Raw genomic sequence first — 198393 nt, 5'->3', positions numbered from 1 at the left:
GTCTGGGCCGTGTCTCAGTCCCAGTGTGGCCGATCACCCTCTCAGGTCGGCTACGCATCGTCGCCTTGGTAGGCCTTTACCCCACCAACTAGCTAATGCGCCGCAGGCCCATCCACAAGTGACAGATCGCTCCGTCTTTCCTCCCTCTCCCATGCAGGAAAAGGATGTATCGGGTATTAGCTACCGTTTCCGGTAGTTATCCCTGTCTTGTGGGCAGGTTGCCTACGTGTTACTCACCCGTCCGCCGCTAGGTTATGTAGAAGCAAGCTTCTACATAACCCCGCTCGACTTGCATGTATTAGGCACGCCGCCAGCGTTCGTCCTGAGCCAGGATCAAACTCTCCATTAAAGACCAACCGAAGTTGGTTTATAGAAAGAGCGATAAGCTCATTTTGAAACTGACGAGATAAAATATCTCTTGTTTGATTTTGCGAACAAAATCATTTTACTCACTCGTTGTTCAGTTTTCAAAGATCAAACATCCATTGTCTGCCTCGGCGTTTTGTTCAACCCCTCAGCAACTTTTATATCATATCATATTCCCTAGAGTTATGTCAACACTTTTTTTTCAAAAGTGTTTTTCGCTCTTCTTGATAACACTTGAAGCGACAAGAAATAATATATCATACTTTTCTTACAGTATGCAACTCTTTTTTCAAAATACTTAGTTAAGTAACAATACACTCAATATAAAGCTCTCTTTGCAGCATTAAGTTAATAATTTCCCCATCTACTTGAATCAACGGACGAGTCGGATGATCTCGATCAGCAAATATAATTTCCCCTGTACGGTTATCATTGAGGCGCACCTTGGTTCCATTATTGAATTGGGTTAACTTATGAATAAAAACTTGTACAACACTTGGGTCCAGCTTTCCAAATGATTCTGACTTGATTTGCTCTAGAACCAGATACGGTGATTGGGCAGGCCGGTATGTTTTCTCTAGAGTCATGGCATGGAATACATCAGCCACTCCAACGATTTTAGCGTAGATGTGGATTTGTTCACCTTTAAGACGCAGTGGATATCCAGTACCGTCCACTTTCTCATGATGCTGAAGAGCTGCCAAACGCACACCTTCGTTAATAGCTTTCACATTTTTAAGCAACTGGTATCCTAGTGATGTATGACTACGTATTTCTTCTTGCTCTTCCCACGTTAGTTTGGAGGGCTTGTACAGAATGGCCGGGTCCATTTTAGCGTTCCCTATGTCATGAAGCAATCCAGCAAAAGCCACCTGCATCCAATCCTTTTGAGGTAATCCGATCCATTGTGCAATGGAGTAGGAAGTAAGGGAGGTTAGCACGGCGTTGTGAAAAATATAGTCCACTTCGATCATGGCGGGCGGAGTATAGGTCATTACATTATAGCGCTGAATGTGCACCAGTAAGGACTCCAATTGTCCTCGCAGTTCATATATAGATAAATTAGAGACGAGTACCGATTGAAATGCGTTCTTAACGAGCATCACCATTTTGTCATACTCATCCTGAAATTGTTCAGATTCATCTCGTCCATCTAACGAAGGTCCTTGCGATTCAGATATTCCAGATCGAACAGTCGTAGACTCGCTACTGGATTTTGTAAGATCATCCGTCCCTACCTCAACTTGCTGAATCAGGAACGCCTGTAAAATCTCCAAGTCACGTGGTAGCAGAATGCGCCCTTTCGGTAGCAGCAAGCTGCCCATTTCTGTAAATACATCGCTTTGCAATCTAAGTCCTGCTTTTAATTCGGATACGGGTACAGTTGTCATGGTCAACCTCTCTGTTCTCACAACAGCTGCTCCAGCTGCCAGTTATGATGTCATTATATTACTTGGGAATGATCCTGTACATTCATTTTATGCCATTTAAAGCATACTTGTCTGAATTCGTTAGCCAGAAAAAGAAAGACTCCCCGACCAAATAGTCAGAGAGTCTCTTCCATCTAAAATTTAGTAACTACTGTTGTTCCATATTCAGGCTCTTATTCGCCCTCAGAAGATTCTGGGTCGTTACCTTCCGTATCTTCTGTATTCGTTTCGAGAGTTGGTTCAACAGATGATAGAGATGAGCCCTCTCCAGCTTCCCCACCCTCTAATAATTCTTCAAGCAGTTCATCCTGCTCCTCATTCTTGTTCGCTCGACAAACCGTTGCAACCGAATCATCATCGCGAATATTAATCAATCTTACCCCTTGTGTATTCCGACCCATCGTGGAGATTTCCCCCATGCTGGTCCTAATCAAGGTGCCACTAGCTGTAATAATCATCAGATCCTCTTCGGTTTTTACAACCTTGAGACCGACAACTGGACCATTTTTTTCCGTAACATTAATCGTCTTGATCCCCTTACCTCCACGGCTTTGGATACGATAATCCATAACAGGGGTACGCTTGCCATAACCTTTGGCCGTTACAATCAGGATATCCAGGCTGGTATCCACGATGTCCATACCAATTACAGCATCACTCTCATCAAGGTTGATCCCTTTAACCCCTGTAGCGCTACGGCCCATAGACCGTACATCACTTTCAGGGAAACGGATAGACATGCCTTGTGCTGTACCAATAATCATTTCCTGCTGTCCGTCCGTCAGCTTCACTTCGATCAGGGCGTCATCTTCACGCAAGTTAATGGCAATCAAGCCACCTTTGCGGATATTTGCATAGTCGTCAAGCGGTGTCTTCTTAATAATCCCATGCTGAGTCGCAAAGAAAAGATAGCTATCCTCCACAAATTCCTCGATTGGAATTACCGCATTGATCGACTCACCCTGTTCAATCTGAATCAGGTTAATAATCGGTGTTCCCCGGGCTGTCCGGCTTAGATCAGGAATCTCATAGGCCTTAATTCGATATACCTTACCCTTGTCGGTAAAGAATAACAAATGATGATGTGAATTCGTAATGAACAGATGCTCTACGAAATCCTCATCTTTGGTATCCATACCAACTACACCACGACCACCGCGTTTTTGACTGCGATAGGTGGTAACAGGAAGGCGTTTGATATATCCCGTATGGGTTACAGTAATAATAACATCTTCACGCGGAATGAGATCCTCATCCAGAATACTCTCTTCACCCACTGTAATTTCAGTGCGACGTTCATCAGCGAAACGCCCTTTAAGTTCATTCAGCTCTTCGCTAATGATGTTGAGTACCAGATGCTCGTTCGCCAAAATCTCACGGTATTCCGCAATCTTTTGTATTAGCTCGTTATATTCGTTCTCAATCTTCTCACGTTCCAAACCGGTTAAACGTTGCAGACGCATATCGAGAATAGCCTGAGACTGCTCAAGAGTGAGCGAGAAACGCTCAATCAGTCCTTCACGAGCTGCTTCTGCAGTTTGGGAAGAACGAATCAAGGCAATAACTTCGTCCAGATGGTCAAGAGCAATGCGCAAGCCTTCCAGAATGTGTGCTCTAGCTTCGGCCTTTTTCAGATCAAATTCTGTCCGGCGACGAATAACTTCGACCTGATGTTTGAGATAATGATACAAGACATCCTTCAGGTTTAGAATCTTCGGTTCGTTGTTTACAATGGCAAGCATATTAATACCGAAATTCGACTGCATAGCTGTATGTTTAAACAAATTATTCAGAACGACATTCGGGTTCACATCTCTACGCAACTCAATAACGACACGCATACCCGTACGGTCCGATTCATCACGCAGATCCGTAATGCCTTCAATACGTTTGTCACGTACTAATTCGGCAATTTTCTCAACCAGACGAGCCTTATTCACTTGGTAAGGCAGCTCATGCACGATAATCCGTGCTTTATTGCCGATCTCTTCTATGGTGGTCTTTGCACGCATGGTCACAGATCCGCGGCCCGTCTGGTACGCCTGACGGATACCAGAGCGTCCTAAAATATAACCTGCTGTCGGGAAATCCGGTCCTTGAATATAATCCATAAGTTCCATCGGCGTAATGTCAGGGTTTTCGATCAGTGCTTGTACACCATCGATAACCTCTCCCAAGTTATGCGGAGGAATATTGGTAGCCATCCCGACTGCAATCCCGCCGACCCCATTCACCAGCAAGTTAGGATAACGTGCTGGTAATACGACAGGCTCGCTCTCTTCACCATCGTAGTTCGGCATAAAATCAACGGTCTCTTTGTTCAAATCACGTAGCATTTCCATGGCAATCTTGGACAACCGTGCTTCGGTGTAACGCATCGCAGCGGCCATATCTCCATCCACGGAGCCAAAGTTACCGTGTCCATCCACCAACATGTAACGCAAGGAAAAATCCTGCGCCATCCGCACCATCGTATCATATACAGCCGTATCACCATGAGGGTGATATTTACCGATAACTTCGCCGACGATTCTTGCCGATTTTTTGTAAGGCTTATCTGGCGACATGCCTAGCTCGGACATCGCATACAAAATACGACGGTGTACCGGCTTCAGTCCGTCCCGCACATCAGGCAAGGCACGGCTAACAATAATACTCATGGCATAATCCATAAAGGATTCGCGCATTTCCACTCCGATATCCCTATTGATGATTTGCGAGTTATTTTGATCCGCCATGCTGGTCCTCCTTCTTATCCTTCAATACAATGCTCTCTATGTGAAAAGCCTAACAAGATACTGCCTATACACTCCGCTCTCTGCGCAGGATTTTGGCTGAAATCCTCATCTGTATAATTATATTACTTTCACAAAAAGAGCACAATTAAACGCATCTGTCCTCTTTACAGCGTAAATCCCTCGTCATTCTCTTTCTGCCTGTAGCAGATCGCTATTCTCTTGTACAACTCACAAGCCCTGATTATAACAAATTCCCCAGAGCTGGGGATTAGCCCCCACCATAAGGGCCTTTTCCACATACAATACGTATACGGTCAGGGTTCAATTAGCAAAATTCCGAAAAACGCCGTATTTCTCTATTATATCATTGTTTTACGCGCTTGTCCTTTAGTTTCCCTTGTTTTGTTAAAGTGTTGCGGATTCCAAGTACATGACTCATATTTCGAAAAGAAAGGGATGAGATTACTTGTCTATTCAACGAGTATCCAGTAAGTGGACCAAAACAAATGCCATTCTCCCCAATCCGACATTGGCTGCTTATGTACCGGAAACACGGTTGTACACATTTGATCACTTAAACGAAATGTTGGCCGTGTATGGTACTGTCTATATTAAGCCGGATAACGGTACTTATGGAAAAGGGGTTATGCGGGCAGAGAGGCTGACAGAGCCGCTCCCGCCGACAGAAGAAGGAATCATCGAAGAGAGAACTTGGTATGTGCTTCGCTATGAAGTAGACATTTTCACCTTCGAAAGTCTAGAAGATCTGCACAGAGTGGTTTCTTCCCGCATACGAAAACGTCCATATCTGATCCAACGTGGAATTCCACTTCTTCAGCATGAAGAACGCCCCTTCGATCTGAGGGTATTAACCCAGATGAACTTGAGACACCAATGGGAAACAACACTTATTGTAGGACGCGTAGCTGCTCCTGACAAAGTCGTCACCAATCATCACAGCGGTGGGACAACACGCTTTTTCAATGAGCTGGTCGCTCCATATATGGATGTAAAGGAAGCTGTACGACTGGAGCAAAAATTATCGAAAATGGGCGAACGGGTAGCCTGGCAGTTGCAAAAAAAATACCCACGTTTAAGGGAAATCGGATTAGATGTGGGACTGGATCAGCAAAATTATCCGTGGATTCTTGAGGTTAATACGAGACCAGCAATCAAGGTATTCTCTTCCCTTCCAAACAAAAGCCTCTATCATAAAATATTCAGATATGCAGTAGGCTACGGCCGATACTCTCCGTCGACAGGTAAACCCGTGCGCTCTAAGAAAAAAGCCTAAAACAATGAGATTAGATATTCAAATACACCCGGGCTGGTTAATGACAAGAAAAGGGACGCCCATTTGGGCGCCCCTCGTGAACTCTTACAAAATACTACCTAATGAGCATGTAATACAGCCACTAGGAAGGAACGTTACACATTAGAAATCAAGATTTTTCACGTACTTTGCATGCTCTTGGATAAAGTCACGACGAGGTTCTACATTATCACCCATCAAGGTATTGAACAGTGTATCAGCCAGCATCGCGTCACTGACAGTTACCTGAAGCATAGTACGACTCTCAGGGTCCATCGTAGTTTCCCAAAGTTGGGTCGCATTCATCTCACCCAAACCTTTATAGCGCTGTACATTGTACTTCGCGTTTTCTCCAAATTCCCTGATGATCTCATCACGTTCCGCCTCGGAGTTCGCATAACGTACAACTTTGTTACGCTCTACTTTGAATAATGGTGGTTGAGCAATATAAATATAGCCTGCATCAATGATTTTACGCATGTACCGATAGAAGAACGTCAGCAACAACGTACGAATATGGGCGCCGTCGACATCCGCATCTGTCATGATGATGACCTTGTGATAACGGGCTTTGGCGATGTCAAAGTCGTCTCCGATCCCTGTACCCATTGCTGTTACCATCGACCGGATTTCATCACTGGACAAAATACGGTCCAAGCGTGCCTTTTCAACATTCAGGATTTTACCACGAATCGGCAAAATAGCTTGAAAGTGACGATCACGCCCCTGCTTGGCTGATCCCCCTGCGGAGTCACCTTCGACAATGTACAGTTCACTAATCGAAGCATCCTTAGAGGAGCAATCCGCCAACTTGCCTGGGAGCGAACTGATTTCCAGCGCACTTTTGCGACGTGTAAGCTCACGCGCTTTACGCGCTGCTTCCCGGGCACGTGCTGCTTGTAATGATTTATCTACCACGCGGCGGGAAACAGACGGATTTTCCTCTAGGAACTCCTGGAGTTTCTCTGCGAATAAGGATTCGACAATCCCTCGCACCTCACTGTTACCCAGCTTTGTCTTGGTCTGACCCTCAAACTGTGGTTCTGGAATTTTGACGGAGATAATTGCCGTCAATCCTTCACGCACATCGTCACCGGTCAGGTTGGCATTGTTGTCTTTAATCAAGCCATTTTTACGTGCATAATCGTTTATAATCCGGGTTAATGCACTCTTGAAACCTGATTCGTGAGTTCCGCCCTCATGGGTGTTGATGTTGTTGGCAAAAGAATAAATATTTTCGGTATAGCTGTCGTTATATTGCAATGCAACTTCGACTTGAATCATATCCCGCGAGCCTTCGACATAAATCGGCTGTTCATGTAGCGCTTCTCTTTTTTGATTCAAGAATTGCACATATTCACTGATTCCGCCCTCGTAATGGAATGTATCGCTAGCTCCCGTCCGTTCGTCAGTCAAGCTGATTGCAATGCCTTTATTCAGGAAAGCCAACTCACGAATCCGCGTTTGGAGCGTATCATAATCATATACGGTCGTTTCTGTAAAGATTTGATCGTCCGGATAGAAGGTCGTTTGGGTACCCGTCTCGTCTGTATCACCGATGACTCTGACATCATACTGCGGAGCACCACGGTGATATTCCTGCTCATACAGATGTCCGTCTCGTTTAACATGAACAATCATTTTGCTGGAGAGAGCGTTCACTACCGATACCCCAACCCCGTGCAGACCACCGGATACCTTGTACCCTCCGCCTCCGAATTTACCGCCTGCGTGAAGCACAGTCATAACGACTTCCAGCGCAGATTTTTTCATTTTGGCGTGTTCGCTTACTGGAATACCACGTCCATTATCTGTAACGGTAACACTGTTATCTTCGTGAACCACAACTTGAATGCTGTCACAATAACCCGCCAGCGCTTCGTCAATGCTGTTGTCCACAACTTCCCAGACCAGATGATGGAGACCTTTGGCGCTTGTGGAGCCAATATACATCCCGGGACGTTTCCGAACCGCCTCCAGGCCCTCAAGGACCTGAATCTCGCCCGCATCATAAGACGGTTGATTCATAGACATGCCTTTCACCTACTTCTATAGATTCTATGGTTAAGCATTGGCAACAAACTGGTTTGCCCGCTTTTTGAGTGTTGTTGAGGAGATGGGGGAATAATACACCGTATTCTGAGTAACTACGATGGACTTGGCTTCCTCTTCGCCAATCATCTCGACATGCTTTTGCTGTTGGGCATGGTTCACGTATTGCTTGGAGATTTTAGAGGATTTTTCAATCGAGATATCGAAAATAGCCACAAGCTCTGACGAGCGGATGATTTTTTCTCCACCCAGATGAATATACATAGCGGTCACTCACTCCTTAGTGTTCCACATGCCCGTCGTGGACGTGATAAATATTGGCATCCTTGAGTCGTTCTGCGTTCAAAGTCTCAACCCCGGTTGCCGTGATAAAGGTCTGTACTTTGCTTTGGAAGGTCTCGATCAGCTGGGTTTGACGATAGGGATCCAGCTCGGACAAAACATCATCCAGCAGCAAGACAGGATATTCACCAATTTCCTCATGAATTAACTCAATTTCGGCCAACTTCAAGGACAGGGCCGTCGTCCGCTGCTGCCCCTGAGAGCCATACGTATGCACTTCTCTGCCGTTAATGGCAAAGGCTAAATCATCACGATGGGGTCCCGCCAAAGTCATGCCACGGCGGATTTCCTGTTCCCTCATTTGGGATAACTTTATCATAAATCGCTCCAATAAGACAGCTTCATCTTCTTCCTCTGGCTCACTGAAGGAGGGAACATAGGTTAATTTTAACTCTTCCGTCCCACCTGCGATCCCTTCATGAATAGCCTGAGCCCACTTTTGTAGCTTTGTTATAAATTGTTTCCGCTTTTTAACAATTTTAACACCATGCTCAACAAGTTGCTCATTCCATACCTCCAGCATCAGCTGCACTGACGCCATATCCTTACCCCAAGCTTGCTTGAGCAGGTTATTTCGCTGAACCAATACTTTCTGGTATTGCTGCAAATGATACAGATAGCCTGGCGCAACCTGGCCGATTTCCATGTCAAGAAACCGGCGGCGGACCCCCGGTGTTCCTTTCACAATTTCCAGATCCTCAGGTGCAAACATGACCACATTTAACGAACCGATAAAATCGCTCAATTTACGCTGCTCCAGTCCGTTGATCTTTGCTTTTTTGCCTTGTGTGGATAACGCGAGATCCAGTCTGATTTTCCCGTATTTTTTATCCACATCTGCGGCTAGGTGAGTGGAAGTAGCCCCGAAAGAGATTAACTCCTTGTCGCGGGACGTTCGATGACTTTTGGTTAAAGCTAGTACAAAAATCGCCTCTACCAGATTCGTTTTGCCCTGCGCATTTTGTCCGATCAGCAAATTAACGGGACCAAATTCATTCAGTTCCAGCTGCTCATAGTTCCGGTACTGCTGCAAAACAATGTTGTTCACAAACACATAGGGTCCCCCTTGTTACTCCGTACCTAAAAGGAGTCCTTGCCACCCAGGCGATCATGCTCCTGCTGTAACCTCGAAACTTCCGTTGTCCTCTACTTCTACGGTATCACCTGGGTACAGTTTTCTTCCACGACGTTCTTCCGGTTCACCATTCACACGGACTTGTCCCTCTTGCAGCAGGGCTTTAGCCATGCCTCCTGTGGATACACAATCGGCTAATTTTAAAAATTGATCGAGCTTGATGTATTCGGTCTGTATAGATATTGGTTTCAAGGCTTGTTCATCCTTTCGGTTGTCCTCAGGTGGGTTAACGCTAGACATCAGTTGGTTGTGCGATATGGCAGGATGATATATAGCGCATTGCTGGAATCTGCCGGTTTTAAAATAATGGGACTCATAATGCCGGTAAAAGCAATCGTCAGCTGCTCGCTGTCAATCACCTTCAGCACGTCAAGCATGTATTTGGAGTTGAACGAAATTTTGAGCGGCTCCCCCTCAAATTTGGACACCGTTACTTCCTCACGCACTTTGCCAAGCTCAGAGGAACTAGAGGAAATTTCCAAACCGCCATTTTCCAGCGACTGCATTTTTACGATATTCGTTTTTTCCTCACGGGACAGCAAATAAGCACGGTCAATTGACTCACTTAAACTTTTTGTATCCACAATCAGTTCTGTTTTGTAGGAGGTCGGAATAATTCTAGAAGTATCAGGATAGGTGCCGTCCAAGATGCGGGAATAAAATAGCACCCGATCTACTTTGAATAATACCTGATTGTCCGCTACTACGATATCCACAAGCATATTTTGGTCTGGAATAATTCTGCTCAGCTCATTCAGCGTTTTGCCCGCAATGACAACATTGCTAAAGCGCAAGCCTTCAGACGTCTCCAAATGAGCGCTGCGGGTGGCAAGGCGGTGGCGGTCCGTTGCCACAAACTTCAGTTCCCCCTCAGCCAGATTCCACAACACGCCGGTTAAAATCGGTGTCGTTTCGTGGGTGGAAATGGAGAACACCGTCTGTTTAATCATATTTTTAAGTAAATCTCCTGGCACAGAGATGACTTGATTTTCTTCAATGTTGGGAAGCACCGGGAATTCTTCAGGATCTAAGCCAACAATCTGAATTTCAGTTGCACCGGACGAGATAAAGGTTTGGAATTGGTCTTTTACCTCCATACGAATCTCCTGCGAAGGCAACTTTTTGATAATTTCGACAAAGAATTTGGCAGGCAGCACCACACTACCGGGTTGTTCAACCTGAACGACAGTTTGGTCACCATCCTCCATCGGAATAAAGGATTGAATCGAGATGTCTGTATCGCTGGCGGTCAGCGTTACTCCCTGGTGATTCACATCCAGCTTAATACCACTCAGAATTGGAATCGTAGTTCGACTTGATATCGCTTTGGATACATGTTGTATAGCCTCGTTCAAAACGTTTTTCAGAATGCTGATCTTCATAAGTTCCTCCTACGGGTTTTAATCCTTCAAGCACGCGTTGACGCGGGCCTTATTTAGGTGATGTATATCTTTAAAATATATTAGTAATAGTAATAGGCGCACTGAATATGTGGATAAGTCACTGTAACCCTAATAAAATCAAGCCTATCCACATGTGTATAAATTGTGTATAGGCTCTGAACTTGTTCAGGTTGGATTTTTGATTTTTTCTATTAGGTTGTTGATAACTTTAAACAGATCCTGATCCACTTGAATGGATTTGGAGATTTTTTCGTGCGCATGAATGACAGTCGTATGATCACGCCCACCGAAAGCTTCACCGATTTTTGGCAAAGAATAATCGGTTAACTCACGAGACAGGTACATGGCAATCTGTCGTGGAAAAGCTACAGCCTTCGTCCGTTTACGCGCTTTAAAATCCTCCAGCCGTAAATTGTAAAATTCCCCGACTTGGTGCTGTATATCCTGGATCGTGATCATTTTTGGTCGACTGGACGGGATAATATCCTTCAGCGCCTCAGCCGCGAGATGACTTGATACATCCTGATTGGTTAAGGAGGAATAAGCGACAACGCGAATAAGCGCCCCTTCTAGCTCACGGATGTTTGTATCGATTTGATTAGCGATATACATCATGGCTTCATTGGGAATATCCAGGTTTTCTGCCCGCGCCTTTTTACGAAGAATAGCAATTCTCGTTTCCAGATCCGGCGGTTGGATATCCGTTATGAGTCCCCACTCGAAGCGAGAGCGTAGCCGTTCTTCCAGCGTTGGAATCTCTTTAGGTGGCCGATCGCTTGAGATTATAATCTGCTTGCGTTCCTCATGAAGCGCGTTGAACGTGTGGAAAAATTCCTCCTGCGTCGATTCCTTACCCGCAATGAATTGAATATCGTCAATGAGCAGAATATCAATGTTGCGATATTTATTCCGAAAACTTTCCCCGCGGTTGTCCCGGATAGCATTAATGAATTCATTCGTAAACTTCTCCGACGATAAATAAACGACCTTGCTGGCCGGATTGTGCTCCAAAATATAGTGTCCGATAGCGTGCATCAGATGCGTTTTTCCCAGCCCTACACCACCGTATAAAAACAGCGGATTGTAAGCTTTGGCCGGCGCCTCGGCGACGGCCAGCGATGCCGCATGGGCAAAACGGTTCCCCGATCCGATGACGAATGTATCGAATGTATATTTGGGATTCAGCATATGGGACACAGCTTCTTCATGAACGACCGGCTGCTGCTGAGGTTGTTGCTGAAGGTCGACCTCGGCGGGCTTGTTCTCTTCAATAACGAACTTGACCTCTAGCTGTTTGCCCAAAATCTCATAAACCGTTGCTCCGACTAGCTTGGTATAGCGGCTTTCAAGCCATTCCACGGCAAAAGTTGTCGGTGCAGAAATCACAATGGAGTGGTCATTTAGTTTCGCTGCCTTGGTAGCCTTAAACCAAGTGTCGTAACTCGGCTTACTCAGCTTGGTTTGTATGATGGATAGAATTTGCTGCCATAGTTCAGAGGTATGGCTGTCCACAGACGTCACTCCTTTTAAATCCTGACATTTTACCGAATTAAGCTGCAGAGAGCTGCTCTCGGCGCTTCGGCAAAACGCCTAAAATCACAAAAATGTTGTTGAAGGCCATAAAAAGACATACCGCCGCCTAAAACATGCGGCAGTGTGGTGAGAGAACGCAGCACAAAATGACCCTGAAAAATAGCTAATGGAAATTCCGCTGCTGACCAGCAGAAGAAAGGCGATATTTCTCAGGAGGGAATGTGCGGCACGATCCGTTCTCTTGATCCCGCAGGCCAAAACGGGACTGCAATATGTCGAAATCAAATGAAAAATGTAGAATATATCCCCAGAATCCCGAATCCGCACAAAAATAAAAAGATGGATAAATTGAACTTGTTCACAACTTTATCCACAGGGTGTTGATAATATGGAGGGTAAAACAACATATTCACATTCAAAAGTAATATCATCATAGCAAAAGAAGCCTTGTATTTCAATGACTCGTGGTTATTTATCCACAAATTCAATCTGTTGTGTACAATTTTTATTCACAACACAAGATATTGTTTATAATTTGTTCAGTTTTCGACAATAACTCTTTTTCGCTCTAAAACGTTATGCACAGGTTATGACCATTTAAATCACAATTCAGTTCTTTTTGTGAATCTGTGTATAATTGCCGTTGCCTTTTGGTCACAGAGGCTTATTTTTCTGTTGAAAATTTCCGGTAACGTTTCCGACAATATTTTTGAACGAACCTGATAACGTCGATCTGAAAATAGGATGGATTCAAGTTACAGAATGAATAAATGTAAAAAGGACAGTTTTGGAGGAGTGAAAACTACAAATAGAATGCTGATAATGGAGGAAAGACGAAAGGAATTTTATGAAATAAGGGAATAAAAGAGTGAAGTGAGTCAGCGGGGTAAAGAGGAGGAGGCTTCCTGAAGGGGAAAAAGAGGAAGAGGGTTTATAAGTACATTGACTTTGACCGCTATTTGTGGTTAAATGTACAAAGGTGTTTTTTGTGGAGATTGCTATGTTAGGTATATTCCATATAAAACGTATTCCTTGTAAGGAGGTGCAGCACAATGAGACCGACTTTCAGACCGAATGTCAGCAAACGTAAAAAAGTTCACGGCTTCCGTAAAAGAATGAGCACGAAGAATGGCCGTAAAGTTTTGGCAGCTCGTCGCCAAAAAGGTAGAAAAGTATTGAGTGCGTAATGCGTGCATAAAGACCACTACGGTGGTCTTTTTTTTCATAATTGAGGTATTCAGGGATGCGATCCCTTCTTCTTTTGTTGTAAAAATGTAGTGAAAGAAGAGGGAGAAGCCCAGCATCCTGTCCTATATTAGATGAAGCTTTTGAAAACGGATATAAAATAAGCGAGATTACCATGTTGGAATGTTGTCCATACTTCTTACTATATAAAAGGTAAAGGTTAGCTTACCGACATGTGTAAAAGAGATGAGCAAGGAGAAGCGCCGTGCAAAAAAAAATTGCGTCTACGAAACCGGGCGGACTTTGGGCGCGTATACCGCCATGGCAAATCTTTTGCCAACCATCAGTTTGTGGTGTACTGGTTCCGCCGCAGAGAGGTAGAGCAGTTCCGCGTCGGAATTTCGGCCAGCAAGAAGATCGGCAATGCAGTAGTTCGCAACCGGATGCGCAGAATCGTTAAGGAAATTGTGCGCCATCATGAGCATGAATTGGTGGAGCAGATTGATCTGATTTTTATCGTTCGTAAGGGTGCAGTTACTAAGTCGTATCAAGAGCTGGAGAAAAGCGTGCTGCACGTTCTACGCAAAGCCTCGCTGCTCAAGTCTTCACGCCGATAGTCAGTATCTTTGTCCTACAGGATATGGTATGATTTACGTTGGAATGGATTGGTTAAGAAAGGGGTTATGAAGTGTCGCGTTTGAAGACTCAACGGGGAAAATGGTTCCTCCTGATTGCCTTATTGGCACTTGTTGCTGTGCTGTCCGGATGTGCCCAGACGGCCCACAATTCTTACACGACGGCAGACTTGGCCAATGGATCAGTTTGGCAAAGATATGTCGTTTACTGGTTTTCGTATGCGCTAGATACATTTGCCCAATGGTTCTCTGGAGAGTATGGCCTGGCCGTACTGGTTCTGGTGATTATCGTGCGAACCATTATTTTGCCGCTTACACTCAAGCAAGTACGTAGTTCCAAAGCTATGCAGGCCATTCAGCCGCAATTAAAAGAAATTCAAGCGAAGTACAAGGATACGCCTGAGAAAGTCCAGCAAGAGACGATGAAGTTGTTCCAGGAAAACAAGGTCAACCCGATGGCTGGCTGTCTTCCTTTGGTAGTACAGATGCCCATTTTCATCGCGCTTTATAATGCCATTTATTATAACTCGGCATTGCGGGATCATGACTTCTTGTGGCTCCAGTTAGGTAAACCGGATCACTTGTTTATCTTGCCGATTTTGGCGGCGATTACGACATTTGTCCAAACTTGGATGATGATGAAAATGAATCCGACGCCGCAGCAAGGACCGATGCAATTTTTGCTGTACGTCTATCCGGTGCTGATTCTGTTCATGTCGTACAACTTCCCATCCGCTTTGCCGTTATACTGGTTCTACAGTAATATTTACACGATCATTCAAAACTATTTCCTTTATCGGAATAAGGATAAAGAAGCAGCACTGGCAAATGTGAAAACAGCCAGTCTCGCGAAAACGGGTTCCTCCAATAGTAAGAAAAAAGGCGGCAAAAACACGAAGGGGGCTAAAAAGTCGAGATGACCAAAGTCGTGACATCAGGAAAAACCGTTGAAGATGCTGTAAGACAAGGACTCTCCCAACTGGGAGTAAGCCGTGAACGGGTAACCGTAAGCGTGTTGGAACAGCCGTCAAAAGGATTCCTGGGGTGGCTCGGGGTCAAGAAGGCGAAGGTGGAGCTTACGCTGCTCTCTGAGCCGTCTCCTGAAACCACACACGCGGCTGAATTTCATGTATCGGCTCAAGCACCTTCTAGCGTGGGACAGGCTTTATCAGAAGAAACTGGGCCTGTTGCACAGGAAGCACAGATGAACACAGAAGCACCTTCGGGACATGTAGATCCTTATGAAGAGGCGGTGCGTTTCATCCGTGAAACAGCAGCAGGAATGGGATTGGACGTTAAAGTTGATGTCCGCCACCGCAAGGATGAAAGTACACTGGATATCTCCGGTCCGTCGCTCGGTATGTTGATCGGCCGCAGAGGACAGACATTGGATGCATTGCAGTACCTGACGAATATCGTTGCCAACCGTCATTCTGACAAATTCATCCGAATTGTGCTGGATGCCGAGCAATTTCGTGCACGTCGGCAAAAAACGCTGGAGGATTTGGCAGATCGGTTGGCGAACCAGGCTATTCGTTATGGCAAGGAAGTGGTGCTGGAGCCAATGCCGTCACAGGAGCGGAAGCTGATTCACGCCAAGCTCCAACAGCATGCGCTGGTTAGAACATACAGCAAGGGGGACGAGCCCAATCGGCGCGTCGTCATTGCTAAAAAATAATCCGACGCAATGGCTCTCTGCAAGATGCAGAAGCCATTGCTTTTTTTCTTATATTTCTCGCTGAAACGGCTGCCGTCCTTGATGAAGGACGGCAATGTCGTTTCTACTTGATAGGAGGTAGAAACTTTATGCTGAGCGATACTATAGCTGCCATTGCAACGGCTGTCGGCGAGGGCGGTATTGCGGTTGTACGGGTCAGCGGGCCAGATGCGGTCACGGAAGTGGAGGCTTTGTTTCGTAGTAAAACGCCTCTAAGCAAAGCTCAAACTCACACGGTACATTATGGACATATTATAGATCCCCAAAGCCAGGAAAAGGTGGAGGAAGTTTTAGTTACAGTAATGCGGGCGCCACGCTCTTTTACGACAGAAGATGTCGTAGAAATCAGCACTCATGGCGGGGTCGTAGCCGTCAAACGGGTGATGGATTTACTATTGCTGCAAAATATACGTCTGGCTGAGCCAGGGGAATTTACGAAACGTGCTTTTCTGAATGGTCGTATTGACCTAAGTCAGGCGGAGGGTGTCATTGACTTAATTCGCTCCAAATCAGATAAAGCTTTTTCGGTGGCTTTGAAGCAGGTAGATGGACAGCTGTCCCAGAATATTCGTCGCTTGCGTCATGTTTTGGTGGAGACACTTGCTCATATTGAAGTGAACATTGATTATCCTGAGCATGATGTTGAATCTTTTACATCTGATTTAATCATGGATAAAAGCAGTCAGGTCATGATGGAAATTGATCGGCTGCTGCATATGGCGGAGCAGGGAAAGATTTTGCGTGAAGGGTTGACCACAGCGATTGTTGGAAGACCAAATGTGGGGAAATCATCACTGCTGAACACATTGGCTCAGGGCGAGCGGGCCATTGTGACCGATATTCCGGGCACAACCCGTGACGTTATTGAGGAATATGTGACGATTAATAATATTCCACTCAAGTTGCTGGATACAGCTGGGATTCGTGAAACGATGGATGTTGTGGAACGGATTGGAGTAGAACGTTCGAGAACGGCGGTTAGTGAAGCAGATCTGCTACTCATCGTCATTAACGCCAACGAACCACTGCATGAGGATGAAATGGCATTAATGGAACAAATCCGCGGTAGACAAGCGATTGTCATTATGAATAAAATGGACTTACCGGCCCAGGTAGACCGGGATTTGTTGCTGCGTTATGTTCCTGAAGAGCTTATCGTACCGATGTCTGTGAAGGAAAATGAGGGAGCGGACCGACTGGAGCAGGCTATATCCAAGTTATTCTTTAGCGGCAAGCTGGAATCAGCGGATATGACATATGTCAGCAACGTACGGCATATTGCTTTGTTGAAGAAGGCGCGCCAATCGCTGGTAGATGCCTATGAAGCTGCTGATCAATTTGTTCCGATCGACATGATCCAGATTGATGTAAGGCTGGCATGGGAGCATTTGGGTGAGATTGTAGGCGATACTGCGCATGATGCGCTAATAGACCAAATATTTTCACAATTTTGTCTAGGCAAATAGAACATTTAAGCATGGCTGATATAAGCCTGCTATCGTTATAGATATACAAGAGCATATTCGGCGTGAAGACCGAAATGTATAAGGAGGTAAGTAAAGGTATGGGTTACCAAGGAGGCGACTATGACGTGATTGTCGTAGGCGCGGGCCATGCAGGTGTAGAATCGGCCTTGGCAGCAGCACGGATGGGCTGTCGCACGTTGATGATCACAATTAACCTGGATATGGTCGCGTTCATGCCCTGCAACCCGTCTATTGGCGGTCCTGCAAAAGGACATGTGGTGCGAGAAATTGATGCACTGGGCGGCGAAATGGGTCGGAATATAGACAAGACATTTATCCAAATGAGAATGTTAAATACTGGTAAAGGTCCGGCGGTTCATGCATTGCGTGCACAAGCAGACAAGTTCTCTTATCAGCATGCGATGAAGGAAACGATGGAAAAGGAACCGAATTTGACCTTACGCCAAGGTATGGTTGAAGAACTGATTATGGAAGATGGTCATTGCGTAGGTGTAATCACGAAGACGGGCACAGAGTATCGAAGTAAAGCAGTTGTCCTGACCACAGGCACTTATCTGCGCGGGAAAATCATTATGGGCGAGCTAATGTATGAGAGTGGTCCGAACAATCAACAGCCTTCGTTGAGATTGTCTGAGCATTTGAGAGAGCTGGGTTTTGATCTGGTTCGATTTAAGACAGGAACGCCACCACGTGTGCATAAGGACACGATTGATTTTAGCAAAACGGAAATACAACCGGGTGATGATCAACCGAAGTTCTTTTCCTATGAAACGAAGTCTTCGGATAATGAACAGCTTCCTTGCTGGCTGACATATACTTCAGTAGAAACACATCAGATTATTAATGATAATTTGCACCGTGCGCCTATGTTCTCTGGTCTGATTGAAGGAACGGGACCACGATATTGCCCATCTATTGAAGATAAAGTGGTACGCTTCAGTGATAAGCCTAAGCACCAAATCTTTTTGGAGCCTGAAGGTAAAAACACATCTGAATACTATGTTCAGGGCTTGTCGACCAGCTTGCCAGAGGATGTACAATTAGCTGTACTGCGTTCGATTCCGGGGATGGAAAAGGTAGAGATGATGCGTAACGGCTATGCTATTGAATATGATGCAATGGTACCTACGCAGTTATGGCCTACTTTGGAAACGAAGAAAGTCCCAGGCTTGTTCACAGCAGGTCAGATTAACGGTACTTCCGGTTACGAAGAAGCTGCGGGTCAAGGAATTATGGCAGGGATTAACGCAGCTCGTAAGGTGCAGGGCAAAGAGCCTGTCGTATTGGACCGTTCGCAAGGCTACATCGGGGTCCTGATTGACGATCTGGTGACGAAGGGGACGAATGAGCCATACCGCTTGCTGACGTCACGTGCAGAATATCGTCTGTTGTTGCGTCATGATAACGCTGATCTGCGATTGACTCCGATTGGGCATGATATTGGCCTAATTACGGATGAACGATACGAGCGCTTTTTGGATAAAAAGCAAAAGGTAGATCAAGAGATTGAACGCTTGCGCTTGGCGAAGGTTCGTCCAGTTGATATCAATGAGATGCTGGAGCAAGGCGGATCTGCACCGATACAGGATGGCAGTAATTTGTTAACGGTGCTACGTCGACCAGAGATCAGTTATGCGCAAGTAGCACAAATCTCACCTTCACCTATAGCTCTTACGGAGGAAGAACAGGAGCAGGTGGAAATCCAAATTAAGTATGCGGGCTACATTGAAAAGCAATTGATGCATGTGGAGCGTCTGCAAAAGATGGAGAAGAAGAAGCTTCCAGAGGATATTGTATACAATGAAGTTCAAGGACTGGCCATTGAAGCCAAGCAGAAACTTGAAAAGATCCGTCCGATGTCGATTGGTCAGGCATCCCGTATTTCGGGTGTAACCCCTGCGGATATTTCCATTTTGCTGGTTTATCTGGAGCATTATAACCGCGTAACAGCAGCAAGGGGATCATAATGGACGCGATACAACAGCAATTTAAGCAGCGGCTGGCAGAGCATAGTATTGTGATTAATGACAGTCAGTTAGAGCAGTTTGAAGCATATTACCGTGTGCTGGTTGAGTGGAATGAAAAAATGAACCTGACGGGTATTACTGAGCGCGATGCAGTGTACACCAAGCATTTTTATGATTCTCTTTCCCTGGCTTTTTATGTTCCGTTAAAAGATGTGGAAAGCCTGGCCGATATTGGGTCAGGTGCAGGTTTTCCAGGTATTCCTTTGAAAATATGCTTTCCGCAGATTCAGTTGACTATTGTAGATTCGTTGAACAAACGTATACAGTTCTTGGCCCATGTAGTAGAGCAGTTGGGTTTGGAAAATGTTGAACTGGTTCACAGCAGGGCAGAGGAATTGGGGCGTAAACCAGGATACCGTGATAGCTATGATCTAGTGACAGCCAGAGCGGTTGCTCGTCTCGCCGTATTGAATGAATTTTGTTTGCCGTTTGTCCGTGAAGGAGGACACTTTGCCGCGATGAAGGGCAATGATCCTACCGAGGAAATCAAGGAAGCTTCTTACAGTTTGAAAGAGCTAAAGGGAAAAATCAAACATGTTCAGGCCTTCCAGTTACCTGTTGAAGATGCAGCCAGACATATGATTATTATTGAGAAAAGAGCGGCGACACCACGGAAATATCCGCGTAAGCCGGGTACTCCTTTGAAGGCGCCGTTAGTGTAAATGTTTGAAAGAAAGTGAATGTTTCACGTGAAACATTCACTTTTTTTATGGCTGATAGACTCTTTACATAAAAGCCTCTTTGCTAACATGCGTTCTTGTTTACATTTGGGGATCAAAGAGGATGCATAATTTATTCTCTGATCCTTCCGAAAAGCTGGTAGAGACGATAGGATTATGGCTGGAAAAGTGATAGAATAGAGATAATCGTTTTAATGTAAGTTGACTGCTCCTATACCCATGAATTCAGATATACATATAGGGGAGTGGGACAACAAATGTCGGGTGAGTACGTGGAGTGTACCCGCTTACGGCGCTGTTTCATATAGAAGGGTCTACGATCCGCGTAAGGAACTGTTTTTCACGAAGCGCTGTTAGTATGGTGCTATTATGAAATTAGGTGGTATTATACGGAATGAAAGAACAATTTTCCAAGCTATTTGGTTTGACGGAGCGATCTACTGGGGACGAAATAAAACAAATTCCAGTTCGGGATATTGTCAGCAGTCCTTATCAGCCCCGTACCATATTTGACGACGAGAAGATTGATGAGCTATGCCAGACCATTAAGACGCATGGTGTAATTCAACCGATTGTCGTTCGTTTCCGTAATGGGCAATATGAGATTATAGCAGGGGAACGTCGTTGGAGAGCTGTCACCAAGCTGGGTATGGAATCTATTCCAGCTATTGTTCGTGAGTTTAATGATTCACAAGCTGCATCCATCGCGTTGATTGAAAATCTTCAACGGGAAGGGTTAACTGCGATTGAAGAGGCTGTAGCTTACCAAAAGCTGATTGATCTACATCAGCTCACCCAGGAAAGCCTCGCTCAACGACTTGGCAAAAGCCAATCCACTATTGCTAACAAGATACGGCTGCTTCATCTACCGGAGAGAGTGAAGGAGGCTCTAATGGAACGGAAGGTATCCGAGCGTCATGCTCGTGCATTATTGTCATTAGAGACTGAAGAACTACAGTACAAGGTTTTAGATGAAGTCATTGCCAAGGAACTCAATGTGAAGCAGACAGAGGCACGAGTTGCCTTTTATAAACAAGTATCCACTAATAAGAAATCGAAGCGGATTTCCTTTACCAAGGATGTCCGGCTTGCGCTGAATACAATTCGTCAATCCATTGATATGGTGTCTGGCTCAGGCTTGGATATCAAGACCAAGGAATCTGATCATGAGGATCACTATGAGATTGTCATTCAAATTCCCAAACGTAAGTAAGGGATGAAGCGTACAGGCGGCAGCAATTGCCGCTTTTTCTGTCTAACGCCGAATAAAACCGCAGCATACTCAATTCTATTCTGAAATTGCCGTTATCCCTAAGATAAGGACTAAGTAACGTCTCCATAGAGCGTTTTGCAGGTATGGAGTGTAGCAGGATTCCGATTAAATTATGAGGTGAATGAAGTGTCAAAAATAATAGCCGTAGCCAATCAAAAGGGCGGAGTAGGCAAAACAACTACTTCCGTTAATTTGGGCGCCGGACTTGCTTCCCTCGGCAAAAGGGTATTGCTCGTGGATATCGACCCGCAAGGTAATACAACCAGCGGTGTGGGTATCAATAAGGCGGATGTGGCAAATTGTATTTATGATGTACTCATTAACGAGGTTGATCCTAGCGAAGCTATTGTCAGTACACAGGTTGAGGGATTAGATATAATTCCGGCAACCATTCAGTTAGCAGGCGCGGAAATTGAACTGGTGCCGACTATTTCTCGTGAGTTGAGATTAAAAAGATCGCTTCAACTCGTTAAGCATAATTATGATTATATACTAATTGATTGCCCACCATCGCTGGGTATTTTGACGCTCAATTCATTGACGGCTTCCGATTCAGTCATTATCCCAATCCAGTGTGAATATTACGCATTGGAAGGATTAAGTCAATTGTTGAATACCGTGCGATTAGTGCAAAAACATCTGAACACCTCATTGCAAATTGAAGGTGTGTTGTTAACCATGTTTGATGCTCGCACGAACTTGGGTATACAGGTGATTGAAGAAGTGAAAAAATATTTTCAAAGCAAGGTTTATCAGACGATTATTCCACGCAATGTGAGACTCAGCGAAGCACCTTCACATGGCCAGTCCATTATTACGTATGATCCCCGTTCCCGTGGGGCAGAGGTATATATTGAGTTGGCAAAGGAAGTGGTATCTTATGAGTAAACGGTTGGGAAAAGGACTTGATGCACTCATTCCCTCCCTTACGGTCAATGAAGAGGATAAGGTTGTTGACATTCCGCTGAGCCAGTTGCGTGCGAACCCGTACCAGCCTCGCAAAACGTTTGATGAAGAGTCCATTAAGGAATTAGCCGAGTCCATTCGTCAGCACGGTGTTATCCAACCTATTATTGCACGTAGTGTATTGCGAGGATATGAAATCATAGCCGGGGAAAGACGATTTCGGGCATCTCAATTTTGTGGGAATCCGACGATACCTGTGGTTGTTCGTAATTTTACGGATCAGCAGGTGATGGAGATTGCTCTGATTGAGAATTTGCAGCGTGAGAATTTGAATGCTATGGAAGTAGCAGTAGCTTATCAGGGATTAATGGATCAGTTTTCTTTAACTCAGGAAGAGTTGTCCATGAAAGTGGGGAAATCACGCTCTCATATTGCCAATTTCCTTCGCTTGCTCGCATTACCTGAAGAAGTTAAAGATCATGTTTCACGTGGAACATTGTCTATGGGACATGCTAGAGCTATTGTTGGCCTCAAAGATCCAGACATGGTGAAACAGTTAGCACAACAATGTATTGAACAGCAGTGGAGTGTTCGCGAGCTGGAGGAAGCCGTACAGCAGTTGGATCATAAGCCTGGTGAGGCGAAAGCCAAAGCAAAGGTACGAAAAAAGGACCCCTATATTGACCATATGGAAGAGTCCTTGCGTGAACGCTTTAAAACAACTGTGAAGATCAAGCACAATAAAGATAAAGGCAAAATTGAATTGAATTATTACAGTCAGCAGGATTTGGAAAGATTACTGGAGCTATTACAGTAGTTTGTTGAAATATGGACATGTCTCCTTGAGCAAAATGGAAAGTGAGATATGTCTTTGCTTTGTCTGGAATTGCAGGAATTAGAATGGTTTTGATGGATAAACTAATAGCCTTGTGTTATTTGTTTCGCTGTTCTCAAACGTATAAAATATAAGTATGCAGTAATATGATTTTTGGGGTAGAGGAGTAGAAGCAAGCATATGGCTGAATTGAATGGACTAATCATGGAACAGCTTGCCGGAATCGTTGCAGGGATCGTGCTTATTTTGCTCATCCTGTTGATTGTTATTATTGTGCAGGGTGCAAAGCTAAAGAATATGCGGCGAAAGTATGAAACCATGATGGCAGGCAGTGGTGTCGAGAATTTGGAAACACTGTTGATTGATTTGAAGGTACAGATGGATACGATTGAGGATGAGCAAGAAACCCATCGTGCAAGTATGAAATCACTACGTAGTAAACTGACAGGCTTGAAGGGACATATAGGCATCAAACGCTATAATGCCTTTGGTGAGAGAGGAAGCGATTTAAGCTTCTCTCTGGCTATTGTAGACGACAATCAGGATGGTATGGTATTAACCGGCATTTATAACCGAGATGGCTCATATGTGTATGCCAAGCCTCTAGAAGCGGGACAGTCCACCTATTCCTTATCACCTGAAGAAAAAGAAGCCGTCACTCTTGCGCAGCAAGCAGGACGGAACGGTAGTGCCACTCCTTAATCGCGGAGTATAGGCTGCCAGCAATGATATCTGATAATTTCATTACCAAATTTAGTCTTGTATTTTGCAGCACGAAGTATTCCATGAAGCCGCCGACGTTAACGATACCAGTCAAATGGATATCGCCGACCGGCGGTAATTCTTTATTTACACCTGCTCCAGGCTTGAGAGGACCATCTGAAACCTGAATGCATCCAACGCTGGAGGTTTGTCCAAGACATGCATCTATACCAATGATATAAGGCTGTTCATATCGGGCTTGTATGCCGTTCAGTGTCGTTTGCAGGTTCATGGCATGTACAGGCTCCTCTAATGTACCGTATAGGTTAAACAGAGGGCTTTTGTAGCGTGATAAATGCGTACCTACGAGCGGACCCAGACAATCTCCAGTAGAACGGTCAGTGCCGATGCAAATAATGACGATATTTTGCAGACTCGGTGCCTGATGCAGATGGAACAGTAGACGATGGATGATGGCTGATTGGATCCCGGGATCTGTGTGTGATATTTTTAAACTTAGGGGTTCTTGCCCCGGAATGAAGTCAGATGGATGAGTCATGGAATCTTCCTTTCGCTCTGTAGTGGAGTGTGAAGGTTACGCTCGCAGTACCTTGAGATAACAATTAGCCTGCGGGTAACATTTATGCTCAGGATAGTAGCTAGTATATGGATAAACTTATGCTTTTATACTCACAGGAAGTAGAATATTCATAGCCATATGTTTGAAGTCGGTAGATAAGCTTATATAGTGAGGATTTTGCAAAATCCTGATAGTAGGAAATAGAATTCGGGAAGCAGGAAGAGTAGTTCCCTTGTTTAAGGAGGAGTACAGCATGACCTTTATACATTGGTTGACCGATAATTTAGACACGGGTGACGTAGTGAAAGATGCAATTCACTGGAAGGATGCTGTATTGAAATGGCTTACCGATAGTGCGATGTGGTCGACCTTTTTGTTTGTAATTTTGAAAATCGCGATTATTTTTATCATCACACGTATCTTTATTCGAGTTATTAATAAAATTATAGATAAGTCAATGCAACAAAAGGGAGATAACGGCAGGTTTCGATTGAACACAAGGCGGTTAACAACTGTTGGGGAATTACTGAAAAACATAACCAATATTGTATTTAATTTCATTTTAATTATGCTGGTGCTATCGCAAATGGGCATTAATCTCGGCCCGCTGATTGCTGGAGCTGGAGTGCTTGGATTGGCCGTTGGTTTTGGGGCACAGAGCTTGGTTAAGGATGTAATTACCGGATTTTTCATTATTTTTGAGGATCAATTTGCCGTAGGAGACGTCATTCAGACAGGTACTTTCAAGGGTACAGTGGAAATGATCGGGCTGCGTACAACCAGACTGGTGAGCTGGAAAGGTGAGGTGTACATTTTACCGAATGGCTCAATTACAACGGTAACAAACTTCTCCATGTCCAACGCGTTGGCGGTAGTGGATGTGCCAATGAAGGCCGAGCGTAGCCTGGAGGAAGCAGTTGGCTTGGTAAAACAGGCAATCCAAGGCATTGAAGAATCCAATGTACAGATACTTAATATACCGGATGTGTTAGGGGTTCAGTCCATGACCACCTCAGAGTATATTGTGCGTGTTGTGGCAGAATGTATGCCGAATACAGGGGCCGTGGTAGAGCGTGATATTCAGAATAACATCAAGAAGGCTCTGGAGGATGAGGAACATCGTCAGGCAGCATTGGAGACGGCGGTAACCCTAGACAAAGAAGACGAACAAGGAAGAAAAGGGGGAGAGAAGGGTGGAGCGTAAGTCATTTGAACTAGGGGACATTGTACAGATGAAGAAGCCCCATCCGTGTGGAACGAATGAAATGGAAATTATCCGCATGGGGATGGATATTCGAATCAAATGTGTCGGTTGCCAGCATAGTGTGCTGATTCCGCGTGCCAAGTTCGAAAAAAACATGAAGAAAGTGCTGCGATCAAAGGCCAACGTCGACGAGCAAAACACAGAAGCAAATTGAGCCAAGAAAGATGAATGGCGATGAACCAGAATCAGCTTGCGTCACAGTTGCAATGATGATATAATTATCCTTGCTGCGGAAAGGTACCCAAGAGGTCTAAGGGGGCTGACTCGAAATCAGTTAGGCGTCGCAAGGCGTGCGTGGGTTCGACTCCCACTCTTTCCGCCACTAACTTCATTAAATAAACCAATCTCTTACGTCTGTGACGTAGGGGATTTTTTGTTTTTGGAATAAAAGGTCAACAGATTGTGATAAAGTGAAAAGCACTAAGATAAACCATGAGGGTAAAGGAAGAAACGATTACAAATCTATTGGGATGAATAAGGCGTTATAACAAAAAAATGCTCCTGACAGCGGGGAAATTATTGCCGTTAGGAGCACTCTTTTGTTATAGCTGGTTAGGCGGGTAATGATAGCGTTTTGTTTTTTTTGAGCCAGAGATCATCAGAAGGATCGCCGCAATCAAATGGAGAGCCCAGCCCACAAAGGGTATCCAGGCCAGCAAAGAAGTGAGTACTCCCCATACAGAGCCGTAGATCGCCTCCTGATTGCGTAACGATAGGATAAGTGTTACTGCATGCAGGATAAGCATAAATCCCAGAGCCGAGTAGCCGGTCCCCATGACAATAGCTCCCCCCACAATTGGTACGGCAAGCACCAATTCGAATATACCTGATATCCACTTTAATATTCGAGAATAGCTCATCTTTAAACCTCCGTAGATAGTAGGTCTTTGTACTTGGATATATTCTAGCAGAAGGAGCTCAATTAATCTGCATTTTACCAGGATATGCAAAAAGTCCGATAATGCAACAAAGGAGGACCACAAAGGTCCTCCATCGTAGGCGATACATTTTTAACAGGATACGATCTGTCCAATCACATCATGAAACTCGGTGTACTGACCAGCAATACCGTGTCGAAAAGACAGTGTCCTTTTACACAAACCTAACGCTTCTAATGCCCGGAATGGATCTCCTAACAGTTTGTCCGGCTACGTCGTCCAACGGAACCACACCTCTCTGTTGTATCGCCTAATCATAATATGGCCAGAACTCCTAAGAAATATACATTAGTGGACACGAGCTTTCGTTTTTTTCTTCCATTTGCGATTATGGTTGGTGGTCTCCGGAAAAGAGTCGCCTCTTTCCAGCGTTACTTGTTGCGGGTTTTGAATTTCAGTATGGAAGCTTTTTTCTCCGACCTCCATATATACGCCGTCGTTTGGGACGTTATCCCCTGGTTCGAACTCAGTCTTTTCACCCATATGGTGGCACCTCCTTAGATAAATGAATTTGGACTGCAACGGTTATTGTGCGCTGTCTTGAACAGAAACATGCGAAACCGGGTATACAGATAGTGAGTGAATCAAATGATTTCCTTTATATATGCGAAATTTTTGATGTTATATAAAATTGTATAAAGCTAATGATATGCAGTATATTTAGCTGTTTTAGGCTTATGTTTCGAATTTGTAGGTTGCATTCAGTTGTTGGATTTGGTAAACTGTTTTAGTGCGAGTTTAGGCTCGTTCCTTGCTCTCAACTGAGATTGAGGGCCTTATGTCCATAAGGAGGTGTAAAGAATGCGCAAATATGAAGCGATGTATATTATTCGTCCTGACATTGAACAAGAAGCTGTTCAAGCGACAGTCGATAAATTCCAAGGTATCATCTCTAACGGCGGTGGCGAAATTACGAGTCACGATGTAACTAAACGCCGTCTTGCGTATGAGATCAAGAAATTCCGTGATGGTTCTTTCGTTCTGGTAAACTTCACAGCAGAACCTGCTGTTGTTACTGAGCTTGAGCGTATCATGAAAATTTCTGACGAAGTAATTCGTTATCTCATTACGAACGACGTAGCTTAATTATTGTACGTGATTATGTAATGAACAACGCTCAAAGGAGGGGATTGGATTGTTGAACCGTGTCATTCTGATCGGTCGTTTGACCAAAGATCCAGAGCTGCGCTATACACCGTCTGGTGTAGCAGTAACCCAGTTCACCCTGGCTGTAGACCGTCCGTTTACGAGTCAAGGCGGCGAACGGGAAGCGGATTTCTTGCCGATCGTAACCTGGCGTCAGCTTGCTGAAACATGCGCTAACTATCTTCGCAAAGGTCGTTTAACGGCTGTTGAAGGCCGTGTTCAGGTGCGTAATTATGAGAACAATGAAGGAAAACGTGTATACGTGACTGAAATTGTAGCTGATAATGTGCGTTTCTTGGAATCTAACCGCGATGGCGGTGGCGGCAATAGCGGTGGAGCTGCGCGTGAGGAGTCTCCTTTCGGAGGCGGTAACAGCAATAGTGGACGCGGGAATAATAACTCGCGAAACAATCAGGATCCTTTTTCCGATGACGGAAAACCGATCGATATTTCGGATGATGATTTACCATTTTAATTGGGAAAGGACTGACAAAGAATGGGCTTCAGACAAAGAGAAGGCGGAGACGATAACAAAAGACCAGCTCGTCGTGGTGGTCGCAACAAACGTCGTAAAGTATGTTTCTTCACTGTGAACAAAATTACTCACATTGACTATAAAGATACAGACCTGCTTAAAAAATTCATCAGCGAACGTGGAAAAATTCTTCCTCGTCGTGTGACTGGAACAAGTGCGAAATATCAACGTATGTTGACAATCGCTGTTAAACGTTCCCGTCAAATCGCATTGCTTCCTTACACTACTGAATAGTAGTGGGTGGAAAAAAAGACGTTCCCGATCCCGGGAGCGTCTTTTTTCGTGATTTTTTATATTGACAACAAGTCCCATCTATTGTAACTTACTAATAATACAATCCATGTTTACCCATAAACGATAGTATACCTTTTAATGGCTTGTGAAATTGCAAGCTCCCCAACTCGCCAGAGTAAATATTTCGGCATTCTGAAATGTTATTTTATATTACATAGAGTCCTGTTTTTTGTCATTTTCCACAAGTAAAATTCATAAACTTTACATAAATAGATGTTTTGCATTTGTATATTACATAAAAAAAGATATTGACGTGATATTATTTTACACTTAAGATAAACCTTAATAAAAATGTAATGGTTGTTAGTACACAAAATTGACCAGAGGTCTAAAACACGCGTTTACGTTATTAGGACAGTAAGGAGGATGTGCAACTTCATTTTCAAACCTCAAGCTTTAACGAATCACCGCAGGAATGAGACAGGCTGTTAAATAAAGAACCGACTAAGGGGGATTAACAGGATGATGCAGACGAAGAAATGGGTTTCTTTGCTTATGATGCTTACGATCGTTGGTGTTCTGTTTGCAGGATGTAGCGGAGGTGCCAATGAGGCACAGCCACAGGAAGGCAATGCGGGCAATAAAACAGAGGGAAATGAAGCAAGTGCACCTGTTACAGAGGGCGTTATTAAAGCAACTGATCTGTCGCAAAATCCTCCGGGAGCGACGAATCGGAAAGATAACATTGTAGTAGGTATGACATCACCTAAAGGGGTATTCAACCCGCTATTCTGGCAAACAACTTATGATTTATATGTGGTCAGAACAGTATTTGATTCCTTCTTACAGGTGAAGGCAGATGGTACATATGAAAATAGTTTGGCTGACAAGGTTGATGTATCGCCGGATGGTCTAAAATATACATTCCATCTGAAACCAGGTGTGAAGTATAGTGATGGCACGCCAGTAACCGTGAAGGATTATGCTTTTGTCCTCAAGGTACTGCATGATCCGAATTATGATGGAGAAACGGATGTTTTATCTTTTAAGATTAAAGGCGGTAAAGAATATCACGATGGCAAGGCGAATGATATCTCGGGTATCAAGGTCATTGATGATAACACGGTAGAGGTAACGGTTACAGAAGCAACAGCGTATACAAAGGATTTTCTGGGTGAGCAATACTTTATGCCAGAAGCTTATTATGGAAAAGGATTCAAAAAGGGTAACCTGGACAGCATCAAGGCGCTTAATAATAAACCAATCGGTTCCGGGCAGTATGTGCTGAAAAGCTTCTCTCCGGGTCAGCAAGTCGTTCTTGAAGCGAATCCAAACTACTTCAAGGGCGCACCAAAGGTGAAATCAGTTATTTTTAAAACAACAACAGAAGAAACGAACCTGTCTATGCTGCAAACAGGTGAAACGGACATGGATAACATCACAGTTACGGAAGACAATGTAGAGGAATTAAAGGCGTTGGGCTTCTTGGACGTGAATATTATGCCAACGAACGGCTATGGATATATTGCGTTTAATCACAAGGAAAAGAAATTTCAGGACCCTAAAGTACGTCAGGCTTTAACTATTGGGTTAAACCGCAAGGAGATTGTGCAGGGTGTATATGGTCCATATGCGAATGTTATTAACATTCCACAATCTACAGAATCTTGGTCTTATACGGATGAAGGTATCAACAAATATGAATTTGATACAGCTAAGGCGAAGGCTTTGCTGGATGAAGCAGGCTGGAAGGTTGGTGCTGACGGAATCCGTGAAAAGGACGGCGAAAAGCTGACCATTAACTTCTCTGCAACTGCTGATAATCCAGTAGTAGAGGCCTTGCTGCCGATCATGTCCAATAACTACAAGGAACTGGGCATTAAGTTGACGTCCGAAACTCTAGATTTTAATGCCATTATGGATAAGAAGGATACGGGCAAGTTCGATATGTTCTTTGCGGCTTGGGGCTTAACTCCAGACCCGGATACAACGACTTTTATTACGAATGGTGCACAAAATGATATCGGCTATTCCAATAAGAAAGTCGATGAACTAACGCTTGCTGGTAAGCATGAGATGGATCAAGAGAAACGGAAACAGATTTACAAACAGCTCTATCAAGAGTTGAACAAGGATCTGCCAACTATTTTTATGTATCAACGCAGAGATATGTGGCCAGTTAATGGACGTGTAACCGGCTTAGAAATTACGCCATACAAAGATTTTGAATTCACTCTGCATAACGCTCAGATCGCTCAATAAGGGTTGCCAATCGTATGCTCAGCTCTCACGAGCTGGGCATATCACTTTATTCGTCTGGAGGAATGAATATGAAGCAGTACATTATTCGAAGACTGCTGCAACTCATCCCCACACTTATTGGCATATCCATTATCGTGTTTGCGATTTCAGCCATGGTGCCGGGTGATTATATTACAGCCAAGCAGAACCCGAATATGACGGCCGAAAAGGCGCAGCAGCTACGACATATCTACGGGCTGGATAAACCGGAATACCAACGCTATTTTATATGGGCCGGTAATATGTTAAAGGGGAATATGGGGGATTCATTACAGCATAAGCAGCCGGTAACGAAGGTCATTGGCAATTATGTATGGAACTCATTTATTATCGCTTTTTTTAGTCTTATTTTCAGCTGGTTGATTGCGGTTATTGCAGGGGTATTTTCAGCCAAGTTCCAATATTCGTTATTCGATAAGTTTGTCACATTATTTATTTTCTTATGTATGTCGCTGCCTTCATTTTTTATTGGTCTATTGGTCATCAAAATATTTGCCCTGGAGTGGGGAATTCTCCCGGTTGGGGGCATGACCACAGCAGGGATGGAGCCAGGCTCATGGGCTTATATGGTGGATGTTCTCAAGCATATGTTCCTGCCGACACTCGTACTTACGATGCTGAGCACAGGAAGCCTGACCCGGTATTTCCGTACAGGCATGTTGGAGGTCATTCGTCAGGATTATATTCGTACCGCACGCGCCAAAGGCTTGAAGGAACGGACAGTTATTTTCAAGCACGCACTGCGCAATGCACTGATTCCAGCCATCACACTACTCGGCTTCGAGCTTCCGGCCTTATTTGGTGGAGCGATGATTCTGGAGAAGGTATTTGTGTGGCCAGGTGTGGGTCAGGTTTATCTGGAGTCGATTAGTATGCGGGATTATCCGTTTATGTTGGGCTTCACGATTTTCTTAGCGTTACTTACGCTTATCGGTAATTTGCTCTCTGATGTATTGTATGGCATGGCAGATCCAAGAATTCGCTTGAAGTAGGAGGGATACTATTGTCCGCAGAAACAGTCACGATTGAAACGAATCAAAAGGCGGCGATCCGTCCTGAAGCGTCTCCATGGAGAATCGCCGTTCGCCGTTTTAACCAAAACCGTCTGGCTTTGGCTGGTCTCGTTATATTAATTCTGATGGTTGTCATTTGTAGTTTTGGACCGATGATTTCACCTTATCATTTAGATGATTACAGGCTAGCTGACAAAAATTTATCGCCTAATGCTAAGTACTGGCTCGGTACGGATAAGTTTGGTAGAGATATTTTGCTGCGAACAATGCTGGCTGGCCGTATTTCCTTGACGGTAGGGCTGGTCGCCACGTTTATTTCGGTCATGATCGGCGCAACGCTGGGTGCGCTGGCAGGGTTTTATCGTAAAGGCGTGGATACGGTTATTATGCGGATTGCCGATATTTTCATGGCACTCCCTACATTACCGCTGCTTATTATTTTAGGTGCTGTTCTGTCGGATTTGAAGGTCGATCCGTCGAATCGCATTTATTTTCTGATGCTCATTATCGGGGTCCTGAGCTGGACTAGCTTGTCCCGTCTGGTCAGAGGGCAGATTCTTACGCTGCGTGAACAGGAGTTCATGCAGGCGACGGAAGCGCTAGGCTTGAGAGACCGTCGCAAAATATTCCGGCATTTGCTGCCGAACACGATTCCTACCATTATTGTTACGGCTACGCTTGGAGTAGCGGGTGCGATTATTACAGAATCTGCGCTCAGCTACTTGGGAATCGGTGTTGTGCCGCCCACACCTTCGTGGGGGAATATGATATCGGCTGCGAATAACCTAATTGACTTCCGCAAACGGCCTTGGATATGGGTTCCACCGGGAATGTGTATTCTCATTACAGTTGTAGCGATTAACCTGATTGGCGACGGTTTGCGTGACGCACTAGACCCTAAAATGAAGAAGTAGGAGACGAACGTTTATGAAAAATGCTTTGATTGAATTTCGTAACCTGAAAACCCACTTTCATACCTCTAGCGGAACTGTCAAAGCGGTCAATGACGTCAGTTTTAAAATTCGTGAGGGTGAAACGCTCTGTGTGGTAGGGGAATCTGGCTGCGGTAAGAGTGTAACAGCGATGACGATGATGCGGCTGATTGATTCTCCCCACACCTCAGACGGTGAAATCTGGTTTGAGGGCAAAAACCTCTTAACGCTTAATAAAGGTCAAATGCAGCAGATTCGCGGCAATGACATTTCGATTATTTTTCAGGAGCCCATGTCTTCTCTGAATCCCGTGCTTACGATTGGGGAACAGATCACGGAGCCATTGCTGATGCATACATTAATGAGTAAAAAAGAAGCACATGCTCGGGCAATTGAGCTGATTAACCTGGTGGGGATTTCACGATCGGAAGAAATATTTCATTCCTATCCTCATGAATTGAGTGGCGGTATGCGCCAGCGGATCATGATTGCCATCGCATTAAGCTGTAATCCGAAGCTATTGATTGCCGATGAACCGACAACGGCACTGGATGTTACGATTCAGGCTCAGATTCTGGATTTAATGCGGGATTTGAAGGATAAGCTTAAAACGTCCATTATGCTCATCACGCACGACTTGGGCGTCGTGGCAGAAATGGCTGATTATGTGGTTGTTATGTATGCTGGAAACGTTATTGAAGAGGCTCCTGTTATTGAGCTATTTAAAAATCCACAACATCCATATACTCAAGGCTTATTAAAAGCGAAGCCCGTCATTAATCAGAAAATGGATCGACTGTATTCCATTCCAGGACAGGTTCCAAACCCGATTGAGCTGGGAGAAAATTGTCATTTTCATGATCGGTGCTCCCATTGTATGCAAATTTGCAAGGATCAGGCTCCTCCCTTGAATGAAAAGGAGAATGGTCATAAGGTTGCCTGCTGGCTATATGAGAAAGAAGGAGGGCAACGGATATGAGCGAGCCTTTGATTCAAGTGGAAGGGCTGAAAAAGTATTTCCCGATCACAGGCGGGATTTTTCAGCGTACTGTCGGACATGTGAAAGCAGTCGATGATGTATCCTTTAACATTCATAAGGGTGAATCCTTCGGTCTGGTAGGAGAATCGGGTTGCGGCAAAAGTACGATTGGACGAACAATTCTCAGATTGATGGATAAGACAGAGGGATCGGTACGATATAAAGGTGAAGACTTGCATGCGTTAAACAAAGAGCAGATTCGTGCGCTTCGTCCGAAGTTGCAAATCGTCTTTCAGGACCCTTTTAGCTCACTGAATCCGAGAATTAAGGTCGGTGAAGCCATTGGAGAGGCGTTGCTGGACCACGGGTTGATTGATCGTAGAGAGCTGCGGAAGAAGGTCAATGAAACGCTGAACATTTGCGGGCTGTCCTCGTATCACTATGATCGGTATCCGCATGAGTTCTCTGGCGGTCAGCGTCAGCGGATCGGGATTGCACGGGCTTTGATTTTGAATCCTGATTTTATTGTGGCTGACGAGCCGGTATCTGCTCTGGATGTGTCTATTCAGGCCCAGATCATTAATTTGTTAAGTGATTTGCAGCAGGAACGCCAATTGACCTATCTGTTCATCTCGCATGATCTAAGTGTAGTCGAGCATCTTTGTAGCCGGATTGGTGTGATGTATCTGGGTTCAATGGTAGAGCTTTCCTCCAAGGAGGAACTGTTCAGTAATCCACTTCATCCGTACACGAAGGCGCTGCTATCGGCAGTACCGATTCCCGATCCCACGATCAAGAGACAACGGATTGTGTTGAAAGGAGACATCCCATCTCCGGCCAATCCGCCTTCAGGATGCAAGTTTCATACACGTTGTCCTATGGCAGAAGCGCGTTGTAAAACAGAGACTCCAGTATATCGAGATGCGGGCGATCACCATTTCGTAGCCTGTCACTTTGCCTAAAACATATAATTAGGAAGCAAAATATCCGTCATCCTGAAAGCAGGATTGACGGATATTTTGGCGTGGAATAAAAAAGGTAAAAAAATTGTATCTTTTTTTCGAAAAATTGCAGACAAAATGGATTTTTCATCGTCTAATAGAGTATGGAGGTTATTACGATGATGAAAAAACACTGGATACGTTGGGCTATTGTCGTCCCGTTACTTATTATATTGATTTTTATTACACTTGGACCCCGCCTGTTGATCGGAAAGCCGAATGTGGATGCAGAGGCAGCGGTGCTGATGGACATGCATACTGGGGAATTGCTGATGGATGTGAACGGTGATACACCTATGCCTTCCGCAAATATGTCCAAGCTCATGACCGAGCTATTGGTGCTGGAGGATATTCGGGCCGGACGGTTAGGTTGGAATGATGAAGTGCGAATTAGCCGTTACGCGAGTACGGTGGGTGGTGTAAATCTATCTCTTCGGTATGGTGAAAGGATGACCGTATCCGAGTTGTTCCAGAGTATGGTTGTGTATTCAGCGAATGATGCCGCTGTCGCGTTAGCCGAGCGTTCAGCAGGGAATGAATCAGCTTTTGTGAAGCGTATGAATGGAAAAGCTGCCCAAATAGGGTTGTCATCCGATAGTCGCTTCAGCAATGCCTCGGGGGCAGGTCAGAGTGAATTGGGGCCCAATCACCCTGAGGATATTCGGGGCGAAACGAAAATGACAGCAAGCGACACGGCGAAGTTGGCCTCCTATTTAATTACGTCACACCCGGAGATTTTGAGAACGTCCAGCCGTACGCAGATGGAGTTGAAGGATAAAGGCATCTACATTAGTAATACGAACTGGATGCTGCCTTCCTTGGCTGGACCGTACTCTTACGCAGGAACAGACGGACTGAAAGCAGGGTACACAAGCGATGCTGGATACTGCTTCACGGGTACCGCTGAGCAGCATGGAAGACGGCTAGTTGCTGTGGTGCTGGGTGCACCGAGCAAGGAAGAGCGTTTTGAGCAGACACGGAAGTTGTTCGATTATGGTTTTTCCCTGTCGACTTCTTTCCCGGTGAGACTGCAAAATTTAGTGAAACTGGCTCCACATTAAGGCAAAAAATGACTTTGAAAGCTACATAGGATACGGATATAAACATGAATTGGGGCTTTGACCGTGAGGTCGAAGCCTTTTTTGGTATGAATTCGAGGAGCTGACCACGCCATGACACTTTTGACAACAAGGTAGTAGACCTTTTATGCTTTGAGGGGAAGTTTCAGCTTCATGTGGGACCAATTTGGTTTAATGAAGAGATGGGATTTGTGACGGAAAGAAGGAAGGTACCGGTTATGGAGAGAAGACATAGGAGAAGGACCCGTGGAAAGACCAAAAAGAAAAAGAGGTTTACCGCTCTATATATTTCATGTATTGTTTTACTTTTGATTGCATTGGGAGGCTACCTGTTCCGCAAACAGCTGACACTGGTGGCTTTTGACTGGTTTGTATCACCGACGTTGGAAAGCAAGCTGGAGAAATCCTATCAGCCCCGACAATCCGGGGAACAGCAGCAGCAAGAGACAGTAGCTTACCGTAAGGAACCTTTTTCGGTGCTGTTATTGGGTACGGATCAAAGGCCCAATGAAAAGGCGCGTGGTCGCTCGGATACGGTTATGTATGCGGTAGTACGGCCCGCGGAATCGCGTGTGCTTTTGGTTTCCATTCCAAGGGATACGTACGTACAGATTGCCGGACATGATTCGAATCGCGATGGCGAGGATGATTTTGATAAGTTGGGGCATGCTTATGCGTTCGGAGGCGAAGATATGTCCATGGCTACAGTAGAGAAGTTGATGGAGCATAAGGCCGATTATTATGCTACGATTAATTTCCAGGGTATTCAGGATGCGGTGAATGCAGTGGGTGGAGTTGTGCTTCCAATCGACAAGCCCATTGAGAATAAGAATCCGCTGCATATCAAGTTCCGTATTGAGGCGGGCAAGCCGCTTTATAATGGTGAGGAAGCCATGTATTATGTTAGATATCGGGAAGATAGCGACTTCAATCGTACCAAACGGCAGCAAATTTTCCTGAACGCTATGGCGGATAAGCTGCTGAATATCAACGGAATTACCAAGATTCCAGAGTTGCTCGATATTATGGGAGCCAATTTCAAAACCGACATGGAACCTACTTTTATTACTGGGCTTGGCAAGCAGGCTATTTCACAGGGGAATCCGCAAATTTCAAGTTTTACGATTACGGGGGAAGGGTTCAAGAAGAAGGGCCTGTATTATGACCGGGCTAATGAACAGGAACTTGAATATGCCAGACTCATAATTGCCAACTGGCTAGATTCCGATACAACCCCGCAGACGCTGAGGCTTCCCGACAAGCAGGACATTCAGTGAATAATCAATTGATTTATATTTGATTTTGAGGGGGATTCGTTTCTCATGAATATCGCTTTTTTCTTGCTTCCCAAACAGGAAGTTGCTTGTGTAACGGCGGATGCTACTTTACGGCAAACGTTGGAACGGATGGAATATCACCGTTTTACAGCGGTTCCTATTTTAGATAAGGAAGGTAGATATACAGGTACGGTTACAGAAGGTGATCTGTTGTGGCATATGAAAGAGTCCGAGGGGAAAATCACCTTTGAAAACGCTTCTAAGTTTATGCTTAAGGACGTTCCGTTGCGGGTTACGATGAAGCCCGTGTCCATTGATGCTAACATGGAGGATTTAATCAATTTGGCTAAGGTACAGAACTTTGTGCCCGTTGTAGATGATATGGAACGGTTTATTGGCATTGTACGTCGGAGCCAGATTATTGAGTATTGTGAAAAATTTGTATCCAGAGAATCGCTTAATACTTCAAGCTAAAATAAGCAACAAAGCTGCTCCGAAAATAACAATTTACCCTATGGGGTAACAGTTATTTTCAGAATAGGATATGCTATAATGGAGAATAAAGCTTTTTCAGAGGGGTGTGACTCTTCATCATATGCCTAAAGAAATGGATGTAGTTAAACGAGCCAAGGTTATTGAATGGCTTAAAACAGAGGTGCTGGACCAAGTCTCCCGTTTGTTTAAGGCAATGTGGGAAGGCAGTACAGCCCGCATTGGTGATTGCTTGGCGAGCTTAGTGATGAGCAGTTATATTTTGGGGAGGCGCCTTGGAGTGTCTTACCGTGAATTGGATGATCTACTCATCGACAAGCTAAGAAAGCACAGAAAAGAAGGACACCAGCTGGAGGATTGGTATCAGGACATTTCCGCACTGGAAGAACATATGCGTAAGAGGTGAAAACGTTGAAATTCCGCTTGGCAACTGTAGCATGGAGCGTCATTTATTTGCTTCTGCTGCTGACTCTATTGACACCATTAAGAATCATTACCGTATTTTTACTGATTGTGCCTGGCGCTGTATTGTTTTCATCGCTGCCTTTCAAAGGATTTCTGGTCCACGTCATACCGGTGCTGCTCATTATAGCGCTACTCGATGTGTATTCGCTGCTCCCTGCGATTTATTTTCTGATTCCTTCAATCATGATGGGACGGATATATAAAAAGGGAGGACCTGCTTTTCAGGTGTTAATGACCGGAATGGGCATTATTTTAGCCGAGTTGTTGGTTGTTCTGTTTATCGCCACGTATTCCTTTGGGTTTGATCTTGCACAGTATCTTCGTGATCAGGCTGCGATATCGGCAAGTATTGTACAGCAGGTTTTGAGTGCTAATCCGATGTTTTCAAACATGAATTGGACGGCAGAGGATACGCAGAAACTCGGCACAATGCTGATTGGAAAAATTCCGTATGTGCTGATCGTGACCTCGTTCATATTGGCAGTGATTACGCACGCTTTGGCACGTCCGGCATTGAGCAGTCTCGATGTACCAGTACGCAAAATGAAGCCTGCCCGCGAGTGGAGGCTACCGCGCGCGCTGATCTGGTATTATCTGCTGGCAATTGTAATTGAATGGATAGCAGGGTCTTCCGATAGCGGCTGGATTCAAATGGTCTCCATTAGTATGCTGCCGCTGATTCATGCATGTTTTATTATCCAGACAATTGGTTTTGTATACTTCTGGACGCATAGCCGTAAAATGAGCCCGGTGATTGCGTTGCTGCTGTCGCTCGTCGTTCTGGTGTTCCAGCCGCTCCGCATTATAGGTATTATTGATTTGGCCTTTCCGCTGCGTGAAGCTATTACAAGATCAAAGAAATAGGGTGAACAGTCATGCCTAAATTTCTACAAAAACGCTGGCACGGCTATCAGACGGTCTGGGCGTTTTTGCTGCTGCTGGTCCTTGTCATATGTATTTCCATGTACAACTGGGAACTGGGTGTGATAGGACTGTTGCTGTCATTCTTGCTCGGCGGGCTGATGCTGAAGACGGAATTGGATTTTCGTCGGGAACTGAATCAATATATCAGCGGTCTTTCCTTCCGGATCAAGCGGGTGGAAGGGGAAGCGATTAGCACATTGCCGTTCGGCATCATTTTATACAGTGAAAATCGAACGGTAGAATGGCACAATCGGTTTGCCGGGGAGATGTTTGAGGAGCAATCGCTGATTGGTGAGTCTCTTCATGATTTGTTTCCTCAACTCGCAGGTGCCCTAAGCACCAAAAAGGAAACAAAGGAGCCTGCTCGTGAGCTGAAGGTGGAGCTACAGCATGATGAGCGTCATTATCAGTTTCTGATCGTGCCCGATGAGCGTCTGATATATTTGTATGAAGTAACGGATTTGGCGGTGCTACGCAAGCAGTATGAAAACGAGCGATTGGCGCTCGGTATCGTCATGCTCGATAATATGGACGAGGCTGCTCAGGGGATGGACGATCAGCAACGCACCGCGCTTATTGCGAAGGTGTCAAGCGAGATTACATCTTGGGCTAATCAGTACAATATTTATTTGCGCCGATTATCTTCTGAGCGTTATCTCATTATGCTGAATCATAAAGCGCTCCAGGAGCTGGAGCAAAGTCGATTCGTCATTCTGGATACCGTAAGGGAAATGACGGCGGATTTGAAAGTACCGATGACACTGAGTATTGGCTTGTCCTTCGGTGCAGAGAGCATCAAGGAGCTAGGCGAGCTGGCCCAATCCAGTCTGGATATGGCGCTTGGACGTGGGGGCGATCAGGCAGCAGTGAAGGCGGGACAACGCCTGTCCTTCTACGGAGGCAAGTCCAATGCTGTCGAGAAGCGTACCAGAGTGCGTGCCCGAGTGATTGCACATGCGTTGCGTGATCTGATGCAGGAGAGTGACCGCGTCCTGATCATGGGACACAAAATACCGGACATGGATGCGGTGGGAGCCGCCATCGGTGTGTGGAAGGCTGCGGCACTTTACAATGTAGAGGCACATATCGTACTCGATAAATCCAATCCGTCTATCGACCGAATGATGGAGCAGGTAAACAAGGATGAGAATCTATCGCAAGCGCTCTTGACGCCAGAGCAGTCGCTCCAGCTGATGACTGAGCACAGTCTGCTGGTCGTGGTGGACACGCACAAGGCCTCCATGACGATTGAGCCGCGTCTGGTGCAAACGGCCAGTCGGGTGGTGGTTGTCGACCATCATCGTCGGGGCGAGGAATTTATTAATGATTCGGTTCTGATCTACTTGGAGCCCTATGCGTCATCGGCCTGTGAGCTGGTGACCGAGCTGCTGCAATATATTCATGAGAAGGTCCAACTGACACCGCTGGAGGCAACATCACTGCTGGCAGGGATTACGGTGGATACCAAGCATTTTTCCCTGCATACAGGCTCGCGTACATTCGAGGCAGCCGGCTTTTTACGCCGTAGCGGAGCAGATACTGTTATGATCCAGCGCATGTTAAAAGAGGACCTGGATGAATATATTGCTAAGGCGGAAATTATTAAGCATGCTAAAATGATATATGGGCATATCGCAATTGCGGTAACTGAGCCCGGACAGAAAATACCGCAGCTCCTGATTGCTCAGGTGGCGGATTCATTACTCAATATGACGGATGTACTGGCCTCCTTTGTGGTCAGTGAACGTCCTGACGGCCTGGTGGGGATCAGCGCCCGTTCACTCGGACGCATGAACGTACAGGTCGTCATGGAACGGCTAGGCGGCGGAGGACATCTGACGAATGCGGCGGTTCAGCTGGATTGCCCGCTGGAGGAAGCTAAGCGCAGAGTGGTCGACGTGCTGGCCGAAATTGATGGGGAAGAGGGGTTATTTGAATGAAAGTGATATTCATTAAAGATATGAAGGGCCAAGGCAAGAAGGGGCAAATTAAGGAAGTGTCGGACGGTTATGCAGCGAATTTCCTGTTGCCGCGTGGTGTTGCCCGTCCAGCGACAGAAGGAAATATGAAGACGCTGGAAAACCAGAATGCTGCTGAGGAAAAGCGCAAGCAAGAGGAAAAGGAAGAGGCGCAAGCGCTCGGCAAAAAGCTGGAAGAGACAACGGTTCAGCTCAAGGCGAAGGCTGGTGAAGGTGGACGACTGTTCGGCGCGATTACAAGCAAGCAAATCGCGGAGGCAGTAGCTAAAACTGGTATCAAGCTGGACAAACGCAAAATTGAGCTGGAAGAACCGATTCGTACGTTGGGCGTGACTCAAATGACCGTTAAGCTTCATCCTGAGGTCAAAGCTACGCTGAAAGTACAGGTGACTGAAGAATAATTATGGGCGGCGAATTTTTTGATCGGATTCCTCCGCAAAATCTGGAGGCTGAACAGGCGGTTATCGGGTCTATTTTGCTCCAGTCTGAAGCACTGATTACCGCAATGGAGCGGGTGCAGACCGAGGACTTTTATGATAAGGCTCATCAGATGATTTACGAAGCAATGATTGAGCTGGGTGAATCCGGACAGCCGATTGACTTGGTTACGCTGACCTCGAAAATTCAGGACAAGGGACAGCTAGAGGATATCGGTGGTGTCAGTTATCTGGCGAAGCTGGCTCACGGGGTGCCAACAGCGGCTAACGTAGATTACTATGCCCAGATCATTGAAGAAAAAGCGATGCTTCGTCGCTTGATTCGTGCAGCTACGCAGATTGTGAGCGAAGGCTATAGCAGTGGCGAGGATGTCGCTGGTATGCTGAGCGATGCTGAGCGCAAGATTATGGAGATATCCAACGGGCGCTCAGGTAGTGGTTTTATTGCCATCCGCGATGTCGTGATGGAAGTGTTTGACCGCGTTGAATTGCTGCATCAGAACAAGGGCAATACGACTGGGATTCCGTCCGGGTTTGTTGATTTGGACAAGATGACGGCGGGGTTCCAGCGCAATGACTTGATCATTGTGGCCGCCCGTCCATCCGTAGGTAAAACAGCGTTTGCTCTGAATATTGCGCAAAACGTTGCGGTTCGGGCAAAGGAGACAGTAGCCATCTTCAGTCTGGAGATGTCGGCCGCTCAGCTCGTGCAGCGGATGATTTGTGCCGAGGCCAATCTGGACGCGAACGTCATGCGGACAGGTGAGTTTAAAGGCGACGACGATTGGGCGAAGCTGACGATGGGCATTGCAGCCTTGTCAGAGGCGGAAATCTATATCGATGATACACCCGGCATCACTGTGGCGGATATCCGTGCCAAATGCCGCCGTCTCAAGGCGGAAAAGGGACTGGGTATGATCGTAATCGACTACTTGCAGCTTATTCACGGACGAGGCAAAGCAGGCGAGAACCGGCAGCAGGAGGTATCTGAAATCTCACGGACATTGAAGCAAATCGCTCGTGAACTTGAAGTGCCTGTAATTGCCCTCTCCCAGCTGAGCCGGGGTGTGGAGCAGCGTCAAGACAAGCGGCCGATGATGAGTGACTTGCGGGAATCGGGTTCTATCGAGCAGGATGCTGATATCGTGGCGTTTCTGTACCGGGATGATTACTATAATCAGGAAACAGAAAAGAAGAATATTATTGAGATTATCATTGCCAAGCAGCGTAACGGCCCGGTCGGTACGGTAGAGTTGGTCTTTCTCAAAAATTATAATAAATTCGCTAATTACGAGCGTGCCCATTCGGATGCGTTCGCCGGATAACATATTAGTATCATTAAAAAAGGCTCTTTCGACGCGGATTTCGCGATCTCGAAGGGGTCCTTTTTTATAGAATTCACATATTTTCATATAAGGAATGAAACTCTCAATTACGAACAATACTATTTTCATGTAATATAATGTTCGCTTTTTATTTGACTTTAAAAAATGGTGCTGTTACACTTATAGTGCTGCTTCAACGCAGTGGGGAGAACATTACGCCCGGGGCTTTCCGAACCTACGGAATGTCTGCGACGGACGTTTTTTCCTGCTGTCCGAGAGCGCTCCATATCTGCTCGCTCAGGCGGTTGAAGTCGGATATGCGTAGTGTGTCAGCTCAAAATCAGAGTGTCTGTGGGCACTCCACGGAGGAATGAAACATGTCAACTGTAGTCGTTGTGGGAACACAATGGGGAGACGAAGGCAAAGGTAAAATCACGGACTATCTGGCGGAAAGCGCTGAAGTAGTGGCCCGTTACCAAGGCGGAAACAATGCTGGTCATACGATTCTCATTGACGGTAAAAAGTACAAGCTGAGCCTGATTCCATCCGGCGTTTTTTATGAAGATAAAAAGTGTGTTATTGGCAACGGCATGGTCGTAAATCCAGCCGCTCTTATTGAAGAAATTACTTACATTCATGATAATGGTTTTTCCACAAAAAATCTGGTTATTAGCGACCGTGCACATGTGATTATGCCGTACCATATGACGCTGGATGTGCTGGAAGAAGACCGCAAGGGTCCTAACAAAATTGGTACTACCCGTAAAGGGATCGGCCCTGCTTATATGGATAAAGCTGCACGTAACGGTATTCGTATTGCTGATTTGCTGGATGCAGAGGAATTCGAAAAGAAGCTGCGCCATCAAACGAAAGAAAAAAATCAAGTGATTGAGCAAGTATATGGCGGCGAGCCATTGGATGTAGAAGCAATACTAAAACAGTATCTGGAATATGCTGAATTTATCCGTCCTTATGTAGGAGATACATCTGTCGTGTTGAATGATGCAATTGACGCAAATCAAAAGGTACTGTTTGAAGGTGCGCAAGGCGTTATGCTTGATATCGACCAAGGTACGTATCCTTACGTTACGTCCTCCAACCCGTCGGCTGGCGGCGTATGTATTGGTTCCGGTGTGGGTCCATCCAAGATTCAACAAGTCATCGGTGTAGCTAAATCGTATACAACTCGTGTTGGCGATGGACCCTTCCCAACTGAGCTGAACGATGAAGTCGGCGATTACATTCGTGAAACAGGTCATGAGTACGGTACGGTTACAGGTCGTGCTCGTCGTGTAGGCTGGTTTGACAGCGTCGTTGTGCGCCATGCCCGTCGTGTCAGTGGATTAACGGGTCTTTCCCTGAACTCGCTGGACGTATTGACTGGCCTGAAAACGGTGAAAATTTGCACAGGTTACAAGTACCGCGGTGAGGTGATTACGCATTATCCGGCTAGCCTGAAAATGCTGGCGGAGTGCGAAGCGGTATATGAAGAAATGCCAGGTTGGAGCGAAGACATCACTGGCGTGAAAACGCTGGAGGAACTGCCTGAGACTACACGCAATTACGTACAACGCGTGTCTGATCTGACAGGTATCCCAATTGCTATTTTCTCGGTTGGGCGTAATCGTGATCAAACGAATCAGGTGCTTCCGATTTATTTGTAGGACAAGAATGATATAGCTATTAATACATGTTCAAAGAGAGAGGCTGTTAGCAGCCTCTCTCTTTTTTTATTCTGTGAAGTGTTAAATGGTATCTTTCCCTTTACATAATCTTATCTTCCTTGTCGATTTGTGATAACAAACCCTCTCTATAATCCAAATAGAAAAGAGATTTGGACGTCTAGACGTCTTGAGAGGGATGAATTATGAACTGGTATCTTCGCTCACTCGGCACACGCAAAATTGTTGAATTTTTCGTGCTTATCATTTTCGTCATCTTTTTCCTGGGGCCTCTGACCAATCTCCTCCTCTTGGCGGTTTCAGGAAAATGGCAGTATCCTGCACCGCTCCCGCAGAGCTTGTCACTGGAATGGTGGAAGTTTGTACTTACCCAGGATGATGTAGTCAGCTCGATTTCCCTATCCTTCCTGATTGCGATTACCGTTACGGTCTGCTCCATTATCGTATGTATTCCTGCTGCTTATGCCTTTGCACGAATTTCTTTCCCGCTCAGTAAGTGGTTCCTTTTCTCATTCCTGCTTACGCATGCTTTTCCGAAAATGGGTTTGTATGTGTCCATTGCCGTGCTATTCTACCAATTCGGTTTGATGAACACTTTTGCAGGCATTGTGCTCATCCATATGGTAAACACACTCATGTATATGACCTGGATTCCATCCTCTGCCTTCCGCAGCGTACATCGCGCACAGGAGGAGTCGGCGCGGGATGCTGGAGCCGGACCCTTTCGGGTGTTTTGGAAAATCACCTTTCCTATGGCGCTGCCCGGCATTGTGGTCGCCTCCATCTTTACTTTTCTTGCTTCACTGGATGAAGCACAAGGGACACTCCTTGTCGGAACGCCGGACTATAAAACAATGCCAGTCATCATGTATTCCATCATTGCTGATTATCCGAGCACAACAGGTGCTGTTTTCTCAGTCATTCTAACCCTGCCAACGATCATTCTGCTTTTGGCAGCCAAGCGTTTTGTAAGTGCCGATGTACTGGCAGGCGGATTTCAGGTGAAATAACGTAATTGGTCAAAAGAGGAGTTTGCAAAATCCTGAAAAAGGAGCCTAAGCTAATGCCCATTCAATTATCCATTCAAGAGTTAACCAAGCGCTTCAAGACAGGAGACGGAGTCAAAGGCATTTCACTTGACGTGATGAAGGGAGAGCTGGTGACACTGCTGGGACCTTCCGGCTGTGGTAAAACAACCGTGCTTCGCTCCATTGGCGGTTTTTTGGACCCGGACAGTGGCGACATTCAGATTCAGGGTAAAAGCGTACTCAAGCTGCCGCCCGAAAAACGTCCGACGGCTATGGTATTCCAAAGCTATAATTTGTGGCCGCATATGACCGTGTATGACAACCTGGCTTTCGGGTTGAAGATTCGAAAGGTGAAGAAGACAGAAATTGACCGTCAGGTGAAGGAAGCGCTAGCGCTGGTTCGGCTAGAGAGCGCAGAGCGTAAAACGCCGGGACAGCTCTCGGGAGGTCAGCAGCAGCGGGTAGCACTCGCTCGGGCTTTGCTGCTAAAGCCTGATGTATTGCTGCTGGACGAGCCTTTTTCCGCGCTTGATGCCAAATTGCGCATGGAGATGAGAGAGGAGCTGCGTGATATTCAGACCCAGACAGGAATGACGATGGTGTTCGTCACCCATGATCAGGAGGAGGCGCTGTCCATTTCCGACCGAATCGTCGTTATGAATGCGGGCCGGATTGAGCAACTTTCTTCGCCGCAGGAGATTTATGACAAGCCACAGTCCCTTTTTGTAGCGGGTTTTATTGGCCGTATCAATTTATTAAAGGGGGTGAGCACAGGTCGCAGTGTCTCTGTGAGCGGAATACCGTTTGTACAAGAGCATGAATACACAGGTGAATCCATGGTTGGTGTAAGACCAGAGGATATTGTTCTGACGACGGAAGAAAATGGTTCTCTAGCCGGAACAATCAGACAAGTGATGATTCTAGGGCATTATGCGGAAGTTTCGCTGGATAGCGGTACCCATCATCTGAAAATGTTTGTGCCGCGTGAACGAGCGGCCGAGCTGCGCAGTGGAGAGCACATCAGATTCAGCTTCAGTAAAATAGTTACTTTTCCAGCAGCACAGTGAAGATTCACGATCAACCTCTATATCGCATCAATGTCCGTCACGAACGCATCATCTGATGATGCTGCGAACTTGTGCAACTATCTAAAGGAGGCAACAACGTGTTTGGGAAAAAGAATATGGGTCTGGTTTTGGCAGGGGTACTTAGTTTATCGTTGTTGGCTGGTTGTGGTAACGGCGGTAATGCCGCCACGGCTACAGGGGAAGCCAAGTCTACAAAAGCGGGGGCCGCTACGGGAACGACGGAAATTTCCTTGTACACTGGAGGGTCTCTGAACGTCAAAGAGCTGTGGGAAACGTTAATCAAGGACTTTGAAGCTAAAAATGATCACGTTAAGGTCAAACTGGTGTATTTGCCAGCAGGGACCGGAGGCGCATCTACACTGGATCGCCTGATTGCAGCCAAGAAAAGCGGGCAAACCGATACAGATATCGACCTGTACGAAGGCAGTCTGGATGACATCACCAAGGGGGTAGGCGAGAAACTGTGGGAAACGGTTGACGCTGCCAAGGTTCCAAATTTGAAGAATGTGGATGAAACATATCTCAAGCAAGTCAACAATCAGGCCATTCCATATCGTGCCTCTTCGGTTGTCCTTGCCTATAACAGTGCAAAAGTAGCGACGCCTCCGAAAACAGCCGACGAGCTGTACACGTGGATTCGCCAGCATCCAGGCAAGTTTGCTTATAACGATCCGTCTACGGGTGGGTCAGGCAGCTCGTTTGTGAACACGGTGATCTATAATTTCCTTCCGCCAGAGGCGATGAACAGTGATGATCCGGCAAATATGAAGAAATGGGATCAAGGCTTCTCACTGCTTAAGGAGCTGGGCCCTTCAATGTACCAAAAAGGAGTCTATCCTAAGAAGAACCAAGGCACGCTTGATATTTTGGCGAGTGGAGAGGTTGATATGGTTCCAGCCTGGTCTGATATGGCACTCGAGCAGCTGGCTAAAGGGCTGCTTCCGGACACGGTGAAGCTGACACAGATCGATCCTGCTTTTACAGGGGGACCCTCTTATCTGATGGTTCCTTCGCTCTCCTCCAAAAAAGAAGCCACTCAGGAATTCTTGAATTATATACTGACGCCTGAAGCGCAAACGGTGGTTATTAATAAAATGTACGGCTACCCGGGGATTAAGTGGAATCTGATGCCAACGGAGCTGCAGGAGAAATTCAACAGTGTATCTTCTGGATACCGCAGCTTTAACAGCGGAGAGCTTCAGCAGGAAATTTACAAACGCTGGCAAAGTGAAGTAGCGGGCGGTTGATCATGAGTTCATTGTCCAAAAGGGGGATGCTGGGGCTTGCCCTGGTCATCCCGTCTTTTCTCATTTTGCTGGTCGTCGTTATTATTCCGATTCTTTATGCCGTGAAGGAAAGCTTGATTGATCAATATGGAACGGGCTACGGGCTGGCCAACTATATTCGGCTGTTCACGGAACCTGCCATGCGTAGAAATATCATGTATACCATTAGTGTCACGCTAGTCTCGACGGCCCTTACTCTGGTCATCAGCTATGCTTTGGCGATTTATCTGAGATTCGGCAAAGGGGTTGTCGTGAAGTGGATAGGCCGGTTGTATTTTATTCCGATGTTTGTTCCCGGTGTAATTGCAACGTATGCGATCATTACCATGTATGGCAATCACGGTTGGGCTGCACGTCTTTTGCTGCCGCTTGGAATTGAAACGATCCCGAGGATTATTTATGACTACAAGGGTCTGGTGCTGGCTAATTTGTGGTTCAACATTCCGTTCGCAACCATGCTGCTCAGCTCGGCACTTGCCAGCATTCCAAACGCTGTCGTCGAAAGTGCCAGAGATGCTGGAGCCAGCACGATGCAGCTGTTTGGTCGCTTTATTTTACCCCTTTCCTATAAAACGATGTGGGTTGCGGTGACCTTCATTTTCATGGGAATCATGGGCAGCTTTACGGCTCCCTTCCTGATCGGTGCCAACTCACCACAAGTGTTGGGTGTTGCGATGCAGCAGGTGTTTTCCAGCTATCAGGAGACGCATACGGCCAGCGCAATGGCAGTGTTTATGTTTTTACTGTGTTCCTTTATGGGCTACTTTTATATTCGAACAATGGTGAAGGATGCGGATGCCAGCTAGACCGTCGTTATACACTAAGGAGGTTACAGGGATGAACAGCCAAGCAGAGGTGCAAATTACCGGGTTTAGTGGGCGAGTGTGGGAAAAGGATTTGCTGGATTGCGGTTATCGAATCGCCTTACACAAGGCTGAGGTTGAACTCAGTCCGGGAAACGGATTCCGGTTTAGATTCTCCATGCCAGAAGACGGATACGCGGAGCTTGATCTGTTCGCCAGATCAGACAGTGACTGGGCTGCGGCAGATCGAGAATCTGCCTTCGTACGTCTCTATCTGAATGAAGCCTATAATCAAGATGTCATTTTGTACTATGGTAGCAGTCAGGGAGTGTACACCCGTTTGTTGGGATATCTAAAAGAAGGCGATTACGAGGTCTATGCCGAATTTCGCGAACTGGAATCGGCTCCGCTTGTATCTCGAGCATGGATCGACGGGGTTGAACTGCGCTGCGTGGCTGATTCCTCTCCAAGATCGCTGATTTATCGCCATACCCCGCTTTTATATGGCCGTAATCTGTCACATCCTTATGAGAATCGCTTTACGGATACACCGCTTGTTTTGTTCTATTCCATAGAAGTGAACGATGGGAAGACGGTCATCGAATACCAGATGATGTTCAGCCATGAAGATGAGGGAACGCCCGCGCCGCTGCTTATGAGCAAATGGGGAAGAACCACCGATATCGAATGGATGTACCGCGTCGAGCTAGATGCAGGGGGCAATGTTCTGGAAGCTGTTTTCCAGGGGGCGCATCATATTACGACTGCGTTTAATGGCAGTTATGATCTGGGTGGCCATCCTGTTCTCCAATCCGCAACAACCAATGGAAACTTTAAGGATGACATTTCATCGGACTATCGTTTTATGCTGCCGCCTGCTTTCCAGTGGAAACCAGAGGAAGAGCCGCGTGAGGCGGTCATGAGCCGTTTTCCTTTTGCCTATCAGGTCACTGGGTGGGAGATGGAACGTCAGCAGGAGCTGGAAATGCCGTCACAAGCGTCTTCCATTGCACTTGCACACCAGCGTAGCTATGTGTTTATCCAGACTTCCAAACGTCCCTTACGGGATTCAGGCAGAGAATCGTCTCCAGGATTCAGGCCGGGCTTCAATCGGCGCGAGGAAGATGCATGCGTCGATATCCAGCTTCGTCTTCACGGCTCGGAGCAGTGGTATTCATCATGCCACCATGATCTGAGACTCGGGGAGTTTAGAGCCGCTTATGAGGGGGCAGAGTCACATTTTTCTACCACGGTCAAGCTATCTGGAGAGGCTGTGCTTGAGGATATAGCTGAAATCAGAGCCGTATTGCTGGAAGGCGGTGCGGACAGCATGGAAGTGGCTGGACTGTGTGCCTTTACGTTAAACGAGGATAATCTCCCGCAGTTTCCAGGTATTCGTACAGACCGGGTGATTGAGCTGACGCGCCTTCAACCCGTAGGTGTTTTGTGGGCGGGAGACAAAGACATGTCGAGTGATGAAGAACATACTGTGAAGGATATGGTGAAGCATGTTGTGGATGAACCGTCTAGCCAAGATGGGGAGTCATGAGCAGACTACTGTATGTGGAAGGAACGGTCGACAGAACCTGCACCCAGAGCCATATTACGTACTCTTTTCATATTCCACAGCTGACTGAAACGATCCGTATTCACTTCTCTTATACGCCCAAGTTATTGGAGGATCAAGAGCAAGCACGAGGAATCATTGAGAAAAGCATGAGCAAATACGGATACGACGAGACGGGGCAATCACCCGATCTATGGAAGAAGTATATACCGCTGCAAAATTTATTAACGCTGTCTGTCGATGATCCCCTCCGTCACCGGGGAAATGCGCATCGTCCCGAGATGCAGCAGGAGCATTGGCTCAGTTCGTCTACGGCTTCGCCGGGGTTTCTTGCAGGAAATAATCCGGCGGGCATGTGGCGGATTACGGTCAGTCTGCATGCCGTTGTGACCGAGACGCTTGCCTACCAAATTCATGTATTGGGGGAGGAAGCAGCATATGCTTAAATGGATTCCAGCTGAGCTTCACACCCATACGCTTCACAGCGACGGCAAGCACACGCTGGAGGAGCTTGTTCAAAGCGCAGTGGATCTGGGACTTGAATGCATCGCTATGACGGATCACAACACGCAATCGGCACTTGCGGATCAGGAAGGGGTTCAGCGGCAGTTCGGTCTCCCGATCATTTCAGGGATGGAGTGGACGACCTTTTACGGGCATATGCTGACGCTTGGGGTTGACCGCTTTATCGACTGGCGTGTGCTGGGGCCAGATGACATTCATGAGGGGATTCGGCAGGTGCATGAGCAGGGAGGCATTGCAGGGATTGCCCATCCGTTCAGGATCGGAAGTCCGATCTGTACGGGGTGCTTTTGGGAGTACACGATTCAGGATTGGCACGAGGTGGATTATATAGAGGTCTGGTCAACGCTGATGCCATCTATTAAGCGGGATAGCCAGCGGGCGTTTGCCATGTGGACCGATTTGTTGAATCAGGGGTATCGCATCACTGCCGTAAGCGGTCGGGACTGGCATGTATCTAAACCGGATGATTCACTTCCGGCTGTTACATATCTGGGAGTTCATGATGAAGCAGAAGAGCGAGAAGGTTTAGAAGGCCGGGCAGTTGAGGCGATTCGCCACGGTTCAGTGTCAGTTACGATGGGACCGCTACTGACGATGTGGGCGCAGATTAAGGGCAGAGAACATCGTTATCACATCGGCGAATGTATAGAGCTGACTGTAGAGGATCCACTATCTGTGACGGTTCAATTGAATGTAGAAGCAAGAGCAGCCCATTATAATCTCAAGCCTCAGAATCTTCGTCTTCTGCTGACAAGTAGTCAAGGCATATGCTCGGAGATTCAGATCCCTGCCCAAACAGGAGAATATACGCTGTCATTGCAAGACCCGCTAGGAAAGGGCTGGATACGAGCGGAGCTTTACGGCTGCATGGAAGACTGCGTGATGATGATTGCTTTTACGAATCCGATTTATATGGCTTAACACAATAGAAAGGCTGGGCTTCGGACGGTGTCAACAAAACAAGAGAACATAAAGCGGCGTATAGAAGAATATATGAAGGTTAATCAAATGGGTCCGGGGGATCGGCTGCCGTCGGAAACTGCACTTTCCCAATCGTTTCGTGTCTCGCGTACGACGCTACGGGGAGCTATTCGCCAACTGGAATCGGAAGGTAAGTTACTAGTAAAACACGGGAGTGGCACGTTTGCGACTTGCCCGCTACCAAGTATTCCAAGCTCGCTGGACCGCCTGTACAGCATCGGGGACATGATTCGTTCGGCAGGGCTACGGGAAGACGAGCAGCTGGAATCCATTCAGAGAATTTCGGTTTGTCCTCCTGATATTGCCGAACAGATGAGATTTTCCGAGCATGAGCCCATGATTGCTCTAGAGCGTACACGTACTGCCAACGGAGAGGCTGTAGCCCACTCTATAAACTGGATGCCAGAGAAATTAGCCGCTCCCATTTTGGAAGATGACTCTTTTTCAGGCTCGCTTTTTCAGAGTCTTGAGTTCAAGGCGGGGGTACGAATTGTTGGAGCCTATTCCGAGCTTACCGTTCCAAACTATGACGACGCACATATGACACGTCTGCTGAAGCATCCGCAGGCTACGGTATTACTATTGAAGCAGCTTCACTATGATGAAATGAACAGGCAGGTGCTGTATTCCCTCGATTATGTCCGCAGTGACATTTTTCGTTTCTGGGTGCGTCGTACACGCTAATTCAATTAGAATGTGGCATCTCCTATTGAATGGTGCTAGTTTTACATATTTCATGGGTTAAAAATCGTCATATCTCGTCAATACTGATCTATATGCACTTCATGATGATACACACATGGCAGGATGCGTATAAGGAGGTAACGGGATATGAGGTGGCTTGGATGGCTGCTCAAAAAAGGAATGACGGTCGTGTTGGTTAGCGCACTAACGCTGGCAGTGACAGGTGTAGTCGTTAATGCTTATGTTCAATCGCTGCTACGGCAGTTTAACATTCAGCTTGATCAACAGCCCATATGGGGATTGGGTTGGCTAAAAGGCAGCGCGGGCACTGACCCAAGCACAGACACGGGGAAGAACAAGACGACAGGAAGTGGCTCGGGAAGTGTAACACCGCCTGATGATGCGTTGCCTGTCATGGGACAGGGCTTAGAAGAAAGCGGAAGTGAGGCAGGTGGCGCAGCCAATGGCAAGGTATCTCAGGAGGGGGCTGTGTCGGCCGGAACATCAGGCAACGAGTCACGGAAGCAGGCAGAAGGTACAACTACACCCGAAACGAGTATTGAAGGCCATGATTTAGTGATTACGCCCGACCATTTGACAGAGAAGAAGAACAACTTACCGGCTGCACAGAAACAGGAAATTTTTGCGATTCTGATGAATAAGCTGCCGCCGGAGGAGATGCAGAAAATATCAGCCGCGATGGAAGGCGGTCTCACTGAGCAGGAGCTTCAGGATATTCAGCAGGTGCTTGCGAAGTATTTGACCAAAGAGGAATATAACAAGCTGATGGCTTTGCTTAAATAAGTATTTTACAAAAATCCAATAAGCGACTTCCAATGAACAAGATATAGAGCGAAATGGGTTAGTTTGTCTAGATGAATTCATGGGCAATGCTTATGCTCAAAATAGGACTGTAGAATCCGCGCCATGCGCGGATTTTTTTGCGTGTCAGGAAGTAATTGGGGTGTAGTTGAATTCTTTGTAAAGGCTATGTTAAAGTAAACAGTGTTGTGAAAAGGTTAAATTTTTGAAACCTTTTACGCAACTATGCAATGATAGATAGCGACTAATATCATAGATGCTTGTGAATACAGGCTAAATTCATAGTGTGAAAGACCAATAAAGAACGCATTTATATAGAGATAAGATATGCTGAAAAGGAGAGAGTCATGAAGGTTTTGAGGGAGCAGGATTCACCAGACAGCAGGAATGAAGGCTCAAACGTTGCAGACAAGCCTGCTGTGGAAGCGGGGAAAATAGCAAAGTGGTTGAGCGGTCGGAGAAAATGGCTGAGCTGGACGGCAGGCGGTGTGGTGATTGCAGGCAGTCTTATTTTTGCGAGTAATCAGTATGTCGGGGCTAACACAGTTCCTTATTATAAAGTGTATGTAAAAGGCGTCGAGGTCGGAAATATCTTGAATGAGCAACAACTTAAACAGCTGTACGCAACGAAGAGCAAACAGTATAAGGACAAGTATCCCGGCGTGGATATGGTGCTCAATACGAACGCGGTAACGACAGACATTGAGAAGGCATATAAAGCGGATATCGACAGCGCAGCCACGCTGAAGAAGCTGGATGGTATGCTGACAGCGTATGCCAAAGGGGTAGAAGTGAAGGTCAACGGACAGACGGTTGGCATTGTAAAGGACAAAGCGACTGCACAGGCGGCCCTAAAGCAAGTACAGAAGAAGTACACACCTGTGGGTGAGGGTACATCTACAGGCATCAAGGGACTGGTTCGCAAAACATCCGTGGGCAGCAGCCATGCGAGTGCTAGTACTAAAACCCCCAAAGCATGGCTGGAGTCTGCCAGTATCCGTGAGGAAATTGCGTACGAGCCTGTGAAAGCAGACCCGAACAAGGTGCTGACGGAGGCTGAAGCAGTCAAAGTGTTGACTGAGGGACGTGAGGCTCCTATCACGTATACAGTGCAAGAAGGCGATTCTCTGTCGTCGATTGCAACTAAATTTAATATGACCGCTTGGGAGATTAAGCAGAACAATCCCGGCTTGCGTGAGCTGTATTTGCAAATTGGGGACGAATTGAAGCTTACTGCTCCGAAGGTTCCGGTTACGGTGCGAACAGTAGAGAAGGTCGTCGAACAGATTGCCATCGAGCCTGAGGTTGAGATTCGTCAGAGCGATGAACTGAAGGCAGGAGTTACCAAAGTGGTCAGACCGGGACAAGCAGGTCTTAAAGAGATGGACTATCGTTTGACCAAGGAGAACGGTGAGGTCGTGCAAGAGGAATGGCTCGGTCAAAAGGTGCTGCAGCCGTCTATTACTGAGGTGGTTCTTAGAGGAACGAAGGTTGTGGGAGAAGGCTCAGGGCAGTTTGCTTGGCCGGTGTCCGGCGCATCGATGTCGAGTAGCTTTGGCGCACGTTGGGGACGTATGCATGAGGGTGTCGACTTGGTCGGTAGTGCTGACATTCACGCATCAGATGAAGGCGTGGTATCATTTGCAGGTCAGCAGAATGGATACGGCAATGTCATTATGATCGATCATGGCAACGGCTACCAAACCGTGTACGGGCATTTGAGCAGCATTGGCGTTCATGTAGGACAGGTGGTTCAGCAAGGCGAGTCGATCGGGGTCATGGGGAACACAGGACGCTCGACCGGAACGCATCTGCATTTTGAAATTCGTAAAGATAATACGCCACGCAATCCAATGACGTATTTAAGATAGGTTGGATGTTTATATCGAGAGGTACATGATTTATGAGGATCAAGGGGAAAGACCATGTTTTTCTGCATGCTTAACAGTAGGTGCAGGCATGGTTTTTTTCTGCGTAAAGAAAAGGGTCTGGGGAAGTAATGGAATGGCACACAGGTATGATAGAATAGAATAAACATCTTATAGGTACTGACAAACGAAAATTAATTATAGATTATGATCCGTGAGAAGAGGTGAACGCTGTATGCAGGGAACGATTCTGGTAGTGGATGATGAGCAGCCCATCGCTGATATTTTGAAATTTAATTTAGAAAAAGAGGGCTACCAGGTGATTTGCGCCTTCGATGGAATCAGCGCGGTGGATATCGCGGTCAAGCAGCAGCCTGATCTGATCCTGCTGGACCTGATGTTGCCGGGCATGGACGGCATGGACGTATGCCGCGAGGTGCGCGGACATCAGCTCCAGACGCCGATTATTATGCTGACCGCTAAGGACGGCGAAATCGACAAAGTGCTGGGGCTGGAGCTGGGCGCGGACGATTATGTAACAAAGCCGTTCAGCACGCGGGAATTGCTGGCACGAGTGAAGGCACAGATGCGCAGACAGCAACGCGGCGGGGCAGGCGCGTCGGAAAGCCGACCGCAGGAAGATAAGCAGGGGCTGCGTGTGGGCGACCTCTTTTTTGATACGGATATGTATACAGCTTACAAAAACGGAACACCGCTTGACCTGACGCACCGCGAATATGAGCTATTGCACTATATGGCTAAGAATGCCGGAAAAGTCATGACGCGGGAGCATTTGCTCCAGGCAGTATGGGGCTTCGAATACTACGGGGATGTGCGGACAGTGGATGTGACCATTCGGAGGTTGCGCGAGAAGATTGAGGAGAATCCGAGCAAGCCGGAGACCATCCTGACACGCCGTGGCCTTGGATATATCGTGAGCGGGGGCAAAGGTGGCCTGCGGGCATGAAATGGCTGTCTTTCTTTCGTACCATTCATGCAAAGCTGATTATTATTTATGTGCTACTTATCTTGGTGGCTATGCAGCTGATAGGGGTTTATTTTGTCAGCTCGATGAAGAACTCCCTCACGAGTAATTTTACGCAGGATTTGCAAGCACGGGCGGAGATGCTGTCCGTGCTGGCGGAGCAGGATCTGAGTGGCAGCGACGGCAAAATGGAAGAGGACAGCGTGGAAAGTCTACGTGCACGCGTGAATAATTTATTCGATTTCAGCGGCGCGGAAATTCAGGTGCTGGATGCCAGCGGGAAAGTATTAATTACTTCCCAAGGTTCACACGCCGATTATGTCGGACGCAAAAATACGCAGACAGTAGTCAGCCGCGCACTCCAAGGAATCCGAGATAACGAGGAATACATGGTGGACGAAGATAATGTCCGCAAGAAGGTCGTCGCCAAGCCCGTTATCAGCCAAGGCAAGATTGTCGGCGCGGTATACATCGCCGCTTCAATGACCGAGCTCTACGATACGATGAAACGCATTAACAATGTGTTTCTCTCAGGTATGCTCATTGCGCTCGCGTTGACGGCTGTGCTGGGCGTGGTATTGGCCCATACGATTACGCACCCGATCAAGGTAATGACACGCCATGCAACGGAGGTTGCCGAGGGCAAATTCGACCAGCAGATGCCTGTATTTGGTGAAGATGAGATCGGTAGGCTCAGCGTGGCCTTTAACTATATGACAGGCCGTCTGCGTGAGGCACTGTCCCAAAATGAAGAGGAGAAGGAGAAGCTCTCCTCCATCTTGACCAATATGAGCGACGGTGTGGTCGCTACTGATGACAATGGCCGGGTCATTCTGGTCAACCGTCGGGCCAGCGCCATGCTGGGCGTGAACGAGAACGAAATGACCGGCAGGCATATCGCGGTACTGCTGGGGATCGACCCGGAGGAAACCGAGGCCCTGTATAGCGGTTCTTCGGCCTCCACGCTCTTGCAGCTGGAGCCAGCTGGTCAGGATGAACCCATCGTCATCCGTGTGACATTCACGCCGATTCATCGGCGGGAAATTGGCATTACGGGGACGATTGCCGTGCTCCAGGACGTGACGGAGCAGGAGGAGATGGAGACGACACGGCGGGAATTCGTAGCGAATGTATCCCATGAGCTGCGCACTCCGTTGACGACCATCCGCAGCTACGCTGAAGCGCTGGATGACGGCGCGATGGCTGAACCGCAGCTCGCAGAGCGTTTTGTGGGCGTGATCCGCAACGAGACAGAGCGTATGATCCGGTTGGTTACAGATTTGCTGCATCTGTCACGGCTTGATTCCAATGAGGCGCCTTTGCGGATGCAACCTGCCGATGTGATGGAGATGCTGGACGAAGTCGCAGATCGGTTTTCTTTTCAAATGAAGCAAAAACACATTCGCTCAGGGATGTTCGTAGAGCAGGGAATCGGTAAAGTCGTGATCGACCGGGACCAAATTGAGCAGGTGCTGGACAACCTGATGTCCAATGCGCTGAAATATACGCCAGATGGCGGAAGTATTCGGATCGAAGCTCGCCGCAACAGTGAGGGAATGCTGTCCATTTCGGTACAAGACACCGGAATTGGTATTCCCAAAAAAGACTTGGACCGGATTTTTGAACGGTTTTATCGTGTAGACAAGGCGAGATCGCGCAATATGGGCGGCACGGGACTGGGACTGTCGATTGCCCGGGAAATTGTAAAGGCGCATGGGGGCCAGATTTTTCTGGAGTCGGAATACGGTCAGGGAACCTGTACGACCTTTACGCTACCCATGTCGAGTGAAGGGAGGGAAGCACAGTGAAGGAACGTTTGAAGTCCTGGACGCTTATTTTGCTGGTTGCTTCCAGCCTGGTACAGACTTATTTTTTAATTTACCGCCTTCCAGGCAGTGATTCTGTACTCACTTCAGAAACGAACTATGTCAAAACCGAAAGCATGGGGCAGGAGGAAAAGATTGAGAACCTCGTGTTTCCTGATAAAATGCTAATTCACCAAGGTGAGAAGAAGCATACCGTTTTTTATCCGGGTGTTACTTTTTACGATTTAATTTATACACGGCTGGAAAGCCGAAGCTTTAACAACTTTCAACGTCGAAGTATTCAATCGGCGGACTGGGCACAGATTCGCAGCGAAAACGAAGGCATCGAATTATCCTTTTCAGGCGGAGTCCCGGTTTCATTACTGGAGCGGGTTATGCGTCTGACGCCGGATTCGGTGTTTCAGGGAGAGACGATTAACCGCATTTGGATCTATATAGACGAAAAGAATGCCAAGCCACACGCGCTCTTTTTCAGTGCCAGAGGCGATGTGGTGTATGAGGCGAACCAGTTCGATATGACAGTAGAGGACATCCGCCAGCATGTGAATTTCGGTAAAAATGCCCCGTTGTACGAGCTGGTAAATAATCAGTACTACATTCCCGTGGATGATCTGGAAACTACGCAGCCTGTAGTGTATGCTGGATTGTTTACGACAGAGCAAATGCAGCGGAATTTGTTTTTCGATCCGGGGATTACGCGTAATATTCAGGAGAAGGACGGCTCCCAAATTTATACGGATAGCAAACGTAGTCTGCAAATCAAGCAGGAGCAACGTTGGATGAGCTATACCGATCCGAGTGCGCCAGGAGCGGGTGGAAGCAGCCCGATTAGGGATGTGCTGGCCGCAGTTGATTTCGTGAATCAGCATGGCGGTTGGGATGCTTCGTATCAGCTGAAATTGAGAAGCAGTGATGAAAATCGTACATCTGTGATGTTTCAGCAGTATTATGGTGCTTATCCAGTGCTCGACACACCATCGTTCCGCTTTGGTACGATTTCGCTGCAAATCCAGCAGGAAACGGCTTCTGTCTATGAACGTTCGTTGCTGTATCTCAAGGGAGGAGAGCAATCCTCGAAGAAGGTTATGCTGCCGGGCGGCGAGCCCTTGAAGAAGCGACTGGAGACTGTAGGCAAAGGGAAGACGATTCGAGATCTGACTCCCGTATATCAACCGGAGCTGACCAATGATGGATTGAAGCTTGCTCCTGAATGGCGCGTTTCGTTCGGTGACGGTTCTGTTGCAGAAATTCTTGCTGTTCCTGTAACGACAGCATCCAACACAACACAAACGAAGCCAGACCGGGAGACAAAGAGGTGACAGGAAGGGGGAACGGGAATGGATTGGAGCCGCGCCAAAAACGTATTGATCTGTACATTTTTGCTGCTCAATGTGGTATTGGGTTACCAATTGTGGCATGATGCGCAGGAAACGGCAGGGCCGAGTCTGGATTTTACTTCATTGGATGAAAATACGCAGCGTTTAATGGAAGAGAAAAGCATTCAGGTGCTGGCTCCGATTCCCGGCGATACCCCGCAGCTGCCTAAACTCTCTTACACATACGTTCATAGTGGAGAAAAGGATGATCGTGTGCAGCTGGTGAAGCCGGTGGACAGCAAACTGGTATTCACTCATGATGCGTTAGTTGAGGCATTGGAGCCACAAATCAAGGATATCGATAACTTTCAGTACGATCCGCTGGATGTTCAGGAGGAATTGGCATCCGGACAAGCAGATGCTTTTGTACTTCATCCGCTGGTTCAGGGCAAATGGCCGCTATTTAATGTGAAGCTGGCTCTGTTTTACAGCAATCAAAAGATTACAGGGTATCGCAAAATTAAGGTCGAGCTCCAGCCTTCGGATGAGGCAAAGAAAATGCTGCCTGCGTCCAAAGCACTGGCAAGGCTGATCGACGGCTATTTGCCGCGTGATACGATTGTGAAGGATATCCGGCTCGGTTATTACGGACAGACCTTTAACTCCGATAGTCAGGTGGCTGCCCCCGTGTGGCGGTTTATGCTGGACAACGGAAAAGGTGTGTATTATGTGCAGATGAACGGAGATGTCATTAGTCCAAAGACAGAACATACAGAAGGGTCTTGAACAGATATGGGGATTTCATTTACCGTGCTGTCGAGCGGTTCGACCGGCAACGCTACCGTTGTGCGGAACGAAGACACGACATTGCTCATCGATGCGGGTCTCAGCGCGAAGCGTATTGACGAATTGCTGAAAGAACGCGATCTGAGCGGAGAAGAGTTGGATGGTATTTTGGTCACGCATGAGCATTCCGATCATGTTAAAGGACTAGGCGCCATGGCGCGTAAATATAATTTACCTATATATGCTAACGAGAAGACATGGTTTGCCATCAGCAATGCTGTTGGGCAAATTGCAGATGATAACCGTAGAATATTGGAGACAGGCGCAACGCGGGAATTTGAATCATTACGCGTGGAGTCTTTTGGTATATCCCATGATGCGGCCGAGCCTGTAGGATATAGCTTTTATGATGGGGCGGAGAAGCTGAGTGTAGCGACCGATCTTGGCTATGTCAGCGACAAAGTGAAACAGGCGATATCAGATGCGGATGTATTGGTGCTGGAGTCTAATCATGATGTGGAAATGCTGCGTATGGGTCGTTATCCGTGGAACATCAAGCGCCGTATTCTCAGCGATATCGGTCATTTATCTAATGAGATGGCGGGCGCGATTCTTAGCGAGCTGCTGACAGGACGGACGAAGCGAACGTATTTGGCACATTTGAGCCGCGACCACAATATGATGGAACTTGCGAAGCTGACTGTGCGTGGGGCGATGGAAGACCGCGGCTGTTTTTACAAGGATAGTGAGTTTCGATTGTGTGATACGTACTATGATCGTCCTACACCTTGGGATAAGGTAAGTGAGCCATAAAGCTGTCCAGCTCGGCGGCTTTGCGTTCTACCTCTTCACGGGTCACTACGCCTTTGTCCACCAGTAGTTCAATCAATGTACTTAGCGCCAGTGTATTGCGGTAATGCTCGTCTTTTAAATCCGCCAGCTTGGCAGCCATGCGAACTTCATCCATAGCCGAACGATGTGAATTCATCATATATTCCTCCTAAAAAATATTTTAGAAATGGCGTGCAATGAGCTTGGTTCTGCCTGTGGTTTTGCTAAGTGCTGTGATACAATAAAGCTAACAACGAAAAGCTTTCTGAAGGAAGGCTCTCATCGAAAGTATAGGCAGCTTTAAGCGGACGGGAACAGGCCAGAACGTCTCTATGAGACGATCATTTTGTAATAGAATAGAAGACTTGTTACTATTGTAGTCCATTGGTTTGGAAATCATTCCTCTTTTTTCCTCTATTCGGAGTCAGATTCGGCGTGTATGCTAATTTATGAGATTCGGTTGCTTAGGAAGGCACCATTTGTGGTGATTAATAAGTAGGCCGGAACGATTGGTTGCTGGATTCCGATGATAAGGGATATTCAATCCATTTGAGATGTTCAACGGAGCAGGTTCTCTGTAGCATAGGTTGGCGCAAGCCCGAATAGCCCTAATTTTTTAGTGAGTGTCGGTGCATGACAACGAAGGGGAGAGGATTAGCATGGGCTTGTTTGAGGACGATTTTTATTCAACGAAGGTATCCACACGTGCGGCTAAAAAAATGGCATTTAAGGCACGCCGTGGAGGACGGGGACGTTGGCCACACAGGAAGCGTGGAGTAAGTCCGGTGCAAGCTGCTGTCATTAGCGGTGCAGTCAGTGCAGTGATTGCCGTGCTTCTGTTCAGTTTTATTACAGGTCTGCCCTCCACTACAGCGGTAAGCGGAGCCAGTCACTATCCCTTGCGGCAAGCAGCGGGTGACCCGTATGACCGGATTGTGCAGGCGGCAGCCAAGGTGCGCCCAGCCGTCGTTAGCATCGTGAATCTGAAAGATGAAGAGGGTAAAAGTACGGAACAATCCGCGCTTGGATCGGGTGTCATTTTCCGAGTGAGTTCGGGCAAAGCCTTCATTATGACGAATAACCATGTGGTCGAAGGATCAGATGATCTGGATATTGTAACGGTAGACGGTGTCAGAAAAGAGGCAAAGCTGATCGGGAAGGATCGCATTAGTGATATCGCGGTACTGGCAGTTGACGATAAAGGCATTAGCACAGTAGCGGATATCGGCGACTCCAGCAAACTTCGTCTGGGTGAAACGGTCATTGCTATTGGCAACCCGCTTGGCTTGGGAGATACGCTTACCTCCGGTATAGTAAGCTATACGAATCGCATCATTCCGATTTCCATTAATCAGGATGGGGTATATGACTGGGAGCAGCATGTCATCCAGACCGATGCGGCGATTAATGAGGGAAACAGCGGCGGCGCGCTGGTCGATCTGGACGGACGTGTGATTGGCATCAATACGATGAAAATCGCTGATACTGGTGTTGAGGGACTTGGTTTCGCTATTCCCGCCAATGAGGTAATGAAAACGGTGAATGAACTGGTTGAGGACGGCAAGATCACCCGCCCTTATCTGGGGGTATACACGGTCGATCTCAATAATGAATATGCACCGCTGGATGAAACTCAGCGCAAGGAGCTCAAGCTGCCGGACAGCGTGAAGAATGGAGCAGTCGTTCTGGAAGCCCACGGTCCTGCCAAAGAGGCTGGCTTGAAGCTGAACGATGTCATTACAGCGTTTGATAGCGAACCGATTAACTCTACGCTTGATTTGCGTCGCTACTTGTACGATAACAAGAAAATTGGCGATGAGCTGAAAGTTACTTTTTACCGGGCAGGCAAGGAAGAAACGATGACGTTAAAATTAACAGATAAGCCGGAAGGCTAAGGTATGATTATAGGCTTAACTATAAAAAGGCGTTCACCGGCTTAGTTCCGGGAACGCCTTTTTCGATCTTCTGCTGCGCCTTAGATTAAGATGTCGTTCCCGTTACACGGGTTCCGCTCTTAGTGATCTTGTATGTCACCACATCGCCGCTCCAGAAGTGGAACTTCAGCGTGACTTCACCATCTTTTACACTATTAAAAAATTCAGGCAATAGCTTGATCCCATTGGCATCATAGGCAGGGGAAAAGGTATTGCCAAATTCTTTATAAGGTGTCCAATCCTGTGGACCGGCATTACCACCATTCGTATACACGGCTTCCATCGTGGCAAGCTGGCTACCACGGAAGTCTGTTGGAATGGTAAAGGCTTGAGTAGTCCCTTCGACAGCACTTAATTTTGGGGTATCATACACGACGACTCTAAAATTCCAGTCTGCCCCCTTGTTAAACTTAGCGGTAATGGCGGCATTCTCCCCATATTTACCGGAAGTGGTCAGGCTGGTGAGCAAGCTGGCTTTGAAGGTTAATATGTCTCCGCTCAGCGTATAGTCGGTGCCCTGTGTTAGTTGCTTGCTGTTAGCACTGAGTGTGTTCAGCTGATTGCCGTTCAGGTTTAAGGTGACCTTGGTGTCCTGAGCAGAGGTGCCTTTCTTCAAGTGAATGAGGTCACAGTCTGCATTGGAGGAGCGTCCTTTTAGGCTGGACTTAATGACATTAAAGAGTTCAGGGTCAGACCATTTGTACGTTGTGCGATTAAAATGCTGGCCGTTATCCCAGAGTATGCCTGTTATTTTCTTCTCCTTCATATAATAGGTCAAAAACTCGAAGAATTTTAGCTTTTCGCCCTGTTCAATCACGCCTGTATGTTTATCGAAGCCGAGCAGGCCATATTCACCGACAATGACCGGAATCCCCTTGGCTACAAAGGTGTTATAGACGTTATCAAAGGTTTGGATGATATCGTTTTTAGTATCTTTATCAAAAGTAGTATGGCCTGCAATATTTACACTGAAAGGCCAATAACCATAATAGTGGACGGTGGCAATCAGGTTGGGATCGTTCAGCTTGGTTATCGTGTTGTACAGCTCATTGATTTTGGTCTGAGCAGGTGCGGTGTCCAAACCAGGCAGAACAAGGGGACGAGTGGCATTTTTACCGCCAGAAGCACGGACAATTTTGTGGAAGGATATATTCAGTTCCTGGAGCATCTGGTTCATTTTCGCTTCATCCGTAGTCCCTCCTTCGGAGAAACGAGGTTCGTTAATGCTTTCAAACATCAGCTTGTTAGGCTGATCTTTAAAGCGCGGGGCAATTTGTGTCCATAATGCGTTATAGCGAGCCAGCACCTCATCATGTTTGGGTTCCATACTGCTTACCCACGTCCATGAATCATGATGGACATTGATCATGACGTACAGATTGGCGTCCAGTGCCCAGCGAACAACCTCTTCCACACGGTTCATGTAGGAAGACTCAACGGTATAGGTCGGTGCGGCTCCAATGTGCTTATCCCAGGTGACGGGGATGCGTATGCTTTTGTACCCTTGGGCAGCAATTTGCTGAATCAACGCCTGAGTAATGCGCGGATTACCCCAGGCTGTCTCGTCTGCCCCGACAGCATCCAGAGAATTTCCCAAATTCCATCCAGGCTGCATGGCTTCCACATACGATTGCATGCTGCTCGCAGCCGCAGCTTGTGGTGCTTGTCCGTCAGATTCGGCAGCAGCGGCAACGGATGCGAACGTAGATAATAATAGGGTGATGGCAAGCGTCAACGACAGCAATGAAACGGGTCTTCGTTTTAACATAACAGGCCCCTTTACAAAGTTATTTTTGAAAGCGCTTTCTAATAAACACTACCATACTATTTGAATATGGAATACCTGTATAATTCATGTAAAAATCATGTGTTTATTAGATATTTTAAATTTGTAAGCGTTATTATTGAAAAAATACAGAAATGAGTGTAGAATCTATGGCCCTACAAAATCCAAATACAAAAGAAAGAAGGAGATGAATATGAATAAGTGGGACACGGAAGAGGCCATTCGACGCTGGGATATGCATGCAGAAAACTTTACGGCCAAGTACACGGAGGAAGGAGATCGATCTCGCGAAGTACTGCTGAATCCGGCATTGCAAGCCTGTATGGGACCCCTCGAGGGAAAAAAAGTGCTGGATGCCGGCTGTGGCGAAGGTTATCTAAGCCGGAAAATGGCCAAGGCGGGTGCTTTGGTAGAGGCTGTCGATTACTCGACAGAGATGCTGAGGCTAGCCAAAGAGCGAACGCCATCAGCGTTGGGAATTACATATCACCATGGCAATCTGGAGAAGCTGGAGATGTTCGGGGACCAGAGCTTTGATCTGATCGTGTCCAATATGGTCATACAGGACTTGGCTCATTATGAGCAGGCGATTGCCGAAATGCGGCGGTTATTAGTTCCAGGAGGTAGCTTTATTTTTTCTATTCTGCATCCGTGCTTTCTGACGCCGCAGAGTGGATGGGTGAAGGATGAGACAGGGAAAAAGCTGTATTGGAAAGTGGATCAATATTTCAACGAAGGCCCCCTGGAGCAAGCCATTCCTTATGATCAGGAGGAAAAGCTTTTGTATTTTCACCGTACGCTGGGCAGCTATGTACAGACCATTGTTGAGGCGGGTTTGTTGTTGGATGGGATGATCGAACCGAAGCCGTCTGCTGACATGCTGGACAAATTTCCCCATTTCCGTGAAGACCTGAACGTCAGTAATTTCCTCATTTTTAAGACCAAACGTCAGGGATAGTGGGCAAGCCCTTTCCTTTCCGCGTCAAGTGTGGTAGAACAAAAGAAGGCAGTTTTGACACACTTACAACAGGAAGAGCTTCAAACGGAAAGGGATGCAACTGGAATGTACGTGGTATGTAAAGAGCATGTGGAACTGGCAATTGATATGTTCGTCGATGAATACGAGGATGCACCGGATGTCGTCGATCTCAAGGAAACGAAATTTTCGGATTGGGACCCTCCAGTGAAGTGCAAGGAATGTGAGAAGAAAGCCGAGTTCTTGGTCGTCTAAAAAAAACAAGCACGGGCGTTTCGGGCAGAAACGTCCTTTTTGTATACCAGGATTTATTACATACATAGAGCTATATTTATTCCCATCACTACTGAGACAGGAGTGAACGATGGATGGACCCTTTGCTGCATTCACTGTTTCGTCCGCTTCAAGTCAATGGAAGTGATCTCTCCACGTATTATATCGAACAAAAGCCGTCTGCTGCGCTGAGAGCTTACGTAGCCTGTTATTGGGAGTCCGGTCCGGCTACTAGAGAAGTTTCTGAAGAGAATGTGGCAGTATCGGATAAAGACGCAGCTTCATTGAGTTGGATGGAGGAAGAAGAGGCAGTGGATCGGGTATTACCTGATGGTTGTACGGATATTCTATTAGAATACGACTCGGTGAGTAAGCGTCAGGAACTCTCGTACTGCGGGACATTTACGAACCCGTTCGTGTCTACCAGACAAGTAGGGTCCGAGACACGTATTTTTGCGGTGCGATTTTTTCCGGGCGGTGCGCATTATTTTCACGGGATGCCGACTCACTTGTTTACAGGCGGTAATTATCACTTGGAAGATCTCTGGCCCGAAAGCATCGCCGTCATAGGTGAGCGCATTATGGAAGCGCAGAATTTCAATGAACGGGTGCGCATAATGGATGAGTATCTTAACCAGCTTCTGCTGCGCCAACGCACGAACGATTGTGACCTGATGAAAAACTTGCTGCATCGCATCTTTGTGAGCGGTGGGAGTGTGGGGGTTAAGGAGCTTGCGGAGCGTGAGACGATCAGTGAAAGACAGCTTAACCGCAAGTTTGGCCAATGGATTGGGATCAGCCCCAAGAAGTTCAGTGAAGTCGTCCGCTTCCAGAGCGTTCTACGCAGTATCCAAAGCGGCGGGAGTCTGGATTGGACGGAGCTGGCATTGAAGCACAGTTTTTTCGACCAGGCGCATCTGATCCATGACTTTCGCAAATTTTATGGAGCTTCCCCGCTTACTGCGGCTAAAGACTTTCGGAAGTTGTCCGATTTTTACAATACACGTTCCGGGACCTCGGCTATACTTAAAATATGAAGAAGAATGGCAAAGGAGAGATGTAAATATGAGTGGAACGCTGCAAGTTCGCGATCATCTGCTAAATGAGCTGGAGACCGGAGTACGGACGGGGGAAGCCTTGATCCGTAAAATACGTCCAGAGGATTGGAGTTTTCGCCCGCAGGACAATTTCCGCTCGCTGCTGGAGTTAGTACATCACTTTGTGCTTATTCCAGCTTCGGATCTTGCGATCATGCAGGAGAAGTCTGAGGGTGAAGTGGGAAGCATTGAAAGTAGCCTGTCCGGGGTGGAAGATCCCGAGCGCTTGGCTACGACTTTCAGGGAGAATTTTGAGGCTTATAAGACTTACATTCTTTCGCTTAGCGAAGAAGATTATCTGAATCGTTCGACGAAAGCTTTCTATATGGAGCATGGACATTTGCAGGTTCAATGGCAGATTGAGACCGTGACCCATGTGTTCCATCATCGTTCGCAGATTTATAATTATCTGAAGCAATTGGGACATGAAGTGAGCTTTTTTATGTTGTACGCTTGAGTATTTTTGTGAAGGTTTACGGAGGGCACCTATGCGGTGCTCTTTTTTGGTTTTATTCAAAGATTTTTAGGATGGAATGGCTTAGTCGAACGCGCGTGAAACTTCTTTACTAACTCGTCTGAGAATGCCGATTTGCTCCTCATTCAATCTGCTGGTCAACGCGACAAATTCATCTACTGCCTCTTGCCGAATCGTTTCGTCTTTAGTCATATGTTCTTTGGAAAACATCAATTCACTGATAGACACGTTTAAGGCAGTTAACACTTTCTCCAAGGTATCAATAGAAAAGTTTCTTTCGCCACGCTCTACCGATCCAATATATGCATCATCTAATCCTGAAAGTTCCGCAAGTTGTTGCTGTGTTAATCCCTTAGCCTTCCGAATCGTTCTAATTCTTTCTCCAACCGAATTCCGTAATTTTGTCATATTAGCCACCTCTCCTAAAGGTTAGGAGAGTATCGATGTAATTAGCAGAGACATAAAGGCGGTAAAATTTATTGAAAAAACTGCGATTAAGTACTATAGTTAATTTATTGTACTACTTATTTGGAGTTTCACAAAGGAATATATTAAGAGCGAGTGCTTTTTATCCTAGTCATTTTAAAGGAGGAACCCTCTTTGCGAACTTCTATCCTGAAATCACTCAAACCGGACATCATTGTTGAAATGTTAGAGATGGCTGTGGCTTTTGAAAACTGGAAAAAGGTGATGGAGACGGCGGATATTTTGTACCAATGTGTACAGCGTATCTATGAAGAACGGCAGTATCATAAAGCAATGAAATTACCCATCCCGCATGTCCATTTAGAACGTCCGTTGGTATATTATTTCGGGCTCAGTCACCTGATGTGTGGAATGGCTCACCAGAACCAGGGTACATATGAGCAGGCAAGGGAGTGTATCTATAAGTATGCTGAGCTGGGGTGGATGGAGGATTTAAAGGAAGAAGACATTCAGGTTGTCGAGGAGTTCAGGTTTTTAGCCAAAACTAATTTATATGCAGTAGATATTTTGTCTGGAAATATAGAGCTGATCGAGGAATACGTAGCCTTTTTGCAGGATAATCTAGAGGAAATATTACCGGGACTGAATACCATTTTACAGGCAGCGCTTATGTATCATTTGGATGTAGGGGATATTTTACATACGTTTGCAGAGCAGATTGATGAATTCGGGAATTATGAAGATGCAGAGAATGTATCTTACTATTATAGCTACTGCTTTCATTTGGCTTTGTACTATCGGAAGTATGATAGGTTACAGGATGCGGTGAAGCTTACTGTGCAGGCGATGCAACTAGCCGATCAGTCGGGTAACGATCGTAATTTCAAGAAATGTACAGCATTGTTTGAGTCCCTGCGCGAGTCTGCGAAAGCTGAACAAATCAGCGAATATCGGCAGATGCTAGTGCAGTGTCTTGATGAATATGAAACGGATAGGCATTTCATTGTGAAGAGCATAAATGAATGATCCGCTATAATCTGAACAGGGAATAGGCTCGTAGTGGAGAGGAAATAGATAGGTAAGAGACGTTTCAGGTGCTAAAATAACTATGTTACAGGTATGTTTTTAAGTTAGGGATCGTAATTACGATTTTACATTATCATTCGACATAGATAGGGGTATGGAATTTGTTTATTCAACTTATAGGTGTGGGGAAGTTAAAAGAGAAGTATTTGGTCATGGGCATTCAGGAATACGCTAAACGGCTGGGGCCATACATCAAGTTTCAAATGATCGAAGTAGCGGACGAAAAGGCTCCAGACACACTGAGTGAGGCGGAGGTTCGACAGGTTAAGGAGCGAGAGGGTGAGCGTATCCTGGCTCATGTGAAAAGCGAAGCACACGTGATTGTGCTCGCCATCGACGGCAAACTGTGGAGCTCGGAAGAACTCGCAGAGGAATTGGACAAGCTCGGTACCTACGGTACAAGCCATGTTGTCTTCGTCATTGGTGGCAGTCATGGTCTCTCTGACGAAGTCCTCCACCGTGCCCAGCAGAAGCTGAGCTTCGGAAGGATGACTTTGCCACATCAGCTGATGCGATTGGTGCTAGTGGAACAGATTTATCGGGCGGTGAAGATAAATCGAGGGGAACCGTATCATAAGTAGGGCGAAATTTTCGCTAGGAAACGGGTGAGAAGCTATGAATGTTTTGTTTAAAAGAGGGCATCGAAAATTGTTGAAATTAAGGGAAAGATTCAAAATAGCACCTTTCTCTGTTTGGGAGATTAAAATATCTAAACGCTACTTTTATGGTATTATTTAATACACAGGAAAAAGGCTTAGGGCCTATTTTTATTAGGAAGAGAGGAAAGTGTATTGAAGCCTAAGGTTATTAAAATTGACGATCTTTACATAAATGAGGATAATCCAAGAGATGAATCTCAAGAAGATGAGGCTGCGGCAATAAAAATACTGTTCAAGAATGAAAAAAAACTTTTTAATCTAATGAAATCAATTGCTGAATATGGTTTTGAAATATCAGAGCGAATAATTATTGTTGGAAATGGAGCACCAAATAAATATCTAGTAATGGATGGTAATAGACGTGTTACTTGCATAAAACTACTGAATACCCCTGAGCTCTTACCTCTTGATATTGATAATAGAGGTCGATTGATTAACCGTATAAAAAAAATAAAAGCAGATTTTAACTATACACCTATCTCGACTGTTGATTGTGTTATATATGATATTCCTGCTGAAGAATCTTTAATGAAAAGAACTATTCAAAACAAGCATACTGGGGAGAACAACGGTGCTGGGCGTCTTCCTTGGGATTATAAGGCACAGAATAGATTTATGAATGACGACTATAAAATTTATTTGATTGAATTCTTAGATAACATACTCAAAGTTGAACGGTCTCTTTCAACAATGGAACGTATATTCAGTGATCCTGATTTGAGAACCCGTTTAGGGGTCATAATTGATAAAAAGTTGCCTGAAATAAAACTAGTTAATAGTGATAGTGAAAAAAAGATCTATTATATTCTAAAACTTATAAAAAGTAAGAAGATTACTGTAAGTGATGTTTACTACAAAGAAGACCGAGAAAGCTTCTATAACAACTATTTCATTAAAAACGAAAATTGGCGAAGCTTAATATCAGATTTAGAGGATCCAGTGAAGCCAGAGGACGAACCAGTCATAGAGGAGCCGGTCAAGCCGAAGGATAGACCAGTCGTAGAGGAGCTAGTCAAGCCGAAGGATAGACCAGTCGTAGAGGAGCCGGTCAAGCCGGAGGATAGACCAGTCGTAGAGGAGCTAGTCAAGCCAGAGGACAGGCCAGTCATAGAGGAGCTGGTCAAGCCGGAAGGTAGAACTGTCTTAGAAGAGCCAACTGCCAGACAACCTAATGAAAAACCTGATAATCAGGAAGAACAACTAACATTGCACTTAAGTCCTGAATCACAGCCAAATCCTTTAGACAACTTAAAGCAACAAAAACCTGAAAGTATCTCTTTTTTGTTTCAGGGTATTATATATTATGGGCAACATCCAGGGATTAAAAGATCTCTCTATGAATTACATAGATTGAGAGTTTCTACCTATACGTTAAGTGCAACGTATTTGACTCGCACTCTCTTGGAATGTACATTACAAGAGTATTTAATAAAAAATGGACTTTTTAATGAATGGAAGAAACCGGAGAAGGATCCGTCTATGACCGATTTATTGAATTATTGTGTAAGTAATAAATCTTTGCAAAATATTAATCAAAATTATCAGAGAACTATAAATGTAGCTTTTGGGAAAAAGGACCACGATGAATTAAATTCAATTACACATGGGAAGTATAATCTACCTTCACCAGATATTTTATGGGATATTGAACGAAGATGGAGATTGTTTGTGAAGCACATGATAGAAAATTTGAATAGTCATATCTAGTAGTAAAAGATATAGGCCTTGGGGTGATTTAATGCCAACTACTTTGTCTCCACTGCGATATCCTGGTGGGAAATCTCAGATGACAAAATTTGTGGAACAATTGTTGCTGTATAACAATATAGCTAATGCAACTTATATTGAGCCCTTCGCAGGAGGGGCAGGGATAGCTATAGAATTGCTTCTGAAAAATAAAGTGACCAATATTATCATAAATGATTTTGATATAGCTATTTATGCTATGTGGTACTCAGTTTTAAATAACACTAATGATTTTATTCAGTTTATATTAGAAACCCCAATTAATATGAAAGAATGGTACAAGCAGAAGGAAATCTATACTAAGAAGGATGAATCAGACTTGCTTAAGCTAGGCTTTGCAACATTCTTTTTAAATCGTACTAACAATTCAGGAATAATAACAGGAGGTCCCATTGGAGGGCATAATCAGTCAGGTGACTATAAATTGGATTGCCGGTTTAATAAGGTCTCTCTTATTAAAAAAATTTCTGATATATCTAAAATGAGACATGCTATTTTGCTGTACAATTATGATGCTTTAATATTTATTAGAAATATAATAAAAGAAAAAATGGACACTCAAAATACATTTATTTTTTTTGATCCTCCCTATTACAAACAAGGGAAAAATCTTTATACTAATTTTTTTACCCACGATGACCACAAGTCTCTAGCTGATGAAATCATAAGTTTAGATAATTATCATTGGATAACAACTTATGATTTCGAAGAAGAGATATCTAAAATATATGGAGCTTGTTCTAGGAAAACATACACTCTTCAATATTCAGCAAGAAAGACTCGAAAAGAGAAAGAGTATTTATTTCATAATAAAAGAACCCGTGTTGAATCTTACGGCAAGGTTATATTTGAAGAATAGTGATATATAATTAAAATTAATTAAAGGATTTAAATACAATACGAACACTAAACCTAAACCAAGGCCCTTCTATTATGTGAAGGGTCTATCAATATTTTATACCTCAATTGTTGAATGCAGTCCAACAATTGAGAAAAGACATGAAAAGTACATCGTAATCAAAAATTCATTTACAAGTTGAGTTGTAATGGATGGGTTATTATGTAGTATAATTTACGCAAGTGAGTTACATTTTGTCGAAATTGGTAGGCTTCATAATTTGCAAAGGAGATTAGTAATGGTAAAAAAAATATCGGTTTTTCAATATAGAAAAATTAAAAACCTTGATTTCGAGTTTTCAAATAAAATTAATATAATTTCTGGTACTAATGGAACTTGTAAGACTTCTTTATTACATATAATCAGTAACTCTTTTCAAGCGCCTACGAAAAATTGTGATTGGATAGATAATGGTTCTTGCTTAGATACTATTAAGAAAATCAATAGCATCACTAATCCTAAAATAGAAAGCCTTAGTCGTGGGGATAAAACATATAATGATCCAGCTAATGGGCATAAGGGTATTTTGTTTAATGTCGAATACTATCACAGAGATCCGCTTAGTTTTAGAAAGCATACATCAAAGATTACCAATAGATATGCTGTTAAGCCACGATATAAACCAGGTACATCTGATTCATTACCTTTCTGTCCAATTATATATTTAGGATTGTCAAGGCTTGTTCCCTTTGGAGAATATCAGAATGATGAAGCTGTTGAGGGTCTGAAAAAAACTTTACCTATTGAATATCAAGATGAAATTGCTAGTGTGTATGAAAAATTCACAGGAATCAAAATTTCTTCAATGGTCCCTCAAAAAATGGGTGATATTAAAACACGTACTGATTTCTCAAGTAATGATAGCGGGATTGATTCAAATACAATCTCAGCGGGAGAAGATAATCTATTTATATTAATTACTGCAATAATTTCATTAAAGTATTATTTTAAAAGCATTCAGAGTAACCGAGATATAGAAAGTATTTTATTGATTGATGAGTTTGATGCTACTTTGCATCCATCTTTACAAATTCAACTCATGCAACTATTAAAGCAATACTCATCAGAGTTTAAGATACAAGTTATATTTACAACCCATAGTTTATATTTATTGGAACACGCTTTAAAGGAAAAAGAGAACGTTCTTTATCTTATTGACAATATTACTTCGGTACTCAAGATGGATTCCCCCGATATTTATAAAATAAAAATGTTCTTACACGGCAAAACACATGATGATATTTATATAAGTAGAGTTATACCAATATTTACGGAGGATAATGAAGCTCGAATCTTTTTAAATATTATTTTGGATTATTTTGCTGAAAATAGGCTTAATTTTACGAAAGTTCGACGATACTTTCATTTTGTAAATGCTAATATTGGAGCAACAAACTTAATTAACATATTTAGCGATACATATTTGTTAAAATCTACGATGCAGTCTATATGTGTATTAGACGGTGATCAACGCCCTGATTATAACAAGTATCTGATTACTCTACCTGGAAATGCTTCCCCTGAGAATTTGATTATGGATTATTCTGTTATGCTCTTTGATAATGATGATGCTTTTTGGACTGACGAAACAATACTTAATTTAAATTTCGGCAAAGTCTATTACAGGGATAATATTCGTCCTGATATTGATAATATTGCAAATACTTTGATCGATCTTGAAAATACAGGAAAATCAACGCACGGTGTAAAAAGAGAGTTAAGCAAGAAAGCTTTTATTAAACATGAGCGGTTCTTCGAACTGTTGTTTAAGCACTGGGTGAATAACCCGGAAAATGTGGGTGCGATTAATAAATTTTATAAAGATTTGAATATTATGTTTAAAAAAGTTGCAGAGTTCCATGAAATAAATTCAAATGAATGGAATTATGCTTGATATTCTTAAATTTACTTCTGATAATAATTTACATCATGTACACTATTTGGTTCTAACAGACCGCAGGATTTTGTAAGCCTACAAAGGTTTTTTTGATGCCGTAGTTAATTATTCTATCAGGTTTGTTGAATAACCATAAAATGGTAGGAAGAGGATCATAAATGTAACTCGTTGCTTTTATTTCTATCTATGAAAAAAGACCCTCTCTCAAAACCAACTCCTACCCACTCTCCCGATTTCTATGCTTTAATAAAATGAGTAGTATTAACAAGAAGCGTTGAAAGTGGGATTCTATGAAGCGACTAACGATTGGCCTGTTCGCCCATGTGGATGCAGGTAAGACAACTTTTGCGGAACAGCTGCTGTACCATACGAACAGTATCCGGTCGCGGGGACGGGTGGATCATCAGGATGCGTTTCTGGACAGCCACGACATCGAGCGGGCAAGGGGCATTACGGTGTTCGCAGACCAGGCGGTAATAGAATATAAAGGAGATAGCTATTACATAATAGACACGCCTGGACACGTCGATTTCTCCCCGGAGATGGAGCGGGCGATTCAGGTCATTGATTATGCCATCCTGATTGTAAGCGCAGTTGAAGGTGTCCAGGGCCATACGGAAACGGTCTGGCAGCTGCTGCGTAAGCATCGGATTCCGACGTTCTTCTTTATCAACAAAACGGATCGGATCGGTGCGGATGCAGGCAGGACCGAGGCCGAAATCCGTCAGCAGTTGACGGGGGAAGTATGCTGCATTACAGAAAGCTTCGCTGACGGCATGGTCGGTGAGCCGCTGCGGGAGGCCATGGCGGAGCGGGTCGAAGCCTTGCTGGAAGCATTCCTGGGGGGGGAAAGAGGATTCCGGCTTTTGGCTGAAGGCCTTGCAGAGGATGATAGCAGCGGGTCTTCTCTTCCCCTGTGCTTACGGCTCTGCGCTTCAGGATACAGGCGTCGTTGAATTTCTGGATCAGCTGCATCTGCTGACGACAACCACTTATGACGAGAATGCTTCGTTCCAAGGGCGGGCTTATAAAATTCGGCACGATGCAGGCGGAGCGAGACTCACATTCATTAAGGCGCTGGGTGGTCGGCTGAAGGTGAGAGAACAGCTTAGTTATGAGAGCGGCGGGGTTCAATATGACGAAAAAATTACGCGCATCTTCTTGTTTAACGGCCTTAAATCGCAGCCGGTGGAACAAGTGGAAGCTGGCGATTTGTTTGCGGTTGCCGGCTTGTCCGCCGCCGAGGCTGGACAAGGCCTGGGGACGATATCGGACAAGTTAGCTTACGATTCGGAGCCGACGTTACAATCGAAGGTATTATTCGACAATTCGATACATGTACAGAAGGTGCTCGGTGCTTTTCGCATGCTAGAGGCGGAGGAGCCGTCTCTGAACGTCGTTTGGGATGAGAAATTGCAGGAGATTTCTATCCGCGTCATGGGATTGATTCAACTGGAAGTGCTGGAGCAGCTTGTTAGAGAGCGGTTTGGCTTTGCTATCTCTTTTGGACAACCGGAAATCTTGTATAAGGAAACGATTCAATCGGCTGTGAAAGGGTACGGTCACTTCGAACCGCTCAGGCATTATGCGGAAGTGCATTTGCTGATTGAACCGGGAGCAAGGGGCAACGGTATCATGTTCGATAGCAGATGTCATGCCGATGATCTGAATATCAGCTATCAGAATCTGATTCGGAATCATCTCTACGAACGGGAGCATCACGGACTGCTGACCGGCATGCCGGTCACCGACGTGAACATTACGCTACTGAGGGGCCGCGCGCATAAAGAACATACCCATGGCGGCGATTTTCGTGAGGCTGCCTTTCGAGCACTACGGCAGGGTCTGGAGAAGGCGGACAACGTGCTGCTGGAGCCCTATTACGATTTCAAAATCAAGGTCGCTATCGATGAAATGGGCAGGGTACTGTCCGATATTCAGCGTGCTTCGGGTATTTTTAATCCGCCGCAGACAACCGGAACGCAAGCGGTGGTCACGGGCAGGGTGCCCGTGTCGACTTTCATGAACTACAGTGCTGAATTTTCATCCTTTACGCATGGACGAGGCAGTATTCGCTGCGTGTTCAGCGGCTACGACCGCTGCCATAATACGGAGGAGGTCATAGAACGAATGGGCTACCTCAAAGGGGCGGACCCACTGTATACATCCTCCTCCATCTTTTGTGCCAAGGGGGCGGGTTACTCGGTGCCATGGGATGAGGCGGAAGCCAAGATGCACCTTGAATTAGAACCTTGAATAATCTCTATTAGGAAACTAAGCAACTAAGAAATGATCGTGAGTAGTACATCTAATAATGTGCTACTTTTACAATATAAACTGGGCAGTTGCCGTTACTAGGACAGGTGTCCCTACATAGGAATAAGCTGATGAGAAAGGCTTATGTCATGAGCAGGGATGGTGTAGAGTAGATGGCACAAAAGTTGCAAAAGAAAAGTACACGATTAACCGGAAGGATCATACTTCCAGACAATCCGTCATACAATACGGCCAGAATGGAGTTCAATAGGCGCTTTTCCAAATTTCCAAGGGTCATTGTTTTTTGCCAACGAACTCAGGATGTGATCAACGCAGTCAAATGGGCTCGTGAGCGGGGCATACGGCTGCGAGTGCGCAGCGGGCGGCATAGTTATGAAGGATTCTCAACTGTAAATGGCGGTATTATTATCGATGTGAGCGAGATGAATAAGATTACGGTTGATCGAAAAAATAGAGTGGCCATTGTCCAAACGGGAAATCCACTTGCCCGTGTGTACAAAAAGCTGTGGAATAAGCGTGTGGCAATTCCGGCGGGGACTGCACCCGACGTAGGCGCAGCTGGGCTCACCCTGGGAGGCGGCATTGGACTTCTTTCCCGCAAATATGGACTTACGTGCGATAACTTGAAACAAGTGAAGATGGTCGTAGCTTCGGGGCGGTATGGGGCAAAAACGATTGTGGCAAACAGTAAGAAACATTCCGATCTGTTGTGGGCATCACGAGGTGGAGGTGGAGGGAACTTTGGCGTTGCTACAGAATATACATTTCGGGTTAGACCGATTTCATCAGTTTCTATATATAGTATTACGTGGAAATGGAGTGATCTTGAGAAGGTGTTACCGGTTTGGCAGCGCTGGGCCCCATCTGTCACGAACCGCTTAACCTCAACCATTGAGGTGGCTGCCAAGCAGGTAGGAACCATTGTATCTACTGGGCAATTGCTTGGCGGTGCAGAGGAGCTGCGTCGATTGATTAGACCGCTCTTGCGAGCAGGCACTCCGGTGAAGGTGATGGTGAAGACAGTACCCTTTATTGAAGCAACCCATTTTTTTGCCGAATCGGACCTGAATTTAGAACCAAAGTTTAAAATAACCGGGGCCTACGGATTCCAACCTTTGCCGCCTGAAGGAGTACGAATTATACGCGACTTTTTAGCCAAAGCACCCAACCGGCATTCTAGCGTGTGGAGTCAGAGCTTAGGTGGTGCAGGAAGCGCGGTAAGTCGAGTATCGCCTACTGCAACGGCCTATCCTCATCGGAAGGCTGAGATAATCTACGAACTGTCAGCCCGCTGGAGAAACAACGGGGAGCAGGAGCGGAATATTCAGTGGGTGGAAAGGTTCCGCAGAGCGTTGCGTCCCTTTGTTAAAGGAGATTATGTGAATTTCCCCGATCTGCAGATTAAGAACTGGCCCAAGGCGTATTATGGCGAGAACTTTGGCAGATTGAAGCAGGTGAAACGAAAGTACGATCCTCATAATGTGTTTCGTTTTGCTCAGAGTATTCCGGTGGGTAAACAGGTCAGAAAATAACAATACGCACACCAGATCGAATTAAAACAAGGAGCTGCCGGCGGCAGCTCCTTTAGCAATTTAGCTGATAGCGACGATAAGCTGAACCGTTCCTAAGAGACGCCGAAAAAGTTGAACTTTCGCAAGCGATTTTAGACTCCTTTGGTATGTGAAAAAGTAATTTCCCAATACACTTACCAACGTAGAAGGAAGATTACATAGTTTGTATATGATAAATATATTTATGTTTTGAAGCGCCTGTAGATGGTGCAAAAAATTGAATTATGCTTTATTTACAGATTTTTTGAATGAGGACTCTTAGGTCAGGAGTATTGCCTTTAGGAGTCCTTTTGACATACGTGTGTTATTAATTTAGATTGCCCACGTACATCAACAATTTTACAGCCATTTATACTCTTCTAACCAATGTAAGGAGCCTTGAACGTAAAAACATTAAATTTTAATTAATAAAAATCCGATAAATAGAAATGGTCAAGCCCTACCATACCCAGTCTATTAAAAATCTCATATTACTGGTGGATCGAGCATCAGGGGGAGGTAATATGAGAAATGAAGAAGGGAGGAATCGATGTCTAGCTTACTATGTATAGTTCCTTAGACTTGTATCAAATCGGGTCTAAAGTCTGGCAATTGTTTAGAATTTGTCTAGGTCTCTATATTATAATGATCGGACACGTCATATAAATATGGCGAATTTGGTAACTTTCTGTTGTAAGCGGCGAAGATGACCAAAGATGAAGGGAAAAAGTTACTGGCCGCTCCCAAAAATTTTTTAGAAATGGAGGAGATTTTCGTATTGAAACAAAAAAGCAGTTTAGGTAAAACTATGCTATCTTTCTGCCTGGCAGTTTTGCTTGTCTTGCAGACAGTGGTATTCCCTGCTGCTGCATATGCGGATGACGAATCCAGCTCGCAGAATGCGGCTGAATCGCCTTCGGTATCTGAGGCGGTGTACGGCACGCCAGACCAACCGTCGTCAGCACCTGAGGCGGTGTACGCTCCGCTGCTCACTTTCGCGGCGATGGCGGTAGATCTGAAGGACAAAACGGCGGTGTTGGCGAACGCCAATCCGACGTTCAAGCTCACAGTGAAGCAGGGTAATCCTGCAGCTGTGGTTCCGGCAGGGGGCGAGATTAACGGCCGGGAGAATTTTACCCTTGAACTGGATAGTATCGCTGTGCCGACCAAGGGCGACGATCTCAATGCTCCGCCCGAAAGTGTGATTCAGCAGGGGGATTATGCCGTCCTGGATAAGGCGACCTACTTCCCTGGTGTGAATTTGGCGCCTACAGCTCCTATGCCAATTAATCAGGGCGGACTAAAAATTGCTACCGTCCAGTTTTTTGCCGATTCTATCAAAATTACGTTTGACGGCGCAGGGGTATATGACGGCAGTAGACGCGACGTCCAAATCGGCTTTTCCGCTGCTGCTAGAGCGGCAGATCAGACCCCTGGCGGTGGCGGGGATACGACCATTTTCGGAGATGGCTATAAGTTTAAAAACTCGGATTTGGTGCCCGAGTATACCATTACTGTAAGCTCCTTAAGCAACGGCGGCTATGACAGTGGGATTAACAGCCCTTCTTTTCAAGAGGGCACCATTACGTGGCGAGCGGTAGTAACTGCCACTGACACGGACGATAAGACCATCCCCATGCGGCTGGACGGGTTGACTTTTTCTGATGAGCTTGCGAACGTCGGTGTATATGTGCCTGGGTCCTTCACTGTGGATGGAAATGTGGCAGATCCCGATTATGCTGCTGATCGCACACTTTTCTACAAGTTCCCAGACGTATCCACTGTAGATAACGTCAAAAGCACGGCGACTATTACCTTCAAAACGTGGATTCCTAAGAATAGTTATTACTACGAAAAGAACGGCAATTTTGCTGATCAGTATGGATGGAACCGCATTGATAATACCGCAAAGCTTTTGGGTGACGCTACCGATGTGAAGGCTTCATCAAATACCCATCGGATTGCTATACGTCCCAACTGGATTGCGGCGAGCGGCAAGCCGGGCAAGAGTGGAAACGATACGCTCATCACGTGGACGGTTGAGGTCAACAAAAGGATTAACAATAACGGTGTACTGTCCAGAACCGGCTTGCAGAACGTTAAGATTACAGACGTCCTGCCCGACGGGACGGAGTTTGTTTCCGCAACCTATAAGAATGGGGACAGCGGTACGGATACCCCAATTACCCGTAACGCCGCAGGGGAGTACGAGATCGGAACCGCCATCGGCGGGAATCTGGACGGGCCCCTCTATATGACAGTTGTGACGAAGGTGACAGACAGCAGCAAGTCAATCTTCGATTACAAAGCGCGCGCAAACTGGGAATTGGATGTGAAGGATGGAGGAACTGCCATCCAGAACAACGATGCAACCGGCTGGGTCGCTCCTGCTGCCGTTGTGGACACTGCACAGGTTAGAATTGGCGCACATGCCTTCACGAAAAGTGCGACCACAACCACCGCGCTGCACAACGTCGCAGGCACCAAGTGGACGATAAACTTGACGCTGCAGTACAATCTGGATGCTCCAGTCGTCTATGATTTGCTGGTTCACGGCGATTCTCTCGATGTACTGAATAATCTGGATGCCAATCCTAAGGTAACGTCGACAACTCTAGAAGCAATCAAGAGCCAGATCGACACCAAGCAGCTTTGGCAAAAATACCGCGAGAATACGTTGACTGTGAGCAATGGGTTGAACGGTGAAGTGATCCCCTTGACGGTGAACGGCGAGCGGGTGGCGGACCTCATCAAAGTTACCGGGTACAAAGGAGATGTACCAGGGAGCGTTTCCTTTGAGTCTGTCACTACCAACCCGGATAACCTGTTCCGCCAGGATAACGCTGGAAACACATGGAGCAACCGGGGACTGCTCTTCGACGGTGACGATTATGTGAGTCGCGCCGAAGCCAACACCTCGAACCTTGTGCGGATGCTGAACAAGGAGATGCTGTATGCGAACACGGCGGGTTTAGAGGGGGTTGCAGCCGATTGGAACCGAAACTATTCAGGCCAATGGAGCGACAGCATATGGAAAAGAACGCCTGTGGCCAGCGACCCGAATTGGTATATGGACAACTCCCGTCCTGACAATTATATCCTGGCAGGCTATGACCGCAAGGATAGAACGGTCACCTTCCGGCTGGCGGTGAACATGCCGGGCTTCAATACGGAGGAGATGGCCAAGGATGGCGGCACCCGTGTAGCCAGCGACATCAAGCTGGTGGATGTATTGCCGGAGGGCTGGGAGTTTGTAGATTATGCCCCGGGTGAGGCTTATAGACTTTATAAAGGTAGTACCGGCTATAGAACCGATGGTAAAGGCGGAAGTGGTAGATATGCACAGGCCATTTCAGTCATTGCGCCGAGTACGCCTCAGCATGTGGTGAACTTTACCAAGGATGGCAATGAAGGCACGTTCACCTTCTCCAAGCTGGAGAGCCCCTACGTCATTCTGGTGAAGGCGCGTCCAACCAATGACGTGCTTAACACTTACAAGCTAGGTAACAATAATGCCGGTGAGAATCAGGCTGTGTTCTCCATGAAATGGGGAGACAAGCCGTATAGTGCTACCGAAGTTCACAGAATCATTGTGCCTGTGCAGTCTCTGAGCAAGACGGTGCAAAAGCCTGTTTCTGGTGTACAGGAATGGACGGTGAATTACACGCCTCCGTTCGAGATGAAGCCAGGCGTTTATTTGCTGGATACCCTTGCCAAGGGACTGAAGCTGCGCCAAAATGCGGAGGGTGGCCTATCTCTCGAACCTTCCGACATCGCTGTCTATCCCGGCAAGTTGAAGCCGGATGGCACTTTGGAGCGTGATGGAGGACCGCTGAATCTTGCGGATCCGAATAGTGAGGTGAAAGTCACCGCAGGCACAGACCCGGCAACCGGGGGATCGACGCTTAGGTTTGATTTTGTCGATCCGAACAAGTTCTATCAGATCGTTTACCAGACCGAATCCCAGGGCATGCAGCCGGGAACGGCTGGGAATTCCATCAAGCTGATGGGTGATGATTCCCTTCCGCCGATCGGAGCGCAGAGCAGTATTATGCTGGACGCGAACGATGTAGCGGGAAGTGCCAATGAAAACGGCCTGCTCTTCCTCAAGAAGGTCGGTCCCGACGGTACAACACCGCTGAAGGATGTAAAGTTTCAGTTGCTCAATCCTGACGGTACACCGGCCAGGGATAAAGAAAATAATGTAATGGTGGAAAAAATGACGGGCACGGACGGCAAGACGAATTTCATTATTCAGGTGCCAGGGGATTATTTGCTCAAACAGACATATATTGATCTCCTCACTTACTTGCCTACGACTACGATATACCGGGTACGTGTCATCGATGCGCCCGGCAAGCCTGTCCTTGTTGATGGACAGAAGGTGGAATCGAACAATCCGCTGATCGTGCCTACACCGGCCGAAGGCAAGCTGACTATCACCAATAAGGTGGAAGGCAACGGCAGCGACCCGGACAAAGAGTTCGAGTACACCGTGACCTTCAACGGCGAAGGCAAGGATGGAGAGTACACCTTTAAGAAGCCAGATAATACGTATGACAAGATCAAAAGCGGTGACAAGATTACCCTCAAGCACGGACAAACTGCGATGCTGCCGATATTGCCTGCGGGTCTGGTTTATACCGTAACCGAGGGCGATTATACGACCGTTGACGGTTACACGACTGATCCGGAGACGAGAGAATGGTCTGGAACAATTGTGAATAAAGGCGACCACAAGGCGGACTTTATTAATGAACGAATTGTCAACAAGCTGACCATCAGCAATACGGTCATGGGCAACGGCGGCGACAAGGCAAAAGAGTTCGAATACACCGTCAGCTTTGCGGGTGCAGGTAAGGATGGAAGCTACTCTTACGTGAAGTCGGACGGCGACAAAGGTTCGATCAAGTCCGGCGGTACCCTCCGGCTCAAGGATGGAGAGACACTGGATGTTTTGGACCTGCCTAAGAATCTAAATTACACAGTTACCCAGAAAGACTACACAACCGATGAATACATGACTACTCCTGGGGAGCGGTACTATACCGGAGTCATGAAGGGTAAGGATGAAGTTGCCCCATTCAAAAACATGCGAGTCATGACCGGAAGCCTGCTAATTGGCAACAAGGTTCAAGGTAATGGCGGTAACAAAACGAAGGCGTTCAAGTACAAGGTCACCTTCACAGGCGAGGGAGCGAACGGCTCCTACTCCTATGAGAAGTCGGACGGCAGTAAGGGCACCATCAAAAGTGGGGATACCTTTGAGCTTAAAGATGAGGAACTGTTCATTGTGGAGGGACTTCCTACGTATCTCCAATATACGGTGACCGAAGATAATTACACGGACGACGGCTATGTGACAGATCCTGCTAGTCTCATTCGCACGGGTACCATTCCGGTGAAAAGCGCGGCTGAAGCACACTTTGTGAATACCCGCCAGCTTCCAGTTCTGGAAGGCGTGCTGCGTGACAACAACACAAGAGAAGTCATTCCGAATGCGTCCATCACAGTGACCAATCTGAAGACAGGCGAGAAGCAGACGATTCAGACGAATGAGAAGGGTGAGTATTCGGTCATTGCCGAGGCAGCTACCGACTACACGATCACATTTACGAAGTGGTATCCGGTAGGCGGAAAGGATGTGCCTGTCGAGTTCACGCAAAAAGCAAATGTGGACAGCAGTGTGAAGGACGAGACCGTTCCGGCTGATATTACGGCGGTAGGCATTGTGCTTCTGAAGCAGCCTGAAGGGCAGACTTCGATGCTGGACAGCAAGCTTGCTGGCAAGATGCACATTTACTTGCGGGATGCCAGCAACCAGTATGTAGTGGATAAGAATGGCGCTCCCAAAGCGTTCAACCTAGAGTCGAACGGCGTCTTCTCAGCGGACGGTTTAGCCGCGAAGACTTACAAAATGGAAGTGCGCTACGAAGTGGCGCCAGGTCAAGAATTAACGGTTCTTCAAGCGGATCTGGATGTGAAGGCCAACGGGGAATTGAATATTTCCCAGGGGCTCGTTGACCCGTATGGCATCATTACGGATGCAACAACCGGCATGGTGATTGAAGGCGCTGAAGTGACGCTATATTATGCTGATACGCCAGGGAACACAGAGAGCGGCATCGTGCCGGGCACGAAAGTAACGCTGCCAGCGATTCCGGGCTTTGCACCGAATGATAACGACAGCCCAAGTCAGAACAGTGACGTAAACGGCGCATATGCATACATGGTATTCCCGAACACGGATTACTATCTGGTTGTAACCAAAGCCGGGTATGATGCGTACACAAGCCCAACTATCTCGGTCGGAAGCGACATCGTACGCCACGATATACAGTTGAAGCCGATAAGTTCTGGCGGCGGAGGTGGCGGCAATAGCGGCGGAACTGGGTCCGGCAGTGGCAGTAGCGGTACCGATAACAGCGACGACGGAGCAGGCAACGTGAACAACGGAGCGAGCAACGTGAACAACGGAGCAAGCAACGTGAACAACGGAGCAAGCAACGTGAACAACGGAGCGGCAACGTGAACAACGGAGCAGGCAACGTGAACAACGGAGCAGGCAACGTGAACAACGAAATCAACAAAGGCAACAACGCAAGCGGTAGCGTCGACAATGAAGTCGCCAATGGCGATTACGAGCTGGACGATGCTCCGAAAACAGGGGATAGCAGTCCATCGCCAATCTTCTATATGGTTTTGGCGCTGATATCCGTGATTACGATTGGATTCTGCTTACTCAGCGGCAAGAAGAAAAAGCATATTCAGTAACCGGAAAGGCGGTAAGAAATGAGTAAAACTAAAAAAGTTCTTATCGCCGTTTCCTTCCTTGTGTTGGTATTCTCTCTCGCCAATATAGCGAGAATTTTCCTGTGGGGTTATGCCGATCAAGTGAAAATTGAAGAGTTAGCAAAAATTTGGGAGGAACAATCGGACAAAGGAGGAGGGGAGGCGATCCCCTCCCCTTTGATTACGAAAGCGAATGAGCCGGTCATGCTTCCCGAATTTAGAGAGCTTTACGAAGGAAACCCGGACATCGTCGGTTGGCTGAAGATTAACGGCACCCGAATTGAGTACCCGGTTATGCAGAATCCACAAGATGAGCAGTACTATCTCGATCATGATTTCGATAAAAAGAAGAGCAAACTCGGTCTCCCCTTTTTGGACGAGCACAGCCGGATCAACGGTTCCGATATTTTACTGATTCACGGACATCATATGAAAAACGGCTGGATGTTCAAAGATTTGATGAAGTATAAGCAAGAAAGCTTCTATAAGGAGCATGCTACGTTCCAATTTAGCACGCTTTACGAAAAGGAAGAGTATGAGATTGTTGCCGTTATTCTGTCACAGGTTTATCGCAAATCAGATGATGTATTTAAATACTACCAGATTGAGAAAGTAAGTACGCCCGCCGAGTTCGATTCGTATGTGCAGAACATCCAAAAACTTGCTCTATATGAAACGGGTGTAACCCCCCGTTATGGCGACAAGCTTATTGTACTGTCTACGTGTGAGTACTCGACCGAAAACGGTCGGTTAGCGGTGGTTGCCCGAAAGCTTAAATGACGATGTTGAAACATGGAGCCAAGCCTGGTTTATATCGCGTTCTCCCCTGGAGGACGCGATTTTTTTTTACGCTTCTTTTGATCCAGTTTAGGTGCCCTTACTTTTTCCGATGGACCCGTTATGCTGAACCTTAGGCAAATTTTTGCTTGAGGTGGGCATAATAGATTCATTGTGTGTGAAAGGAAGGGGCTACACGACAAGGAAATGGATCTTCCCTATGTAATTTTACCTGAAGAACAAGCACCCAATGGTATAGAGCATTGTGAAATTTGCGAGCTATCCAAGCAGCGGAATCGTGTCATCTGGGGTGAAGGAAATCCGAAAGCTCCACTTATGATGATTCTGGATAATCCCGGAGTCCGGGAGGATCGGGAAGGAAATTCGTTTTTATGCGGTACCCGAGAAACACTCCAATACGGCATGAGAGAGGCTGGGATAGACGTAAATGATGTTTATGTCACCTATTTGCTAAAATGCCGACCGATGCGTGCCTATAATAAACCCGAGGCTAGAGCGGCGTGTCTCCCTCATCTACAGTTGCAGCTCTTTCAGAAGCAGCCGCTTGTATTATTTGGATTTGGTAATGTCGTATCGGGAGCCATATTTACAAATAAGGAGGGTGCCAGTGTCAAGGAGTTACGAGGCAGCTGGTATGAGTTGCAGGGTACGCCCATCAGCTTCACCTATCACCCGCTTGCAGTAAGAAGACGACCCAATTTACTTAGGTTCTTCGTAGAAGATTTGAAAGCTTTGAAGGAGAAGTGGAAAGAGATTCAGCTCGGCAGGATATAGATTGACGAGAATATTAAAGGAAAGGGGCTGGTCGTGCCAGTCCCTCTTTCATTTCTTTTTCTCCAACTCCGCTTTTAATCTTTCATTCTCTTTCAACAGTTTTTTAACATCCGGGACATCCTTGCCGGAAACCCAGCCATACAAATCGTCTCTTGCTGCATACTCCAGCAATTGATCACGGAGTACCATTTTAATGTGCCGTACATCTTCAACATAATAGATAGGGATTTGTTCCATGACTGACTGCTTAAACTCTTGAAACTTCTGATAGTATTCAATTGCTGTGAAGTCGTATGGCTTTTGTCTTAATGCTTCATCTGTGACAACAAAGGCAAACCTAGGTTTGCCCGCTTCTCCGGCATACTCATACTCCCAATGGATATAGCTCTTGGATTCATCAGGAAGTGTTAAACCATAGAATCCTCCGAGAATCAGGACATATATATCGGACTCGTCAATCCATCTCTTTCTAATTTTCATTGGACTTTCCTTGAAAAATTGCTCGATTCCCGCAGGGATATGACCGGCTTGAAGTATGGCTTCAACAGCGGTGTGTCTTTCCTCAATAAGATCATAGTAAGTAGACGATATGTAAATCTGTAATTTTCTCCTCATAGGCCCACCCAAATTAAAGAATTAGTTTGAAAAGAATCTACCACTCTCTCACTTTATTTGTCAAAATTGATTGGGGTTCTCAACAGCCCAAGTTGAATGCTGAATAGATCCCTCAGATCAAAAATAAGTGGTTGGTAGTTTAAAGGCATTTTTTATAATTAAATTGCGCACAATATTAAATAGGGGTTGACCTCACATGCTGCAACTTAACGAACACCTTTGCTTTTCTTTATATGCTTGCTCCCGAGCCATTTCTCGGTTGTATCGACCGCTATTGGAACAGATGGGAATTACTTATCCTCAATATCTTGTGTTGCTATCCCTCTGGGAAAGCGACGGGCGGACGGTCAAAGAACTAGGAGAACAGTTAGACCTTGATTCAGGCACCTTAACGCCGCTGCTGAAACGGATGGAAGCGAACGGACTGATTCAGAGAGTACGATCGACGGAAGATGAGAGGATCGTCTTGGTCCTGCTCACAGAGAAAGGGTTGGCCCTTAAGGGTGAAGCCGATTGTATTCCATCCGCGCTTCTATCAGCCAGCGGCATGTCCACCCAGGAAGTGTCGGAATTAAACAAAGCCATCAAAGTATTAGCGGACAAAGTCATTCAGACCAGCGGCAAATAATTCATTGGAGGTGTGACCATGCCAACAACGACCTTAACTTCAGCGTTAGAGAAGGTCACTGCAGCAAACCCGTTTGAAGTGCAGGCTATACACCAACGTGTCATCCAGCAACTTCAAGAGGAGGGCAAGGCGACAGGACTACCAGTCGGGGCAAAAGCCAAGGACTTTGAATTGCCAGATTCACTTGGAAACCAAATCAATTTGGCCGACGAATTGGCGAAAGGTCCTGTTGTCCTTACCTTTTACAGAGGAGGCTGGTGCCCTTACTGCAATCGACAACTAAGAGCTTACTAGGAGATTCTCCCCGAAATTCAGGCGCTAGGTGCTCAGCTTATCGCAGTCAGTCCGCAATTGCCGGATTATACGCTGTCTGATCAAGAGAAAGCAGAACTGTCCCTTAAGGTTCTTAGTGACCCTAAGGGAATCGTTGCCACCAAATATAACCTGTTGTATGAAGTGCCCGACTATCTGAAGAGCATGTATTTAAGCCATAATATTGATCTTCACGAGTACAATGGAGCGGATCATTGGCTGCTTCCGGTGACGGGAACGTTCATGATTGACGAATACTCCGTTATCTGCTCTACATACGTGAATCCTAACTTTACAAAGAGGATGGAGCCGGAGGATATTCTCTGGGAGCTGCGCATATTGTAATCCTTTTTTTACCCGAAATGGTTTTGAAAAATTTAATTTCATGAAATATATATAGCGATAGAGGAGAATGATACACATGACTAAAAAGATTATTCTTGAGCCTGCCGCACAACAATTCGTTGAGGATACTGCGAATCCGCCCTACTTATTCCATCTTGGGCCAGAGAAGGGAAGAGTTACGGTAGACGAAGTTCAATCGGGAGATGTCAAAAAACTGGATGTAGATATAGAGGGGCTCAACATCCCAGGCGGGCCGAGCGGTCAAGTGTCCGTTCGGATCCTGCGCCTGAAGAACACGGCCGGACAATTGCTTAAAACTGTTTTGTACATTCACGGCGCGGGATGGGTGTTCGGCAATGCCCATACCCATGATCGGCTGATTCGCGAGCTGGCGATCAGAAGCGGATCCGCCATCGTATTTCCCAATTACAGCTTGTCTCCCGAAGCCAAATATCCGACAGCCCTTGAAGAGATCTACGCTACCCCGCAATGGATCGCTTCCTCCGGCAAGGATTATGGCCTGAATTCAGATCATATCTCCATCGGGGGTGATAGCGTCGGGGGCAATATGACAGCGGCCATCACGTTGATCGCTAAGGAAGGAAAAGGCCCCGAGATCAAACGACAGCTGCTGTTCTACCCGGTTACAGATGCCTGAATGGATACGGGCTCGTATCATGAATTTGCTGAAGGATACTTCCTGCGTCGTGATGGGATGGCTTGGTTCTGGGAACAGTATATCAACAAACCGGAAGAGCTGAATGAAATCTATACCTCTCCTCTGAGAGCCTCCATCGACCAGCTTCGCGATCTCCCTCCAGCACTCATCATCACGGCTGAAGCCGATGTTCTTCGAGATGAAGGCGAGGCCTATGGGAATAAGCTTCGGGAGGCTGGTGTGGACGTCACGACGGTGCGTTATCAAGGAATCATTCATGATTTCGTCATACTGAATGCTTTGGCGGATACATTAGCCGCCCGCGGTGCAATTGCATTAGCCAGTACTTGGCTGAAGGATGGATTTCAATAATTGTAGAGGAAAAATAACCCGCACGTGCACCTCTAATATCTCCAAACACTGAGCAAAATACGCAAATCCTAATATGGACATGACTCGGTGCAAACAGAAACGGACTAGCGTAATATCGAACGCTAGTCCGTTTCCGTTTGCTCATTATTCCTTATGAGCTGCTTTTGCTCAATATGGGCCACTCCCCATTGATGTAAGGTTTCTAGAATTGGAGACAGGCTTATGCCGTATTCCGTAATAGAACTCAGGTAGTTGATACCGGATATCCTTTTATGGGGGGGGAGTCCTGATATTTGTCGATATACAGCGTCCCGTCCAATTGGAGCTCTGCGTAGAATACTTGATCCACGGAATGAATGCTGGCTTTCTTTAATTGTTGGTTGAGCCAGGCAACGGAGACATCCATTTTTATAAGATTTTTTTCCACGATTTTTCCATCAATAATAAGCTCCGTCGGGATTCCTTGAATAGGCGTAAGGGTTGCTTTTATATCTTTTTTCGTTGCAGGTAGTAGTTCTTCTTTTCTCAACACACTGAGTTTACCGTCAGGTTCCAAAATTGCAAATTCCACTTCTTCGGGTGAGAAGACATCCTTGTTCCGAAGCAACATGCTTAAATCGTCGATGTTGAGGTGCTGTTTAGCCAACGCCTCCTCCAAAATTTCCCCTTTCTTGATGAGAATCGTAGGCTGGCCGTCGAGAATCTCACGAGCTTTGACGGAGCGCAATCCGATCAATGCGATGATGAACGCCAAGAATGACCATAAGACAAGGCTAGATATTCCTTGCAGCAGCGTGATGTGTCTGTTGACGATAATCTCAGCAGTGGTGGAGCCGAAGGTAATCCCTGTTACATAATTGAAAAACGTTAGATGTCCGACTTGTTTTTTACCGAGCAGACGCGTTAAAACGAGTAGAGCAATGAAGGACGTTGCTGTACGAAATAGAATTTCACCATACGTCATGTGCTGAGCTCCTTGCATAACAGATAGTTTTAGATTGGCCTTCGTCCCCATCTCCTATACTTGAAAGGAAAAAGAATCTAATGAATATGAACGGCTGGAAGGTCGTCTTATGCACATAACGAAGGAGTGAATCACGCAAATCTTCAGGATTAGGGTAAGGGGTAGGTAGATTTAGAATGGACAATCTTTATAATGAGAATTAGATGTATATTTTATAGGGCTAAGGGGCGATTGTCGTGAAACTGACGCAAGGAATAGAGGCGCTGGCGGCAGAAATTGCCGATGTGGCTAGGACATCCTTTCGCACTCTTTTTGAAAACGGCGAACGTTACTATTACTGCACGCTATTTACTACTGGAGAGGGACATGCGCCAAGCATCTCCGCCTGGTCATGGGAGGCCTTGGAGAGGGAAGCGGCCAGGCAAGGAGACGAAAGCGACACGCCGGGATCAACGATTGCGGAACTCATCAAATGGTCCTATGCCGATTCACCCTATTGTTGTTTCAGAGATGAGAACTTCGATGATGTTAAACAATTGTTTATGAAGCGTCCTTCTATTGCGGAGCTTGAAGCTGACGAATGGAATCGTGAATTTGATTCGAGGCTGAAGGCCATGGAGCTGGCGATGAAAATGCTCGATAATGAAGGCGTGTTTGCCTTGAATCAACCGCGAGAGGCTGTATGCGTCCTTGTCGAGGTCATGCCGCCGGATGAGATCAACACCGAAATCGCCCTGCGTTTGAATCAGGCGGAGTCTCCGGCAATGCAAGCATGGTTGGCGGAAGCGGCGGAGTGAGGGCATTCGTGTTTCTTGAGGGAGATGTTGTAAAATGCCTACGGAAAATCAAATGAATATTTTAGTTGAGAGAACAGATTGTATTCTTTATTATGCGGGATCGCCTCTATCGAACGAACATAGTGCAGGCTGGATCGGCGGGAATGCACCCGAATTTTTTGATGATCAAGAAGACCTCATCCAAGAAGGTAACCCAAAATATGTTTTTTACTTGAGCCTCGTCCATCCCTTTAAACCTGAGAGCATGATTTCGATCTTCATCCCTGAAGACTATGAGGAGTATTTGGAAAATAACATTTATCCTAATTGCCCGATCAAGGTGATTGAGCATCCCATTTCGACTGAAAGCGTCAAAGATATGTTTACTAACCCGGGTCTTATAAAGCATGTAATTTCAAACGGGGAACTAAGCCATGATGAAAAGTCGATGGATCAGCCTTATTTGATCAAAGTAGGCGGAAACCCGAGACTTATTCAAAATGAAGACTATTATTTTGCGAAGCTGAGGGAGGAGTCATTCTCTTTTTTATTTCAGGTAGATGAAGATGGCTACCCCGAAACGTTGCTTCAGGAGGATTACAATTATCCTTTTGGTTTTGGATCACTATATATTTTTGCCAAAATGGGGACGACTGAGATACAACATCCAGTAGCGGGTTTTTGGCAATTCTCTTGATATAGCGTGGGGACCCTCGGGAGGACTTGAACGGCGGTGAGCCCGCCAAACGATTTTTGGCGTGCGTATGTCCTATTCGCACAAGCAGGCAGCCCGCCCCTGGCGTAAACTGAATTATAATCAGTGAGCGAGGTGAACTTCCATGGCACAATCGAAGGAGATGCGTGCACGGGCTAAGAAATTTCAAGGCCGTCCGGTCTGTGTCACCCTGCACAGCGGAGAGACCTACGTCGGCTACATCACCGACGTTAATCGCGGCGGGTTGATACTTGCCAGTGCTGGGGCTCCTCCACGCGCTTCTTCCGGGAGGCAAAATTCCCAATCTCTCAAACGCAGAGCCAGTTCGCATGCCCCGGGCGTCCGTCTCGGCAACCGGAAAAGCGGCGCACGTAAACCGTCTGGCCGTTCGCGCTCCCGCAAGCCGGACGCCAAGGTGTCGGCATTCCTGCCGATGATGGGCTCGCTGTTAGGCGGCCTTGGCGGCTCCACTGCAGGCGCAGGAGGACTTGGCGGTATGCTCGGCGGCGGCTTGCGGCTGTTCGGCATGATCCAGAAATTTCTCCCGGTCGTGAAGATGGGCTACGGCATGATCAAGTCCATTCGCCCGTTTCTCGGCGCCGTTAAAGGCTTGATGCCCCCGGCCAGTCCGGCCACGCCGGATAACGAATAATCGTATATCTGTGAACTTTAAGCTCCCTTTGAGTGGTCAAAGGGGGCTAGTCCACAAACCATTATCACTACCACTGTCTAATCCAAATCGGTTTTAACTCGGAATAGCCCATTTCCTTTAGTAAATCCCAGGCATGATCCAGAACGTGAGGCTTCCCCTGGACCCAGAGTTCTTGTCGTTTTGCCATCAAGTATGAGATGATTTCAGCAATATGTTTGGGTTTACCTAGATGGATGACAGTTTCTATTTCATTATTTTGGGCTGAAATGTCATAAAAGGACCAAAAAGTATGAGGCTCTTCTTCAGGAGGATTCGCCTGAAAGATGAGCGTGATTTTGATGTTTTTATTCTCTTTCGGAGATAGGTTTAGGATGAAGCGAGACCCGCCTGAGTACCAATAAACGAAGGCATAACCGTCGACCGTAATATTTCTTAATTGGCTTTTCATTATTTTCTCCCTCACGATATGTTGTTTAAAATGAACTGCGTTTGATGAGTCTCTAGATACATAACACTTTAAAGAGGTACGACCCATAGAAAAAATAATAAAATTGCTGGATAAGCAAACAAAGGAAACCTGGCTATGGTCAACAGGAGGGTTCAAATATGTGGTTTGGCAAGAAAGAAACGCAACTGGATCGAATAAAAAACAAACTGAGCCAAGCTATGCGCAAAGACGCGGGTTTCTCAGTGTTTGGATCATCCTCACATCAATATAGGGTTAAAGAGAAGCTTACAGCAAAAGAGCTGGCGGACTGGCAAGCCCACAATCAGGTCACACTTCCTGAGCCTTATGCGCTGTTTTTAACGAACATCGGCAATGGAGGCGCCGGACCCTATTATGGAATATATTCAATTGAAAAGGCAACTTCCTACACCGAGCGCCAAGCGCTCCTTGCAAAATCCGTTCTGTACCCCGGGATGACCAAAGAGGAATGGAACCGTCTAATTGAGCCCCTGACCAAGGACCAGGACATTCCCGATGAGGAATACGACGACACCTGTAATAAGGTGTTGGGCGGCATGTTGTGCATAGGCACCCAAGGCTGCGAATACGACATGTATCTCGTACTTGAGGGGAAATATAGGGGGAGAATTGTGTACACCTCCGATTTTCATCCTGATCATCCTTTTTTCTTTGTCTATGAAGACAGCTTTCTGGACTGGTACGAGCGCTGGCTGGATGAAATTATTCTGGATTATGATATCGGGTGGTTTGGCAGTCGAATGCCGGGTGATGAGAATGCGCTGATCCAGATTTATCAGAGCGCTCCAAACGAAGAAATCCAAGCCAAAGCGCTTGATGGAATGTTCAAGTTTAAGAAAGTCTCTCAGCTAACCCTTGCCTTTTTGGAAAATATTGCGGAGCAAAGCCCCAAAAATCGGACCACAGCCATTTGGCTCATCTGCCAAACTTCTTTTGACACGGGTAGAAAATATCTTCTGGGGCTGTTGCAATCGGATGAACACGGGGATTTTCTGCAAGCTTTACAGATTCTGCACGCTACCAGTAAAACTGAGGATTTAACGGAGTTTATTCCAGTGATCTTGCAAAGGCTTGACCGGATTCACGACCCGGAAACGTTGCGTTATGCAGGGTATATCTTGGAAGAGTACGGTGCGATTACGCTCCAGAACTTTGCACCTTTCTTGTGTCACGCCGACCCGAAAATGCATACCACTGCCATCTATGCCGCGCGCAGTTGCGAAAACAAGCTGGGAAGCTGGCAGATCATTGAACAGATGTTGATGGGGGGCGGCCCGCAGGTTCTGAATAACTTGATTTTATACTGGGGCATTATTCCACATGAGAAGCTGCTGTCTTACTATAAGGAGGTATGGCCGAAATACAAAAGCAATCCGAATTTCAGAGAAAAATTTATCGGTTGTTTGCGAGAACTGCATTTGCCAGATGATTATTTCGACAAAGACGAATCGTGAAGAAGGTGTGCATTAATTATCTATAAAATACGAACCAATAAGGTTCAGAGTATCATCCTCCAGATGATGGGCACCTGTGGGCTTACCTTGGATTTAATTATGACGTGGCGGAGCCTGAGTATTCCAAAATCGGATTTACGAGGAAGCCGAAAAAATGCTAAAACGCTACTGACATCCCGTTGTCAGTAGCGTTTTTGTATATTAAGTGTATGCGAATATCGCAGTGCTTTGAGAGGGGGCGACCTTTCTCAAAATCTTATTATAGAGGTGGAATTTATTTATGAAAGATATCAATTGGGAAGTGGATCCGGACCACAGCTCCGTCGAGTTTTCGGTGACGCATTTAATGATTAGTAGAATTAAAGGAGTATTCGAGCATTTCCAAGCGATCTTGAGTTTTGACCCCAACAATTTAAAAACCATGGGTATTCAGGCTTCCATAGATGCAAATAGTATTACAACTCGCCAATCGCAACGAGATGAACACCTGAAGAGTGACGACTTCCTTCATGCAGCCAAGTATCCAACCATTACGTTTCAAAGCAGCAGCTGCGTCCTTGCTGGCGAAAGGCAATATGAACTTACGGGCAATCTAACTCTGCATGGAGTAACCAAACCCATCACTTTTCATACCTTTTTTGAAGGACTAAACAAAGACCCTCGTGGCCGGGAACGTGTAGGATTTCATTCAACAGCCAGTATTGACCGCAATGAATTTGGCTTGACATTCAACTCGCCTCTGGAAAAAGGCGGGGTTATCGTCGGAAATGAAGTGAGAATCGAGCTTTATATCGAGGCAATTAGAATAGAATAGCAGTCCTAAAGGCCATCCTTTTAGCGGGGTGGTCTTTAAACTTGCCGTTACAGGTAGGGCGGTGAACCGTATCACAAATAAGGGCGGAAATTTTGAAGCAAAACAGTTTTGTTTTCCATAAGCATGAATTAGAATGTGGACTAAATGCAAATGCTTCGATAGAATATCATTCTATATTGTTGTGTTTTTTATTAAGGCGGATTGGGGAGGTAATCATGGGAAATACGGATAAGTTTGAAATGATAGCTAATGTATATGACACTTCTGAAAGAATTCAAATTGCAAAGGCATCATCTGATGCCATTCGTGAGTATGTAGTTGACGCTAATAGTAAGAATGCTATTGATTTTGGGTGTGGAACAGGTCTTGTCGGAATGAGCTTGTTAAATGATTTTAATTCTATGCTTTTTCTGGATACTTCACAAAACATGATTAATCAAATAAAGCAAAAAATTACTGATCTTCACATTCAGAATGCAGATACATTATGTTTTGACTTTGAAAAGGAAGGTCTAACGGATTTACATGCGGACTATATTTTTATGGCTCAGGTTCTGCTCCATATTCATGATGTTGAAATCGTTTTATCAAGGCTATTTGATGTTCTAAATGAAGGAGGACATTTACTAATCGTAGATTTTAATAAAAATGAAAAAGTAGTTTCAGATATAGTTCATAACGGATTTCATCAAGAAGAGCTGACTGACATTATGACTAAAATAGGATATAGAGATATTCAGTCCAAAACTTTTTTTAACGGAAGTAAAATATTCATGGGACAAGATGCATCTATGTTTATTCTTGATTCTCGAAAATAAACTTTTAGGCAGAAATCAGCTCTCCTTATAGTTAGCAGTTCTAAGGTACAACGAAATAAAAGGCCGTCCCTTATGAGACAGCCCATGCTTCTTGTACGGTTTTAAACTTATGATTCAATCTGTGCCTAGTAATGAATTAATTATGTTCAGGTGGCTTTTTTATAAACCAACCCAGCGCCAGAATAAGTATTGCCAGAATAAATTCAATCCAAAAAACCGTTTGTAGACCGGAAACCATGCTTTGTGTCTTCTCATGCATCGCAGTGGGATTGAGCGAATGGTGAAGATAACGATTGGCTCCAGACGACATGATGCCGACGAACAATGCGATGCCAATTCCCCCTGCAATCTGTTGGAGCGTATTATATATGGCTGTGCCATGAGGAACCAGGTGACGTGGAAGTTGATTCAATCCTGTCGTCTGAGCCGGCATGACGACGAATGACATGCCTAAGAATAAGAGGATATGATTGAACAGAACGGAACCTTGTGTTGTATCACTGTCGATGCCGGTAAACAGCCACAACGATATGGCGATCAGGAATAGTCCGGGCACAATGACGAGTCTCGGCCCGAATTTATCGAGTAATTTCCCCGATACCGGCATCAGCATTCCGTTCAAAATGCTACCTGGCATTAGAAGTAAGCCTGTCGCGAATGCTGTCAACTTCATCACATCCTGCATATAGAACGGCAGCAATGTTGTTGTGGCGAATAGAACCATCATCAGAATTACAATCAATACCGCAACCAGAGAAAAAGTGGAATGCCGGAATACGGAAAGATTGATCAACGGCTCTTTGATCTTAAGCTGGCGCCATACAAGCAAGAGCAAGAAAAGACTACCTATTGCAATCGATCCGTAACCTTCTGGCTCAAGAGAGACACTTGTTTGGCTGAAGCCATAGGTGACGCAGCCGAAACCGACGGTTGACATCACAATGGATACAAGATCGACCCTTGGCTTGGTCAGTTCTGTCACATTCTTTAAGTACACGAATGCATAAATCATCGAAAACAGTGCGACAGGAATCACCATGTAGAACAGCCATCGCCATTGAAAGGTATCGATAATTAAGCCAGACAAAGCCGGCCCGATGACAGGGGCGACCATGATGACCAGCCCCATGAGACCCATGGCGGCACCCCGACGTTCTGGAGGATAGAGAGCGAGAATCGTATTCATCATCGACGGGATCAATAATCCTGTCCCGCAAGCCTGAACAACCCTGCCCATCAGCAAGATTCCGAATCCCGGGGATACTGCACACAAGCAGGTACCGGCCAAAAATAACGCCATCGCAGACATAAACATCTGGCGAGTCGTGAACCATTGCTGTAGTAATGCGGTCACCGGCACCAGTACGCCGATCACGAGCATATATCCCGTCGATAACCATTGTATGGTCGAAGCAGCAACGCTAAATTCTCTCATCAACGCAGGAAACGCATGGGTAAGTAAATTTTCGTTAAGAAACGCGACAAATGTACCGATGAGTAGAGCGGTTAATATTGCCCCTCTCTTCATTCCTCTTGCATCTTGATCCTGATTGTCCATCTTCTACCTCCCGATTGTTCATTACGTTCCGTCCATTGTTTGTATATCGCTTAACCCGCAACGCCTTGAAGATCATTTTACGTGAAGTGGGATTAATTGGAAAAAGTGAAATTGCCCATCATACTCGGAAATTCATTCATATTTCGAAAGCATAAGGGGGGCTCCACCACGGTGTCGCTCATTCGCGCATTATTTCTTGACAAGATGAGGTTAGGGGATTATGATAACGTGCCGGTCAACTCTATAAGGCAAATAAAATCAAAAAGGCTGACTTTTCGTAGTGCCTTGGCACTGGAATCGTCAGCCTATCGTGCAGATTATCCTACACCATCACTTTCTAACAAAGAATAAAAATTATCACGGTCTTGGTCATCAAATTTGCCAAGTGTCCTTACCCTAACAAATTCATGTCCGCCATACATGTCTATTTCCTCACCGTACCTATTGTAGAGCGCGATCATATTGCCATCCTGATTCAACTCCAAGTACCCATAAATTTTGCTTCAGGAACTTCACCGTAAAAGAGCGTAAATTTGATTTTGATCACTCTGTGCGTGCAGATCCTCCCTTCCTGTCTTTCGTATTGGCTTTGAATATATATAGTATTCTCCATAAAATGTCAAGAGATAAGGTTTCTACGTATCTCTAAATGTTATTCAATTTATAATGACAAGCTCAATATATGGATAGTGTAAATTTCAAGCTTCTAAGTTTTTGGTGGGCAGTTTTTGTTTAGCCGTGCGATCGAAAATTGCCGTACACACAGTAACTACTGTTGTTTTTCCCCATTAGGTTCGCAGACCGCTTTCGCTTTGTGTCATATGACATTATGGCACTGGCGGATTTGACATCAAGAGCCGTAGGATACGATGACTACTTGTAAAGGATGTGGGCTCTTTGATGACAAGAACCGTCGTCAGCTTTATTCAAAATGGCTATTTCCTACTGCTTACTTTCGCTACCGGATTGTTTTACTTTTGCTTTTATCTGGTCGCTCTTACATTAGGCTTGAGTCTTTCGTTTACCGTCGCGGGCGTTCCTCTGATTACTCGCATTTTGCGAACTACAAACACCTTCCTGCAATTTGAACGCACACAGACCAAGATCTATACGGATATTACCACAGAGCTTTACGTTAAACCAATAAACACCGATGACTCTATCTGGCTTCAAGCAAGGAAGGAGCTGCTAAATCGGCGCAACTGGATCGCTATCGGCTGGCTGATGCTGAAGCTTCCGGTGGGGATTTTAAGCCTCATTAGTGCAGCCTTGCTTTATATAACTCCACTCGCAATGATTGCGGCCCCGCTCCTCTTTCCACTATTTAATTATTATTTTATGGGTGTACCTATAGATACTGTGATAAAATCCGTACTGGTTTCGGCCTCAGGAGTCATATTCACTATGGTGAGCTACAGGCTTGCGAACAGCTTCACGCGTATGCTAGGAGGCTACACCCGTCGTATGATCAAGAGTGTGAACCGGTAGCCGGAATGTCCCGGTCTGGATTTAAAAGTATTGTTGGATAATGATCTGCTCTATAATAGTTACGTAATGTCATACTGATAGTTCTTAGGGGTTGATGGTTTTGTTCGATATGGTAAAGCAGTGGTTCTGGTACGACTGGTTCATGCTTATGATCCGCTTGATTTGCAGTACTTCTCTCCTGCTCACTATCATAGAGCGGCAAGCTCATTTCACGCTGCCGCTTTGGGTTCTTGTGTTTTGGCAGCTTATTGCTTTTTCCGTTCCCTGGCTGTGCTTGCAGCTCAATTATAGATACTACCTGCTTACCGAGATTGTGATCCCGGGCGGGCTCTGCTTGTATTTAGTTTTGTTCTTTCCAGAAGCCTACCTCACATTCCTGGTATATGCATTTTTGATTGCCTCTAATAGCAAACAAAGAACATATCTTTGGTCAGGTCCTTTATCGATATTGCTCCTACCCGCTATAATTAAGCTGCTTGCAGAGCAGATTGATTTTTGGATTATGACCATTCAATTCGGGACGGCTTATGCATTCGGATTTTCCTTCCATTTATTGATGGTCAATCATCGTCAAAGTGAAATTATACGCGAGCAAAATGCGGTGCTGGAGCAGTACTTGTCCCAAATCGAGCGCATCACGCTGGCCGAAGAGCGGAATCGGCTCTCCAAAGAGCTCCATGATACCGTCGGTCATGCGTACACTTCCCTCATTATGGGGTTGGAAACCTTGCGCCCTGAGCTAGAGACGGATACAGGAACGAAACGGCTCGATTCCCTATTGAACCTGGCCCGGGAAAATATGGATGAAGTGAGAGGCTATGTGCATCAAATCGAATCGCCGCATGAAGAACTCCCACTGCTTCAGTCTTTGCGGAAGCTGGCAGAGGAGTTTCAGGAGCATGCTAAGGTGTCGGTTCGTTTCCAGGCCTTCGGGGAGGAATACCCTGTAACGAAGCAAGCGAAGATAGCGCTGTATCGCTGCTTGCAAGAATCATTGACGAATGCCGTGCGTCATGGACACTCGACGGAGATTACGGTTTCAGTGCAATTCGAGCCTCAGCAGACGAGGCTGGAAATTCAAGATAACGGCCGTGGGATGGAACATGGACGGGATGGTTTCGGCTTGAACGCCATGAAAGAGCGAGCGATGAATTTGCAAGGTCATGTTGGCGTCTATACCCAACCGGGCGAAGGCACCCTCGTTACCTGCACCCTGCCACGACAAACGGAGCTTAAGGATGATGTCATCCGTCTGTTGGTCGTCGATGACCAGCCTTTTATCCGTGAAAGTCTACGGATTCTTCTCGAGGAGCAGCAAGATTTGCAAGTCGTAGGGGTGGCAGAAGATGGCGAGCAAGCCATCGAACTGTGCAGACAGGTTCAGCCTCAGCTGGTGCTCATGGATTTGGACATGCCGAACCTGGACGGAATCTCCGCATCCCGTACCATAAAACAAACGTGGCCCCACATCCGCATCTTGATTCTCACCACGTTCGAAGATACTGGACAGGCTCTGGAAGCGCTGCGAAGCGGAGCGGACGGATACCTATTGAAGTCGATGAAGCCGGTAGAGCTTGCCGAAACAATACGTACGGTCTATCGCGGAGGCACGCTGATCGATCAGGAGATGTCGCACAAATTGTTTGCTCAGCTGGAAGCCGCCAAGAGCGGAGACGTTCCGTCGACAACCAAAGTGGCTGCGACCTATGATTTAACTTCACGGGAGCTTGAAATTTTACAGTTCGTGTCGAAAGGACTGCGATATAAAACCATTGCTTCCAAATTGTATTTATCCGATGGTACGGTTAGAAACTATGCGTCATCGGTCTATCTGAAGCTGGGGGTTCGCAACCGAGAGGAAGCAGTGCAAAAGGCCCGGGAGGCAGGGCTTTTGGAATAAACCTTACGGTTCGATGCGGATTTTCGTTGGATATGGAGGAAACTAAAAACAAGCGGCAGCATCAGCAGCCGCTTGTTTCTTATTGTACAAGAAAATCCCCAGTTTTGACGGGGGTTCAGGAAATCTTATATAAAGTACCATTATAGGAATTGGCAATTACAAAAAGGCAGATACCCCCCTTGTGAGGGAAGCCTGAGACCAATCGCGGTCGGCAGACTTTCGGTACGCCTCCTTAGGTGCCTGCTAGTACCGTGCCCTTATCGGTTGGCTTTTGCTTGCCCATAACATCCTCGAATGGGCGAGATGAGCCAAAAAGCGCGAGTCATGGGGAAATCCCCCCCTGCACTCGCGCTTTTTTTCGTTAATCCCGAAGTAAGCACTGTCCTTTACGGTAGAAAATTTACTTAATCCTTTTGAATTAGTGACTGATTGGCAACGTATAGTAATTAAATGCTTGATCCAACAAGGCACTGGCTTCTTGACGCTTCAAAAGCTGTTTGGAGCGGAAGTCTATGGAGCCGTCTAAATTGATCTTGGTATTCGGGTCCATGATACCTTGGGAAACAAGAGCTGTGATGGCTTTAACTGCCCAAGCATCCGTTTCGCCACCCAATTTAACCTTAATTCCAGGCTCAACCTGTTTCAGGTTCTGGATCATTACCGCCGCCATTTGTCTAGTGATAGGAGAATTAGGCTGATAATTACGTAGTCCGGCCATCATCTGTTTTGTATTCGGTTCAATCATGAAAGGTTGTTTATACCACCCGTGGGCGCGCAGCAGCACTTCTGAGAATTCTCTCTGAGTCATCGTTCCTTTCGGATCGAAGAGGTGGGCTGATTTTCCGCTCATGACTTTCAAAGCATTAAGGTTGTTTATATATGGAATATATTTACTATCCGCAGGTACATCAGAAAATGGTGAATCAATGTTTATTTTTTGCGCATAAGCAACGAGGTCTGGGAGTTGCATGTAATACAAATATGCAATATGGCCTGCTTGATTTTTATTAAACGTCAATTTATTACCTGATTCATCTTCAAATAATAAAGGGTGGATCATTTTTAGTGTATGTTTGCCTGATGTTCCTGTCTCCATTATTAATTTCCCGTCCGAATACGAAACCTTCGTCCTTAAGGCAGCGATACGCGTGTTTTGGTATAATCCCACGTAGTCTTGGGCCTGCTGCTCACTTATTGTCGCGTAGGTTGACTTTGGAAGTTCTGATTTTCTCGGATAATAATGATTCATAAATTCTTCATACACGTCAAGACTCATCATGGAGTCGTTATTGTAGGACATGTACATTGCTGTATTCTTCTCAGGCAGAATAACAATCAAGGAAGAATGCCCTGTAACATTTCCTCCCTTTAGAATCACATGCTGATTATTCATCTTCTCTTTGAAGTAGCCTTCGAATCCAATTGTTGTGACCGGGAACTCCTTATCAGGGAATAATTGGTATGTGTGCATTTGCTCTATGCTCTTTGGACTCACTACTTCTTTACCTTTGTACTTGCCTTTGTTCAGGTGCATAATAAGGTACTTCGCCATGTCATCTGCTGTTGAGACGATACCGCCTTCAGGTTTTTCCGTTGGTTTAAACCCGTCCAAGGGTATCAGTTCGCCTGTTGGTCCATAGTGAGCAGCCATTCTGCTTAACAATTGGGGGGTAAACCGCACATTCGTCGAATTCATGCCTAACGGTTTGAAAATATTCTTTTCCATATATTTGGAATATGACATACCCGTTACGTTTGCTACAGCATATCCCGCTAGCATGAAACCAAAATTGTCATAAGTGTACGCTTCTCCTGGAGTCCTGACAACAGTTGGCATATTTGATGCAATGAACTTCTTCATCGGAAAATATTTGTCCGCGTATTCTGGATGCATTTCCATGGAAATATCTGGTTCATCAAATCCACTTGAATATGTAAGTAGATCAAACATCGTCAGTTTTTTTCCTGTTTTATTCGGAACCTTTATTCCTCCTAAATACTCTTGGATATCGCGTTTTAAATCCATTTTCCCCTTATCGACCAACTGCATAGCTGCCAATGCAGTGAATGACTTTGTAACAGAGCCGATTTGGAAAACGGTATTTTTATCAACAGGAATTTTTTTGCCCTTGTCGGCATACCCGTAACCTTTGCTTAGCATCACTTTCCCACCTGCAACGACCACAAAATTAGAACCAACTGTATTATACTTCTTCATCTTGTCCGCAAAAACGCCATCTGCAAAAGCTTCTAGTTCCTTAGCATCTCGCGGTCCCTCCAAGCTAGCCTTCTCAGATGCAACTGGTACGTTAACGGGTGCGGCAACTGATGCGCCGTTGGGTGCCATACACGCGGTAGTTACCGTAGCAGATAATAGTAGAACCGCGAGACTGGTGTGAATCATTTTTTTCATGAATGATTTCTCCTTGAAATGTATTTTTGCCTTATAGCGTCCGGCAAAACCAAGTATGGCAAAGGACTTGTCATACCAACAAGTTACATTTCGCCACCCACCATACCAAGTCACTCCAAAGTGTCATATGACAATTAGGCACTAGGTTTAAAGGGCGATGGGTCATTCAGAAAAAACGGAAATTCACCACAGTTACATATCCTTTTTTACCTCAGTTCTTCTTAACCGTCTCTCCTTCAATTAACACAGGCTGATAATAGGTGTGGTTACGTAGATCCTTTTTCCCTTGAAGTTTCTTAATAACCCAATCGGCGGCATCACGTCCCATTTGTTCCTGGGGGTGCGTTAATGTCGTTAGTTTGATGTTTGCATTCTTGGAAATATAGGAATTATCTTGACCAATAATGGATAAGTCTTCGGGCACAGATATCCCAAGTTGTCTGCATACATGTACAACTTCTAGTCCGACCTCGTCGTTATAGCAGACAATTGCGGTTAAATCGTCTCTTTGTTCGGTCAGGAATTTCTTCAAGTTGGTGGATAGGTCCTGCTTTGTCTCTGTATAGAATGAGAGCACTTGCTCTGGGTGAAACCGTAATTTGGCTTCTCCAAGCGCTTTGATATAGCCCTTCATTCGATACTTTCCTTGTAAATCGTCCATTTTGGCAATGATGCCAATCTGTGTGTGTCCGTTAGCGATCAATTCTTTGGTCGCCAGATAGCTGGATTGTACGTCATCGAGGCAGAAGTAAGGAACTTCCAACTCTTCATAATAGGCATTAATCATGATGAAGGGAACATCCTGTTCCTTGAACGTCAGATAATAAGCGATATTGGGATTATATAGATTGCTCTTCGTAGGCTCAATGATCAAACCATCCACACCAAAGGACAGCATCATCTCCAAGGCTTTCTTTTCCTGGGCGACATCATTATTGGTACTCGCTAATAGTAATGAATAATTATCTTCATTTAATCTGGCTTCAATCCCGCGAATTATCGAGGGGAAGATGTAATCAGAGATGTAGGTCGTGATGACTCCGATGGTTTTATTACTGGAGTTCCCACCAGTCTTTGAGCGAAATTGGTTACTGACATAGGTGCCAGATCCTTTTTCACTTCTTAAGAAACCTTCGTTGGATAGTTCCAAAATAGCCTTCCGAACCGTCTGGCGACTAACTTTATACTTATCCTGCAAAGCGAATTCCGTTGGAATTTGTTCTCCTACGCTGTATGCCCCTGAAAGAATATTGCTTTTTATATCCTCAAGGATGACCTGATACTTTGGTTTCACTTTATTCCTTCTTTCCAAGTTGTTCTAATACTAATTAATGCATCTATAATATTTGTATGTACATATTTTAGCATAATTATGAGTTTATTATAATCTATTGTCCTATCTGTATAAATACTAAAGTTAAAACTAGAAAAACACTCGGTTTGTCAAAGTATTTGTAAGTATAACTATGGTTTTGTGTTGACAAATGTACGCACAAAAAATATACTAAGGCTGTAAACAAAAGAAAGCGCCTTCTTTCAATTAATGCGATTATAACAGTTGTTCAGAGAGAGGAGTAACGTGAGCATGGATCAAGACACTAAACAAGCGATTACTAAGGGAGAAACCTCACTTGGTATCGAATTTGGATCCACACGTATCAAGGCAGTGCTGATTGATCATCGTTTTGAAACCATCGCATCTGGAAGCTATGAGTGGGAAAACCTCCTGGTAGATGGATATTGGACGTACAACTTAGAGAGTATTATTATGGGCCTGCAAGAGGCTTATCGTGAAATGAAGCAAGAGGTTGAGCAAAAATATGGAGTCACCCTTCGTACGGTTGGTTCTATAGGATTCTCTGCAATGATGCACGGCTATATGGCTTTTGACAGCAAGGGTGAGTTGCTTGTTCCGTTCCGGACTTGGCGGAATGCGACAACCGGGGCTGCAGCAAAAGCTTTAACTGATAAATTTCAATTCAACATTCCTGAGCGATGGAGTATTGCTCACTTGTATCAAGCGATATTGAACGAAGAGCAACATGTCCCTCATATTGATTTTATGACGACGTTGGCTGGATATATCCACTGGCTGCTGACTGGCGATAAGGCAATTGGTATCGGAGACGCTTCGGGGATTTTCCCAATTGATGAGACTACACATGATTATAACGAGTCGATGGTTAAGCAGTTTGATGAACTCATTGCAGCCAAAGGCTACGATTGGAAGTTACAAGACATTATTCCTAAAGTTCATATCTCAGGCGAGCAGGCAGGTGTACTAACCGCAGCGGGAGCGAAAATCTTAGATAAATCCGGAGACTTACAACCTGGTATTCCGCTTTGTCCTCCAGAAGGTGATGCGGGAACAGGAATGGTCGCTACGAATAGTGTGAGAAAACGTACTGGCAACGTGTCTGTGGGAACCTCGGTTTTTGCCATGATTGTATTAGAGAAGGACCTTTCAGCGGTATATCCGGAAATTGATCTGGTGACCACACCGAATGGTAATCCGGTCGGGATGGTTCATGCCAACAACTGTTCAAGTGATCTCAATGCTTGGCTGGGCTTGTTCCGTGAATTCTATGAGGCCATGGGGCACAAGGCGGATCCGAATCAATTGTTCAGTGTGTTGCTGAATAAGGCTTTGGAAGCGGATCCAGATGGCGGTGGTTTACTCAGCTATGGCTATTTGTCAGGGGAGAATATCACCGGAATAGAGAAAGGCAGACCGTTGTTTGTCCGCTCTCCTGAGAGCCGTTTCAATTTGGCCAATTTCATGCGGACTCATCTGTTCACTGCATTTGCTGCTTTGAAAATCGGAATGGATATTTTGACGAAGAAAGAATACGTCGCAATTGACAGCATTCTGGCTCACGGTGGTTTATTTAAAACCCCTATCGTCGGACAAAAGATTGTTGCGGCTGCTATGAATGTCCCGGTATCCGTGATGTCAACAGCTGGAGAAGGCGGAGCGTGGGGTATGGCTATTCTGGCTTCTTACATGATGAACAAGGATCAACAAGAAAGTCTGGAAGACTTCCTCGACCAAAAAGTATTTAGAGATGTTGAGGGACAAGAAATTCATCCTGACGGTTCCGATGTTAAGGGGTTCGAAACATTCTTAGAACGCTACACACAAGGCCTGGCGATTGAGCAGGCTGCTGTAGATAATCTAGTGGAAAACTGGAGGAATTGACGTGTTAGAGCAGCTGAAAGAAGAAGTATTTCAAGCCAATCTGGATTTGCCTAAACATGGACTCGTGAAATACACCTGGGGTAACGTAAGCGCTGTTGATCGTGAGCGTGGCTTATTCGTTATCAAACCGAGTGGTGTTAGTTATGACACGATGAAACCTAGCGATATGGTGGTTGTTGATTTTGACGGCAATGTTGTTGAAGGAGAGATGAGACCTTCATCGGATACACCGACTCATGCCGTACTTTACAAGCACTACGCAGAGATCGGCGGTATTGTGCATACGCATTCGACTTGGGCGACGATTTGGGCTCAAGCAGGCCTGGATGTACCTGTAATGGGGACTACTCATGCAGACACCTTCTATGGTTCTGTTCCCTGTGCTCGTTTCCTGACACAAGAGGAGATCGACCGTGGTTACGAAGCGGAAACCGGCCGTGTCATCATCGAAACTTTTGAGCAGCGCGGGCTGGATATTTTAGCAGTGCCAGGTGTCCTGCTTAAGGGTCACGCTCCCTTCACTTGGGGGAAAGATGCGAAATCCGCAGTTATGAATAGCGTCGTGTTGGAAGAAGTTTCGAAAATGAATTTATTCGCACGGGAATTGAATCATTTTGCTGAAGAATTGCCGCAGCGGATTCTAGATAAACACTATTTGCGCAAACATGGGAAAGACGCCTACTACGGGCAAAAGTAAGACCAACTAAACTAAAAATGAAGAAAAGAGGATGAATGATGTCAACAGTAGGTACAAAACAGTTCTGGTTTGTCGTAGGTTCACAACATCTGTATGGAGAAGAAGCATTAGCAGAAGTCAAAGCACACGCACAAGAAATGACCGATGCCCTAAATAAGAGCGGCGTTCTGCCTTATCCGCTTGTATTGCAAGATCTGGCGGTTAGTGCAGACAAAATCACCAGCCTTATGAAAGAAGTCAACTATCGTGATGAGGTTGCTGGTGTCATCACTTGGATGCATACCTTCTCACCTGCAAAAATGTGGATTCGCGGTACTAAATTGCTGCAAAAGCCGCTACTTCATTTGGCCACACAGTACAATGAAAGCATTCCTTGGGCTACAATTGACATGGACTTCATGAACCTCAATCAGGCAGCTCATGGTGACCGTGAATATGGGTTTATCAACGCCCGCTTGAAGAAACAGAATAAAGTGGTTGTAGGTTACTGGGAACGTGCAGAAGTGCAAAAACAAATCGCAGAGTGGATGGATGTAGCGGTTGCTTATAACGAAAGCTTCAATATCAAAGTCGCCCGCTTTGGCGACAACATGCGTAATGTTGGCGTTACGGAAGGTGATAAGGTCGAAGCCCAAATTCAATTTGGATGGACCGTTGACTACTTCGGAATTGGCGACCTCGTTCAGTACGTCAATGCTGTGAAAGAAGAAGAGATTGATGCTTTGTTTGCGGAATACTCTGAACTTTATGAATTCGATTATGGTACTTATAGCAAGGAAGCTTGGGAAGCCAGTGTAAGAGTGCAAGCAAGCTATGAAATTGCTATTAAACGATTCCTGGATCATGGCGGCTATACTGCCTTCACTACGAACTTCGAAGACCTCTATGGTATGAAACAGCTCCCTGGTCTTGCCGTTCAACGTTTGATGGCACAAGGATACGGATTTGCTGGTGAAGGAGATTGGAAGACTGCAGCGCTCGATCGCCTGCTTAAAGTCATGAGCCATAACCAATCCACTGGCTTTATGGAAGACTACACCTATGAATTAGCGGCTGGTCAGGAATCGATCCTTCAATCCCATATGCTTGAAGTTGACCCAACGTTGGCGAGCAACAAGCCTAAAGTCATCGTTTCTCCGTTAGGTATCGGCGATCGTGAAGATCCAGCCCGTCTGGTATTTGACGGCAAGGCAGGAGACGGTGTGGTTGTTTCTATGGCTGACTTTGGCACTCATTATAAACTGCTGATCAATGAGGTTACGGCATTTGAACCGACAGTTCCTGCTCCAAATCTTCCGGTAGCCCGTGTACTGTGGAACGTGAAGCCTAACTTCCAGGATGGAGTTAAGGCATGGATTGAGAACGGTGGCGGTCACCATACTGTGGTTTCCTTGAATCTAACCACAGACCAAATTGTGACTTATGCAAAACTGGTTAACCTGGAATACGTAATTATTAAATAACTAGAAGATAGCCATCTATAAAAGCATTGGGTCAGTCCTTAGGATCCAATGCTTTTTATTGGTTTTCTAAGGATGTCGAGATAAAGGAAAGGTTCCTAAGCTATCTGGCGATATAACGAGATAATTGGATTCTCCTTAAGGTAATCATTTAATTCATAAGGATGTGATACTATGGCGAATGTACCAGCTACGAAAACGAAATTGGTTATCGTCGAAGGCATACCTGGCTCTGGCAAATCCACATTATCTAGATACATACATGACATGTTAAATACACATCAAATAGAATCGGAACTATTTTTAGAAGGAAATTTACGGCATCCCGCTGATTATGAATCGGTTGCATGTATGCCGAACGAAGAACTTGATCGGCTCCGATCAATCTATTCCGAGGTGTTTCATTACATTGATCCGTTCGTATCTTTGAATGGCAACGACTCTTTAATCGCATATGCGCTTGCGCAGCAATCAGCCCAAAATAAAATTCCTTCTAGTTTGTATGAGGAAATCCAGCGTTATGAAATCTGCGATGGAGTACCCGTGGAAAAGTACTGCGAATTGATGATCCAACGTTGGAAGTCTTTTGTTAAAGATCAGCGAGAAAAGGAAAAGCTAATCATACTCGAATGCTGTTTTTTACAGAACCCAGGGTGTGCATTACTCGCCCGGCATGATGCTGGAAATGATCGATTTGTTCGGCATGTATTACAGATTGCGGAGCAAATTCAGGAGTTAAATCCAATTTTGTTCTATTTGAAGCAACCTGATGTGCGTGAGACGATTGAGCGAGTAAAAACGATGAGATCTCAAGAATGGTTAGATTTCACGATTTGGTACCATACAGAGCAAGATTATGGAAGGAAGAAGGGGCTTCATGGGTACGAGGGATATATTCAGTTCCTTGAATATCGACGAGAGCTAGAATTACAAATTATTGAGCAACTTCCTTTTCAATCGTTTGTTATGGATAACTCCGATTATGATTGGGTGAATCAACAACAGACTGTTTCGAATATCATGATGAAGTATTTATAAACCATGAAGCTCATTCGAGGAAACGTTAGTGCAATTAGAAAGGGCCTGTCCCGTAAAGATTGGCCCAAAAACTTGCCGTTACAGGCAGCCCTGTGACTCTCATGTTTTAAAAGTTCAGTAGAGAGAAGGTTATAAGCTATGAGTGATTATGGTCCAGATCTATTTAAAGGTACCGCTTGGTACTACTCTAGGTATCGACCTCCTTATCCTTCGTCGCTTATTCGGTTTTTAGTTAACAAGTTTTCTCTGAATGGGGAAGGTCGCTTGCTTGACTTAGGATGTGGAACGGGTCAGCTATCTCTAAGATTTAGTGATTGGTTTGAAGAAATAGTAGGTGTAGATACTGAATCAGAAATGCTAGATGAAGCAAACCGTTTGTCCAGTGATAAAAGGTTGGACAATGTTAAATGGGTACAAGGAAGGGCGGAAGAGCGCGTATGTGACTGGAGTGTCTTTCGCCTCGTTATAATTGCGAAAGCATTTCATTGGATGGATAGAGAGTCCATTCTTGACATTCTGTATAACAGTTCTGATACTAATGGTGGCGTAGCTATTATTGATAATACTGGGAAGCAGGAACCCTTACTTTGGCAACTCAAGGTCAACGAAGTAGTGAGACGTTGGCTAGGAGACGCAAGAAGAGCTGGTAATAGCACTTACACTCCCCCAAAGGAGAGGTATGAGGATATTGTAAGAAAATCTGGATTCAAAAATGTCCAAAGACATATTTTACCGAGTTATTCATATACATGGACTGTTGATTCGATCATTGGAAATCTGTACTCTACATCATTTGCTTCAAGACGCCTTTTTGGTGATAATTTAGTACGATTTGAAAATGATTTAACATCTGTTCTACTAGATATGGACTCCACGGGTGTGTTTACCGAAGAATTGTCAGTGTCTGTTATTACTGCTAGTAAGTGAAGCCCCCATAATACAGCGTGTTGAGATCCATTCTTATTATTTTGCAAAGAAAATTCTCACTTTTTAGCAGAAATGATTTATAATTATCAGATAATAGACAATATAATTTTTAAAAGATTATATTTTAGTTATAATAGAGACAGAAAAGATATGTTCCTGAGTGGAGCCTTGCTTCTTGTATCACCTAAGCAGGAGGGCCTGCTCTTTTTTGCAAATATAAGAGATAAGGAAGGTTTTTATGAATAGCATTCAGAAAAATACAGACGTTATCTTAATTGGTGCCGGAGTCATGAGCGCGACTCTGGGATCATTGCTAAAAGAGTTAGCACCAGAATGGGAAATTAAAGTGTTTGAGAAACTCGCAAACGCAGGAGAAGAAAGCTCTAACGAATGGAATAATGCAGGTACAGGCCATGCTGCACTGTGCGAACTGAACTATACATCCGAAAAAGCTGATGGATCTATAGATATTCGTAAAGCTGTAGACATTAATGAGCAGTTTCAGCTTTCAAGACAGTTTTGGTCTTTTCTTGTAAACAGCCATTTGATTCGTAATCCTCAGGACTTTATCAAGCCAATACCTCATATGAGTTTGGTAACAGGAGAGAAAAATGTATCTTTTTTGAAAAAAAGGTTTAAAGCGCTTTCAACTATTTCTCTATTTCAAGGCATGGAATTTTCCGACGACCCTGAAAAGCTGAAGGAATGGATTCCGCTAATTATGGAAGGCCGTACATTGAATGAACCAATCGCGGCAACCAAAATCGACTCTGGAACAGATGTCAACTTTGGTGCTTTAACACGCATGTTGTTTGAGCATTTAAAAAGTAAAAACGTTGAGATCAATTACAAGCATAGTGTAAAGGATATTAAACGTGCGAGCGACGGCTCGTGGAAAGTCAAAGTCCATAATCTGGATAACGGTAAAATCGAATACCATACTGCCAAATTTGTCTTTATCGGTGGTGGGGGTGGAAGTCTACCTTTGCTACAAAGAACCGGTATTCCTGAGTCCAAATATATCGGGGGATTCCCGGTAAGTGGACTATTTATGGTATGTAACAATCCTAAGGTTGTCGCCCAGCATCATGCGAAAGTATACGGTAAAGCTAAGGTTGGTGCTCCTCCCATGTCTGTTCCGCATCTGGATACAAGATATATCGGTAACCAAAAAGCACTGCTATTTGGACCGTTTGCCGGCTTCTCACCGAAGTTCTTGAAAACGGGCTCAAATTTGGATTTGATCGGATCTGTAAAACCCAATAATCTCATCACGATGTTGGCGGCAGGCGCAAAAGAGATGGCATTGACCAAATACCTGATTCAGCAAGTGATGTTATCGAATGAAAAGCGTCTGGAAGAATTACGCGAGTTTATTCCGAACGCCAAAATCGAGGACTGGGGGATCGTGGTAGCGGGTCAACGTGTGCAGGTGATCAAAGATACGGAGGGCGGTAAAGGAACACTTCAATTTGGTACAGAAGTGGTTAGTGCTGCTGATGGTTCGATAGCTGCACTGCTCGGCGCCTCTCCGGGTGCTTCTACTGCTGTTCACGTTATGCTGGAAGTATTGGAAAAATGCTTCCCACAACATATGGAAGAGTGGGAACCAAAAATAAAAGAAATGATTCCTTCTTATGGGGTGTCACTAGCGGAAAACCCAGAGCTTTACCAAGAAATTTATGACTCCACAACGGAGGTGCTCGGTCTGGGCGAAAGGGAACCGCTTCATCGTTAATTTTTACATGGCTAGTAACTCGATCATCCAAATATTTTTAATAAAAAGCACAGTAATCTTACGATATATTTTAGAGTCCAATAAGCAACAACACCAAGCGGTGGGAAGAAAATCCCCACCGCTAAAAATGTTTGTTTAACAAAACAAAGTTTTGCAATCCTTCTGCATTTTCGATGTCACATGGATGAACAGCTTCCATGGTAAAGCTTTATGTATGAATAGATAGGGGCGCACTCACAAGAGGAGGTGCCCCTATCTATTTATGTTATATTTGTGCGGTTGGACGGATCACGATTTCGTTCACATCAATGTCAGCCGGTTGTTCAATTGCGAATCCAATTGCGCGGGCTACCGCGTCTGGTGTCATGGCTAGTTTATCCCGGATGACGGCGAGTTGATCTCTTATAGCCGGGTCTGTTAAACTTTCGGTGAAATTTGTCTGCACAATACCTGGCGAAATGATGGTTACGCGCAGTTTATCACCAGCCTCCTGGCGCAACCCCTCTGAGATGGCGCGTACGGCAAACTTCGTACCAGAGTAGACCGACTGGTTCGGAACGGTCTTGTGTCCTGCAGTAGAAGCAGTGTTCACGAAATGTCCGAAACCCTGTTTGCGAAAGACAGGCAACGCTGCAGCAATGCCATACAAAACGCCTTTAATGTTGACGTCAATCATGTGCTCCCAATCTTCCACGCGCAGATCATCGAGAGGGGATATAGGCATAACGCCAGCGTTGCTGACGAGAACATCCAGCTTCCCGTATCGTTCGCAAGCCAAAGTAACGAGGTTGCATAGATCCTCGCGCCGTCTCACGTCAGTGCGTGCATAGACAGCTTCGCCACCCCTATTCGTAATACGTGTCGCCAGTGCTTCAAGGCGGTCCACCCCGCGCGCGCCAAGCACGACTTTTGCTCCACGGTCGGCAAGCAACAGTGCTGTTGCTTCTCCAATTCCGCTGCTTGCACCTGTAATCACGACGACTTTGTTCTCTATTCTTCCTTCCAAACTCATAGCCCCATCCTTCTTTCTTTGATCTATTTGCCTTAGGCCCTTTGTTGGCCTTGCAAGTAAATTTTAAGTAGAATTCAATTGAGACAGGTAGACCGATCAAGTCCAATTCTTGCCTAATCCTATTCGGCGTGCATATAATTAGCACATCAATATTAGCGTTCAACGGAAAGGAAGGTGAAGCATGAATGGTTTCGTCTCCTCCCCCCTCTGATATTTCTACGAATCTACAAGAACTGATTCGTCTGATTGATCAACGCGCGTCTTCGGACGGTACGTTTGTTTCGTCTGTGCCAGGACTTTATTTCAGACGTGCAAGCCATGTGTCCGAGCTGAATCATACGGTCCATATGCCCTCCCTGTACGTGGTTGCGCAAGGCTCAAAGACAGCAATGCTGGCTGGAGAAAACTATGTGTACGATCCAACAACCTACATGGTCACATCAGTTCAACTTCCCGTAACTGGTAAAATAACTCAAGCCTCGTCGGAGCTTCCTTATCTCAGTCTTCAATTATCCATTAGTCCAGACGCCATCCTGGACATTATCAAGAAGAGTCCTCCTCCATGTAACGTTAAGACTGGACGCGGCATACTGGTGAGCCAATTTGACCCTCTGCTGCTTGATGCGCTGCTTCGGCTTGTCAGACTTTCGGATACGCCTGCGGATATTCAGTTTCTTGCGCCGCTTATCACGCACGAGATCCTTTATCGTGTATTACAAGGTGAGCAGGGAGCTTTAATCAGGCAATTTGCCGTAGTTGGCAGCTATGCACATAGCATCTCCAAAGCGATCCATCTGATTACCCGCGATTACTCTAAGCCTCTTGTGATCGAGGAATTGGCGAAGGAAGTAAACATGAGCCCTTCTTCCTTACACAAGCACTTTAAAAAGGTAACGGCTATAAGTCCTCTGCAGTATCAGAAGGCCATTCGACTGCAGGCTGCACGCCGCTTACTGCTCTCGGAGGGATTGGAGGCCGCCACTGTAGGCTTTCGCGTTGGCTATGAGAGTCCTTCGCAGTTCAGCCGAGAATATGGACGCATGTTTGGACGGCCACCGATGAGTGATGTTAAACATTTGCGTAATTCTCTTAGTGTCTCAGTTGATTGAGAAGTTTATCGGGTGATCCGTGGAGGTTAATATGAAAACTTTCATTTACATGGTGAGACATGGCGAATCACCAAAGACGGAAGGAAATGAAAGAACAAGAGGTTTGACTGATAAAGGTAAGTCAGATGCTTTTCAAATAACTGAGTTATTGAGAGGAGAGGGGATCGAGGTTTTCGTTTCAAGTCCATATCAACGGGCAATCCTAACCATTCAAGAATTAGCTCAATGCTCAGGACAAGAAGTTTTAATACTCGAGGATTTTAAAGAAAGAATTTTTTTGAATGAAGACAACCGAATGCCTGATGATGAATTATTCCCTTTGTTAGATAAGTCATTTTCTGATCCCAACTTTGCTTTAACGGGAGGAGAGTCTAATGCAGTTTGTCAGAATCGAAGTATAACAGTCTTAAAGGAATTGCTAAAAATCTACCGAGGACGGAAAGTCGCATTAGGCACTCATGGAGCTGTAATGACTTTAATGATGGGGTATTATGACAAGCAGTACGATTTGGATTTTTTACTACACACATCCAAGCCAGACGTATACAGAATGGAATTCAATGATCAGGAATTAGTTGAGGTGAAAAGATTGTGGAACATGCCGTAATAGTTTGTGAGGAAAAGGTATAAGGACTATTCTCCAAAAAGAGACCACCCCTAAAAAAGGATGGTCTCTCTTCAAAGCTTTTCTTTTATAGCTATTGCGGTGAACCGTTAAGCAAATCCTCGGCTATTTTTACCAGGTCTTCCTTGGTCAGTGGACTGTCCTGGTTATCAGATATGTTGAAGTGTAACCGTCTTTTTTCATCAAGCCAGCCCAGTCGGTTTTTTCCGGCCTCCAAGGGATTGCTTGTTTTGCTTGCCCTGATGTAATAGGCCTTGGTTCCTTTAATTGTCAGTTGCTCAGCCGAATCCTGTTCATTTTGCATGATGGTTGTCTTTGTGACTTCAGGAGTGTATTTGGTGACGGTAATGTTTACATAGTCGTTTCCTCTCGCATACCGGGCAAAGGAGGTGTCTGACTTGTCCCAGCTCAGCTTTTGAATAAACAGATGTTCACCCTCCGGTGCAGCTTGGGCCTGTTGCATCAGTTTATCGGTTAAAGCTCGATATTCCTTTTTATCCATCATCCTAGGATATGCAGCGCCTGGATAGACGTATCCGAATTCAAACTGATAGCCATCTGGTAGATGAGTGGGGTTGCTGAATAATGGAGCCTCAGTTCGCTTGATTTCATCTTGTAAGCTGTTGAAACTTGAAAGTTCAGCTGGCTTGTACGCAAACAGGGCCGGATTAGATAGGTTGTTCTGATTCATAGAATCGTCCTTGACGTAATAGGCAGCATACTCTCCGGGCTGCAAGCGATCTTTCACTTTTTCGTTCCACTGTGCGTAGGTGGAGGTATACGTTTTCGAGGCGTCCGTTTCGGCAGGTGTTTTGGCGGTATTTAATACAACGTCGCCCTTACTGTTGCGGAATTCAAGATATTGCGAAGCGGCGTATCCGGTCACAGAAGCCCCTAACACAAAAAGTAAGACCATAATGGGAGCGGTAATGCGCGGTTGAAGACGCATTTTTACAATGAACCCCTTTTTGGGCGTCACCTTTTGGTAGACCTGTTCCATCACTTTGTCAGAAACGTCAAAAGCTTGGATTTTTAGGACACTTTCTGGTTCTGTCAGCTTGTCCATGTTTTTTAAGTCTTTGTCTTTTGGATCGGTGTATTTCAGATTTTGTTCCTGATTTCTGCCTTGTAATTCACGCATTTCGGGTCCTCCTTTATGGGTTCCATCATTTTTTTGAGCTTTGTTTTTGTTCTGCCGTATTTTTTCTTGATAGCTTCCTCGCTCTTGTTCATAATTTCCCCGATTTCTCCAAACGTTTTTTCTTCAAAAATGCGCAGCACCAATAGGTTTCGTTCTTCTGCATTCAGTTGGTCTAATGCCCGGCTCAGCGGTTCACTGAAAAGCTGACGTTCCAAAACCTGCGCAGCACTGTCTGAAGTCATATTAGTTGAGGTGAACAGGGTAATCTTAAATTTGCGCTGTAGATTCTTCCTGCGAATCAAGTTCAGGCAGTGATGATAGGCCATTTTATACAGCCAGGAGGAGAAGCCCATTGTCAGTTTGTACATGTTAATTTTTTCAAAAGCTTTGACCAAAATATCCTGTACGGCTTCTTCTGCCTCATGCTCACTTCCTAATAGCCGCCAGCAATACACAAATATCTGACGCTGATACTCCTTCACAATGTAGGCGTAATCCTGGATTTCGCCAGCTTGAACTCGTTTGATTTTGTATTCGATTTCCTCATTCAAAAATTTAGGCACCTCCTCTGATCAAAAAGAAAACTATACCTGTATAACAAATGAAGATGACCGAAAGGGACACCTTTTCTAAATTTTTTTAGTATTAAATCTACTCTCTAAGAGAGTACGATAAAGCAGAACAATAATCACTCACGTAGTTAGTTTTATAGAGTTAAAGGTATATTGTGGAAGTGGGGGGTGTTAAAATGAAATTAAGATATTGATAAGAAGGAGGTCTACGGAATTCTTCATAAAAAGCCTTATGAGGACGCTTTGGGGCCATCTCGTAAATAAATAGGAGAGGATACGGTTTCTAATGAATGTAAGTGCTAAGAAATATAATTTTGATAATGTGATGCTTTACCTTCATGATCAAATGAAGCTGCTGCCTAACCTAGAATCAAAATACATTGGATTAACCATGCCATTTCCTCGACAAGTTGCGCTACGGAATAGGGTGGCTGAGAGTATTGAGACATTAATAGCATACGATGAGGATGTTTGTATTGCTGTTCATTTTAACCAATCTGCTGCTGGGGCTATTGAATATGAGAAAATAATTTTTATAGGAATTGATTACTTGCATCTCAAGAGAATCGCTGATTTTATGAAAAGACAAGATATAAACCTGAATATCAAAGACACCTGCATACTTTATAGAGAATGTACTGCTGACTTGAACATAAATTTGAAAGGCAATCATTCCAGAATAACAAGTTTAAATGACTTATTTGCAGGAGTCGAAATTCATATTGGTCATTTAGAGGCTGGGATGGGATATCAATATGAAAATAAACAAGTGAATGAAGATATTATTCATTACTGCTGTCATAAAGATGATGAGGAAGGTAAGGAGCATGGATACCAATTATTCGTAAAATCGTTAGATTACTTTTCCAGGAAATTGTTAGCTGAAGGATTTGTATTAGGGTACCCTGCTGTAGATTCAAAAATTAAAATGATGAAGGCTTCTTGTTCAATGTGTTTTTATCGGGATTATTATTACATTAGTGGAGCACATATATCACTCAGAACCGCTATGCAGCAAGCGGATTGGCAAATATGCGAACCATTGATGCAGATCCAAATGACCTGTAACAAGCTATATTTTGAAGAGAACTCCTTTTTTAGAGGGGTAGAAAATCGATGTATACTCAAGGACGAAGATGACTATAAGTTATCATTTAAATCTAGACTTTCCTCAATTATCGATATCCTAGGAGAGATGTATGACCATAAAAAAGATGTTTCGGACTTCCATATAGAATTAAACAGCTTTGTGCCAATTGAAGATGATACTCAGTTAACAGAAAAATTTAAAGTGATTTATGATATCGATAAATGGAAAGATGAATTAAACGATCAAGAGGTAAACTCGGCAATCCCGCCCGTTAGTTAACGAAAACTATCGGCTGTACGGGCGGGGTTGCCTCACCTTCTTTTATGCAGCATACATCTACTTATTATTCCCTTTGCGTACCTTTAACAGCTTACCCTTTACGGTTGTATTCTTCATAATTTCAAGTACCAATGGACCTTTGCCATTCAGAATCTCGACATCTGTCACATTATCCAAAATCGTAATAATCCCGATATCATCTGCGTTGACCCCGTCAAGCTTAGCGATGGTCCCCACGAAGTCGACAGCTCTAAGTTTTTTCTTCTTACCGCCGTTAAAGTTCAGCTTCATAATCTGTTGGTTTAATTGCTCGCGCTTATCTTTTTTGAGTGCGGTTTTTACATGCAGTTTTTGCTCAAAATCTTCTCTACGGAGGTCAACAGCCTCTTCTGAGGGAGCCTTTACCTGCGGAATCGCGAATCCAATATATGCTTCGATATCAGCTAATCTTCGGCCATCCTTAGGAGTGATGAGGGAAATGGCCTTCCCCGTTTTGCCAGCACGTCCCGTACGTCCTGTGCGGTGAACATAGCTTTCCTTCTCAAGGGGAATATCGTAGTTAATGACATGGGTGATATTCGTGATATCAATTCCTCGTGCGGCAACATCTGTTGCAATCAAGTAACGAAATTGACCCCTTCTGAATGCATTCATTACCTCAAATCGCTCGTCTTGCTCCATGCCACCATGAATGCGATCACATGGATATTCAAGATCAGCCAATGCCCTGAATAATGTATCTACATTCTCCTGCGTACGACAGAAAATAATGCAGCTGTCAGGATTCTCAACAATGAGCAGATCTTGCAGTAGTGCCAGCTTGTCTGACTCCTTCACCTGAATAAGAGAGTGATCAATTGTAGCGGTCGTTATACCAGTCGCTTTAATCTCAATTCTAACAGGATCTTTCATATATTTACGTGACAGTGTGGCTACGTCCTCAGGGAAGGTAGCGGAGAATAACATGGTAACCCGATCACTAGGCAGCGCTTGAATAATCGACTGAACTTGCTCGATAAAGCCCATATTCAGCATCTCATCAGCTTCATCAATCACGAGATAGGCAATCCGATCTAACGGTAACGTCCCTCGTTCAATATGATCCAGTACACGTCCTGGCGTACCTACAGCCACATGCGTCCTTTGTTTTAACTCAGCCTTTTGGATATGAAAAGGATGTTTCCCATAAAGGGGTGTTGCTTTGATCCGCTTAAAGCGTCCAATATTCGTGATGTCTTCGGTGACCTGTAACGCGAGTTCACGGGTTGGCGTCAGGATTAAAGCTTGGGGCTTATTCTCATTCCAATCTACTAGCTCACAGATTGGAATGCCGTATGCTGCTGTTTTGCCGCTACCTGTTTGCGATTTGGCGACAAGATCCTTCTTTTCAAGCGCCACAGGAATGACTTCCGTCTGAATCTCTGTTGGCGTCTCATAGCCCAGGCTATTCAGCGCTCTTACAATTTCTTCACTTAATGCGTAATCTGTAAAATGCTTCTGACTCATTTTCAACCTCTTCTGCGCTGTATTTGAATACCATTACATATATAATGTCATCGTGTATCGAACTTATACTCATCTAGTATACTCTATATCCAGACAGCAAAGGGAGGCCATGAAGGCATGGGTATCAGCATGTTTCCATATCCGCATGCGTGAAAACATGTGTTACGAACAAAGGGCACCCAATCGGGTGCCCTTTGAACTGCCGTTAGCGCGGAAAATCGTATCAAAAGTATTGTTACGATGAAAAGTGAACCCAATCTCTCCCTTGGACAGCATCCATCTTTTTAAAGAAAATTTGAGCGCGTTTATTCTCGGTAGAAGTTATCCAGGCCATATGAGCATAGCCTTGATTTCGTGAGTATTTTTGACATTCTAAAAAAAGCTGTGTTTCTACTTCTGTATCTCTAAATGGTTCCAATACAAATAGATCGTTCATAACAGTGACTTTGTCTGCTTTCATCGTGCTAAAGGTAAAGAATAATGTAGCAAAGCCGATTAATTCTCCATTTTGTTCCGCCACAAATTGTATACCGCTTTGCTGCTCAAAAAGGGTGTGTATCAAATTATGGATTTTTTCGATAGGTGGCCTAGGGTTTTGATAAAAACCAACGATGTATTCATACATTAACTCGGTTAAACTGTTTAAATCATCAGGCTTAGCGTTCCTTATTAAAAATGACATTAGATGCACTCCCTTTTTTATTAGTTTTGAATTATTATACATAATAAAGCATATATATTCAAAACTGAATTCATTCCGAATTACTTAAGAAGTGTAAGTGTCACCTCTATCGTGTTATCAATAAATGATCGTTCTGGACGAGACTTTATCATTACGGTCAGTCCAATTAACGATACGACTAGCGCCTGTGATACAGCCTTCGCATTGAGCCCGATCTCAAGCTCACCTGATTGTATACCTCTTTCAATGGTTTCTTGAAATATAACCGCTAGGTACATTTGATGCTCCCTTGTAAGAATTTCAAACTTCTCATCATGGGGCGCAAGTTCAACCATTGTATTAATGCAAAAGCATCCTTTTCTAGGATTTTCCGCATATTCCTCATCGACCACACCTTCAAAGAAAGTCCGAAATGCTTCTTTTACAGATGGATTGCTTTGAAGTTTGGTTCGGATCAGAGAAGCACGGGACATCATGTATTTGCGCAGCGCAGCTTCGAACAATTCTTTTTTGCCTCCAAAAGTGGAATATATACTGGGTCGTTGAATTTCCATTCTGGAAGTTAAATCACTCAATGAGGTAGCTTCATATCCCTTCTCCCAAAATATTTGCATAGCTGCATCTAATACTTTATCTTCGTCAAATTCGCGGATTCGTCCCATAATCAATACCTCTCATTGTTCGTAATTTTATTCTTAATTCCATGACTCTGATCATAATTGTTAGGGGTCTTTATTTGCGTACCAGTTAGTATGTTATTATCTTATAATTAGCCCGTTATATTGTCAAATGCAGATTGGTTTATCGCACCAAGGAGATATCAGTATGAGGATAAATCAAAGATTTTTACTATATTTATTGACAGTACTCTTTTTAATGAGTTATATTTACTGGGAAAAATATTTTACCGATCGGTATGATATTTTACCGATATTTAATTAACATACAAAGAAAGCTATTAGAATAGGAGAGATGGACGATGGAGATAGGTATTACTTCGTTTGTAGAAACAAAGCCCGACGTTCAGACAGGTGAAGTGATAAGTCACGCACAGCGATTGCGCGAAGTTGTCGAGGAAATTATCCTTGCTGATCAAGTGGGGCTTGATGTGTTTGGTGTAGGTGAGCATCATCGGAAGGATTATTCTGCATCTTCACCAGCAGTTGTGCTGTCAGCGGCTGCAGCGCAGACGAAACGGATTCGGCTGACCAGTGCAGTGACAGTGCTTTCTTCAGCTGATCCCGTTCGCGTTTTTCAGGATTTTGCTACGCTGGATGGTATTTCGAATGGACGTGCGGAGATTATGGCGGGTCGAGGTTCCTTTATTGAATCTTTTCCACTGTTCGGCTATGACTTGGAAGACTATGATGAGCTGTTTGAACAACATTTGGAATTGCTCCTTAAAATACGGGAGTCCGAAAAAGTAACCTGGAAAGGCGGACATCGGCCAGCAATTAACAATTTGGGTGTGTATCCACGGCCGGTTCAGAATCCTTTACCCATATGGGTTGGCAGCGGGGGCAGGCAGGATTCTGCTATCCGGGCAGGTCTGTTAGGACTGCCCTTGATACTCGCGATCATTGGCGGGAATCCGGTAAATTTTGCACCACTTGTCCAGCTTTATAAGAAGGCAGCAGCGCACGCCGGTCATGAGGAATCAAAGCTTAGGGTTGGGTCGCACTCGATAGGATTTGTCGGAGAGAATAATGAGCAAGCTGCAGATACATATTTCCCTTCTACGATGGCAGGTATGAATAGATTGGGCAGGGAGCGGGGCTGGGCACATTATGATCGTTCTAGCTACGATGCCGCGCGCAGCTTTGAAGGTGCGCTGTATGTCGGCGATCCAGAGACTGTTGCCCAGAAGATCATTCACCTTCGCAAACATGTAGGTGTTACTCGCTTTATGTTGTATGTTCCGTTAAGCACGATGCCGCATGCCGAAGTGATGAGAGCCATTGAGCTGCTAGGAACAGAGGTAGCACCCCGAGTTCGGAAGGAAATAGCCAAGTGGGAAGCGGAGACGGAGAAAAGATTGTAAAAACCAAACATAGGAGTGATTTGCATGGATTTTGAAAATCGTTTATTACCAGAATTAAGGGCAGTAATCGCACAATTTCCTGGTTTTCAACTGGAAGAGAATTTAGAGCTGAGCAGAAGCTATTTGTCTAGTCCTCCTATTGAGCAGTCGGAGCACGTACGCACGACAAGCCGGATGATTCCGAGTGTAGCAGGCGAGATATTAGTCAAAATCTACGAACCTGCTCAGCGAACTGACGTTAGGCTTCCGGCCATGCTGTGGATTCACGGGGGAGGCTATGTGATGGGCCATCCTGATATGGACGATGCTTTGTGCGAACGCTTCGTGCAGGCGGCCAAATGCGTCGTCGTATCGGTCGATTACCGACTTGCTCCTGAGCATCCCTACCCGGCTGCCATCGATGACTGTTATGCCGCTTTGACGTGGATGACCGACGAAGCGGAGCTGCTGGGCATTGACTTAGATCGGGTCGCCATTGCAGGAGCAAGTGGGGGCGGCGGGCTGACCGCAGCACTTGCTTTAATGGCTCGTGACAAAGGTGGGCCAGCCCTCATTTTCCAAATGCCGCTGTATCCGATGATCGATGACCGCAGTATTACGGCGTCAAGTCATGAAATTACGGCCGATAACGCACCATGGAACCGGAAGAACAACTTGGCGGCCTGGAACATGTACTTAGGCAATCGTACCGAAGATAGCGAGGTGTCCCCATATGCGGTGCCGTCGAGAGCAGAAAGCTTGGCTGGCCTGCCGCCGGCTTATACGTGCGTAGGCCAGCTCGATCTATTCCGAGATGAGACGATCGAATATGTGGGACGCCTTGCCCAAGCGGGGGTGGACGTCGAATTCCATCTGTATCCCGGCACATTCCACAATTTTGAGGGAATAGTTCCACAAGCAGAAGTAAGCCAACGTGCTAGCCAAAGTTATGTAGACGCAATTGCAAGAGCCCTTAATCCTTAAACTATTAAATAGGCAGTCTCCAAAGTGATATGTTCCCAAAAGAGTAGGCAGGTTAAAACTTGCTACTGTAAGGGGAGCATATCACTTTTTGCATCAACCTTTTTTTGTCATTTCGGAGTTGTTTGGGATAAAGGAGCACCAGGTTTTCAGTCGCCCCGCAATGATGTAAAGTTTTTCGGGTAAAATCTTTACTTTTACATGTAGCAGATAATAACCTTACATTCTTATAATTGGAAATGTAAGCGATTTATTTAAGAGTAGGAATATTAAAAAACTATACGTATGAGGAGGAGATTGTATGTCGAAATTTAAAGTGGGCAAGTTGGTAAGCGGCTTGGCGTTGGCGGGTGTGTTGTTATCATCAGTTCTGATAAACCCGGCTAGTGCCAGTATGGCGAACGGTAGCAAATTCCTGGGGAATGTCATTGCGGGCAGTGTCCCTCCTAGTTACGGGACATACTGGAATCAAGTGACGCCGGAAAACTCGACTAAGTGGGAATCGGTTGAAGGCAACCGTAACAACATGAACTGGTCACAGGCCGATACCGCCTACAATTATGCCCGTAGCAATGGCTTCCCGTTCAAGTTCCATACGTTGGTATGGGGTGCCCAGGAGCCAGGTTGGGTTAGGGGGCTGTCGGCTGCTGATCAGAAAGCGGAAGTGACTCAGTGGATTAAAGCAGCAGGTCAACGCTATCCGAATGCGGAGTTTGTAGATGTGGTGAATGAGCCGCTGCATCAGAAGCCGTCCTATCGCAATGCCATTGGTGGTGACGGGTCGACCGGATGGGATTGGGTCATATGGTCGTTCCAACAGGCCAGACAAGCCTTCCCCAATGCTAAGCTGCTGATCAATGAATATGGAATTATCAATGATCCTTCGTTAACCGACCAATATGTCAATATTATTAATCAGCTCAAGAGCAGAGGCCTGATTGACGGAATTGGTATCCAATGCCACCAGTTTAGCATGGACACTGTTTCAGTTAACACGATGAACACTGTACTGAACAAGCTGGCGGCAACAGGATTGCCAATCTATGTGTCGGAGCTGGATATAACTGGCGACGACAACACCCAGCTTGCCAGATACAAGGAGAAATTTCCGGTATTATGGAAGCATTCTGCGGTGAAGGGAGTTACGCTCTGGGGGTATATCCAGGGACAAACTTGGAAGCCGAACACACATCTGCTGAACTCTAACGGCACGGAACGTCCCGCGCTCCAATGGCTGAGACAATATCTGCAAAGATAAGCTATGGGTGGCACTTAAACCCCAACAGATGCAAACTTTTGCCAAATGTCTGGGCTGGGTAGATGTTTATTTGAAGAAGTCTTGGCTGAAATGTTATACGCCCAAGGCTTCTTTTTATTTAGCTTAAACGAGGAGTGCCCTAATGAAGGGAAGGAACCACTTCATTAGGGCACTGGAGATTTACTACCACTATCGATCACTGCCAGTTTGTATGAAAGGACCCTGCTGCATCACTTCGTTCATAAGTATGGGCACCAAAATAATCCCTTTGTGCTTGCAAAAGGTTAGCATTTGAAATGCCTGTCCGGTAACTATCGAAATAAGTAAGTGAAGCACTTAAACATGGAAACGAAATACCAGAATTAATACCCTCACAGACTACTTTTCGCAATCCCAATTGATACTCTTTAACCTTTTCAGCAAAATACGGGGCGATTAAGAGATTAGCCAAATTCGGCTGTTCTTGATATGTTTCGCTTATTACATTTAAGAATTTGGCACGAATGATGCAACCACCACGGAAAATAAGGGCAATATCCTGTAAAGGTAAATTCCATCCGTAAAGCTCAGAAGTCATTTTATATTGTATAAATCCTTGCGCGTAGGCACAAATTTTACCCATATAAAAAGCTTGTCTAATGTACTCAATCCACACATTTTTATCTAAACTTCGCTGATCAATCTCTGGGCCTGTCAGGATATTTTCTGCATAAACTCGTTCCTCTTTTAAAGAGGAGATGTAACGGGCAAACAATGACTCTGTAATAATGGATGATGGGATTCCATGATCAATTGCTTGAATACTTGTCCATTTACCTGTGCCTTTTTGCCCCGTTTTATCCAGAATCACATCGATTAATGGTAAGCCTGTTACATCATCCTTTTTCCGTAAAATCTCTGCTGTGATTTGGATTAAATAACTTTTCAGTTCCCCTTGATTCCATATTTCAAAGATATCAGCAATTTCATTCACAGATAAACGTAACCTTTTTCTTAAAAATGTATAGGTTTCTGCGATTAATTGCATATCTGCGTACTCGATTCCGTTATGTACCATTTTTACAAAGTGGCCGGATCCTTTTGGACCCATATAAACACAGCAAGGATCTCCGCCCACTTGGGCTGCTATTTTTGTTAGAATAGGAGCTGCTTTTTCATATACGTCTTTATCTCCACCAGGCATGATTGAAGGTCCATGTAAAGCCCCAACTTCGCCGCCGGAAATACCGATTCCTAAATAACCGATTCCTTTTGACTTCAATTCATCATATCTACGTTCCGTATCTTTGTAATGGGAGTTACCACCGTCCATGATCACATCGCCTGCTTCAAGGAAGGGTACTAATGTACCTATTACCGAATCAACCGGTTTGCCCGCTGTTACCATAAGGAAAATTTTCCTTGGAGTTTTTAAGGAGCAGACAAAATCTTGAATTTCGTAGTAGGGATGGATGGAGTGACCTTCACTTTTTTTGACAAGATCGTCCGTTAAATCCCTCGTATAATTATAGACAGCGACTTGCTCGCCTTTACCAGCCATGTTTAAGGCGATATTACGGCCCATTACCCCTAAACCAATGACACCAATTGTGTTGGACATTTTTTCTGCTCCTTTTGTTTGAAATGAATAGGCCGTAGATCCTCACTTATAAACTTAGAAGATTCTAAGAAAAATAAGTGGGGGATCTACCGCCCGGGAATCGTGGTTTATACGAATAAACTTAGTACTAAAATAAATCCTAATCCGGCTACCGAAATGATGGTCTCAAGCAATGTCCATGTTGCAAATGTTTCTTTCATGCTTAAACCAAAATACTCTTTAAACATCCAGAAACCAGCATCGTTAACATGTGAAGCTATTAAACTACCCGCTCCCGTGGCGAGCACAACTAAAGCAAGATTAACGTCGGATTGTCCTAACATCGGTATAACTAAACCAGCGGTTGTTAAAGCTGCAACAGTTGCAGAACCTAAGGAAATACGTAAGATTGCAGCGATGATCCAGGCAAGTAAAATGGGTGATAATGTAGTTCCATTGAATAATTCAGCTACATAGTCGCCTACGCCGCCATTAATCAGTACTTGTTTGAAGGCTCCGCCGCCCCCAATGATTAAGAGCATCATCCCAATATGAGTAATAGCCGTTGTACAAGATGCCATTACATTTTTGATTGGGATTTTTCTTGCTATTCCCATGGTGTAGACAGCTACCAGTAAGGAAATTAACATGGAAGTTGATGCATCACCAATAAAACGGATCGCTGCTAGTAAACTATTATCTTCAAATCCCATTGTTTTTTGAAGCAAAGTTATAATCGTAGCAATAGACATTAAAATGACAGGAAGCATTGCAGTAAATACACTGATTCCAAATCCAGGAGTTTCCTCGGACTTAAATACTTTTTGTTCACCTAAAGAGGCAATATTACCAGTTTTCGTAAATGATGCAGGTACGAGTTTTTTGGCAAGCTTCGTAAATACAGGTCCAGCTAAGATAACGGTTGGAATGGCAATAATGAAACCGTAAAGTAAAACCTCACCAAGGTTCGCGCCATATTCACGGGCAATAACTGTCGGCCCTGGGTGTGGAGGTAAGAAACCGTGTGTTACGGATAAAGCTGCAATCATCGGAATACCGAGATGTAAGATAGAAACCTTTAATTGTTTTGAAATGGCAAATACGATTGGAATTAATAATACTAATCCTACTTCAAAAAATAGCGCTACACCGATAATGAATGAAGCAGCTACGACCGCCCATTGAATATTTTTTTCACCAAATTTGTCTACGAGGGTCATGGCAATTCGTTGAGCACCACCAGAATCAGCGATCAACTTACCTAACATCGCTCCAAGTCCAAAGATTAACGCTAAGTGACCAAGGGTTCCGCCTAATCCGGCTTCGATGGTTTTGACAATTTCCTCTAATGGCATTCCAAGTGCTAGAGCGACACCGAACGATACAATGATTAATGAAATAAAGGTGTTCAATTTGAAGCCCATGATTAAAACGAGTAATGCTAAAATTCCAATCGCTACGATAACTAATGGCATTGTAATTACCCCCTGCTTTTTATCTTTTTAGTGTTTAATTAAGCTTCTTTGATAATTGGAAATCCGTGTATAATCGTCTTCTAATACTCTGGATAGGTTAATGAAAATCGGCAGCAATTTCCTGTATTCCTTGGTTGCTTCTTCTTTTGGTGTATGTTTGTTGGTACTGCCAACCATTTCAGAGACGACTTCAAAGGACTGGATTTTTCCGGTGGCATACAAGCCTAAAATACAAGCTCCTAGACAAGAACTTTCGTAGCTTTCTGGAACGACGACTTCAGATGCGAATATATCGGACATCATTTGCCGCCAAACATCTGACCTCGCGAAGCCTCCAGTAGCTTGAATTCGGGTCACGGGACCGTCCATGCATTCAGTTAATGCCAAAAATACGGTGTACAAATTGTAAATGACTCCTTCTAGGGCTGCGCGAATCATATGTTCTTTCTTGTGTGACATCGTCAAACCGAAGAATGAGCCACGTACATCTGGATTCCATAATGGCGCACGTTCACCAGCCAGGTATGGATGGAATAACAATCCGTCAGATCCTGGTCTTACACGTTCAGCAATCTTGGTTAGTACATCATATGGATCAATTCCTAGTCTTTTCGCTGTTTCTACTTCTGATGAGGCAAGTTCGTCACGGATCCAGCGAAGGACCATCCCGCCATTGTTCACCGGCCCCCCAATAACCCAGTGCTTTTCTGTTAAGGCATAACAAAATATTCTTCCCTTTTCGTCTGTTTGAGGCTTGTCTATAATGGTTCGAATGGCACCGCTTGTCCCAATTGTGACGGCAACCTCGCCTTTTCGTATCGCATTTACACCTAGATTAGAAAGGACTCCATCGCTAGCTCCAATAACAAACGATGTTTGTGGATCGATCCCCATCTTTTTTGCTAAATCTGAATCACAGTTGGTAAATATCTGGGTTGTTGGCACGAGCTCAGATAATTGAGAAGGGGTTATACCCGCAATTTTTAATGCTTCTTCATCCCAATCTAATTTTTCTAGATTCATCATGCCCATGGCAGAAGCTAGGGAATAATCCACTACATATTGATCAAAGAACTTTTTGAAAATATATTCTTTAATTCCGATATACTTTTTAACCTTGACAGCGGTTTCAGAAAGATCATTCACAATCCAAGCTATTTTTGTTAAGGGTGACATGGGGTGAATGGGTGTTCCTGTTCGTTTATAGACTTCATGGCCATTCAGCTCATCTTTTATTTTATGTGCCCATGCTTCACTTCGATTATCTGCCCAAGTGATACAAGACGTAAGTGGGAGGTCATGTTCATCCATCGCAATGACACTATGCATGGCACTGCTAAATGAAACAAACGATAGCTTTTTTTGTGAGTGATGTTTCATGATATTCGAAATGGCCTGTAGGACAGCCTGAAATATCTCTTCTGGATTTTGTTCAGCTGTCGCTATGTCCGGTGTATAAAGCGGGTATCCAATATTCTCTTGTTGGATGACTTCGCCCTTTTCGCTAAATAGAACGGCTTTCGTACTTGTGGTCCCGATATCTACACCCAACATATAGTTAGTCATTTGGTTGCACGACTCCTTTAGATAGCATTTGTTGTGACATCCATAGGTCTTCTACTTTACCTTGAACATCATCAAAGTTTTCATGTAAAGACTTGATCATGAGGTCTCTATCTTTTGCTTTGATTGCTTCAATATAAAGTTCGTGATTGTTTATAATCCGTGTAAAATCTTCATACTTTTCTTTGAAACGCATACGCATCGACAAAAGAATGAGACTTTCCATAACAGGCTTTAGATTATTCCAAATCATCAGAATATGAGAATGATTGACTGCACGAATAATCGTTTCATGGAATAAGACATCTTGATATGAAAACTCATCAGCATCACCATATTTAATGGCGACTTTCATCATTTCGAGTATTTTACTAAGTTCCTTCGCCAAATCATCAGTGTCCATCTTTACAAGACGTTCAAATACGAAGGATTCTATGAGCAGACGGACATCATAAATTTCTTCTATTTCTTTTTCTGATAAACCAATAACAACGGCTCCCATTCTTTCTAATCGAATGATATTTTCGGATGCCAGTATTTTTAACGCTTCACGAATGGGTGAGCGACTTACAGTGAAATCAGCAGCTAGTTTATTTTCAGATAATATGGTACCGCTTTCAATCCCGCCAGAAATAATGCGCATTCTAAGCTCGGAAGTTACGCGATCACCAGCTGAGGCTTTTAAAAGCCATTTGGAGGGATATAGGAATTCTGATTCGACCATCATTTCACCTTCTCAATTAATCAAGTATACTTGTATACAGGTATTATAATCTTAAATTTTAAATTTGCAAGCGTATTCATTAAATTTGTTTTGTAAGCCTGTTCGGACTTTTTTGTGCAAATGCACAATCAATTTCGTCTGTTCTTCAATATTTTTCACATACAGCAATCGATATAATGAAAGCGTAATCAAAAATTGCCCGGGGGGTTAGACAGATGGAAGGATTGACGATCAGTTGGATAGGGGCTCTGGCAGGGCTGGCTATTGCAATTATTCTGATATTAAGAAAGCTGAATCCGGTTTATGCTTTATTTTTGGGAGCTATTGTAGGCGCTTTATTGGGCGGAGCCAATCTGGAGCAGACGATCAGCGTGTTAATAAGCGGTACGCAAAGTGTGATGGGGACGGTCATTCGTGTGCTTGCCGCAGGTGTATTGGCAGGCGTAATGATGGAATCCGGGGCGGCGGAGACGATTGCGCAGGCTATTGTAAAGAAATTTGGCGGTAGTAAAGCGATACTCGCACTAGCCTTAGCGACGATGATTATTACGGCGGTAGGTGTATTTATTCCCGTTGCCGTGCTGATTGTGGCACCTATTGCATTGTCGGTCGGTAACAAAATGGGGATTTCCAAGCTGGCGCTCCTGTTGGCTTTGTCTGGAGGCGGAAAAGCGGGGAACATCATCTCTCCCAATCCTAATACGATTGCGGCGGCGCGCGGATTTAATCTGGATTTAAGCCACGTGATGTTGGCGGGCGTGGTTCCTGCGATATGCGGTTTAATCATGACTGTATTGGTGGCATCTATGTTGAAAACCAAAGGTGTGAAGGTGTCCGACCAGGATATTATGGACAGTGATGTCGATACATCGAAATATTCAGCGTTGGGACGGGCGATTGTAGCCCCGCTGGTAGCTGTTATTTTGCTGATGATTAACCCGATTGGTTCCATCTCCGGCATTGAAGCACTTTCGAGTTTCAAGGTGGATGCGATGTACATTTTGCCGATCGCCGGGATTGTGGGTATGCTGGCCATGGGACAAGGGCGCAATATCCTGAAGTATTCGGCCTCCGGTTTAAATAAAATGACAGCGACTGTGCTGATTTTGATCGGTGCAGGCGGGATTGCCGGTCTGATCTCTGCCTCCAACTTGTCTGCACAGGTGGTTGGCCTGATTGAAGCTTCGGGAGTTTCCGGTACATTTTTGGCACCGCTTGCAGGTATTCTGATGGCAGCCGCCACGGCGTCCACCTCGACGGGAGTTATTTTGGCGACAGGCTCGTTTGGGGAAGCCATTCTGAACATGGGGACGGCCCCGCTCGCCGCAGCTGTGATGGTGCATACAGGAGCTACAGTCATTGATTCCTTGCCGCAGGGCAACTATTTTCACGTCACGGCAGACAGCATGAAAATGAGCATTAAACAACGGATGGGATTGATTCCTTACGAAGCTATTGTGGGTGGGACGATGGCAATTGTAGCGACACTCATGTATGGATTTTTACTTTAATATTTACAATGGGGTGAGAAGATGAGAGAGAAAACATTTGTGCTGGCACCAGATTCTTTTAAAGAAAGCATGACGGCTAAAGAAGTGTGTATCGCGATGGAGAAAGGACTGCGCAAGGTCTATCCAGCAGCGAATTACGTCCACGTACCGATGGCGGACGGCGGTGAAGGAACGGTGCAGTCACTGGTGGATGCGACAGGCGGACAGGTTCGTTATATTGAGGTGACAGGACCACTTGGAGAACCTGTAACTGCTGCATACGGCTTGCTGGGAGACGGCACCACGGCGGCAATCGAGATGGCATCCGCCAGTGGAATCCATCTGGTTAACAAGGATAACAAGAACCCGTTAAAGACAACCACCTACGGTACAGGGGAGTTAATCCGTGAATGTCTGAACCAGGGAATTCGAAAAATTATCATCGGCATTGGCGGAAGCGCGACGAATGATGGCGGTACAGGAATGGCGGAAGCACTGGGCGCCAGATTTCTGGATGCAACAGGCAATACTCTTCCGCGCGGTGGCGGTAGTCTGGGCGAGCTGGCCAGTGTCGATATTTCATCACTGGATGACCGGTTGCAGCAGGTACAACTGATTGTAGCCTGTGATGTGACAAATCCGCTGTGCGGAGAGCATGGGGCCTCTCAAGTATTCGGGCCACAAAAAGGGGCAACCCCGGAGATGGTGCAGCAATTGGATGCCAATCTTGCCCATTATGCCGATGTGGTGAAGCAGCAACTAGGCAAGGATGTGCGCGATCTCCCAGGCGCAGGCGCAGCAGGTGGATTGGGTGCGGGCTTATTGATTTTCACTCAAGCGGCGCTGCAAAAAGGCATTGAAATTGTGATTGAATACACCGGTTTAAAACAAAAGCTTGCCACGGCCGATATCGTTTTGACGGGGGAAGGCGGTATTGATTTTCAGACTAAATTCGGTAAAACTCCTTATGGAGTAGCTCAGGCGGCCAAACAGTCTGGCAAAAAGGTTATTGCGGTTGCAGGTTATATCGGGGAAGGGATCGACACGTTGTACAAGGAAGGAATAGATGCGGTGTTCGGCATCGTACCGGGAGCCTCGGAGCTCGGTAAGCTGCTGGCCGAAGGGCCGCAAAACGTAGAGCGTACGTGCGAGAATATCGCAAGAGTACTTCAATTCAGCGAGAAGTGAACCGAATAATACGAGCGCTCGCCTGTAATCCCGAGCTTAGCTAAAGCCGGATTGACTGAGAAATTGGGAGTGCGGCGAGCGGATACATGATATTTCTGGCGTATGGTCAGGGGCGTGAAACAGCTGTTCATTGATACAGTGCCAATAAGCCGTGCGTAAGCTCAAAAAGCTGAAGGAGATTCCGGGGATCTTTACCAGTTAAGGTATGGATGCGCTTCAGGCGGTATTGCAGCGTATTTCGGTGAATGTTTAATTCATCTGCCGTAAAGGAGACACTGCCGTTATGGTTAATAAAGCTTCGCAGCGTATCCAGCAAATCCACGGTATCCTCCAGCTTGCTCACCAGATAGATCGTGTTCGTCAGGTTCGTTTGACTCAATTTGACCAGAAATTCGACTTCCGCAAAAGAAATTTTTTGCACAGGCGGGCGCAAAGCCAGTAAAACATTCATAGCTGACTTGGCTTGCATATAAACATCCGCAATGTTGTGCTCTTGTCTGCTGACCGTAATCAGCACATCGGGATGGCTGCGCACAAGTGGCTCTAGCAGTTTGTCTGTCGGTTCCTGATTTTGTATTAGGACGAGATAACAATCTTCCTCCATACGAAAGGAGGGATGCTGCATGAATATATTGGACAACTCGGCTAAATGAGCTGGATCAGCAGGCAGATACTTTACATATACAGCCGAAGTTTTTAGAAGCAAATCAATGTGATATTGAGCTGCTTCTTTTTTTATTTTTTGCGTGTAGGCTCCCTGATGATTCAATAACATTTCCAGCACAGATTTTTTGCGATTGGCTTCATAGGCCAGATGCTCCAATGAGATGCGCTGTTCGATCAGGAGAGATACTGTAGTTTTAACAATATTGCAAAAAGGACGCACTTCATCAGGATTACCTGAAATACCAATCACGCCAACTAACTCATGATGAATGACAATCGGTTCGTTGGTTCCCTTTTTCTCATAGTGGCCGTCCTGCCACACTTCAATCATTTTCCCGGTTTCGAGCGCCTGAACAGCGCCTTGGTGAATGGTTCCGATTCGTTCACTCTCGCCGCTGCCAATGATGATGCCTCGTTCATTCATTATATTGATATTGTATGGAATATCCTTCATCATTTTGTCTACGATGTCTTGGGCTTGTTTTTCGGAGAGCTGAAACAAATCCGGATTCCTCCTTTATCTATCGTGATATAGTGTACCTTAATGTACTACCTTTATGAAAGGGTTTCCAATTTATTGTGCATCTGAACAATATGATAAGGCAGGTCGCCGAGCATGTCAGTCCATTTTATCATAGATGTGAAGAATCGTTGTACGCAAAAAAACAGGGCTCTAAGGAGCACCTGCTTTTTGTGTCTATCCTTTTTATTGCCAGCCACGCTGACTAATGACGAACCTCGCGGAAGCTATAGATAATGTCGTGCAGTTCTTTCTTTAAACGGCCGTCTTTAGACGCTGGGGCATATCCTAGCACCTGGTAGTAATCCTTTTCGGTCTCTATAATCGCTACGTGGGTGATATATTTATCCACATCTTTTTTACCTTTAATCGCGAACTCAAGGGCAGGATATCCATGAATGGTTGTATTAGAGACAGGTCCTACACTGGACAGGTTCCACTCTTTGGTTAAGTTATTTTCAGCTTTCTTACCATACTGTTGGAGAGTTATATTGCCCAATTGCTTTTTCGAGTGGGATAGTACCACAACGGACTTTTGAATGTACGGATTAAATATCGCAATCTCTGCTTTTCCTTCACGGTCCGGATCTGTTGACCAGTCCAGTGGGGCTGTGATTTGAAATCGTCCATCTTTACTCACATAGCTTTGCTCTTTCTTGCTCACTGGAGCTTCAGGAGGCACGTAACTATTTGCCAGTATAAAAATAGCATTTACAAACGAGGCTCCCAAGATCACTATGGCGGTAAAAAATATAAACAGCGAACGTTTCATTGTCTTTTTGCTAATCGGCTCTAAATCCCGTACCTTTACAACATATGTACCTGCAGCTAAATCACCAATTCGTTGTCTAGATGCAGTTACTAACACGCTGATACCAGCAGGTATCCCACCCATTAGCAACGGATTGGTATCGATTAGCCTGAGCAGCGTACGAATGAGTGATTTAAGAAAACCAGGAGGCTTACCTTCCCCGTTAACCACCTTAATACGAAAGACGAACTTACCCAGCGTATAGCCTGTGTAACCTTCCAAAAGCAAATAATAGCTGAAGAAAGCAATAAGCAGAATACAACGGGATGCAATCGCTAAAGGCCAAAACCATCTATCCGTTATTTGAATGACAGAAATAAAGAAACAAATATACCCAAGATAAAAAAATATGCAATCAAAAACTGTTGCTCCCCACCGTCTAAACAGAGTAGAGTTCCCGTATGTTTTTGATAACGCCGCCATCCTGTTTGGATCTACCCCATAATTTTGACCATGCCGAATGTACATCTGTCTTGAAGATTCCTGCGGGTTGTGTGGTACGTGCTGTTCGTCCAAAAAATACACCTCTTCTTAATAATTAAAAACACACTCCTTATATTAACGGTCATTTTACAATCCATGTTTAGGAAAACATTCTATAAACAAAGAAATTATTATAAATATCCCTTCCTCTCATTTACTCTATAATTGGAAGAAGAAAGTAACGATAGACTCGGGAGGTATGGGTATGCAAGAAGAGCTGGCAAAAGCGAACAAGGCAGCAAGAGGTGAGAATGTGAAAGGTGAGTTTCCGGTTATAACGACCGAACGTCTCGTATTACGAAAAATGGTAGCGACGGACAGCAAGGACATGTTGGAATACTTTTCAGATGAGCAGGTTATGAAGTTTTATGGACTGAGCCCGTTTGAGTCTGAACAGGATGTACTGGATGAGATCAGTTGGTATGATCGGATTTTTGAGACAGATCAGGGAATACGCTGGGCTCTTCAAACGAATGAAGGTAAAATCATCGGTTCTTGCGGGTTTCATAACTGGGACCAACGTCATCACCGGGCAGAAATGGGCTATGAATTGTCCAGAGACTATTGGGGCCAAGGGTTAATGTTGGAGGTACTTGCAGCTGTAATCGACTATGGGTTTAATACCCTCTCATTGAACCGCATTCAGGCGCTAGTAGAGCCAGAGAATGCACAATCCTTGCGTTTGCTCGAAAAAGCAGGCTTTCGGCAGGAAGGGCTCCTCTCCCAATATGAATTTACGTCCGGGAAATATGATGATCTTTACATGTGCGCATTGGTCAAATCAGAGTATATCAATCGTTCTCAGAAATGATAGATGAGGTGAATCAAGCGGGGGAGCATGGGTAGGAAGAAGGTTGATCATTGTACAACATGATCGACCTTCTTTTTGGATAAAGCAATAAAAAACCCCTTAAAAAAGGGGATTGGTGCTGGGGGTTGTAGGGTTACAATTCGTGTCGCTAAGATCAGGATTGGTAGAGAGGTCGCGATAATGGCTGAGCTTATATTCAATAATTTTTTGGGTCTCCATCAGTCTGGAGATTTCTTGTTGAATCTTCTGATTATGTTTTTCAAGTAAGGAGTGTCTAATCGGAATGGTGCTGTTGCCTTGCATCGAAAGTTCTCGATAATGCTTCATTTCCTCTATGGTCATTCCAGTGGCTTTTAATCGGGTTAGAAAGATAATCCCCAGAATCTGATCTCTACTGTAGAACCTGTGTCCGTTAGCCCTTCGTTCTGCATAAGGCAGCAAGCCAATTCGCTCATAATAGCGTATGGTATCCTCTGTTAAGCCTGTTAGTTCTGCAGCTTGACTAATAGAGGTTATGGTCTCCGGAATTTCCTGCAAAGTACCCCACTCCTTCACTGTAACGATTACCAAGGCACTTCTCCATTCGAGTCGAAAAATCCTCCTGACGGCCCGTCATTATTTAAAGCGGCTAAACGTACAACGACAGCAGCAGCCTGTTGTACCGAACCCGGTCCTGTAAAGCCGTTTAAGTCAGTGGCGGTAAAGCCAGGGTCAGCCGAATTAATTTTGAGAGGTGAGTCTTTGAATTCTTTGGCAAGGGTGACGGTGAACATATTAACCGCTGCTTTGCTGCTATTGTAGGCAAGCAAATTAAATTGTGCATGCTCATGCTCAGGATCGCTATTATAGGTTAACGAACCAAGGCCACTCGATAAATTAACGATTCTACCGCATGGAGATTCTTGCAATAAAGGCAGCATGGCTTGCGTCACCGCGACCAAACCGAAAAAGTTCGTTGCATACGTTTCTCTTAAATCGTCTAAAGAGAACTGACTTGGAGGAGTGGCTCCTCCCAAAGATATACCGGCATTGTTGATGAGTACATCAAGGGAACCGAATTCTTGTTTGATCTGTTGGACTGCGGAATCAATCGTACTGTGATTCGTCACGTCTAACAAAATCAATCGGGCTTTTACTCCCTCATTAGCCAACTTAGCCACCGCTTCCCGGCCGCTCTGCTCATTCCGTGAGCCAATCAGGATTGTATAACCCATACCCCCCAATTGTCTGGCTGTTTCATACCCGATGCCTTTGTTGGCCCCAGTAATAAGAACTGTTTTTCCAATGGTCATGAGTGATTCCTCTTTTCATTATTCTTGAATTTGGCGGCCACCATGCTTTAAATGTACTACTTGGAGTATACTTAAAGTCAACACAAAACCAGCAAAAATATAGCTCGAAATGCCCTGGACATTCTTTAACTTGGAAGATGGGAGAATGGAATGAATAAAAGGCAAATGGAAATTTTACGCATGTTGTTAACTGAACCGGACCGGTTGTGGTTAGCGCAGGATCTGGCGGATCTGACCGACTGCTCTGAAAAGACGATCCGCAACGATCTGAAAGTAATTGAAGATTATATCGTCAAGCATTCTGATGCCAATCTGGTGAGAAGGCCGGGACGCGGCATTTATCTGGAGATGGGTGAAGCGGATCAGAATGAATTGTTCCATCGACTGTATGCGGACGAGAGTACGGCCCAACATGAGTCGGATGAGGAAAGGGTACTGCATCTCGCCTATCGGCTCTTGATGAATGCCAAGCCTGTGACCATCCAGGATCTAGCTTCACAGTATTATGTGAACAAGACGGTAATTCGTAGAGATATGGAGAAGATTGATGGCTGGCTACACAGCTTTGATCTGGCCTTAATTACCAAGCAGCGCGTAGGCTTGACCATCCTAGGCTCTGAGAAAAATAAGCGCATCGCTTTGGCGCGGATGAACCAGCTGATTGACAGTCCTGAGTTAACAGGACAGTTGATGCGCAAACAGTTTGAATCGCACGAGATTACAACCATAAATCATGAATTAAAAGCATTGCAAAAACGCAATGAGCTCAGCTTTACTGACGAAGCTTTCGAAGCTCTAATGCTGCATATCCTCTTAATGGTCAAACGAACCAAGATGGGACAACCCATTTCCCTCTCCAAGCAGGACATTGCCTTTTTGCAGGAGAGACGCGAATTTACATGGGCTATGTCTTTTTTGCAGCAGTTGCAAAAGTTGTTTGCCGTGCCTTTTTCCAAGGAAGAGACAGCGTATTTAACTCTGCACCTGCTTAGCGGGAAGTTCCGTTACCAGCAGGAGGAAAGAACAGGAAAACAAGGTGAGCTGGCAGATAGCCACCCGCTTTTGCCTGAGTTGATTGAGCAGTTAGTCCGGCGGATGTCCGAGCTGAATATGATTGCCTTTTCCAAGGACAAGATGTTGCTGAAAGGATTGAATGTCCATTTATATACGACCCTGAACCGTCTTCAATATGGGTTGACCGTGTCCAATCCTATGCTGGCCGAGATCAAGAAGATGTACCCCTACATGTTCGACCGAGTTATTATTACGCTGGAAGAGGTGGGGAGATGGGTCCGGCTATCATTCCCCGAGGAGGAAGCGGCGTATTTAACGCTGCATTTTCAGGCTTCTGTGGAGCGATTGCACCGGAAAGAGAGTCATCCCCAGAGAGCCATTATCGTGTGTCACATGGGCATCGGTATGTCCCAACTGCTGCGCACCAAGGTGGAACGTAAATTTCCGGCTGTACATGTGGAGACCACCCTTTCCAAAGCAGAAGTCCAGGACTATCTGGCAGCCCAGGAGGTGGATCTCGTCATTACCACTGTAGATCTCCCAGAGATGAACATTCCGCACATTCTCGTCTCTCCCTTGTTGGATGCCAAGGACGAGCGTCGATTGGAGCAAGTGATCCGACGACTGGATGAGCCGGAACATAGGGCGGCAGACGAATCTGTATTTTTTAAATATACAACACCTTTTTTGGTCTTTCCTCAGCAGGAAGTGCAGCATCCGGAACAATTGATCTCCAAGCTGGCGCAAATACTGGAGGACAAGGGATATGTGGAGCCCGGTTATGTGGACAGCGTACTGGCGCGAGAAAAAATGTCAGCTACGACGATTGGGGGAGGCATAGCCATCCCTCATGGCGGTTCTGAGTGGATAAGGCAGTCCTCTATTGTAATCGCTACCTTGAAGCAGCCGCTTACCTGGGGGACCGAGAAAGTAGAGCTTGTGTTCTTGCTTGCGGTTAAACAGGATGGGCGGGAAGAGATGCGCCAGTTATTCAAGGAATTGTCCCTGATCAGTGAGCAACCTGCTTTGGTTCATGCCTTATCTAAGGAGACTGATGCGATGAGATTATTAGGGAGAATGAAGGGATAAACTAAAATCAAAAAGCTGTGATCTGGAGCAGGACTTATAGATAAGTCCTGTTTTTTGTCGGTATAATTCCGTTTTTCCGAAAGTTCCGGTAAAAAGTTCGTCTGATAGCAGCAGGATAGGCGTTTATACTATCAATGTAAGCGGAAACATCAGAGAGAAGGGGAATGACTATGAAGATATTGGCGATTACCTCATGTCCTAACGGAATTGCACATACGTATATGGCAGCTGAGAATCTGCAAAAGGCAGCAGCAAAGCTGGGCATCGAGATGAAGGTCGAGACACAAGGCTCCATTGGAGTCGAAAATCAACTGACCGAGCAGGAGATCCGTGAGGCAGATGGCATTATTATTGCAGCGGATAAAACGGTGGTTAAAGACCGTTTCGTCGGTAAAAAACTGCTGGTCGTTGGCGTACAGGATGGCATTCGCCGTCCGGAAGAATTGATCCAGCGGGTAATGAAGGGTAATGTACCTGTGTACCAAGCAGAGTCACGTTCTGCTGAAGGTAGCTCACAGGAGAATAAACCGAAACAAAATCCCATCTACCGCCACTTGATGAACGGTGTATCCTATATGGTACCCTTCATCGTCATTGGGGGATTGCTCATTGCTATTGCGTTGACGATTGGCGGTGAGAAGACACCAGGCGGTCTGGTTATACCGGACGGTTCTTTCTGGAAGACGGTTCAGAATATCGGTTCGGCTTCGTTTACCTTTATGATACCGATCCTCGCCGGATTTATCGCGATGAGTATTGCGGATAGACCGGGGCTTGCGCCGGGTATGATTGGCGGGTTCATTGCTGCAAACGGCAGCTTTTATGGAAGTGAGGCGGGGGCTGGATTTATCGGCGGCATTATCGCTGGTTTCCTGGCGGGTTATGTTGCACTTGGGATTCGGAAAATTAAAGTTGGCCGAGCATTACAGCCGATCATGCCTATTATTATTATCCCTGTATTAGCATCTTTAATTGTTGGATTAATCTTTGTCTTTGTGATTGGTGCTCCAGTCGCACAATTGTTTGAAGCTTTAACGGGTTGGCTTGCAGGTATGCAAGGTACAAGTTCAATCCTACTGGCATTAATTCTAGGTGCGATGATCTCCTTTGATATGGGTGGCCCTGTGAACAAAGTTGCATTCTTATTCGGTTCGGCCATGATTGGCGAAGGGAATTATGAAATTATGGGCCCGATCGCCGTTGCGATTTGTATCCCGCCAATTGGGATGGGACTTGCAGCGATGCTCAACAAACGTAAATTTGCACCTGCAGAACGTGAGGCTGGGAAGGCAACATTTACGATGGGGTTATTCGGTATTACCGAAGGTGCGATTCCATTCGCAGCGCAAGATCCACTACGTGTTATTCCCAGTATCATGGTAGGGTCCATGGTCGGTTCTGTCATCGCCATGTTGGGAAATGTAGGTGACAAGGTAGCTCATGGTGGACCGATTGTAGCTGTACTTGGTGCAGTGGACCACGTGCTTATGTTCTTCATCGCCGTTATTGTCGGCGTAGCCGTATCGGTTGTCCTGGTGAGCTTGCTGAAAAAAGATATTGCAGCAACTGTAACTCCGGATGCTGCTGGGGAAGCGATGCCTGGACATTCTACCGCAGGAGCTGGACAATCTGCGATTACTACAACGGCCGCTGCGGAGTCATCTGTTTCAACAACTGTCACAAATAACGGGCCAGCCGTGTCTCTGCAAGCTGTTCACATTGAGAAACTGACGGATATTGTAACGATGGATCTGATTAATTTGGATCTGGAAGGAACGACACGAGATGCTGTGGTTGATGAAATGATCGGAGCACTTGAGAGAAATGGAGCCGTAAGCTCTGCCCGTGATTTCAAACAGGCGATATTAGCCAGGGAGGAAGAAGGCTCCACAGGCATTGGAATGAATATTGCCATTCCTCATGGCAAATCGGAAGCTGTCCTGAAGCCAAGCGTGGTCTTTGGCATCAAGCAGGGCGGTGTTGATTGGAATAGTGCAGACGGAAGTAAGGCAAAACTGATCTTTATGATTGCCGTACCGCGCAACAGCAAGGAAAATGCGCATCTGAAAGTGCTGCAAATGTTATCGCGTAAGCTGATGGACGATCATTTCAGAGAGGCGCTTCTGGCAGTTACTACGAAGGAAGAAGCATATCAATTGCTGGATCAGGTGCATTAATTCAATGCGATAAGAACCTAAAATAAAGAAAAGAGGCTCCCGAAGTTTCAGCCGGGAGCCTTTTTTTTGAGAAGGTCTTTGCGTGAGTCAGCGGCGTTCACCGCGTGATATAAGTATGATGCCGAGAAATACAAAGCCTGCACCAGCCAGATGAGCAAATGAGAAGGATTCACGGAGGATGATATAGGACAGCAGCAGTGTGCTGACGGGAATACAACCCGTGTATACAGCTGCTGTACTAGCCGGTACTCTTGATACACCCCTAAACCATAATACGTAGCCTAATGCGGTGACAAAGATACCATAATATAAGACTAGCCCAATCTCCCCTACACCAACGTGGTTAAAGTTGAACTGTTGGGCCTCCACAAAGGAACAAGCCAGGAACATGAGGAATGAAAAGAGTGTTATATACATGGTTCCAAGCAGGGAAGAGACATGGCTGGATAGCATCTTGCGTAACACTGTCAGTGCCGCTTCTCCGAACACAGCAGACAGAACAAGCAGCAGGCCAATGAACGAGGTTGCGTTAGGAGCATTGAACCAGAGCGCCGATATGTGAGGTACTTGTAGTGCCAAAACACCGAGCAGTGAACAGGCAATCCCTAGTCCGGGGCGGAGCGTAATCTTTTCTCTCAGCAGCACATACGAAAGAAGTACAACAATAGCTGGGGTTAAGCTAGTTAAAATTCCGCTTTCGGAAGCAGAGGCGTAGGCCAGCCCGTACAGCATTAGGACACGGAAGAGAAACATGCCGACCAGTGCTTGAATGAACAGGATTAAGGCATCCCGTTTGCTGATCCTTAATGAATACTTCTTGATGAATACAATGGGTACCAAGAACAGAAGGGCAACAGCCAGACTGGCAGATTGCGATAAAAAAACAGGCAGCTGCATCACGACCAGTTTGCCGACTACCACAGAACTGCCGACAATGGAAGTGGCGATCACTAATTCCATGTAAGTCGAAAAGGTTGGTTTGTTCATTTTATCTCACCTCTTGTACAGATATTGATATATACTGTAGCAATAGAAACTGGGCACTTGTAGATCCAGTTGAAGAGGTTTTCGACAGTACCGCTTGGGGGGTAGCTATGTGGTTATCTATCGATAAGAATGTGACAGTTCCGATGCTGCGTCAGGTATATCAAGCAATACGGGACCGTATTTTAGCTGGAGAACTGAATGCAGGGTATAAACTTCCTTCGACCCGGGTGCTGGCCTTACAGTTGAACGTTTCCCGGAATGTTATCCTCGAAGCTTATGAAATGCTGCTAGCCGAAGGCTTAGCCATTGCGCGCTCAGGTTCAGGAACCTATGTAGCCGAAGGGGCCGTCCTTCCAGGTTATGTATCCGCACCGCCTATCGAGGCGTCTGCGTCTGCAGTGGAATCTGCATATTCAAATGAGATGTCGGTAATTTCCTTCCGGACAGCCTTCCTGCATTGGAATTACTTCCGCGCAAATCATGGGCTGACTTGCTTCAGAGCGTATGCAAAGAGGCTCCTGATCTGGCACTAGGTTATGGCGATCCTGCTGGAGAGCCTGAGTTACGCAGGGAGCTAGCCGACTATTTGAGTCACACCAGAGGAGTGAAAGTCAGCCCGGAACATATTGTAATCACTAGCGGAGCAGTACAAGCGATTCAGCTTGTCACCCGTCTGTTACTGTCAGCTGGAGATGAAGCCCTGGTAGAGGAACCGACAAATGAAGATTTAAAAAGCATTCTGGCGGCCACAGGAGCCACACTGCGGAGTATGACTGTTGATGATTCGGGAGTTATAACAGCCGATCTGCCGCAAAAGAAACACCCCAAACTGGCATATCTGACACCCTCGCACCAGTTCCCGCTGGGGGGTATCTTGCCGATCCAAAGGCGGATCGAGCTAATTCAGTATGCAGCCCGGACAGGATGTCTTCTGCTCGAAGATGATTATGACAGTGAGTTCCGGTATGACGGGGTGCCCGTCCACTCCTTGCAGAGTCTGGACCCAGAACGGGTGCTATATGTCGGGACGTTTAGCAAAATATTATTCCCCGCGCTGAGGATCGGCTATATTGTTCTTCCCTCGTCACGAGTCGCTGATTTTATCCGTTTAAAGCAACTGGCGGATTACCAGACGGCGAGCCTGGAGCAAATTGTGTTGAGTCGGTATATCAGGAAGCGACTCCTTCATAAACATGTACATAAGATGAAGAAAGTGTATGCCAAGCGTCGTCAAGTCCTGATTGATAGCCTTGAGCAGCATTTTACAGGGCAATATCGGGTGTGTGGCCGATCGGCGGGTTTACATTTGGTAGCAGAGTTTCAGTTCCCGTTCCGAGAGGATTTGCCGAAATGTCTCCATAGTCAAAATGTATTTGCGGCACAGCTTGAAGGGAACCGGCTGCTCATGGGCTATGGGCATCTAAAGGAAAATGAAATTCGTGAAGGGGTTCGCAGAATCAGGAACGCACTGCAACGGTAGTAAACGCGAAAGCAGCCTATCCTTAGGTGAGGATAGGCTGCCCTTTTCATAGCAAGATATTGTGTTCCATCATCACTATTCATACGAGGTTTGAGCCACGCGTACTAGCATATGGGCAAGCGCATGCTGCTGCTCCTTGTCCCCCGCTTTCCACAGCTCCTGGAGGAGCTTCTCCTCGCTGTTTCGAGGTTCTTCTTTGGCTGCCAGATATCCAGCTATCTTCTCAGCTGCTTTTGCGATCAATTCTTCATTCAAACCAATATTTTGAGCCATTTCAATCTTGTCGCTCAAATAACTTTTGAATGAATCAAAGCTGCCCAGAATGTCATCCTTTTTGTTGTCGTCTATCCGATTTAATACGTCATCTACCTTGTTCAAGGCCACTTCGCCTTCCTTATTCACAACATGATTGTGCTCTGCCATTTCTAACGCCTCCTCAAGATCGTTTTCTAGGATAAGGACTGCTTACGGTACGGTAGTACTTACCCCGGCTAACCAAAATGAAACCGATGAGAAGCGGAGTATTGCGGAGGTAATCGCTACATAAAGTCAAAAAAATAACGAATTACGTGGAAAAAGACGGGTGAGGTGTAGGTCAAACTATCCACCCGGCTTAAATAGCTTTTTTTCAAAGCATCGAACTTATCATCATCGCCGATTAATAAATCCCGCTTCAGCACGGAAACCGTTAAACTGCCAAAGAAACCGCTCAAGCTGATCAGCATGCCGAAAATAATTCCAAATTTCAGGTCAAACGGCGTCAGATAGGGATAGATGAAATAGGAAGCCGCTATAGTTACGGGAAAAGCGAATGCAAAGCCTTCCCAAGTTATATTGGGATTGGATGTCGGGACGATTTTCCGTTTTCCGAAATAGAGTGATGCTAGATAGTGTACGACATCATTGAGCTGCGTCAGTACCACTAGAAAAAGTACAAGTTTCGCTCCGTATTGCGGCGTAGCAAACTGAAAATAGGCCAGATGACTCAACCCGAAAACCATCAGCATGAGTCCCCACTGGGTCGAGCTGACACTGCGCAGAAATCCAACCGTTCCTTTGTTGATCAATCGCGGGAGCGGTAGCAGTAAGAATACATAGATAGGAATAAAAACAATAAACATTCCGTACCACCCGATATAAATCCAATAAAATTGTACGGGAATCGCCAAGTACGCCCATAGAAACAATCTGCGATCAGCTTTTCTGGATCTAATCATGGAAAAGTATTCTTTTAGCGCAAAAAAGGTGAGTGCCATCAGGGAAAGCAGTGAAACAATCGGATTGAAAAGAGTTGCCAAGCAAAAGATAAAGAACATACCCCACCATGTCTTGATGCGAAGCCCAATCCCTGCATAGTCTTTGTCTGGCTGTGTTTTGACTACTACTATGTAAATCAGATGGATGACCAATAAGGCTGTAAAAATAAGGATTAACGTTAATATCGAACTGTCCATTACCACTCACCAACTTATCGCGAAATAGGGTTCCATTAGGGTTCCTATGTTATTATGAAGGAATAATTCCAACTTGATAAGGGGAAATTTCGTAAATGGTAGCAGATCAATCCGTCTTTATCTTGCTTACGAATACGGGAACGTTTCTTACGAGAGTCATTAAAAGCTATACGAGAGCGCCATACAATCACGCCTCCATTTCCTTCAACCGGGAACTTTCGGAGTTATACAGCTTCGGCAGAAAGACCCCTAATAACCCTCTGGATGGTGGTTTCGTGAAAGAGGATATTAAGACAGGTACATACAGCAGATTTCCGAATACAACATGTGTTATCTACCAGCTTCAAGTAACCGACCGTGAAGTTGAAAAAATGAAGCGAGTTTTACATGTATTTATCCGAAGTCGTCAAAAATATATGTATAACTTACTGGGTTTGATTGGTATTGCACTCAAAGAACCAGTCGAGTTCAGCAATTCTTATTTTTGTTCGCAATTCGTCGCGGAAATTTTACAGCGATCCGGCATAAAAATATGGAACAAACTGCCCGCTCTTGTTACGCCAGACGATTTTCGGCAAAGTGATCGATTCCATTTGATCTACGAGGGGAAATTGAGCGAGTATGATCCTCAAGCTTGAGGACCAGCACCGCATGACCTAGACCCCTTCCGGCACAATTACCTCGATATGACGCGGTAAAATACCAAGCTCGATAGGCAAAGACGGCCCTTCCTCACCATCTACATTCGTACTGACCGGTTCTGCGGAGCTGACACTTACATGCTTTGCAGTAAAGTAAACGATATCACTATGATCCTTCAGGTTGCCTAAAAATAAGGATATGCTGGCCGTCACGGTGTTCAATATATTGAGGTTTTTAAAAATAAAGCAGTGAAGCAGACCATCGTCAACAGTCGCATCGGGTGCCAGTTTCTCGAATCCGCCAACTGAATTGGTTAACGTGGCCAAAAAGAGTGGGGACTTTCCTTCCCAGGTCTTGTCATCATAGCGGACGATAAGTGAGTGGGCTGGATGGCTGATAAGCTCTTTCATGCCTTCTTTGAAGTAGGCAAATGTGCCAAACATGGATTTATCGTCTGACGATACAGCTGATAGCGATTCAGCAAGCGAACCTGTAGCAACAACATTGGCAAACATTCGGCCGTTTAAGAGGCCCATATCTACGTTTTTCACGCGGGCAGAAGTCAGTGTACGGATCGCCAGCTCGGGACTTAGCGGAATTTGCAAGGCACGGGCAAAATCATTGACTGTCCCAAGGGGGATAATCCCCAGTCTTGGACGGTGGTCTTGATCCATGAAACCGTTGATGGTTTCGTGAAGTGTGCCATCCCCGCCGATGGAAACGACTAGGTCACAAGCTTCCTCACACGCATTAACGCAAAAACGGGTGGCGTCCAGTTCCTTTGCCGTTTCTTTAACCGTAACAACGTATCCTTGATCACGTAGAATTTCTTCTACGTTTCTGACATGTTGGAGAGATTCCTCTTTGCCGGAAGAGGGATTTACAATGATCATAGCTTTTTTCATATACATGTTCCTTTCTCTGGGGAGAGTTTGTTGTACCAACTCTTACCCGAAAAGCAGACCTTTAGACTCTAGATTAGACATGTGTTATATTTTTAGTTACTATATAAAAGTAAATACAATCTGAATGGAGGATTTCAAATGAAAATCGCATTAACAGGAGCAACGGGGCAATTGGGTTCCATCGTGGTAGATACGTTGCTTACATCTGTCTCCACAAACGATCTTATTGTTAGTGTAAGAAATCCAGAAAAAGCAGAGAACTTACGGTCTCGTGGCGTTGATGTTCGTCATGGCGACTTTGATAAACCGGAGACGCTGGATCAGGCGTTTGCTGGAGTAGACCGATTGCTGATTATATCCGCAGACGGGGATAATGATACTAGAATCCGTCAGCATAAAGCGGCTGTTGATGCTGCTGTACGTGCTGGAGTAGGCTTCATCGCCTATACTAGCGCCGCCAATGCCGCTGACAGTACTCTATTCCTTGCACCCGTACATCGCATCACGGAGGAGTTCATTCGCGAGTCAGGTATTCCTTACTCCTTCTTGCGTAATAATTGGTACCTGGAGAATGAGGCAGGCACGATCCAATCCGTACTCGCGGGGGCTCCTTGGCTTACCTCGGCAGGGACCGGTAAAGTAGGTTGGGCTACCCGCGCAGATTATGCGCAAGCAGCTGCAACCGTTTTGTCTGGCGAAGGGCATGAGAATACAATATATGAGCTCTCCGGTAAGCCGATTACCCAAGAAGAGTTTGCAGCGATACTGGCTGAGGTTCTAGGCAAAGATGTTCCTGTACAGCAGGTGGATGATGCTACGTATGCCGAGGTTATGCTCGGTGCGGGAGTCCCGGAAGGTGCAATCCCTATTGTGGTCGGTATTCAACAAGCGATTCGTGAAGGAGCCTTGGATGTCGTAAGCAGCGATTTTGAAAAGCTGTTGAAACGCTCCCTTACACCGCTTAGCCAAGGAATTAGTGAACTAATCAAGCAAATCCAAGCATAATAAACGTGCCGTAAAACGGATGCTGCCTACCTAGGCAACATCCGTTTTTAGTTATATGTTCACCTATGGACATTTTCAGCAGACAGAACGCTTACATATGAGGTGCAACAATACTCAGATTAGTTTCATCCATGAGTGGAATCGTGACGGATTATCCAATATACTTGTAGGGAACTCCAAGGAAGACTTGGAGCAAGCTTGGTCTATCCAGGGAAGCTTAGCACAGCAGTAGAATTTGAAAATGAATGGAGTACATAATACCATGTCTAATTTACCAAATTGTCCTGAATGTAATTCAGAGTACACTTATGAGGATCGCAGTCTTTTCATTTGTCCGGAATGCGCTCATGAGTGGTCTACCGAGTCAGAAGCGGTAAGCAGTGAAGACATTAAGATCGTCAAAGATGCGAATGGTAACATTCTGCAGGATGGTGACTCTGTAACTGTCATTAAAGACCTTAAAGTGAAGGGAAGCTCATCCGTCTTAAAAATCGGCACCAAAGTAAAAAACATCCGTCTGGTGGATGGCGATCACGATATTGACTGCAAAATTGATGGTTTTGGAGCAATGAAGCTAAAATCGGAGTTTGTAAAAAAGAATTAAAATGTAAGAAAGGAGAAGCCGAGGGCTTCTCCTTTTTTTGTTTATAAGGGCGCTAACCATACGGTTCCTGTTCCCCTGTACACATTTACCAGCCCTTCGCCGGAAGCAGCCGAGCCCATTTTGGTTTTTCCAGATTTTTCGACGGTGAACTGTAAGGTATTGGACCACATGAGGGCAAAGTTACCATCCACCTTCAGCACATCATTTTGCAATTCTATAACGACCGCTTCCTCGGAAGGGATTGGCGCTTGAAGTGCCAGAACTCCTTTTCCGCGGGCGCTTAAATTAAATAACCCTTCTCCACCCAGTGCGGCAGAGGAAAGATTACTACGTGCAACGACGGATATGTCCAGCGTCGTGTCACAAGCCAAAAACAAGCCGTCTTCGATGGCAATATCATCATTGTCGACATCAATAAGCCAAATATATTGGTAGGTAGGCTCCAGCATAATGGTACCCGTGCCTTTATAGTGCGGTTTAATGGCACCTGTCCCTGTTACAGCGCCGGACACCAAGTTTCGCATTAAGCCTCCCACGCCTTTTACACCGGTAGTCATTTCCATGCTACCCACAGTATATTGCATGGCTCCCGCCTTCATCATAATCTCACTATTGTTGATTTCGATCATGAGTTGCTTGCGGCGCATGTTACTTTTGCTCATATAGTAATTGTCTTGCGCAGCCGCAACCGAGGTGCAGCTCAAATCTGTTATGTATTCCAGTACCGTAAATCCGCCTAATTGGTCAGTGATAGCAACATTGCTGTTATCCTTTAAATTATTAATAACAAAAGCCATAAATGTAAGTGCCTCCTTGTTGTATTCATGGTGTGGGGATGGGAAACTTCTTTGTTCCATACAATATTCGACAAAGAGACTTCTTTTCCTGCGGCGAATCTTGACACTTCCCTTGGCTGATTTTCAGACTCAGAAAAGGAGAGCTTGAAAAAGATGCAAAAAAGGTTCAATATAAAGATATCGGTTTTTAAAATGATTGGCTTCGAAAGCAGCCGAATGAGAATGAAACATGAAAATAGGGGGTAGAGCAAGTGGAGATAGGGATAAGCACGTTTGTAGAAACAACGCCGGATCCCCAAACGGGGGAGGTTATCAGTCACGCACAACGAATACGTGAAGTGGTCGAGGAGATTGTGCTTGCAGATCAGGTAGGGCTGGATGTGTACGGCGTCGGGGAGCATCATCGTAAAGATTATGCGGCATCTGCACCTGCTGTTATCCTCGCTGCTGCTGCTGCACAGACCCAACGGATTCGGTTAACCAGTGCAGTTACGGTACTTTCATCGGATGATCCCGTACGTGTGTTTCAGGATTTTGCTACACTGGACGGCATTTCGAATGGACGAGCTGAGATTATGGCAGGCCGGGGCTCTTTTATCGAATCGTTCCCGTTATTTGGGTATGATTTGGATAACTACGATGAGTTATTTGATGAAAAACTGGAGCTGTTATTGAAAATCCGAGAATCCGAGAAAGTCACCTGGAAGGGCGGACATCGGCCTGCAATTCACAATTTGAGCGTGTATCCGCGTCCAGTTCAAAATCCGTTGCCCGTATGGATTGGGAGTGGGGGGAATCAGGAATCTGTGGTTCGTGCAGGATTGCTCGGTTTGCCATTGGTTCTGGCGATTATCGGGGGTAGCCCTGTACAGTTTGCCCCGTTGGTGGAACTATATAAAAAAGCCGCGAGGCATGCCGGTCATGATGCATCGCTGCTTCCGGTTGCATCACACTCACATGGTTTTATCGCAGAGACTACTGAGCTGGCAGCGGATAAGTTCTTCCCTTCCACTCAGCAGAGCATGAATGTGCTTGGGCGTGAACGCGGTTGGGGCCCTTACACTCGCTCCAGCTTCGATGCCGCACGCAGCTTTGAAGGAGCGTTATATGTAGGCGATTCCGACACGGTTGCCCAAAAAATCATTCATCTGCGTAAACAGGTAGGCATTACACGTTTTTTGTTACACGTACCCGTCGGGACGATGCTGCATGATGATGTCATGAGAGCTATTGAGCTATTGGGAACAGAGGTAGCACCACGGGTTCGTGAAGAGATATCCAAGTGGGAATCCGAGAGTAAATAGGTGGATTGATCTCAGTAGACAAAGGAGAAAGGGGCAGACCATGAGCGATATGGCCGCTCCTTTCTTAACTCTAAAATAATCTATATATGAGCTGATCAGATCATTTTTTATTTTGTCCGTTTTTTATGCGTGATGCGCTTTTGCAACAGGGTTTTACCTTGTTTTAGTCTCTTAGGTTTAGCAGGGACTCTGCGCAGGATAGGTTTCTCTTGGGTTGCCTTGGAAGGCAATGTCATGCGATGTGTGGATGATGCAGGTTTTCTTTGACTGCTGCTCGTTACAAAGTTGATGGTGTAGTCCAAGACGAATGGACTAACTGCGATTCTCCGCAGTCCCACGCTTCTACAAGTGGTACAACCTGTATCCCAGCACCAATTGAAGGCATTCTCAGGAACTTGAGTGAAATATGAACCCCGCCATTCGCGTCCAAAATCATCTTCAGCGTAATAAAAGAACGTATTCCCTCCTGCGAAGCCGCTCCAAACCTGAATAGTCTGTCCAGGGTTAACACGGTACCAGCCTGCTTTAGAATAGTTAACAGGAGTACAGCTGAAGTCCGGATAGGCAAAGACCACAAAGATAGCCGCATTGGTACTGTTGCGAAAATTGAGACCCATTTGTCGTCACTTCTTTCCTCATATAGTAATCCTACAGAGTATTCTATGAGAGTTTTGAAAGAAGGGAACGGACACGAGTCTCTTAATCGCTAAAATTGAACCATTTGCTGATGTCTATTTTGTTATGTTCATTTATAGATCTCCATTCGTTTGATTCTGGTTGATAGGTATAATCTTTTTGCCAGGTCACGATGTTTTCCACGATTGCCCGTATGGAAGAGGCGATATAGGAGACTTCCTGATTCGTCATCATGGGATGGAGCGACAGACGCACCCAGCCCGGTTTTCGAGATAAGTCTCCCGCATGGATCAGGTCTGTCATTTGTTTGGATGTTTGTGGGTCAATGCCCAGCAAATAATGTCCGTAGGGGCCTGCACAAGAGCAGCCGCCCCGGACCTGAATGCCAAACCGATCATTCAATAGTTTTACGATCAGGTTATAGTGAATAGGACCGACAACAAAAGAAACGATTCCCATTCGTTCTTGGCTGCTTCCTCCTAAAATGTGTAGTCCTGGTATGGTACTCAAGCTTTTTAGTAATAATGATGTCAGTTCCTTTTTTCGCTCCAACATGCGGTTGTATCCCATTTGTTCTTTCAGCCGAATGCAGAGCGCCGTTCGAACGGCCTGTAGAAAGGCAGGGGTTCCTCCATCCTCACGGGCTTCAGTATTATCCTTATACTCGTATCCACCCCAAGGATTGGTCCAGCTAACTGTACCCCCTCCGGGCTGATCCGGAGCACAACTAAGGCATAGTCTCGAATCCATAATTAAAACGCCGCTTGTACCGGGACCCCCAAGAAATTTGTGGGGTGAAAATACAATCCCGTCCAGTTTCTCGAGAGGATCTGTGGGGTGCATGTTAATCTCGGCATAAGGTGCGCTTGCTGAAAAATCAATGAAACAAACGCCGCCATGTTCGTGCATTTTGCGAGATAGCTGGTAAATCGGTACTTCGAACCCTGTAACATTAGAGCAGGCGGTAAAGGCGCCGATTTTGATAGGGCGATGCCGGAATTGAAGCAGCAGTCGTTCGAGATGAGTTGGATCGACAATCCCGCCGGGACCCGGAGGAAGACATACAACGTCTCCAACGGTTTCTGCCCAGGAAATATGATTGGAATGATGCTCCATATGTGTAACGAAAATAACGGGGCGCTCTTTTTTGGCGATGGGGTAGAGGGGCTTTAATTTTTCATGTATTTTCAATCCTAACAGTCGCTGAAGCTTGTTCACTGCACCTGTCATACCTGACCCGGCGAACAGGATGATATCACGTTCATTGGCATGAACGTGGCTCTTAATGATTTGTTTCGCTTCTTCATAGGCTTGGGTCATCAGAGTTCCTGTCAAATTAGACTCCGTATGCGTATTCGCCACAAAAGGGCCTAATTCATGAGCTATTTTCGACTCGATGGGTCCATACAGACGGCCACTGGCTGCCCAATCCGCATAAATCAGCTTTTTTTGCCCATATGGAGATTCAAAGGTCTGGTGATATCCGATTGTACTTTCGCGATACCTTTGGAAATAAGCCTCGTTAGAAGGCTGATACCTACAATTACTGCTTCCAATTCGAGCCATGAGCATACGGCGCCTCCCAAGTCGTTCTGTCTTCTTAGGGTACGTAAGTAGGTCCGAATGGGTTAAAAAAAATAGGCGAGTGTCATCATTTAGTCACAATAAAAGCCTCATCCAACAGCCGGATAAGGCGCAAGTCTATCCTATATAAACAACTGCATATCGGATTCGAGCGCATCTTTTAGATACGTTTTGGCCTCGATAATTTCCAGTTCAGGTATAAATTCTTCCGGTTTAAAACCCATAATATCCACCGATAGCTTACAGGCATAAAATTTGACGTTTTTCTTCCGGGCACCTTTTAGGAAGTGGATCAGCTTTGGGGCTTCATTGTCTTCCAACATTTCCGTTAGCATCAGTTTTCCCAGACCACTAAAATTCATATGGGACAGCGGTAAGGATTCAGGCCCTTTGGGCGTCATCAAGTCCATGAGTTTCTCGTAAATCGTCTTATCCTCAAGCGTCATCTTCTCGGGATCACGAACCAGTGATAATCCCCAGAACGCAAAAAACATCGTCACATCCACATCCAATTCCCGCGCTGTATTTGCCAGAATCAGTCCAGCCATTGCCTTATCATAATCGCCGCTGAACATAAGCAGATTCATCCTTTTATCCACAATTCCCGCCTCCATTACCAACAGATATATTCAGTATGGATTTGGGAATGAAAACTATGCATGGTTCACTGTGTTGTCTGAAGCCGCAAATTTTTCTCACGGCACAGTCGACAACTCAGCAAAAGATATCCTGTCTACAATATCAAAACCGTTTCCCTGTCCTCTTGGCTTCACAACTACAGTACCCAAGTTCGGAATCTCGCCCAAACCAATGCCTTGAGGGAAACTGTGAGCAATGATAACTTTGTTGGTCCCAGAAGGTGGAACTTTCTCTAACACAGAAGTCAGTTCGGCTAATGTACTTTCCTTCTCTGCTGCGGTTACATCACCACTTAGATTGTAAATTCTAACCCAGAAGGGATCTACATGAACATTTTCTGCTCCAAAAGCTAATTCTGCCGTTTCCCTTGTTCGACAAAAGGGACTTGCTATAACTGGGGTTTGAATGGGGATTTGTAAGCTCTTTATCCTTTCCCCAAAAAGTAAGGCTTGTCTTTTACCTTCCTCGGAAAGATTCCTTTGGAGTGAGCAATCGCCTAAGACGAGATTAGGTTGATCTTCTCCTAGCGTTGCTTCACCGTGCCTAACGAACAGAATGTATCCACCCTGACGAAGAGAACTTAGTAACTCTGGTTTAACTGGTCTAGCTTCCGCTGTATTTATAGCTGCTCCCACGATTTGTATCGGAGTCATAAGAAGTAAAGAAAGCATGCATGCATAAACTAACCTTTTCATCTTCGCATCTCTCCCCCTAAGAATACAATTTTGAGATATAGTATATGTATTGAGGGAAGAAAAAAACGGGGAATAGTATAAGTTACTGTTTCCATAGGCTAGGCGGTTGTAACCCTCTAACATTGAGTTTTTTACTATTTAACAATATGCTTCCAATCCTTTTCTGCGCTTTTTCTGCAGTTCCCTACCCAAAACATGACGCTACTTATGCAACGGTTCGCCGTTACCAATGTCATATCTACAAACCGTCCCATTCTGTATAATCTCAAGGGGAATTCAAGACACAAGCCTGAGATCGGGAGGATCATGAGAAAGTGAGTATAGAGAACAAATATAAAGCACTTGAACTGGAAAAGCCGGGCATCTACGAGCTGGAGGGACTGGAAGTCGGGGTCACCTCTAATTGCAACTTCAAGTGTGATTACTGCTGCGCATATCAGCGGAACGATGGGCAATGCATTAGCAGCAAAGAGGTCATTGATATTATTGATGACATTCCAACGTTAAAACGTGTGCGACTGTCCGGGGGAGAAGTGACCCTGAAGTATGAGGATTGTCTGGACATTGTGGCTCACTGTTCGAGCAAAGGAATCGCTACCCAGCTCAACACCAATGCCAGCTTGCTCAGCCCTGAACGAATTGAGAAACTGCGTGATGCAGGTCTTTCCAACATTCATATCTCCTTCAACTTCACGGATGCTGATAAATATGCAGCCTATTATCATGTTCATCCTCGCATGTATGAGAAAATTGTTCAAAATATCCGGTTATGTACCGAGGCCAAGCTGGAAACGGTGTTGGAGACGTTGCTGTTTGCGGAGACACAAAACAACATGCCAGCTATTAGCGAAATGGTATATGATCTCGGTGTGCGCATCCATGAAATCCAAAACAGCATTGTGATGGATCATACCAACTGGAACGCTATTTCCACCAAGGAAGCGCTCGTCCGTTCCGTTCATGACCTGATTGCACATAAAAAAGATGATACTGTATTGTATTTTACCTGCATGGATCGTTTTGCAGAAGCGCTGGGCTTTCAGGAGCAGCCGGGTGTGTATTTTTCCAATTGTGTTGATGGTAAAAAACAGCTCCATCTGCATGGGAACGGGGACATTCTGATCTGTGAGCTATGCCATCCTGTGGTCATCGGCAATATTTATGATGGAACATCCTTAAAGGATATTTACAAAAATAAACCGAAGCAGCTTCAGGAGTTTCTCGACAAACTGCCTTGTCCTGCATATGATGCGCTTTTTCCTGTAGGAAGCAAGTAGACATGATTTGAAATTGTGAAACTAAAGCATCTACCACCCTAACAGTCAGGGTGGTAGATATCCTTCATGTAACTCCATGAATCCTTTATCAATGATTTTATGAAAGGGTTTACATGTTAAAATATAAAAATATAATTCTCTTATGAAAGAAGGAGTAGATATGAAATATAGAAATGTAGGCAACAGTGGTCTTAAAATTAGTGAAATCGGCTTGGGGAGCTGGTTGACGTACGGTACAGCCGCCGAGCAGGAAGCAGCTCATACCTGTATTGCCAAAGCCTTTGAACTCGGGATTAATTTCTTTGATACCGCGAACGCGTATAACCGGGGAGAAGGCGAAAAGGCTATGGGAGCTGCTTTGAAGTCCTATCGAAGAGATAGCTATGTATTATCTACCAAGGTGTACTTCCCTATGGATACCGGTCCCAATGACAGGGGACTGTCACGCAAGCACATTATGGAGCAATGTGAAGCGAGTCTGAAGCGTCTGGGTACGGATTATATCGACATGTACTTTTGTCATCGTTATGATCCAGACACTCCTTTAGAAGAGACGCTGCGAGCGCTCGATGACCTTCAGGCTCAGGGTAAGATTCTGTACGCTGCTGTCAGCGAATGGAGTGCTGCCCAGCTCATGGATGCTTATGGGATTGGAAAAAGGCTGAATCTGCGCCCGCTGATTGCCAATCAGCCGATCTATAATATGTTCGAACGTTACATCGAGCATGAGGTACTTCCGGTATCCGGGCAGGTAGGCATCGGCCAAATTGTATTTTCGCCTCTGGCCCAAGGGGTCCTCACGGGGAAATACAAGCCTGGACAACCTTTACCGACGGGTAGCCGCGGGGCTGATGCCTCTGTCAATAATGTCATTAGTAGTTACATGAACGATACCGTTCTGAACTGTGTCCAGGAGCTGGATAAGCTGGCGAAGAATTTGGGTGTTACCCTGTCACAGCTCGCGCTAGCTTGGATTCTGAGAGAACCGGGTATCAGCGCTGCACTTATTGGGGCTACTAAACCGGCACAAATTGAGGAAAATGTAAAAGCAGTCGAAGTGAGGCTGCAACCGGAGACATGCGCGGAAATTGAGCGGATTCTGAAGCAAGCAGAGGGTTTTGAACCTTTGCGTTAAGCATTCACACGAGCCTCTAATAACAAAGTCTCGCTCTTCCTGTCCTTAACAGAGAAGGGCGAGACTTTTTAACTTGCTTCAAGCATCGCATAGATGCCTGAAATCATACTAAGTGCAATCCCGCTCACTAAAACAAGGATTTGCTTCTTACTGAGATCCAGCGGATCAAAAAAGATGGGCAACAGCCATTTTAGACTGATGACAGCCCATAGACCTTCCACCAACCCCAATATCAATACCTTTTGCCCCCAGTGAAGCTTCATCTGCGGTGTTAGCGGACCTTCAAGAAACAGGTCACCTGAAGTATGAATATTCCAAGAAACGATAACTACGAATATCACAAGCGTTAATAATGTTGACATAATATAAGTGATATCTTTTTTAGCCTTTTTCGTGAGTTTGGGCGATTTTTTAAACTCAGGGAAGCCGATCAGGAAAAAGACGATTCCTACGATAATAGCCACCCCTACAGAGGAACCGAGTATAATATTCACTATAATGCCGACGCCATTGATGAGTAATAATAAAATAGGCTCTCCCCCTTTGGGGCTACGATGATAGTTATTTTATTGTACACGCAGGAACGAAAATGCTCAAATATTTGGAAAAGTCCCTGGCACTTTTTTGCCAGAGACTTTTGGGCGTATGACTGATTATAAAGCTGCTTTAATGACCTTTTTATAATACAGAATGGATAGCACTCCAAAAATGGAATATAGGGCAGTGTATAGTACCATTACGATGATCATAGGCATCCAAACTTCGGTTCCAAACAAGAACCAGCCGGATTGGACGGCGAAATAGCTGTGTGATAGGCCAATCACTAACGGAATGCCGAAGTTAAAGAGTTGTTTTATTTTAATGCCTCGCAGCAGGTCACTTTGGGTGAAGCCTAACTTTCTCAATACAGTATAATTGGCCTTTTCGTCTTCGCTCTCATCCATTTGCTTAAAGTAAAGGATACAGCCTGATGTAATGAGAAAGGTGAGTCCCAAAAAGCCAACTACAAACATGATCACTCCCATGTTCCGCTTCTGATTGCTGCTCATTTCAAGGCGGGATGTTTGTTGATCATTAAAATTCGCAGCTGCAAAGAGACGATTGGCTTCTTCAATCTGTTCTGCATTTATCATATCAATTCCAATATATAAGGATGATTTCTTTTGAATCTCAGGATTTGCATCTCTCTTTAACCGCTCAAATATGGTTTCATCTACAATGACAGTGGGTACTCCCCCGGCTGCAAAATAGTAGGGAATGACATAATCCTTTTTTAGACCCACATATTGTTGAGGTATGACTTCTGTTTTCCCCTTCAAATCCAAGGGGCCAAAGTCTTTCAAGGACATGAATTTCTGTAACATATCATTATAGCCCGTTAAAACCGTTTGGCCTGGAGTTACATCCGTACCCTCCACAGATTGGTCGCTTACGACAGGCAGTGTCATGGAATCCGTACCATCATTTAATTGTTCCATAGGAGTCTCCATAATTTGCGCTGTCTTCACACTGACTTGAATCACTTCAATTTTCTTTTCACGATACTTTATATCATGCTCATGAAGTAACGCTTTGAATTTCTCCGCATCCGGTACATTCGTCATGGCAAAATGGGAAGGTACATTGTCCTCAGCTGCTTGATCCGCAGAATAATAGGCGATATAGCTTAAGGAAAGTAAACCGATGGCAAGTGCTGATACTGTCGTAATAATGGTCAACAACAAAGCATTGGACTTCATGCGGAACATAATGGATGAGAGAGATAGCACCTCATTAATGTTCAAATAGCCGCCTTTACTCTTTCTGATGATATTGGAAATAAAGCGGATAGATCCTTTATAAAAAAGGAGTGTTCCGATGATGACAGTGCCCAAAATAAACACCATAGCCATAAACAATTCATTTATGGATGTAAAGTCTCCACCAAATAATTTGGAGGAAACATAGTAACCTAAAGCGATGAGAGAGATGCCAATGATCCCGATGATCATCTCAAAGATCGATATTTTCTTGATTTTCCCTTCGGTGGTTGAGGTCACTCTGAACAAGGACAAAATACTTTGTCTTTTGATAAAAGAATAATTCATGAGCATGATCAGCAGGTAGATGACAACAAAAACGATGAGTGTTTGAGTCAGTGCTTGGTTAGAGAAATATAGAGTGGCAATGGCTTCGACGCCCGTCGTCTTAAATAAAATCATAATCACTAATTTGGAAAAGGAGAATCCAACCCCAATCCCAATGAAGAGGGAACTAAAGTATAAAATTAGGTTTTCAGCACTCAGGATGCGAAAAATTTTACTTTTAGTCATTCCGATCAATTGAAATAGGCCAATTTCTTTGCTTCGTCTTTTTATAAAAATATTATTGGCATACATAAGAAAAATGCAGACAATAGCGACCAGTAAAATGGAAGCTGCCCGTATGGAAGCTGCACCTTTAACAGACCCCTTCACTTCGTCCATGGAGGGATCGTACTGTAGTGTGACAAAAGCGAAATAGAGTGCAACACTGAAAATGAGGGCAAAAACATAAAGGTAATAATTTTTCAGGTTTTTTTTCAAATTTTTTAGAATGAGCAGATTAATGTTCATATTGGACCCCGCCTAAGACCCCTTGGGTTTTCATGATATCCTGGAAGAAGCTTTGTCTTTCCTGCTCGCCTTTGTGAAGCTGCGTATACATTTGCCCATCCTTAATAAAAATAACCCGACTGCAATGGCTGGCAGCGACAGGATCATGCGTGACCATAATAATGGTTGCTTTGCGTTTTTGGTTCAACTGGCCCAGCTTGTTTAATAAATCGGAAGCCGACTTGGAATCCAGTGCACCCGTAGGTTCATCGGCAAAAATAATACTGGGCTCATGAATAAACGCTCTGGCCGCTGATGTACGCTGTTTCTGTCCACCCGAAATTTCATTGGGATACTTATCTTTCAACTCATAAATCCCCAATTCTGTAGCCACTTCCTGAAATCTTCGGTTGGCTTCTTTCTTAGGCGTTTTGGTGATGGATAACGGTAAGAGGATGTTCTCCTTCACCGTTAGCGTATCCAGCAGATTATACTCCTGAAAAATAAAGCCTAAATGCTCTTTTCGAAATTCAGCCAGTTGCTTTTCTTTCATTTTCGTCATTTCGATATCATTGATTCTAATGGAACCTTGGCTCACTTTATCAATAGAGGAAAGAACATTCAGCAATGTGGTTTTACCTGAACCGGAGGCTCCCATAATACTGACAAATTCCCCTTCTTCAATAAGGATATCTATTCCCTTCAAAACCTCCTGCATATTGAACTTATTACCGTAGCTTTTACGGATTTTATGAGCTTCTAAAATGTTCACTTCGATGCACTCCTTATTGTTCTTGTAGCCTTATTATAAAAATAGAGCCGATGTTTTTCCTTTGATTGGGCGAACAATACATAAAAGCATGTGACATCTCTGTCACATGCTTACCACACTCACGAAATCATTTCGTTTGGGAAAAATTAAAGTGAAGGTTGTACCTACGTTCGGTTTGGAGTGCACATCTATATGTATGAGCAAGGTTTGTGCTGCCTTTTTCGTTAAATATAACCCCATACCCGTTGAAGTGTGATCAGAATGTTGGGTTGTGGAGGTAAAACCTTTCTCGAAGATACGCGGTATATCCTTCGGATCAATACCGCGTCCAAAGTCTTGAACCTCAAGCTGTATTCGATCCCTTTGTTCATAGCTGTGGATGATAATATCACTGGCATCGCTATATTTGATGGCATTGGTTAAGAGCTGTCTGATGATAAAAGCCAGCCATTTGGCATCACTCAGCACTTCCATGTGCTCAAGTTGGATGTCAAAACCGATCCCCTTTTGGATGCACCATGACTGTAATGCTTTGATCTCTTTAAAAACCAGAGATTTTAAATCCACTTGCTCGACATACAGATCATTTTCAATAAAAGATATTCGTTTGTGATGGAGCTGCTGATCCAGCAGTAAGTGAATTCGTAGCCATTCATAGGTTAACTGAGCTTTTAGGGACTTGTCGTCCAACCGCTCAATCATCAAATGCATGGTGGTCAAAGGTGTTTTTACCTCATGAATCCAGGATAATAGTTCATCTTTTTCATGTTCAAGTGTCAATTGATTTTGCGAGATGATCTGTTGTAACCGTTCGTTCTGGCCCGTGATTTTTTGTTCAATGATTTGCTCAAACGGACTCTCCGGTTCGCCTATACCCGTTAGTTCAAGAGAACTCTCCCATTTTTCTAGTGTGGTATAGAACTTGGTTTCCTTGGGATAACGAATGATTAAAAAAACCAAGAAAATCATCATAGATAAGAAGACGATATAAAGAATCGGCATTAACGGAATTGCTGCATCCACATAAGCAATGAACAGGATCAGGAATTGCTGACACACAAACAGTAGAATCCAGCTCCGCCTCTCTATAAGGTATTTTTTAATCATAGGCAGGTGCCTCTTCTGTAGCCATGTAGCCTTGCCCGACTTTCGTTTCAATGAAACGGCCCAAATCCAGCTCGTCCAATTTTTTGCGCAGGCGGTTCAAGTTGACGGTCAGGGTATTGTCGCTGACAAAACGTTCATCATCCCAGAGGCTTTTAATTAATTCCTCACGTGCAACAATTTTATTTTTTTGTTCGATCAGCAGCTTCAAAATAAAAATCTCGTTCTTGGTTAATTCGATGGAGCCAGTCTCATTGGCTACTACATTTTTTTCATAGTCGACCGTTGCGCCACACCATGTTTTAAGGGAGACAGGTTCTGTATTGTAATTATATACGCGGCGGAGTGTCGCCTGTAATTTGGCAATGAGTACATCAAAATGAAACGGTTTTTGGATAAAATCATCCGCTCCAAGCTGCATCGACATCACCATATCCGTAGGATGATCCCGTGAAGATAAGAAGAGGATGGGGACGTTAGAGTGGGATCGAATCATTCGACACCAATGAAACCCATCAAATTTCGGCAATTGAATATCTATCACGACCAGATCAGGCTTTATCGTTGTGAATTCCTGAATGACTTTATTAAAGTCCTGGATGCCATACACATCATAGTTCCATTGAGTTAACCGATCCTTCATTTCATGGAACAAAGTTTCATCATCTTCAATTAATAAGATTTTGAACAACGAATTCACCACTTTATATTTTTTTCAGGATTTTGCAAATTCCTCTTTTATAAAGTGTATAGCAAAAATTGTGTATATGCTACATGTGTGAATTCCACTTGATATTGCGATAATCTGCTGTTAATAGTTGAGGTTTATAGTGGGATTTAGATTGACTATCTCATATATATATTAAAGGATGGATGCAATGATGGGGATTCACACGTATTTTCGGTCGCTAAATGAGCTGGAAAGAATCATCCGTTGTCCGGGTAAGTTTAAATTCGAGGAACACAGCGTATCGGCACATTCTTGGAAAGTCGTACAATACGCCAAAACGCTGGCTGATATTGAAGAGAGAAATGGTGTCCGTATTGACTGGAAAAAGCTATACGAGATTACGAGCAGTCACGATTACGGGGAGATTTTTATTGGAGACATCAAAACGCCAGTTAAGCACTCCTCTAAGGAACTACGATTATTAATCCAACAGGTCGAAGAGGGTATGATTGAGTATTTTATTGAAGAGAATATTCCCGAGGATTTTAAGGCTATTTTTCGCAAACAGCTAAGGGAAGGTAAAGATGATTCTGTAGAAGGTTTAATCCTTGAAGTTGCGGACAAGATGGATCAGGTATACGAAGCATTTGCAGAACTTCAGCGGGGAAATACGGAAAAAGAATTTATAGTCATGTACCGTAATGCACTTGTAAAAATCAAGAATATTCAATTACACTGCGTTGAGTATTTTTTGGAGAATATCCTGCCCGATATGGTCAAGGAAGAAACGCCTTTATCCATTGATATCAAGAAGATTACGGAAGAAGCCTTAGCTTTGTAAGTGAATCTCCCTACCGTCCAGAAGCTACCGAAGCGCTTCTGTTCATACATAATAATTCTCGTTTCAAAACCAGACAATGCTTGACTTCAAGTTAACTTTAAGTAGTAACATACGGAATGTGACGTAGTGATTAGGAAATGCGATGACTATTCTGACAATTGAGGAGTGATAGAAATTGAAAAAGAAACAACTGGGTAACAGTGACCTTCAAGTATCTGCACTGGGTCTAGGCTGCATGGGTATGTCCGAATATTACGGTGAGTTGAATGATCAGGAGTCGATCAAAACGCTTCATCGTGCGCTGGAGCTAGGGATCAACTTCTGGGATACGGCCGATGTCTACGGTGTGGGGAAAAATGAAAAACTGATTAGCCAAGTTTTGCGGAGCCACCGCGACGAAGTTGTATTGGCTACTAAATTTTCCATTATGCGCGGAGAGAATGGGGGATTCCTGGGTGTCAGCGGCCGTCCTGAATATGTAAAAGAGGCATGTGACCGCAGCCTGCAAAGACTGGGAGTAGATGTGATTGATTTGTACTACCAGCACCGTGTCGATCCGAATGTACCTATCGAGGAGACGGTTGGCGCGATGAGTGATTTGGTTCAGGCAGGAAAAGTCCGCTATTTGGGGCTGTCCGAAGCTTCTCCTGCACTCATTCGACGCGCTCACAAGGTACACCCGATTACAGCTCTGCAAACGGAATACTCCTTATGGAGCCGGGAAGCAGAAGATGAAGTTATACCGGCGTGTAAGGAACTAGGCATCGAGTTTGTGGCCTACAGTCCACTTGGACGCGGCTTTTTGAGCGGACAAATTCAGAAGTTTGATGATTTTGCAGAAGATGATTTCCGTCGCTCTGTGCCACGTTTTCAACCTGAGAATTTCCAGAAAAATCTGGATCTCGTGCAGCATGTTAAGGACCTTGCCGCCCAAAAAGGGGTCAAACCTTCTCAACTGGCGTTGGCATGGCTGCTTGCGCAAGAGGGAATTGTACCGATTCCAGGAACCAAGCGGGTTACGTATTTAGAGGAAAATGCAGGATCCGTCGATGTTGTTTTATCCGCACAGGAAATGGAAGCTATTAACGCAATTATTCCAAAAGGAATGGCAGCGGGTCTTCGTTATCCTGCAGAACGGATGCCGAATTGGCAAGCCGAATAATTAAGATAACATGTTAATCCCAAAAGCCGCCCTTAACGCGTATCGACGTGAAAGGCGGCTTTGTGGGTTTACATATACTGCTAAGGGTGTGCTTTTAAAATTCCCAAGGGACGTCTTACGGTCAGGAATGTACGACCGAAGTGAGCGTCCTATCTTTATAAAACAGGGGCTTGCAATGCAGTATTGATATTTTGTAGATCCATCGAAAGCTGCTCTTTTACGTTCCAAGGGTGATACCAGCCACGTTCAATCATGTATGTTGATATCTGCTCATGTGTATCAATAGCCTCATCCAGTTGCTTCGTAAGAATAGCTTTAATTTCTGGAGTTCCCGCTTCCGTTACAGCCATAGCGTAATTTCTCACACCACTTTTGGCCGCGTTCAGAAAATCGGCTGCAATGACTTGGTCCGTTAAGGTATGCAGTCCGGTCAAATGCTCCAACAGTGTATTCATGGCTTAACCTCCTGTGAGATGGCTTGATCTAAGAGGGTACCGAGTTCTTGTAATTGGCGGGTCGATAAGTCAACATCCTGCTGTAATATAGCTTTGAGAGTTGGATCAGAGATTAATGCTTGCATGGTTTTAGACTTGGTAAGACAAACTGTTTTGAACGCTGACAATTCATGGACTTCAAGTGTTTCGTGCAGGCCATACACCATATGACGTTTACCTCCAATGCTCCAATATATAGTTAAGGTTTAAGTACAACTTTGATGCAATTGTCCTGTCTGGTATCAAAAATTTCATATCCACGTTTGGCGTCGCTTAACGGAATGACGTGTGTAACAACGTCTCCTGGGTCCACCTTTCCCGTATCAATCAGCTCATACATATATGGCATATAGTGAATAACGGGAGCCTGTCCCGTACGTAAATTAACATTTCGCTGAAAAATGTCTCCCAAAGGAAAACCGTTATATCGTCCGCCGTATACACCGGTAACTTGAATGGTGCCACCTTTGCGCACAGCTTGTGTAGCTATGACTAGTCCTCCTAAAGCTCCACCATGAAGTTTGAGACCAGAAGCCAAGGATTCTAGCGGAGACATTTTACCGCTCATGCCGGAACAATCAATAACTACATCCGCACCTCCTTTGGTCATCTCCTTCAGGTAGTTGCCGATGTTTTCTTGCGATTCCACATTAACAATTTCCACATGATTTGTACGCTTCGCATGTTGCAGACGATAATCCAGGTAGTCTGCCGCAATGACTCGTTTTGCCCCTTTGAACCAGGCGAACTTCTGCGCTAGCAGACCTACCGGCCCACAGCCAATAACAATGACAGTATCCCCGTCCGTTACCCCGGCATTATCGACGCTCCAGAACGCAGTGGTCATGGCATCAGAGATCAAGCAGAGCTTTTCGTCAGGATGTTCACAACTCTCCGGAATTTTGAAGTGAGTGAAGTTGGCAAAAGGCACACGTAAATATTCAGCTTGTCCACCCGGATATCCACCAGTTGTTCCTGAATAGCCGAAAAAACCGCCCATTTCTCCATGCTCATTAGAATGATCACATTGACTTTCCAATTGGTTTTTACAATAAAAGCATTCACCGCACGCTATGTTGAACGGAATGATCACGCGGTCTCCCTTTTTTAAGTTGGTTACGCCGCTGCCAACTTCCTCTACAACCCCCATCGGCTCATGACCAATTACATAATCTTCCTGTAGATTCGGAATCATTCCATGAATGAGATGCAGATCTGAACCACAAATAGCGGTTGTCGTCAGTCTGACAATCGCATCGTCGTCTTTTTGAATACTTGGGTCCGGAACCTCTTTAACCACAACGTTTTTGATACCTTGGTAGGTCACTGCTTTCATGCCTGGTTTCCTCCCATATGTTCGTCCGGCGTGCGATCAAACATACCCTTGCGGGTGGTATCGTCTGGGAACAGTTTCATTTTGCTGATGTCCACCGTCTTGTTGGCTGATAGTTGATCCAATTGATACTGCTTTTGCAGATCATAAGGATGAAACCATTTTTTTCGTACCATAAGATCAGTGATTTCCTGATGAAGAGCGATGCCTTGATGCAGTTGATTGCGCAACAGAGTTCTGGCATCTGGAGAGACGGTTTCCGTCAAGGCTACGGCTGTATTTCGAACCCCTTCCTTGACGCGAATCAGAAAATCCATCGCTAAGGTCGTGTCTGCCATTTCTGGCATGTTTAATGAGTTTTTTGGATCCACATAATCCATTTTAGCGGACTGGGTCTGATCTAATGTCACATCATTCACCTCAATTTAAAATTGGTGTTGGTCGGAATTCTGGAACAGGTGCCTGAAACGGTGCTTTAACATACAATGCTTGCAAATCGGCAATAGCTTGTATAGATTGCTGAACATCTTTTTCCATTAAATCCTTTAGCTCTTGATCGAATACCAAGCCCTGCATTAATTTGGACTTGGCTAAGCATAACGTTTTAAAATTAAGCGCTTCGTGGATTTCTAAGGACTCATGCGCCGCTAATGTAGACTGTTGGTTTATCATCGGATCACCTTTCTTTTATGTTTCTCAAAGGTATGTTATCCAGCCTAACTAGGTTTATTCGAAAGGATCGTGCTATTCGGCTTCAACCTTGCCAAGTGCTTTTTTGGCCGGTCCTTCAATGACTTCGCCTTGATATGAAAAGCGAGAGCCATGACAAGGGCAATCCCATGTTCTTTCCGCTTCATTCCACTCGACTTCGCAACCCATATGGGTGCATGTCGTGTCCACTAGGTGCAATGCTCCTTGTGGGTCTCGGTATGCGCCCGCTCTTTTGCCGTTTACCCGGATGACCGACCCTTCGTCGTGTTCCAGTTCTTCGGCTTTTTTGTAGCTGATGTCTAACTTTCCAGCAATCAAATGTTTAGCCACATTTGCATTTTGAGTTACAAATGTTTTAATGTCGGGGTCCATATGAAACCTTGAAGGGGAGAAAAGATCCTGGTAGGGGCTTTCCTCTCTGGTAATCAGATTCGTATTTAATAAGGCTGCCGCTACACTTGTGGTCATCCCCCATTTTCTATAACCCGTAGCAACGAGGATGTTAGAGGTGTTGGATAGTTCCTGCCCAATATAAGGGAGCTTGTCTAGCGTATACAAGTCTTGGGCCGACCAGCGATAAACGATCTCCTTTAGTCCAAATGTTTGCTCCGCGGACTTTTGTAAAGCTTCATAGTACTGGAAAGTACAGATTCCTTGTCCCGTTTTGTGGCCTTCCCCACCGACGATAACCATTGGTTCTCCGTTTACCATTACGGAGCGAAGTGAACGTTTTGGGGTTTCTGCACTTAGATACATACCACCTGGATAGATTTTATCGGTTTTGACCGCGAGTACATAAGACCGCTCGGCATGCAATCGTGCAAAATAAAGACCGTTGGGATCATTGAATGGAAAATGTGAGGAGGATACGACATGGTTGCAGGTAATTTTCTTTCCGTCGCTGGTTGTAATGATGGCAGGGTTTCCTTTTTCAACATCTACAACGGTGGTTTGCTCATAAATTTCCCCGCCCTGACGGATGACTTGGTTTGCCAAATATCTTAAGAAAGGTACAGGATTAAACTGGGCCTGGTTTTTCATCTTAATAGCTGCTTTAGTTGAAAACGGCAGAGGCGTTTGTTCGATATAACTTCCCGGGATGCCAAGTTGCTCGTAAGCTTTATATTCGTCGGCAATTTTTTCCACATACGTATCTTCACATGTATAAACGTAGGCATCTTCTTCTGTAAATTGACAATCGATATTAAACTCTTCTACCGTTTGTTTGATAAATTGAAGAGCGTTGTGGTTGGCTTCGTAATAGAGTCGGGTTTTTTCCTTGCCAAAATGGGAAATAAACTCGCTGTAGATCAAATCATGCTGTGCGGTAATTTTGGCGGTAGTATGACCGGTTGTCCCATGAAGTATCCGCCCTGCGTCGACGACGGCGACGTTTAATCCTTTTTTAGAAAGTAAATAAGCAGTGGTAATACCGGTAATCCCCGCACCTACAATGGCAACATCCACCTGAATATCCTCATTAAGTTTGGGGAAGTTAGGGATGTCAGTGGAAGCTAACCAATACGATTCGGGAAATTGCGGAAATGCGATACGAGATTTGCTTTGTGTCATTTTTACAAAAACCCCTTTGATTACAATTTATGTATATTGTTATCATTGTGGGGGTTTATATTCACTAAACGACTCTCTTTAGTATTTTTTTGATACAGGAGGGAGTGATGGAAAGGAAACAAAGCCGTCCTTAACGCGGATCGGCGCGAAAGGAGGCTTTGTGGGTTTAAATATGCAGCTAAGGACGTGGTTTAAAAATGCCGAAAGGACGTCCTACGGGCAGAAATGTTCGGCCAAAATGTGCATTCAGAACGGCAGCTCCTGTACCGTACAGCGAGAGTAGACCAATGCCCATTTCAGCATAAGCGGCGATGGTATGGAACACCTCTGGGGCGATGCCGAATGCATCGAAGCTAAGGCCGAGGAATAGAAAATCAATCAACACGAAAATAAAAAATAGGACCTTGTGCGTCTCCATGGCTCCAATGGTCATGAAGAGCGTGAAGATGAGATAGCCGGCAAAGGCAAAGCCGAGCTGTTTGCCATCTACAGCAGATGCTAGCTCTGAGCCGAATACGCCCATTTTAATCATCCAGCTACTAGCTACGGCTAACCAGAAGAAGGCGTAAGCACCAAATGCCGTCATGCCAAAGGTATTGTTATGCTTTGCATCCTGAATGCAGGCAAACAGCTGTGCAAAGGCACCAAGGAAAATAGCCCAAGGGATAATAAAGCTCAAGCCTTCAGTGAGACCAAGCTTTTGGGATGAAGCTACAAGTGTTACAATAGCCAAGCCAAACAGGCCGATCGCACTCGGATCGGCCGTTATGATTTTTACGTTAGCATGAGATTCATTTTGCATGAAAAAATAGAAGCCTCCAATAATGTTCAAATACGCGTCAATCTGCCGATGCCAGAATCACACTGACATATTGTAACGGAAACCGGCGTGCTCGCATAGTAGGGAATTCATAGATTTCTATCTATTACGGTGCCTGTATTAACGTTATTACGACCATCCTCGATACTGACTGAGGTAAAAGGAATACTTTCAGCTTGCTTTAATCTTGTTTTAAGCTTGACCAGGTACACTCAAGGCAATTTTCCTAGGAAGGATGTATAACAAATGAAGACGAAAAGGGCCGTTTGGATTCCAGCTATGATTGCAGTTACGGTAGCAGTTCTACTCGTCATCTACTATTACTACATGTCATCGCTCTCCGGCGGTGGACCTGGCCCACGGCTATCAGAAGGTGGGTCTACAGGGCCTGTGGGCGTACATCCTCGTGGAGAAGGGCGTGGGGGCAACGGGGAAATATTCAAGACTTTGGGTACGATTTCCGTATTTCTTGGTGCGGCCGCTTTCTCTTGGTTCTGGTTTAAGAAGAAGCTAAGATCGCCATCAATGTTGGTTAGAAGAGCCGGGCGGTTGTTACATTCCCTCCATAAACTTCTGGGTTGGGCGACCTTGATCCTGATTGCCGCTCATGGTATTTATTTTTTGATAACCAAGCTTCAAGATAACAAAACCTATACCGGGATTGCGGGATTTGTCATTCTGCTGGCGATCGCCGGGTATGGCTTCTTCATTAACAAAGTTCGTAACAAGTGGATGCGGACCGTACACCGTTTGCTCGGATTGCTTTGGGTTCCCGTGTTGCTGCTACATGCTGGCGGATCGGCGATTATGGCGGTCATCGCCAGCCTTGCAGTGGGGGTACTTGTCTGGGTACTGGAAAGAATCGTTGAGAAAACGACGAAGCCTGTTCCAGGGGACACTCCCTGATTATCTTGAATGGTGTTACCGCAGGATTTGTGATAATATTTACACCTATATAGAATGAGGAAGTGACATAGTGATTAATATAACAATTCCAACTCCGGATATCACGATTACCAAACAGGTTAACCCTGAGCTCAGCCATATTTACGGGTTTACCGACTTTCACCTGATCCCTAGAGATAAGGCTGGCGTCTTTATGTTCTACAATGCGCAGGAGGAATTGCTGTTCGTTGGTAAAGCGAGAAAGTTAAGACCAAGAATCAAAAAGCATTTTGAAGATAACGTATCGCCGATCAAGGACAAGCGGAATGAAGTTGCGATTATCGAGATTTGTATTGTAGAAGATGCGGTAGAGCGAGAAATTTATGAAACCTACATTATCAATTCACAAAAGGCTAAATATAACGTTGAAAAAGTATTTTTTAAGTAATGGAGTAACTTCCGTATGAAAAAAAGAGCAATAAGTCGCAGTGACTGTACTGCCCTTATTGCTTTTTTGTATTTCTGCATTTTAGATCCTTCCAGAGAGGGGCCATGGTATGAACAAAACAGATCGTTTGCTAGCAATCTTGCTAGAGTTACAGCGTAAGGATATTTTACGAGCCGAGGATTTGGCGGCTATATTCGAAACGAGTGTGAGAACCATCTATCGGGATATTCAGGCTCTAAGCGAATCGGGCGTACCGATTGTAGGAGCACCGGGCATTGGATATTCCTTGATGGAGGGGTATTTCCTGCCCCCAGTGAGCTTTACTGCAGAAGAGGCTGTGGCGTTGCTAATCGGGACGGATTTTATCGAACAAAAATTTGATACAGACTACGGTATCAAGGCGCAAACCTCCCGCAGGAAGATTGAAGCCATTTTACCAGAGAGCGTCCGCAGGGAAGTTTCCCGGGTGCGTACAACCATGAGATTGCTCGCTGTGGGTGAAGGGGCAAACCATAGAGAGAAAACCTACTTGGAAACGCTGCGTCTTGCTGTATTGGAAAAACGAATGGTACGGTTTGGTTACTCCAAAAGAATGCCAGAGGCTGACGGGAATCGTCAAAGTGTGCGTGTGGTCGCTCCCTATGGTCTGGTATTGCTTCGTGGTTCGTGGGTATTAATCGGGCAATGTGAATTGCGGCAGCAGCTTCGCCATTTCCGTCTGTCACGTATGGACGAGCTTATGGTACTGGAGGACAGGTTTCATTTGCCTGTCGATTTTCATTTGCAGGATTATAAGCAAACCGATGACCGTCATGTGACTGTTCGCATACTAGCACGCTCCGATATCGCAGATAAGGTGAAGGAAGCGAACAACTTTTATATGGAGGCTATAGAGGAGCGTGCAGATGGATTGCATATACTTTTCCGCGTTAGACAGCCGGAGGAATTACTGCAATGGATACTTGGATGGGGCGCGGATATGGTTGTGCTGGAGCCTGAGTCGCTCCGGGAGCGGATACGTGCGGAAGTGGAAAAAATGTTGAAATGCTACTGACATAATGCTGTCAGTAGCATTTTTGTATAGTAAAGCTACTTTAATAGAGAGGGGCAGTCACTAATATATGAATACAACCGAAACATTGCAGCGTTTTGAAGAAACGGCACAACACTATCTTCTTGAATTGGACAGCTTTAGCTTGGAGCAATTGCAGTACACACCGCAGGAGGACCAATGGTCGCTTGGACAAATGTATCTTCATTTGGTGAACTCTGCTCTGTATATGCACCTGAAGAACATTGATGTTTGTCTACAGCCTAATGGGGAGACAGGGGTTAAAACGGAGGCGGGTACGGCCGTTTTTAATCTAGGAGGATTTCCGCCCATACGTATCCAAGTTCCACCATCTCCGCAGTATACTCCCCCACAACCGACGAGCAAAGAAGAAATTGTGGAGGGTTTAAATGCTGTGATCCGTAAAATGAGAGAGATTGAGCCGATCGTTGGGAAATCAACAGGGCTTTCTAACGTCTCTCATCCCAGATTCGGCGCGTTGAATGCTGGAGAGTGGTTTTCGCTCATCGAGATGCATTATCGTCATCATCTTTTGCAGAAGGAGCGCTTGAAGCACGCAATAGCCGATTAATCGTCTCCCGGCGTAGCCCGATAAACTGGCCGATCTCCTCCTGCGTCAGCACGTCCGTTAACGTGGCGGGTGCGATGTAGGAGTGGAACCAGCGTTGAAGCTTCCGAAGCTTTTCGGCAGGTGACACCTCGGTGAGCTGGTCAATTCGTTGCTGCATCATGCGCAACTTATCCTGTAGCTGTAAAGCGATAGCCCGACATTGAGTCGGGTCTTGCTCCAGCGCCTGATACCATTCTTTTTGTGACAGAACCTCAACCTCAGAGGTTACCAGCGCGACTGCTGTACCATAATAAGGATTGGGGCTGATCAGGGAGTGGTGCGGGATGATTTCATCGGGCACAATCACATTAACTAAAATTTGCGAGCCGTCTTCATGGACTCGGACAATTTTTAACAAGCCGCTCTTGAGGTGATATAAAGGGCCAGATTCTCCTTGTCGAAATAAGGTCTCACCTTTGTGTAACATCATGAACGTAATAACCTCCATTCCATGTATTCCAGCTTTTTAGATGAACCCGCCATTGACGCGGATTGTCTGCCCGGTAACCCACTGTGATTTGGCGCTGACCAGAAACTCAATCACATCAGCGATATCTTCCGGTTCGCCGAGCCGACCCATAGCATTCATTTTTTTCATGCCTTCGATTTGCTGCTCGGTTTTTCCAGCTTGGAAAAGCTCGGTGTTCACAGGACCGGGAGCCACGGCGTTGATCGTAATTTGTTTGCTTCCGAATTCCTTGGCTAGCTGACGGGTAAATTGCTCCACTGCGCCCTTGGTACCTGCGTATACGCTATAGGTCGGGAACATTTGTCCGATCACGGATGTGGACAGGTTCACGATTCTTCCGTAGTTCTCCATATATTTCATGGCTTGCTGACAGGCAAAGAAGGTGCCCTTTACATTCAGTGCGAATTGTTTGTCAAAGTCAGCTTCGGTTACCTCAGCCAGAGGTTGGGTGATCATCAGCCCAGCGTTGTTAACCAGAATATCCACTTTACCGAATTCAGCAATCGTATTTGTAAATAATGCTTCAATATCACTCATTTTGCCCAGATCAGCGTGAAGTGCTATGGCTTTGCCGCCTTTTTGAATAATCCTCTCCACGACTTTTTGAGCTTTGTCCGGACTGCTGGCATAATTGATGACTACATTAGCGCCCAGATCAGCCAGTTGCTCGGCAATGGCACGTCCAATTCCTCTAGAGGACCCGGTGATAATTGCTGTTTTTCCGTCCAAATGCTTCATATGTGTTTGGACCTTCCTTCCATATCTATTTTAAGTGATTCCTTTTTCTAAAAGCATCCACACATCCGAAAACTCCCGATTAATCACGGGATTCTTCCATTCGTAAGCATGAGCGGGATGATGAAAACGGGCTGTGGCATAGAAAAGGGTACGCGCCAGTTGGGCTGGCTGATCCGATGTGATGTCTCCGCGTATAATGATATCAGCGAGCTGATCCACAATGTGGGCGATATGCTGGTCGATTAAATCAGCCGCTTGCTCGGTGACCCTCGTATACATCTCAAACATTTCCTCGTCGTCGCGGGCATAATACTGCTTAAGTTCGACCAAGGTCTGTATATATCGTTTTAAATGTGGCGTTCCCAGTATAGATGAATTCTGACAGACCTCCGTTAACGGGCCGATAATCTTTTCATTCAGCCATTTTTCGGTCACACCTTCAAGAAGCTCGGCTTTACTTTTAAAGTGTCGGTAAATGGTACCATGACTTACTCCCAATACTTTGGCAACATCGGTCACGGAGGTTTTGGCTATACCAAAACGCCTAAGTGTGTCTTCTGTAGCGATAAGAATCTGTTCCTTGGTTAGCACATCTGAGGATTTTTCCATAGGGACACGGTCAAGTGCCGTGTGAGTCACCTCCTTAAAGTCAGGATAACATAAAGGGTATCAAATGACAAATATACGTTTTTGTCATTTGATACCCTTTTTTTAAAGAATCCAAAGAAGTGAACAGAAATACTACAATAACGATTCGATGACGGGATCAATGGCCCAGGGCTCCGTTGTTACTTCAAATCTCCCTTGCACATGGCCATCGCGATCGACCAAGAATTTAGAAAAATTCCACTTGATACCGTCGCCAGCGTATATATCCGGATACTTATCCCGCAGGAAATCCTCCATCCATTGACCGTCTTTGGTCTGGATATCGAAGCCTTGAAACGGTGCCTGTTGGGTCAGATATTGAAATAAAGGATGAAGAGATAAGCCTCTTACATCCGTCTTCTCAAATAGTGGGAAGGTTACTCCATGGTTAATTTGGCAAATTCCCTGAACCTCCGAATTGCTACCCGGCTCTTTTTTATTGAATTGGTTACAAGGAAATGCAAGGATTTCAAAACCTTGTTCCCTCCGTTTTTCGTAGAGCTTTTGCAGATCAGTGAATTGACTGGAGAACCTACACATGCTGGCAGTGTTTACAATAAGGAGAATCTTACCTCTATAGTCTGAGAGTTCAATCGGTTCCCCATTAATTGAGGTTGCTTGAAAATCATAAATAGACATGTTAACGTTCCTCCTCACGTTATTTTTTAATACATCATATATCCAGAATTGTTATTGGTCTAATATATTATTGGAATCAACCTTATAGGTATTTGCAATAATCTTGTCATGTAAAGACACATTGTCCATCTCTCTCTTGAAACCAAAGAAGACTCGACTTGAGAAAGTGGGAGATTTGCCTCTTCATAGCAAACTGTGGCATTCGCCGTTACCAAGATAGAATATAGATGCATATTCATGTAGTGTGTGCAAAAACCCAACAGAATCGAGGGATATTCGTGCCCATTGGAAAGATGATTCAATACAAGGAAATGCGACAACATCCCATTTTACGTTCTCACTTGCCCGAAACCCGCTGGATCAGTAATGCAAGGACTTTACGGATGCTGGATACCTATCGCACAGTCTTCATCAAGCCTAATTATGGGAGTGGAGGGACTGGCATCATACGTGCGAAAAAGCTGGGGAGGAAATATGAGGTTCGTTGTGGCTCCAGTCGCAGAATCGTTAGATCTCACGCCGTAAGAAGAGCAGTTAGAACCTATCGAAGACCTCATCGCCGCTATTTGGTACAGCAAGGACTTAAGTTAGCCAAGTACAAAGGTTCGATTTTTGATGCCAGAGTGTATATGCAGAAGCCGGAATCGGAATGGGTCATTTCAGGAATAACCGGCCGTGTCGCTGCACCTCGAAAAGTCGTTACCAACTATCGGAAGGGAGGACATGCGGCGCCGTTGTCCAAAGTGCTTTTAAGGGTCTTTAAAAATGACAGAACAAAAATGAAAGAGATTCTGGACCAGGTCACCGAGCTTTCTAGAATCATTGCCGACACGATAGATAAAAATCATCCGGTTCGCGAGTTGGGCATCGATCTTGCTATTGAGAAGAGCGGCCAAATTTGGATTATCGAGGCCAATCCGCATCCCGGACATATGTTGTTCAGGCAGCTCCCCAATCACAAGATGATTCGCAACATCTTGAGAAACAAACGTCGTATACATCATTAGGATAAAGTTTGTGAAATCATTCATGGATAAGAAAAGGAGGAGAACGCCCAAGCCAAGGTGCGGGAGCGTTCTCCGTTTTTTTTGGTAAATGACTGACAGATTTAGGACGAAGCTTTTATGTTAAAATGTGTCCGCCATCCACATGAAGGACTGTTCCGGTCACAAACTGATTTTGAATCAAATAAAGTATGCCTCGTGCAACATCCTCCGCAAGTCCAACTCGCTTCACAGGGAGCTTATGCGCGACCGTATCATAGAATTGATTGCGTGTATTTTCAGGCATTTTGCTACGGGAAGGTGTGTCAATAATGCCGGGTGAGACGACATTCACGCGGATGGGAGCAAGCTCTAACGCCAAGGTTTGACCAAGATTCGCAACGGCTGCATTCACAGCACCGAGCGCAGAGGAGCCGATCATCGGCTTGTAAGCCACCACTCCTGAAAATAAGGTAATGGAACCCTCGGCTGAGAGTTGGAAAGCCCCGTATTTAGCTGCATAATACTGGCCCCAAAATTTGTTTTCGAATAGCTTGCGGGCTTGATCCGTCTCCGACTGAAGGAATGACCCACCTGATGTTTCTGCCGCGCTAACGATAAGATGATCATAGGGGCCGACTTTTTCGAAGAAAGATTTTACCTGCTGCTCATCTGACGTGTCCAGCACATATATTGCAGCACGAGGGCCCAGCATTTCTTTGGCCTTGTGCAATTTATCCTCCGAGCGGCTGGCGATTACCACTTCCGCTCCAAGCGAAATGACTTGCTTAGCTGTTTCTAAACCAATACCTGAGCTTCCACCAATAATGACAATCTTTTGGTTTTGCAAATGGATTCCCTCCTAGTATTCATCTGGATTTGTTAATCATGTAATACGGCTTGTAGATGTGTATCAAGATCAGCAATAAATTTAGGTATATTTGGATTTTTAATAACATCGTAGCATGCAAAGCTTTTCAAGGGCTTCATACCGAGAAATGTATGCGCAGAATGCAAATGACGGAGTGCAGCTTCTAGACTAGCCCCATTAAAAAATTGAGTTGGATCATTAAAGGCTTTTTCCGGAGCATTCCAAGTTGTGGAGAACATATATTTCTTGTCGGTTAATAAACCTCCGCTCCCATATTCATGAGCACCCGTGAAGAATACACCGTAAGCATAGACTTCATCCATATAAGTCTTTAATAATCCAGGAACGCTGAACCAATAGATGGGGGTTTGGTAAATGACTACATCCGCCCATAAAAATTTTTCTTGTTCTTCGCTGAGGGTATAGCCGTCTTGAACAGACGTTATTTTGATTTTGTTCTCTTCACTTAAGAGACGCACCATATTGTCTATCAATGTTTGGTTCAATTTCCCTTCAGACGAATCATATTTTTGATGACCGTTAATGATTAGTATATTTTTCATCTCTTCACCTCCTTGTATTAGAGAAAACGTTAGTTGCTACAGCGATATTGTATATGTAGTAAGTTTATTTAGGGAAGTAGTGATATTTAATTCATATAGTTTCCCTAAAGGAACTATTGTGATATCATTGGGTTTAACAGATAATTTTTGGGGGAGTTCCTATGCACGACCAAGAACCTATTGAATTGACCAAAGGAATACCCGGCAAGCCGTGTCCTATTGCCCAAACACTTGATTTGATCGGAACGAAATGGACTTTTTTAATCATCCGTGACCTGCTTATCGAAGGAACACTGAGATTCAGCCAACTTCAGAAGTCCATGAAGGGGATTAGTCCCAAAACGCTTTCCCTACGCCTGAAAGAGCTTGAAGATAACGGTCTGTTAGAGAGAAAGGTATATGCCGAGGTTCCCCCACGTGTTGAATATTCGTTAACGGAAAAGGGGAAGCGACTTGAAGGTGTTTTTATTGAGCTGAAGAGATTTGGCTTAGATTTAAAAGCAGATCATTGAGGGATATGAACTGCAACATTCCAAGGTATCGTTGAGCTGAACGATGCCTATTTCTTATATTCTAAAAAAGAAAACGTTTGCCAAAAAGTTCACAGAAAGTTCACTTATGTGGAGGTTTCGACTATTTATATAATTACCAAGGTACACGGAAGGGATGATGGAATTGCCAACAACGAAGAAGGAAGATTTTTATTTTGGTTTCATGATGTGCTTGGGGATGGTCGTATTCATGACATTTTATAATCTATATACAAATGACTTGATTGGCACAATCTCTCTAAAAGTAATGTTTCTTCAATTTATTTTATGTTTTATCATTGCTTTCGTATTGGAATTGTTTATTGTCGGTCCATTAGCAAAGAAAATAGCCTTCTCATTACCATACGATAAATCCAAAAAGGTATTTGTGATTCTGTCCCTTTCATGCTGTATGGTCATTGGAATGGTTCTCTGTATGTCACTTTATGGATTGGGGACAGCTTACTTTTTTAATGGTCTTTCGGGAGATTCATTATTTAAAAATTACTTATCTTTAGTTTTTAAGAATTTTATTTTTGCTTTCCCTCTGCAGCTCTTAATTGTAGGGCCGCTTGTTCGGTACTTATTTGCTAAATTCGTGAAAGGTACACGAATTGCGGTATCTTTAAGCTAAAACGTAGTTTAACGACGGTATACGATAGCTCAAAAGCCGCCTTCTGTCTGAGAAGGCGGCTTGTTTTTACTCAGAAGTCCCAGTATCTTTACAGCGTTTGTCCGCTGTCTACCGTAATAATCTGGCCTGTCATGGCTTCCTGTTCCAAAGCAGAGCAGATCATGCTGGCGATATCTTCGGGCGTGGAAATGCGCTGTAGGAGTAAATGAGGAGCCAATGTTTTCATTTGCTCTTCCCTGCCTGACCACCATCTTGTCGCTACAGCTCCCGGCACGATACAATTGACGCGAATATTCGGCGCAAGTGCCCGTGCTAAAGATTTGGTCAGCCCGTGGACGGCCGCTTTGGATACCGCATAGGGAAGCGAAGAACCTAGCCCTGTTTGCCCTGCTATACTTCCCAGATTGACGATAGCTCCTTGTTTACTACGCTTCATAAAAGGAGCTACGGCTCTGGCACAGTAAAACATGCCTTTTACATTTACATCAAATAGATCATCCCATACCTCTTCCGTGGCTGCCTCCAGATCATCCATCGGAATGTGATGTGTAATGCTAGCGTTATTCACGAGTATATTAATCGTACCGAATTGCTGGACAATCTGGTCAACCATAGTTCGAACTTCCTGATCTCGGGAAACATCTGCCTGTAATGCGATAGCACGTCCGCCCTTTTCAAGGATCATACGTACAGTTTCCTCTGCATCGTTTTTAGAGCGGGAATAGTTTACGACTACCGTAGCTTTTCGATCTGCCAAGGCCATACACACGGCTCTCCCAATTCCTGTACCTCCACCTGTAACCAATGCTACTTTTTGATGTAAATCCATGTAAATTCGCTCCTTCTCCATCCAGTTCATTTGCGTCTGAAAAATAATACGATCTGATATGTATCATTGTAGAGGAGGTATTGTATTCTGTATAATTGAATTAAATGAATTTATAATTCAATAAAATTGAATCAATTGTTTATACAGGAGTCTGATAATGGACATTAAAACACTCAAAACATTTCAAATGATTGTGAATTACGGAAGTTTTATGCGTGCAGCGGAAGAGTTGAATTATGCACAATCTACCGTGACGATGCAAATACAGAAGCTGGAGTCCGATATGGGAATTCAACTGATCGAACGGGGCAAGAAAATAAAGTTAACTGAAGCGGGCAGGATGTTTTACGAGCAAAGTCTACATATTGTAAAGGATATGGAGCAATTGCAGGAAAATATGGACAATCTGCAAAGAGGGACCGCAGGCGACATTCGTATAGGAGTGACCGAACCGACTGCCAGTTATCGACTACCAGGAATTTTAAAACGTTTCTTAACCCATTATCCGAACATTCGGGTTTCTGTTGAGTTTGGAAATACCCCTACCTTAAGCGAGCGTATTCTCAAGGGGGATATTGACTTAGCGCTGTGTTCCACACCAGATTTGGGCACAGAGCTATATTTTGAGCCTTTATTTAGGGAGAAATTTGTAGTTTTAATGCCTGAAAATCACCCGCTTGCGGAAAAAGAAAACATTGGGCCGGAGGATTTACAGGGGCAGCGGTTGCTTATTACGTCGGCTACTTGTCCCTATCGTCGCAAACTTGAAATGGTCATGAAGGAATATGGAATAACCACGTTAAATACGATGGAAATTGGCAGCATGACGGCTCTGAAATTTTATGTGGAAAGCGATTTAGGGATTGCACTTGTGCCACAACTTCTGGTCAGTTCTGTCCCGGCAGGAACAGCGGTGAGGGAATTAAGCGGTAGCATGATCGATATGACCTTCGGCCTTTCTTGCAAAGCAACAGACTATCCGCTAAAGCCGGCAGGTTCAAGGCTATATTCTGTGTTGAAAGAGGAGCTTGGGAATGGTTCTCGGTGCATTGAGCTAGGGTAACGAGTATGCAGGGAAGTGTGTTATCTGTCACCGTACGATGTAAATGCAGTACGGTATAAAACCGACTGCAATACGCAGTCGGTTCGGTTTGTTTACTTTTTCTTAATCGGAATCCAAACTTCACTTCGGTAGTCTTCAGCATGTGAATCTCCCATAGTATACACTTCCAGTTCCGGCCCGCCTGAATGCTCATAATTACTGGCAGGGAACCATTCTTGGAAAATTCTTTGCCATACCTTTTGAATCGACTGAGGCATAGGGCCGATGGATGTAAACACTGCCCAGGTTGAAGCCGGAATGGTTCTGGATTCCAGCCCATTTGCGGTCGCTACATCCTCGCTGCCTTCTGCGGCAATTAGGTACGTGAATTTTTCTTCCCCATGCTTGAAATCCAAACAAATACCGAGTATATCGTCGCCTGTTCCCGAGGCATGAATCCGATCTGATGTACCATCCGCATTCAGTTCGTTCCAGAATTTTGGGATTTCTCGAAGATTATCGCCGTTCTTAGTGGTGACTTGAATGGACTTGCCAATGACCGTAAAGGCCGCTTTCTCTACAATTTTGTAATCCATTTCCTGATCTCCCTTCAACGATAGATGGAAGGTGATGCGTGGAAAGGCTTTCAGGTTCACCCCAGGGCTTCTGGCCTCAGAGGGAGAAATACCGTGTATCTTTCGGAACGCTTTAGAAAAAGATTCGGGGGAATCATATCCGTATTTGAACGCTACATCCAGCACCTTGGCGGAAGAAAGACTCAATTCCTGAGCAGCCAAGGTCAATCGACGTTTGCGCACATATTCTGCTACCGTGAAGCCAGTTAGCATATGAAACATTCGCTGAAAATGAAAAGGAGACGAATAGGCTGCCTTTGCAATTTCATCGATATCGAGTGGCTGCTGCATTCTCTCTTCCATCAGATCCAGTGCGTTCTTGATCCGAAGCAACCATTCCAACCGCATCACCTCCTTGGTTGTAATCATATCATTAGGAGTATCTGTAATCCTGTCTTTGCGTGCTCTTGTTGAACAGGAAAAACAATGTGCCTGCCCCCTTGTGTTCATAATTAAAATTTGGGACAATGAAAGAGGCGTTTAAATAGCGCAGATTGCTTAAACATGCTATGATGCAATGATCGTTGAGACGAGTCGTGATGGCTAGGGTTTATATATAGAAATACGAATTTGATTGTTTTGAAAAGAGGATCGAACATGAAAAAAGAATCCATTTATGGATTAACGCTAGATCAATTGACAGCATGGCTCATCGAGCATGGGCATAAGAAATCCCGGGCATTGCAGGTATGGGACGCATTGTACCGGAAGCGGGTTACTGATTTTGCAGCGATGGCAGAGGTTCATGAGGATTGTACACGCCTGTTGGCAGAGCACTTTTCCATTGAAACACTTGAAGAACACGTGAAGCAACAGTCAGCAGACGGGACGGTCAAGTTCTTGTTCCGGCTTCAGGATGGTAATTTGATTGAGACGGTATTGATGCGGCATAAGTTTGGCTTATCCGTATGTGTGACTACACAGGTAGGATGTAATATTGGATGTAGCTTCTGTGCGAGCGGATTGTTGAAGAAGAGCCGCGACCTATCCAGTGGTGAGATTGTAGAGCAAATTATGAAGGTCCAGCTGTATCTGGATCAGGAACGCCCGGGCGACCAGGTCAGTCATGTTGTTGTGATGGGAATTGGCGAACCGTTTGATAACTTCGTGAACCTGTCCGATTTCATTCGGGTGATTAAGGATCACAAAGGGCTAGCGATTGGGCCGCGGCATATTACCGTTTCCACAAGCGGATTGGCTGATAAAATCATTGAATTTGCAGATTCAGACCTCCATGTCAATCTGGCGATCTCCCTCCACGCCCCGAATAATGAGATTCGTACTCGCATTATGAAGATCAACCGGGCGATTCCGATTGAGAAACTCATGCAGGCCATTGATTATTATTTGGACAAAACAAATCGTCGAATTACGCTGGAGTACATCTTGCTGAAGGATGTTAATGACGGTAAGGAGCATGCGCTCGAACTGGCTGAGCTGGTGGGCCATCGTCGTAATCTGGCCAATGTCAACCTCATTCCGTACAATCCAGTGGATGAGCATAGCCAATACCAGCGGAGTGAGTCGGAGTCGATTACGGGCTTCTATGATGTGCTGAAGAAACAAGGTATTAGCTGTAGTGTTCGGCTGGAGCATGGAGTCGATATTGACGCAGCCTGCGGACAGCTACGCAGCAAACAAATCCGCAAGGATGCCAAGGGTAGCCGCAATGCGGAGCGCGAAGCCATTAGTTAAATACACAAGCGTACTCTCTAACAGGAGTACGCTTTTTTATATCACGAGCCGTAGGGCGAAACGTTACCCAGAAATGTGAAAATAGTCACGTAATAGTTGCTGCTTTTACGTTATAGTGAGTGGTTAGTGGAGGGGTTATATGGCTAACGTAATTTCGAATGTGGCGCTCGTTCCGGGCATTTATGTGATGAAAATAGAGGGAAAGTTTAAAGGGAACATGGGGCAGTTCTACATGCTGCGCAGCGGGACAGGTTACCCACTGCTACCCAGACCCATCAGCATTTATGATATCGGGGAAGAGAGTATTTCCTTTTTGTATCGGGTTGTTGGAGAGGGGACAAATTTGTTTTCCCAATTACAGCCTGGTCAGGAAATTCAGTTAGAAGGACCTTTCGGAAACGGTTTTCCGCAGGTAGAGGGCAGTTTGGCTTTAATCGGCGGTGGCATGGGTACAGCTCCGTTGCTGTTGGCTGCAAAGTATTACCCGCATGCGCATGTTTATCTAGGGTTTGCACAGCAAGCCTTCGGGGTTGAAGCGTTCGAAGCTGTGGCGGCATCTGTACAGGTCAAGGTAGGGGGAAGCATCGTCGAACAGGTCGATCCGACGCTTTATGCAAATATGTTCTCCTGCGGGCCAACTCCGATGTTGCAAGCACTCGCTATAAAAACGGTGGATACGTCGTCCCGTTTATATATTTCAACTGAAAGACACATGGCCTGTGGTATTGGCGCATGTTTGGGCTGTACGATGCGTACCCGTGGAGGCAATCGGAGGGTATGTAAAGAAGGGCCTGTATTCCCGGTGGAGGAGGTGGAGTTCGATGATCTCCATGGCGTGTAATATTGCGGGTGTACCGTTCAAGAACCCGATCATCATGGCTTCCGGTACGTTTGGATTCGGACGTGAGTATGCGGAATTTTATTCTCCTGAATTATTGGGCGGCATCGTCGGCAAGGGACTAACCCTGCATCCGAAGGCTGGTAATACGGGATCACGAATACATGAGACAGCATCCGGCATGCTCAATAGTGTGGGGCTGGAGAATCCGGGTGTTGCCGCCTTTTTGAAGGATGAACTGGATGACATGACTCACTGGAACACGGCTGTTATTGCCAACGTGGGCGGTTCCAATCTGGAGGAATATGTTCAGGCCGTAGCGATGATTACGGAAAATGCACAAAAGCGTCGCACGATGAACCGCAGAGGCGTTGATATGCTGGAATTGAACATTTCATGTCCCAACGTGAAGCAGGGTGGAATGCAATTTGGTATCCAGACGGAGGTAGCGCGGGAGGTTGTGCGTCAGGTGCGCAATGTGACGGCACTTCCGTTGGTTGTCAAGCTGTCTCCCAACGCAGAGAATATCACGCAGATGGCGGTTATGTGCGAGGAAGAAGGCGCAGACGGAGTTTCGTTGATCAATACATTTTCTGCGATGAAAATTGATATACGTCGGCGTCGTAGTGTTTTTGCCAATACGTATGCGGGTCTTTCCGGCCCGGCAATTAAGCCGATTGCTTTGCGTATGGTTCACCAGGTGGTACAGGCGGTGTCGATTCCGGTGATCGGGATGGGCGGGATTAGCTCAGTGGAAGATATTATTGAATTCACCATGGCAGGTGCCGCTGCCATTCAGGTAGGAACGTACAATTTTGTCCATTTACATGCAGGGGCCGAGCTGGTACATGGCCTTGAACAATGGATGCAGCGGGAAAAGGTGCAGTCATTGGATGAGATACGGGGAATTTTGTGAATTTGGAACCATTTTGCATACACTAATTCATATAAAACCGGCTTGTCTTTAAAAGACAAGCCGGTTTTGTTTTTTATTTGACCAAACAGCAAACGCCATTAGTGGTTAATATCGCACTTGTTCAAGATGAACGAAATTTGATTTTCCAGCCGATGAATGGCTTCCTCGGACGCCTGGTCGTTTGCACCTTGTTCCTGAAGCGCAGCGAGTTCCTGCTTGAGCTGATGAAGGTCTTGTCCTGCATTAGCGCAGTTGTAATTGCTTTCGAGATTGTCAATCATCCGTGATCCTCCCTTTCGTTAGGTATACGTCCTTATTATGGAGATTTGATCTTTCCTTATTCAGCATAAAGTTTTATTTCAGGTAAAGGATCATGAGGCGCGTAAAGCTTGCAAAATAAAAAGGAAATTGTCAAACAATGTCGAATAAAAAGGGGTTATAGGGGAATAGATAGGCTCTTCTTCCCAATGGAGAGCTTGATATAGAAATTGGGTGATGGGGTTGCGGTCAAAAGGTAAGTCGAAACCGAGACGACAATTCAAAGTTTCGCTACAATTCATGATTATTATTTTGGTTGTTTTAGTTATCATTATTTCCTTAATTATATCCTTGCTTCTCATTCGTAATTTCGTGATTAACAAACATTTTGATAATACAAAGGAAAAACTTTCGGGTGTTGCCAAGATGGTTGCCAGTGACAACGATGTTATTCGTAATGTCGAGCAAGGAGCTCCTGTGAAGCAGATCCAAGACTATTCGCTTGGAGTCATGCATAACGTTAATGTGGATTTTGTTGTCATTCTGAACCACGATTTAATTCGGCTATCTCATCCGAATGCAACGATGGTCGGCAAACCGTTCTCGGATTTGAATGATGCCAGAAGAGCGCTATCCGGTCAGGGACATTTTTCTGAGAATATAGGTATTTTGGGCAAAGGTTACCGATATTTTACGCCGATATTTAATCAACAGCATGAGGTCATTGGGATTGTATGTGTAGGGCTGACCATGAGAACCCTAAATCACGATTTGATGCAGGCGCAGTATACCATTTTTGGGGGGCTGATGCTGGGACTCTTTAGTGGAGTTCTAGGCGCGATCATTCTGGCTCAGAAAATCAAAACCATTTTATTTGGGCTTGAGCCGCAAGAGATAGCAACACGATTGCGCGAAAAAGAAATTATTGAAAATGAGGTCGCTGAAGGTATTATAGCCATTTCGGCTGACAAGAAAATTATGCTTATGAACAAAGAAGCTCAGGCCAAGTATCAACTGGCAAACCAAGAAATGAAAGCCCCGATTGGCGAGCAGCTAGATACCAACTTTTATAACGTGCTTTTCAAGAGAGTGTTCGATGATAAAAAGAAAATCAAGGATCGCTCATTTTATGTGAATGGTATAGAGGTCATTGCGACAGTAACCCCTATATATATTGAAAATGAATTTTTTGGGGCAGTTGCAACGCTGCGCGACCAATCCGAGATGATCCATCTCAGCAACCAGTTAAGTGGTACAAAATATTATATTAACTCCCTTCGCGGACAGACCCATGAATTTATGAACAAAATGCACGTAATATCCGGGCTGATTGAAATGAGGAAATATGCGGAGGTCAGTCAATATATTCATCAGTTAAATCACCGGTATCAAGATGAGGTAGGCTTTTTGACGGAGAGAATTAAAGTACCAGCATTAGCAGGTTTTATTATGGGTAAAATCAACGAAGCACGCGAACAGAATATTTCGGTTCTTCTTGCAGAAAGCTCGGATGTCTCTAATGTGGAGATGCAGGATATCGTTCATGATGTCATACACATCCTGGGCAATTTTTTTGACAACGCCATAGATTCCATCTTACAAAAAAAAGAACCCGGCAAAATTGAGCTTAAATTGAACTATGAGTGTGAGGGTAATGTATTCATTCTGAAAGTAAAAGATAATGGGTTGGGGATTGATTTTGAGATGCAAAAAAGGATATTCGAGCATGGCTTTTCAACCAAAGGAGAAGACAGAGGCTACGGCTTGAATCTGGTTAAAACCATGGTGGAAAATCATCAAGGAATCATTGAGCTTGATAGCCAACCGGGTCTGGGAACAAGTATATATGTAGAGTTGCCCTGTACATTGGAGGTGACAAATAATGAAAGTTCTAATCGTTGAGGATGATCCGATGGTTGCTGAGCTCAATCAACAGTTTATCGAGCGCATGGACAATTTGGATGTTGTATGTAAGGCAGATACCGTCAAGAAAGCACAGGACTGTCTTCAAAAATGGTCACCGGATCTGGTATTACTGGACGTTTATTTACCTGGAAAAAGCGGATTAACTTTATTATCTCATATGCAGGAGCATCAATATCATGCTTCAGTTATTTTAATTACGGCTGCAAAAGATATTCAGACGGTGAAGGAAGCTGTTTTTTATGGTGTTGCAGACTATTTAATTAAACCCTTTACATTCGAACGCTTTAGACTGGCTGTTGAGAAAATCCAGCGTCTGGCCACGGTGATGGAGGAAGGGAACGGAATTAATCAAGCTGTTATTGACCATTATTTTAATAAAGAAGAGCACACGGGTGTGGAAAATAAAAAACCTGTTGAACATCCACCGCATAATGTATCGAAAAACCTGTCTAAAAATTTGTCCAAACTGACCATGACCACAATACTGAAGAGTATTCAAGAGCTGGACGGACCCTTCTCAGTTGAAACGTTAGCTAGAGAAGTGGACTTGTCCCGTATCACGGTCAAAAAATATATTCAGTTCCTGGTGGACGATGGCTTTCTCGTTGAATCGATAGAATACCACAAGGTTGGCAGACCGCTAATGCTCTATCAGTTGAATCCTGATATAAAAGAACCGCCATTTCCATTGTAATCTGGAAATAGCGGTTCTTTTTTTGTTCAACAAGAGTACCGAGCTTCCTAATTATTTCATAGAGAGGACAGGAAGTGGGACCAGGTTATCCGAAGAATGAGTTGTAACGATATCATGGAAGTTGTCGTAGCTAGTTTCAATCATGTTGGATAACGCCGTAACGGTATTCGAGCCAGCATGAGGCGTTACCAAAACTCTTGGATACAGCTCCACAAGCTTCTGGATCGTTGGGTCCGGGAGCATTTGCCATGGTTCAAACGCTTTGAAAAATAGTTCTTCCTCTTTAGGGAAGACATCTGTCCCAAATCCCTCCAAATGATTACTGAGTAAAGCGTCTAGAATGGCTTGATTATCTTGTAATTCTCCACGTGAGGTATTGATGAGGATAGATCCCTTTTTCATTTTTGCTAAAAAGCCAGCATTAATCATTTGGTCGTTCTGTCCCGGCAGATAAGGAACATGCATACTAACAATATCGCTCTCTGCCAGTAGCTCATCCAAGGTTGTGAATGGAATGACTTCCTTGGCTGCGTCGGATTGGTACACATCATAGCCGATAACAGAAGCTCCTAATCCTTTAAACAATTTGGCCTCTGTCAGACCAATGCGTCCAACCCCGATAATCCCAACTTTACAGTTATGGATCTCTTTGCTGAATGTATGCTCATCCACAATAAAATTTTTGAAAGAGCTTTTGGTAGTCATATAAGCGGTGTGGCGGAACAGCATCATAGCCAAAGTTAAGGAGAGCTCAGCGATGGCATTCGGAGAGTAGGATGGCACGCGTGCCACCTTCATTCCGAATTCGCTACAGGCATCCAAATCAATGTGGTTGATTCCGACTGTTCTGGTGAAAATATATTGAATGCCGTATTCATTGAATTTTGTGATATTTTCCCGATTGGCAGCACAGTTTCCTCTTAGCAAAACGGCATCGTGATGCTGCGCCAATTCTGCATTGCTGGTGGTTAACAACTCTTCTACCAGCGTTAGTTGGAAGTTATATTTATTGAGATCCTGGAAATAGGGTTTCTCATAAGAACGGACACCATAGCAAATGATTTTTAACATGTTGTTTACCCCCTGATTTAGAAAATTCCAATTTTATCAATGACATTGAGCGTAATGATCCACACTGGAATCATGACGACAGAAGTGATAGTTGATAGAAGTGATGCATTGGAAGTCAATATGGCTTCCTTATCAAAACTGATGGCATAGGCTGCGGCTACGGTAGCTGTAGGAGTAGCCATCATGATGACAATAGTAGCTAAAGCGACAGAATCAACTGACAGAATATGAGATACAGTCAACAAGGCCAGCAAGACGATGTTAACAATAGGTACAAGCCAAACCTTAACGATGCTGTAATACCAAGAGGTCTTATCCGTAGCTGCCGACTTGAAGCTGATCTCCCCCAATGTCGAGCCAATCGATAACCAGGCTAATGGAGAAGCTAGCCCAGCAAGGTAGGTCATGGGCTTGAACAGCCAGACAGCCGTTTGATCAATTCTTAGAAAGGCGAACTGCTGAATGGCCCCATCCTCTGTAGCTATACTCATCTGTGGCAAATAACCTTGAAACAACCAAACAAACAAGCCTAGAAACGTGGCGATAACAATGGGATTCATAAACATGGTTTTGAGATTTTTAAGCTCCATTTTCAGACCGCTCATTTTGATATAGCCATAGGAGTATAAGAAAATGCGGTACCCTATGTTAAAAATGGAGCTGTACATCACTCCGGTAGGGCCGTAAATGGCTCCGACAATTGGAATCCCGAAGAAAGTCGTAGAACCGAAAATGGTTAACACCCGCAAAACATCCTGTTTATCCTTGTTGTAGCTCAGGAAGAACGGTTTAGATATAAAGATGAGAATAATATAAATTAGAACTCCCCATATTAAAACATTCATTCCTTGTTTTAACATTGTAGGATTGATATCTTGCATGAAAGAATTAAAGGCTAGCGCTGGTAGAGCCACGGTTAGAACAACCTTGGATAACATCTTTCCTACTGCTGCGTTAAAAATCCCCTTCTTGCGGCAAAAGAAACCAAGAAGGATAATAAAAACGGTGGAAGCGATAGAACTGACAATTTTGTTATCTGTTAAGGTCGCGGTAATCATTTCTAGTAAAGACATAAATAAAACCCTCTCTTGTACCTTTTTTCACATATATGACGATGCAGAATGTGACGATGCAATGCCCTGATCTTTTGGCCAAAGTGTTGGTTTGCACCTTTATAGTAAAATGACTTTGTGAAAAAAAGAACAATATCTAATTAATTTAACTTATGAAACTAATTTAAAAAATTTATACGTTACATCAGATAGCAAATGAAACGAGAGGGGGCGTCTTCACTTCACAAAATGATTATTTCTTGGCTTTGTGAATGCTCATCAACATCCGTGCTATAATGTAAATCATTAAACCCTACTTGATTGGTGGGTTAAATAGAAAAGACGAGCAGGAGGGGCCGCATGAATCCGATACAACATATACTGAACGAATTTCAGCTGATCGTGCTGGATGGCGCAATGGCGACCGAGCTGGAGCGTCATGGACATGATCTGAACGATAGCTTATGGTCAGCTAAAATCCTCCATGAGCATCCGGAGTCGATCAAGCGTGTACATAGGGATTATTTTGAGGCTGGGGCAGACTGTGCGATTACTGCGAGCTATCAGGCTACCGTTGAAGGCTATGTTAAACGAGGCTTAAGCGAAGCTGAGGCGCTGGAACTGATTCAATTATCGGTGCGGATTGCTGTGCAGGCACGAGATGAGTTTTGGGCTGACGTGACGGCTACTGCAAGTCAGCGACATCGTCCCAAGCCGCTAGTTGCGGCCTCCGTCGGCCCTTACGGGGCGTTTTTGGCAGATGGATCAGAGTATCGCGGCGATTACAAGCTGAGCGAGGAACAGCTTGTGGAGTTTCACAGGCCGCGTATGAAAGCTCTGATTGAGGCGGGTGCAGATATTTTAGCTTGTGAAACGATACCCTGTCTGGTTGAAGCCAAGGCCATCGCCCGATTGCTGAAGGAATTCCCTGGTACGTATGCCTGGATCAGCTTTAGCGCAAAGGATGGGCAGCATATCAGCAATGGTGAGTCTGCCGCTGCATGTGCTGAGTGGCTGAATGGGCATGAGCAAGTGGCTGCTGTAGGAATCAATTGCACTTTGCCGAAATTCGTTCCATCGCTTATTCACGAAATACGCAGCCACACGGATAAGCCTGTGGTGGTATATCCCAATCTGGGAGAGGAATATGACCCGGTCACCAAGACATGGCACGGTAGCACTTGTACAGAGACGTTCGGACAAAGTGCCCGCCAATGGTATGAAGCGGGAGCTCGTCTGATTGGTGGTTGTTGCCGGACTCAGCCGCAGGATATTGAGGAAATAGCATCATGGACGAGAGATGTATAAACGAGGATAAGCGTAGCGTAGGGATAAAGGTTATCTATAAGAGGGTAACTCGATGACCCGAAAAAACAAGCAGGCTGAACCAAGTGGTGCTCCAGCAATGGAGCAGCTTGGTTCAGCCTGCTTCGTTAACTATCTGCGCCGATCCGGTCAGCTTTCTGCCAAACGTTCCAGCAGTGCGTCTCCATTGCGGCTCACCCGAATATGGGCAAAATGTGCGTTCTGTTCTACAGTACGTCCGGTTCCCTCAGGGATGAAATAATTCTCAATACCGTACACAATACGAGAACCATACCACTGTCCATTTAGAATGACCTCATGACTGGCAAGTTTTTCGCCATCTTGATAGAGGCGGTCTGCGACGTATACTCCTTGGTTATCTGGTGTGAGAACGACTTTGAACTTGCCTCGGCTCCATTCTTCCTCCTGAAGAGGGGTCTTGGAAGGAGGGGTAGATATGTCGTAATTCAGTGCCACATAATCGCCTTGTAGCAGGGAGCGCGGGTCTATAGGAGCCAGTTTGAGCTTAATGGAAGCCCCTGTGGCGAGCAGGGTTTCGCTTCTCACCGTCTGATACCCGATGATCCCCAGCTGTAGCACGATGACAATGGCAATGAGTAACGGGCTTAAGCGCATAAAGCTAAAGCTGCGGTGATCGGCATCGAATGCTGCTTTGCCGCTATGGGCCATTCGCCGATCCGCCCACCAGGTAATTCCGAGCGCAATGATCCCCAGTAACGCCAGCGTAAAAGATTTATACAGTAGCATCCACAATAAATCATAGTATTTGAAGCCGATAAAAATAAACCAGAAGACAACACTCATGATGGCCTCCGATTTTTGTTTCAGACGGGCAAAGGCAAAGACCATCCCGGTAACGATAACAAAATAAAAAATGTTAATGAACATATAAGAGTGTGGAACGACATCCTCGAAGAACGTCGCCCAAAACAGGAACAGCAAGCTGAAAAATAATGAGCTATTCCGCAGATGTTCTTTTAACTCCGTCTTGGATATAAAGTAACTTACCCCATATAACACGGCATTGACGATGAAAAGAGAGAAGATGATGAACTTGTAGGTCCAGTTCCAACCATCCCACTCCTGATACTGCTGAAATAAAATGGTCGCCAGATTCAGGTTTACAAAGGTGTAGGCAAAAAACAACTGCCTTTTCCCCTTGGAGCGAAACCATCCAGCGATGGAAACGATCAGAAATAATACCGAAAGCAGCGACTGATCTGACCATAGAATGGCCGCCAAGCCTGTAATATAGCTGATGGTCAGCAGGGTATAACGTATGACCGAATCCAGCTTGGATTCCGGTATGACAATCATCAAAATCATAAGTAGCAATGACACAACCAACAGTACATATTCGGTGTGGTTTACATTCGTGCTAATCATAATCAATCCGATGAGAGATATACTTCCGATCAGCACTCCAACCACTTTGATTACACGGGATACGGTTTTGCTGATCCATTCACTGCCACGTTCCTCGGGAACGGTTGTTTCCACATCGGTTTTTACGATATCCCCGTTTTCCCCATTGAATATCTCCCCTGTTTCCGGTGGTGTTTTCCCCAAACGATTCAAATAACGGAAAAACCACACGTTACCGGTCAGCAGCAGCGCCACAAAAATCAAACCAAAAACAAAAAACAGAGATGAGTAGTAAGCTTCTGTCAGCTCTATAAATTTAAAGACAGCAAAAGCGGAGAGCGCCAATGCATTCAAGGTCAGTAGTGTTTTATTCAGCCGTACCTTGATAAATATATAAAATCCTAAAGCAATCACAGCGATATACGGTATATTCATGACCAGGCCATAGCCATCAAATGCAAAAGAATTAGTCATCGCTAACATGGCTATATGAAAAACAGTAAAGCTCATATATTGTAGTGGAGCAGAGTGTATACGATGAAGGAACGTCAATAGAAACAACACCAGATTGACCAGTGCGAACACTCCGGCAATGGACAACGATTCCAGCTCGCTATAAGACGGGCTTTGCATCGTAGGGTAAAAATAAAACCACAAACCAAGATGAATCAGTACATACGACAGCATATAAAAAGGATTGTAGCGAGTGATCCAACTAAGTAGCAGAGCCGGTACCGACCAAATGAAAAACAATCCGTAGCTGTCCGCATGGGAATTGTAAATTTGACCGAGCAATGCCACAGAAACGCCAAAGGCTATACAGCCAGCCACCAAAAACATATTAGACAGAAAAGCTTGTTGGCCGGGAACAGCACGTATCCGTGCAAATACAAAAGACAAGCCATAGAACAGAACAATAAGCGCAGCAGCCAGTACAATCTTGACTGTCCGATCCAGTCCGCCCCAATTGGAGGCGAAAAAATAAATAATTGCGGCAAGTATCAGAGAGATGCCCAGCAGATAGCCCGTACGTATCGCATTGAATCGCAGCATGGATTTCACGTACCTTTCCTGTTGGTTTGATGCTTATTATAACGTTGAAAGGTCTCAGAACCAAGTACAAATTAGGATCAGGTCATAAAAAAAGAGAGCCACTGTATACGGCGGCTCTCTTGAACGTTACTGGATTCCAGCTAGGCATTGACGGTACGAATCTCTTGCCGGGACTGATGTCGGAAGCGATACTCACGCGGCGGAATCCCTGCTGTTTTCTTAAATGCTTTGGAAAAGGTGGACATATCGGTATAGCCGATGGACTGGGCTATGATCGACAAATTGTAAGTTGTCTGCTCCAGTAATCTTTTGGCTTCGTTAATCTTAAGGTTTTGCAAATACTTGGCGGGAGAGATGAGGAAGGTGGAATGGAACTTACGTGAAAAATGTGCACGATCCACACCTACATGCTCGGCAATTTGCTCAATCGTAACACGGTCACAATAATGCATTTCAATGTAATCTTTCCCCTGCTGGAGCCAATAATCAGAGCATACAAAGTTGCGCAGCACGTCAGATGTGTTGCGGGATAACTCCTCGAAGATCTGGTGCAGTGTAATCAAGCGGGCCAGATCGCTGCCCTGTCTGCTGTTGTCGTGCGCGATGGAAAACAGGTTGGAGATAAGTCCGAGGATTTGCTCGCTCACGGCGTTAGCCATAAATGGCGTAGAGGGATTAATTCCGATCCGCTCCAGCAGTTCGAGGGATTTGGGTCCCTCAAAGGCAATCCATACCTTTTGCAACGGGTGCTCCTGATCGGTGTAATATTCATGGGCAAGATGCGGAAAAAAACAGAATAAATCAGACTTTTGGACACGGTACTTCTGTTGCTTATAAATAAACTCAGCCTGACCTTCAAGTACAAAAATCAAATAAAAATAAGGAACAGCCTTGGGACCGACATGGCAGCTTGTTTTCGAAATATCCATACCCAGTCTGACAGGCCAAATGGCGCTGGACTTTTCCAATTCGGTAGCTGTGAAATAATGGTCTTCCACGATGTCGAAGTGATCTTCATTTTTTGCTCTTTTCATAACTTGTCACCTCTCCTTTGGTGGAGATAAGGGAATTTTGATTTTATTGTATATAAAGGAAAGCACAATTACAAGTTAATTCATTGGAATTAAGGGTTATATAATTAAAACTACGTATGCCAAAGGCCCCATGGCCGGTTTGAGACGAGCCATGGAGCCTTTTAAGTTCTGTATTATGAGAGGAGATTAGCCTATATTTATACGTTCAAGATTCCTTCTTTTGGAGTAACGTTGAAGGCTTTGGCCAGATCGGCCAATTCCTGATCTGTAATCCGCTGCCGAATATCATGGTGGGCAATGAGCATATAGATTTGTGCTGCTTTTTCAATCGTCTCAATGAGGCCAAACGCTTCATCAATGGAGCTGCCCGTTCCGAAAATGCCATGATGAGGCCATAATACAGCGTGATGATCCTTCATTTTTTTAGCCGTTTCGCGGCCGATTTCGCTGGAACCCGGTACCATCCAAGGGATTACACCGATACCGTCTGGAAAGACGACAATACATTCGGTACACATTTCCCACAGCGTTTTGGTGAATTGGTTTTCGTCCAGACTATGAATGAAGGTCATGGCAATAACATGGGTGGCATGATTATGAATCACAACGCGATGGTTAGGATCGACCTTCAAGCGCTCAATGTGGCTCATAAAATGAGAAGGCAACTCACTGGTAGGCACTGCGCCATGTTTGAGGCCCCACAAGACTTCCAACTGCTCGCCATCCTGGGAGACACGAAGGACCCCTAAGTTAGCTTCTGAATCTGCAATTACATTTTTAAAATATTTTCCTGATCCGGTGACGATAAAATATTTACCAGCCAGTTCATTTACCGGGAAAGCAGGTTTAATCGTCCGAATGACCTGATGAATATCTATATATTTTGCAACCTCAGCTTCATCCAGAATATAGCTTACATTACCTCCATTGCGTTCATCCCAGCCGAATTTCCACATGTTTTGTGTAATTTCCGCCATCTCGCGGACAAATGGGATATCCAGTCCCGATTTTCGTTCTTTTTGATTCCCCAGTACAGTAGTCATGGATAATCTCTCCCTTTGGATGATATGAATATAAGCATTATCAGTACAGTAGTTAACGTTTCAGCAGTACCTGTTGTTCATAGTCTTTTACTTCGGCCAGCCATTCCTCACGAACAGGAACGCCGTTTTGAGCGCAATAGTAATCCCATATGGCACCAAACGGATACGATTTGAACTCTTCGACTAGAGCAAGACGAGTGGTGAAGTCCCGTTCCTCTTCCGCCTGCTTTAATGCTTCAATCGGTTCGAGCATAGCGCGAAGCAGCGCTTTGATCGTGTTGCGTGTTCCGATGACCCATGCTGCCACATGGTTGATACTGCCATCAAAGAAATCAAGACCGATATGGGTGCGGGAAAGCAATTCACCGCGAACCAGCTCACGGGCAATGTCTAGCAATTCGTCGTCCATTGTCACGACATGATCACTGTCCCAGCGAACTGGTCTGCTGACATGGAGCAATAATTGGTCGGTGAACATCAGCACAGAGGACAGTTTGTTCGAAATGACTTCGGTTGGATGGAAATGACCAGCATCGAGACAGATAGATTTACCCCGTGTCAGGGCGTAACCCATATAGAATTCATGCGAGCCCACGACATAGCTTTCCGAGCCAATGCCAAACAGCTTGCTTTCAACCGCATCGATGTTGTATTCTTCGCTGATTTTCTCGCTAAAAATCTCGTCCAGCGCATCACGCAGACGTTCTCTTGGAGCCAACCGATCAACCGGAGTATCTTTATAGCCATCCGGCATCCAGTGGTTTGTAACACAAGGCTGACCGAGTTCTTTGCCAAAATGCTCGGCAATCCTGCGTGATTTTTTGCAGTGGGTGATCCAAAAATCACGGATTTCCGAATCCTTATGGCTCAGTGTGAAGCCGTCTTCCGCTTTGGGATGGGAGAACAGGGTTGGATTAAAATCAAGCCCAAGCCCTTGCTGTTTAGCCCAGTCTACCCAGTTCTGAAAATGGCGTGGCTCCAGTTGATCCAGATCCACTTGTTCTGTGGTGTCCGCATAGATCGCATGCAGATTAACCTTGTGTTTACCGGGGATGAGCGATAGAGCCTTTTCTAAATCCTGACGCAACTCATGCGGCGTGCCGGCTCTGCCCGGGTAGCTGCCCGTTACCGCAATGCCCCCACTCAGCTGTTTGTCTTTGAATAGAAATCCCTGAACATCATCTCCCTGCCAGCAGTGCAGTGATATTTTGATTTGTGAAAGCTTCCGTAAGATGTCGTCTACTTGAATACCATGGCGGGCATACAGCTTTTTCGCTTCGTTATAACTGGCTTCAATGGCTTCGTTCATGGCTTTACTCCTTTATTGAGATATGTGAATAGTGGACATCGCTTGTCTCTTAAGGTGCTCCCAGCGATCCAGAAGTTCTTGCATGCCTTCCACCGATTGCGGCTCATATAGCCGAGTCGGAAAGGAGCGGGTGATGGTTCGGCCAGCAGCTTTGAGATCCTCAAGAACTCCAGAGCTAATTAATTGCACGACAATATTGCCGATGGCCGTAGATTCGGAAGGACCTGCCTGAACTTCAATTCCCAAGAGATCGGCTGTTAGCTGACATAGTAATTCGTTGTTAGCACCTCCGCCGACAATGTGCAATCTGGTAATCGTTTCGTCTGTTAGACGTTGCAGTTCGTGTAAGGCATCACGGTAGCTTAAGGCCAGACTGTCGAAAATACAGCGGGCGAGTGAGCCCGGCGTCCTGGGGATGGGCTGGCCTGTTTCTCCACAGAATCGCTGGATTTCAACAGTCATACTATCCGGGTTTAAGAAGGATGATTGGTTACAGAGGACGAGACTGACAAACGGTGTCTCTGCTGAAGCCAGTTCGGCCAATTCGGCAAAGCTATGTGCACAGCCCCCTTCTCTTCTGACCTCCTGAATCATCCACAATCCCATAATATTTTTCAGAAAACGGTACGTACCGTAAGCGCCCCACTCATTAGTGTAGTTCGCCTGCATGGCTGCCTTCGTATTCAAGGCTTCGGATCGTTCCATTCCCAGTAGTGACCACGTTCCGCTGCTAATATAAGCCCAAGATTCTTCCCGCTGTGACGGAACACCTGCAACAGCCGATGCAGTATCGTGAGTAGGCGCAAGAATGATCTGACAGTCCGGAAGATCATATTTATGAACAAGCTCCGGCAAAAGAGAACCCAGAACCCGCCCAGGTTCTGCGAGCTCTGAAAACTGATTACGTCGCAGTTGGAGCAGGGACAGCAGGTCTTCATCAAACTCTCGGGTGTTCACGTTGAGAAGCTGCATCGTGGACGCATTCGTCATTTCATTGATCATGATGCCTGTCAGGCGATAGTACAGATAATCGGGGACCATCAATATTTTATCCGCCTGGGCAAGCTGTTCCCGGTCATGGACGAACAGCTGATACAGGGTATTAAAGTTTAGTTCCTGAATGCCTGTTTTCTCATACACAGCCTCTCGACTGATGAGCTGGTGCAGCCTGTCGGGTGCGTGGAGGGTACGTGCATCCCGGTAAGCGTATACCTCATGAATGCGGTTACCTTTCTGATCAAGCAGCACGTAATCTACAGCCCATGTATCAATGCCGAGCGTACAGGAATGAATCCCCTTCTGTTTAGCTTTTTGCAAGCCCTGAATAATCTCATTTAATAGTTCGTCGATATTCCAGTAATCGTGTCCGTCTTTTTCGGTAAAGGAGTTGTTGAAACGGTGAAGCTCTTGCAAGTGTAGTTGGTCACCTTGCAGAGTTGCACCTACGAGCCTACCGCTTGAAGCTCCAATATCAACAGCAAGATAATTATTCATATCCAATCTCCTTGCATGGATAAAATACGGGCAGCCTGAAAGTCTGCCTTTTGTTTTCTTAACTAACTCCATACTACTTCCGTTTTTCTTTACAGTCAACAGAAACGGAAGTGAAATTTGTGGATTTATTTTTGTTTTTTAAAACTATAATTAAAATTGAATGTTGTTTTGTATGTATTTTTGTTTTTTAACATCTGTTTTCTACTATATATATACCTTCAACAAAGGTCGATTTGATTTTACGATATTCCAATTGTGGAAGGTTCTCCAAATGCTGCTGTCTGTATGAAAAATAGTCTTGAAACCGCCCGCCAGAGGGTGTAGTATACAAGATATCAATTTCATATGACTCGTATAATATTGGGGATATGGCCCAAAAGTTTCTACCGGACGACCACTGTAATCGTCCGACTATGAGTGATAGCGCATCGGCTTCGGATGAATGCGGGCATTTATTTGTGCGCCAATCCGTCAGGGATTATAACCCCAAGGACAGGCTTCACTTGAGAAACAACTCAAGGGAGCCTGTCCTTTTTTGGTTTTGGCAGGTTTTACTGTTCAGGATTTTGCAAAATCCTCACTATTTTAAAGTACAGAAGGAGCGATACTCGCATAATGAAAGTTTTGGAGGAACGTATTCGTCAAGAAGGACAGATTTTATCTGACACCGTATTAAAGGTAGATTCATTTTTGAATCATCAGGTAGATACAGCATTAGCATTAGAGATTGGTAAGGAGTTTGCACGCCTGTTCGGCAGTGCTCCGATCACCAAGGTGCTTACCATTGAAGCTAGTGGTATTCAATTTGCAATGGCTACTGCTATTGCCTTGGGGGTCCCGTTCATTTATGCGAAGAAAAAGAAGGCCATCACGCTGAATGAGCAGGTATACTTCGCAGAGGTTCATTCGTTCACTCGGCAGGAAACCTATCAGGTGAGCATTTCTCAAAAATATCTCGATGCCAGCGACCATGTGCTGATCGTAGATGATTTTTTGGCTACTGGTGCAGCATTGGTCGGACTTACGGATATTGTGAAGGAAGCAGGCGCGGAGCTGGCCGGGGTTGGTTGCGTAATTGAAAAGAGCTTTCAGGAAGGCCGGGGACTATTGGAGCAAAGAGGCATTGCTGTGCGCTCTCTTGCGCGGATCGCTTCCATGGCA

183 protein-coding genes, 1 tRNA gene, 1 rRNA gene, 4 pseudogenes and 1 riboswitch (1 of these 190 only partly in view) are annotated in these 198393 nt (G+C 45.1%); of the genes and pseudogenes, 116 read left to right on the top strand and 73 right to left on the bottom strand.

Annotated elements, in window-relative coordinates:
- The 3 genes from ACWA2B_RS07355 to gyrA all read right to left on the bottom strand — a co-directional run.
- Positions 1-349 (bottom strand): 16S ribosomal RNA (locus ACWA2B_RS07355); the annotation flags it as partial.
- Positions 350-668: 319 nt separating this feature from the next.
- Complete coding sequence (locus ACWA2B_RS07350; protein WP_029518982.1) at positions 669-1757, bottom strand: HD-GYP domain-containing protein; 1089 nt, start codon at positions 1755-1757, stop codon at positions 669-671.
- 212 nt (positions 1758-1969) lie between these two features.
- Positions 1970-4534: a DNA gyrase subunit A gene (gene gyrA / locus ACWA2B_RS07345; protein ID WP_029518981.1), complete on the bottom strand. Its 2565-nt coding sequence runs from the start codon at positions 4532-4534 to the stop codon at positions 1970-1972.
- A gap of 466 nt (positions 4535-5000) precedes the next feature.
- Between gyrA and ACWA2B_RS07340 the strand changes: the two genes are divergently transcribed.
- Complete coding sequence (locus tag ACWA2B_RS07340) at positions 5001-5828, top strand: YheC/YheD family protein (protein ID WP_029518980.1); 828 nt, start codon at positions 5001-5003, stop codon at positions 5826-5828.
- Between the two features lie 141 nt (positions 5829-5969).
- Here the strand turns inward: ACWA2B_RS07340 and gyrB are convergent, their stop codons facing one another.
- The 6 genes from gyrB to dnaA all read right to left on the bottom strand — a co-directional run bounded on the left by gyrB (position 5970) and on the right by dnaA (position 12290).
- Entirely contained in the window at positions 5970-7880 is a 1911-nt protein-coding gene (gyrB, locus tag ACWA2B_RS07335) for a DNA topoisomerase (ATP-hydrolyzing) subunit B (RefSeq protein WP_013308100.1), read from the bottom strand.
- Positions 7881-7910: 30 nt separating this feature from the next.
- Positions 7911-8162, bottom strand: a complete 252-nt coding sequence (gene remB / locus ACWA2B_RS07330; RefSeq protein WP_007433255.1) for an extracellular matrix regulator RemB — start codon at positions 8160-8162, stop codon at positions 7911-7913.
- 16 nt (positions 8163-8178) lie between these two features.
- Positions 8179-9294: a DNA replication/repair protein RecF gene (gene recF, locus ACWA2B_RS07325; protein ID WP_013308098.1), complete on the bottom strand. Its 1116-nt coding sequence runs from the start codon at positions 9292-9294 to the stop codon at positions 8179-8181.
- A gap of 54 nt (positions 9295-9348) precedes the next feature.
- Positions 9349-9567, bottom strand: coding sequence for a S4 domain-containing protein YaaA (gene yaaA, locus ACWA2B_RS07320; RefSeq protein WP_029518979.1), 219 nt, complete (start codon positions 9565-9567; stop codon positions 9349-9351).
- Between the two features lie 47 nt (positions 9568-9614).
- Positions 9615-10757, bottom strand: a complete 1143-nt coding sequence (dnaN, locus tag ACWA2B_RS07315) for a DNA polymerase III subunit beta (protein WP_029518977.1) — start codon at positions 10755-10757, stop codon at positions 9615-9617.
- Between the two features lie 186 nt (positions 10758-10943).
- Positions 10944-12290, bottom strand: a complete 1347-nt coding sequence (gene dnaA / locus ACWA2B_RS07310) for a chromosomal replication initiator protein DnaA (RefSeq protein WP_029518975.1) — start codon at positions 12288-12290, stop codon at positions 10944-10946.
- 1073 nt (positions 12291-13363) lie between these two features.
- Here dnaA and rpmH point away from each other — a divergent pair.
- The 11 genes from rpmH (at position 13364) to ACWA2B_RS07255 (ending at position 23758) form a co-directional block, all read left to right on the top strand.
- Positions 13364-13498, top strand: coding sequence for a 50S ribosomal protein L34 (gene rpmH / locus ACWA2B_RS07305; protein ID WP_007433250.1), 135 nt, complete (start codon positions 13364-13366; stop codon positions 13496-13498).
- A gap of 231 nt (positions 13499-13729) precedes the next feature.
- Positions 13730-14113 (top strand): ribonuclease P protein component, encoded by a 384-nt coding sequence (rnpA, locus tag ACWA2B_RS07300; RefSeq protein ID WP_449291853.1) that lies wholly within the window; start codon positions 13730-13732, stop codon positions 14111-14113.
- Between the two features lie 71 nt (positions 14114-14184).
- Positions 14185-15051 (top strand): YidC/Oxa1 family membrane protein insertase, encoded by an 867-nt coding sequence (locus ACWA2B_RS07295; RefSeq protein ID WP_029518972.1) that lies wholly within the window; start codon positions 14185-14187, stop codon positions 15049-15051.
- On the top strand, positions 15048-15809 hold the full coding sequence (gene jag / locus ACWA2B_RS07290) for an RNA-binding cell elongation regulator Jag/EloR (RefSeq protein ID WP_069012579.1): 762 nt from the start codon (positions 15048-15050) through the stop codon (positions 15807-15809). The genes ACWA2B_RS07295 and jag overlap by 4 nt, the downstream gene beginning before the upstream one ends.
- A 128-nt stretch (positions 15810-15937) precedes the next feature.
- The gene (gene mnmE, locus ACWA2B_RS07285) at positions 15938-17314 is read left to right on the top strand and encodes a tRNA uridine-5-carboxymethylaminomethyl(34) synthesis GTPase MnmE (RefSeq protein WP_449291852.1); all 1377 of its coding nucleotides are present in this window, start codon (positions 15938-15940) and stop codon (positions 17312-17314) included.
- Between the two features lie 98 nt (positions 17315-17412).
- Positions 17413-19302, top strand: a complete 1890-nt coding sequence (gene mnmG / locus ACWA2B_RS07280; RefSeq protein ID WP_029518968.1) for a tRNA uridine-5-carboxymethylaminomethyl(34) synthesis enzyme MnmG — start codon at positions 17413-17415, stop codon at positions 19300-19302.
- The gene (gene rsmG / locus ACWA2B_RS07275; RefSeq protein WP_029518967.1) at positions 19302-20024 is read left to right on the top strand and encodes a 16S rRNA (guanine(527)-N(7))-methyltransferase RsmG; all 723 of its coding nucleotides are present in this window, start codon (positions 19302-19304) and stop codon (positions 20022-20024) included. Before mnmG ends, rsmG begins: the two co-directional genes overlap by 1 nt.
- 412 nt (positions 20025-20436) lie before the next feature.
- Positions 20437-21255 (top strand): nucleoid occlusion protein, encoded by an 819-nt coding sequence (gene noc / locus ACWA2B_RS07270; RefSeq protein WP_029518966.1) that lies wholly within the window; start codon positions 20437-20439, stop codon positions 21253-21255.
- Between the two features lie 186 nt (positions 21256-21441).
- Entirely contained in the window at positions 21442-22203 is a 762-nt protein-coding gene (locus tag ACWA2B_RS07265) for a ParA family protein (RefSeq protein ID WP_023991152.1), read from the top strand.
- On the top strand, positions 22196-23038 hold the full coding sequence (locus ACWA2B_RS07260) for a ParB/RepB/Spo0J family partition protein (protein WP_029518964.1): 843 nt from the start codon (positions 22196-22198) through the stop codon (positions 23036-23038). Before ACWA2B_RS07265 ends, ACWA2B_RS07260 begins: the two co-directional genes overlap by 8 nt.
- 198 nt (positions 23039-23236) lie before the next feature.
- Entirely contained in the window at positions 23237-23758 is a 522-nt protein-coding gene (locus ACWA2B_RS07255; RefSeq protein WP_029518963.1) for a DUF4446 family protein, read from the top strand.
- Here ACWA2B_RS07255 and yyaC read toward each other — a convergent pair.
- Entirely contained in the window at positions 23712-24317 is a 606-nt protein-coding gene (yyaC, locus tag ACWA2B_RS07250; protein ID WP_025723135.1) for a spore protease YyaC, read from the bottom strand. The two genes, ACWA2B_RS07255 and yyaC, sit on opposite strands and share 47 nt — an antisense overlap.
- Positions 24318-24591: 274 nt before the next feature.
- Between yyaC and ACWA2B_RS07245 the strand changes: the two genes are divergently transcribed.
- The 3 genes from ACWA2B_RS07245 to ACWA2B_RS07235 all read left to right on the top strand — a co-directional run bounded on the left by ACWA2B_RS07245 (position 24592) and on the right by ACWA2B_RS07235 (position 25924).
- Positions 24592-25542, top strand: coding sequence for a mechanosensitive ion channel family protein (locus ACWA2B_RS07245; RefSeq protein WP_029518962.1), 951 nt, complete (start codon positions 24592-24594; stop codon positions 25540-25542).
- On the top strand, positions 25532-25756 hold the full coding sequence (locus tag ACWA2B_RS07240) for a DUF951 domain-containing protein (protein ID WP_029518961.1): 225 nt from the start codon (positions 25532-25534) through the stop codon (positions 25754-25756). The genes ACWA2B_RS07245 and ACWA2B_RS07240 overlap by 11 nt, the downstream gene beginning before the upstream one ends.
- A 77-nt stretch (positions 25757-25833) precedes the next feature.
- Positions 25834-25924, top strand: a tRNA-Ser gene (locus tag ACWA2B_RS07235).
- Between the two features lie 220 nt (positions 25925-26144).
- Here ACWA2B_RS07235 and ACWA2B_RS07230 read toward each other — a convergent pair.
- Positions 26145-26462, bottom strand: coding sequence for a hypothetical protein (locus tag ACWA2B_RS07230; protein WP_029518959.1), 318 nt, complete (start codon positions 26460-26462; stop codon positions 26145-26147).
- Between the two features lie 366 nt (positions 26463-26828).
- A complete protein-coding gene (locus tag ACWA2B_RS07225; RefSeq protein WP_029518958.1) occupies positions 26829-27023 on the bottom strand; it encodes a YjzC family protein in 195 nt (64 codons plus the stop codon).
- Positions 27024-27341: 318 nt separating this feature from the next.
- On the opposite strand from ACWA2B_RS07225, the gene rpsF reads away from it, so the two are divergent.
- The 32 genes from rpsF to ACWA2B_RS07065 all read left to right on the top strand — a co-directional run bounded on the left by rpsF (position 27342) and on the right by ACWA2B_RS07065 (position 60719).
- Entirely contained in the window at positions 27342-27626 is a 285-nt protein-coding gene (gene rpsF / locus ACWA2B_RS07220) for a 30S ribosomal protein S6 (protein ID WP_013312802.1), read from the top strand.
- Positions 27627-27675: 49 nt separating this feature from the next.
- Positions 27676-28161: a single-stranded DNA-binding protein gene (gene ssb, locus ACWA2B_RS07215; RefSeq protein ID WP_029518957.1), complete on the top strand. Its 486-nt coding sequence runs from the start codon at positions 27676-27678 to the stop codon at positions 28159-28161.
- 21 nt (positions 28162-28182) lie between these two features.
- A complete protein-coding gene (gene rpsR, locus ACWA2B_RS07210) occupies positions 28183-28455 on the top strand; it encodes a 30S ribosomal protein S18 (RefSeq protein WP_013312800.1) in 273 nt (90 codons plus the stop codon).
- Between the two features lie 522 nt (positions 28456-28977).
- Positions 28978-30717 (top strand): ABC transporter substrate-binding protein, encoded by a 1740-nt coding sequence (locus ACWA2B_RS07205; protein WP_029518956.1) that lies wholly within the window; start codon positions 28978-28980, stop codon positions 30715-30717.
- Positions 30718-30785: 68 nt separating this feature from the next.
- Complete coding sequence (locus tag ACWA2B_RS07200) at positions 30786-31748, top strand: ABC transporter permease (RefSeq protein ID WP_023991143.1); 963 nt, start codon at positions 30786-30788, stop codon at positions 31746-31748.
- 11 nt (positions 31749-31759) lie between these two features.
- Entirely contained in the window at positions 31760-32683 is a 924-nt protein-coding gene (opp4C, locus tag ACWA2B_RS07195) for an oligopeptide ABC transporter permease (RefSeq protein ID WP_029518954.1), read from the top strand.
- Between the two features lie 13 nt (positions 32684-32696).
- Positions 32697-33680: an ABC transporter ATP-binding protein gene (locus ACWA2B_RS07190; RefSeq protein ID WP_029518953.1), complete on the top strand. Its 984-nt coding sequence runs from the start codon at positions 32697-32699 to the stop codon at positions 33678-33680.
- Positions 33677-34642, top strand: a complete 966-nt coding sequence (locus ACWA2B_RS07185) for an ABC transporter ATP-binding protein (protein WP_029518952.1) — start codon at positions 33677-33679, stop codon at positions 34640-34642. Before ACWA2B_RS07190 ends, ACWA2B_RS07185 begins: the two co-directional genes overlap by 4 nt.
- A gap of 158 nt (positions 34643-34800) precedes the next feature.
- Positions 34801-35742: a D-alanyl-D-alanine carboxypeptidase family protein gene (locus tag ACWA2B_RS07180; RefSeq protein WP_029518951.1), complete on the top strand. Its 942-nt coding sequence runs from the start codon at positions 34801-34803 to the stop codon at positions 35740-35742.
- A 236-nt stretch (positions 35743-35978) separates the two neighbouring features.
- Positions 35979-37037, top strand: a complete 1059-nt coding sequence (locus ACWA2B_RS07175) for an LCP family protein (protein ID WP_029518949.1) — start codon at positions 35979-35981, stop codon at positions 37035-37037.
- Positions 37038-37082: 45 nt separating this feature from the next.
- Positions 37083-37511, top strand: coding sequence for a CBS domain-containing protein (locus tag ACWA2B_RS07170; protein WP_013312792.1), 429 nt, complete (start codon positions 37083-37085; stop codon positions 37509-37511).
- A 121-nt stretch (positions 37512-37632) separates the two neighbouring features.
- Complete coding sequence (locus ACWA2B_RS07165) at positions 37633-37935, top strand: MazG-like family protein (RefSeq protein WP_013312791.1); 303 nt, start codon at positions 37633-37635, stop codon at positions 37933-37935.
- A 5-nt stretch (positions 37936-37940) separates the two neighbouring features.
- Positions 37941-38858, top strand: coding sequence for a DUF2232 domain-containing protein (locus ACWA2B_RS07160; protein WP_029518948.1), 918 nt, complete (start codon positions 37941-37943; stop codon positions 38856-38858).
- 11 nt (positions 38859-38869) lie between these two features.
- A complete protein-coding gene (locus tag ACWA2B_RS07155; protein WP_029518947.1) occupies positions 38870-40858 on the top strand; it encodes a DHH family phosphoesterase in 1989 nt (662 codons plus the stop codon).
- Positions 40855-41298 (top strand): 50S ribosomal protein L9, encoded by a 444-nt coding sequence (gene rplI / locus ACWA2B_RS07150; RefSeq protein WP_013312788.1) that lies wholly within the window; start codon positions 40855-40857, stop codon positions 41296-41298. Before ACWA2B_RS07155 ends, rplI begins: the two co-directional genes overlap by 4 nt.
- A gap of 2 nt (positions 41299-41300) precedes the next feature.
- Positions 41301-42659 carry a replicative DNA helicase gene (gene dnaB / locus ACWA2B_RS07145; RefSeq protein WP_013373892.1) on the top strand — a complete coding sequence of 453 codons (1359 nt, stop codon included), beginning with the start codon at positions 41301-41303 and terminating at the stop codon, positions 42657-42659.
- Between the two features lie 377 nt (positions 42660-43036).
- Positions 43037-44323, top strand: coding sequence for an adenylosuccinate synthase (locus ACWA2B_RS07140; protein ID WP_029518946.1), 1287 nt, complete (start codon positions 43037-43039; stop codon positions 44321-44323).
- A gap of 203 nt (positions 44324-44526) precedes the next feature.
- Positions 44527-45351, top strand: a complete 825-nt coding sequence (locus tag ACWA2B_RS07135) for an ABC transporter permease (RefSeq protein WP_449291851.1) — start codon at positions 44527-44529, stop codon at positions 45349-45351.
- 53 nt (positions 45352-45404) lie between these two features.
- Positions 45405-46436, top strand: coding sequence for an ABC transporter ATP-binding protein (locus tag ACWA2B_RS07130; RefSeq protein WP_449291850.1), 1032 nt, complete (start codon positions 45405-45407; stop codon positions 46434-46436).
- 98 nt (positions 46437-46534) lie between these two features.
- A complete protein-coding gene (locus ACWA2B_RS07125; protein ID WP_025723151.1) occupies positions 46535-47704 on the top strand; it encodes an extracellular solute-binding protein in 1170 nt (389 codons plus the stop codon).
- Positions 47705-47706: 2 nt separating this feature from the next.
- Complete coding sequence (locus ACWA2B_RS07120; RefSeq protein WP_029518942.1) at positions 47707-48549, top strand: ABC transporter permease; 843 nt, start codon at positions 47707-47709, stop codon at positions 48547-48549.
- A 31-nt stretch (positions 48550-48580) separates the two neighbouring features.
- Entirely contained in the window at positions 48581-50095 is a 1515-nt protein-coding gene (locus ACWA2B_RS07115) for a hypothetical protein (protein WP_342434685.1), read from the top strand.
- Positions 50092-50559 (top strand): hypothetical protein, encoded by a 468-nt coding sequence (locus tag ACWA2B_RS07110; RefSeq protein WP_342434684.1) that lies wholly within the window; start codon positions 50092-50094, stop codon positions 50557-50559. The genes ACWA2B_RS07115 and ACWA2B_RS07110 overlap by 4 nt, the downstream gene beginning before the upstream one ends.
- On the top strand, positions 50552-51559 hold the full coding sequence (locus ACWA2B_RS07105; RefSeq protein ID WP_029518939.1) for a CehA/McbA family metallohydrolase: 1008 nt from the start codon (positions 50552-50554) through the stop codon (positions 51557-51559). Before ACWA2B_RS07110 ends, ACWA2B_RS07105 begins: the two co-directional genes overlap by 8 nt.
- A 27-nt stretch (positions 51560-51586) precedes the next feature.
- Positions 51587-52303: a GntR family transcriptional regulator gene (locus ACWA2B_RS07100; protein ID WP_029518938.1), complete on the top strand. Its 717-nt coding sequence runs from the start codon at positions 51587-51589 to the stop codon at positions 52301-52303.
- Positions 52304-52450: 147 nt separating this feature from the next.
- Positions 52451-53107: a hypothetical protein gene (locus tag ACWA2B_RS07095; RefSeq protein WP_449291849.1), complete on the top strand. Its 657-nt coding sequence runs from the start codon at positions 52451-52453 to the stop codon at positions 53105-53107.
- 365 nt (positions 53108-53472) lie between these two features.
- A complete protein-coding gene (locus ACWA2B_RS07090) occupies positions 53473-54996 on the top strand; it encodes a peptidoglycan DD-metalloendopeptidase family protein (RefSeq protein ID WP_449291848.1) in 1524 nt (507 codons plus the stop codon).
- 232 nt (positions 54997-55228) lie between these two features.
- Complete coding sequence (gene yycF, locus ACWA2B_RS07085) at positions 55229-55960, top strand: response regulator YycF (RefSeq protein ID WP_025723159.1); 732 nt, start codon at positions 55229-55231, stop codon at positions 55958-55960.
- The gene (walK, locus tag ACWA2B_RS07080) at positions 55957-57786 is read left to right on the top strand and encodes a cell wall metabolism sensor histidine kinase WalK (RefSeq protein WP_029518931.1); all 1830 of its coding nucleotides are present in this window, start codon (positions 55957-55959) and stop codon (positions 57784-57786) included. Before yycF ends, walK begins: the two co-directional genes overlap by 4 nt.
- Positions 57783-59123: a YycH family regulatory protein gene (locus ACWA2B_RS07075; RefSeq protein WP_449291847.1), complete on the top strand. Its 1341-nt coding sequence runs from the start codon at positions 57783-57785 to the stop codon at positions 59121-59123. Before walK ends, ACWA2B_RS07075 begins: the two co-directional genes overlap by 4 nt.
- An 18-nt stretch (positions 59124-59141) precedes the next feature.
- A complete protein-coding gene (gene yycI / locus ACWA2B_RS07070) occupies positions 59142-59906 on the top strand; it encodes a two-component system regulatory protein YycI (protein ID WP_029518929.1) in 765 nt (254 codons plus the stop codon).
- 6 nt (positions 59907-59912) lie between these two features.
- The gene (locus tag ACWA2B_RS07065; RefSeq protein WP_023991120.1) at positions 59913-60719 is read left to right on the top strand and encodes an MBL fold metallo-hydrolase; all 807 of its coding nucleotides are present in this window, start codon (positions 59913-59915) and stop codon (positions 60717-60719) included.
- Here ACWA2B_RS07065 and ACWA2B_RS07060 read toward each other — a convergent pair.
- Positions 60688-60894 (bottom strand): hypothetical protein, encoded by a 207-nt coding sequence (locus ACWA2B_RS07060; RefSeq protein ID WP_025723164.1) that lies wholly within the window; start codon positions 60892-60894, stop codon positions 60688-60690. The two genes, ACWA2B_RS07065 and ACWA2B_RS07060, sit on opposite strands and share 32 nt — an antisense overlap.
- Before the next feature lie 502 nt (positions 60895-61396).
- Between ACWA2B_RS07060 and ACWA2B_RS07055 the strand changes: the two genes are divergently transcribed.
- Positions 61397-62632, top strand: a complete 1236-nt coding sequence (locus tag ACWA2B_RS07055) for a S1C family serine protease (RefSeq protein WP_029518925.1) — start codon at positions 61397-61399, stop codon at positions 62630-62632.
- 85 nt (positions 62633-62717) lie between these two features.
- Here the strand turns inward: ACWA2B_RS07055 and ACWA2B_RS07050 are convergent, their stop codons facing one another.
- On the bottom strand, positions 62718-64439 hold the full coding sequence (locus ACWA2B_RS07050; protein ID WP_449291846.1) for a cellulase family glycosylhydrolase: 1722 nt from the start codon (positions 64437-64439) through the stop codon (positions 62718-62720).
- Between the two features lie 211 nt (positions 64440-64650).
- On the opposite strand from ACWA2B_RS07050, the gene ACWA2B_RS07045 reads away from it, so the two are divergent.
- The 4 genes from ACWA2B_RS07045 to ACWA2B_RS07030 all read left to right on the top strand — a co-directional run bounded on the left by ACWA2B_RS07045 (position 64651) and on the right by ACWA2B_RS07030 (position 67260).
- The gene (locus ACWA2B_RS07045) at positions 64651-65415 is read left to right on the top strand and encodes a class I SAM-dependent methyltransferase (RefSeq protein WP_449291845.1); all 765 of its coding nucleotides are present in this window, start codon (positions 64651-64653) and stop codon (positions 65413-65415) included.
- 105 nt (positions 65416-65520) lie between these two features.
- The gene (locus tag ACWA2B_RS07040; protein ID WP_013373879.1) at positions 65521-65688 is read left to right on the top strand and encodes a CxxH/CxxC protein; all 168 of its coding nucleotides are present in this window, start codon (positions 65521-65523) and stop codon (positions 65686-65688) included.
- Positions 65689-65801: 113 nt separating this feature from the next.
- Positions 65802-66743, top strand: a complete 942-nt coding sequence (locus ACWA2B_RS07035; protein WP_449291844.1) for an AraC family transcriptional regulator — start codon at positions 65802-65804, stop codon at positions 66741-66743.
- 28 nt (positions 66744-66771) lie between these two features.
- A complete protein-coding gene (locus ACWA2B_RS07030; RefSeq protein ID WP_449291843.1) occupies positions 66772-67260 on the top strand; it encodes a DinB family protein in 489 nt (162 codons plus the stop codon).
- Between the two features lie 81 nt (positions 67261-67341).
- Here the strand turns inward: ACWA2B_RS07030 and ACWA2B_RS07025 are convergent, their stop codons facing one another.
- A complete protein-coding gene (locus tag ACWA2B_RS07025; RefSeq protein ID WP_209950117.1) occupies positions 67342-67686 on the bottom strand; it encodes a helix-turn-helix domain-containing protein in 345 nt (114 codons plus the stop codon).
- A gap of 192 nt (positions 67687-67878) precedes the next feature.
- Between ACWA2B_RS07025 and ACWA2B_RS07020 the strand changes: the two genes are divergently transcribed.
- The 11 genes and pseudogenes from ACWA2B_RS07020 (at position 67879) to ACWA2B_RS06970 (ending at position 86181) form a co-directional block, all read left to right on the top strand.
- Positions 67879-68730 (top strand): DNA-binding protein, encoded by an 852-nt coding sequence (locus ACWA2B_RS07020; protein ID WP_209950116.1) that lies wholly within the window; start codon positions 67879-67881, stop codon positions 68728-68730.
- Positions 68731-68891: 161 nt separating this feature from the next.
- Entirely contained in the window at positions 68892-69371 is a 480-nt protein-coding gene (gene rlmH / locus ACWA2B_RS07015; protein ID WP_449291842.1) for a 23S rRNA (pseudouridine(1915)-N(3))-methyltransferase RlmH, read from the top strand.
- A 210-nt stretch (positions 69372-69581) separates the two neighbouring features.
- The gene (locus ACWA2B_RS07010) at positions 69582-71156 is read left to right on the top strand and encodes a hypothetical protein (RefSeq protein ID WP_449291841.1); all 1575 of its coding nucleotides are present in this window, start codon (positions 69582-69584) and stop codon (positions 71154-71156) included.
- Between the two features lie 31 nt (positions 71157-71187).
- Positions 71188-72054: a DNA adenine methylase gene (locus tag ACWA2B_RS07005; protein ID WP_160788373.1), complete on the top strand. Its 867-nt coding sequence runs from the start codon at positions 71188-71190 to the stop codon at positions 72052-72054.
- A 277-nt stretch (positions 72055-72331) separates the two neighbouring features.
- Positions 72332-73987: an ATP-dependent nuclease gene (locus ACWA2B_RS07000; protein WP_160788372.1), complete on the top strand. Its 1656-nt coding sequence runs from the start codon at positions 72332-72334 to the stop codon at positions 73985-73987.
- Between the two features lie 293 nt (positions 73988-74280).
- Positions 74281-76246 (top strand): annotated as a pseudogene (locus ACWA2B_RS06995) (GTP-binding protein).
- Between the two features lie 173 nt (positions 76247-76419).
- Positions 76420-77799 carry an FAD-binding oxidoreductase gene (locus ACWA2B_RS06990; protein WP_449291840.1) on the top strand — a complete coding sequence of 460 codons (1380 nt, stop codon included), beginning with the start codon at positions 76420-76422 and terminating at the stop codon, positions 77797-77799.
- Between the two features lie 796 nt (positions 77800-78595).
- The gene (locus tag ACWA2B_RS06985; RefSeq protein ID WP_449291839.1) at positions 78596-84349 is read left to right on the top strand and encodes a DUF7601 domain-containing protein; all 5754 of its coding nucleotides are present in this window, start codon (positions 78596-78598) and stop codon (positions 84347-84349) included.
- A complete protein-coding gene (locus ACWA2B_RS06980) occupies positions 84346-84591 on the top strand; it encodes a hypothetical protein (protein WP_449291838.1) in 246 nt (81 codons plus the stop codon). The genes ACWA2B_RS06985 and ACWA2B_RS06980 overlap by 4 nt, the downstream gene beginning before the upstream one ends.
- 18 nt (positions 84592-84609) lie before the next feature.
- Positions 84610-85389 (top strand): sortase domain-containing protein, encoded by a 780-nt coding sequence (locus ACWA2B_RS06975; RefSeq protein WP_449291837.1) that lies wholly within the window; start codon positions 84610-84612, stop codon positions 85387-85389.
- A 204-nt stretch (positions 85390-85593) separates the two neighbouring features.
- Positions 85594-86181 carry a uracil-DNA glycosylase gene (locus ACWA2B_RS06970; RefSeq protein ID WP_449291858.1) on the top strand — a complete coding sequence of 196 codons (588 nt, stop codon included), beginning with the start codon at positions 85594-85596 and terminating at the stop codon, positions 86179-86181.
- A 48-nt stretch (positions 86182-86229) separates the two neighbouring features.
- On the opposite strand, the gene ACWA2B_RS06965 is transcribed toward ACWA2B_RS06970, so the two are convergent.
- Positions 86230-86796: a DUF4062 domain-containing protein gene (locus ACWA2B_RS06965; protein WP_449291836.1), complete on the bottom strand. Its 567-nt coding sequence runs from the start codon at positions 86794-86796 to the stop codon at positions 86230-86232.
- Positions 86797-86992: 196 nt separating this feature from the next.
- Here ACWA2B_RS06965 and ACWA2B_RS06960 point away from each other — a divergent pair, with 196 nt between their 5' ends.
- From ACWA2B_RS06960 to ACWA2B_RS06950, 3 genes and pseudogenes are all read left to right on the top strand, one after another.
- Positions 86993-87424 (top strand): MarR family winged helix-turn-helix transcriptional regulator, encoded by a 432-nt coding sequence (locus ACWA2B_RS06960; RefSeq protein WP_449291835.1) that lies wholly within the window; start codon positions 86993-86995, stop codon positions 87422-87424.
- Positions 87425-87442: 18 nt separating this feature from the next.
- A pseudogene (locus tag ACWA2B_RS06955) lies at positions 87443-88081 on the top strand (peroxiredoxin-like family protein).
- A gap of 76 nt (positions 88082-88157) precedes the next feature.
- A pseudogene (locus ACWA2B_RS06950) lies at positions 88158-89111 on the top strand (alpha/beta hydrolase).
- 244 nt (positions 89112-89355) lie between these two features.
- On the opposite strand, the gene ACWA2B_RS06945 reads toward ACWA2B_RS06950, so the two are convergent.
- Positions 89356-90075: a YetF domain-containing protein gene (locus tag ACWA2B_RS06945; RefSeq protein ID WP_449291834.1), complete on the bottom strand. Its 720-nt coding sequence runs from the start codon at positions 90073-90075 to the stop codon at positions 89356-89358.
- 236 nt (positions 90076-90311) lie between these two features.
- Here ACWA2B_RS06945 and ACWA2B_RS06940 point away from each other — a divergent pair, with 236 nt between their 5' ends.
- The 3 genes from ACWA2B_RS06940 to ACWA2B_RS06930 all read left to right on the top strand — a co-directional run bounded on the left by ACWA2B_RS06940 (position 90312) and on the right by ACWA2B_RS06930 (position 92218).
- Positions 90312-90872, top strand: coding sequence for a DUF4303 domain-containing protein (locus ACWA2B_RS06940; protein WP_051717971.1), 561 nt, complete (start codon positions 90312-90314; stop codon positions 90870-90872).
- Between the two features lie 34 nt (positions 90873-90906).
- Positions 90907-91548, top strand: a complete 642-nt coding sequence (locus ACWA2B_RS06935; RefSeq protein WP_209950110.1) for a hypothetical protein — start codon at positions 90907-90909, stop codon at positions 91546-91548.
- 142 nt (positions 91549-91690) lie between these two features.
- Complete coding sequence (locus ACWA2B_RS06930; protein WP_069012336.1) at positions 91691-92218, top strand: hypothetical protein; 528 nt, start codon at positions 91691-91693, stop codon at positions 92216-92218.
- A gap of 67 nt (positions 92219-92285) precedes the next feature.
- Here ACWA2B_RS06930 and ACWA2B_RS06925 read toward each other — a convergent pair whose 3' ends face one another.
- The gene (locus ACWA2B_RS06925; RefSeq protein ID WP_069012335.1) at positions 92286-92666 is read right to left on the bottom strand and encodes a hypothetical protein; all 381 of its coding nucleotides are present in this window, start codon (positions 92664-92666) and stop codon (positions 92286-92288) included.
- Between the two features lie 158 nt (positions 92667-92824).
- Here ACWA2B_RS06925 and ACWA2B_RS06920 point away from each other — a divergent pair, with 158 nt between their 5' ends.
- From ACWA2B_RS06920 to ACWA2B_RS06910, 3 genes are all read left to right on the top strand, one after another.
- Positions 92825-94159 carry an SMI1/KNR4 family protein gene (locus ACWA2B_RS06920; RefSeq protein WP_449291833.1) on the top strand — a complete coding sequence of 445 codons (1335 nt, stop codon included), beginning with the start codon at positions 92825-92827 and terminating at the stop codon, positions 94157-94159.
- Between the two features lie 280 nt (positions 94160-94439).
- Positions 94440-94973, top strand: a complete 534-nt coding sequence (locus tag ACWA2B_RS06915; protein ID WP_449291832.1) for a YceI family protein — start codon at positions 94440-94442, stop codon at positions 94971-94973.
- Between the two features lie 215 nt (positions 94974-95188).
- Positions 95189-95791: a class I SAM-dependent methyltransferase gene (locus ACWA2B_RS06910; RefSeq protein ID WP_029518902.1), complete on the top strand. Its 603-nt coding sequence runs from the start codon at positions 95189-95191 to the stop codon at positions 95789-95791.
- A gap of 136 nt (positions 95792-95927) precedes the next feature.
- Here ACWA2B_RS06910 and ACWA2B_RS06905 read toward each other — a convergent pair whose 3' ends face one another.
- The gene (locus ACWA2B_RS06905) at positions 95928-97349 is read right to left on the bottom strand and encodes an MDR family MFS transporter (protein WP_449291831.1); all 1422 of its coding nucleotides are present in this window, start codon (positions 97347-97349) and stop codon (positions 95928-95930) included.
- A gap of 317 nt (positions 97350-97666) precedes the next feature.
- Positions 97667-97962 (bottom strand): annotated as a pseudogene (locus ACWA2B_RS06900) (hypothetical protein).
- 287 nt (positions 97963-98249) lie between these two features.
- Between ACWA2B_RS06900 and ACWA2B_RS06895 the strand changes: the two are divergent.
- Both ACWA2B_RS06895 and ACWA2B_RS06890 read left to right on the top strand, forming a co-directional pair.
- Positions 98250-98837 (top strand): sensor domain-containing protein, encoded by a 588-nt coding sequence (locus tag ACWA2B_RS06895; protein ID WP_029518899.1) that lies wholly within the window; start codon positions 98250-98252, stop codon positions 98835-98837.
- 100 nt (positions 98838-98937) lie between these two features.
- Entirely contained in the window at positions 98938-100737 is a 1800-nt protein-coding gene (locus tag ACWA2B_RS06890; RefSeq protein WP_209950104.1) for a helix-turn-helix transcriptional regulator, read from the top strand.
- 418 nt (positions 100738-101155) lie between these two features.
- Here the strand turns inward: ACWA2B_RS06890 and ACWA2B_RS06885 are convergent, their stop codons facing one another.
- Both ACWA2B_RS06885 and ACWA2B_RS06880 read right to left on the bottom strand, forming a co-directional pair.
- Positions 101156-103150 carry a serine hydrolase gene (locus ACWA2B_RS06885; protein WP_029518897.1) on the bottom strand — a complete coding sequence of 665 codons (1995 nt, stop codon included), beginning with the start codon at positions 103148-103150 and terminating at the stop codon, positions 101156-101158.
- Between the two features lie 211 nt (positions 103151-103361).
- Complete coding sequence (locus ACWA2B_RS06880) at positions 103362-104444, bottom strand: GntR family transcriptional regulator (RefSeq protein WP_341071423.1); 1083 nt, start codon at positions 104442-104444, stop codon at positions 103362-103364.
- A gap of 291 nt (positions 104445-104735) precedes the next feature.
- Here ACWA2B_RS06880 and ACWA2B_RS06875 point away from each other — a divergent pair, with 291 nt between their 5' ends.
- From ACWA2B_RS06875 to ACWA2B_RS06850, 6 genes are all read left to right on the top strand, one after another.
- Entirely contained in the window at positions 104736-106349 is a 1614-nt protein-coding gene (locus ACWA2B_RS06875) for a xylulokinase (RefSeq protein ID WP_341071421.1), read from the top strand.
- A gap of 1 nt (position 106350) precedes the next feature.
- Positions 106351-107046, top strand: a complete 696-nt coding sequence (locus ACWA2B_RS06870; protein WP_013373853.1) for an L-ribulose-5-phosphate 4-epimerase — start codon at positions 106351-106353, stop codon at positions 107044-107046.
- 38 nt (positions 107047-107084) lie between these two features.
- On the top strand, positions 107085-108509 hold the full coding sequence (araA, locus tag ACWA2B_RS06865; RefSeq protein WP_029518894.1) for an L-arabinose isomerase: 1425 nt from the start codon (positions 107085-107087) through the stop codon (positions 108507-108509).
- A gap of 171 nt (positions 108510-108680) precedes the next feature.
- On the top strand, positions 108681-109544 hold the full coding sequence (locus tag ACWA2B_RS06860; RefSeq protein ID WP_341071418.1) for a hypothetical protein: 864 nt from the start codon (positions 108681-108683) through the stop codon (positions 109542-109544).
- A 138-nt stretch (positions 109545-109682) separates the two neighbouring features.
- Positions 109683-110471 carry a class I SAM-dependent methyltransferase gene (locus ACWA2B_RS06855; protein WP_341071417.1) on the top strand — a complete coding sequence of 263 codons (789 nt, stop codon included), beginning with the start codon at positions 109683-109685 and terminating at the stop codon, positions 110469-110471.
- Between the two features lie 238 nt (positions 110472-110709).
- Positions 110710-112209 carry a malate:quinone oxidoreductase gene (locus ACWA2B_RS06850; protein WP_029518891.1) on the top strand — a complete coding sequence of 500 codons (1500 nt, stop codon included), beginning with the start codon at positions 110710-110712 and terminating at the stop codon, positions 112207-112209.
- A 265-nt stretch (positions 112210-112474) separates the two neighbouring features.
- Here the strand turns inward: ACWA2B_RS06850 and ACWA2B_RS06845 are convergent, their stop codons facing one another.
- A complete protein-coding gene (locus tag ACWA2B_RS06845) occupies positions 112475-113221 on the bottom strand; it encodes an SDR family oxidoreductase (protein ID WP_449291830.1) in 747 nt (248 codons plus the stop codon).
- A gap of 185 nt (positions 113222-113406) precedes the next feature.
- On the opposite strand from ACWA2B_RS06845, the gene ACWA2B_RS06840 reads away from it, so the two are divergent.
- Together ACWA2B_RS06840 and ACWA2B_RS06835 are read left to right on the top strand one after the other, a co-directional pair.
- Positions 113407-114330 carry an AraC family transcriptional regulator gene (locus ACWA2B_RS06840; RefSeq protein WP_029518889.1) on the top strand — a complete coding sequence of 308 codons (924 nt, stop codon included), beginning with the start codon at positions 113407-113409 and terminating at the stop codon, positions 114328-114330.
- Between the two features lie 31 nt (positions 114331-114361).
- A complete protein-coding gene (locus ACWA2B_RS06835) occupies positions 114362-114937 on the top strand; it encodes a histidine phosphatase family protein (protein WP_341071415.1) in 576 nt (191 codons plus the stop codon).
- Positions 114938-115028: 91 nt separating this feature from the next.
- On the opposite strand, the gene ACWA2B_RS06830 is transcribed toward ACWA2B_RS06835, so the two are convergent.
- Positions 115029-116096, bottom strand: a complete 1068-nt coding sequence (locus ACWA2B_RS06830; RefSeq protein WP_342434668.1) for a DUF4367 domain-containing protein — start codon at positions 116094-116096, stop codon at positions 115029-115031.
- The gene (locus tag ACWA2B_RS06825; RefSeq protein ID WP_340933745.1) at positions 116057-116647 is read right to left on the bottom strand and encodes an RNA polymerase sigma factor; all 591 of its coding nucleotides are present in this window, start codon (positions 116645-116647) and stop codon (positions 116057-116059) included. Before ACWA2B_RS06825 ends, ACWA2B_RS06830 begins: the two co-directional genes overlap by 40 nt.
- 307 nt (positions 116648-116954) lie before the next feature.
- Here ACWA2B_RS06825 and ACWA2B_RS06820 point away from each other — a divergent pair, with 307 nt between their 5' ends.
- Positions 116955-118037, top strand: a complete 1083-nt coding sequence (locus ACWA2B_RS06820) for an elongation factor G (RefSeq protein WP_449291829.1) — start codon at positions 116955-116957, stop codon at positions 118035-118037.
- 57 nt (positions 118038-118094) lie between these two features.
- Here the strand turns inward: ACWA2B_RS06820 and ACWA2B_RS06815 are convergent, their stop codons facing one another.
- From ACWA2B_RS06815 to ACWA2B_RS06805, 3 genes are all read right to left on the bottom strand, one after another.
- A complete protein-coding gene (locus tag ACWA2B_RS06815) occupies positions 118095-119543 on the bottom strand; it encodes a DEAD/DEAH box helicase (RefSeq protein WP_029518884.1) in 1449 nt (482 codons plus the stop codon).
- A gap of 235 nt (positions 119544-119778) precedes the next feature.
- Positions 119779-120225 carry a GNAT family N-acetyltransferase gene (locus tag ACWA2B_RS06810; RefSeq protein WP_029518883.1) on the bottom strand — a complete coding sequence of 149 codons (447 nt, stop codon included), beginning with the start codon at positions 120223-120225 and terminating at the stop codon, positions 119779-119781.
- A gap of 80 nt (positions 120226-120305) precedes the next feature.
- Positions 120306-120887: a TetR/AcrR family transcriptional regulator gene (locus ACWA2B_RS06805; RefSeq protein ID WP_029518882.1), complete on the bottom strand. Its 582-nt coding sequence runs from the start codon at positions 120885-120887 to the stop codon at positions 120306-120308.
- Positions 120888-121204: 317 nt separating this feature from the next.
- On the opposite strand from ACWA2B_RS06805, the gene ACWA2B_RS06800 reads away from it, so the two are divergent.
- The 3 genes from ACWA2B_RS06800 (at position 121205) to ACWA2B_RS06790 (ending at position 124484) form a co-directional block, all read left to right on the top strand.
- Positions 121205-122266, top strand: a complete 1062-nt coding sequence (locus ACWA2B_RS06800; protein WP_029518881.1) for an LLM class flavin-dependent oxidoreductase — start codon at positions 121205-121207, stop codon at positions 122264-122266.
- Between the two features lie 24 nt (positions 122267-122290).
- Positions 122291-123229 carry an alpha/beta hydrolase gene (locus tag ACWA2B_RS06795; protein WP_341071412.1) on the top strand — a complete coding sequence of 313 codons (939 nt, stop codon included), beginning with the start codon at positions 122291-122293 and terminating at the stop codon, positions 123227-123229.
- Between the two features lie 298 nt (positions 123230-123527).
- The gene (locus tag ACWA2B_RS06790) at positions 123528-124484 is read left to right on the top strand and encodes an endo-1,4-beta-xylanase (protein ID WP_318627778.1); all 957 of its coding nucleotides are present in this window, start codon (positions 123528-123530) and stop codon (positions 124482-124484) included.
- A gap of 196 nt (positions 124485-124680) precedes the next feature.
- On the opposite strand, the gene gnd is transcribed toward ACWA2B_RS06790, so the two are convergent.
- The 4 genes from gnd to ACWA2B_RS06770 form a co-directional block, all read right to left on the bottom strand.
- On the bottom strand, positions 124681-126084 hold the full coding sequence (gnd, locus tag ACWA2B_RS06785; RefSeq protein WP_449291828.1) for a decarboxylating NADP(+)-dependent phosphogluconate dehydrogenase: 1404 nt from the start codon (positions 126082-126084) through the stop codon (positions 124681-124683).
- A gap of 107 nt (positions 126085-126191) precedes the next feature.
- Entirely contained in the window at positions 126192-127538 is a 1347-nt protein-coding gene (locus ACWA2B_RS06780; RefSeq protein WP_029518877.1) for a GntP family permease, read from the bottom strand.
- Between the two features lie 27 nt (positions 127539-127565).
- On the bottom strand, positions 127566-129104 hold the full coding sequence (gene gntK, locus ACWA2B_RS06775; protein WP_318627776.1) for a gluconokinase: 1539 nt from the start codon (positions 129102-129104) through the stop codon (positions 127566-127568).
- Positions 129097-129828 (bottom strand): GntR family transcriptional regulator, encoded by a 732-nt coding sequence (locus ACWA2B_RS06770; RefSeq protein WP_029518875.1) that lies wholly within the window; start codon positions 129826-129828, stop codon positions 129097-129099. Before ACWA2B_RS06770 ends, gntK begins: the two co-directional genes overlap by 8 nt.
- 212 nt (positions 129829-130040) lie before the next feature.
- On the opposite strand from ACWA2B_RS06770, the gene ACWA2B_RS06765 reads away from it, so the two are divergent.
- Together ACWA2B_RS06765 and ACWA2B_RS06760 are read left to right on the top strand one after the other, a co-directional pair.
- Positions 130041-131336, top strand: a complete 1296-nt coding sequence (locus ACWA2B_RS06765) for a GntP family permease (RefSeq protein ID WP_449291827.1) — start codon at positions 130041-130043, stop codon at positions 131334-131336.
- A gap of 21 nt (positions 131337-131357) precedes the next feature.
- Complete coding sequence (locus ACWA2B_RS06760) at positions 131358-132503, top strand: glycerate kinase (protein WP_069012311.1); 1146 nt, start codon at positions 131358-131360, stop codon at positions 132501-132503.
- 127 nt (positions 132504-132630) lie between these two features.
- Here ACWA2B_RS06760 and ACWA2B_RS06755 read toward each other — a convergent pair whose 3' ends face one another.
- Positions 132631-133671, bottom strand: a complete 1041-nt coding sequence (locus tag ACWA2B_RS06755) for a CdaR family transcriptional regulator (protein ID WP_029518873.1) — start codon at positions 133669-133671, stop codon at positions 132631-132633.
- A 223-nt stretch (positions 133672-133894) separates the two neighbouring features.
- Positions 133895-135025 carry an RDD family protein gene (locus ACWA2B_RS06750; protein WP_239645251.1) on the bottom strand — a complete coding sequence of 377 codons (1131 nt, stop codon included), beginning with the start codon at positions 135023-135025 and terminating at the stop codon, positions 133895-133897.
- A 211-nt stretch (positions 135026-135236) separates the two neighbouring features.
- Here ACWA2B_RS06750 and ACWA2B_RS06745 point away from each other — a divergent pair, with 211 nt between their 5' ends.
- Complete coding sequence (locus tag ACWA2B_RS06745) at positions 135237-135794, top strand: GNAT family N-acetyltransferase (RefSeq protein ID WP_039272193.1); 558 nt, start codon at positions 135237-135239, stop codon at positions 135792-135794.
- Positions 135795-135893: 99 nt separating this feature from the next.
- Here ACWA2B_RS06745 and ACWA2B_RS06740 read toward each other — a convergent pair whose 3' ends face one another.
- Together ACWA2B_RS06740 and ACWA2B_RS06735 are read right to left on the bottom strand one after the other, a co-directional pair.
- On the bottom strand, positions 135894-136364 hold the full coding sequence (locus ACWA2B_RS06740; RefSeq protein ID WP_449291826.1) for a MerR family transcriptional regulator: 471 nt from the start codon (positions 136362-136364) through the stop codon (positions 135894-135896).
- A complete protein-coding gene (locus tag ACWA2B_RS06735) occupies positions 136358-137086 on the bottom strand; it encodes an SDR family oxidoreductase (RefSeq protein ID WP_341071411.1) in 729 nt (242 codons plus the stop codon). Before ACWA2B_RS06735 ends, ACWA2B_RS06740 begins: the two co-directional genes overlap by 7 nt.
- 150 nt (positions 137087-137236) lie before the next feature.
- Between ACWA2B_RS06735 and ACWA2B_RS06730 the strand changes: the two genes are divergently transcribed.
- Together ACWA2B_RS06730 and ACWA2B_RS06725 are read left to right on the top strand one after the other, a co-directional pair.
- Positions 137237-139189, top strand: coding sequence for a BglG family transcription antiterminator (locus tag ACWA2B_RS06730; protein ID WP_449291825.1), 1953 nt, complete (start codon positions 137237-137239; stop codon positions 139187-139189).
- 170 nt (positions 139190-139359) lie between these two features.
- Complete coding sequence (locus ACWA2B_RS06725) at positions 139360-141366, top strand: fructose-specific PTS transporter subunit EIIC (protein WP_449291824.1); 2007 nt, start codon at positions 139360-139362, stop codon at positions 141364-141366.
- Between the two features lie 87 nt (positions 141367-141453).
- On the opposite strand, the gene ACWA2B_RS06720 is transcribed toward ACWA2B_RS06725, so the two are convergent.
- On the bottom strand, positions 141454-142353 hold the full coding sequence (locus ACWA2B_RS06720) for a DMT family transporter (protein WP_069012306.1): 900 nt from the start codon (positions 142351-142353) through the stop codon (positions 141454-141456).
- 107 nt (positions 142354-142460) lie between these two features.
- Between ACWA2B_RS06720 and ACWA2B_RS06715 the strand changes: the two genes are divergently transcribed.
- A complete protein-coding gene (locus ACWA2B_RS06715; protein ID WP_449291823.1) occupies positions 142461-142886 on the top strand; it encodes a GntR family transcriptional regulator in 426 nt (141 codons plus the stop codon).
- Positions 142811-143833, top strand: coding sequence for an aminotransferase-like domain-containing protein (locus ACWA2B_RS06710; protein ID WP_449291822.1), 1023 nt, complete (start codon positions 142811-142813; stop codon positions 143831-143833). The genes ACWA2B_RS06715 and ACWA2B_RS06710 overlap by 76 nt, the downstream gene beginning before the upstream one ends.
- A 75-nt stretch (positions 143834-143908) precedes the next feature.
- On the opposite strand, the gene ACWA2B_RS06705 is transcribed toward ACWA2B_RS06710, so the two are convergent.
- Together ACWA2B_RS06705 and ACWA2B_RS06700 are read right to left on the bottom strand one after the other, a co-directional pair.
- Positions 143909-144256 (bottom strand): DUF3243 domain-containing protein, encoded by a 348-nt coding sequence (locus ACWA2B_RS06705; RefSeq protein WP_318627769.1) that lies wholly within the window; start codon positions 144254-144256, stop codon positions 143909-143911.
- Positions 144257-144372: 116 nt separating this feature from the next.
- Complete coding sequence (locus tag ACWA2B_RS06700) at positions 144373-145287, bottom strand: phosphatidate cytidylyltransferase (protein ID WP_165145549.1); 915 nt, start codon at positions 145285-145287, stop codon at positions 144373-144375.
- 95 nt (positions 145288-145382) lie between these two features.
- On the opposite strand from ACWA2B_RS06700, the gene ACWA2B_RS06695 reads away from it, so the two are divergent.
- Entirely contained in the window at positions 145383-145925 is a 543-nt protein-coding gene (locus ACWA2B_RS06695; RefSeq protein WP_039271982.1) for a hypothetical protein, read from the top strand.
- A gap of 18 nt (positions 145926-145943) precedes the next feature.
- Here ACWA2B_RS06695 and ACWA2B_RS06690 read toward each other — a convergent pair whose 3' ends face one another.
- Entirely contained in the window at positions 145944-146834 is an 891-nt protein-coding gene (locus ACWA2B_RS06690; RefSeq protein ID WP_449291821.1) for a diacylglycerol/lipid kinase family protein, read from the bottom strand.
- 138 nt (positions 146835-146972) lie between these two features.
- Between ACWA2B_RS06690 and ACWA2B_RS06685 the strand changes: the two genes are divergently transcribed.
- Together ACWA2B_RS06685 and ACWA2B_RS06680 are read left to right on the top strand one after the other, a co-directional pair.
- Positions 146973-147839 (top strand): SDR family oxidoreductase, encoded by an 867-nt coding sequence (locus tag ACWA2B_RS06685; RefSeq protein ID WP_029518862.1) that lies wholly within the window; start codon positions 146973-146975, stop codon positions 147837-147839.
- 262 nt (positions 147840-148101) lie between these two features.
- A complete protein-coding gene (locus ACWA2B_RS06680; RefSeq protein ID WP_029518861.1) occupies positions 148102-148443 on the top strand; it encodes a zinc ribbon domain-containing protein YjdM in 342 nt (113 codons plus the stop codon).
- A gap of 41 nt (positions 148444-148484) precedes the next feature.
- Here ACWA2B_RS06680 and ACWA2B_RS06675 read toward each other — a convergent pair whose 3' ends face one another.
- Positions 148485-149240 (bottom strand): AIM24 family protein, encoded by a 756-nt coding sequence (locus ACWA2B_RS06675; protein WP_029518860.1) that lies wholly within the window; start codon positions 149238-149240, stop codon positions 148485-148487.
- 251 nt (positions 149241-149491) lie between these two features.
- Here ACWA2B_RS06675 and ACWA2B_RS06670 point away from each other — a divergent pair, with 251 nt between their 5' ends.
- Entirely contained in the window at positions 149492-150544 is a 1053-nt protein-coding gene (locus ACWA2B_RS06670; protein WP_449291820.1) for an LLM class flavin-dependent oxidoreductase, read from the top strand.
- A 107-nt stretch (positions 150545-150651) separates the two neighbouring features.
- Here the strand turns inward: ACWA2B_RS06670 and ACWA2B_RS06665 are convergent, their stop codons facing one another.
- The 4 genes from ACWA2B_RS06665 to ACWA2B_RS06650 form a co-directional block, all read right to left on the bottom strand.
- Positions 150652-151161, bottom strand: coding sequence for a DUF1036 domain-containing protein (locus ACWA2B_RS06665; RefSeq protein ID WP_165145570.1), 510 nt, complete (start codon positions 151159-151161; stop codon positions 150652-150654).
- Positions 151162-151243: 82 nt separating this feature from the next.
- On the bottom strand, positions 151244-152752 hold the full coding sequence (locus tag ACWA2B_RS06660; RefSeq protein WP_165145573.1) for an aminotransferase class V-fold PLP-dependent enzyme: 1509 nt from the start codon (positions 152750-152752) through the stop codon (positions 151244-151246).
- 134 nt (positions 152753-152886) lie between these two features.
- Complete coding sequence (locus ACWA2B_RS06655) at positions 152887-153363, bottom strand: DsrE/DsrF/DrsH-like family protein (RefSeq protein ID WP_029518856.1); 477 nt, start codon at positions 153361-153363, stop codon at positions 152887-152889.
- A gap of 96 nt (positions 153364-153459) precedes the next feature.
- Positions 153460-154098 (bottom strand): histidine phosphatase family protein, encoded by a 639-nt coding sequence (locus ACWA2B_RS06650; RefSeq protein WP_340933724.1) that lies wholly within the window; start codon positions 154096-154098, stop codon positions 153460-153462.
- 314 nt (positions 154099-154412) lie between these two features.
- Here ACWA2B_RS06650 and ACWA2B_RS06645 point away from each other — a divergent pair, with 314 nt between their 5' ends.
- Both ACWA2B_RS06645 and ACWA2B_RS06640 read left to right on the top strand, forming a co-directional pair.
- Positions 154413-155375, top strand: a complete 963-nt coding sequence (locus ACWA2B_RS06645) for a radical SAM protein (RefSeq protein ID WP_069012296.1) — start codon at positions 154413-154415, stop codon at positions 155373-155375.
- 160 nt (positions 155376-155535) lie between these two features.
- Positions 155536-156510, top strand: a complete 975-nt coding sequence (locus tag ACWA2B_RS06640; RefSeq protein ID WP_449291819.1) for an aldo/keto reductase family protein — start codon at positions 155536-155538, stop codon at positions 156508-156510.
- A gap of 68 nt (positions 156511-156578) precedes the next feature.
- On the opposite strand, the gene ACWA2B_RS06635 is transcribed toward ACWA2B_RS06640, so the two are convergent.
- The 5 genes from ACWA2B_RS06635 to ACWA2B_RS06615 form a co-directional block, all read right to left on the bottom strand.
- Positions 156579-156974 carry a hypothetical protein gene (locus ACWA2B_RS06635; protein ID WP_013373802.1) on the bottom strand — a complete coding sequence of 132 codons (396 nt, stop codon included), beginning with the start codon at positions 156972-156974 and terminating at the stop codon, positions 156579-156581.
- A gap of 189 nt (positions 156975-157163) precedes the next feature.
- Positions 157164-159104 (bottom strand): ABC transporter permease, encoded by a 1941-nt coding sequence (locus ACWA2B_RS06630; RefSeq protein ID WP_449291818.1) that lies wholly within the window; start codon positions 159102-159104, stop codon positions 157164-157166.
- On the bottom strand, positions 159094-159855 hold the full coding sequence (locus ACWA2B_RS06625; protein WP_069012292.1) for an ABC transporter ATP-binding protein: 762 nt from the start codon (positions 159853-159855) through the stop codon (positions 159094-159096). The genes ACWA2B_RS06630 and ACWA2B_RS06625 overlap by 11 nt, the downstream gene beginning before the upstream one ends.
- A 102-nt stretch (positions 159856-159957) precedes the next feature.
- On the bottom strand, positions 159958-160962 hold the full coding sequence (locus tag ACWA2B_RS06620) for a sensor histidine kinase (protein WP_029518849.1): 1005 nt from the start codon (positions 160960-160962) through the stop codon (positions 159958-159960).
- Positions 160955-161650, bottom strand: a complete 696-nt coding sequence (locus ACWA2B_RS06615; protein WP_029518848.1) for a response regulator transcription factor — start codon at positions 161648-161650, stop codon at positions 160955-160957. The genes ACWA2B_RS06620 and ACWA2B_RS06615 overlap by 8 nt, the downstream gene beginning before the upstream one ends.
- A 190-nt stretch (positions 161651-161840) precedes the next feature.
- On the opposite strand from ACWA2B_RS06615, the gene ACWA2B_RS06610 reads away from it, so the two are divergent.
- Together ACWA2B_RS06610 and ACWA2B_RS06605 are read left to right on the top strand one after the other, a co-directional pair.
- Positions 161841-162470 (top strand): YfbR-like 5'-deoxynucleotidase, encoded by a 630-nt coding sequence (locus tag ACWA2B_RS06610; RefSeq protein ID WP_209947909.1) that lies wholly within the window; start codon positions 161841-161843, stop codon positions 162468-162470.
- A 175-nt stretch (positions 162471-162645) separates the two neighbouring features.
- A complete protein-coding gene (locus tag ACWA2B_RS06605) occupies positions 162646-163632 on the top strand; it encodes an aldo/keto reductase (protein ID WP_449291817.1) in 987 nt (328 codons plus the stop codon).
- Between the two features lie 155 nt (positions 163633-163787).
- Here the strand turns inward: ACWA2B_RS06605 and ACWA2B_RS06600 are convergent, their stop codons facing one another.
- The 7 genes from ACWA2B_RS06600 to ACWA2B_RS06570 all read right to left on the bottom strand — a co-directional run bounded on the left by ACWA2B_RS06600 (position 163788) and on the right by ACWA2B_RS06570 (position 168544).
- Positions 163788-164087 carry a spore coat protein gene (locus ACWA2B_RS06600; RefSeq protein ID WP_025719163.1) on the bottom strand — a complete coding sequence of 100 codons (300 nt, stop codon included), beginning with the start codon at positions 164085-164087 and terminating at the stop codon, positions 163788-163790.
- Positions 164084-164293 (bottom strand): hypothetical protein, encoded by a 210-nt coding sequence (locus ACWA2B_RS06595; protein ID WP_029518844.1) that lies wholly within the window; start codon positions 164291-164293, stop codon positions 164084-164086. Before ACWA2B_RS06595 ends, ACWA2B_RS06600 begins: the two co-directional genes overlap by 4 nt.
- A gap of 32 nt (positions 164294-164325) precedes the next feature.
- The gene (locus tag ACWA2B_RS06590; RefSeq protein WP_449291816.1) at positions 164326-165462 is read right to left on the bottom strand and encodes a zinc-dependent alcohol dehydrogenase; all 1137 of its coding nucleotides are present in this window, start codon (positions 165460-165462) and stop codon (positions 164326-164328) included.
- A complete protein-coding gene (locus ACWA2B_RS06585; protein ID WP_039272188.1) occupies positions 165459-165839 on the bottom strand; it encodes a spore coat protein in 381 nt (126 codons plus the stop codon). Before ACWA2B_RS06585 ends, ACWA2B_RS06590 begins: the two co-directional genes overlap by 4 nt.
- 40 nt (positions 165840-165879) lie before the next feature.
- Positions 165880-166131, bottom strand: a complete 252-nt coding sequence (locus ACWA2B_RS06580) for a hypothetical protein (RefSeq protein ID WP_039271973.1) — start codon at positions 166129-166131, stop codon at positions 165880-165882.
- Positions 166132-166203: 72 nt separating this feature from the next.
- Entirely contained in the window at positions 166204-167742 is a 1539-nt protein-coding gene (locus tag ACWA2B_RS06575; RefSeq protein ID WP_449291815.1) for an FAD-dependent oxidoreductase, read from the bottom strand.
- A gap of 178 nt (positions 167743-167920) precedes the next feature.
- Positions 167921-168544 carry an acetate uptake transporter gene (locus ACWA2B_RS06570; RefSeq protein ID WP_029518839.1) on the bottom strand — a complete coding sequence of 208 codons (624 nt, stop codon included), beginning with the start codon at positions 168542-168544 and terminating at the stop codon, positions 167921-167923.
- Positions 168545-168808: 264 nt separating this feature from the next.
- On the opposite strand from ACWA2B_RS06570, the gene ACWA2B_RS06565 reads away from it, so the two are divergent.
- From ACWA2B_RS06565 to ACWA2B_RS06550, 4 genes are all read left to right on the top strand, one after another.
- Complete coding sequence (locus ACWA2B_RS06565; RefSeq protein ID WP_029518838.1) at positions 168809-169468, top strand: hypothetical protein; 660 nt, start codon at positions 168809-168811, stop codon at positions 169466-169468.
- Positions 169469-169538: 70 nt separating this feature from the next.
- Positions 169539-169895, top strand: a complete 357-nt coding sequence (locus ACWA2B_RS06560) for a nucleotide excision repair endonuclease (RefSeq protein ID WP_029518837.1) — start codon at positions 169539-169541, stop codon at positions 169893-169895.
- 109 nt (positions 169896-170004) lie between these two features.
- A complete protein-coding gene (locus tag ACWA2B_RS06555; protein WP_029518836.1) occupies positions 170005-170949 on the top strand; it encodes a helix-turn-helix transcriptional regulator in 945 nt (314 codons plus the stop codon).
- Positions 170950-171016: 67 nt separating this feature from the next.
- On the top strand, positions 171017-171538 hold the full coding sequence (locus ACWA2B_RS06550) for a DinB family protein (RefSeq protein ID WP_449291814.1): 522 nt from the start codon (positions 171017-171019) through the stop codon (positions 171536-171538).
- Here the strand turns inward: ACWA2B_RS06550 and ACWA2B_RS06545 are convergent.
- The 4 genes from ACWA2B_RS06545 to ACWA2B_RS06530 all read right to left on the bottom strand — a co-directional run bounded on the left by ACWA2B_RS06545 (position 171471) and on the right by ACWA2B_RS06530 (position 174071).
- Positions 171471-172007 (bottom strand): Crp/Fnr family transcriptional regulator, encoded by a 537-nt coding sequence (locus ACWA2B_RS06545; RefSeq protein WP_029518835.1) that lies wholly within the window; start codon positions 172005-172007, stop codon positions 171471-171473. The two genes, ACWA2B_RS06550 and ACWA2B_RS06545, sit on opposite strands and share 68 nt — an antisense overlap.
- Before the next feature lie 36 nt (positions 172008-172043).
- Positions 172044-172784: an SDR family oxidoreductase gene (locus tag ACWA2B_RS06540; RefSeq protein WP_029518834.1), complete on the bottom strand. Its 741-nt coding sequence runs from the start codon at positions 172782-172784 to the stop codon at positions 172044-172046.
- 30 nt (positions 172785-172814) lie between these two features.
- A complete protein-coding gene (locus tag ACWA2B_RS06535) occupies positions 172815-173393 on the bottom strand; it encodes a TetR/AcrR family transcriptional regulator (RefSeq protein ID WP_029518833.1) in 579 nt (192 codons plus the stop codon).
- 132 nt (positions 173394-173525) lie between these two features.
- Positions 173526-174071, bottom strand: coding sequence for a glutathione peroxidase (locus tag ACWA2B_RS06530; protein ID WP_069012289.1), 546 nt, complete (start codon positions 174069-174071; stop codon positions 173526-173528).
- Positions 174072-174349: 278 nt separating this feature from the next.
- On the opposite strand from ACWA2B_RS06530, the gene ACWA2B_RS06525 reads away from it, so the two are divergent.
- Positions 174350-175078, top strand: a complete 729-nt coding sequence (locus ACWA2B_RS06525) for a YheC/YheD family protein (RefSeq protein WP_029518831.1) — start codon at positions 174350-174352, stop codon at positions 175076-175078.
- A 115-nt stretch (positions 175079-175193) separates the two neighbouring features.
- Here ACWA2B_RS06525 and ACWA2B_RS06520 read toward each other — a convergent pair whose 3' ends face one another.
- Both ACWA2B_RS06520 and ACWA2B_RS06515 read right to left on the bottom strand, forming a co-directional pair.
- The gene (locus ACWA2B_RS06520; protein ID WP_449291813.1) at positions 175194-175904 is read right to left on the bottom strand and encodes an SDR family oxidoreductase; all 711 of its coding nucleotides are present in this window, start codon (positions 175902-175904) and stop codon (positions 175194-175196) included.
- 32 nt (positions 175905-175936) lie between these two features.
- Positions 175937-176488, bottom strand: a complete 552-nt coding sequence (locus ACWA2B_RS06515; RefSeq protein WP_165145600.1) for an NAD(P)H-dependent oxidoreductase — start codon at positions 176486-176488, stop codon at positions 175937-175939.
- A gap of 161 nt (positions 176489-176649) precedes the next feature.
- On the opposite strand from ACWA2B_RS06515, the gene ACWA2B_RS06510 reads away from it, so the two are divergent.
- Positions 176650-177000, top strand: coding sequence for a winged helix-turn-helix transcriptional regulator (locus tag ACWA2B_RS06510; RefSeq protein ID WP_029518827.1), 351 nt, complete (start codon positions 176650-176652; stop codon positions 176998-177000).
- 163 nt (positions 177001-177163) lie between these two features.
- A complete protein-coding gene (locus ACWA2B_RS06505) occupies positions 177164-177652 on the top strand; it encodes a hypothetical protein (protein ID WP_165145603.1) in 489 nt (162 codons plus the stop codon).
- A gap of 88 nt (positions 177653-177740) precedes the next feature.
- Here the strand turns inward: ACWA2B_RS06505 and ACWA2B_RS06500 are convergent, their stop codons facing one another.
- Positions 177741-178481 carry an SDR family NAD(P)-dependent oxidoreductase gene (locus tag ACWA2B_RS06500; RefSeq protein ID WP_449291812.1) on the bottom strand — a complete coding sequence of 247 codons (741 nt, stop codon included), beginning with the start codon at positions 178479-178481 and terminating at the stop codon, positions 177741-177743.
- 157 nt (positions 178482-178638) lie between these two features.
- Here ACWA2B_RS06500 and ACWA2B_RS06495 point away from each other — a divergent pair, with 157 nt between their 5' ends.
- A complete protein-coding gene (locus ACWA2B_RS06495; RefSeq protein ID WP_029518824.1) occupies positions 178639-179544 on the top strand; it encodes a LysR family transcriptional regulator in 906 nt (301 codons plus the stop codon).
- Between the two features lie 92 nt (positions 179545-179636).
- Here the strand turns inward: ACWA2B_RS06495 and ACWA2B_RS06490 are convergent, their stop codons facing one another.
- Positions 179637-180506, bottom strand: a complete 870-nt coding sequence (locus tag ACWA2B_RS06490; RefSeq protein ID WP_049817051.1) for an AraC family transcriptional regulator — start codon at positions 180504-180506, stop codon at positions 179637-179639.
- Positions 180507-180755: 249 nt separating this feature from the next.
- On the opposite strand from ACWA2B_RS06490, the gene rlmN reads away from it, so the two are divergent.
- The 3 genes from rlmN (at position 180756) to ACWA2B_RS06475 (ending at position 183607) form a co-directional block, all read left to right on the top strand.
- The gene (gene rlmN, locus ACWA2B_RS06485; RefSeq protein WP_023991003.1) at positions 180756-181853 is read left to right on the top strand and encodes a 23S rRNA (adenine(2503)-C(2))-methyltransferase RlmN; all 1098 of its coding nucleotides are present in this window, start codon (positions 180756-180758) and stop codon (positions 181851-181853) included.
- Positions 181854-181992: 139 nt separating this feature from the next.
- A complete protein-coding gene (locus ACWA2B_RS06480; RefSeq protein ID WP_449291811.1) occupies positions 181993-182694 on the top strand; it encodes a dihydroorotate dehydrogenase electron transfer subunit in 702 nt (233 codons plus the stop codon).
- Positions 182675-183607, top strand: a complete 933-nt coding sequence (locus tag ACWA2B_RS06475) for a dihydroorotate dehydrogenase (RefSeq protein ID WP_340933708.1) — start codon at positions 182675-182677, stop codon at positions 183605-183607. The genes ACWA2B_RS06480 and ACWA2B_RS06475 overlap by 20 nt, the downstream gene beginning before the upstream one ends.
- Positions 183608-183705: 98 nt before the next feature.
- On the opposite strand, the gene ACWA2B_RS06470 is transcribed toward ACWA2B_RS06475, so the two are convergent.
- Positions 183706-183888 carry a hypothetical protein gene (locus tag ACWA2B_RS06470; RefSeq protein WP_013312637.1) on the bottom strand — a complete coding sequence of 61 codons (183 nt, stop codon included), beginning with the start codon at positions 183886-183888 and terminating at the stop codon, positions 183706-183708.
- Between the two features lie 277 nt (positions 183889-184165).
- Between ACWA2B_RS06470 and ACWA2B_RS06465 the strand changes: the two genes are divergently transcribed.
- Positions 184166-185767 carry an ATP-binding protein gene (locus tag ACWA2B_RS06465; RefSeq protein WP_080710706.1) on the top strand — a complete coding sequence of 534 codons (1602 nt, stop codon included), beginning with the start codon at positions 184166-184168 and terminating at the stop codon, positions 185765-185767.
- Entirely contained in the window at positions 185748-186485 is a 738-nt protein-coding gene (locus ACWA2B_RS06460) for a response regulator (RefSeq protein ID WP_069012284.1), read from the top strand. Before ACWA2B_RS06465 ends, ACWA2B_RS06460 begins: the two co-directional genes overlap by 20 nt.
- 51 nt (positions 186486-186536) lie before the next feature.
- On the opposite strand, the gene ACWA2B_RS06455 is transcribed toward ACWA2B_RS06460, so the two are convergent.
- Together ACWA2B_RS06455 and ACWA2B_RS06450 are read right to left on the bottom strand one after the other, a co-directional pair.
- The gene (locus ACWA2B_RS06455) at positions 186537-187556 is read right to left on the bottom strand and encodes a 2-hydroxyacid dehydrogenase (protein WP_340933702.1); all 1020 of its coding nucleotides are present in this window, start codon (positions 187554-187556) and stop codon (positions 186537-186539) included.
- Positions 187557-187573: 17 nt separating this feature from the next.
- On the bottom strand, positions 187574-188629 hold the full coding sequence (locus ACWA2B_RS06450) for an AEC family transporter (RefSeq protein WP_340933700.1): 1056 nt from the start codon (positions 188627-188629) through the stop codon (positions 187574-187576).
- Between the two features lie 339 nt (positions 188630-188968).
- Here ACWA2B_RS06450 and mmuM point away from each other — a divergent pair, with 339 nt between their 5' ends.
- Positions 188969-189916 (top strand): homocysteine S-methyltransferase, encoded by a 948-nt coding sequence (gene mmuM, locus ACWA2B_RS06445; protein WP_029518816.1) that lies wholly within the window; start codon positions 188969-188971, stop codon positions 189914-189916.
- A 147-nt stretch (positions 189917-190063) separates the two neighbouring features.
- Here the strand turns inward: mmuM and ACWA2B_RS06440 are convergent, their stop codons facing one another.
- The 5 genes from ACWA2B_RS06440 to rhaB form a co-directional block, all read right to left on the bottom strand.
- Entirely contained in the window at positions 190064-192352 is a 2289-nt protein-coding gene (locus ACWA2B_RS06440) for a GDYXXLXY domain-containing protein (protein ID WP_449291857.1), read from the bottom strand.
- Between the two features lie 140 nt (positions 192353-192492).
- Positions 192493-193386: an AraC family transcriptional regulator gene (locus tag ACWA2B_RS06435; RefSeq protein WP_340933697.1), complete on the bottom strand. Its 894-nt coding sequence runs from the start codon at positions 193384-193386 to the stop codon at positions 192493-192495.
- 197 nt (positions 193387-193583) lie between these two features.
- On the bottom strand, positions 193584-194429 hold the full coding sequence (rhaD, locus tag ACWA2B_RS06430; RefSeq protein ID WP_340933695.1) for a rhamnulose-1-phosphate aldolase: 846 nt from the start codon (positions 194427-194429) through the stop codon (positions 193584-193586).
- Positions 194430-194481: 52 nt separating this feature from the next.
- Positions 194482-195738 carry an L-rhamnose isomerase gene (rhaA, locus tag ACWA2B_RS06425; protein WP_318627754.1) on the bottom strand — a complete coding sequence of 419 codons (1257 nt, stop codon included), beginning with the start codon at positions 195736-195738 and terminating at the stop codon, positions 194482-194484.
- Positions 195739-195750: 12 nt separating this feature from the next.
- Positions 195751-197232, bottom strand: a complete 1482-nt coding sequence (gene rhaB, locus ACWA2B_RS06420) for a rhamnulokinase (RefSeq protein WP_318627753.1) — start codon at positions 197230-197232, stop codon at positions 195751-195753.
- Between the two features lie 330 nt (positions 197233-197562).
- Positions 197563-197666: riboswitch (purine riboswitch) on the top strand.
- Between the two features lie 181 nt (positions 197667-197847).
- On the opposite strand from rhaB, the gene ACWA2B_RS06415 reads away from it, so the two are divergent.
- On the top strand, positions 197848-198393 hold the 5' portion of the coding sequence (locus ACWA2B_RS06415; protein ID WP_318627752.1) for a xanthine phosphoribosyltransferase. The gene runs 72 nt beyond the window's last position; only the first 546 of its 618 coding nucleotides appear in the window; the start codon lies at positions 197848-197850; its stop codon lies beyond the right edge, outside the window.

Source organism: Paenibacillus sp. CMM36, assembly GCF_053570945.1.
The sequence above is the reverse complement of the archived record's forward strand: the minus strand, read 5'-3'. Positions and strand labels throughout refer to the sequence as shown.

Coding starts and splice junctions, on each gene's coding strand:
- ACWA2B_RS06720 (WP_069012306.1), bottom strand. CDS start 142,353: ATGAACAAACCAACCTTTTCGACTTACATGGAATTAGTGATCGCCACT.
- ACWA2B_RS06675 (WP_029518860.1), bottom strand. CDS start 149,240: ATGGCTTTTGTTATTAATAATTTAAAGGATAACAGCAATGTTGCTATC.
- ACWA2B_RS06455 (WP_340933702.1), bottom strand. CDS start 187,556: ATGTTAAAAATCATTTGCTATGGTGTCCGTTCTTATGAGAAACCCTAT.
- ACWA2B_RS06530 (WP_069012289.1), bottom strand. CDS start 174,071: ATGTCTATTTATGATTTTCAAGCAACCTCAATTAATGGGGAACCGATT.
- ACWA2B_RS07060 (WP_025723164.1), bottom strand. CDS start 60,894: ATGAATTCACATCGTTCGGCTATGGATGAAGTTCGCATGGCTGCCAAG.
- gyrA (WP_029518981.1), bottom strand. CDS start 4,534: ATGGCGGATCAAAATAACTCGCAAATCATCAATAGGGATATCGGAGTG.
- ACWA2B_RS06610 (WP_209947909.1), top strand. CDS start 161,841: ATGGGGATTCACACGTATTTTCGGTCGCTAAATGAGCTGGAAAGAATC.
- ACWA2B_RS07130 (WP_449291850.1), top strand. CDS start 45,405: ATGCCCATTCAATTATCCATTCAAGAGTTAACCAAGCGCTTCAAGACA.
- ACWA2B_RS06490 (WP_049817051.1), bottom strand. CDS start 180,506: ATGCGGTTGGAATGGTTGCTTCGGATCAAGAACGCACTGGATCTGATG.
- ACWA2B_RS06935 (WP_209950110.1), top strand. CDS start 90,907: ATGCCTACGGAAAATCAAATGAATATTTTAGTTGAGAGAACAGATTGT.
- ACWA2B_RS06620 (WP_029518849.1), bottom strand. CDS start 160,962: ATGATTAAAAAATACCTTATAGAGAGGCGGAGCTGGATTCTACTGTTT.
- ACWA2B_RS06855 (WP_341071417.1), top strand. CDS start 109,683: ATGAGTGATTATGGTCCAGATCTATTTAAAGGTACCGCTTGGTACTAC.
- ACWA2B_RS06730 (WP_449291825.1), top strand. CDS start 137,237: ATGAATAAAAGGCAAATGGAAATTTTACGCATGTTGTTAACTGAACCG.
- ACWA2B_RS07065 (WP_023991120.1), top strand. CDS start 59,913: ATGGGGATTTCATTTACCGTGCTGTCGAGCGGTTCGACCGGCAACGCT.
- ACWA2B_RS06665 (WP_165145570.1), bottom strand. CDS start 151,161: ATGGGTCTCAATTTTCGCAACAGTACCAATGCGGCTATCTTTGTGGTC.
- ACWA2B_RS07005 (WP_160788373.1), top strand. CDS start 71,188: ATGCCAACTACTTTGTCTCCACTGCGATATCCTGGTGGGAAATCTCAG.
- ACWA2B_RS06690 (WP_449291821.1), bottom strand. CDS start 146,834: ATGAAAAAAGCTATGATCATTGTAAATCCCTCTTCCGGCAAAGAGGAA.
- gyrB (WP_013308100.1), bottom strand. CDS start 7,880: ATGTCTATGAATCAACCGTCTTATGATGCGGGCGAGATTCAGGTCCTT.
- ACWA2B_RS06835 (WP_341071415.1), top strand. CDS start 114,362: ATGAAAACTTTCATTTACATGGTGAGACATGGCGAATCACCAAAGACG.
- rpsR (WP_013312800.1), top strand. CDS start 28,183: ATGGGCTTCAGACAAAGAGAAGGCGGAGACGATAACAAAAGACCAGCT.
- ACWA2B_RS06910 (WP_029518902.1), top strand. CDS start 95,189: ATGGGAAATACGGATAAGTTTGAAATGATAGCTAATGTATATGACACT.
- ACWA2B_RS07140 (WP_029518946.1), top strand. CDS start 43,037: ATGTCAACTGTAGTCGTTGTGGGAACACAATGGGGAGACGAAGGCAAA.
- ACWA2B_RS07025 (WP_209950117.1), bottom strand. CDS start 67,686: ATGACAAAATTACGGAATTCGGTTGGAGAAAGAATTAGAACGATTCGG.
- ACWA2B_RS07205 (WP_029518956.1), top strand. CDS start 28,978: ATGATGCAGACGAAGAAATGGGTTTCTTTGCTTATGATGCTTACGATC.
- ACWA2B_RS06975 (WP_449291837.1), top strand. CDS start 84,610: ATGAGTAAAACTAAAAAAGTTCTTATCGCCGTTTCCTTCCTTGTGTTG.
- ACWA2B_RS06795 (WP_341071412.1), top strand. CDS start 122,291: ATGGATTTTGAAAATCGTTTATTACCAGAATTAAGGGCAGTAATCGCA.
- ACWA2B_RS07185 (WP_029518952.1), top strand. CDS start 33,677: ATGAGCGAGCCTTTGATTCAAGTGGAAGGGCTGAAAAAGTATTTCCCG.
- ACWA2B_RS07110 (WP_342434684.1), top strand. CDS start 50,092: ATGAGCAGACTACTGTATGTGGAAGGAACGGTCGACAGAACCTGCACC.
- ACWA2B_RS07000 (WP_160788372.1), top strand. CDS start 72,332: ATGGTAAAAAAAATATCGGTTTTTCAATATAGAAAAATTAAAAACCTT.
- ACWA2B_RS06830 (WP_342434668.1), bottom strand. CDS start 116,096: ATGCGTGAATTACAAGGCAGAAATCAGGAACAAAATCTGAAATACACC.
- ACWA2B_RS06840 (WP_029518889.1), top strand. CDS start 113,407: ATGGTTTCGTCTCCTCCCCCCTCTGATATTTCTACGAATCTACAAGAA.
- ACWA2B_RS06515 (WP_165145600.1), bottom strand. CDS start 176,488: ATGAAAAATATACTAATCATTAACGGTCATCAAAAATATGATTCGTCT.
- ACWA2B_RS07050 (WP_449291846.1), bottom strand. CDS start 64,439: ATGTTAAAACGAAGACCCGTTTCATTGCTGTCGTTGACGCTTGCCATC.
- rhaD (WP_340933695.1), bottom strand. CDS start 194,429: ATGACTACTGTACTGGGGAATCAAAAAGAACGAAAATCGGGACTGGAT.
- rsmG (WP_029518967.1), top strand. CDS start 19,302: ATGGACGCGATACAACAGCAATTTAAGCAGCGGCTGGCAGAGCATAGT.
- ACWA2B_RS06590 (WP_449291816.1), bottom strand. CDS start 165,462: ATGAAAGCAGTGACCTACCAAGGTATCAAAAACGTTGTGGTTAAAGAG.
- ACWA2B_RS06920 (WP_449291833.1), top strand. CDS start 92,825: ATGTGGTTTGGCAAGAAAGAAACGCAACTGGATCGAATAAAAAACAAA.
- ACWA2B_RS07255 (WP_029518963.1), top strand. CDS start 23,237: ATGGCTGAATTGAATGGACTAATCATGGAACAGCTTGCCGGAATCGTT.
- ACWA2B_RS06895 (WP_029518899.1), top strand. CDS start 98,250: ATGACAAGAACCGTCGTCAGCTTTATTCAAAATGGCTATTTCCTACTG.
- ACWA2B_RS06885 (WP_029518897.1), bottom strand. CDS start 103,150: ATGAAAAAAATGATTCACACCAGTCTCGCGGTTCTACTATTATCTGCT.
- ACWA2B_RS06705 (WP_318627769.1), bottom strand. CDS start 144,256: ATGGCAGAGCACAATCATGTTGTGAATAAGGAAGGCGAAGTGGCCTTG.
- ACWA2B_RS06820 (WP_449291829.1), top strand. CDS start 116,955: ATGAATGTAAGTGCTAAGAAATATAATTTTGATAATGTGATGCTTTAC.
- ACWA2B_RS06460 (WP_069012284.1), top strand. CDS start 185,748: ATGAAAGTTCTAATCGTTGAGGATGATCCGATGGTTGCTGAGCTCAAT.
- ACWA2B_RS07095 (WP_449291849.1), top strand. CDS start 52,451: ATGAGGTGGCTTGGATGGCTGCTCAAAAAAGGAATGACGGTCGTGTTG.
- ACWA2B_RS06575 (WP_449291815.1), bottom strand. CDS start 167,742: ATGACACAAAGCAAATCTCGTATCGCATTTCCGCAATTTCCCGAATCG.
- mnmE (WP_449291852.1), top strand. CDS start 15,938: ATGCTGAGCGATACTATAGCTGCCATTGCAACGGCTGTCGGCGAGGGC.
- ACWA2B_RS06540 (WP_029518834.1), bottom strand. CDS start 172,784: ATGAAGCATTTGGACGGAAAAACAGCAATTATCACCGGGTCCTCTAGA.
- yycI (WP_029518929.1), top strand. CDS start 59,142: ATGGATTGGAGCCGCGCCAAAAACGTATTGATCTGTACATTTTTGCTG.
- dnaN (WP_029518977.1), bottom strand. CDS start 10,757: ATGAAGATCAGCATTCTGAAAAACGTTTTGAACGAGGCTATACAACAT.
- ACWA2B_RS06810 (WP_029518883.1), bottom strand. CDS start 120,225: ATGTCATTTTTAATAAGGAACGCTAAGCCTGATGATTTAAACAGTTTA.
- rlmN (WP_023991003.1), top strand. CDS start 180,756: ATGAAAAAAGAATCCATTTATGGATTAACGCTAGATCAATTGACAGCA.
- yycF (WP_025723159.1), top strand. CDS start 55,229: ATGCAGGGAACGATTCTGGTAGTGGATGATGAGCAGCCCATCGCTGAT.
- ACWA2B_RS06990 (WP_449291840.1), top strand. CDS start 76,420: ATGGCACAAAAGTTGCAAAAGAAAAGTACACGATTAACCGGAAGGATC.
- ACWA2B_RS06545 (WP_029518835.1), bottom strand. CDS start 172,007: ATGATGTTACACAAAGGTGAGACCTTATTTCGACAAGGAGAATCTGGC.
- ACWA2B_RS06535 (WP_029518833.1), bottom strand. CDS start 173,393: ATGGAAAAATCCTCAGATGTGCTAACCAAGGAACAGATTCTTATCGCT.
- ACWA2B_RS06735 (WP_341071411.1), bottom strand. CDS start 137,086: ATGACCATTGGAAAAACAGTTCTTATTACTGGGGCCAACAAAGGCATC.
- ACWA2B_RS07180 (WP_029518951.1), top strand. CDS start 34,801: ATGATGAAAAAACACTGGATACGTTGGGCTATTGTCGTCCCGTTACTT.
- ACWA2B_RS06500 (WP_449291812.1), bottom strand. CDS start 178,481: ATGGATTTACATCAAAAAGTAGCATTGGTTACAGGTGGAGGTACAGGA.
- ACWA2B_RS06715 (WP_449291823.1), top strand. CDS start 142,461: ATGTGGTTATCTATCGATAAGAATGTGACAGTTCCGATGCTGCGTCAG.
- ACWA2B_RS06875 (WP_341071421.1), top strand. CDS start 104,736: ATGGATCAAGACACTAAACAAGCGATTACTAAGGGAGAAACCTCACTT.
- rplI (WP_013312788.1), top strand. CDS start 40,855: ATGAAAGTGATATTCATTAAAGATATGAAGGGCCAAGGCAAGAAGGGG.
- walK (WP_029518931.1), top strand. CDS start 55,957: ATGAAATGGCTGTCTTTCTTTCGTACCATTCATGCAAAGCTGATTATT.
- ACWA2B_RS06465 (WP_080710706.1), top strand. CDS start 184,166: ATGATTATTATTTTGGTTGTTTTAGTTATCATTATTTCCTTAATTATA.
- ACWA2B_RS06555 (WP_029518836.1), top strand. CDS start 170,005: ATGAACAAAACAGATCGTTTGCTAGCAATCTTGCTAGAGTTACAGCGT.
- ACWA2B_RS07165 (WP_013312791.1), top strand. CDS start 37,633: ATGCCTAAAGAAATGGATGTAGTTAAACGAGCCAAGGTTATTGAATGG.
- ACWA2B_RS06450 (WP_340933700.1), bottom strand. CDS start 188,629: ATGTCTTTACTAGAAATGATTACCGCGACCTTAACAGATAACAAAATT.
- gnd (WP_449291828.1), bottom strand. CDS start 126,084: ATGTCCAACACAATTGGTGTCATTGGTTTAGGGGTAATGGGCCGTAAT.
- ACWA2B_RS07155 (WP_029518947.1), top strand. CDS start 38,870: ATGCCTAAATTTCTACAAAAACGCTGGCACGGCTATCAGACGGTCTGG.
- ACWA2B_RS07190 (WP_029518953.1), top strand. CDS start 32,697: ATGAAAAATGCTTTGATTGAATTTCGTAACCTGAAAACCCACTTTCAT.
- ACWA2B_RS07115 (WP_342434685.1), top strand. CDS start 48,581: ATGAACAGCCAAGCAGAGGTGCAAATTACCGGGTTTAGTGGGCGAGTG.
- araA (WP_029518894.1), top strand. CDS start 107,085: ATGTCAACAGTAGGTACAAAACAGTTCTGGTTTGTCGTAGGTTCACAA.
- ACWA2B_RS06760 (WP_069012311.1), top strand. CDS start 131,358: ATGAGAGAGAAAACATTTGTGCTGGCACCAGATTCTTTTAAAGAAAGC.
- mmuM (WP_029518816.1), top strand. CDS start 188,969: ATGAATCCGATACAACATATACTGAACGAATTTCAGCTGATCGTGCTG.
- ACWA2B_RS07245 (WP_029518962.1), top strand. CDS start 24,592: ATGACCTTTATACATTGGTTGACCGATAATTTAGACACGGGTGACGTA.
- rhaA (WP_318627754.1), bottom strand. CDS start 195,738: ATGAACGAAGCCATTGAAGCCAGTTATAACGAAGCGAAAAAGCTGTAT.
- ACWA2B_RS06435 (WP_340933697.1), bottom strand. CDS start 193,386: ATGAAAAGAGCAAAAAATGAAGATCACTTCGACATCGTGGAAGACCAT.
- ACWA2B_RS07055 (WP_029518925.1), top strand. CDS start 61,397: ATGGGCTTGTTTGAGGACGATTTTTATTCAACGAAGGTATCCACACGT.
- ACWA2B_RS06570 (WP_029518839.1), bottom strand. CDS start 168,544: ATGCAAAATGAATCTCATGCTAACGTAAAAATCATAACGGCCGATCCG.
- ACWA2B_RS06475 (WP_340933708.1), top strand. CDS start 182,675: ATGATCTCCATGGCGTGTAATATTGCGGGTGTACCGTTCAAGAACCCG.
- ACWA2B_RS06595 (WP_029518844.1), bottom strand. CDS start 164,293: ATGGTGTATGGCCTGCACGAAACACTTGAAGTCCATGAATTGTCAGCG.
- ACWA2B_RS07135 (WP_449291851.1), top strand. CDS start 44,527: ATGAACTGGTATCTTCGCTCACTCGGCACACGCAAAATTGTTGAATTT.
- ACWA2B_RS06470 (WP_013312637.1), bottom strand. CDS start 183,888: ATGATTGACAATCTCGAAAGCAATTACAACTGCGCTAATGCAGGACAA.
- ACWA2B_RS06915 (WP_449291832.1), top strand. CDS start 94,440: ATGAAAGATATCAATTGGGAAGTGGATCCGGACCACAGCTCCGTCGAG.
- ACWA2B_RS06440 (WP_449291857.1), bottom strand. CDS start 192,352: ATGCTGCGATTCAATGCGATACGTACGGGCTATCTGCTGGGCATCTCT.
- ACWA2B_RS06815 (WP_029518884.1), bottom strand. CDS start 119,543: ATGAGTCAGAAGCATTTTACAGATTACGCATTAAGTGAAGAAATTGTA.
- ACWA2B_RS06510 (WP_029518827.1), top strand. CDS start 176,650: ATGCACGACCAAGAACCTATTGAATTGACCAAAGGAATACCCGGCAAG.
- ACWA2B_RS06725 (WP_449291824.1), top strand. CDS start 139,360: ATGAAGATATTGGCGATTACCTCATGTCCTAACGGAATTGCACATACG.
- ACWA2B_RS06640 (WP_449291819.1), top strand. CDS start 155,536: ATGAAATATAGAAATGTAGGCAACAGTGGTCTTAAAATTAGTGAAATC.
- ACWA2B_RS06685 (WP_029518862.1), top strand. CDS start 146,973: ATGAAAATCGCATTAACAGGAGCAACGGGGCAATTGGGTTCCATCGTG.
- dnaB (WP_013373892.1), top strand. CDS start 41,301: ATGGGCGGCGAATTTTTTGATCGGATTCCTCCGCAAAATCTGGAGGCT.
- ACWA2B_RS06580 (WP_039271973.1), bottom strand. CDS start 166,131: ATGATAAACCAACAGTCTACATTAGCGGCGCATGAGTCCTTAGAAATC.
- yyaC (WP_025723135.1), bottom strand. CDS start 24,317: ATGACTCATCCATCTGACTTCATTCCGGGGCAAGAACCCCTAAGTTTA.
- ACWA2B_RS07175 (WP_029518949.1), top strand. CDS start 35,979: ATGGAGAGAAGACATAGGAGAAGGACCCGTGGAAAGACCAAAAAGAAA.
- rhaB (WP_318627753.1), bottom strand. CDS start 197,232: ATGAATAATTATCTTGCTGTTGATATTGGAGCTTCAAGCGGTAGGCTC.
- ACWA2B_RS06965 (WP_449291836.1), bottom strand. CDS start 86,796: ATGAGGAGAAAATTACAGATTTACATATCGTCTACTTACTATGATCTT.
- ACWA2B_RS06660 (WP_165145573.1), bottom strand. CDS start 152,752: ATGCTCATGGCTCGAATTGGAAGCAGTAATTGTAGGTATCAGCCTTCT.
- ACWA2B_RS07035 (WP_449291844.1), top strand. CDS start 65,802: ATGGACCCTTTGCTGCATTCACTGTTTCGTCCGCTTCAAGTCAATGGA.
- ACWA2B_RS06945 (WP_449291834.1), bottom strand. CDS start 90,075: ATGACGTATGGTGAAATTCTATTTCGTACAGCAACGTCCTTCATTGCT.
- ACWA2B_RS07170 (WP_013312792.1), top strand. CDS start 37,083: ATGAATATCGCTTTTTTCTTGCTTCCCAAACAGGAAGTTGCTTGTGTA.
- ACWA2B_RS06600 (WP_025719163.1), bottom strand. CDS start 164,087: ATGAATACACTGTTGGAGCATTTGACCGGACTGCATACCTTAACGGAC.
- ACWA2B_RS06550 (WP_449291814.1), top strand. CDS start 171,017: ATGAATACAACCGAAACATTGCAGCGTTTTGAAGAAACGGCACAACAC.
- gntK (WP_318627776.1), bottom strand. CDS start 129,104: ATGACTAACTATATGTTGGGTGTAGATATCGGGACCACAAGTACGAAA.
- rpsF (WP_013312802.1), top strand. CDS start 27,342: ATGCGCAAATATGAAGCGATGTATATTATTCGTCCTGACATTGAACAA.
- ACWA2B_RS06650 (WP_340933724.1), bottom strand. CDS start 154,098: ATGAAAAGGTTAGTTTATGCATGCATGCTTTCTTTACTTCTTATGACT.
- ACWA2B_RS07105 (WP_029518939.1), top strand. CDS start 50,552: ATGCTTAAATGGATTCCAGCTGAGCTTCACACCCATACGCTTCACAGC.
- ACWA2B_RS07030 (WP_449291843.1), top strand. CDS start 66,772: ATGAGTGGAACGCTGCAAGTTCGCGATCATCTGCTAAATGAGCTGGAG.
- ACWA2B_RS07045 (WP_449291845.1), top strand. CDS start 64,651: ATGAATAAGTGGGACACGGAAGAGGCCATTCGACGCTGGGATATGCAT.
- ACWA2B_RS06800 (WP_029518881.1), top strand. CDS start 121,205: ATGGAGATAGGTATTACTTCGTTTGTAGAAACAAAGCCCGACGTTCAG.
- ACWA2B_RS06495 (WP_029518824.1), top strand. CDS start 178,639: ATGGACATTAAAACACTCAAAACATTTCAAATGATTGTGAATTACGGA.
- ACWA2B_RS07120 (WP_029518942.1), top strand. CDS start 47,707: ATGAGTTCATTGTCCAAAAGGGGGATGCTGGGGCTTGCCCTGGTCATC.
- ACWA2B_RS06480 (WP_449291811.1), top strand. CDS start 181,993: ATGGCTAACGTAATTTCGAATGTGGCGCTCGTTCCGGGCATTTATGTG.
- ACWA2B_RS07040 (WP_013373879.1), top strand. CDS start 65,521: ATGTACGTGGTATGTAAAGAGCATGTGGAACTGGCAATTGATATGTTC.
- mnmG (WP_029518968.1), top strand. CDS start 17,413: ATGGGTTACCAAGGAGGCGACTATGACGTGATTGTCGTAGGCGCGGGC.
- noc (WP_029518966.1), top strand. CDS start 20,437: ATGAAAGAACAATTTTCCAAGCTATTTGGTTTGACGGAGCGATCTACT.
- ACWA2B_RS07350 (WP_029518982.1), bottom strand. CDS start 1,757: ATGACAACTGTACCCGTATCCGAATTAAAAGCAGGACTTAGATTGCAA.
- jag (WP_069012579.1), top strand. CDS start 15,048: ATGACCAAAGTCGTGACATCAGGAAAAACCGTTGAAGATGCTGTAAGA.
- ACWA2B_RS06845 (WP_449291830.1), bottom strand. CDS start 113,221: ATGAGTTTGGAAGGAAGAATAGAGAACAAAGTCGTCGTGATTACAGGT.
- ACWA2B_RS07260 (WP_029518964.1), top strand. CDS start 22,196: ATGAGTAAACGGTTGGGAAAAGGACTTGATGCACTCATTCCCTCCCTT.
- rpmH (WP_007433250.1), top strand. CDS start 13,364: ATGAGACCGACTTTCAGACCGAATGTCAGCAAACGTAAAAAAGTTCAC.
- ACWA2B_RS06780 (WP_029518877.1), bottom strand. CDS start 127,538: ATGCCATTAGTTATCGTAGCGATTGGAATTTTAGCATTACTCGTTTTA.
- ACWA2B_RS06925 (WP_069012335.1), bottom strand. CDS start 92,666: ATGAAAAGCCAATTAAGAAATATTACGGTCGACGGTTATGCCTTCGTT.
- ACWA2B_RS06770 (WP_029518875.1), bottom strand. CDS start 129,828: ATGATGGTCGAATCAGAATTCCTATATCCCTCCAAATGGCTTTTAAAA.
- ACWA2B_RS06565 (WP_029518838.1), top strand. CDS start 168,809: ATGAAGACGAAAAGGGCCGTTTGGATTCCAGCTATGATTGCAGTTACG.
- ACWA2B_RS07230 (WP_029518959.1), bottom strand. CDS start 26,462: ATGAGCTATTCTCGAATATTAAAGTGGATATCAGGTATATTCGAATTG.
- ACWA2B_RS06850 (WP_029518891.1), top strand. CDS start 110,710: ATGAATAGCATTCAGAAAAATACAGACGTTATCTTAATTGGTGCCGGA.
- ACWA2B_RS07225 (WP_029518958.1), bottom strand. CDS start 27,023: ATGGGTGAAAAGACTGAGTTCGAACCAGGGGATAACGTCCCAAACGAC.
- ACWA2B_RS06790 (WP_318627778.1), top strand. CDS start 123,528: ATGTCGAAATTTAAAGTGGGCAAGTTGGTAAGCGGCTTGGCGTTGGCG.
- ACWA2B_RS06585 (WP_039272188.1), bottom strand. CDS start 165,839: ATGGATTATGTGGATCCAAAAAACTCATTAAACATGCCAGAAATGGCA.
- ACWA2B_RS06970 (WP_449291858.1), top strand. CDS start 85,594: ATGGATCTTCCCTATGTAATTTTACCTGAAGAACAAGCACCCAATGGT.
- ACWA2B_RS07200 (WP_023991143.1), top strand. CDS start 30,786: ATGAAGCAGTACATTATTCGAAGACTGCTGCAACTCATCCCCACACTT.
- ACWA2B_RS06930 (WP_069012336.1), top strand. CDS start 91,691: ATGGCACAATCGAAGGAGATGCGTGCACGGGCTAAGAAATTTCAAGGC.
- remB (WP_007433255.1), bottom strand. CDS start 8,162: ATGTATATTCATCTGGGTGGAGAAAAAATCATCCGCTCGTCAGAGCTT.
- ACWA2B_RS06695 (WP_039271982.1), top strand. CDS start 145,383: ATGGTAGCAGATCAATCCGTCTTTATCTTGCTTACGAATACGGGAACG.
- ACWA2B_RS06630 (WP_449291818.1), bottom strand. CDS start 159,104: ATGAACATTAATCTGCTCATTCTAAAAAATTTGAAAAAAAACCTGAAA.
- ACWA2B_RS06765 (WP_449291827.1), top strand. CDS start 130,041: ATGGAAGGATTGACGATCAGTTGGATAGGGGCTCTGGCAGGGCTGGCT.
- ACWA2B_RS06960 (WP_449291835.1), top strand. CDS start 86,993: ATGCTGCAACTTAACGAACACCTTTGCTTTTCTTTATATGCTTGCTCC.
- ACWA2B_RS06905 (WP_449291831.1), bottom strand. CDS start 97,349: ATGGACAATCAGGATCAAGATGCAAGAGGAATGAAGAGAGGGGCAATA.
- ACWA2B_RS06700 (WP_165145549.1), bottom strand. CDS start 145,287: ATGGACAGTTCGATATTAACGTTAATCCTTATTTTTACAGCCTTATTG.
- ACWA2B_RS07090 (WP_449291848.1), top strand. CDS start 53,473: ATGAAGGTTTTGAGGGAGCAGGATTCACCAGACAGCAGGAATGAAGGC.
- ACWA2B_RS06860 (WP_341071418.1), top strand. CDS start 108,681: ATGGCGAATGTACCAGCTACGAAAACGAAATTGGTTATCGTCGAAGGC.
- rnpA (WP_449291853.1), top strand. CDS start 13,730: ATGTGTAAAAGAGATGAGCAAGGAGAAGCGCCGTGCAAAAAAAAATTG.
- ACWA2B_RS06680 (WP_029518861.1), top strand. CDS start 148,102: ATGTCTAATTTACCAAATTGTCCTGAATGTAATTCAGAGTACACTTAT.
- ACWA2B_RS06805 (WP_029518882.1), bottom strand. CDS start 120,887: ATGGGACGAATCCGCGAATTTGACGAAGATAAAGTATTAGATGCAGCT.